Genomic DNA, 215329 nt, shown 5'->3' with positions numbered 1-215329 from the left:
GGTGGGGTCTTTCCGTTGAATGGTTGTCCGGCGGTGTCCTACTCTCCCACACTCTCTCGGGTGCAGTACCATCGGCGCTGTGGGTCTTAGCTTCCGGGTTCGGAATGGGACCGGGCGTTTCCCCCACGCTATGACCGCCGTAACCCTTGCTACCTGGCGCACCCTGCCCGGACCCCGGATGGGGGTGGGTGGGTGCCGGTAAATCTGTGGGGTTACATGCCAGTTGTGCTGGATGTACCTGTATTTTGTTGTGGTTCCGGTTGTTGGTCGGGAACCGCATAGTGGACGCGTCGCATTTTGTCGTGCACCCTCCCCTTATCACTGGTGGCGGCCCTGGGGGTCGCCGGTGGTGGGGGTGGGTGTGTGGTGTAAGTTATCGGCTTATTAGTACCGGTCAGCTTCACAGGTCTTTCGTCCCTGCTTCCACATCCGGCCTATCAACCCAGTGGTCTGGCTGGGGGCCTCTCACACTCTTGGTGTATGGAAATCTCATCTTGAAGCAGGCTTCCCGCTTAGATGCTTTCAGCGGTTATCCCATCCGAACGTAGCTAATCAGCGGTGCACTTGGCAGTACAACTGACACACCAGAGGTTCGTCCGTCCCGGTCCTCTCGTACTAAGGACAGCCCTTCTCAAATTTCCTGCGCGCGCAGCGGATAGGGACCGAACTGTCTCACGACGTTCTAAACCCAGCTCGCGTACCGCTTTAATGGGCGAACAGCCCAACCCTTGGGACCTACTCCAGCCCCAGGATGCGACGAGCCGACATCGAGGTGCCAAACCATGCCGTCGATATGGACTCTTGGGCAAGATCAGCCTGTTATCCCCGAGGTACCTTTTATCCGTTGAGCGACGGCCATTCCACAATGTGCCGCCGGATCACTAGTCCCGACTTTCGTCCCTGCTTGAGATGTCTCTCTCACAGTCAAGCTCCCTTGTGCACTTACACTCGCCACCTGATTGCCAACCAGGCTGAGGGAACCTTTGGGCGCCTCCGTTACTTTTTAGGAGGCAACCGCCCCAGTTAAACTACCCATCAGGCACTGTCCCTGACCCGGATTACGGGCCGAAGTTAGATATCCAGAGTGACCAGAGTGGTATTTCAACGATGACTCCACGTGAACTGGCGTCCACGCTTCACAGTCTCCCACCTATCCTACACAAGCCACACCGAACACCAATACCAAACTATAGTGAAGGTCTCGGGGTCTTTCCGTCCTGCTGCGCGTAACGAGCATCTTTACTCGTACTGCAATTTCGCCGAGTTTATGGTTGAGACAGCGGGGAAGTCGTTACTCCATTCGTGCAGGTCGGAACTTACCCGACAAGGAATTTCGCTACCTTAGGATGGTTATAGTTACCACCGCCGTTTACTGGGGCTTAAATTCCCAGCTTCGTCCCACGCAAGCGTGAAACTAACCGGTCCTCTTAACCTTCCAGCACCGGGCAGGAGTCAGTCCGTATACATCGTCTTGCGACTTCGCACGGACCTGTGTTTTTAGTAAACAGTCGCTTCCCCCTGGTCTCTGCGGCCCTGATCCGCTCCGGCAAGCTAGTCGCCATCACGGTTGGGGCCCCCCTTCTCCCGAAGTTACGGGGGCATTTTGCCGAGTTCCTTAACCATAATTCTCTCGATCGCCTTAGTATTCTCTACCTGATCACCTGTGTCGGTTTGGGGTACGGGCGGCTGGAACCTCGCGCCGATGCTTTTCTCGGCAGCATAGGATCACCAAATTCCCCCATACGGGGGTCCCATCAGATCTCAGGCCCGTGATCGAACACAAGAACGCGGATTTGCCTACGTTCTGCCCTACATCCTTAGACCGGGACAACCATCGCCCGGCTTGGCTACCTTCCTGCGTCACACCTGTTAATACGCTTACCTCCCGAGATCAGGTCCCGCGATCCACAAAAAACCACGTCACCACAAGGGTGGGCGGTCATGCTTCTGGCGGTTAGTATCCCTCGATCAGTATTGGCGGTTCTTCGCCGGTACGGGAATATCAACCCGTTGTCCATCGACTACGCCTGTCGGCCTCGCCTTAGGTCCCGACTTACCCAGGGCAGATTAGCTTGACCCTGGAACCCTTGATCATTCGGCGGACGGGTTTCTCACCCGTCTTTCGCTACTCATGCCTGCATTCTCACTCGTGTAGGCTCCACCGCTGGTTTACACCGCGACTTCACTGCCCACACGACGCTCCCCTACCCATCCACACCCCTGAACTCAGGAGAACAAGTCTCCGGCTTGGGATCCATGTGAATGCCACAACTTCGGCGGTGTACTTGAGCCCCGCTACATTGTCGGCGCGGAATCACTTGACCAGTGAGCTATTACGCACTCTTTCAAGGGTGGCTGCTTCTAAGCCAACCTCCTGGTTGTCTGGGCAACTCCACATCCTTTCCCACTTAGCACACGCTTAGGGGCCTTAGTTGGTGGTCTGGGCTGTTTCCCTCTCGACTATGAAGCTTATCCCCCACAGTCTCACTGCTGCGCTCTCACTTACCGGCATTCGGAGTTTGGCTGACGTCAGTAACCTTGTAGGGCCCATTAGCCATCCAGTAGCTCTACCTCCGGTAAGAAACACGCAACGCTGCACCTAAATGCATTTCGGGGAGAACCAGCTATCACGAAGTTTGATTGGCCTTTCACCCCTACCCACAGCTCATCCCCTCCATTTTCAACTGAAGTGGGTTCGGTCCTCCACGACGTCTTACCGTCGCTTCAACCTGGCCATGGGTAGATCACTTCGCTTCGGGTCTAGATCACGCCACTGCAACGCCCTATTCAGACTCGCTTTCGCTACGGCTTCCCCACACGGGTTAACCTCGCGACGTAACACTAACTCGCAGGCTCATTCTTCAAAAGGCACGCCGTCACAGAAACAAGTCTGCTCCGACGGTTTGTAGGCACACGGTTTCAGGTACTGTTTCACTCCCCTCCCGGGGTACTTTTCACCTTTCCCTCACGGTACTGGTCCGCTATCGGTCATCAGGGAGTATTTAGGCTTACCAGGTGGTCCTGGCAGATTCGCACGGGATTTCTCGGGCCCCGTGCTACTTGGGATCCTCTCCAAACGGCGTCACGCATTACGGTTACGGGACTCACACCCTCTCCGGCCGGGCTTTCAAACCCGTTCACCTATACGCACGCACTCATTTCACCAGTCCGGCAGAACTGGAACGGAAAGTCCCACAACCCCAGTGATGCAACGCCCGCCGGCTATCACACACCACTGGTTTAGCCTGATCCGCGTTCGCTCGCCACTACTGACGGAATCACTATTGTTTTCTCTTCCTGTGGGTACTGAGATGTTTCACTTCCCCACGTTCCCTCCACGTACCCTATGTGTTCAGATACGGGTCACCCGGTCACTCGCGCGCCGGGCGGGGTTTCCCCATTCGGACATCCTGGGATCAAAGTTCGGTTATCAACTCCCCCAGGCTTATCGCAGATTCCCACGTCCTTCTTCGGCTCCTGATGCCAAGGCATCCACCGTGTGCCCTTAAAAACTTGACCACTCACGATCAAAAACATATCGAGAAAACCAGGCCCGAACACACACACCCCACAAGGACGAACCCCGCGAAGCCCATGCATCGAAACCAGATTTATCTTAGAAATTGCTTCTTTTTAAGATGCTCGCGTCCACTATGCAGTTCTCAACCAACAACCCCAACACACCCGACCCCACCCCCAACAGGAGACAGACCCGGCATGCGCGGGAACACCAGAAACAACCCGACCCCACACACCCCCCAGACACCCCCGACCACGGACAACAACCCGCACCAGGACCACCCAGAGAACCGCATGAAGCCCTGTTATCTCAGGACCCAACAGTGTGCCAAACAGTCAACCCGGACAACCCCCACCGGACACGCTTTCCAGAACCCCCACCTCCGAAGAGACCAGGGAACGTACTCACACCAGCAGGCACCATCCAGGCACCTATCCATTGATATTCCACCCATGAGCACCCACCGCGGAACAAACGCCCGCGCTATGGGCTGACTCCTGCGAACCATCACCCCCACCACAGAGGACGAGGCCAACGATTCGAGGCGCTCCTTAGAAAGGAGGTGATCCAGCCGCACCTTCCGGTACGGCTACCTTGTTACGACTTAGTCCCAATCGCCGGTCCCACCTTCGACGGCTCCCTCCCACAAGGGGTTAGGCCACCGGCTTCGGGTGTTACCAACTTTCGTGACTTGACGGGCGGTGTGTACAAGGCCCGGGAACGTATTCACCGCAGCGTTGCTGATCTGCGATTACTAGCGACTCCAACTTCATGAGGTCGAGTTGCAGACCTCAATCCGAACTGAGACCGGCTTTTTGGGATTAGCTCCACCTCACAGTATCGCAACCCTTTGTACCGGCCATTGTAGCATGCGTGAAGCCCAAGACATAAGGGGCATGATGATTTGACGTCGTCCCCACCTTCCTCCGAGTTGACCCCGGCAGTCTCCCATGAGTCCCCGGCATAACCCGCTGGCAACATGGAACGAGGGTTGCGCTCGTTGCGGGACTTAACCCAACATCTCACGACACGAGCTGACGACAACCATGCACCACCTGTAAACCGGCCACAAGTGGCTGACACATCTCTGCATCATTCCGGTTCATGTCAAGCCTTGGTAAGGTTCTTCGCGTTGCATCGAATTAATCCGCATGCTCCGCCGCTTGTGCGGGCCCCCGTCAATTCCTTTGAGTTTTAGCCTTGCGGCCGTACTCCCCAGGCGGGGCACTTAATGCGTTAGCTACGGCGCGGAAAACGTGGAATGTCCCCCACACCTAGTGCCCAACGTTTACGGCATGGACTACCAGGGTATCTAATCCTGTTCGCTCCCCATGCTTTCGCTCCTCAGCGTCAGTTACAGCCCAGAGACCTGCCTTCGCCATCGGTGTTCCTCCTGATATCTGCGCATTTCACCGCTACACCAGGAATTCCAGTCTCCCCTACTGCACTCTAGTCTGCCCGTACCCACCGCAGATCCGGAGTTAAGCCCCGGACTTTCACGGCAGACGCGACAAACCGCCTACGAGCTCTTTACGCCCAATAATTCCGGATAACGCTTGCGCCCTACGTATTACCGCGGCTGCTGGCACGTAGTTAGCCGGCGCTTCTTCTGCAGGTACCGTCACCAACCCCGAAGGACCGGCTTCTTCCCTACTGAAAGAGGTTTACAACCCGAAGGCCTTCATCCCTCACGCGGCGTCGCTGCATCAGGCTTGCGCCCATTGTGCAATATTCCCCACTGCTGCCTCCCGTAGGAGTCTGGGCCGTGTCTCAGTCCCAGTGTGGCCGGTCACCCTCTCAGGCCGGCTACCCGTCGTCGCCTTGGTAGGCCATTACCCCACCAACAAGCTGATAGGCCGCGAGTCCATCCAAAACCGCAAAAGCTTTCCACCAACACCGCATGCGCGGGAAGGTCGTATCCAGTATTAGACCCGGTTTCCCAGGCTTATCCCAGAGTCAAGGGCAGGTTACTCACGTGTTACTCACCCGTTCGCCACTAATCCACCAGCAAGCTGGCTTCATCGTTCGACTTGCATGTGTTAAGCACGCCGCCAGCGTTCATCCTGAGCCAGGATCAAACTCTCCGTAAATGCATTACAGACACAACAACACCACCCGGGAAAACGGGCGACACTGCTGCACAAAATTCGAAACCAGCCAAAAAAACCAGCCACCACACGGGGTGCGGCAACCAGCAAATTCAACCAATCAAAAAACAATCGGTATCAACAAACTTGGCACACTATTGAGTTCTCAAACAACAGGAACAACCGTTCGAAACCAGCCAAAAAAACCAGCCACCACACGGGGTGCGGCAACCAGCAAATTCAACCAATCAAAAAACAATCGGTATCAACAAACTTGGCACACTATTGAGTTCTCAAACAACAGGAACAACCGGCACCACACACGACCAAACCGTCATGTCCTCGCTCCGGAGCAACTTTTCAAGCTTACCCGCACCGACCCCGTAACCGCAAATCCGCCGATTCTCATGATCTCCGCTCTTCACGCCGGTCCGTGAGGACAGGGCTTGAGCCTTGGTTCTGAGGTTGTCGGCCGACCAGATTACTTCCCCGGCGCGGATCTAAACGATAGCACCGGCGCGGACCGGATGCAAAAGCAGCGACGGACCCCGCTCGGGGTCCGCCGCTGCCCGGGTGGCGCAGGTCAGGTGGTCGCGGGCTTCAGGTACAGCACTCCGAGCGGCGGGACGCGGACGTCCCCGTAGGCGGGCTGCCCGTTGTGCGCTCCCTCGCGGGCCGTCACCATCCCTGAGTTTCCGACGCCCGAGCCGCCGAACTCCTCGGAGTCGGTGTTGAGCACCTCGGTCCACTCCCCGGCCCAGGGAAGCCCCACGCGGAACCCTTCGTGCGGACCGCCGGCGAAGTTCGCGATGCAGACGAGGGGATTGCCCTGGTGATCCCAGCGGATGAAGGACAGCGTGTTGTGCTCGCCGTCGTTCTCGTCGATCCACTGGAAGCCGGCGGGCTCGTTGTCGCGGGCGAACAATGCCGGAGTCTCGCGGTAGACGGCGTTCAGGGACCGGACGAGTTGCTGGACACCCTTGTGGGACGGGGTCTCGGTGAGCCACCAGTCGAGGCTGTGCTGCTCGGCCCACTCGGATTCCTGCGCGAACTCGGTGCCCATGAAGATCAGCTGCTTGCCGGGGTGCGCCCACTGGAACGCGAGGTAGGCGCGGACGTTCGCCAGCTGCTGCCACCGATCACCCGGCATCTTGCGCAACAGGGATCCCTTGCCGTGGACGACCTCGTCATGGCTGATGGGCAGCATGAAGTTCTCCGTGTAGGCGTACACCATGGAGAACGTCGCCTTGCCGTGATGGTGCATCCGGTTGATCGGGTCCTCGGAGATGTACTCGAGGGTGTCGTGCATCCAGCCCATGTTCCACTTGATGCCGAACCCCAGACCCCCGGCGCTGGTCGCCCGGGTGACGCCGTCGAAGGCCGTCGATTCCTCGGCCACCATGACGATTCCCGGCGCCCTCTTGTAGGCGGTCGCATTGACCTCCTGCAGGAAGGAGATGGCTTCGAGGTTCTCCTGGCCGCCGAACTTGTTCGGACGCCACTGGCCTTCCTCCCGGGAGTAGTTCAGGTACAGCATCGACGCGACGGCGTCGACCCGGAGGCCGTCGATGTGGAACTCCTCGAGCCAGTAGAGGGCGTTCGCGACGAGGAAGTTGCGGACCTCACGGCGACCGAAGTCGAAGATGAGCGTTCCCCAGTCCCGGTGCTCGCCGAGGAAGGGATCGCCGTGCTCGTACAGGGTCCCGCCGTCGAACTTGGCCAGTGCCCATTCGTCCTTGGGGAAGTGGGCTGGGACCCAATCCATGATGACGCCGATACCCGCCTGGTGGAGCTTGTCGACGAGGTACTTGAAGTCGTCGGGCGAACCGAAACGGGACGTCGGTGCGAAGTAGGAGGTGACCTGGTATCCCCACGACCCGCCGAACGGGTGCTCGGCGACCGGCATGAGTTCCACGTGGGTGAAGCCCTGCCAGGAGACGTACTCGACGAGCTGGTCGGCCAGTTCCCGGTAGCCGAGCCCCTGGCGCCAGGAGCCCAGGTGCACCTCGTAGACGCTCATCGGCCCGTTGTGCGGATCGGTGGCCGCGCGCTCCTGCATCCACTCGTCGTCACCGAAGACGTAGGTCGACTCGACGACCTTCGAGCCGGTGAGGGGCGGGATCTCGGTGCCGCGAGCCATCGGGTCGGCCTTCTGGCGCCACTGCCCGTCGCTGCCGAGGATCTCGAACTTGTAGCAGGTGCCGGCACCGGCACCTGGGACGAAGAGCTCCCAGATCCCTGTGCTACCCAGGACGCGCATCGCATTGACGCTGCCGTCCCAGCCGTTGAAATCGCCCATGACGCGCACCGCGCGGGCGTTCGGGGCCCAGACCGAGAAGGACACGCCCTGGATGTCGCCGAGGACGGACGAGTAGCGGCGCACGTGCGCACCGAGCGCGGTCCACAGGGTCTCGTGCCGGCCCTCACCGATGAGGTGCATGTCGATCTCGCCGAGGGTCGGCAGGAACCGGTACGGGTCGTCGACCGTGATGGGGTCGCCGTCGTAGTCCACTTCGAGCCGGTAGTCGGGGACGTGACCCGGGGTCTCGGCCTCCAGCGTGCCGACCCAGATGCCGTTGTGCTCGTGCGTCAGTTCCGTCCGGCCGGTTCCAGTGACGACGGTGACGGACCGGGCGAGGCGGCGCAGCGTCCGGATGGTGACGACGTCGTCGCTGTTCAGGTGGGCGCCGAGCACGGCGTGGGGCTGGTGGTAGGAGCCCTCGGAGACCTGCTGCAGCACGCTCGCGTCGACCGCCGCTGGCGTGAGGTCGACTGCCGGGGCTGGCGACGCGCTCTTCGTCTCCGACGTCGCATCCTTCGCCCTGTCGGCGAGTTCGGCCGTCGCGCTCTTCGCCTTGTCGGCTACCGCTTTCGCGGTTCCGGTGACGGTCTTCGCCGCCTTGTCCGCGAGGGTTTCCTTGCCCGCACCCTTGCGGGGGCCGGCTTTCTTGGGAGGGTTCATGTCAGCTGCTTTCGTGGCGTCCGCGCCGGGCTGTGCACCCAGCGCGCGTCGGACATCCCGGACGGGCATCTCGACCCAGTCCGGTCTGTTGCGGATCTCGTAGACGACTTCGTACAGGGCCTTGTCCAGCCAGAGCGCACGGAAGAGCGGGCCGTCCGTGTCGACGGGCGCTCCGGCTTCCTCCGCGTAGCCCGCCAGGAAGGCCGCGCGGGCGCCGTCCGACCACTGCTCCGCCTCGACGGCCTCGGGCGAGCCGATCGGCGCGGCACCGCGGGAGGCCGCAGCGTATTCGAGCGAGCGGACCATGCCGACGACGTCGCGCAGCGGCACGTCCGGCACGCTCCGCTCCGCCGTGGGGCGCAGGGGCTCACCCTCGAAGTCGATGACGAGCCAGGTGCCGTCCGGCGCCTGGAGGACCTGGCCGAGGTGCAGGTCCGCGTGGATCCGCTGCAGGGGCGGGATGTCCCCGAGCGTCTCCACGGCGCCGATGATGCGCTCGACCTCGGCGCCGAGCGGTCCGACGGCGGTGCCGGCTTCCTCCCAGGCCCAGCGGATGCGCGTGGCGAGGGCCTCCCTGAAGTCCTTCTTCTCGCCGTCGGTCGCCGTGCGGTGGCCGAAGGCGGCGTCGAGCTGCCGGTGGATCCTCGCGACGGCCTGTCCGAGTCCGCGGGCCTCCGCGCTGAAGTCGATGCCGCTGGACGCGGCGAGGGACGCGGTGCGCCAGGCGTCGGTGCTTCCCTCGACGAAGTCACGCAGCACGCTCACATGCCCCGTGACGTGGTGGCCCGGGGCGGCGTCCGCGTGCTGCCAGGTGCCCGTCACCCAGCTGAAGGTGTCCGGTGTGTCGGTGGAACCGCCCGCCGTGAGCTGGGCGCTGAGCACGACGTCGGGGCTGTCGCCGGCCGCGAGCACGCGGAAGAACTTCACGATCATGGAGCCGGGGCCGGACCCGTAGATCACCGAGGTGTTCGACTGCTCGCCCTGCAGGACCTTGACGGGCTGGACGGCCCCGGTTTCCTGGTGGGCCGGCGCCTTGATGGCGACGCCGTTCAGGCGACCGTCCGGGGTGCTCCCGGCGCGGAGCATGAAGTCCACCCAGAGGCGCACGAAGGCGGCGTCGTGCGTCGCGTCGTAGGCCCATCGTGGCCCCAGGTCGGGGTGCTCCACCTGACCGATGAGGCCGGCTGCGGCGTCGTCGAGCGGTTCGCTCCGATAGCTGATGGGTACGCTGACGACGTCGGTGCGGCGTCCCGAATCGACGGCGAGGAAGTGCACCTCGAAGCCGGCCGCGCCGGTCGGGTCCTCGAGGACCGTGCCGCCGACGACCGTCAGGTCGACCGACTGCCCCCGTGCCGGGAACCACCGCTGCGTGGGAAGCCACGCCGTGAGGATCTCGGGGATGAACGGTGTGTGCGCCGCCGTCACTGGGCCGGCTCCGGTACGGGGATCACCGGGATGGACTGGGTGTGCGGCGAGGAGGTGTTGGAGCTGGCGGAGCGGACGCGGAGCCAGAAGAAGTCGTGGCTGCCGAGCGTCAGGGTGACCTCCCCGTCCTCGCCGAACGCCGGGAAGATCGAGCCGCCGAAGAGGTCCCGCAGGCCGCGGCCCGCGAACTCTGGCAGGCGCATCCTCGCCGCGACCGGGTGCTGCGAGAGGTTGAAGACGCACAGGACGGACTCGGCCTGCTCGCCCTCGGCGTTGCTCTCGTCGATCTCCCGGAGGAAGGCGAGCACGTGCTCGGACTCGACGGCCACGTGCCGGTAGGAGCCCAGCCCGAACGCCGGGTGCGCCTTGCGTACCGCGAGCATCTGGCGCACCCAGTGCAGCAGGGAGCTGGAGGTGGCCATCTGGGCTTCGACGTTCACGTGGTTGTAGTGGTAGACGAGGGACTGGACGACGGGCAGGTACAGCTTGCCCGGATCCACCGGGGAGAAGCCCGCGTTGCGGTCCGGGTTCCACTGCATCGGCGTGCGCGACGCGTCGCGGTCCTCGAGCCAGATGTTGTCGCCCATGCCGATCTCGTCCCCGTAGTAGAGGAACGGGCTGCCCGGAAGGGACAGCAGGAGCGAATGGATGAGTTCCACCTCGGCGCGTGAGTTGTCGAGCAGCGGGGACAGGCGACGGCGGATGCCGACGTTCGCCCGCATGCGGGGATCCGGTGCGTACCAGCCCAGCATGGCCTCGCGTTCCTCGCTGGTGACCATCTCGAGCGTGAGCTCGTCATGGTTGCGGAGGAACGTGCCCCACTGTGCCCCGGCCGGGATGTCGGGGGTGTCCTTCATCGTCTCGATGATCGGCGCGGCCTTCTGGTCACGCAGCGCGTAGAAGAGCCGCGGCATGATCGGGAAGTGGAACGCCATGTGGCACTCCGGGCCGTCGCCGTCACCGAAGTACTCGACGACCTCGTCCGGCATCTGGTTCGCCTCGGCGATGATGACGCGGCCCGGGTAGGTCTCGTCGACCATGGCACGGAGCCGCTTCAGGAACTCGTGCGTCTTCGGGAGGTTCTCGCAGTTGGTGCCCTCCTCCTCGAACAGGTAGGGGATGGCGTCCGCGCGGAACCCGTCGATGCCCTGGTCGAGCCAGAACTTCACGACGTCGAAGATGGCCTCCTGCACCTTGGGGTTCTCGAAGTTGAGGTCCGGCTGGTGGCTGAAGAAGCGGTGCCAGAAGAACTGTCGCCGCACCGGGTCGAACGTCCAGTTGGACTCCTCGGTGTCGACGAAGATGATCCGCGCGTCCTCGTACTTCTCGTCGGTGTCGCTCCAGACGTAGAAGTCCCCGTACGGCCCCTCCGGGTCGCGGCGGGATTCCTGGAACCAGTGGTGCTGGTCGGAGGTGTGGTTCACGGGCAGGTCGATGATGACCCTGACGCCGCGTGCGTGCGCCTCGGCCACGAGCCGCTTGAAGTCGCTGAGGGAGCCGAATTCGTCCAGGACGTCGTAGTAGTCCGAGATGTCGTACCCGCCGTCGCGCAGCGGGGACTTGAAGAAGGGCGGCAGCCAGAGGCAGTCGACGCCGAGCCACTGGAGGTAGTCCAGCTTCTCGATCAGACCGGACAGGTCACCCGAGCCGTCCCCGTTCGCATCGGCGAAACCGCGCACGAGAGCCTCGTAGAAGACCGCCTTGCGGTACCAGAGGGGGTCGTGGGCCAGTCCAGGTGCGTTGAGCTGGAAGGGGTTGGGCACTAGTGCTGCCTCCTGATTGAGAGAATGTGGGCCGGTTCCACGTGGGCGTCCAGCCGGACGTAGTTGTGCTCGCCCCAGGCGAAGGTCTGTCCTGTGATGAGGTCGTCCACCAGGAACGTACCGCTCTCGTCGACGTCGGCCGCATCGAGGCCCAATTTTGCCAGATCGAGCGACACCGTACTCTCGCGGGTGCTGTGCGGATCGACGTTGACGACGACGATGATGGTGTCCTTGCCCTCGGCGGTCTGCTTGTGCTTGACGAAGACCAGCGTGGCCGGGTCGGTGCTCCGGTGGATCGAGAGGTTCTCGAGGTCCCCGAGCGCCGGGTGCGCGCGGCGGATGGCGTTGAGCCTGGTGATGAACGGGGCCAGGGAGCGGCCCTCGGCCTCGGCGGCGGCGTAGTTCCGCGGACGGTACTGGAACTTCTCGTTGTCGATGTACTCCTCGGCGCCCGGCCGGGCCACGTGCTCGAAGAGCTCGTAGCCGGAGTAGACACCCCACAGGGGACTCGCCATGGAGGCGAGCACTGCCCTGATCTTGAAGGCGGCCGGACCGCCGTACTGGAGGTACTCGGTCAGGATGTCCGGGGTGTTGACGAAGAAGTTGGGCCGGAAGTACGCCGGCGAGACCTGGCTGATCTCCGTGAAGTACTCCTCGAGTTCCGTCTTGGTGTTGCGCCAGGTGAAGTAGGAGTAGGACTGCTGGAACCCGGCGCGGCCCAGCGCGTGCATCATGGGCGGACGCGTGAAGGCCTCGGCGAGGAAGATGACGTCGGGGTGCTTCTTGTTCACCTTGGCGATGAGCCACTCCCAGAACTGCACGGGCTTGGTGTGCGGATTGTCCACACGGAAGATCTTGACGCCGTGCTGGACCCACATGAGGACGATCCGCAGGATCTCCTTCGACAGGCCCTGGGGGTCGTTGTCGAAGTTGATGGGGTAGATGTCCTGGTACTTCTTCGGGGGGTTCTCCGCGTAGGCGATGGTCCCGTCGACGCGCGTCGTGAACCACTCGGGGTGGGCCGTGACCCAGGGGTGGTCGGGCGCGGCCTGCAGAGCGAGGTCGAGGGCCACCTCGAGGCCGAGCTCACCGGCCCGTGCGACGAAGGCGTCGAAGTCCTCGAAGGTGCCGAGGTCGGGGTGGATGGCGTCATGGCCACCGTCCGCGGACCCGATCGCCCAGGGTGAGCCCGGGTCCCCGGGGCCGGCCGTGAGCGTGTTGTTCGGGCCCTTGCGGTGCGTGTGGCCGATCGGGTGGATCGGCGGCAGGTAGACGACGTCGAAATTCATGGCGGCCACGGCGTCCAGGCGCTTCGCGGCCTCCCGGAACGTGCCGGAGGTCCACTGCGCGGTCTCGGGATCGTAGGTGGCGCCTTCCGACCGGGGGAAGAACTCGTACCAGGCGGCGCGGCCGGCGAGCTCCCGCTCGACGTCGATCGGGTAGGCGCGCGATGCGGTGACCAGCGAGCGGATGGGCTGGCGGGCGATCGCCTCGTGGATCTGGGGCGTCAGGCCCGCGGCGAGGCGCGCGTCGACGGGCAGGGAGGTGTCGGCGAGGGTCGCGGCGGTGCGCCGGAAGAGGGCAGCGTCGCGTGCGGTGCGCTCCCCTGCGGCGCGGGTGAAGAGGGCGGAGCCCTCCATCAGCATCAGCTCGACGTCGACGCCGGCTGCGATCTTGATGGTCGCGTCGTGCTCCCACGTCCCGAAGAGGTCGGACCAGCCCTCGATGGTGAAGGTGTGCAGGCCCTTGGTGCGCGGGGTCAGGATGCCGGCCCAGCGGTCCAGCCCCGAACCGACCGGGGTCATCCGGATCCGCTGCACCTCCTTGCCCCGGGGGTCGTACAGGACCGCCGAGACACCCAGCTGGTCGTGTCCTTCCCTGAAGACGGTGGCGCCCACGGCGATGTCCGAGCCGGGAAGAGCCTTGGCCGGGAAACGCCCGTCCTCGACGACGGGACTGACCGCGGTGATCGGGATGCGGCCGAACCGCAGTCCTTCGGGATAAGGGGCATTTCGGTTCTGGTCGGTAGGAGTGGTCACCCGTATGACGTTAGCGAGTAATGGGCCGAATTGCTAAGGGAGCTTTGCGTAACATCCGCACGAATAACATGTCGGCCGGGCGATTGCGCAACGCTTCGGCCATACCGTTCGGCGAGTGCGCTAGCGTAACCGGGGTGAAGGCAATCCGCAGATTTACCGTCCGAACCGTCCTCCCCGAGAAGATCGCACCGCTCGGCAAACTCGCCGGCAATCTGCGCTGGTCGTGGCATTTGCCGACCTCGCGCCTGTTCGAGGAGATCGACCGCGCGGCCTGGGAGGAGAGCGGCCACGATCCGGTGTCCTTCCTCGGCTCCGTCACGAGGGAGAAACTCGAGCGGCTTGCCGACGACGAGGCGCTCGTCCGGCGCATCCAGGAAGTGGGGGCCGACCTCGACGACTACCTGACGAAACCGCGCTGGTACCAGGGTCTCGGCGACGACGCCCCGCGCAGCATCGCCTATTTCTCCCCCGAGTACGGAATCAGCGCCGTCCTCCCCCAGTACTCCGGCGGCCTCGGCATCCTGGCCGGCGACCACCTGAAATCCGCCTCCGATCTCGGCATCCCCCTCATCGGCGTCGGCCTGCTCTACCAGTCCGGCTACTTCAAGCAGTCCCTGTCGCAGGACGCCTGGCAGCAGGAGACCTACCCGGTCCTCGATCCGGACGGGCTGCCCCTGACCCTGCTCCGCGAGCAGGACGGCTCCGCCGCGCGGGTCGTGCTCCCACTGCCCAACGGCCGTCAGCTCTCCGCGCACATCTGGCGAGCCGACGTGGGCCGCGTCCCCCTGCTGCTCCTCGACTCCAACGTGCCGGGCAACGACGAAGCGGCACGCAACGTGACCGATCGCCTCTACGGTGGCGGCGGCGACCAGCGGCTGCAGCAGGAACTGCTCCTCGGCATGGGCGGCGTGAAGGCGCTGCGCATCTTCGAGCGACTCACCGGCACGCCTGCTCCCGAGGTGTTCCACACCAACGAGGGCCACGCCGGCTTCCTCGGCATCGAACGCATCCGCGAACTCATGGACCCCTCCAACGAGTCCCCCATGAGTTGGGAGGAGGCGCTCACGGCCGGCCGGGCGTCGACCGTCTTCACCACGCACACCCCGGTGCCGGCCGGCATCGACCGGTTCGACCGCGCGCAGATCGAGCACTTCTTCCACGCGGGTCTCGCCCCCTCCGTCCCCACGGACCGCGTCCTCGCCCTCGGCGCGGAGAACTACGACGACGGCGACCGCTCGAAGTTCAACATGGCGGTCATGGGACTCCGCCTCGCCCAGCGCGCCAACGGTGTGGCGAAACTGCACGGCGAGGTGTCGCGGGGCATGTTCTCGGGGCTGTGGCCGGGGTTCGATACCCAGGAGGTGCCCATCACGTCGGTGACCAACGGCGTGCACGTGCCGACCTGGGTGGACCCGCAGATCGCGGACTTCGCCCGCACCAGCTTCGGGGCCGAGTCCGTCCTCGACCCGCAGTGGACCAGGGTGTACGACGTGCCGGACACCGACGTCTGGGCGCTGCGCCGGAACCTCCGCTCCAACCTCGTCGACGACGTGCGCCAGCGCCTGCGCTCCTCGTGGAAGAAGCGGGGTGCGGCCGACGCCGCGTTGAACTGGACCGATTCGGTGCTGGACCCGGACGTCCTCACGATCGGTTTCGCCCGCCGCGTGCCGACCTACAAGCGCCTCACCCTCATGCTGCGCGACCCGGCCCGCCTGAAGGCCCTGCTCCTCCACCCGGAGCATCCCATCCAGCTCGTGATCGCGGGGAAGTCGCACCCGGCGGACGAGCAGGGCAAGCGGATGATCCAGGACCTGGTCCGTTTCACCGATGACCCCGCGGTCCGCCACCGGATCGTGTTCCTGCCCAACTACGACATCGCGATGGCCCGTACCCTGTTCCCCGGTTGCGACGTCTGGCTGAACAACCCGCTGCGACCCCTGGAGGCCTGCGGCACCTCGGGCATGAAGGCCGCCATCAACGGCGGCCTCAACCTGTCCGTGCTGGACGGCTGGTGGGACGAGATGTACGACGGCGACAACGGCTGGGCCATCCCGACGGCCAACAACGGAGCCTCCGCCGACGAACGCGACGACATCGAGGCGGCCGCACTGTACGACCTCCTGGAGACGCAGGTGGCGCCGCGCTTCTACTCTCAGGTGCCGGCCGAGGGCGCCGGGGCCGCCGGCCCGTCGGAGCCGTCTCGTGATGGGGTCCCGCACCAGTGGATCGCGATGATCAAGCACACCATGGCGACCCTCGGCCCCGCGGTGTCGGCCGAGCGCATGCTGCAGGACTACGTGGAGAAGCTGTACCGGCCGGCCTGCCGAGCCGGCCGCGCCGCAGCGGCCGAGAACTACTCGCTCGCGAAGAGGACCGCCGCGTGGCGCTCCCGCGTCCAGGGCAGCTGGCCGGCGGTCCAGGTGGAGCACGTGGACTCGTCCGGAGTCACGGAGGACCCGCAGATCGGTGACTCGCTGACGGTCGACGCCTATGTCTCCCTGGGAGGGCTCGATCCGGACGACGTCGCCGTCGAGGTGGCCTACGGCCGTGCTCTCGAGACCGACGAACTGAGCCACGTCACGGTACGGGACCTGGACGTCGCCGAGAATCTCGGCAGCGGCCGCTACCTGTTCAGGGGCGGCATCAGGATCGACCACTCCGGCTCCTTCGGCTACACGGTACGAGTGCTGCCGAAGCACGCGACCCTCGCCACGAAGGCGGAGCTGGGTCTCGTCGTCAACGCCTGACCGCGCAGGAGCCCGGGACCTCGTCGGGGTCCCGGGCTCTTTGCTGTCCGGGTGTCAGGACCCGCCGTCGTCCGCGGCTGTCGAACGGTCGGGCGCGCGCCTGCCCGCGACGTGCCGCTGCCTCCCCCGTGGGGGATGTCAGCAGCGGTAGATACGGACCGAGTCCGCGGCGACGGCGTCCGCCTCGCCCGACCGCAGCCCTGCGCGGCCGGATACCGGTTCGCGGGAGGCGGAGTCGAACACCGGCCGGAACGTGCGGGGCTGCTCCCGTGCCACGCCCTGCTGCTGCAGGATCCACGCCGAGGGCAGGTGGATGCGGGTCTCCTCGAGCGAGCCGTTGATCACCACGAGCCCGTTGACCGTCCCGCCGACCGAGCCGAGGATCAGCTGCACGGTCCTGGTCCGGGGATCCTCCCACTCCTGCGCGGTCATGGGGAGCCCGGCGGCGTTGAACCACAGCAGCGTCGACTGGTCGCCGCGGGACGGGAAGGACGGCGGCTGCTCGGCCAGGAAGGCCCGCCGGATGGCGAGCAGCGTGCGTGTCGAGCCGAGCAGGCGCCGGGACGCGGCGTCGTCGGGCCAGTGCACCCAGGCGAGTTCGTTGTCCTGGCAGTACGCGTTGTTGTTCCCGGCCTGGGTGCGGCCGAACTCGTCGCCGGCCGTGAGCATGGGGACGCCCAGCGAGATGAGCAGCGAGGCCATGACATTGCGGGCCGCCCGCTCCCGGGCCGCGAGGACCCCCTCGTCCTCCGTGCGACCCTCCACGCCGTGGTTGTAGCTGCGGTTGTCGTTGTGGCCGTCGCGGTTGCCCTCGCCGTTGGCCTCGTTGTGCTTGCGCTCGTACGCCGTCAGGTCCGCGAGCGTGAACCCGTCGTGGGCGGTGACCAGGTTGACGGAGGCGAGGGCGCTGCGACCGGAGTGCGCGAAGGTGTCCGCCGAGCCGGCGAGGCAGCCCGCGAGACGGGCGGGCGAGGACCCGGTGCCGCCGTGCGTCAGCGCGGCGATGTCGCGGAGCCAGAAATCGCGCACGGTATCGCGGAAGCCGTCGTTCCAGTCGGCCCACCCCACGGGGAACCGCCCGGTCTGCCAGCCGTCCGGGCCGATGTCCCACGGCTCGGCGATGAGCTTCGTCCCGCGGAGCGCCTTGGAGGCGCCGGCAGCGACCAGGAAGGGGTGCCGGGGGGTGAAGGCGTTGTGCTCGTCGCGGGACAGGGTGACCGCGAGGTCGAACCGGAACCCGTCCACCTGGCACTCCTCCACCCAGTAGCGCAGGGAGTCCAGTGCGAACTCGACGACCCGGGGCTGGGAGAAGTCCAGGCTGTTGCCGCAGCCGGTCGTGTCCACGTAGTGCCCGGCGTGGTCGTGCCGGTAGTAGTCGAGATCGCCCAGTCCGCGCCAGCAGAGGGCCGGCCGGTGCTGCTCGCCCTCCGCCGTGTGGTTGTACACGACGTCGAGGATCACCTCGAGTCCGGCCTCGTGGAGCGCGCGCACCATGCCCTTGAACTCGTCGAGCACGGCGGCGGGGCCGGCGGCCCGTGCGGCGGCCGTCGCGTAGTCGGTGTGCGCCGAGAAGAACCCGAGCGTGTTGTACCCCCAGTAGTTGGCGAGTCCCAGCGGTTCGAGGTGCGGCTCGTCGAGGTGGAAATGGATGGGGAGGAGCTCGACGGCGGTCACCCCGAGGTCGCGGAGGTAGGCGATCATGACCGGGTGCCCAAGCCCTGCATAGGTACCCCGCAGCTCCTCGGGGATGTCCGGGTGGAGCTTCGTGAGTCCCTTGACGTGGGCTTCGTAGATGACGGTGTCCCGCCATGGGGTGTGGGGCCGCTCGCTCGGACCCCAGTCGAAGGCGTGCTCGAGGAACACGGAGTAGTAGGACCGTGACGTCGGCTCGTCCGCTTCGGGCGGCGTGTCGACGACCTCGATCGCCCGGGAGTAGGGATCCAGGAGCAACTGCGCCTGGCCCACCGTTCCCGGCAGCACCTCCCCGGTGGGCCAGAAGGCGTACAGGGACCCCGGGGAGACCGGGCCCACCACGCCGTGGTGGACGCCGCCGTCGAGTCCCACCAGTGTCTCCGAGGTCCAGGTCCCGTCCGTGCGCCGCCAGTGCACGTCGATCGAGGGGATGGCCGGCGCCCACACCGCGGCGTTGGCGTGGGCATCCCGTCCCTGGGGCCCGGTGATGGCGTGGAGTCCCAGCGGGAACTCACGCGACGGGCGGGGCGACCGGGCGTGATTCACCATCGCGGGTCAGGCGGAACGCTGGCGCGAGACCTCGTACAGCGTGATCCCCACCGCCATCGATGCATTGAGGGATTCCATGGCGGACTCGATCGGGATGGACACGATCTGGTCGCAGTTCTCGCGCACCAGCCGGGACAGGCCCTTGCCCTCCGAGCCGACGACGATGCAGATGGGGTCGCGGCCGAGGGCCAGCTCCGGAAGGGAGACGTCGCCGTCGCCGTCGAGCCCGAGGACGAAGATGCCCTTGGCCTTGAGGGACTTCAGCGCGGAGTTCAGGTTCCCGACGCGTGCGACGGGCACGCGGACGGCGGCACCGGCACTGGTCTTCCACGCCGACGCCGTCACGCCGACCGCGCGGCGTTCGGGGACGATCACGCCGTGGCTGCTGAAGGCCGATGCCGAACGGATGATGGCGCCGAGGTTGCGGGGATCCGTGATGCCGTCCAGGGCGACGAAGAGCGGGGCATTGCCGATGTGTCCTCGCCGGTACCGCTCGATGGTCTCGTCGACGAGGTCGAGCGCGTCGGCGTACTCGTAGGGCGGGATCTGCAGCATGAGGCCCTGGTGCGCCGCCCCGTCGGTCATGCGGTCCAGTTCGGGCTTGCCCGTCTCCATGACGGGGATGCCGCGCTCGGCCGCCATCTTGAGGGACTCGCGTACGCGGTCGTCCATCTCGATGCGGATGGCGACGTGCAGCGCCTTCGCCGGGATGCCGGCGCGGAGCGCCTCGACGACCGAGTTGCGGCCCGTGACGACCTCCTCGGCCGCCTTGCCCTTCGTGCGGCCGGTGCCGGCGCTCTTGCCGCCGGCCCGCTTCGCCGCCGACCGCTCGGCCAGCTCCTTGTTCTTGTACGACTTGTGGTACGGGCGGTCCTCCGCCTTGGGCGTGGGGCCCTTGCCCTCGAGCGACTTGCGTCCGTGGCCGCCGGTGCCGATGGTGGGGCCCTTTTTCGTTTTGCGAACCGCGCCTGGACGTCCGTGACTGGCCATGGAACAACACCTTTATATAGAAGAAGAATCGACTCCAGTTTACGCGGAGCGAGTCGACTGCCTCGGCACGCGTCCCGTCGACACCGCCGGGACGGCGTCCGACGGCGTCGCGGAGCTTCCGCTCAGGCGCCCGACAGCGACCAGGTGACGCCGTCGGCGGAGTCCTCGAGCGTGATCCCGGCGGCGGCCAGCGCATCGCGGATGCTGTCCGCCCGCGCCCAGTCGCGAGCGGTGCGGGCGGCGCTCCGTTCGGCGATGCGGTCGCCCACGAGGGCGGCCAGCGCCGAGGCTGCCGCCGTATCCCCTGCCGCGACGGGGGCCCCGGCGTCGTCGAGCCCGAGCACGCCGGTCATCGCGACGACGGCGGCGAGATCGGCGCGCACGGCGTCGTCGTCCCCCCCGGCGAGGCGGGTGTTGCCGGAACGCACCGTGGTGTGGAGCACGGCGAGGGCCTGGGGCACGTTGAGGTCGTCGTCCATCGCCTCCACGAAGGCTGCGGGGAGGTCGGCCGACGGGTCCGTCCCGCGGTCCGGGGCGCCCACGCGGGCGGAGGCCTTCGCAATGAATCCGTCGATGCGGGCCACGGCGGCGGCGGCCTCCTGCAGCGAGGTCTCCCGGTAGTCCAGCACGGAGCGGTAGTGCGCCTGGCCGAGGTAGTACCGCACCACGCGGGGGCCGGCGGCGTCGATCATCTCCTGCGGGCTGACGGTGTTGCCGATCGACTTCGACATCTTCTCCCCCCGGTAGGTGACCATCCCGTTGTGCATCCAGAAGCGGGCGAACGGGTGGCCTGCGGCCTGCGACTGCGCCATCTCGTTCTCGTGGTGCGGGAAGCGCAGGTCCAGTCCGCCGCCGTGGATGTCGAACTCCGTACCGAGGTACCTGGTCACCATGCTCGAGCATTCGAGGTGCCAGCCGGGCCGGCCCGCACCCCACGGGCTCGGCCAGGACGCCGTGGGCGGGTCGGACTCCTTGGACCCCTTCCACAGCGCGAAGTCGCGCGGATCCTTCTTGCCCCGCGGATCGGCGTCGGGGGCCGCCTGCATGTCGTCGATGTCCTGGCGGGTCAGGCTGCCGTAGGCGGGCCAGGAGCGGACGTCGAAGTAGACGTCGCCGGAGCCGTCCGGTGCCGGGTAGGCGTGGCCACGGTCGACGAGGCGCTGGATGAGCGCGTGCATCTCGGGGATGTGGCCGGTGGCGCGCGGCTCGTAGGTGGGAGGGCGGACGCCGAGCGCGGAGTACGCCCGCTGGAACTCCTGCTCGAAGCGGAAGGCCAGCGCCCACCAGGGTTCCTCCGGCAGCAGGGACGGGTCCTCCTCCGTCGCCCCCGGACGGAAGGAGTCCTGGGACCGGGCGAGGATCTTGTCGTCGATGTCGGTCACGTTCCGCACGACGGTGACGCGCAGCCCGCGCGCCTCGAGCCAGCGCGTGAGCTGGTCGAAGGCGATGGCGGAGCGGACATGACCGACGTGGGGCATGCCCTGCACGGTGGCGCCGCAGTAGTAGAGACTCGCCCTGCCCGGTTCGAGGGGTTCGAAGGGGCGCACCTCGGCGCGGGCGGTGTCATAGAATCGCAGGCTCACCGGTCCAGATTACCCGGCGGTGGGGTCAGTCCTCCGGCGACGGCGGCATCGCCCCGGCACGGGACCGGACGACGACGGCGGTCGCGATGGCGGCGACCCCCTCGCCCCTTCCCGTGAGGCCGAGGCCGTCGGTGGTGGTGGCCGAGATGCTCACGGGTGCCTGCGCGGCGTCGGACAGCACGGCCTCCGCCTCGGCCCGGCGCGGTCCGAACTTCGGGCGGTTGCCGATGAGCTGCACGGCGATGTTGCCGATGTCGAACCCCGCCGTCCGCACGATCGCTGCGGCGGCAGCCAGGAGCGTGTGGCCCGAGGCCCCCGCGTATTCCGGGCGGTCGGTGCCGAAGTGCGTCCCGAGGTCCCCGACACCGGCCGCCGAGAACAGGGCGTCGGCGGCCGCATGGGCCACCACGTCGCCGTCGGAGTGTCCGGACAGTCCGCGTTCGCCCTCCCACAGGAGGCCGGCGAGCCACAGCGGGGTGGCCGGGTCCCCGGTCCCGGCCTCCTGCGCATAGGCGTGGACGTCGACGCCGATCCCGGTGCGGGGAAGGTGGAGGTGCTCACTCAGGTACACGGCTGCTCCTGCTGGTGGTCGGATCGGTGGCCGGGTCAGGCCCCTGGTGCGGAGCGCTCGGGGCCCGGCCGGACCGTTCCGCGCTGGGTGCAGCCCTCTGTGCGAGGACCGCTTCGGCGATGACGAGGTCGAGCGGTGTGGTGACCTTGAACGCCAGGGGATCCCCCTCGACCACGTGAACCGCGTGGCCCAGTGCCTCCATGAGCATGGCGTCGTCCGTGATGCCGGGGTGTGCTGCGGCGGCGCCGGAGTGGGCTGCGCGCAGCGTGTCGGCGTCGAACCCCTGGGGTGTCTGGACGGCCCGCAGCGCGGCGCGATCGGGGGTGGCGGTGACGAGGTCACCGTCGACGACCTTGATCGTGTCGACCACCGGCAGGACGGGGATGACCGCCGGTGCACCGTCGGCGACGGCGGTGGCGACCCGCCGGAAGACGGCGGGGGGTGTGAGCGCCCGTGCAGCGTCGTGGACGAGGACGATGCGGACCGTCGGAGGCAGGGCGTCGAGTCCGGCCCGTACCGATTCCGTGCGGGTGGCACCTCCGGCGACGGCCGAGACGCGGACCGGGGGGTGCGGCCCTGCCGTGGTCCGACCGGCTGCCTCCGTGACGACGGCGGCCAGGACGTCGTCGTCCTCGGGGAGCACGACGACGACCGCGGCGGCGGTGCCGGATCCACGCACGGCATCGAGGGCGTGGTCCAGAAGGGTGCGTCCGCCGCAGAGGACACGGGCCTTGGGGATGCCGTGGCCCAGGCGTTGCCCGGAGCCTGCGGCGACGACCACGACGCCGACCTCGGCCGGGGCGGGATGCTGGGGATTCATCTCGGGCACTCCGTCACCCTATGACAGCGCAACGAAAAGAGGGACCCGGAGGTCCCTCTTCCTGGTCTGCTCATCGCCTAGGAGGCGAGGACCTCGTCGAGAACGCTTGCCGCCTTCTCTTCGTCGGTCTTCTCGGCCAGGGCGAGCTCGGAAATCAGGATCTGCCGCGCCTTGGCGAGCATCCTCTTCTCGCCGGCCGACAGCCCTCGGTCGTGATCGCGGCGCCACAGGTCGCGTACCACCTCGGCGACCTTGATGACGTCGCCGGAGGCGAGCTTCTCGAGGTTCGCCTTGTAGCGGCGTGACCAGTTGGTCGGCTCCTCGGTGAACTCGGCCCGCAGGACGTCGAACACGTGCTCGAGGCCCTCCTTGCCCACCACGTCGCGGACCCCCACGAGGTCGACGTTCTCTGCTGGTACTTCAATCGTCAGATCGCCCTGGGCCACCTTGAGCTTGAGGTACATCTTCTCTTCGCCCTTGACGACGCGCATCTTGATCTCCTCGATCTTCGCTGCGCCGTGGTGCGGGTAAACAACTGTTTCGCCGACCTCAAAAACCATGTGAACTTCCCCTTTCCCGGGAATCAGTTTATCACGGCAACGACACGCCGAGGGGCGTGTTTGCGCAGGTCAGGGAGCCGAATCAAGCGGTACTGGCTATCATTCGCCTCTTGACGGACGGGGCGGGAGGTGATCCGGGTCCGTCGTGCGGACAGAACCGAGACCACGATCGGACCCCGTTGCCGATAGTCTGTCCTGTAGGTCCCCTTCGGATTACGTCCCTGTCCCACCTGTTGAACCCCAGGAGTCTGTGCTGTGAATTTCGCACCCAAGAACCGAGTGCAGCAGTCCGTTGCTGCCGGCGCCGTGCTGGTCATGCTGGGGGTCTCCGGCTGCACCTTCACCACCGAGCAGTCCACGACGACGCAGTACGCAGCCTCGGACGGCATCGTGAAGGACCTCGGACCGGTCCTGCTGCGCAACATCCTGATCGTGGGCAGCGAGGACGAGAGCGCCGGCCGGCTCGTGGGCACCGTGTTCAACACGAGCGACCAGCCCGTGGACCTGTCCATCCGGGCGGGCGGGGCCGAGACCAGCATCACAATCGACGGCGACGGGGAGTTCAGGTTCGAGGACGAGACCGAGGACGACGCCACCCTCGAGGGCCTGGAGGACGTCCCCGGCTCGCTGGTCGACGTCGACTTCGAGACCGACGGCGAGGAGGCCACCTTCCAGGTGCCGGTGCTCGACGGGACGCTCGCGGAGTACCGCGACTTCGTGCCTGGCGGTTTCACGCCGCGGCCGAGCGAGCCCGAAGCGACCGAGGAAGCAGCCGAGGGCGAGTAGCCTCCACCGCACGATCCTGCCCGCACCCGACCGATCGGGTGCGGGCAGTGTCGTTGTCGGGAGGAACCCGCCTGCCCGGCACGACGTCAGCGGGCACCTCCCGGACCAGCGCCCGCCGGCTCAGGGCTCGAACTTGTAGCCGAGCCCCCGCACGGTGATGAGGTAGCGCGGATTCGCGGGGTCGGGCTCCACCTTGCGCCGCAGCCGCTTCACATGGACGTCCAGGGTCTTGGTGTCGCCCACGTAGTCCGAGCCCCACACCCGGTCGATCAGCTGGCCGCGGGTCAGGACCCTGCCCGAATTGCGGAGCAGCATCTCGAGCAGCTCGAACTCCTTCAGCGGGAGTGCCACCGGCTCGCCGTCGACACTCACGACGTGCCGTTCGACGTCCATGCGGACCGGCCCGGCCTGGACGGTGTTCGGGATGAGCTCCTCGGGTTCACCCTGGCGCCGCAGCACCGCGCGGACGCGGGCGACGAGCTCGCGGGAGGAGTACGGCTTGGTGACGTAGTCGTCGGCCCCGAGTTCCAGGCCCACCACCTTGTCGATCTCGGCGTCCTTTGCGGTCAGCATGATGACCGGGACGCTGGAGCGCTGGCGGAGCTGCCGGCAGACCTCGGTTCCCGGCAGGCCGGGGAGCTGGAGATCCAGCAGCACCAGGTCGGCGCCCGAGCGGTCGAACTCGGTGATGGCGTCAGGGCCGTTGTCCACCACGGACACCTCGTACCCTTCCTTGCCGAGGAGGTAGGACAACGGGTCACTGAAGGACTCCTCGTCCTCGACGATCAGAATGCGGGTCAAGCCTTGACTCCCTGCTCATGGGCAACGGTGCTGCCCCTCTTCCCTGGCTTCCGCTCGACCGGCGGGGCAGTGCCGTCGGCCGATGCGGGAGTATTTGCTGCACCACCGTCGTCCACGGTGCCTTCCATCTCGGGCAGCCGGACGGTGAACGTGCTGCCCTGTCCCGGCTGCGACCAGACGGTGACCTCGCCGCCGTGGTTGGAGACCACGTGCTTGACGATGCTCAGGCCGAGCCCTGTACCGCCGGTCTGGCGGGACCGGGCGGCGTCGATACGGTAGAAGCGCTCGAAGACGCGTTCCTGCTCCTCGGGCGTAATGCCCACGCCCTGGTCCGTGACCGACACCTGGACGAGGCCGTCACGGGAGCGGATCCCCACGCCCACCCGCGTGCCCTCGGGGGAATAGCGGATGGCGTTGTCGATGAGGTTCCGGAAGGCCGTCATCAGCAGGTCGCGGTCGCCGTGCACCGGGATCGGGGCCGATCCCCCGACCACGACGTCGATCTGCTTGCTCTCGGCGGGGAGCTTGTTGCGGTCGACGGCCTCGGCGACCACGGAGTTGATGTCCACCGGCTTGCCACGGCGGACGACGTCGGCCCCCTGGAGCCTCGAGAGCTCGATGATGTCCTGGACGAGCGCGGACAGCCGGCCGGATTCCTTGTGCATGCGCTGGGCGAACCGGCGGACGGCCACCTCGTCCTCGGCGGCGTCGTCGATCGCCTCGGCGAGGAGGGAGATGGCGCCCACGGGGGTCTTCAGCTCGTGGGACACGTTCGCGACGAAGTCGTTGCGGATCTCCTCGGTACGGGTGATCTGGGTGCGGTCGTCGGCGAGGATCAGGATGTACTCGGCGCCGAGGGCTGCGACACGGACCTGCACCACGATCGTCCCCTGGCCGAGGGGTCCGCGGGGGAGTTCGAGTTGCTGCTGCTCGATCACGCCGTCGCGCCGGACACGGGCCGTGAGGTCCAGGAGCTCGGAGTGGACCACGGTATGTCCGCGGACGAGTCCGAAGGCGTAGGCCGCGGGACTCGCACGAACGACGCCGTCGATCGCGTCCACGATCACGTACGCCCGCCCGATGACGGAGAGAACCTCCGCTGCGCCCTCGGGAAGGGAGGGCTCGTCCTCGTAGAGCAGCCGGAGCCGTTGCACCTCGCTCGCGCGGAACGCCGCCATGCCGGCCACGCCGAGGGCCAGGCCGACCAGCCCGGCCACGAGCGTCAGGAGAAGGGGGTCCACGGACCAAGCTTATGCTCTGGTATTTCCGGCCCGACCCCATCCGGTGGCTTTAGCCAAGGGGTTCAACTAACGTTCACATAAAGCGGAGAAACAGTTCACCGCTGGCTGGAATGCTCGTCGGCGGAACTGTGGGAACGGTTCGATTCGAAACTTCCAGGGAAGGACGCCCACGTGCGTAAGGTTTTTCAGGCCGAGCTTCACCAGATCGGCGAGGAGCTCATCGAGATCTCCCAGCTGGTGACCGAGGCCATCCAGAAGGCCAACAGCGCCTTCCAGGGCGCCGACACCGAGCTTGCACAGGAGGTGATCGCCGCCGATGCGCGCATCGATTTCCTCCAGAAATCCCTCGACGAGCGCGCCATCGACATCCTCGCACTCCAGGGCCCCGTGGCGTCCGATCTCCGGATGATCGTGGGAGCGCTGCGCATGAGCGCGTCGCTCGAGCGCATGGGCGACCTCGCCCGCCACGTCGCCCAGCTCGCGCGACTGCGCTTCCCCGCGAACGTGATCCCGGAAGGCATCCGGGCGACGTTCGACGAACTCGCCGAACTCGACGTGCAGATCGCCACGAAGGTCACGGAGCTCCTCGAGACGCGCAATCTCGAGCTGAGCAACGAGATCGGCGTCGCCAACGCGCGGGTCAACGCACTGCACGCCAGCGTCTTCAAGGCTGTCGCGGCCGACGACTGGAACGAGAGCGCACCGACGACGGTGGACGTCACCCTCGCCAGCCGCTACTACGAGCGCTTCGCGGACCATGGCGTCTCGGTGGCCCGGAAGGTCACCTACCTCGTCACGGGGGAATGGCAGCCGGTCGCCCCGCTGAACTGACCCTCCCCGGAACGAACAGAACGACGGCGGTCCCTGACGGGGCCGCCGTCGTTCTGTTCATGCCTGCACCGGTTTTGCTAGTGCTTGCCCTGGTTCGCGACGGCTTCGATCGCCGCGGCTGCGGCGTCGGCGTCGAGGTAGGTGCCGCCTGCCTTCACGGGCTTGAGGTCCTCATCCAGCTCGTACACGAGGGGGATGCCCGTGGGGATGTTCAGCGACGCGATGTCCTTGTCGCTGATGCCGTCGAGGTGCTTGACGAGGGCGCGGAGCGAGTTGCCGTGGGCGGCGATGAGGACGGTCCTGCCGGCCCTGATGTCCGCCGTGATGTCCGATTCCCAGTACGGGAGGAAGCGCTCGAGGACGTCCTTCAGGCACTCCGTGCGCGGCACGGAGTCGCCGAGGTCGGCGTAGCGGGGATCGGCGGCCTGCGAGTACTCGCTGGAGTCGTCGAGCGGCGGTGGCGGCGTGTCGTAGGACCGGCGCCACTCCATGAACTGCTGCTCGCCGTACTCGGCGAGGGTCTGGGCCTTGTCCTTGCCCTGCAGCGCTCCGTAGTGGCGCTCGTTGAGCCGCCAGCTCCTCTTGACGTCGATCCAGCTGCGATCCGCCGCTTCGAGGGCGAGGTTGGCGGTGATGATGGCGCGCTTCTGCCGGGACGTGTACACGATGTCGGGAAGGATCCCGGCCTCCGTCAGGAGGTGCCCGCCGCGGGTTGCCTCCTCGCGTCCCTTCTCCGTGAGTGCGACATCCACCCATCCGGTGAAGAGGTTCTTCTCGTTCCAGTCGCTCTGGCCATGGCGCAGCAGGATCAGTGTGTAGGTCATGCGTCCTAGTCTGCCGCATCGTGCTGCCGCATCGTGCTGCGGGGGTCATCCCAGGGCGTCGTGTGACGGCTGCCTGCGCCGGGACATCCGTGCACGCGCCGCTCCAGAGCCGGGGCATCTGCACCAACCCGGCGGAACGCCCCCACGGGTCGCGACACCCGGCGCGGCGGCCCCTCCGCCGTGCCCTAGTGTTGACTGGTGCCTTCGCGTCTTCGTCCCCCCAAGCCTCTGGGGACCATCACCCGTGGCACCACCAACCCGAACCGCCTCCGACGTGTGGACCGCTGGCTGACCGCGTCCCACGGCTCCCGACTGCGCCGGGCAGCCGATCCGCTCGTGGTCGACCTCGGCTATGGTGCCGCCCCCGTCACGGCCGTCGAACTGTTCACGCGTCTGCGGTCGGTGCGCGACGACGTCGAGGTGGTCGGCATCGAGATCGACCCTGCACGGGTGGCGGGCGCCGCACCCCTGGCTCGCCCCGGACTCAGCTTCCGGCAGGGCGGGTTCGAGCTGCCGCTCGCCGGCCGACGCCCCGTCGTGGTCCGGGCGTTCAACGTGCTGCGGCAGTACGACGAGGACGAATACGGAACCTATTGGGACGAGGTCCGCGGGCGTCTGGCACCTGGCGGCCTGCTCATCGACGGCACCTGCGACGAGATCGGCCGCCGCTCGACCTGGGCTGCCGTCGGACCGGCAGGACCGGAATCCCTGAGCATCTCGCTACGGTTCGGGGCCTTCACACTCCCGTCCGATGTCGCCGAGAGACTGCCGAAGGCCCTGATCCACCGGAACGTCGAGGGGGAACGGGTCCACGCCTACCTGAAGGCTCTCGATCGGGCCTGGCTCGATGCCGCGTCCCTGGCGTCTTTCGGGAACCAGCAGCGGTGGGTGGCGACGTGCGCGGCGCTGAAGGCCGCCGGCTGGCCGCTCCAGGACGGGCCCTCCCGCTGGCGTCTTGGCGAGGTCACGGTGGCCTGGAGCGCTGTCGCTCCGGGCTAGGGGCTGCTACCAGGGACCGTACGGGCCCTGGCTGCCGCCACGACCCGAGGTCTGGCTGACGGCCGGCTTCACGTCGGCGAGGTACACACAGGCCGCGATGATGGCGACCAACTGGAACAGGTTGAATCCGCCCGCGCCACCGAGCACGGACAACAGGCCGACGACGACGGCACCGCCCGTGAGAGCGAGCCAGAACCCCTTGGTCCGCTTGAAGGCGGCCTCGAAGGCTGTGCCGGGACGCCGTACGCAGTCCGAGAGAGCCCATACCTCGATACCGAGGGCCACGATGCCGAGGGCGAGGTACAGGTAGGCCTGGATGGTCAGTACAAGGGTCACGGAATCAGCTTAGCTGGCTTGCCCCGGACGCGGTGCTGACGGCGCCGCAGTCAGCACGTCAGGTCGGTGGGGCGGAACCCCTCTGTTGCGCGAGCCGTCGCCTCCGGACTCGCCGCGTCAAGACTCATCGCCGCGTCAGGGCGCATCGCCGCGTCAGGACTCACCGCGTCGAAACCCGCCACCGCACCCGGACCTCTACGCGTCCGGACTGACCATCGCGCCGGAGGTCACCGCGTCCGCTGCGCCGGACGCCTTGACTTCCGACGTCGCCTCCGCCGCATCCGCGCCTGTCCCGCCCGCTGCCTGCCGAAGAGCCCGGTCGAGATCCGCCCAGAGATCTCCGGGGTTCTCGATCCCCACGGACAAGCGGACGAGCGCTTCGGGGACGGTCGTCGGCTCGGCCGGCTGGCGCCGCCGCCGTTCGACGAGCGATTCCACGCCACCCAGCGACGTCGCAGGGAGCCAGAGCCGGACCGCCGCGACGAGGGCGTCCGCGGTCGCGACGTCGTCGAGTTCGATGCTCACGATCCCGCCGAACCCGCCGAACTGCCTTGCAGCACGCTCGTGCCCCGGGTCGGACGGAAGGCCCGGGTACCGGACGCGACGGACGGCGGGATGGTCGATGAGGCGGTGCGCGAGGTAGGCCGCGGTGGCCTGGCTCCGGTCCATGCGCAGCGCGAGGGTGCGCAGCCCCCGCAGCGCGAGCCAGACCTCGAAGGGCCCGGCGATGGCGCCGTGCAGGGTGCGGTGCGCCAGCAGCCGCTCGCGAAGCGCCGGATCGGAGGTGACCAGCGCGCCGAGGACGACGTCGGAATGCCCCGCCAGCCACTTGGTGACCGAGTGCAGCACGATGTCGACACCGGACTCGAGGGGTCGATGCACGATGGGCGTGTTGAAGGTGTTGTCGGCGACGACCACCGCGCCGCTCGCGTGGGCTGCGGCGGTCAGGACTGACAGTTCGGCCACCTCGAGCATCGGGTTGGTGGGGCTCTCGAGCCACAGCATCACCTGACCGGAATCGAACCGTGCCGCGAGCGCGTCGAGCTCCGCGAGGACGCCCGCGGTGTCCGCGATGTCGACGGTGCGCAGTTCGAACCGGCCCTGTGCCGCGAGATCCGCGGCGAGACTGATCGACCCGGCATAGGCGTGCCGTGGCATCACCACCGCTCCCCCGGTCGGGACGAGGGACAGTGCCGCCGCTGCCGCTCCGAGGCCGGAGCTGAAGACGAGGGCCGGAAGATCAGCGGCCTCCAGCACGCCGAGCGCTTCCTCGAACGGGTCCCAGGTCGGGTTGGAGCCACGGGCGTAGATGCGGTCGCCCTGCTCGGGTGCGCGCGTCTCGTGGTAGGTCGTCGAGAGCACGAGCGGCGCGTTGACCGGGGCGTCGTGCTCGCGGGGAGGGCGGCCGGCCGCGACCGTGAGCGTGTCCGGGGCGAGCCCGGCGTGCAGCAGAGCCTCGCGAGATGTCGTCATGGAGTCAGCGTAAGTCGGGACAGCGCATGCCTGGAAAAGCGGAGGGTCACAGTGGACCGCACCGCGCGGCCCCGCCTCCCTCTCACGTGGCTGAAGGACCGTCGTCATGGTGTCCCGCCGAGGGTGAGCTCACGGTGCCTGTTCCGCCTCGGAGTGCGGCCTGGATCGAGGTAGGGCGGTGGCGTGAACCAGGGAGCGCCCTGCCTCATCTCGATGACCCAGTTGCCCCGTTCGACGAGCCGGTGGTGGAAGGAGCACAGGAGGCAGCCGTTCGAGACGTCCGTGCGCCCGCCCGCGACCCACGGCGTGATGTGGTGCGCCTCCGTCCAGACGGCCGGGACCGTGCAGTCGGGGAAGGCACACCCTCTGTCCCGGGCGACCAGAGCTCGGCGCTGCGCGACGCCGAAGAGCCGTCGGGCACGACCGACGTCGAGGACCTCCCCGCGCCCACCCAGGACGACCGGGATGATGTCCGCATCGCACGCGATCTTGCGCACGGTCCGCGCGGTGACAGGACCGCCGAAGATGCTGTAGCCGCCCCGGGGATGCGGTCGTGGATCACCGGCGGGAGCGGTGCAGTCGCCGGCGTCTGCGTCGCGACGGCCATCCGGGGTCGGGGATTCGTTCGGCCGCGGGCAAGCGTCCTGCGCGGCGTGGCCGTACTGCCACGCCTCCGCTCCACGCGCACCCGGTCCCACGGCTGTTCGCCGGACGACTCCACCGTTGCGGAGGTCCTCGCCGAGAGCCCGGTAGTCGATGGTGACCATCACCTGAGGTCGGTGTCCACCGGTAGCGGGCAGCGTATCCGTGGCGAGGGCCACCTGGCAGGCACCGACCAACCCGTCGAGGTGGCGCTGGGGCTGGCTCCGGCGTTCCCAGCTGGGCGTGGGGTCGCCGGGCCCGTCGCCACCCGCGCCGATGGCCTCGCCCTGGCGGTCCGTGCGTCCTGAACCTCCGGTGTGGTGCACGGTTCGAGGGTTGCCGGCGGTGTTCATGGCGGTGAGGAGGTACTCGACCTGTTCGTCGTCCGCCGCGATCTCGAGCCGGTGCAGCCCGCGTCGCCGCCCCCGCAGGAAGACGCCCTGCTGCGCCTTCAAGAGTTCCTCGCTGGGTTCGACCCCGTCGGGATCGAGCACCGCCTCCCACCGACGGATGACGACGTTCAACAGGTCGGCATCGGATTCCGCGGCCTGTGCGGCCAGACTTTCCTCCATCGCCCGGACCTGCACTGTCGAGGCACAGGGCCGGACGCGTTCCACCGCATCGCTGATCCGCGTCGCCGCGCACGAACTGAGCGCAGCGTCTCTGAACGCGTCCCCGACTACTTCGAGCAGAGGCGGGCAGGACTCCCCGGTGGCGGTTCGCCGTGGCAGCACCGCCTTTCCCAGGCGGATCCGCCGCCGCGCCTCCAGTCGCGTGATGCCCAGGCGTGCCCGGAGGTACTCGGCGGTGTCCCGGAACTCGTGGCTGTCGCCGGGAACGGCCAGTGGACCACTCCAGCCCAGGCCCTGCCGGGTCTCCCCCACGCGCGCGATGTCCTGCCGGTCGGCAGCAGCCGCCCCCACCACCTGCAGGTACTCGACCACCCGGGCGAGGTGCTCGACAGCGCCCAGGACCGCCGCGAGATCGGCGGTCGAGGCCAGATCCGCCTCGGCCTCGAACTGCCCGGCGATCCGCGCGAGCCTCGACCCTTCCAGACCCAGGGCCCGCGCCGTCGGTAGTTCCTCCACCACTGCTGTCGCCATGGATAGAGATTATTAGTACAGGGATTCGAAGAAGGCGGGGAGGGTCCGTATGTGGACAACGTCCACCCGTCGCTGGCGGGACGGCTGGCCCCCTGCACACCTCCTATCCTGTGGCCTCGATGTCATGGCCACTCGGTAGGCTGGGTGCGTGACCTTTCCACTCCCGCACGGGCTCCCCGGGCTCTTCATCGCGCTCGAAGGCGGCGACGGCGCGGGCAAGTCCACGCAGGCCGCACTGCTCTGCCGGGCCCTCGAGGGCGCCGGCCGCACCGTGGTCCGCACACGGGAGCCGGGTGGGACGCCCATCGGGGAGAAACTGCGCTCACTCGTCCTCGAGCACGGCCACGGCGAGATCGACGCACGCACCGAGGCCCTCCTGTTCGCCGCCTCCCGGGCAGCCCACGTCCATCAGGTGATCGTGCCCGCGCTGGAGCGCGGCGACGTCGTCGTCTGCGACCGCTTTATCGACTCCTCGGTCGCCTACCAGGGCGCCGGGCGAGCGCTGGGCGCGCAGGCCGTCCTGGACGTGAATCTCTGGGCCACCGACGGGCTCCGTCCCGACCTCACCGTCCTGCTCGACGTCGAGCCCTCCGAGGGCCGGAACCGCCGCACCGCCGGCGCGGCCGCCGAGGACCGCCTCGAGTCGGAACCCGACGCGTTCCACGCCAGCATCCGGGACGCCTTCCTCGACCTCGCCCGCGCGGACCCCGACCGGTATCTCGTCCTGTCTGCATCGGGGACGCCCGAGGATCTCCACCGCTCCATCCTCGACGCCCTCCCCCGGGTGTCGGCGTGAGCGCCGTGACCCACAGCCGTCCCGCCTCCGGAGTCTGGGCCGACCTCCGCGGACAGGACCAGGTGGTCGAGCAGTTGCGCCGCGCCGCCGAGTCCGGTGAGCCGACCCATGCGTGGCTCTTCACCGGCCCGCCCGGCTCCGGCCGGTCCAACGCCGCCCGCGCCTTCGCCGCCGCCCTGCTCTGCGAGCGCGAAGCCCTCGGCGAGCGGGGCTGCGGCACGTGCAAGGCCTGCCGGACGGTCCTCTCCGGGGCACACGCGGATCTCACCAACGTCACCACCGAGAAAGTGACGATCAGCATCGACGAGGCGCGCGAACTCGTCCGCAAGGCACAGGACAAGCCGTCCACCGGGCGCTGGCGCATCATCATCGTCGAGGACGCCGACCGCATGCAGGAGCGCAGCACCAACGTGCTGCTCAAGGCGATCGAGGAACCGCCGCCGCGGACCATCTGGCTGCTGTGCGCCCCGAGCCCCGGCGACGTGCTCGTCACCATCCGGTCCCGGTGCCGCTCCGTCGGCCTCCGGCTGCCTCCCGTGCAGGACGTCGCCGACCTGCTGGTCGCCCGCGACGGGATCGACGCGGCGACGGCGGAGGCGGCCGCCCGCGCCGCGCAGAGCCACATCGGTATCGCGAAGAGGCTCGCGACGGACGACGGCGCCCGCGAGCGCCGCAACCAGATCGTGCGGCTCCCGCTCACCCTGCGCTCCGTCGCCGGCGCGATGCGTGCCGCGGCGGACCTCGTGAAGCTCGCCGAGGCGGAGGCCCAGAGTTCCTTCGAGCAGCGCGACGCCGAGGAGAGGACGGCCCTGCTGGCCACCCTCGGCGCCCCCGAGACCGGCGTCCTGCCGCCGTCGATGCGCGCACAGATCAAGAGGCTTGAGGACGACCAGACGCGGCGGGCGAAGCGGTCGAAGAACGACTACTTCGACCGCGCGCTGACGGACCTCATCTCCTTCTACCGGGACGTGCTGATGCTCCAGGTCTCCAGCGGACAGCTGCTCGTCAACGAGCCGCTCCGGCCCGAGCTCGAGGAGTTCGCCCGCCGGGAGAGCCCCGAGGACACGCTGCTCCGGCTCGAGTCGATCAACGAGGTGCGCACCCGCCTCGTGAGCACGAACGTGTCCCCGCTGCTCGCGATCGAAGCGATGACGGTGAGCCTGCTGTCCCGGAAGGACCTCGACCGATGACCGGCCGGCCGGTCCCCCTCGGCAGGGATCCTCGAGGCCCCGTCGGCCGGGCCGTCGCACTCCTCGCCACGTCCGCCGCCGTCGTGCTGGGGCTTTCCGGGTGCATGCTGCTCGCGCCGGACAGCCGGTCCGACCCGCCCGCGGACGCGGTGGAGACCGCCGACCCGGCGGCGATCGGGGACGTGGACGAGGATCTCCGCACCTTCTACACGCAGGACGTGCGGTGGGAGAGCTGCGAGGAATCGTTCTCCTGCGCGACGATCGAGGTTCCGCTGGACTACACCGACCCCGGCCGCGCGACCATCGAGATCGCGGCGATCCGCGCTGCTGCCCCGGGGGAGGCGCAGGGGACGATCCTCGTCAATCCCGGCGGGCCCGGCGGTTCGGGCGTCAATATCGTGAAGGACTCCCTCGACTACGTCACGAGTGACCGGCTGCGGGAGGACTACGACGTCGTCGGCTTCGACCCCCGGGGCGTCAACCGGTCCAGTGCCGTCCAGTGCTACACGGACGCGGAACAGGACGAGACGCGGCAGGAGAGCTACCCAGCAGGGGCGTCCCCCGACGAGCTTCTGGACCTCATGACGCTCGACGCGCAGGAGTTCGCGGACGTGTGCGCCGAACGCACGGGCGAACTGCTGGGCTTCGTGGACACCGAGTCCGCGGCACGGGACATGGACATCCTGCGGGCCCTCGTGAGCGACGAGAAGCTGAACTTCCTGGGATTCTCATACGGGACGCAACTCGGCGCCACGTACGCCGAGCTGTTCCCGGAGCGGGCCGGACGCCTCGTGCTCGACGGCGCGATCGATCCGTCGTTGAGCAACGAGGACATCACCCTCGGCCAGGCGCGCGGCTTCGAGAAGGCCCTGCGCGCCTACGTCGCCGACTGCCGGCAGGGCTCCGAGTGCCCGTACACCGGGACGGTCGACGACGGCGTCCGGCAGGTCCAGGACCTGTTCGCCGCCGTCGAGCGCGAGCCGATGACGGCGGACGACGGCCGCCGCGTGCCGATCTCCACCTTCGTCCAGGGCTTCATCCTGCCGCTCTACGACAACGGCAACTGGCCCACGCTCACGCAGGCAGTCTCGGACGCCCTCCAGGGTGACGTGTCCACCATGCTCTACCTCGCGGATCTCGCCGCCGAACGCGAGCCGGACGGCACCTACGCGGGCAACTCGACGGCGGCGTTCCTCTCCGTGAACTGCCTCGACTACCCGATGACGAGCGATCCCGCCCAGATGCGTGCCGACGAGCAGGAACTCGTCGCTGCATCACCGACCTTCGGCCGGTTCCTCGCGTTCGGCGGCGTGACCTGCGACGCGTGGAAGTATCCGCCGGTCCTCGACCCCGCTCCCGTGCGGGCCGCGGGCGCAGACCCCATCGTCGTCATCGGCACCACGGGCGATCCGGCGACACCGTACGAATGGTCGACGGCGCTGGCCGGTCAGCTCGAGTCCGGCGTCCATGTGACGTGGGAAGGCGAGGGCCACACCGCCTACGGCCGGTCCAACGACTGCATCCGGGATCTCGTCGACGACTTCCTGCTCGACGGGACGGTCCCGGAGGACGGCGCCCGCTGCTGAGGGATTCCTCGGGCGCCGACCAGGACTCCGACAGACCGTCCACGGCTCCGCACCCGCCCACCATTTTGACCGCGGGCCGACCCCTCCTATAAAGTTGTGACTTGTGGATCGGCCCCGGACGATGTCCGGGATCAGGAAGCATTGCCTCCTTAGCTCAGTCGGTAGAGCGTCTCACTCGTAATGAGAAGGTCGCCAGTTCGACTCTGGCAGGAGGCTCCACGATCGCCCCGGTTGGTCCGCCACCGGGGCTTTTTCGTGCCCGGATCCCGGCTCGGATTCACGGCCGACGGTGTCGGGCTGGTGCTCCGGCAAGGGCGGCTTGCCCCCGGAGCGGAGGAGGCGCCGGCAAGGGCGTCCGGGCCCCGGAGCGGCGGGGGGGCCGGTCAGGTCTCCGGACGTTCGGCCCCCGCGTCGTCGGTGGACACCCTCGCGCCCGACTGCAGCAGGGCCTTCAGGGCGTCGGCGTCATCCGCACCGGCGGCCGCAGCCGCCAGGTTCGCTTCGGTGACCGCGCGGAGGACCTCCTCGCGCTGGATCTTGACGCCGCGGGGCGCGTCGATGCCGATGCGCACACCATCGCCGCGGGAATCGAGCACCGTGATGACGATGTCGTCGCCGATCAGGATCTGCTCGCCGACCTTTCGCGTGAGTACAAGCATCGTGTCACTCTATCCCGGCGGGCTCGGCGCGACGTCGACCGCCGCCCTGCCTGCGTGGTCCGGCGGCGGCCGGCGCAGCGGCGGCAGACGGGGACGGCGATGCAGCCTCGCGGGCGGGGCGTCCCTCGAGCCACCCGACGGGGAGGCCGAGCGCCCGCACGGTCTCCGGCGTCGCCGTGCTCGCCGATCCGACGACGGCGACCCCTGCCGGAGCGAGCCCGGCACGCTCCATGCTGCGGCACAGCGCCCCGACCCACGCCGCGGTGTCCGCTTCCTTGCGCCCGGCGTCGACGGCGAGCCACACCTGGTCGGGCCGAAGCGCGAGCAGCGCACGAGCATCCACCAGTGGGTCCTCGCTGGACAGCGCGACGAAGACGGCGTGGCCGCCGTCGACCCCCGCGGCACGAGCGGCGTTCGCCTCCAGTCCGTCGTCGATCGACCGGGCCGCCGGGAACATCCGGCTCGGCGGTCCGGAGATCGCCAGGGCCGCGGGCGCTCCCCGGCCCAGGACCGTGGCCATCGAGGTGGCGACCGCCGAGGCCACGGTGGGTGCACCGGCGACGACGACGAGGTCGCCCGGCGCCCGCAGCACCGAAGGCGCCGCCGGCGCGAGGACCGGCGGCCGGAGGACCTGACCCCGGATCTCGGGCAGGTCGGTCGGATCCGCCGCACCCTCGCGGAGGAACGCGGCATCGGAGCCGGACGCGGCATCGGATCCGGACGTGTCATCGGCCCCGGAGGCGGGGTCCGGGAGCCCGCGGTCGGGAGCGTCGGCCACCGCGTCGGCATCCACCGCGATCGAGCGCCGGGGCCTGGCAGCCGCCAGACCGGCGACGTCCGGCGAACCGGGCACCGATGAGGGAGCCGGTGCTGCCGCAGGGTCCGTGGCGAACGTCAGCTCGTCCATGAGCGCCGCGAAGAGGGTGGAGTCCGTGGAGACCGCGGCCGCGGGCGTGCGGGGCTCCGGCGCCCCGGCAGGTCCGGTGCCAGGGCCCTCCGCGATCCGGACCTCGTCGAGTTCGGCCTGCTGGAGGAGGGCGTCGAGACCCGAGGGCCCGCCGGCGCTCCGGCGTCCACGACGCCGCTCGGCGCCGGGAGCACCGTCCCGGGATCCACCGGGCGGACCGCCGCGCGGTCCGTCGGGAGACCCGTCGGGCTCGGGCACCTCGACCACGATCTCGTAGTGCTTCCGCGCGAGGACGCCACGGATCCCGCCCACCGTCACCAGTTCCGCGGACACGATGAGGGCGCGCGGTCCGTACAGGGCCGCGGCCTTGGTCTTCAGCTCCTCGAGGGAGGGGCCTTCAAGATGAAATAACTGCGGTGCCACGGACCACTCCTACTGTCTCGATCGCGACGTTGGCGCTCGTGACCTCCTGGTAGGACAACACGGGCAGGTTCGCTGCCTGCGGTCCGACGAGCCGCCTGAGGGCCGGGCGCAGCGCGGGCGCGCACACGAGCACGGCGGAGTTCCCGGTGGCCTCGATGTCGGCGACCGTCGAGCGGACGGAGGAGAGCACGGCGTCGGTCCGCGCGGGATCGAGCATGATCTGCGTGCCCTGGTCGGAGGGCCGGAGCCCCTCGAGCATCGACTGCTCGAGCAGCGGGTCGATCATGATGACGCGCAGCAGCGTGCCGTCGAGGTACTGCTGGGTGACCGCCGGCCCGAGGGCGAGCCGCGCCGCCTCGATGAGGCCCTCGGGTTCGGACGACGACTTCGCCTTGAGGGTCAGCGCCTCGTAGATCCGGGCGAGGTCGTTGATCGGCACCTGCTCGGACAGCAGTCCCTGCAGGACGCGCTGGACCTCGGCGAGGGACAGCAGCCCGGGGACGAGCTCCTCGACGGCCGAGGGGTTCACCTGGCGGACGCCGTCGGTCAGCACCCGGACGTCCTCCCGGGACAGCAGGCGTGCGGCGTTCGCGGTGATCACCGAGGACAGGTGCGTCACGAGGACGGACACGCGGTCGATCACGGTGGCGCCGGCCAGTTCGGCGTTGTGCCGGAGCTCGGCGGGCACCCACTTCCCGGCGAGCCCGAAGACCGGTTCGACGACGGCGGTGCCCGGCAGGTGCGTGAGGTGGTCGCCGAGGGCCAGGACCTTGCCGCGCGGGGCTTCGCCCCGTCCCGCCTCGACGCCGGCGATCTTGATGACGTACGTGGCGGGCGGCAGCTCCACGCTGTCCCGCGTGCGTACCGGAGGCACCACGACGCCGAGCTCCAGGGCGATCTTCCGCCGGAGGGCACGGACGCGACCGAGCAGATCGTCCGGGGCCCCGGTGACCACGTCCACCAGATCGGGGGCGAGCAGCACTTCCAGGGAGTGGACGCGCATCTGCTCCAGCAGGTCGTCGGTGCTGTCGATCGAGGGGCGCGCGGCCTCGGCCTCGAGCGCACTGGCGGCCGTCCGCGCGTCGGCCTCGGACTTCCTGATGCTCTGCGCGATGACGATCAGGCCCGCGCCCACCACGATGAACGGCAGCTTCGGCATGCCCGGGATCAGCGCCATGACCACCGCCGCGGCACCCGCGATGCGCAGGGCGTTCTGCGACTGGCCGAGCTGCTGGGCCGCGGTGGACCCCATGTCCGCCTCGGCGTTGGAGCGCGTGACGATCATGCCGGTGGACACCGCCATGAGCAGCGCCGGGATCTGGGTGACGAGACCGTCGCCGATGGTGAGCAGGCCGTAGGTGGTGAGCGCCTCGGACACCGGCAGCCCGTTCTGCAGCATCCCGATCGCGATGCCGCCCACGAGGTTGATGATGATGATGATGATGCCGGCGATGGCATCGCCCTTCACGAACTTGGACGCACCGTCCATCGCCCCGTAGAAGTCGGCCTCCGCCGAGACCTCGGCCCGCCGCTCGCGGGCCTGGGTGTCGGTGATCAGCCCCGCGTTGAGGTCAGCGTCGATGGCCATCTGCTTGCCCGGCATCGCGTCGAGGGTGAACCGCGCCCCCACCTCGGCGACACGCTCCGCACCCTTGGTGACGACCACGAACTGGATGACCACGAGGATGAGGAAGACCACGGCGCCGATGATGATGGAGCCGCCGACCGCGACGTGCCCGAACGCGGCGATGACCTCGCCCGCGTACCCCTCGCCGAGGACGAGGCGGGTCGAGGCGACGTTGAGGCCGAGACGGAAGAGCGTCGCCACGAGCAGCAGGGACGGGAACACCGAGAAGTCCAGCGGTTTGCGGATGAACATGGTGTTGAGGAGGATCACCAGTGCCAGCAGGATGTTCACGATGATCAGCAGGTCCAGCAGCACCGACGGCACCGGCACCACGAGGAGCAGGATGATGCCGACGACCCCGACGGGCACCAGGAACTTGGGGGCGGATGAGCGCATGGTCTAGAGGCCTCCGGCGGTTGCGGGTCGGGCGGGCAGGGTGTGGACGCCGCGTGCGGCACCCCTGGTCTTCAGGGACATGACGAACGCCAGGATGCGCGCCACCTGGTCGTAGTTCTCGAACGGGATCTCCTGGCCGAGGTCGCACGCGGCGTGCAGTGCGCGGGCGAGCGGGATGTCGGAGACCATCGGGACGTTCTTCTTCTCCGCCTCCTCGCGGATCCTCGCCGCGATGACGCCGGCACCCTTCGCGACGACGCGCGGCGCGGAGCGCCCGGGTTCGTACATCAGGGCGACGGCGACGTGCGTCGGATTGACGAGGACGACGTCGGCCCCGCCCACGGCGGCGATCATGCGGTTCCGGCTCATCGCGAGCTGGCGGGAGCGCCGCTGGGACTTGATGAGGGGGTCGCCGTCGGAGTTCTTGTTCTCGTCCTTGACCTCCTTCTTGGTCATGCGGGTCTTCTTGCGGTTGCGGCGCTGCACCACGAGGACGTCCATCGCCGCGAGGACGAGACCGGCGACGACGGCAGCCTGCAGGAGCGCCGCCGTCCCCTCCCCCGCGGTGTTCAGGAGGGCCGCCACCGACAGTCCGCCGGCCGCCATGAGCACGGGCATCAGGTTCTGCACGACGACGACGAGCACGAGGCCGACGACGCCGGTCTTCAGGAGCGCCTTCACGCCGTTCCAGAGGGCCTGCCCGCCGAAGACCCGCTTGAGGCCTGTGACCACGTTGAACTGCTCGAATTTGCCGGAGAACTTCTTGACGTGGATCCCGCCCTGCAGGGCCGCGGTCCCGAGGACGGCGACCAGCAGCACACCGAGGAACGGGCCGAGGATCCCGGCGAGCGAGGCTCCGCCGTCGGCCAGGGCGTCCATGGCGGTCGCGGGGTCCGGGCTGGCGATGGTGTCCCTCACGCGGACGAGCTGCTCGGTGGCGGCATCGGCCGACCGGGAGATGAGGGAGGGCAGCATGAGGGCGGCCGCCCCGACGCCGATCCACGCGGTGAAGTCCTCGGACTTGGACAGCTGGCCCTTCGAGCGGACGTCCTTCATCCGCTTGTCGGTGGCCTGCTCGGTCTTCTCTCCGGAATCCTCCGCCATGGTCAGCCCACCCCCATCAGGAGTTCGGCCGCGGTGTCCGCGAGGGTCGAGACGACGCGCGGCAGGGCGACGAAGACCACGCCGCCGAGGCTGAGCGTGATGAAGATCTTGAGCGGGAACCCGAGCGCGAACGCGTTCAGCGCGGGCGCCACACGCGTGAGGAGCCCGAGGCCGACGTCGGCCAGGAAGAGGACGACGATGAGCGGCCCGGCGATCTGCACGGCGGCGAGGAACAGCCCGGTGACGGCGCCGGTGAGCGCTCCCGCGGGTTGCGCGAGGTCCAGCCCTCCGCCGAGGGGCAGGGCGTCGAAGGTGCGGACGAGCCCGCCGATGATCAGCTGGTAGCCGTCGGAGGTGAAGAGCAGTGTCAGGGCGGTCAGCTGGAACAGGCGCGCGAACTGGGCGCCGTTGACCATGGACTGCGGGTCGAACCCCTGGGCCAGCGAGAAGCCGCCGAACAGGTCGATGAGGCTGCCGGCGGACTGGATGGCGGAGAACACGACGAGCACGAGGAAGCCCAGGGCGGCGCCGACCACGAGTTCGAGGACCAGCGCACCGATGTACTGGCCGGTCCCGGCGGTCTGATATCCCGTTTCGACCCTCGGGGACACGGCGAGGGCGAGCCCGACGGCGAGCATCGCCTTCACGCGTGCCGGGATGCCCCTGTAGGAGAAGGGCGGCGCGATCACGAGGAACGCGACGATCCGCACGCCCGCGAGCATGATGGCTTCGATGCGGGACTGGTCGAGGACGATCTCCACGTCAGCCGCCCCCGAGGAGCCCGGGGATGCGCTCGAACATCTCGTGCGTGAACGAGATCATCTCAGAGATCATCCAGTGCCCGCAGACCAGCAGGGCCAGGCACACGGCGGCGGCCTTCGGCACGAAGGAGAGCGTGACCTCCTGGATCTGGGTGATGGACTGCAGCAGCGAGATCGCGAACCCGACCACGAGGGCGGTCAGGAGGACCGGCGCGGACAGCTTCGCGGCGACCCAGATGCCGGCGAGCCCGATGTCGAGGACGGCGTTGGCGTCCACGTCAGCCGCCCTGATAGCTGTTGACGAGGGCCGTGATGATGAGGCCCCACCCGTCCACGAGGACGAACAGCAGGATCTTGAAGGGCAGCGAGATCATGACCGGCGGCAGCATCATCATGCCCATGGACATCAGGGCGGCGGACACCACGAGGTCGATCACGAGGAAGGGTACGAAGATCACGAAGCCGATGATGAACGCGGCCCGCAGCTCGGAGATCATGAACGCCGGGATGAGGGTGGTCAGCGGGACGCTCGCCGCGTCCTCGGGGTTCGGCTGCCCGGCGGCCCGTGTCATGAGCGCCAGGTCCTCCTCGCGGGTGTGGGCCAGCATGAAGGTCTGGAGCGGCCCGGAGCCGTCCGTGAGGGCCTCGGTGAACGTCGTCGCGCCGTCGAGGTAGGGCTGGACGGCGAGGCTGTTGATCTCGGTGAGGACCGGCGCCATGATGAACAGCGACAGGAACAGGGCGAGCCCGGCGAGCACCTGGTTGGGCGGGATGGACGGCAGGGACAGGGCGTTCCTGGTCATCGCGAGGACCACGAAGATCTTGGTGAAGGACGTCATCATCAGCAGCAGGGCCGGCGCGACCGACAGCAGGGTGATGCCGATGAGGGTCAGGACCGCGGAGCTCGGTGCTCCGTTGACGCCGTTGATCTCGACCGAGAGGCCGTCGTCGCTGCCCGGCTCTGCGGGTGCGGTGGGGTCGGCGGGGGCGGACGGCGCGACGGGTCCGGGGACGCCCGGGTCCAGTTCACCGGCATGGCCGACAGCGGCGCCGAGGAGGACGACGACGGCGGCGAGCACGAGGGCGGCGAGCACCGTGAGGACCGTCGGGAACGCGGCACGGACGGACCGGGCGGTGGGGGTCGGATCGGCGGAGCGTGCCGGGCGGACCGGCGGCAGGAGCGCCGTCGTCACCCCGCCCGTCCCTGGCGCAGGAAGGCTGCGGTCTGCTTCCAGGTGGCGGGTGCGAGGATCGAGCCGTGCAGCGGCGCGGGAGCCCGGCCGGTCCGGACGTCCTGGGCGGCACGGGCCGCACGACGCGTGGCGGGCACGGGCTGGTCGCCCGCCGTGGCGAGCCGCAGCGACGCGGCGAAGTCCGCGTCAGGGGCAGCGCTGGAGGAGAGGGCCGGGACGGGGCCGGACTGGAGCGCGCCGGACGGGACAGCACCGGGCTGGGCCAGGCCGGACTGGATCGCACGGAGCGGCAGCGCGGCCGCGTCGTCCGCGACCGGAACGGCCTGCAGTGCACGCGGGGCATCCGCGGAGTGCAGGACCGACACCGACTGCTCGGTGACACCCAGATAGAACCGGGTGCCCTCGGCGTCGACCACCACGAGTGAGGCCTTGGGGCCGAGGCCCTGACGGGCGACGACGGACACGAGGCCCGCGCCGGCCCGCGTCCCGTTGAGCTTCGAGAGCTTGCGGTGCAGCACGAAGAGCAGCATGAGGACGACACCGAGGGACAGCAGCACCCTCAGCGCGAGCACCACGACGTCCATCAGAGGGCGCCGTCGGTCACGTCGAGGATCTGCGTGATGCGGACCGCGTAGTCCTGGTCGACGACCACGACCTCGCCGTGCGCGACGAGCCTGCCGTTGAGCAGGACGTCGGCGGGAGCCCCGGCGGAGCGGTCGAGTTCGATGACGGCGCCGGGTTCGAGGTCCAGGACGTCGCGGACGGACATCCGCGTGCGGCCGATCTCGACCGTCATGGCCATCTCCACGTTGCTGATGCGGCCGAGGTTCGCCGCGCCCGCGGAGGCCGAGGACCGGCGGGGCGCGGCACCGGGCCGGGCACCGCGCAGGCGGACCGCGAACCATCCCACGGTGCCGGAGGGCCCGGCGAGCCGGAACACGGAGGTCTCGGCGTCGCGGAACAGCGGCAGGGCATCCTGCATGGCGGGGGTGCCCAGCACGCCGTCCCCGAGGGACGAGGACGCCGACTCGAGCGCCGGCACGAGCACATCGGCCGGTGAGACGAGCGGGGACGACGTACCGGCGGCCGCGGCCAGCGGCTGGGCGTCGAGCAGGACGACCGCGAGGTCCGCGGAGGCCGCACCCACGAAGGATGCGACGACGGCGGTCGACGCGCTGGCGGACGGCACCTCGGAGGCGTTGCAGGGCTCCGCCGTGAGCGGCCCGGGGAGGGGCAGTCGCTCGGCCAGGGCTGCGGCGGCGGTGAGCTCGGCGGTGGTGGTGTTCATGGTGCGGTGTTCTCCTCGGTGGTCACTACTACGCAGGCAAGACGGGATCCGTTCTGGCCCAGGGCCGCCTCGCCGAGCCGCTGCCCGTTGACGGCGAGCTCGAAGGGCCGGTGCTGCGGATGCGGCAGCTTCAGGACATCCCCGACGGCGAGGTGGAGGATGCGCGACGGCAGTACGGGCAGCGCGGCGAGCTGCACCGCGACGTCGACGGGCACGTGGGTGACCTGCTGCTCGATCAGCTCGCGGGCGTCGTCGCCGGTTGCGGTGGGATTCGTGTCCCCGAGCTGTGCCAGCAGCAGCTGCGCGGGGATGGCCACCGTCGCCGGGCAGGAACGCTCACCGACGCGGATCTCGAAGATGCCCACGATCATGAGTTCCGTGGTCGAGGCCGCCTGGGCGAACTGCGAGTTGTACTGCAGGGAGTCGATCCCCAGCTGGTGCGTCAGCACGGACCCGAGCGAATAGTGGAGCCCCTCGAGGGCGTCGTCCATGAGCCGCCGGATCAGGGCCTGCTCGATCTGCGTGAACTTCCGCTCGCCGGCAGGCACCGTGCCGTGGCCACCCAGCATCGAGTCCACCCAGAACAGGCCCGCCGAGGCGGGGAACTGGATCACGGCCTTGCTGGAATGCTCGGGAATGCTGCACAGCACCATCGCCGTGGTGGCAGGCAGCGAGGCCGCGTACTCGTTGTAGGTCTGCATGAGGACCTGTTCACTGGTCACCTGGGAGATCACGCGGACCTTCGCGGTGAGCTGCGTGCCCCACTGGCGCGCGAAGGTCTCGAACGCGAGTTCGAGTACGCGGGAGTGCTCGCGGGCGAGCGTGGTGGGCCGGCGGAAGTCATAGACATCCACCGCCCTCGCGGGTGCCGTGGGCACGCCGAAGGAGAGTTGTTCCTGGACCGTCACGCCACCGACTATCGGACGGCGCCGGGGGGTTGTTAGCGGTTCAGGTGCCGCCGGTGATGCCCGGGATGAGCGCGCGCACGCTCTCGGGCTCGTCGGAGTGCACCACGATGTCCACGCGGCGGTTCAGTTCGAGCTCCGCCTCGGTGGCACCCGGCGCCAGGGGCCGCGACTCGCCGTAACCGATGGCCACGAGCCGGGGGGCCGGGACACCGCCGGTGTCGATGAGGTGCCGGACGACGTTGACGGCCCGCTGGGTGGACAGTTCCCAGTCGAGGGGTCGCGGCACCGAATCGGGCAGGCGCGCGGTGTGCCCCTCGACCCCCACCTCGTTCGGGATGGTCGCGAGGACCGGCCCCACGCTCTCGAGCACGCGCTGCGTCTGCTCGGTCAGCTGTGCGCTGTCGGGGAGGAAGAAGGTCTCGGAACCGACCAGCCGGATGGTGAGGCCGCGTTCGTCGATCACGTAGCGGACCGCCGTCTCGAGGTCCCGCTCGCGCAGCCCGGCGTCGATCCGCTCCTGCAGCGCGCGGAGGTTCTCGACCTCCGCCATCGCGCGCTCGCGCTCGGTCGTCGGCTCCGCCTCGTCCCCGCCGGCGGACGGCGCGGGCGACGGCGTGGGCGCGGCGGTCACGGCTGCGCCTCCAGCGGACGGCGCGGGCGACGGCGTCGGTGCGGCGACGGCCCCGTCGTCCTGCTGTGCCTCCGGGGTCGCATCGGCGAGTGCGGCTCCTCCGGTGAAGGACTCACCCTCGGCGTTGACATTCTCGGCGGCGACGACGGTCCCCTCCGCCGTGTCCACCGTTGCGGTCTCGACCACACCGAAGCCCGTGGCGAGCGAGGCACGCAGCTGCTCGAACTTCTGCTGGTCCACGCTCGACATCGCATACAGGACGATGAACATGCACATCAGCACGGTGACCATGTCCATGTAGGAGGCCATCCAGCGCTCGTCCGGGTGCTCCTCGCCGTGGTCCTCGCCGCGCCGTTTGCGGTGCGGGCGCTTGCTCACGCCGCGGCCCTGCCCTGCGCGGGCGGGCCTTCGGCGGTGCCTTTCGCGCCCTTCCCGGAGTCCTTGCCGCCCTTGCCCTGGGCGTGCTGTGGGACCATGGCCTTCAGCCGCTCACCGAGCAGGCGGGGCTGGCTGCCGGCCTGCACGGCGAGGACCCCCTCCATCAGGAGGGTCATGCGCGCGGTCTCCATCTCGCCGAGCCGCTTGATCCGCGTGCCGATGGGCAGCCACAGGAAGTTCGCCGAGAGCAGCCCCCAGAGCGTCGCGACGAACGCCGCGGCGATCATCGGCCCCAGCTTGTCGGGGCTGGAGAGGTTCTCGAGCACGTGGGTCAGCGAGACGACGGTGCCGATGATGCCCACCGTCGGGGCGTAGCCACCGAGGCTGGCGAAGAATTTCGAGGCCGTGCGGTGCGTCTGGGAGGCGGAGTCGATCTCGTCCTCGAGGATCTCGCGCAGTTCCTCGCCGTCCGTTCCGTCCGCGATGTTCTGCAGGGCTCCGCGCAGGAACGGGTCACCGACGGTGTTCGCCTCCTCCTCGAGGGCCAGCAGTCCCTCGCTGCGGGCCTTCTCGGCGAGGACCACCACGCTGTCGATGGTGTCCTGCGGCGGAGTGGTCTTGCCCATCATGGCCGGCGGGACGGCCTTCACCGCGACCAGGAAGTCCTTGAAGGTGCCGCCGGCGATCCCGATGGCGATGGTGGCACCGAACACGAGGATCATGGGTGCCGGCAGGAGGAGCGCCTCGACGCTCGCGTGCTCGAGGGTGATCATCGCGTACAGCGCACCGAAGGCGACGAGAATGCCGATGATTGTTGCGGGATCCATTACGTGGTCCTAGGTCTCAACTGAACGGGTGAGCCTGCGCCGTCGGCCCCGGCCTGGCCGGTGTGGCCCGCCCCCGTGGCATCGGCCGGTGCATCGCGGACGAGGCCGAGCGGACGCTGGGTCGTCCGGTCCCTGCCGTCGGACGCGCCGTCGGTCGGGTCGCCGGGCAGGAAGCGCGCGAGCGAGATGATGCGCGCGCGGTACGCGGCGATGAGCTCGATCACCTCGCTGAGGGACTCCGTGACGATGTACTTCGCTCCGTCGACCATCACGAGCGTGGTGTCGGGATTCTCATGGATGCGCTCGATGAGGTCAGGGTTCACCGCGAACTGGCTCTCGTTGAGCCGGGTCACCACGATCATCGGACATCCTGGGGTCGGGACACCCCGGCGGGGTCTCTTCCACCCACTGTCGGCACCGGCGCCGGCTTCGTAAGGACCGGGCGCCGTGCAGACGCGCCGGCCCGCGCCGGACCAGGGACGCGCCCCCGGTGTACCTGCCCGGTGAACAGGTACACCGGGCAGGTACACCGGGCAGGTACACCGGGCAGGTACACATCAAGGAAGCGTGGTGGCGCCGGGCGGTCCGTCCCGCGGCCGTCCGGTGTCCTTCCCCTGCGAGCCGGGGTCAGCGCTTGAGGTTCGTGAGCTCCTGGAGCACCTCGTCCGACGTCGTGATGATGCGCGCGTTCGCCTGGAACCCGCGCTGCGCGACGATCAGGTTGGTGAACTCCTGCGAGAGGTCCACGTTGGACATCTCGAGGACCCCGGCGTCGACCGTGCCGAGGCCGTTGGCGCCGGGCGCACCGATCTCCGCGGCACCGGAGTTCGCGGTCGTCCGGTAGGACGAGCCACCGGCCTTCTCGAGCCCTGCCGGATTGACGAAGCCTGCCAGCGCGATCCGGCCGAGCGGCTGCCGGGTACCGTCGCTGAACGCACCCACGAGGGTGCCGTCCGGGCCGAGCGTGAAGGACTCGAGCGTGCCGTTCGCGGTGACCTCCCCCATCCTGGGCATCCGCAGGTCGCCGACAGCGCCCTGCTGGATCACACCGCCGACCGCGGGCCAGCCCTGGACGATGGAACCGTCGGGCGTGACGAGGCGCCCGTCGGCGTCGGGTGTGAAGGCTCCGGCGCGTGTGTAGAGGGTCTCGGTGCCTGCACGGGTGACGAACAGTCCGTCGCCGTTGATCATCATGTCCGTGGCACGGCCGGTGGCCTGGGCCGAACCCTGCGAGAAGTTGGTGATGATCCCCGCAACCTGTGTACCGAGACCCACCTGGGCGGGATTGGTGCCACCGAGGGCCTCCTGCGGGGCACCCGCGCCCTGCGTCAGCTGGGACAGCGTGTCCTGGAACTGGGTGGCGGACCCCTTGAAGCCGGTCGTGTTGACGTTGGCGATGTTGTTGCCGGTGACGTCGAGCATGGTCTGGTGGGAGCGGAGCCCCGAGATGCCGGAGTAGAGCGAGCGAAGCATGATGGTGCCTTTCGGAGACGGAACGGGCGGATCAGGACGTGGTGTGCGGGATCAGGACAGGGCTGCGGGTGCCGGAGCGGGCAGGGTGCCCACGCCGGAGACGAGGTCGAGGGCGATGCTCTTCCCGCCGATGGTGACGGTGGGTACCGGCCCGCTGTAGGAGACGGCGGTCGCCAGTCCGCTGGCCTCGACGCCGTCCGGCCCCGTGTAGGAGACCTCGTTGCCGATCAGCGCGGCCGCGGAGGACCGCATCTGGAGGTGGAAGTTCTCCTCGCTGACGCCGGTCATCTGCGTGATCTTCTCCATCATGGCCAGCTGCGTGGTCTGCGCGATCATCTGGTTGGTGTCCATGGGGGTGCTGGGGTCCTGGTTGCGGAGCTGGCTGACGAGCAGGGACATGAACACCTCGGAGTCCATGGTCTGCTTACGGGTCCCGGCAGCGGGGGTCTCGGTGGGGGCGAAGGTCGCGGACGCGACCGGATCGATGGGCATGGTGTCCTTCCGGGTCAGGCGAAGAGGTCGAGGGTGGAGGAGCCCGTGGCGGGGCTCCGGGTCCAGGGGATGTCCCGCACCGGTCGATGCACCGACGGGACCGGCACGCCGGACGGGTCGTCCAGCCGTCCGTCCCGGCGGTCGTCCCGATGGTCGTCCGGCGTGCCGGTCCCGAGATCGAGTGCAGCGGACAGGCCCGACGACGACGCCTCGCGCCGCAGGTCCGGCAGTGCCTGCCTGAGTGCCTCGCGTCCACCGTCGGTGGAGGAGAAGAACTCGAGTCGGGTGCCCTCCGGAGCGAAGCTGGCCCGGACGGTGATGGGGCCGAGATCGTCGGGTGCGACGGTGACGGTGATGGTGCTGGTCCCGCCCGGGGCATCGGCCGCCGCGCGGGCGAGCGCGAACGCCTGGCCGCCGAGTTGCTGCGGCAGGGGTGCCACTGCCGGTCGGGCCGACGCCACGGTATCGGAGGATCCGTGGACGGCGCCCCCGGGCACCGGCTGCACGGGTACCGGTACATCCGCGCGTCCGGAAGCAGTGGGCGGGGCTGTGCCGGGCTGTTCGGCGATTCCGGAACCGGCCGGGGTCGGCGTGCCGGGATCTGCTGCGGCCGGCGTTCCCGCCGCTGTCGTGTCCGGCGCCCCGGGACCGATGGCATCCGTGGCTCCGGCTCCTGCCGCGGGGACCTCGGGCACCCCTCGCCGGCCAGGCGCTCCACCGTCCGCCGAGGCGGCGGCGCCGGCAGTGCCGGCAGTGCCGGCAGGACCGGCCGAGGCCGTCGGAGCGGCAGGGCCGGAGGACGCGGTCGCGGCGTCCGAGCCGGCCGCGTCCGACGCGCCCGACGGCGGTGCAATGCCGGTGCCCGACGGCGGCGCGGTATCGGTGCCCGACGGCGCCGCCGCGGTGTCGACGGCCGGCGGCGCCGCGGCGGCGTCCGCGCCCGAGGACGCAAGGTCCGTACCCGAGGACGCGAGGTCGGTGCCGACGCCGGTGCCCGAAGACGCCGCGTCCGTACCCGGGGTCGCGATGTCGGTGCCGATGCCCGCACCCGAGGTCGCGGCGTCCGTACCCGAGGACGCGAGGTCCGTGCCGATACCCGCGCCAGAGGACGCGATGTCCGTGCCGAAGCCCGCGCCCGAGGCCGCGGCGTCCGTGCCCGAGGTCGTGATGTCGGCACCGGACGACGCCGTCCCGTGAGCCGCGGTTGCTGCGGACGTCCCCGTCCCCGGAACGACGTCCGACACCACCCGGGCTCCCCCGGTGGGCAGGCCCATCGCGGCGCCGGTCGGCGAAGATGCAGGGCTCCCCGCTGCTGCGGTGGCACCGGACGACGGAGCGGCTGCTGAGGCGAGCGGTGCTGGTGCCGCGTCGACGGCGGAGGGAGCCGAGGAGGCACGGGACCCGGACGTCGTCCGGGTGGCCGATCCGCTCTCGTGGGTGGCCGGGGTCGGCGGGACGACGATGCCCGAGGGCGCACCCGGCGCAGCGACGACGGCGTCGGTGGTCCTCGGAGCGGACCTTCGCTCGGCTCCACGCTCGCCCGGGCGCTCCCCCACGTGCGTCCGGTACAGATCGCCGAAGGATGCCGCCGACGTCCGGTCGCCGGGACCCGCACCCCGGCGGAACGGATCCGCTGCCGCCCGGGGGACGGTCGCGGTGGGCAGCCCCTGGACAGGAGTCATCGCGCCATGCTCGCGAGGAAGGCCGCCTGCGCGGCGTACGGTGCTTCGGCGGGCACCGGAGCGCCGGCGGAGGCGGCGGCCGGAACCGCAGCCTCGGCGACCCCCGGTGCCGCGACGGACGCAGCACCGGCGGGAGCGCCCGGCAGGATCCGGCGGATGGTGGTGATGTTCGCGTCGGTCTCCCACATGTCGCGGACGGCGACGGTCTTGCCGGGTTGCGGCGCATCGATCGCCTTGCCGCCCCCGAGGTACATGGACACGTGGCCGCCCTCGAGGCTGAAGAGCAGGTCGCCGGGCTGGGCCTCCGCGAGGGACGGGACATGGGTCCCCGCGTTCATCTGGTCCCAGGTCACACGCGGGATCTGGATGCCGATGTCCGCGTACGCGCGCTGCACGAATCCGGAGCAGTCGAGGCCGGCGGCCGGGTCGGTCCCGCCCCACACGTACGGGACGCCCTCATAGGACCGTGCGGCCTCGATGAGTCGGGCGGCGTCCGTGGAGGCGGGAACGGGAAGCGGTACCGTGCCCGCCGGTGCGACCGGCTCCGGGGGCGCGGCTACGGGTGCGACGGCGGGAGCTACGTCACCGGCTCCGGCTCCTGCTGTACCACCGGAGGCCCCGGCGGCGCCGGTGGCACCCGCGAGCGCGTCGGCGAACAGGTCCGCGGATGAACCCGCTACCGACTTCGGGGCCCCCGCCGAGGAGGCGCCCGCCGTCATCCCCGTCGCCGGAGCGGCCTGTGCCCGCGCCGCAGGGGCGGAGAGCATGCTCAGGGTGGACTGGATCTGCTGGATACGGCCCACCGCGTCGGTGATGGTCATGCTTTCTCCTCTGCACTGCGCCGGGCACTGCTGACCGAGGCGAGTTCGTCGAGGACACGCTGCTCGGCGCCGATCAGCGCCGCAGCCTCCGTGTCCCGGTGGCGGTCCTCGAGCTTCTCGAGGCCCATGGTCGCCGCGCGTGCCGCACGGTACTGGTCCTGTGCACGGTGCTGCTCACCCTGCAGGTGCGCCTCGAGGGAGTGGAGGTCGGCGAGCATGCTGCGTGCCGAGGCCCGGGCCGCGGCCACCGCGTACAGCGACGCCGACCCGGCGGGGCTGAGATCCGTGCCGTCCAGGGCATCGCTCAGGACGTCGGTGCGGGTGCGTGATGCCCGGAGGCGTTCGTTGGCGGTCGCCAGGGATCCGGCGGCCTCCTCCTCGCGCAGCTGGCGCAGCCGGAGCAGGCCCGCGAGGGGGAACTGTCGTGCCATCAGGAGACTCCCATCGAGGTGGTGAGGTGGGCCAGGCGGCCCCAGGCGTCGTCGGACGGGGTCTGCTCGTCCATCCGCTGCTGCAGGAACGCCGTGATCCCGGACTCGTGGGCCAGGGCGGCGTCGACCAGCGGATTCGACCCGCGGGCGTAGGCCCCGACGTCGATCAGGTCCTGGGCGGCCTTGCGGGCGGCGAGGGTTCTGCGCAGCACGGCGGCGACCGCCGCCTGCTCGCGTGTGGTGACCCGGGACGCCACCCGGGAGATCGAGGCCAGCGGGTCGATCGACGGGAAGTGCCCCGCGACAGCGAGCTTGCGGTCGAGCACCACGTGACCGTCGAGGATGGACCGCGCCGCGTCGGCGACGGGCTCGTTGTGGTCGTCGCCGTCCACGAGCACGGTGTACATGCCCGTCACGGAGCCGGCCGCGCCGGTCCCCGCACGTTCGAGGAGCTGGGCGAGCAGGGAGAAGGTGGACGGCGGGTAACCGCGGGTGGCGGGGGGCTCGCCGACGCTCAGGCCGATCTCGCGCTGCGCCATCGCGACCCGCGTGAGCGAGTCCATCATGAGCATGACGTCGGCGCCGCCGTCGCGGAACCCCTCGGCGATCCGCGTGGCCACGAAGGCGGCGCGCAGGCGCAGGAGCGCCGGTTCGTCCGATGTGGACACCACCACGATCGACCGTGCGAGTCCCTCGGCACCGAGATCGTCCTCCAGGAAGTCCCTGACCTCGCGACCGCGCTCGCCCACGAGGGCGATCACCGAGACGGCGGCGTCCGTGCCGCGGGCGATCATCGACAGCAGCGAGGACTTGCCGACCCCGGAGCCTGCGAACAGGCCCATGCGCTGACCGCGGCCCACGGTGGTGAGCGTGTCCATCACGCGCACGCCGAGCTGCAGGGGTTCGGTGATGCGGGTGCGATCCAGCGCCGGCGGCGGGGTGTTGTCCAGTGACACCCATGCGACGTCGGTGAGCGGGCCGCGTCCGTCGAGGGGCCGGCCCACGCCGTCGAGCACGCGGCCCAGCAGTCCCGGTCCCACCGGCACGAGCAGCGGTCCCCCGTGGGCACGGACGGGTGCTCCGGCCTGGATCCCGGAGAGGTGGGCGTACGGCATGCAGCGCAGCCCGGTGAGCGAGGCGGCGACCACTTCGGCGTCGACGGTCCCGGAGCCGGAGTCGGGGTCGCCGATCGTGACGACGTCGCCGATGGCGCAGTCGAGGCCGACGACGTCGACGCCGAGCCCCACGACGGAGGCCACCCTGCCGTACCGCTGGGGCATGGCGACCGTGCGGGCCCGGTGGACGGCGTCCTCGAGGGTGAGGCTCATGCGGCACCCCCGGGAGCCAGGGCGGACCGCACGCGGGCGAGCGCCGTCCCGAGCCGCGCATCCACGTGGCCGTCCGGGCATTCCGCGACGGCGTCGCCCCGCTGGAGGGAGGCGTCGGGCACGAGACGCACGGCGTCCGGCACCTGACCCGGGGCGAGCACCGCCAGGTCCGCGGGGTGCAGGCGCACCGCGCGCACCTCCTGACCCTCCGCTCCCTGGAGGGCGCGGGCGACGGCGGCCCGTGCCGAGGACGGCCCGTCCTCCAGGGCACGGCCCAGCAGGGCCTCCGTGATGTCCAGGGCGGCGTCGAGGATCCGGGTGCGGGCCGCCTCGAGGACCGGGGCGGTCCGGGCGTCGAGGGCCCGCGCGGCCGTGTCGAGGACCCGCAGGCGCTGCGCGAGGAGATCGTCCGCGTGCGCCCGGGCGGCGGCGTGCTCGGCGTCGAGCCGTGCCCGGTGCTCGGCGAGGTCCGCGCGGGCGAGGGCCAGTCCGTCCGCGTACCCCGCGGCATGGCCCTGGGCGACGGCGGCGGAGTGCCCGGCCTGGCCGGAGCCGGGGCCGAGGCGCGGGAAGGCGATGGGGGTGAGCGCGTCAGTCGACATACTCGTCCTCGTCCCCGCGCTGGATGGTGATGGTGCCCTGGGCCTCGAGGTCGCGGATGGCGCGCACCACCTCGGCGCGGGCCTCCTCGACCTGCGACATGCGGACGGGTCCGACGGCGCGGATCTCGTCGTCGAGGATCTCGCGGTTGCGCTCGGAGACGTTCGAGCGGATCACGGTGACCACGGCTTCGGCGGCGCCCTTCATCGCGAGGGCGAGGACGGCCGCGTCGATCCCGCGCAGCACCTGCTGGACGTCGCGGCGTTCGAGGTGGACGATGTCCGCGAAGGTCAGCATGCGGGCGCGGACCTCCTCGGCCAGCACCGGGTCGCGGTGCTCGAGGCCGTCGAGCAGCGCGCGTTCGGTCCCGATGTCGGCACGGTTGATGATGTCCACGAGCGGCTGGATACCGCCGATCGCCGTCGTGCCCTGGCGCGGCGCCGCGACGGCCCCGGCCCTGATCTTGATCGTGTCGGCCACGATGGACACGGCCTCCGGTGTCGCGGAGCCCATGGTCGCGATGCACTGGGCCACGTCGGTGCCGGTGTCCTGGTTCAGGGCGGCGAGGATGATCGACGCGCGTTCGGGCTTGAGGTGCGCGAGGACCAGGGCGATGGTCTGCGGCAGTTCGCCCTCGAGGACTGTCTGGATCTGGCCGGGCTCCACGCTGTCGAGGAACTCGAAGGACTTGCCGGCCGCGGTCGACGCCAGACGCCCCACCACACCTGCTGCACGCTCCGCGCCGAAGGATGACTCGAGGAGCCCGATAGCCACGTCCATGCCGCCGCGCGTCCGGCGTCGGCCGCTGGTGGTCAGCTCGTGGAACTCCGCGAGCGCCTCCTCGGCGGCGGCGGGCTCCACCCGGCGCAGTCGCACGATCTCCGCGACGATCTCCTCGGCCTCGGCCTCGGACATCTGCTTGAGGACCTCGGAGGCCTGGCGCTGGTCGAGCTGCATGAGCACCATGGCGGCCTTCTGCGTCCCGGTCAGGGCGGTGCGGGCGAGGGTGCTCATACGCTCTGCCTGTCATCCATCATGCTGCGCAGGAACTCGGCCGTCTTCGCCGGGTCCTGGGTGGCGAGGGCCTCGACCTCCGCACGCATGCGGTCGAGGTCGGAGGCCGCTTCCCCGGCCTGCAGCGCCGCCTGGACCGCGGCGACGTCGATCGTGGTGGTGCTCGGGGCCGGCTCCAGGGGAGCGAGGAGTGCCACCGCGGGATCGATCGCGGGGGCGCTCGGCGCCGGGATCGCGGGGTAGACGCCCTGCAGTTCCCCGAGGTCGAGCGGTTCGCGCCGCTGGCGGCGTGACCGGCGTGCGTAGATGATGAGCGCCACGATGGCGACGAACAGGATGGCCGCGACGATGGACAGCGTCCGGATGAGGTCCGCCCGCTGCTGCTCCGCCTCGGCGGCCTCCGCGTCCGCCAGGGCGTCCGCGGCGGCGTTGGCCCCGGCGTCGCTGAACGGCAGTTCCTCCACCGTCACCACGTCGCCGCGTGCGGCGTCCACACCGGCGGCACCCGCGACGACGGCGGTGAGCGCGGCGACGTCCATGTTGGCCGTGGCGGCCCGGTTCACCGCGACGGAGATGGTCTGGCGGTTGATGCCCCCGGCGGGCACCGTGGTGGACTCCGTGGTCTTGTTCACGGCGTTGTTCCGCGTGCTCGTCTCGGAGTTGAAGGTGCCGTCGCCGTCGGCGCCGTCCTCGGGCACGGCGATGTTGTCCGGCCCGAGGACACCGGCCCGGCCGCCTCCGGCGCCCGCGTACTCCTCGGTGGAGGTGGACTCGTTGAGGGCGGGGGCGTTCTCGGGCGTCGTGAAGGTCTCCTCGACCCGCTCGGCGCTCTCACGCTTCATGTCCGCGGCCACGGCGACGGTCGCGTTGCCGACCCCGACCACGCGGTCGAGCATGGCCTGCACGGACGCCTGGATGCGCTGCTCGTAGTCCGAGGCCTGCTGGTCGCTGCCGCCGGTCGCACCGACGCCGACCGCGGAGAGCACCCGGCCCTCGGAGTCGATGACGGCGACGTCCGCGGCGTCCATGCGGTCGATCGAGGCGGACGTGAGGTGCGTGATCGCCTGCACCTGGTCGCTCGAGAGCGTGGCGCCGGGGTTCGTCTGCACGAAGACCGAGGCCGTCGGCTTGCCCTGTTCGGCCACGAACACGGTGTCCTCGGGGACGGCGAGGCGGACGGTCGCGGCCTTGACGCCGTCGATCGCCGAGACCGTCGAGGCGAGCTCGCCCTCGAGTGCCCGCTTGTAGGTGGTGGACTGCTGGAACTCGGAGGAGGTGACCCCCATGTCGTCGAGGAGCGAGTAGCCGCCGGTCGACGAGGACGGCAGGCCCGCGGAGGCCGCCTTGATCCGCTGGTCGTACACCGCGGCCTCGGGGACGAGGATGGTGCCGCCGCCCTGGGTCAGCTCGTACGGCACGCCGTCGGTCTGCAGCTGGTCGACGATGGTGCTGGCGTCCTCGCCGCTCAGCCCGGAGAAGAGCGGGGTGTAGGAGGGCTTGGACAGCCAGGACGTGAGGGCGATCCCGCCGAGCACGAGCACGGCGACGCCGATGATGGCGATGGTGCGCTGGGCGATGGTGAAACTCTTCACGGCGTCGCCCAGGCGGGTGGCGGCGGCGGACAGGGGCGTGGGCATCAGGCCTGCATCCTCATGATCTCGTTGAAGGCGTCAACGCCCTTGTTCCGGACGGCGGCGACGAGCTCCAGCGTCACCTGGGCGCGCGTGGAGGCGAGGGTGGCGTTGTGGATGTCGGTCAGGTCGCCGGTGACGGCCTGCACGGACAGCGCGTTCGACGTCGACTGCAGGCCCTGCAGGTTGTCCACGGCGGAGGTGAGGGAGGTCGCGAACCCCTCTCCGCCGGCGTCGGACACGGCTCCGACGGAGGGAAGGTAGGAGGTGGCGGCCGGCTGGACGGCGCCGATGGCGGGGACGGGCATCAGGAACGTCCGATCTGGAGTGCGGCTTCGTAGGTGGCTTTGGCGCGGTCGACGACGGCGGCGTTGGCCTGGTAGCCGCGCTGCGCCATGATGAGCTGCCCCATCTGGGCGCTCATGTCGATGTCGGGGTAGCGGACGTAGCCGTCCGCGTCCGCGAGGGGATGGGTGGGTTCGTGGACCAGGCGGCCCTCGTCGCTGCCGAACTCGGCGCCCGCGACATAGGCGCCCTGCCCGTTCTCGTCGGCGCGGGCCGTGACGTAGCGCTGCTGGAAGGCGGCGCCGTCGGTCGCGGTGACCGTGTTGGCATTGGCCATGTTGTCCGCGACGGCGTCGAGCCACTTGCGGTGCAGGGTGAGCCCCGTGCCGGAGATGCCGATGGCGTCGAAGGTCATCAGTTCGTCCTCAGTGCGGTGCGGATGCTGGTGAAGGGTCCCTCCACGGCGCGGGCCGCGAACTGGAAGCGCAGCACGGTGTCGATGTTGGAGAGCGTCTCCGTGTCCAGGTTGACGTTGCTGCCGTTGAGCCGGGTGGGTTCGAGGGAGGTGTCGGTGGTGGCCTGCACGCTCCCGCCGCCCATCGCCACCGACCGCGCGAGGGCGTCCTCGAAGCTGACCCGCTGCGCGTGGAAGCCGGGGGTGTTGACGTTGGCGATGTTGTTCGCGGTGACGCGCTGGCGCAGGGCGAGCCCGTCGAGGGCACTGCGCAGGGCGAGCGAGGACACGGAATCGAGCACGGCGGCAGAACCTCTTCTGGCAAGGCTGAGCGGCCGATCCATGGCCTGGGGGTGAGCGATCCATGCTCACCGGCGACTATCGGACGCGTCGCGTACAGCCGTTAGGTGGTCACCGGGAGAACTTCAGCCCGTGACGTCGAGGTAGACGGCGGACTGCTGCGGGGCGGTCGCCGCGTGGACGGATCCGAGCGCGGAGCGGTGGCGTCGCAGGGTATCGGCGTCGGCCGCCAGCTGCGCGAGGGCTTCCCGCTGGCGCTCACTGATGCGCCGCGCCCTGGCCACGAGGGGCGCCGGGATGGGACCGTCGACCCGCGGAGGGATCCAGCCGGTGAGGACGGCGGCCTGGCGCTGGAGGTCGCCGACCGCGGAGGTGCCCGCGGGGGCGTCGTCGACGGCGGCAGCGTCCAGTGCGGTCCGGAGAGCGGTCTCGAGTGCTGCCTCGAGGGTGTCGAGGACGGACGTCCAGGCCGTCAGCGCCGCCGTCGCGGTCGGGCTGTCCGGATCGGTCGGGGCGTCGGGGCCAACCGGGGTGTCGGGATCAACCGACACCGAGCACTCCGAGGGAGCGGGGCGCGTCCTGGCCCTGGGGCTCCCCGGACTGACCTGCGGGCGGCACCTGGCCGGCGCCGGCCGCTTCGTGCCACGCCTGGCGCAGTGGCTCGAGGATCTCGGCGCACTCCGCCGTCCTCCCGCGGTCCCGACGGGTGTTCGCCTCGATCAGCGTCTGCCGCACGTAGGTGTAGAGGGACATGAGTCCGGCCGCGCCGTCCCAGACATCCGTGCGCAGCGAGGACATGAGCTCGCCCACGATGTCCTGCGCGTGCAGCAGGTTCTCGCTCGCCACGGCCCACTCCCCCGCCTCCTGGGCGGCGCCGGCACGCGCGAGATCGAGCAGCAGCCGGTCGTAGAGCATGGTCAGCAGTCCTGCGGGCGTCGCGGAGAGGACGGCGTCCTGCACGTACTGCGACCGCTTGGCCTGGTATCCGTTCATCCGAAGCATCTAGAGCCCGCTTCCCGTGGGGAGGCCTGCCAGCTGGGAGGACAGCCAGTTCCCCTGTGATTGGAGTTGTGAGAGTTGGACCTCGAGCGCCGAGTAGGTGCGCTCCAGGGTCGCCCGGCGCTTCTCGAGCCGGGTGTCCCAGCCGGACACCTGGTCGTTGAGGCTGCGGACCGTCGATTCCTGACTCTTGATCCGCCGTGTGAGCTCGCCGTCGTACTTGTCCGACGCAGCCCTGCCGGCCTCCGCGACGCGCGTCGAGAGCTGGGTGAGGGCGTCCTTCACGGCAGCCGGGTCCTTCGCGAGCGCTGCGGCGAACTTCTCGGCGTCGAACTCGACGGTCCCGGAGCGCGTCAGTGTGATGCCCAGTTCCGACGTCGACCGGCCGTTGATGGGTGCCGTCGCCGCCGTGAGCATCGACTGGGCGATCCCGCGGACGGCGCTGTCGCCCGTGAACCGACCCGACGTCGGCGCGGCACTGGCCGTCGCGCCCGGGGTGACCCTCGTGTTGGCGTCCACGAAGGAGAAGACGCCCCGGAGAGCCTCGACGAGCTCCTTCGCCTTCGTGGAGGTGGCCTCGGCGTCGCGGGACACGGTCACGGACACCGGTTCGGTGGTGGTCTTCGCTACGGTGACGGAGACGCCGGGGAGGATGTCGGTGAAGGTGTTCGACGACGAGGTGATGGTCTGCTCGGCGGCGGTGCCGCCCCAGAGGACCACCTCGGCGTCCTGCGCGGCACGCACGGTGGCGGCGCCCGGTTCGGTGAAGAGGCCGGCGGCGGTGCCTGCGGCGACATCTGCTGCGGCACCGCGGAAGACCTCGAAGCCGTGCTCCGCGCCGGGTTCCTGCGCGGTGAACTGGAGCCGGTACTGCGGGGCGCCGGCGGCGTCGGTGCCGGCACTGACCTTCGTGGCCGTGACGCCGACGGCGGCCCTGTTCACGGAGGCGACGACGTCGTCGAGGGTGCCGGTGGTGGCGAGCTCGGTGGTGGTGCCGTCCGCTGCCCTGATGGTCAGGGTGGAGGCTGCCGGGGAGAAGGCCGTCATGGCTGCCGTGACGGAGGACTGCGAGGAGGCGAGCTGCCGCACGGTGAAGTCGAGGGTGCCGGCACCGGCCGAGGAGGTCGCGGTGGCGGTGGCTGCGTCGGAGCTGCTGGCGACCTTGTAGAGGTCGAGGGCCAGTGGTGTCGCGGTCTTCGCCGCGAGCTCGGTGAGGGAGCTCAAGCGGGTGTTCAGCTGCTGCAGGGCGGTCACGAACCCCTGCGTCGAGGTGGCCTTGGCCTTCAGGATCGTCTGGGGACGTGCTTCCAGCTGCATGAGCTGGTTGATCATGTTCGTGGTGTCCAGCCCGCTGGCGATGCCGTCGATGGAGAACGCCATGGGTCTACCTCTCGGGGGCTGGAAGGTGCTGCTGGTTCATCGGGATGGGTCACAGGCAACAGATGAATGCACGGCGGCGGGACCTCTCGGTCCAGGATCGGTCCCGCCGTCGTGCACTTTCGCCTACATACTCACCGTCTAGCGGAGGAGCTGAAGGACACCCTGGTTCATCTGGTTGGCCTGGGCCAGCATCGCGGTACCGGCCTGCGAGAGGATGTTCGAGCGGGTGAAGCTCGCCATCTCCTTCGCCATGTCGGTGTCGCGGATGCGGGACTCGGCCGCGGCCAGGTTCTCCTGCGAGACGTTGATGCTGTTGATCGCGGACTCGAAACGGTTCTGCACGGCACCGAGGCCGGAACGCGCCGTGGACACGTCCTTGATCTGCGCGTCGATCGCGGCGATCGACGTCAGGGCGGCTGCCGAGTCACCGAACGCGAGACCCTGCACGGCGGTCGCGACTGCCTCGACGTTGGTGGCCGCAACTGTGATCTGGTCGTTCCCGGCGACCGAGCCGGCTCCGACCTGGAACGTGAGGCTCGTTGCCGTCGAGCTCAGCAGTTCGGTGCCGTTGAAGTTGGTGGACGTTGCGATGCGCGACAGTTCATCGCCCAGGGCCGTGACCTCGGTCTGGATGGCCGCACGCGCATCGGCGTTGTTCGAGTCGTTGCCGGACTGGACTGCCAGGTCGCGGACACGCTGCAGGATGCTGTGGACCTCGGACAGTGCACCTTCAGCGGTCTGGACCACGCTGATGCCGTCCTGGGCGTTGCGGGCGGCAACGCCGAGACCGTTGACCTGCGAGCGCAGGCCCTCGGCGATGGACAGGCCGGCGGCGTCGTCGGCTGCCCGGTTGATGCGGAGACCGCTGGAGAGCTTCTCGAGCGACTTGGACATGTCGTTCTGCATGCCCGAGAGGTTGCGGTATGCGGTGTTGGCCGCGGTGTTGGTGTTGATCTGGAAACCCATGATGTATTCCTCCGTGAAAGGGTTGCTATCGCCGGCCCATCCATGGGCCTGCACCGTCAACTATCGGCACGGTCCCGCCGGGCCGTTAGGACTCGACGGAACTTTCTTCGCGGCGCCGTCGGCCGGGTGCCATTTGACGCAGCAAATGGCCAGTTTTCCCCGTGGGTTCGGCCGCGGCGGGCCGGATCGACGGCTGGGACCGGGCGACGGCCATAGGCTCGTTCTCCTGTGGTCAGGTTCCTGACAGTGAAGGAAAGGAAGTACCTGGTGCGTGCTGACACCCGTGTGCCCCGCCGGAACGGCCGGTTCCGGACGGTCGTCTCCCGGATCCCGGTGATCGCGACGATCACGCTGGCGGCGCTCTACCTCGTCTCCCTCCTGCTCGGCGACCTCGCCCGGTTCGACGTCGTCGGCGTGTGGCTCGGCATCACCACCGAGCTCTCCGCCGTCGCCGTGTGCGTGTGCGCGGTCCTGCGGACACGCCTGTCGCAGTGGCAGGTGGTGTTCGGCGCCGCAGCCGTGAGCATCTACACCGCAGGCGACGTCTACTACCTCGCGGCACTGCAGGGGCAGCAGGCCCTCACCGTGGTCTCGGCCGCGGATGTCGCGTACCTGGCCTTCTACCCGCTGATGCTCGGCGTCCTCGTGGTGACGGTGCGGAAGCTCAAGCGCGTGACGTGGCCTCTCCTGCTGGACAGCCTCGTCGGAGCACTGGCTGCGGCGTCGGTCATGGCCATGATCCTCGCGCCGGTCCTGCGGGCCGAGGCCAGTGGAGGTACGGCGTTGGGGGTGGTCGTCGTCGTCATCTACCCCCTGCTCGACCTCCTGCTGATCACGGCTGTCGGCGGCCTGCTGTCCTCCCGTGGGCTCGATCTGGGGCCGCGATGGCCGCTGCTCGTGACGGGGTTGATCCTCTTCGCCGCCGCGGACATCGGCTATGCGCTGGGCGTGCAGGAGTACGCCGTCGGCTCCGTGGCCGATGCCGGCTGGATCCTGGGACTCGCCGCCATCGCACTGTGGGTGGATGGCGGCGCACGCACCGGAACCGAGGCCTTTCGTCCCCGGACCCGCGGCGTGCCCGCCGCCACGGCCCTGCTGCTGTCCACCACCTCGGCCGTGGTGGTCCTGCTGGTCGGCTGCCAGACTCCCATCGCACCCCTCGCGCAGGTCTTCGCCGCCTCCGCCCTGCTCCTGGCGGCGGTGCCCCTCCTGTTCCGGAACCGCATGCTCACCACCCTCGCCACCACCGATGAACTGACCGGCCTGCCGAACCGCCGCGGACTGGTCACCGATCTCCGCGGACGGCTGGGCGGACGGCGCTCCGGCGCCCTGTTCTTCCTGGACCTCGACCGCTTCAAGGACGTGAACGACGCCCTCGGACACACGGTCGGGGACGCCCTCCTCGTCCAGGTGGCCGAGCGCTTCGCGCGGCAGCTGCGCTCGAACGACCTGCTGGCCCGCCTCGGCGGGGACGAGTTCGCCGTCTTCCTCGACGGGGTGGAGGCGGACCAGGCGCTGAAGGTGGCACGGCGCCTGGAGGCGGCACTCTCGGAACCGGTCCAGATCGGCACTGCCTCGCTGAAGACCAGCGTCAGTATCGGCATCGCACGCACGCCGGAGAACGGCACCGACATCGACCTCCTGATGCGCAAGGCGGACATCGCCATGTTCCGGGCCAAGTCCAGCCGCAGCGGCCACCACCTCTACGACGCGATGGACGACGACGGCGGGGCCCGGAAACTGAGGACCCTGCAGGAGCTCCGCACGGCACTGGTCGAGGATCAGTTCGAGCTGCACTACCAGCCCAAGGTGCGCCTGCGCGACGACGCCGTGACCAGCGTCGAGGCCCTCATCCGCTGGAACCACCCGGTGCTGGGGCAGCTGCCGCCGACGTCGTTCCTGCCCCTGGCCGAGGAGGCCGGCCTGATGCCGGAACTGTCCTCGCTCGTGCTCGGATCCGCCGTGGACCAGGTGGCACGCTGGTATGCCGACGGGCTGACGGTCAGCGTCGCGGTGAACCTGTCCGGATCCTGCATCCAGCACGGGCTGCCCCGGCAGGTCCGCACCCTCCTCGCGCAGCACGGCATGCCGGCCGACTGCCTCATGCTCGAGATCACCGAGGACATGCTGATGGCCGATCCGGCGCACTCCTCGAAGATCCTGGCGCAGCTTCGCGCGGACGGCGTCCAGGTGTCGATCGACGACTTCGGCACGGGCTACAGCTCACTGGCGTACCTGCGTGACCTGCCCGCCGACGAGCTCAAGCTGGACCGCTCCTTCATCACCGCCATGCGCACGGATGGGCGTGCCGGCGGGCTCGTGGGCTCCATCATCGAGCTGGCGCACAGCCTCGACCTGCGGGTGGTCGCCGAAGGAGTCGACAACGAGGAGACCCTGCTGGAACTGCGCGCGCTCGGGTGCGATCTGGCCCAGGGCTTCCACTTCGCCAAGCCGCTGCCGGCCGCGAAGCTGGTCCCCTGGATCACCCGGAACACGCCGGTCGTGAGGGTCACCGCCGTCCCCGGATGACCTCCGGCCGGCATCGCGTCGTCGACGCACGTGGGCCCGTCCCTTACATCGGGGCCGGCACAGCCGATAGTTCTCCCGGTTCCACCGTCCGTGGAACCGGAGAGGAGGTAGAACCGTGAGCGCCCAGAATCTGTCGGCCCTGCTCTGGCAGGAGCGCGAGCTGCTCGAGCTCCTCGTCTTCAAGCTCGAGGAGGAACAACTCCTCCTCACCTCCGGCAGGACCCGCTGGCTCCATCACGCCACCCGCGAGGTGGAACAGGTCCTCGAACGGCTCCGCGACACGGGCCTCGCCCGGGCCGTGCACGCCTCCGCCGTCGCGCAGGACTGGGGCGTCGACGGCGCCGCCACCCTGCGGGAGCTGGCCGCAGCGGCCCCCGACGAGCCCTGGGGGGAACTGCTCACCGCGCACCTCCAGGCGATGACGGTTCTCGTCGCGCAGATCGGCGCGCTGCGGGACAGCAATCACCAGTTCCTGAAGGCAGCCAGCCGGTCCGCCCAGGAGACCCTCGCGGGCATCGGCACCGGCGCGGGCACCTACGCCGCGGACGGCGCCGCGAGCCGCGGTCACCGGCAGGGCCACGCACACCCCACCCTCCTCGACAAGGACATGTAGCGGGACCATGAGCACATTCAGCGGACTCACCACGGCGTACACCGGACTCGCCGCAGCGCGCGCCGGCCTCGACGTCACCGGGCAGAACATCGCGAACGCCACCACTCAGGGGTACACGCGCCAGCGGCTCGAGACCGCGGCCACCGCCCCGGCCCGGCCGTCGCTGTTCACCACCGGCGTCCGTCCCGGCGAAGGCGTCCTCGCCACGGGCATCGCCCGTCTCGGCGACGCCCACCTCGAGGCGCGGGTCCGCATCACCGCCGGTGCCGCCGGGTACACCGCCGTCCGCGCGCAGGCCTTCGCCGCACTCGAGGACGGGCTGCGCGAGCCCGGCGCCAACGGCGTCTCCGCCTCCCTCCAGAACTTCTGGGCCGGGTGGCAGGAGGTCTCCAACGCACCCGAGAAGGGCGCCCCGGCGTCGACGCTCCTCGCCGCCGCCGGCCAGCTCACCTCCCGGATCGCCGCCGGCTACCGCGAGGTCGAGTCCCAGTGGGCGACCACACGTTCCTCGGCCACGAACCTCGTCACGGAGGTCAACGCCGCCGCCACGCAGGTCGCCGACCTCAACCGGCAGATCCGCTCCGCCGTCGCCGCGGGCACCTCGGCCAACGAGCTCGTGGACCGCCGCACCACCCTGACCTCGACGCTCGCCGCACTCACCGGTGCCACCGTCCGCGACAACGCAAATGGCACGGCCGACGTCCTGGTGGCCGGCAAGCCCCTCGTCTCCGGCGTCACGGCCTCCGCCCTGCAGGTCACAGGACCCGCGGGGATCGACGGCGCGGGTAGCGTCCGGGTCGAGTGGGCGGACGTCCCGGGCGTCTCCGCCGGCGTCGAGAGCGGCGAGCTCGCCGCGACCCTCTCCCTCCTCGCCCGCGCCGACGACGGCGGGCCCCTCGCCCAGGCCGCCGCCGGGTACAACGCCTTCGCGGCGACGCTCGCGGACCAGGTGAACACCCTCCACATCGGTGCCGGCAAGGGGCCGTTCTTCGCCTACGATCCGGCCCGCGCCGCGTCGTCCCTCGATGTGCTGCCCACCCGCCGCGAGGACCTCGCAGCGGGTGCACCCGGCGCGGGCGGCTTCGACGGCTCCGTGGCCCTGACCATCTCGGGGCTCGGAAGGGGCAGCGGATCGCCCGACGCCGCGTGGTCGGCCTTCGTCGTCGACCTCGGCGCCGCGGCACGCACCGAGCTTCAGGGCCATGCCCTCGCCGAGGTCTCCGCCACCAGCGCCATGCGGCAGCATCTGGGCGCCACCTCGGTCAGCATGGACGAGGAGCAGGTCAATCTGCTGCAGTACCAGCACGCCTACCAGGGCGCCGCGCGCGTGATGACGGCCGTCGACGAGATGCTCGACGTCCTCATCAACCGCATGGGAATCGTCGGACGCTAGGGAAGGGCCACCATGATCACGCGCGTCACCAACCAGACCATGATGCAGGGAGCCCAGCGCTCGCTGCAGCACAACCTCGCGCGGCTCGCCGAGCTGCAGGAGAAGGCGTCCAGCCAGAAGGCGATCAGCCGGCCGTCCGACGACCCCGTTGCCGCGGGCGAGGCCCTGCGCGTCCGCGGCGAGATCCGCGCGAACGAGCAGTACGCCCGGAACATCTCCAACGGCGAGGGCTGGCTCTCCCAGCTCGACAACGCGATGACGACGTCCAAGCGCGCGCTCGACCGCGTCAACGACCTCACCCTGCAGGGCTCCAACTCGTCCCTGCCCGCGGCCGCACGGGAAGCCCTCGCGCTCGACGTCGAATCCCTGCGCAGTGGCCTCGCCGCCCAGGCGAATGCCACCTACGCCGGCCGGTTCCTGTTCGCCGGGAACGCCGACGCCCCCGCCGCACTGGACACGGACCTGACCTTCGCGGCCGGCGGCACGGTGGAGCGCAGGGTGGGCCCCGGCCAGACCGTCCGCGTGGACGCGGACGGCGCGGCCGTCTTCGGCAGCGGCTCCACCTCGGCGTTCGCCCTCCTGGACACCATCGCCGCGGACCTTCGCGCCGGCAGGGACGTGTCGGTGCACCTCGCCCCGCTCCAGCAGCGCATCCAGGACCTCACCGCCCAGCACAGCGAGATCGGCACCCGCCACGCCCGGCTGCTCGAAGCCAAGGACGCCGTCGCCGACGCCTCGCTGGCCCTCGAAGGAGAACGCGCCACCGTGGAAGACATCGACCTCGCCTCCGTGATCCTGGACCTCAAGCTCCAGGAGACGGCGTACCAGAGCGCCCTCGCCGTCTCGGCCCGCGTGCTTCAGCCCTCCCTGATGGACTTCCTGCGATGAGGGCCGCCTTCGTCACCCCTCCCCCGGGGCTCGCGCCGCTCACGGACTTCCACCTCGAGGAGGTACAGGGCGCCGACGGGCTGTTCACCCTCACCGCGGCACAGGACACGGGGGTTCGCCTCTTCCTGCTCGACGCCGCCACCTACGTCCCGCGCTACAGCCCCCGCTTCTCGGACGCGCAGCGCGACGTCCTCGGACCGGATTCACCCGACGCCCACCTGTTCGTCGTGGCGAATCCGGGGCCCGCGGGAACGACCGTCAACCTGGCGGCCCCGATCGTCCTGGACCCGGCGACGGGCCGCTGTGCGCAGCTGATCCTCGAGGGGACCGACTACCCGCTCCGGGCGTCCCTCGCGCAGGCCGCCTGACGCTGCCCGGAAACGACAGGAGCCGCCCGGCGATGCCGGGCGGCTCCTTGGTTTTCACGTCGTTGCGCGGACGTGGCGGGTTCCGCCGTCGCGCACCCGCCACACGTGCTCAGTGAGCAGACGGGACGCGGTGGTTACGCGAAGTCGGACGTCGCGGGGTCGGCGCCGATGCGGCCGGCCGCACCCTTGTCCAGCCCGTTGATGGCCTCGATGTCCTCGTCCTCGAGCGTCACGTCGAGGGACTCCCAGTTCTCGATGATGCGCGACTCCGTGACGGACTTCGGGATGACCACGTTGCCGAGCGCGAGGTGCCAGGCGAGGACGACCTGCGCGGGCGTGGCGTTGCGCTTCTGCGCGATGTCCTGCAGGACGGCGTCGTCGAGCAGTCCCTTGCCGGAGCCGATGGGCGACCACGACTCGTGGAGGATGCCCTTCTCGGCCTCGAACGCGCGGAGCTCGGACTGGTTCAGGTAGGGATGCGTCTCCACCTGGTTGATGGCCGGGACCACGCCGGTCGCGTCGATGATCTCGTTCAGGGCCTCGACGGTGAAGTTCGAGACGCCGATGCTCTTCACGCGTCCCTGCTTCTGCAGCTCGATGAGCGCCCTCCAGGTGTCCAGGTACTTGCCCTGCTTCGGCTGCAGCCAGTGGATGAGGTAGAGGTCGAGGGTCTCGAGGCCGAGGCGCTCCATGGACTCCTCGAACGCCTTCAGCGTGCTCTCGTAGCCCTGGTCGGAGTTCCACAGCTTGGTGGTGATGAACATTTCGTCGTGGCTCAGGCCGGAGGACGCGATGGCGCGGCCCACGCCGGCTTCGTTCCCGTAGATCTTGGCGGTGTCGATATGGCGGTACCCGGCCTTGAAGGCCTTGCCGACGACGTCCTCGGCCACGTTGTCCTCGACCTGCCACACACCGTAGCCGAGCTGCGGGATCGTGTGGCCGTCGTTGAACGTAAGATTTGGTGATGTAGTCATGTAGGCGGGAACCAACGATGCACCCCGTTTATTTCGGTTTCCCCTGACAACTATCAGCCAGCGTGCTTTCGGAGCGGCCCTGAGGGACGTGCCGATCGCCCCGCGGGACAGGGGTGGGACGTGCTCGACGACGACGACGGCGCCCTCGCCGCCCTGCACGACGCCGCGTACCGGTACGCCTTCCGCCGGTCGGTCTCCTCGCGGCTCGCCTCCTCCGCAGCCCTGGAGTCCGTCGAATCCCTGGACGGGGTGTCCTCCCCCAGTGCCGACCGCGTCGCCGTCCTCCGCTCGGCCAGACTGGTCCTCGAGCGCTACCTCCCGACGACGCTGCCTCCACGCGCCGTCGGGGACTCCGCCCTGAAGGCCGCCCTCGCCGGTCTGGCTCCCGCCGACCGTGAGTTCCTCCTCCTGCATCACTGGGACGGCCTTTCCGTCGGGGACGCCGCGCGGCTGACCGGGGGGAATCCGGACCGCCTCCCCGCCGTCGAAACCGCCGTCGAAACCGCCTGCGCGCGGGCGGCCCTCCGGGCGGGCCCTGCCCTCGCCGCCGCGTTGACTGCGGCCGATCCCGCCGCAACCATCCCCGACGGGGACCTCGCCCGCAGTCGCGGAGGGACGCTCCGTCCCGGGATCGGACCGACCGTCGAGGAGCCGGCCCGGGCCGGTACCTCACCCGGCCCCGCCCCGCCTCGACATCGGCGGCCCCCGCTGCCCCCGCCGCCGCGACGTCGGACCTTCCCGCGGAGCAGGACGGCCCCCGGCCCGCGGCCCGACGCGGCGTGCCCCGGCGGCGGGTTCAGGCGATCCTCGGGACCCTCTGCCTGCTCGCCGTCATCGCCGCCCTGACCACGGCCCTCATCCCCCGCGCCGCCCCCGGCCCGTCGGGGGACGTCGAGCGGCTGTTCGGCCTCGCCGACGTCGTGGCCGTCGTATCCATTGCGGACCTCGAACCCCGGCAGGTGGACGGCGAGCTGCGGATGCTGCAGACCGCCTCCGTGGTGCAGATCGTGAAGGGTGACGCCGAAGGGACCACCCTGACCATCGACGTCACGGGGCGCAGCACCCTCGAACGCCCCTTCAGCCGGGATCTGTTCACACCGGACCGGCTGATGTTCCTGGTGCGCGACGGCGACGGCGTCCTCTCGCCGATCGAGGGGAACGGGTCCGTCCTGACGCTGGTCGACCGGCGCTCCCCGACGGCGACGACCATCGCGGGGGATGCTGCACCGCTGCCGGACCGACTCCGCGACGCGATCCGCGCCCTGCCGGAGGAGGAACTCGCGCTGGAGACGAACGGGACGGTTCCGGGGCTGGTACCCGAGGAGGCCGTCCTGGGCATCCGCCCACCCGAGGACACCGTGGAGAACCGCCCCCGGAGTCCCCTCGGGACGTTCGGCGTCCTGCCCGCGGGCGACGGCCGGGCATGCGCGGTCTTCGAGTACGGAGGGCGCTCCGTCCTCCTGCGCTGGCCCGAGGGTTTCTCGGCCTACGAGCGCACGGAGGTCCTGTCCTATCCCAACGGGGACCCCCGGCGTGGCCGGGAGGTGCTGACGGTCCTGAACGACCGCGGGTACCCGTACGTGGACGACAAGCGGCAGGCACCATTCATCGGAGGTACGCCCACGGGCGAGCAGGGCGAGTGCGGCGGGCAGGATCTCGAGGTCTGGGACATCGCCGTCGAACCCGGGACCACCCTGCTGTCCTACTGACGGCGGTGTCCTACCGGCCGCCCGGCATGGCCCGCTCGGCCTCCTCGACGTCCTCCGCCACCAGCTGGGCGCGGCGGCGTACGTTGTCGAGGCCCGACGACGCGACGCCCCACCGCTCGCCGTCGAGGCGCGTCATCGCGGCGGCCTCCGCGGTGGTCGCCAGGGTGTTCCCGGCCCGGGACAGCGCCCGGTGCACCTGCAGGAGGGCGCCCGGGATGTCGAGGCCCGTACTCGGCGACGAGGCCTGGGCGTTCACGCAGATGGTCCGCACGCGCGGCAGCATCGCCCCCAGCTCGTCGGCGACCGCCACGAGCTCGTTGTAGACGGCGTCGTCCTCGATGCCCTCGAGGATCTGGTGATAGCGGTCCAGGCTCCGGCGGAAGCGGTCGTGCGCGCGGCGCCACACCCCGGTGCCGAGCTCGGCGTCGTCCCTGCGGCCCTGCCGCGCCGCGGCGAAGAAAGCCACCGGGCCGTCAGAGGTACTGGCCGGGGCCGTGGCCCTCGGTCTGGGGCGGAGCGGCCTTCTGCCCGGGCGGGGTGCGCTTCGGTTCGCCGTCCTCGCCGATGACGACGCCGGGGGCGATCACGGTGCCGGGGGGAAGCTCGCGGAGCTGGAGGCGAGCCGCGAGCTGCTGGTTGGCCATCTGCTGCGCTGCGAGCGCTGTCTGGATGCCGTGGAAGAGGCCCTCGAGCCAGCCCACGAGCTGTGCCTGTGCAACGCGCAGCTCGGCGTCCGTGGGAACCGTGTCCTCGTCGAAGGGCGGGTGGATGCGATGCAGCTCCTCGACCAGCTCCGGGGCGAGCCCGTCCTCGAGCTCCCGCACCGAGCGCTCATGGATGGAGGCGAGCCTGGTGCGGCCGGCGTCGTCGAGCGGCGCGCTGCGGACCTCCTCCAGCAGCTGCTTCAGCATGGTGCCGATCCGCATGACCTTGGCCGGTTCGTCGACGAGGTCCGAGAGCGGCGTCGGCCCGCCCGTCGGTGCCGGAGCACCTGCACCCTCACGCGGCAGCGAGCCTTCCGGGACGGGCCCACCGGCCGCCGACCGCGGCTGGTCCGGCGCGCCGGCCGTGATCGCGGGCACCGGATCGGACGGACCGGCAGGCTGCTGTTCAGTCATTCCGCTATGCTCCCACAACCGCGATGGGCCGGGCAGATCCGGCCCTGCTGCCCGGCGGCGGCGCGTCACGGCGCGACATCCAGTGGGTCCGCGGACGACGCTCCGCGGACGACGAAGCCCGACGCCGTTCGGTCGGCGTCGGGCTTCGTCGTGAGGTGCCCCCTAGCAGCAGCGGCCCTCGGGGTTCGCGTCCTGGCGGTCCGTCTTGTCCCGCCAGAACTCGCGCTCGGTCATGGGCGGACCGCCGGTGTGCGTGCGCTCGTGGTGGTCGAGGTACGCCTGGTAGGCGTTCTCCCCCATGATGCCCTTGAACAGCCAGGCGAGCTCCCGCGCGGTGTCGCGGGCCCGCGTGAGGACCTGCGCCACAGCCATCAGTGCCCCGTCCTCGCCGGGCGCCTGCCGGGCTCGAGAGCAGCCCACTGGGCCTCGAGCTCCTTTTCCGCCGGGGTGGCGACCAGCCCGGCCGGCGCGAAGACACGCGAGGCCACGGGGGTGTCCTCCGTGTCCGCTCCGCCACCGTTCCGGTAGGCCCTGATGGTGGCGATGATCGCGGTGGTGATGACGATGATCGACAGCACCACGAAGACGATCGACAGCGTGCCCTGGATGAAGGTGTTGCGGACCACCGCCTCCATGGCGGCGACGTTCTTCGCCGTCCCGAAACTCTGCTCCCCCGCGGCCAGCGCGTCGCGGAACGCGGCGTGCTGCGCCCAGTAGCCAATCGCCGGGACGGGCGAGAAGATCTTCAGGAACGACGCCGTGATGGTCACGACGGCGGCGAACGCGAGCGGCAGGGCGGGTATCCACAGGAACCGGAAGAGTCCCCGCTTGGCGCAGATCGCCATGCAGACGGCGAGCGCGATCGCCGCCAGCAGCTGGTTCGCGATCCCGAACAGCGGGAACAGCGTGTTGATGCCGCCCAGCGGGTCCGTGACGCCCATGATGAGGATCGCCCCCCACCCGGCCACCATGATCGCGGTGCAGATCCAGGCCCCGGTGCGCCATGAGGTGTCGCGGAAGCGGGGGACGAAGTTACCGATGCTGTCCTGCAGCATGAACCGGGCTACGCGCGTTCCGGCGTCGACCGCCGTGAGGATGAACAGGGCCTCGAACATGATGGCGAAGTGGTACCAGAACGCCATCATCCCGGCGCCGCCGAAGACGCCCTGCATGATCTGGGCGATCCCGACGGCCAGGGTCGGGGCGCCGCCGGTCCGGGAGACGATCGATTCCTCGCCCACATTGGAGGCCATGGTGCTGAGCGCCTCGGGGGTCAGGCTGACGCCGGTCAGGCCGAGGCCGTTGACGAACGCGACCGCGCCCTCGATGGTGCCGCCCGTCGCCGCCGCCGAGGAGTTCATGGCGAAGTAGATGCCGCGGTCGATCGACAGCGCCGCGACGAGCGCCATGATCGCCACGAAGGACTCCATCAGCATGCCGCCATAGCCGATGAAGCGTGTCTGGCGCTCCTTCTCGATCATCTTCGGCGTGGTGCCGGAGGCGATGAGGGCGTGGAAGCCCGAGAGCGCACCGCAGGCGATGGTGACGAAGAGGAAGGGGAAAAGCGTACCGGCGACGACCGGACCCTGGCCCGTGGTCGCGTACTCGGTGACCGCGGGGACGCTGATCTCGGGGCGTGTGACGACGATCGCGACGGCGAGCATGATGATCGTGCCGATCTTCATGAACGTGGAGAGGTAGTCGCGCGGGGCGAGCAGCAGCCAGACCGGCAGGACGGCGGCGATGAAGCCGTAGATGATGATGCCCCAGGCGATCGTGATGCGGTCGAGCGTGAACAGTTCGACGCCCCACGCGGTCTCGGAGATCCAGCCACCGCCGATGATGGCGAGCAGGAGCAGCACGAACCCGATGACCGACACCTCGGTGACCTTGCCGGGCCGGAGGTAGCGCAGGTAGACGCCCATGAAGAGGGCGATGGGGATGGTCATGGAGACCGAGAAGACGCCCCACGGGCTCTCACCGAGGGCGTTCACGACCACGAGGGCGAGGATCGCGACGATGATGATCATGATGGTCAGGGTGGCGATGAGCGCCGCGGTACCGCCGATGACGCCGAGTTCCTCCCGCGCCATCTGCCCGAGCGAGCGCCCGCCGCGCCGCATGGAGAAGAACATCACGAGGTAGTCCTGCACCGCCCCCGCGAAGATCACGCCGATGATGATCCACAGGGTCCCGGGGAGGTATCCCATCTGCGCAGCGAGTACCGGGCCCACGAGGGGGCCGGCGCCGGCGATGGCGGCGAAGTGGTGGCCGAAGAGGACCCGGCGGTCGGTGGTCGCGTGGTCCTTGCCGTCCGCCTTGTACTCCGCGGGGGTCGCACGACGGTCGTCGGGCTTCAGCAGGTTCCGCTCGATGAACTTCGAGTAGAACCGGTAGGCGATCAGATAGGTGCAGACCGCCGCGAAGACGAACCAGATGGCGTTGACGGTCTCCCCGCGGACGATCGCGAGGATGGTCCAGGAGACACCGCCGAGGAGGGCGATGCCCACCCACACGGCGATCTTCGCCGGCGTCCACCGGCGGTCTTCCGCTTCGGCCTGCTGCGGGTCGACGGCGACCGGCGGCAGGTCCGGATCCGTCACCAGCACGGCGGCGTGCCGATGGGACCCGTTCTGCTTGTTGCTCATGGTGCTCCTCGGGGCGAGAGTGGGATTCACACGAAGGTAGCAACCTAGTGAGGCGTGCATCACAGTACAAGTCCCCCGGGAGGGGCGGTGCGCCGAACGCACCCGGACCTGCGGTGAGCGGGCTCCTCCCGCACCGCCCACGCGGCCTGGTGCTCCTACCCCATGGTCAGCAGGACCTTGCCGGTGTGCTCCCCCGAGTCGAAGTACGCATGCGCGTCCGCAACCTCGGCGAGCGGGAAGGTCCGGTCCACGAAGGGCCGCACCGCCCCGGAGGCCACGAGCGGCCACACGTTCTCCTCGACCGCGCGCATGATCAGGGTCTTCTCCGCGACGGGACGGGACCGCAGCGTGGTGCCGGCCACGCTCGCACGCTTGCCCATCAGCGCGGCGAGGTCGAGCTCGGCCCTAGCGCCGCCCTGCAGCCCGATCACCACGAGCCGCCCGCCCGTCGCCAGCGCCTCGACGTTGCGCGCCAGATACCCTGCTCCGACGACGTCGAGGATGACGTCCACGCCGCGCCCGTGGGTGGCTGCCCCGACCTCCGCGACGAAATCCTGGTCCCGGTAGTTGATCAGGGACTCGACGCCCAGGGACCGTGCGACGTCGAGCTTGGCCGCCGTTCCCGCCGTCACGTGCGGGACCGCACCGAGGGCGAGGCTCACCTGGATGGCCATCAGGCCGATCCCACCGGACGCCCCGTGGATCAGCACGTGGTCGCCGGCCGCGAGCCCGGCCTGCAGCACGAGGTTGGACCAGACGGTCGCGGCCGTCTCGGGAAGAGCCGCCGCCTCCACGAGGCCCACGCCCTTCGGGGCGGGGATCACCTGCCCCGAGGGCACCGCGACCTGTTCGGCGTACCCGCCGTCGGAGAGCAGCGCGACGACGGCGTCCCCGACGGCGAAGCCGGAATCGCCTGCGTCGGCCACGTGCCCGGAGACCTCCAGCCCGGGGACGGCGGACGCGCCGGCAGGCGGCGGGTAGAAGCCGCGCCGCTGCTGCACGTCGGCCCGGTTCAGGCCACCGGCGACGACGTCGATGAGCACCTCACCGGCGGCCGGCACCGGCGCGGGGACCTGCTGCACGGAGAGGACCTCGGGCCCACCCGCCCCCTCGATTCCGACTGCACGCATACCGGCCTCCACTCTCTCCTGGGTATTTGGGGGTCACCTTCACCTCATGAAACACTAGCGGCGGGAAGGTTGTCCGAGCGGCCGAAGGAGCTGGTCTTGAAAACCAGTGGGCGGTGACCCCGTCTCAAGGGTTCGAATCCCTTACCTTCCGCGAGTGCACCACATCCGCACCGACCGGAGGCCGGCACGGCCGATCCTCCGATCGTCCGTGCCGGCCTCCGGCGTTGCCGCACGAGCACCCCGCGCCCGGTGCGCCACGTGACTACACGGCGTCGGCCGCCTCCAGACGGCCTGAACGGACCGCCTCCGCGAAGGCCTCGTAGTCGCGTTCGTTCTGGTCGGCGTAGCGCTCGGAGAAATCCGTGATGGAGCGGTCGAACTTGTCGCTCCCCCCGAGGTAGGCGGCGAGCGCGACCGGGTCCCCGGAGCGGGCGTGCGCCCGGGCCAGGGTCCACCCGCAGGCACCGGCGTAGAAGGTCATGGCCAGCGGCTTCATCCCCTCGACGACGGCGGAGCCCTTCATGTCGCGCAGCTGGCGCCAGTACAGGTAGCGGTTGTCCTGCACACCCTTGGTCCAGCCCAGGAAGATGTCGCTGGCGGCCTGCATCATCCGCTGCCCCTGCACCACCCGCTCGCCCGGCTGCCGGTACCTGCTCTTCGGCAGGTGGTCCTCGAGCACCGACCGGGTGGCCTCCTTGACCTGCAGGAACAGGGGGTCGTGCTGGTCGCGGCCCTGGAGCAGGACGATGAACGCCCGTGTCCCGACACTGCCGACCCCCACGACCTTCCGGGCGACGTCGACGACCTCGAAGCGTTCCAGCAGCCGGCGCCGGTCCGGCGTCAGGGTGGCGCGGTAGGACCGGAGCTGTTCACGGAGTGCGGGTTCCACCTCGTCCGGCGATATGCCGTACGCGTCCTGCAGTTCACGCAGCGGGATGACGATCGGCGGCTGGCTGACGATCCGGTACTGCCCGTCCACGAGCTCGGCGAGCTTGGAGAGCGCCCGCAGGCTGTCGCGTGTGCGGGCCTTGTCCACGTTGCGTCGGGCCTCCTTCGCTCCGCGCTGCGCCTTCTTCAGGGCTTTCCCCTTCTGGGTCTGCACGGTCAGGTCGAGGGCTTCCATCAGCTGCTCATCCGACAGGTGGGCGTACCAGATGTCGAGCGTGCGCATCTGGGCGAACTGCGCCATCGCCTCCCGGTACGACCGCACCGCCGTGAGCGTCACGTCGTGCACGTCGTCCGCGGTGAACGCGTTGTTCCGCGCCGCGATCGTGAAGCTCGCGGACATGCGCCTGACGTCGTACTCGAACGGTCCCGGGAGGGTCTCGTCGAAGTCGTTCAGGTCGAACAGCAGGTTCCGCTCCGGGGAGGCGAAGACGCCGAAGTTGGAGAGATGGGCGTCCCCGCAGAGCTGGGAGACCAGCCCCGCCCGCGGCGTGTCCTTCAGGTCCGCGGCCATGATCTTGGCCGCCCCCCGGTAGAACGTGAACGGTGAAACCAGCATCCGCCCGTGCCGCACCGGCACGAGGTCCTGGTCGCGGGTGGCGTTCTGTTCCTCGAGCAGCGCGACCGGATCGGGGCGGTCGGACGCAGGGGTCCAGCCCTTGTGTCCGGAGAGCGGCGACTTCTCCCGGCACGCCTTCCCCGCAGCTGCACGTTCCTCGACACCCGGGTGCTCCACCTTGGTCTCGGCCATATCGGGCCCTCCCTCTTCCCTCGGGGAGCGAACCCTCCATCAGGCGTCCGGGCCCGCTCCATGCTCGGCGCACGAGCGCGCCCTGTCCCCATGTTCGACGGCGCACCCGTCTGCTGGTCCTCGGCGGCGAACCGCCGGGGAGACGGGTGTCCGCCGGTCACGCTAGCCGTCCCGACGGCCCCCTGCCTCCTCCTCGAAGGGTGACCAGGCAGGCCCCGCCCGACGGCGCCGGCGGCTGGGGCTTTGGCCTCTATCCGGCGTCCGGGGGGCGCGCGAGGCTGGCCGGGGAGGGCGGTGTTCCCGCCCACCACAATCCGAACCGCGCGAGCCGAGCAGGCCACTGATGAACCCTTCGAACAACGGCGGCACCGAGACGGCCGCGTTCAACCGGCGGCTCGCCATGATGCTGGCGACGGCGATGTTCGTCCTCGTGGTCGACACGTCGATCATGAACGTCTCGATCTCCGCGGTGGTGGAGGACATCGGCTCGACGGTCAGCGGACTCCAGTCGGCGATCGCCCTCGAGGCGCTGGTCTCCGCGGCGTTCATCCTGATCGGCGGCAAGATCGGCGACCTGATCGGGCGCAGGCGCGCCTACGTGATCGGCCTGTGCGCCTACGCCATCGGCGCCCTGGCGATGACCCTCGCCCAGACCCTCCTCCCGATCATCATCTTCTGGGCACTGATCGGTGGGCTGGGTGCCTCGCTCCTCCTCCCCGCCATGCAGTCCCTGATCCACGGCAACTTCGAGGGAGACGCCCAGAAGCGGGTCTACGCCCTGGTCGGAGCCTCGGCAGCCATCGCCGCCGCCGTCGGGCCACTGATCGGCGGCTTCATCACGACGTTCCTGTCCTGGCGCGTCGCCTTCCTGCTCGAGGCCCTCCTCATCGCGGGGGTCCTCCTGGGGATCAGGCTCGTGCACGATGTCCCGTACACGGGGCCCCGACAGCTGGATGTCGTGGGGTCCCTGCTGTCCGTCGTGGGGATGGGCGGCGTCGTGCTCGGCATCCTGGTGTGGCAGGAGGGCGGCGAATCGGTCGGTGCCCTCCTGGCCGTCGGTGCCGTGGGCCTGGGCAGCCTGGTCTACTGGCTCCTCCACCGTCAACGACAGCACAAGCCGACGCTGCTGGATCCGGACCTGTTCCGGGCGAGGACCTTCCGCTTCGGCGCCACCGGCCAGATGCTGCAGCAGATCGCGCTGGGCGGCACGATGATCGTGTTACCCATCTACCTGCAGATGGTGCTCGGCTACAACGCGATGCAGTCGGGGCTGTCGATCGCCCCGCTCTCACTCACCATGTTCGCCGTCGCCCTGCTGATCGGGAAGAAGCCCGGCGCCCGGCGCCCGGCCGCGCTCATCCGGTCGGGTTTCCTGCTCCTGCTCGTCGGCCTGGGGGTGCTGGTCCCCATCGTGCCGCGCGCGGATTCCGGCTGGTGGCTCCTGGTCCCCCTGGTCATCGCCGGAAGCGGGCTGGGGCTGCTGGTCTCCCAGCTCAACAACTACACGCTGTCCCCCATCTCGGAGGAGCGCGTCAGCGAGGCTGCCAGCGTGAACTCGGCCGCGGGATCCTTCGGTCTCTCGTTCGGACTCGCCTTCGCCGGCGGCATCATGCTGGCATCGCTCTCGTCCCTCTTCATCGGCCTGGCGAACTCGAGCACCGTCCTCCCGACCGCCGAGAAGCAGCAGGTCTCGACGGTTCTCGAGGAGGACGCCCAGGTGGTCAGCAATGCGCAGCTCGAGGAACTCCTCGTGGACCAGCCACAGGAGATCCAGGACGAGATCATCCGCATCAACACGGAGGCGCGGCCCCTGGCCCTCCAGATCGCGCTGTCCATCCCGATCCTCGCCGGCCTCGCCGGGCTCGCCACGTCCTTCCGCATGTTGCGGATCCCGGACCCGAAGCCCGCGGGCACCGGCGGAGGGAACGTCCTGGGCTGAGTGCCCGACCGCCCGGCCCTGAGGTCCGGTCCCGGTCGGTGACGCGTCGTGGTGCCCCATGGCGTCCTGCGGTACTGTCCCGAGGAGCAACAGCCGCGCCCCGGAGGCGTGGCCGGGGAGAGGGGTGCAATGCGTAGTGGGCAGGGCAGACGGGCATCGTCGCGCGGTCGGGGGGCGACGGCGTCGGCCATCGGGTCGGTCGCGGCGATCGCCCTGATCGCGGGATGCGGGGTCTTCGGGTCGGAGGAACCGGAGGAACAGGCGCAGCCCTCCGGCAGCACGGTCTCGGCCGAAGCCGGGACCTCCCCGATCGCCGTGGGTGAGTGCATCAACGACCCCGGTCTGGAGGACCACTCGGACATCCCCGTCATCCCGTGCGATGAACGGCACGTGTTCGAAGCCTTCGCCGCCACGCGGATGCCTGACGGCGACTATCCCGGCCAGGGCGAGGCCAATGCCGCCGCGACCGAGTTCTGCGCCGAGGAGTTCAGGAGCTTCATCGGCGTGGACCACGACGCCTCCGTCCTCGAACTGCTGTACTTCTATCCCGTCGAGGAGAGCTGGGAGGTCCGGGGCGATCGGGAGATCCTGTGCCTGGTCGCCGAACAGGAGGAGACCCCGGTGACAGGAACACTCCGGGACGCGGCCAGATAGCGCCATTCGTCCACAGATACCCACCAGTGGCCCCGGATCTTCCGGGGCCACTGGTTTTTTCGTAACCCAGTGTTAACGATGTTCTGGTTGGCTACTCCTGGGGATAGGAATGTCACCTGCGTCACATAGGGTGCACATGCCAACACGTCCACTCATCACGGGTCGGCGGGCTTCACTCGCGGTCGCAGTCGCGGCCATCGTCAAGGAGAAGAAAGAACGAATGGACAATTCGTCATGGAAGGGAGCGCTCTGTGCGGCGCTGTCGGTGGGGCTCCTGGCCTCCCCGATGATCGCACTGCCGGCCAACGCGGTCGAGACAGCCCCGGGGACGGCGTCCGTCACAGGAGACGGCGTCGTCATCAACGAGGCGTACCTCACGGGAGGTTCCGCCGGAACGCCCTTCATCAACAAGTTCGTGGAGCTCTACAACCCCACCGACGCCCCGGTGAGCCTCGACGGCTGGTCGCTCCAGTACCGCTCGCCCACCGGGACCAGCACGCCGAGTGCGACCGCGCTCCGCGGCACCATCCCCGCCAAGGGCTACTTCCTGGTCCAGGGCGGCAGCAACGGCGCAGCCGGCGTCGCGCTCCCCACCCCCGACCTCACGAGCGGATTCAATCCGGGTGCTGCGGGCGGCGTGACCCCCACGGACCCCCCGGTACCCGGCGTCGTCACCCCCATTCGTGACATCCAGGGCACAGGTTCCGCCACCCCCCTGGCCGGACAGACGGTCACCACGCGCGGCAAGGTCACCGCCGCCTACCCGACGGGCGGCTTCGCGGGCTTCTACCTGCAGACCGCCGGAAGCTCGGCGGCCGCCGACCAGACGGCGTCGGACGCCATCTTCGTCTACTCGCCCGCGACCGTCGGCTCCGTCGCCGTGGGTGACTTCGTGGAGGTCACCGGTACCGCCGGTGAGTTCTTCAACCTGACCCAGCTCACCGTCGCGGCGGGAGGCACCGTCAAGCTCACGGAGGCCGCCGAGGAACCGAAGGCCTCCGCCATCGCCCTCCCCGCCACGGACGCCGCGCGTGAGGCTATGGAGGGCATGCTCTTCCAGCCCGCCGAAGCCTTCACCGTCGCCGACAACTACGCACTGAACCAGTACGGCGAGATCACCCTCGCCGCCGGGACCGAGCGCCTCCGGCAGCCGACCGACGTCGCACGCCCCGGCACCCCCGAGAACGCAGCGGTCATCGCCGACAACGCGGCCCGGAGCATCAGGCTCGACGACGGCGCCTCGACCAACTTCTTCACCCAGGTCAACCGCGGCACGGTGCTGCCGTACCTCACGCCGGAGCAGCCGGTCCGCGTCGGGTACTCAGCGCAGTTCACCTCACCGGTGGTCCTGGACTTCCGCAACAGCGCATGGAAGTTCCAGCCGCTCGCCGAACTCAAGGGTGCCGCCCCGGACGGCGTGCAGCCCGTGCAGTTCGCCGGTGGGCGCCCGGCCGCCCCCGGGGAGGTCGGCGGGAACCTCACGATCGCCTCGTTCAACGTGCTGAACTACTTCGCCACCACCGGCGAGCAGCTCACGGGCTGCACCTACAACACGGACCGCGCCGGGAACCCCATCACGGTGAGGGGCGGCTGCGACGCCCGCGGCGCCGCGAACCAGGAGAACCTCGAGCGCCAGGAGGCGAAGATCGTCTCGGCGATCAACGCACTCGACGCCGATGTGGTCACCCTCATGGAGACCGAGAACTCCGCGAAGTTCGGCAAGGATCGCGACTTCGCCCTCAAGACCCTCGTCGATGCGCTCAACGAGAAGGCGCCCGGCACCTGGGACTACGTCCGTTCCCCCGCTGCCCTGCCGGCGCTGGAGAACGAGGACGTCATCCGCACGGCGCTGATCTACAAGAAGGCCTCCGCCGAGCCCGTGGGCGAGTCCGTCATCCTCGACGACAACGTGGTGTTCACCAACGCCCGCAAGCCCCTCGCACAGGCCTTCAAGCCCGTCGGAGGGACCGCGGACGAGACCTTCCTCGCCATCGTCAACCACTTCAAGTCCAAGGGTTCCGGCCCGAGCTCGGGCACCAACGCCGACGCCGGTGACGGCCAGGGCGCCTGGAACGCCGCGCGCGTGGACCAGGCCCGGGCCCTCGTCGCGTTCGCCGACTCCATGAAGACGGCCGCGAAGACGGACAAGGTCTTCCTCACCGGCGACTTCAACTCCTACACGCAGGAGGACCCCATGCAGGTCCTCTACGAGGCCGGGTACGTCAACCAGGGCGAGAAGGACGACAGCTTCTCCTACGTCTTCTCGGGCCTGAGCGGCTCCCTCGACCACATCCTGGCGTCGCCGACCGCGGACGCGACGGTGTCCGGGGTGGACACGTGGAACATCAACTCCGTCGAGTCGGTGGCCCTCGAGTACAGCCGGTACAACAACAACGTCACCGACTACTACCGGGCGGACCCGTACCGCGCCAGCGACCACGACCCCGTGATCGTCGGCCTGGACCTCGCACCGGCCGACACCACGGCGGAACTGAACCTGCTGAACATCAACGACTTCCACGGTCGCATCGACTCCAACACGGTGCGCTTCGCCGGGACCGTCGAGAAGCTCCGCGCCGAGTTCGGCGACGACAGAACGGCCTTCCTCTCGGCCGGTGACAACATCGGCGCGTCCCTGTTCGCCTCGGCACTGCAGGACGACCAGCCGACCATCGACGTCCTGAACACCCTGGAGCTCCGCGCCTCCGCCGTGGGCAACCACGAGTTCGACAAGGGCCTCGGCGACCTGACCGGCCGCGTCGCCGATGCCGCCGACTTCCCCTACCTGGGCGCGAACGTCTACACCAAGGGCACCACCGAGCCCGCCCTCGACGAGTACTCGATCATCACGATCGACGGCGTCGATGTCGCAGTGATCGGTGTCGTGACCGAGGAGACCGCGGCGCTCGTCAGCCCCGGTGGCATCGAGACCGTCGACTTCGGCGACCCCGTCGAGGCCGTCAACCGGGTGGCGCAGGAGATCGAGGCGCAGGACCTCGCCGACGTCATCGTCGCCGAGTACCACGAGGGCGCCGGGGACGGCGTCGTCGAGGGTTCCACCGTGGAGCAGGAGATCGCCGCGGGCGGGGTGTTCGCCGAGATCGTCACGGAGACGACGCCCCTCGTGGACGCCATCTTCACCGGCCACACGCACAAGCAGTACGCGTGGGACGCCCCCGTCCCCGGCGGCGCCGCCGGCGAGACCCGGCCGATCCTCCAGACCGGATCCTACGGCGCGTTCGTCGGTCAGATCACCCTGACCGTCGACACCGCGACGGGCGACGTCGAGTCCTACACGGCCCGCAACGTCGCACGCACCACCGAGACGGACGCAGCCCTCGTGGCCGCCTACCCGCGCGTCGCCGCGGTGAAGACCATCGTGGATGCCGCGCTCGCACAGGCAGCCGTGATCGGCAACCAGCCGGTCAGCGCGGTCACCGCGGACATCACGACGGCCTTCTCGGGCGCAGCCCGTGACGACCGCTCGAGCGAGTCCACGCTGGGCAACCTCGTCGCCGACTCGCTGCGGGCCAGCCTCGCGCCGGCCGAGCGCGGCGGTGCGGAGATCGGCGTCGTCAACCCGGGCGGGCTCCGGAACGAGCTCTACTACGCCCCGGACGGCGTCGTGACGTTCGCCGAGGCGAATGCCGTCCTGCCGTTCGTCAACGACCTCTGGACCACCACCCTGACGGGTGCGCAGTTCAAGGCGATGCTCGAGCAGCAGTGGCAGCCGGACGGCAGCTCGCGGTCATTCCTGGCCCTCGGCCTGTCGGACAACGTGAGCGTCACCTACGACCCGGACCTCGCCCGGGGTTCGCGGATCACCTCGGTCATGGTCGACGGCGCGCCGCTCGATCCTGCCAGGCACTACCGCGTCGGCACGTTCAGCTTCCTGGCGCAGGGCGGCGACAACTTCACGGTCTTCCGTGAGGGCACCGACACCCGCGAGTCGGGTCTCGTGGACCGCGACGCGTGGATCGACTACCTCCGCGCCAACAGCCCGCTGTCGCCGTCGTTCGACCGCCGCACCGTGCAGGTGCAGGGCGCCCCGACCACGGTGAAGGCCGGCACTGCCGTCTCCTTCACGGTGTCCCGGCTGGATCTGACGTCCCTCGGCAGCCCGGCCAACACCACGCTCGCGGCGCGCTTCGTGGCGGCGGACGGCACGGCCACCGAGCTGGGCAGCGTCCCGGTCACGGACGGCAGTGCCACGGTGAACCTCACCGTCCCCGCGACCGCCGGCGGACAGGGGCGGATCGTCCTGACGGCCGCTCCGAGCGCGACGACGGTGACCCTGCCGGTCACCGTCGAGGCGGTCACGCCGACGGAACCGCCGGCTCCGGAGAAGCCGGTCAAGCCCGGCAAGCCGGAGAAGCCCGGGAAGCCGATCAAGCCCGGCAAGCCGGCCTGCTCCAAGCCGACCGCACCGGCGGAGGGCGCGAACCACGGCAGCTGGGTCAGCTACCGCGCGCACCTCGCGAACTACGACCGCTGCCTCGAAGGCTAGGTCGACCGCCGGTCGCGCCGCGGCCGGTAGCAGCTGACAGAGGGACCCCCGCCGGTACGGCGGGGGTCCCTCTGCCGTTGCACCGAAGGGACCAGCCAATGGGTCGGCCCGCTGATCGGCCGGCGGGTCAGCCTGCGGTCGGGGCCGCGGTCACGTCCGCGCCCGCCCGCTGACCGGCCGGCGACGGGACCACGCTCGGCGTGCCTCCCGACGCCCGGTCCAGGACGGCACCCGCGATCGCGTCGGCGTCGAGCAGGGTCCTGCTGCCCGCTTCGAGCGACGCGCCGGCCTGGGCGGCGATGGCCGTGCCCCACTGGACGGATGCGAGCTGGAGGCCGATGACGAAGAGGGAGCCCTGCTCCCGGCCGGTCCCGTCGACGGCCCGGTAGGGCGGCGGGGTGACATCCAGTCCGCTGGTCGTGACGGGGACGCCGGCCTCCCCCATGAACGTCGCCGGCCGGACGATCCCCTCGCGCAGCATCTGGCGCATCAGCGGGGACAGGCTCGTGGAGACCCGGTTCGCCGGCATCATGGCCTCGACGAGATAGTGCGCGGTGAACGAGTCCCCCGAGACCCAGGGCGAGGCCGCCCGGAACAGGCCGGTGTCCGGGTCGAATCCGAAACTCGGGTTCGGTCCGACGAAGCGGACGATCCCGGCGCGCACGAGTGCCGCAAGCTGCGCGATGCGCAGCGGGGGTGGGCCGCTCGCGAGTCCCTCGACCAGCGGTTCGAACCACCCGCGCAGCTCGGCGTTCCAGGACGCGACGGAGATCCCTCCGTCCGCCACGGCCTGCTTGATCACCGTCCGCCCGGCGTTCATGGCGCCGATCGCCATCTTGAGCGGGTCGTCCTCGCCCAGTGCCGATCCCGCGGCGTCCGCGTCGAGATAGGCGAGCACTGCCGAGGTGAAGGCTGCGCCGTCCGCGAAGCGACGTCCGGCGAAGGGGTGGGCGAGGGCCTCGACGTCGAGCCCCAGGTCCGCGGGCACGGCCCGCGCGACGGCGTCCCCGGCGGCGGCCTCCCAGCCGGGTCCGTCCGTCGCGAGGGCGGCGTCGAGGGCGGCGAGGAACGCCTCCGGCGGGGCCTGGAGCACGGCGGGCGCGGTGCGGACGAGGGTCGAGTAGTAGGCCCAGAGCACGTCGCGGTGCAGGAGGGGCCAGAGGTCGTGGTCGAAGCCCGGCTGCACGCCGGAGGCCCGGAACGCGAGGGCCCGGTCGAGGGTGCAGAAGCGCAGGACGATGCTGCGGGGGAAGTACGAGTCGAGGGACGCCTTGGCCCGGTAGGGGACGCCGCGCCGCGAGGCGGCGATCAGGCGCGGCTCCTTACCGGACGGCGTGTAGACGAGCCGCCCGTCGTCCCCGCCGGCGAAACGGCCACCGCGGCCCTCCGTCAGCTGGATCATGGCGTCGAAGAAGTTGAGCCCGAGCCCCCGCACCAGGACGGTCTTCCCCGCGGGAAGACGGTTCCAGGAGACGTCGGCGGGCACGGCGGGCGGCCAGTACTGCAGTCCGTGCCGTGCCGCGGCGTCCTGGAGGCGCCCCTGCTCCGGGGTCAGGGTGGCGGCGAGATGGCCGAGCGCCAGGACCACGTCGTCGGCGTCGAACCGCGAGCCGTCGTCGAGGGTGATCCGCCATTCCCGGCTGCCGCGTCGCGCTGCCCCGTCGCGGTGCAGTGCGATCGCCTCGTTGCGGTGGTGGACCACCGTGACGTCCGGCGGCGCGGTCCGCACCACCTCGCCGAACATCCAGGCGAGGTAACGGCCGTAGAGGGCCCTGCTCGGGAAGTCCCGCGAGGCGAGTCCCCTGCACTCGGCCACGTCGCCGCCGTCGAGCCCCGGAACGAGGCCCGCGACCACGCGCTCGCGCCACGCGTCGAAGGACAGCCCCACCGGTGCCGGGGCGATGCCCGCTGCCGTGTCGCCGACCGGTACCACCGTCGGGTAGAGGCAGGGCGTGTTCATCAGGAAGAGCCGCGACTGGTCCGGGCGCCAGACATGGCCGGGCCCGGGGTCCTCCGGTTCGACGACGCGGATGACCAGCGCGGGAGCGGCCGCCCCGAGGGCCCGATGCCCGGCGATCAGCCGTTCGACCACCGAGGTGCCGCGGGGGCCACCGCCGATGACGGCCACCTGTCGTGCGTGCTGGGTCTCCACCGGTCCAGAGTATCCAACGCGGCCGCCGGGCCGCGTCCGCCGGTGGGGCCCGGACGCGCGTGCGGCGTCCTGCATAGGATGGGCGCATGACGCTGCACACGGATAGCCCCGCCATGACGGACGACCCCTTCCTCTGGCTGGAGGACATCTACGGTGAGCGTCCGCTCGACTGGGTGCGCGCCGAGAACGCCCGCACCGAGGGTGTGCTGGTGACACCCGACTTCGAGGTCCGCGAGCGCGGGATCCTCGAGGTGCTCGACTCCACGGACCGCATCCCGATGGTGGGCAAGCACGGCGACTTCTACTACAACTTCTGGCGTGACGCCGAGCACCGGCAGGGCATCTGGCGTCGCACGAGCTGGGAGGGCTACACCTCCGAGGACCCCGAGTGGGAGCTCCTCCTCGACGTCGACGCCCTCAGCGCCGCCGAGGGCACGGAATGGGTCTGGGGCGGCGCGCTGTTCCTGCGGCCCGCGGAGGGCGAACCCCACACGCGGGTCCTCGTGGTGCTCTCCCCCGACGGCGGCGACGCCGCGCGGTACCGCGAGTTCGACCTCGGGGCCCGGGCCTTCGTGGACGGCGGGTTCGACATCCCTTCGGCCAAGAGCCGCATCACGTGGGCGGGCCCGGACACCCTGTACGTCGGCACAGACTTCGGCCCGGGTTCCATGACGTCGAGCTCCTACCCGCGGACCGTCCGCACCCTGCAGCGCGGCGGCAGCCTGGCCGACGCCGAGGAGTACTTCGACGTGGACACGGACCACATGATGGCCCTCGTGCTGCACGACTCCACGCCCGGTTTCGTGCGCGACGTCGCCGTCGACACGATCGACTTCTACACGCGCCGCACCTATCTCCGGCGGGACGGCGCCTGGCTGCCGATCGGGGCGCCGGAGGACGCGAGCATCTCCCTGCACCGCGAGTGGCTGATCGTGCGGCCCCGCACGGACTGGACCGTCGCGGGCACCACCCATACCGCCGGTTCTCTGCTCGTGATCGGGCTCGAGGCGTTCCTCGCCGGTGAACGCTCCTTCGCCACCGTGTTCGCCCCGGACGCGTCGACCTCCCTGCAGTCCTGGAGCTGGACCCGCGACCACCTGCTGCTGAACCTGCTGCGCGACGTCTCCTCCGAGATCCGGGTCCTCGATCCCGCGCAGGACTGGTCGGTGGAACTCCTCGACGCCTGCCCTCCACTCCACGCGGTGGAGGCTTACGCCGTCGACGACGAGGACGACGACGCCGGCAACGACTACTGGCTGATCGCCACCGGGTTCCTCACCCCCTCGACCCTCTACCGCGGGACGATCGGCGGCGACCACACCGCGATCAAGGCATCGCCGTCGTACTTCGACGAGCACCGCTTCGCGGTCGAGCAGCACTTCGCGGTCTCCCGCGACGGCACGCGGGTCCCCTACTTCCAGATCGCCGCGAAGGACCTCGCGCTCGACGGCGGCAACCCCACCCTGCTCTCGGGGTACGGCGGATTCGAGCACTCCATGACGCCCTCCTACAGCGGCGTGATCGGCCGCGGCTGGCTGGAACGCATGACCGACGACGGCCGCCCCGGCGTGTACGTACTGGCGAACATCCGCGGCGGCGGCGAGTACGGCCCGGCGTGGCACCGCGCGGCACTGCACGCCGACCGGCATCGCGCGTACGAGGACTTCGCGGCGATCGCGGAGGACCTCGTGCAGCGCGGTGTGACGGTGCCGGCGCTGCTGGGCTGTACCGGACGGAGCAACGGCGGCCTGCTCGTGGGCAACATGCTCACCACCTACCCGCATCTGTTCGGTGCCGTCTCCTGCGGCGTCCCGTTGCTGGACATGCGCCGGTACACGAAGCTCTCCGCCGGGTACTCGTGGATCGCCGAGTACGGCGACCCGGACAAGCCCGAGGAGTGGGAGTACGTCCGGACGTTCTCGCCGTACCACCTGCTGCGCGAGGGCGTGGACTACCCGAAGACCCTGATCTGGACGGCGACGAGCGACGACCGCGTGGGACCGGTCCAGGCCCGCAAGATGGCCGCGCGGATGAAGGACCTGAGCGTCCGGGACGTGTGGTTCCACGAGGCCCTCGAGGGTGGACATGCGGGGGCCTCGGACAACCGGCAGGCCGCGCGGATGCACGCCATGAGCTTCGAGTTCCTGTGGCGGGCACTGACCGGCGCCCTCTGATCGACGGCGCTCCGGCGGCCCCGCCTCCGCCCCGTCCCGGGCCGGGTGCCTGTTTTGCTTGTGCCGACCCCTTCTGGGTAACCTTGGGAAGCTAGCGATAGCCGATGGAGACGTGCCAGAGCGGCCGAATGGGCTTCACTGCTAATGAAGTGTGGGCCTAAAGCCTACCGGGGGTTCAAATCCCCCCGTCTCCGCGGGAAGAGCCCCTAGAAATAGGGGCTCTTTTGTCGTTCCCGTCCGGATGCCGTCGCTACCCGACCGGCAGCGTCAGGAGCACCGGCAACCCCGACGCCGGGCAGGGTCCAACGTCCCGACCCGCCCCGCGCCGCTGGGGCACAGGTGCTCCGCCTGGAGCTAGGCCTTGAGCGCCAGCGCGAACGGCAGCACCCCCGAGGCGCCCGCGGCGCGCAGCGCCCGCCCGGCCTCCGTGATGGTCCACCGGCTGTCCGCGAAGTCGTCCACGAGCAGCACCGGCCCCGGATTCTCGGCGAACCAGGCTGCTCCACCCTCGGGGACCGCGAAGTGGTCCCACACCGAGGCGAGCCTGAAGGCGCTGTTGCCGCCGGGCTGCCCCTGCGGGAAGCCGTGCGGCGTGGCGAGCTGTCCGAGATAGGGGATGCGCCCCACACTCGCGAGCGCCTGTGCCAGGGAGCCGATGAGCTGGGGCCGCCGTCGGGACGGCACGCTGACCACGGCCACGGGCCGCTCGCTCCACCCCCACTGCGCCAGGACGCGCACGACTGCCTCGACCACCGCCGGGTCGAGGGGGGCGTCGGGCGTCGCGTCCGCCAGGAGCTCGCGGAGCCTGTTGCCCCAGCCGAGGTCGGTCAGGCGGGCGAGGGCGCGGCCCGGCAGGCTGACCTCGCCCGGCTTCAGCTTCCCCTTGAGCGGCACGCCGAGCTTGTCCATGCCGGAGGGCCACTGGCCGCGGGGTTCGAGCTCCACCCCGACCCTGCTGAGGGCCTGGTTCGCGGAATCGGACGCCTCGTGGGCCACCTCGTCCGAGTACCAGGGGCCGGCGCAGTTGTCGCAGCGGCCGCAGGGGGTCGCTGCCGGGTCGTCGAGGGAGCGCGAGAGGAATTCCATGCGGCAGGCCGTCGTGTTCTCGTAGTCGAGCATCGCCTTCTGTTCCACGACGCGCGCCTCGCTGATGCGGCGGTACCGCTCGGCGTCGTACTCCCAGGCCGACCCGGTGCCCTCCCACCCGCCGGTGACCTTGCGGACCGCGCCGTCGACGTCGAGCACCTTGAGCAGCAGCTCGAGCGGCGAGCGCTTGAGGTTCACCCGTGTCTCGAGGGCGGGGGTGGACAGGACGACCCCGGGCTGGAGGGCCTCGATCACCCGGAGGGCGGCGTCCTGCGACGGCATCGAGGCGGTGGCGAAGTACTCCCAGATGTCGCGGTCCTCGGCGCCGGGCAGCAGCAGGACGTCGGCGTTCGGCGTCCCGCGCCCCGCGCGGCCGACCTGCTGGTAGTAGGCGACGGGGGACGAGGGCGCGCCGAGGTGCACCACGAACCCGAGGTCGGGCTTGTCGAATCCCATGCCCAGGGCGCTGGTGGCCACCAGGGCCTTCACCTCGTTGTTCTTGAGGGCTGTCTCGGCGGCCTCGCGGTCGGCCGGATCCGTACGCCCCGTGTAGGCGCGGACCGCGTGGCCGTTCTCGCGCAGGAGGCGCGCGGTGTCCTCCGCGGCGGACACGGTGAGGGCGTAGATGATGCCGCTCCCGGGCAGGTCCGAGAGATGGGTGAGGAGCCACGCGAGGCGCGACCGCGGACTGGGCAGCCGCAGCACGCCGAGCCGCAGGGACTTCCGGGCGAGCTCGCCGCGCAGCGTGAAGACGTCGGTGCCCCCCGCGCCCAGCTGCTCCTCGACGTCCTTCACCACGCGCGAGTTGGCCGTCGCCGTGGTGGCCAGCACGGGCACTCCCGCGGGCAGGCCCAGAATCAGCTCCCGCAGACGCCGGTAGTCCGGGCGGAAGTCGTGCCCCCAGTCGGAGATGCAGTGGGCCTCGTCGATCACGAGCAGGCCCGTGCGCCGCATGAGCTCCGGGAGGTACTGCTCGCGGAAGGACGGGTTGTTGAGGCGCTCGGGCGAGACCAGGAGCACGTCCACCTCATTGGCCTGCAGCTTCGCGGTGATCTCCTGCCACTCGGTCTGGTTGGCCGAGTTGATGGCCTCCGCCCGGACACCGGCCCGCGCCGCGGCGGCGACCTGGTCCCGCATGAGCGCCAGCAGCGGCGAGACGATCAGGGTGGGGCCCGCACCGCGCGCGCGCAGGAGCAGGCTGGCGACGAAGTACACCGCCGACTTGCCCCACCCGGTGCGCTGGACCACCAGGGCGCGACGGCCGCCCTCCACGAGCGCCTCGATGGCCTCGAACTGTCCGTCGTGGAACCGCGCGTCCGGCGACCCGACGAGGGTGGACAGGATTTCGGTGGCTTGCTCGTTCAGCGTGGTGGTCGGTGACATCTCCCCAGTATCCCAGCCGCCTCCCCCACGCCCCGTGGGGGAGGCGGCTATGTGCACAACCGCCGCTCCGACACCACCCGATACACTTCGAACCGTGACTACAACCTTCGATCTCTCTGCATCCTTCAAGGCCTATGACGTCCGCGGCATCGTCGGCGAGACCATCACCGTCGACTCCGTCCGGGCGGTCGGAGCGGCCTTCGTCGATTCGCTGGAGCTGGCGGGGGAGACCATCCTCGTCGGCGGGGACATGCGGCCGTCGTCGCCCGAGTTCTCGAAGGCCTTCGCCGAGGGCGCCACCCGCCGCGGGGCGAACGTGGTCTACCTCGACCTCATCTCCACCGACGAGCTCTACTACGCCAGCGGCACCCTGGACGCGGCCGGCGTGACCTTCACCGCCAGCCACAACCCGGCCCAGTACAACGGCATGAAGATGACGCGCCCCGGCGCCGTCCCCGTGTCCTCGGAGACGGGTCTGAAGGACGTGCAGGAACGCGCCGAACGCTACCTCTCCGACGGTTCGATCCCCGCCGTCCCGGTGCAGGGCACCACGGGCGTCCGCGACGTCCTCGAGGAGTACTCGCGGTTCCTGCGCGCCCAGGTGGACCTCTCGTCGTCGCGCCCGCTCAAGGTCGTGGTGGACGCCGGCAACGGCATGGCAGGCCTGACCACCCCCGCCGTCCTCGGCGACAGGATCCTGCCCGCCCCTCCCTTCGAGATCGTGCCCCTCTACTTCGAGCTCGACGGCTCGTTCCCCAACCACCCGGCCAATCCGCTCGAGCCGGAGAACCTCCGCGACCTGCAGGCCGCCGTCGTCGAGCACGGCGCGGACATCGGCATCGCGTTCGACGGCGATGCCGACCGCTGCTTCATCATCGACGAGCTGGGCGAGCCCGTCTCCCCCAGCGCCATCACCGCGATGGTCGCCCGCCGCGAGATCGCCCGTGCGCAGGCCGCCGGCGAGGCCGAACCCGTCATCATCCACAACCTCATCACCTCCCGGGCGGTGCCCGAACTGATTCGGCACGACGGCGGCCGCCCCGTCCGAACGCGCGTGGGTCACTCCTTCATCAAGGCCGTGATGGCGGAGGAGGGTGCCGTGTTCGGCGGTGAACACTCCGCCCACTACTACTTCCGGGACTTCTGGAACGCGGACACGGGGATGCTCGCCGCGATGCACGTGCTCGCGGCCCTCGGCGAGCAGGACGGCCTGCTCTCGGAACTGGGCCGGGAGTACGAGCCCTATGTCTCCTCCGGCGAGGTCAACTCGAAGGTCGCGGACCTCCCGGCGGCCATCGCGCGGGCGCGTGCCGAGTTCGAGCAGGACGGCGTGGTCGTCGACGATCTCGACGGGCTGACCTTCACCCCCGACCACGGAAACTGGTGGTTCAACCTGCGCCCCTCGAACACGGAGCCGTATCTCCGGCTCAACGCCGAGGCCGTGGACCGGGAGACCCTCGAGGATCTCGTGCAGCGCGTCCTCGCCGTCGTCCGCGACTGAGCCTCGGCCCAGGCCACCGCTGGCAGCACACGTGTGGCGGGTCCGGTCGTCCAGGACCCGCCACACGTGCACACTCACGAACCATCGCCCCCGGGGCCGCCGTCGTCGGCCTGCAGGTGGTCAGTGCGCGGACATCCGCTCCTTCAAGGACGCGAGCTCGGCGTGCAGCGCGTCCGGGAGCGAGTCCCCGAACCTCGCGTACCACTCCTCGATGGAGGCGAGCTCGACGTCCCATTCCTCGCGGTCGACGTGCACCGCGGCCTCCAACTCGGCCGACGTCATGTCCAGCCCCGTCAGGTCGAGCGCCTCGCCCGTGGGCACGAAGCCGATGGGGGTCTCGACGGCGTCCGCCGTACCCTCCAGCCGCTCGATGACCCACTTGAGCACCCGCGAGTTGTCACCGAAGCCCGGCCAGGCAAAGCCACCGGACGCAGTGCGGCGGAACCAGTTGACGAGGAAGATCTTCGGCAGGCGCGCCTGGTCCGCACCCGCGCTGAGGGTGAGCCAGTGCCGGAGGTAGTCGCCGGCGTCGTAGCCCATGAAGGGCAGCATGGCCATGGGATCGCGCCGCACGCGCCCCACCTCTCCCGCCGCGGCGGCCGTGGTCTCCGACGAGAGCGTCGACCCCATGAAGATGCCGTTCGCCCAGTCGCGGGACTGCGTGACGAGGGGGACCGTCGTCTTGCGGCGTCCGCCGAAGAGGATGGCCGAGAGTTCGACGCCGTCCGGCCGGTGGAACTCCTCGGCGAGCATGTCGATCTGGTCGATCGGCGTGCAGAAACGGGCGTTCGGATGCGCGGCGGTGTGGTCCATGTCCGGCGTCCAGTCGCGGCCCTGCCAGTCCGTGAGGTGGGCCGGCACCTCCTCGGTCATCCCCTCCCACCAGACGCCGCCGTCGTCGGTGAGTGCCACGTTCGTGAACACCGAGTTGCCCTTGGCGATGGCGCGCATGGCATTCGGGTTGGTGTGCCAGCCGGTGCCGGGGGCGACGCCGAAGAGGCCCGCCTCGGGATTGACGGCCCGCAGCTCGCCCTCCTTGCCGAAGCGCATCCAGGTGATGTCGTCGCCGAGGGTCTCGACCTTCCAGCCGTCGATCGTGGGGTCCAGGAGCGCGAGGTTCGTCTTACCGCACGCGGAGGGGAACGCCGCGGAGATGTAGTAGGTCCTGTCCTGGGGAGAGGTGAGCTTGAGGATCAGCATGTGCTCGGCGAGCCATCCCTCGTCGCGGGCCATGACGGACGCGATCCGCAGCGCGTAGCACTTCTTCCCGAGCAGGGCGTTGCCCCCGTAACCGGAGCCGTAGGACCAGATGGAACGCTCCTCGGGGAAGTGGACGATCCACTTCTCGTCATTGCAGGGCCACGGGACGTCGGCCTCGCCGTCGGCGAGGGGGGCGCCGAGCGAATGGAGCGCGGGCACGAACGCGGCGTCGAGTTCCGTCATACGGTCCAGGACGGCGGTGCCGATCGTCGCCATGATGCGCATGGACGTGACCACGTAGGCGCTGTCGGTGATCTCGACGCCGAACTTGGGGTCCTCGGCGTCGAGATGGCCCATGACGAACGGGATGACGTACATGGTGCGGCCGCGCATGGCGCCGTTGAACAGGCCGGTCAGCTTCGCCTTCATCTCCGCCGGATCCATCCAGTTGTTCGTGAAGCCTGCGTCCCGCTCGTCGGCGGAGCAGATGAAGGTCTGCTCCTCCACCCGGGCCACGTCCTTGGGGTCCGAGAACGCGGCGAAGGAGTTGGGGAAGGTCTCAGGGTTCAGCCGGACGAACGTCCCGCTCGCGACCAGCCCGTCGGTGAGGCGCCGGTTCTCGGCTTCGGAACCGTCCACCCAGACGACGTCGTCCGGCTGCGTCAGCTGCCGCACCTCCTCGACCCACGCGAGCAGTGCCTTGTGGGTGGTCGGCGCAGTGGAGGGTGTGTCGACCGTGAGCAGTCGTACGGGCTCGCCCATTACTCTTCCCTTCGTTGGGTGGCTGGTGTCTACCGATGCTAGGGGCGTGGTCTTTCATGCAAGGGTGGGTCCGGCGGACCGCGCGGCCCACCCGGGGCCCGTCCCGCGCCAGAAAGCCGATGTCCAGCGCTTACGTTACGCCTTGGTGTGACAAAGGTCACCTAGACCGGTCTACGTGGGCAGGAGGGGTCTCGGCTGATTAGGCGCCGCAGTCAATCCGCGCTAGAGTTACTTACGGCCAAACGGCCAGCTTGTAGGACTCGTTCGCACTGCGGATCGACGAACTACGGATGCGTGCGTAGCTCAACGGATAGAGCATCTGACTACGGATCAGAAGGTTGGGGGTTCGAATCCCTTCGCGCGCACGACGGTCACGCAGACCACAAAAAGGCCCCGACTCCGGTCGGGGCCTTTTTGCGTCGAGGTTGCCCCGTGCAGGGACGGATGGAAGGCTCAGCCCATGAGCGAACCCCTGAGTATCGATGTCATCGTGATCGGCGCCGGCGCCGTCGGAGAGAACGTGGCGGGACGCGTGGTCGAGCGCGGGCTCTCGGCCGTGCTCGTCGAGGCGGACCTCGTGGGGGGCGAGTGCTCCTACTGGGCGTGCATGCCGTCCAAGGCCCTCCTCCGCCCGGGCACCGTGCTCAGCGCGGCACGCGGAGTGGCAGGCGCACGCGAAGCGGTCACCGGCGTGCTCGACGCGGAACAGGTACTCGAACGCCGCACCTCCTTCACCTCCGGCTGGGACGACTCCTCGCAGGAGGACTGGGTCGCCTCGGCGGGCATCACCCTGGAACGCGGCTGGGCGAAACTCACCGGCGAGCGCGAGGTCGTCATCACCCACGACGAAGGGCCCGAAACCACCTACCGCGCCACGCACGCCGTCGTGCTCGCCACGGGCTCCACGCCGACCGTCCCGCCGATCGACGGACTCGCGGACCTCGACTACTGGACCACCCGGGAGGCGACCTCCGCGAAGGAGGTCCCGGCGAGCCTCGCCGTCCTCGGTGGCGGCGTGGCCGGCGTCGAACTGGCCCAGGCCTATGCGCGGCTCGGCGCGGAGGTGACCGTCGTCGCCCGCAGCGGGATCCTCGGCAACTACCCCAAGGAGGCCTCGGACCTCGTCCTGGAGGCCCTCCGCGGTGAAGGACTCACCATCCTGACGGACACGGAGACGAAGGCCGTGACACGGGAGGACGGGAAGTTCGTGCTCACCCTCGGGGACGGCCGGACCGTCACCGCGGAGAAGCTCCTCGTCTCGACCGGACGCCACCCGCACACCGCAGGCCTCGGGCTCGAGAGCGTCGGCCTGGACCCGAGGGCGCTGACCCGGGACCCCACCGGGCGCGTGCCCGACGTCGGAGGCTGGCTGTATGCGGTCGGCGACGCGGGCGGCGTCGTCCAGTTGACGCACCAGGGCAAGTACGAGGCACGCACCACCGGCGATGCCATCGCGGCCCGTGCCCGGGGAGACCTCGGCGAGACCGCCGACGACTGGAGCGCCTACGCCTCGACGGCGGACCGCACCGCCGTCCCCCAGGTGGTCTTCACGGACCCCGAGATCGCCATGGTGGGCCGGACCCTCGAGCAGGCACGAAAGGACGGCGTCAACGCCTCCGAGACTTCCCTCGAGATCGCCGTCGCCGGGTCAGCCCTGCATTCCGACGACTACAAGGGCTGGGCGCAGATGGTGGTCGACGAGGACCGGAAGGTGCTCGTCGGCGTCACGTTCGCCGGGCCCGAGGTGTCCGAGATGCTGCACGCCGCCACGATCGCGATCGTCGGGGAGGTGCCCCTCGACCGCCTGTGGCATGCCGTCCCCGCCTACCCCACCGTGAGCGAGGTGTGGCTGCGCCTGCTCGAGAAGTACGGGCTGTGAGCCGGCGCTCCGGTCAGCGGAGGGTCGAGGCCCGGCGCACCACGAAGTCCGTGACGTCGGCGTCGCGCCCGTCGAGTTCCGCCCAGGGGCCGTCGAAGGTCATGACGGTGAGTCCCGACGTCGGGTAGTCCGTGGCGAGGTCCATGACCGCATGCTCGCTGGAGCGGACGGAGGCCAGGCGCATGGCCAGATCCTGGATGCCAGGATTGTGCCCGATGACGAGCAGGCTCGTCACGGTCTGCGGCACGTGGTTGATGAGGGCGAGGATCTCCGAGGGCCGGGCCGCATAGAGCTCGTCCTCCAGTTTCGGCGTCGGCGCCTTGTCCCCCAGTTCCTTGCACACCCAGGTGCACGTCTGGCGGGTCCGCAGGGCCGTGGAGACGAGGATGAAGTCGGGGACGGCGTCGTGCTCCCGCATCCAGCGCCCGACGAGCGGGGCGTCGGCGTGGCCGCGGGAACTGAGGGACCGCTCGTGGTCCGACACTCCCTCGCCGAACTCGGCCTTCGCGTGGCGCAGCAGCATGAGTTGTCTGAGGTGGGAGGCCATCCTCGCAGTCTAGGGCTTCCCCGGCGTGCCGAGCAGCCTAGATGGAGTACTCCGGGGCGGCCCAGACCACGACTTCGGGGTGGTCGTAGAACCGGTAACCCTGCCCACGGACGGTGCGCACGGTGTTCGCCAGGCGGCCGAGCTTCGACCGCAGGCGCCGGATGTGCACGTCGATGGTGCGCTCGTTCGGCACCTCGTCGGCGTTCCGCCAGAGACCGCTGAGGAGTTCCTCCCGGCCCACCGTGCGGGTGGCGTTCTCCACGAGGTAGTTCAGGAGCTCGAACTCCTTGAACGTGAGGTTCAGCGTCTCGCCGTCGAGGTGGACCTCACGGCGCGACAGGTCGATGAGCACGCCGGTGGGCCGGGACTGCTGGGCGCGGGACGGCACGGGGGCGGTCTCGGGGCGGGCACGGCGGGCGACGGTCGGATCGCCGAGCGCGGCTCGGACGACGTCGATGTCCGACCCTGGGGCATCCGCAGGGGCGAGGGCGACGGCCGCATGGCTCTCGGCCGTCGGCACGAGCGAGCGCACATAGGCCCGTACGTCCTGGGCCAGTTTGGTGAAGGTGGTGCCGGCAGCTGCGGCGGTTGCCTCGTCGAGGGCCACGTAGAGCACGAAGCCCCGCGCGGTCGTGTCGCCGCTGACGGCCTGCGGGCCGGGCACGCCGTTCGGCGTGACGACGGGGACGGGCGCCGTCATGGTCGAGGCGGTGTCTCCGGGCACGGCCTGCAGGCGGGACTGCGCCGGAGGCTGTGCGCCGGGCAGGGAGTGCCCGAACTGCGGACGCGCCTGGCGGCCCTGGGGGGAGCGGAGGGAGATGTGGACGTAACCCGGATTAACTGACATGGAACCAACCTCGTGAAGTGTGCCGTCATCACGGCTCGAATGCGGGATGTGCCCGGTCGGGATGAAGAGGATCGCCCGCCGTTGGGCTTGGGAATGCGTAAGAGGGTTGGGTGTGACCGTTACGCGTGCATTCGAAGACAGCAGCGACCCGCGCCGGACGGGATGCCCGGGGAGGAGACTGCGGCTGCACAAGCGAGTGAAAGGGTGCTCACATGACGAATTATTGCACGTAACAATTGGCTACGCGCAAGTAACAAAGGCTCATAGTCCAGCATGCGGACGGGTACGCCGGAGACGGAATGCGTGATACGACGCAGGACAGCGAGTATTGCGTGACGTGCGTTCGGGAACGACCATCACGCCGAGGAGAACGTCCACGGACACCGTCCGGAGGGCCGACCGCGGGCACCGCGGACTGTCAAGGGACGACGCCGCGGAGAGGGGCCTAACCGACGACGCCGTACAGGCGGTCGCCGGCGTCGCCGAGCCCCGGGACGATGTACGACTTCTCGTCGAGCCGCTCGTCGATCGAGGCCAGGACGATGGTGACGTTGCGGTCCTCGAGTTCCTCCTGCAGCGTGGCAAGGCCTTCGGGTGCGGCGAGCAGGCAGATGCAGGTGATGTCCGCGGCACCGCGGGCGAAGAGGAACTTGATGGCCTCGCGGAGGGTGCCACCCGTGGCGAGCATCGGGTCGAGCACGAAGACCTGGCGTCCGGTGAGGTCGTCCGGCAGCCGCTCGGCGTACGTAATGGCTTCGAGGGTCTCCTCGTTGCGGGCCATCCCGAGGAAGCCCACCTCGGCGGTCGGCACGAGGCGCGTCATGCCCTCGAGCATGCCGAGCCCGGCACGGAGAATGGGAACCACGAGGGGGGTGGGCTTCACGAGTCCGACGCCCTCGGTCCTGGTGACCGGCGTCTCGATGGACACGGTTTCGACCCGGACATCGCGGGTGGCCTCGTAGGCCAGCAGGGTGACGAGCTCCTCGGTGAGGAGGCGGAACACCGGCGACGACGTGTCCTTGTCCCGGAGAACCGTGAGTTTGTGGGCTACCAGGGGGTGGTCGACTACCAGTACACGCATGCCTCAAAAGTACCATTGGAGCCATGTCCCCCTCCGTCGTCGCCGTCCTCCCCGAGCACCGGGCGTGGATGGGGCTGGCCCTGCAGGCGGCCGCGAGGACCCGTGCGAGCGCGGACGTGCCCATCGGCGCCGTCGTCGTCGGGCCGGACGGCGAGGTGCTGGGTACGGGCTGGAATCAGCGCGAGGAACTCGGGGATCCGACGGCGCACGCCGAGGTGCAGGCCATCCGCGCCGCCTCCGCGCGCCTCGGCGGGTGGCGGCTTGAGGGCTGCACCCTGGTGGTGACGCTCGAACCGTGCGCCATGTGCGCCGGCGCCTCCGTCCTGGCACGCATCCCCCGCGTGGTGTTCGGGGCCTGGGACGAGAAGGCAGGGGCGTCGGGCTCGGTGTTCGATGTGCTGCGCGAGCGGCGGCTGAACCACTGGACGGAGGTCTTCGCGGGGGTCCGCGAAGAGGAGTGCGCCGCCCTTCTCAGGGAGTTCTTCGCCACACAGCGGTCCGGTTCCGGCTCCCGGTGATTCTGCGTAGGCTGAGGAGATCGGCACCATCCCTCATGAAGGAGCAGACGTGGCAGATCAGCAGGACGGTTTGAAAGAAGTACAGGACATCCTCGGCAAGACCGACATCGCGATCCTCACGACCGTGAGCCTCGACGGGCAGCTCGTGAGCAGGCCCCTCGCACTCCAGGCGAAGGACTTCGACGGCGACCTCTGGTTCTTCACCGAGGACCCCTCCCCCAAGGCCGACGAGATCCGCGCCAACCCGCAGGTCAACGTCTCGGCGAGCACGGGCAAGGGCTACGTCTCCATCGCGGGCACGGCCACGCTGACGAAGGACCAGGCGAAGATCGACGAGCTGTGGGGACCGTCGGTGTCCGCATGGTTCGAGAACGGCCGCGAGGATCCCGCCGTCGCCCTCATCCATGTCGACGCCGACACCGCCGAGTACTGGTCCATGGACGCGCCGCGCGTCGTCTCGGCCGTGAAGATGGTCAAGGGGCTCGTGACGGGCACCAAGCCGGACTCCGGCAAGAACGACGTCGTCGAGCTGCCGTAGCGGCTCCCGTTTTGGGTGTTGGGCGCCCGAGCCGGTAACGTAGTGGCGTTGGTGACGTGTCCGAGCGGCCGAAGGTGCAACACTCGAAATGTTGTTTGGTGTAAAAGCCAACGTGGGTTCAAATCCCACCGTCACCGCCACATGATGCCGTCAGGCATCGCACACGAAACGCTCTCCTCCGGGAGGGCGTTTCGTGTTTCCCGCCGAAACGCTGACACCCCGCCATTGCATGTGACGCACCCGTAGCAAATGGCACAACAACGGGTCGTAGTTCTCGCTACCGCCTCGGCGTCTACGTGAAACGAAGTTCCTGCGCTTGGGCGCCGCGTTCCCAAGCCCAGCCGGTGAGGTCCCTGACCCCCTGGGACTCGAAGAAACCGTCCAGTGCTTTCTCCGCCACATCGGCGGGAACCTTCACTCCTTGGGGTACCCAGCCAGTCAGACCATGCGTGTCCAAAGCCATCGGCACCTCATCGTCCTGGTGGGGAAGATGAGTGAGAACGGACAATGTCTCGAGGTCTCGATCGTCCGAAGCGATGTGTACAACGAAACCCTCCGCAGCAGCACCCCACGCCTCGAAGCGGCGGTGGCCGAGACTGACCACGAATCGGCCATCTTTCAAGCTCTCCCAACGTCCTAGTCGAGAGAGTGCCTGTTGCTTGGCTTTCCCGACACTCTCGATCGCCTCGCCTGCGACAATCCAGGTGGACGGGGAAGCCTGATGACGACGGTTGTAGACGAAGAAAGCGATTTCTTTTCCGAACAGGTACCCGATAGCCGACACAGGAACCCATACAAGGGCGAACCCCTGCCATGGGGCGGGAAACAGGAGCAATAGACCCAGTCCAGCGAAGATCACTCCGTAGATGAGCCACGCAGGTCCTCGGATACCCGTGAGAGAACCCACCGCGCCGCTGATCAGAAGACCGACGCCAACAACCACGACGGCCGCCGGAAGAACCTCGCGCGGGACGTTGCTCACGATCAGGACAAGCAACAGGATCAGGAGTGCAGCGGGGATCAGCATGCGGAGCATGAATTCCCGTGACCCGCTTGCCCCGCGCGGTCGATCAGACTTACGGTTGTCCATCAATTCCCCTGTATCTCAGTTCCCTGTGACGAGAAACTTGGCAACGTCAAGTCCTGATCCCGTCGTCGTCCCGTAAAGCGATGAGCGCAGCAGCCTCACGGAATTCGGACCACCGCTCACTAGTCCCGACAGCGTGCTGACGTTCGTTCGTGCTGCTTGCTGGAGTGTACTGGATGAGCTCGGTCCACCCGGTAGGTGGGTCAAGGCGCCGCCTGTCGCACCCGCCCAACCCACGTCAGCCCATGAGACGGCTTCCCCCGCGATGAACTTGTCGGTCATGGTACCCGCGACTGCACCACCGCTCCCCAAAGCAGTGGTTGCTGCGGCTGCCTGGATCGTGGATCGGGCGCCCGCGGCAGTGAGGGTATAAGCCCCATAACCGCCTGCCCGAGCCAGGGTTCCGCCTGCAGGTCCCGCCAGTCCGCCCAAAGCACCGCTCACCGCGCCGCCGGCTGTGGAGCCGGCGAAGGACCGCCAGTTTTCGATTCGGCCCCCGTTCTTGATCAGATGAGTTGCTGCGCCACCAACTGCACCTGCTGTTCCGTTGACACCCGCATTCACAGCGACGTAGCTGCCAAGTCTTGAGGCCGATGACGCAGTTGCAGCCGCTGCGCGCCCGGCAGAAAGAGCTCCCCCTCCGAGCAATCCGACCGCACCCATCGCAGCCGATTGTGCCCAGTTGACCTCGCCCTTGGTTGCCTTCTGGATGACGACGTCGGCGCCGAAGCTCATCAACCCCATGCCTGCGACCTGCCCGCCGGGGACGAACATCAACACCGCACCGCCGACGATGGCGGCACCGCCGACGACGTATTCCCAGTTGTCGCCGAGCCAGTCTCCTGCTGCGGCCATCGCACCCCCGGCGCTGCCGTCGTAGGCCTTGAGCTCGTCGTCGGTGAGGGGTCGGAGGCCGGTGGGGTCGGTGGTGTTGAGCGGGTTGTTGCCGGCGTACGCGTAGGGGTTGCCGTCCCAGCCTGCGCCGAGAACGGGGGCCAACGGGTCGGTGGACAGGAACCCCCGGGTCCCGGGGTCGTAGGCGCGGGCGCCGAGCCATTCCAGGCCTGCAATGTCCACGCCGCCGTGACCTGTCAGGCTGACCCCCGCGGGGAGTCCGCCGGCCAGGCCGGTGCTTGCACCGGCGCCGGCGCTGAGCCCGGTAGTGCCACTCCCCGCCATTTCGCCGGAGGTTCCGCCGGGCGTGGGAACGGTGGGGGTGCCGAGGACCGCCCAGGGGTCGGTCTCGTCGGTGGGCCGGGCCGCCCGCCAGCCCGGCGCCGTCCAGGCGTTACCGATCCCTGTCACACCGCCGGGCAGGGACAGGACCTGACCGCCACCAATATCTGCGATGCCGGTGGCCCCTGCACCCGCGGTGCTGTCACGGGATGGGGTGATGTTGGTGAGGGCGGGGATGGGTGTGGCGGTGTCCCACCAGAGTGGGGTGCCGTCGATGCCAGCGAGTTCACCGAGGGCATCGACCCACAGCCCGTGCCGCGAGATTTCCTCCCCGTCGGGGGTCCGCTCGCAGGTGCCGCTCAATTGTCCGGTGGGGCCCCAGGCGTATTCAGTCCAGGACCCGTCCGCGCCGATGAGCCGGGTGCGCCGGCCGAGGCCGTCGTGGACGAACTCCACCCTCGACCCGTCCGGGCCGGTGATGGTCAGGAGTTGACCCGCGGCGTCGTAGGCGAACATGCGCGACCCTGTCGGGGTGCTCTCGCGGATCAGGCGGCCCCCGGCGTCGTACTCCCACTCCGAGAGCGCTGCCTCCGCCTCGGCCGCCGGCATTGATGCCTGCGCGTCCGAGCCTCTGAGCGGGGTGGTGGCGGCGGTGACCATCTGTCCGGCGCCGTCGTACCCGTACCGGGTGATAGCGCCGGCGCGGGTCAGGGCCGTGATGCGGCCGTCGTCGTCCCGGCCGATCAGCGTCACATCAGCGCCCCTGCCACTGTTTGCGGTGGCTGCACCGCCCGCGTTGCTTGCGCTGTTCGAGAGGCTGCGGGTGTGCTCGGCGAGGGTCCCGTGCCGGTAGGTCCATTCCTGGACGAGGTCCCCGGCGGTCACCCCGGTCAGGCGCCCGGACGCGTCGTGGGTGAAGACCGCATCGCCCAACAACGGGTTGGTGACGGTGGTGAGCCGTCCGGCGGGGTCGTGGGTGTAGGTGGTGGTGGTGCCGTGGGCGTCGGTGAAGGACGTCCGGTATCCATCGGCGTCGTACGCCCACGACAACCCCTGGCCTCCCCGGGTGCGGGAGGTCAGCTGCCCGCGCCGGTTGAAGCCGAGTTCATGCTCCACCACCAGCCCGTCATTTCCAGTGTGGTCGGTGACGACGACCCGCCGGTTCATGACATCCCTCTCGATCGCGGCCAGCAGGCGGCCGTCGACCGATGTGGTTTTCTCCTGCCCGGCGGCGTCGTAGGTCCAGGTGGTGGTGTGCCCGTCGGGGTCGGTCTGGGACAGCTGCCGCCCGGCCGGATCATAGGTCGCGGTGGTGACCCGCCCCAGCGGGTCCGTCACCGAGGAGACCTGGTCGGTCGGGGTGTAGGTGCGGGTGGTGACCCCGCCCAACGGGTCCGTGACCTTGATGAGCCGTCCGCGGGTGTCGTACTCGAACCGGGTCCGTCCGCCCACCCCGTTGATGGTGGAAGTCAGTTCCCCGGCGGTGTTGTAGGCGAACCGCCGGGTCCCGTACCAGGTGTCCTGCGAGTACGTCAGGCGCCCGCAGGCGTCGTACCCGTACCGGGACACCCCCTGACCCGGGCTCCGGCGCAGGGTCAGGCGCCCGGACGGGTCATAGGTGAAGGTCTCGACCTCGCCGGTCGGCAGGGTGCGGGAGGCGACGCGCTGGTCGGCGTCATACGCCAGTACGGTGACAGCACCCAGCGGGTCGGTCGTCCGCCAGGGGCGCCCGCACGCGTCGTACTCGTACAGGGTCACGGCCCCCAGAGGACTGGTGATGGAGGTGATTTTCCCCGCCAGGTCCCGGCCCAGGACGGTCAGCCCGCCCTCCCCGTCGAGGAGCTCCACCGGATTCCCCGCCGCGTCATAGGTAATCAGCTCCGCGGACCCGTCCGCGGATTCTGCCCGGACCGGGCGTCCGTACTGGTCGAAGCTGTAGGTCGCGGACGCGAACGCGTCCGTGATCGTCGCCGTCCCGACCGCCCGGTCCGTGGTGGTGTCGGTGCGGACCCCGGTGGGATCCACCACGGCGGTGAGGGCACCGACCCTGTCGTACTCGCGGACCCAGTCGTGGCCTGCGGGGTCCGTGATGCCGACCAGCCGGGAGAGCGTGTCATGCGTGAAGCCCCAACGGGCGCCGTCGGGCAGGATGGCCGCCGTGAGATTCCCAAGCTCGTCAGTGACCTGCTCGATGCTGCGGCCGAGGGGGTCGGTGGTGCGGACCAGGTCTCCCGTCGGACCGTACTCGAGTTCGGTCCGGCCGCCGTCGGGGGCGACCGACGCCGTCACCCGGCCGGCCGGGTCGTGCTCGAACACCCACACCGCCCCGTCCGGGTCCACCCGGCGCACCAAGAGCCCCCTGGCGTCGTAGGTGAACCGGGTCTCCGCCCCGGACGGGCTGACCGCCGTCACCGGGCGGCCCGCCCCGTCCCGGACGATCCTCGCCGTGTCCCCCAGAGCGTTGCGGGTGGCGATCAGGTCCCCGTGCCCGTCGTACTCGAAGCCGATGCTCACACCGACCGGGTCCGTCACCCGGACCAGGAGCCCGTCCACCCACTGAAGTTCGGTGCGGCCGCCCAGCGGGTCGTGCACCACGCACGGATCCCGGGTGATGTCATCGGCGTACTCGTAGCTGACCACGGACCCGGTCGCAGTGACCAGGGTGGTCAGTCGGTCGTGCTTGTCCCACCCGTACGTCAGGTCCGCGCCCTCCGGGGTCACCGTCCGGGTCCTGCGACCGCGGGCGTCGTAGGCGTGGACGGTGACCGCGCCGTCGCGCTCGGTCAGGGACACCAGGTTCCCGTGCTTGTCGTAGGCCATGGACTGGCGCCGGTCGTCCGAATCCAGGACACCGACGAGGCGTCCCTTCGCATCCGCAACCCACGAATTCGACCGTGACCCGTCCTCGTCCGAGACGACAGTGACCCGGCCGGGCAGATACGCGAACCGCACCCGGCGCCCGTGCTGGGTGACCTGCAACACCACCCGGCCCTGCGCGTCGTACGTGTTCTCCGCCTCCACGACCCCGGCAGCGGAGAACACGGCGTCGATGAGACCGTCCTCGTTCCACCGATACGAACGCGTCCCGGTCTCCCCGGTCACGCCGACCAGCCGGCCGGCATCGTCGTACCCGTACTCCACCCGGCGGCCGTCCGAGGACCGCACCACGGCCACACGCCCGCTTGCGTGCTCGACGTCCAGGAACCGGCCCCGCCCATGCGACAACCGGCTGATCAGAGGCGCGCCGTCGGGCACTCCGTCAGTGGAGACGTCGGTATCGGAGTCGGCTGCGTCGGCCGGTGCTTCCCGGTGCACGGAGATGGTGCGGCCAGGACCGGACCCGGCCCCCAGCCAAAGCCCGGCGGCGCTGAACGCCCACCAGCCACCCTGATTGTCCCGGACCACCAACAGCTCCGAGAATCCCTCGGGCACGGAGTCAAGGTCGGAGAAGCCGGTGGCGGGTTCCCGGGTGAGCCAGTAGTTCTCCCCCACCGCCCGACCCCAGGCGTCGCCGTTCCTCGGGAAGTCCACGGCCCGGCCGTCGGCCAGCACCCAGCGGGCACCCTCGTCCGACAGGGCCAGCTGCTGGTCGAGGACGGACGCCCAGCCCGGGCCGAACACCCCCGGGGAGTCCAGGCCAGTGCCCAGCGAGTTGTACATGCGCGAGAGCACCAGGTTCGACGCGAGGCCCGCAAAGCCGAGATCGGTCTCGGGTTCGATGAAGTTCCCGGTCGCGGTGTTCACCGGATCATTCGCATACCCGGTGGTCGGCACCGCACCGTACGCCGTCGGCGGATCGATCGACAGGGCCGAGCGGGTCGCGCTCATCCCGGCCGCGGCCAACGCCTCCCCCAGGCCCGCATCCGAGACCGTCGACACGGCGCCCTCACCACCGGCCGCGGCGAACGCGTCGGCGATCGTGACCGCCCACGCCGCGTCGTCCTCGTTGGCCTGCAGGTAGTTCCGGTACGCAGCGATCACCCCGGAGGCCTCGATCGTTCCCCACGAGCAGCTCGACGCGAAGGAGGACAGCTGGCCCGCCAGAGCACCCGGCGCCGACGCCAATCCGTCATCCAGTCCACGCGCACTGCTCGCGAACGTGCGCAGGTTCGAGGGCCGCGCCGAGGACGTCCCGCCCCCGTACCCGCCACCGGGCCCCGGGGTCTGGCGGGAGCCCGTGGACGCCGCCGCCTGCGGGAACGACGGTGCCGCCCCCGGGTCCATGTTCGGCCGGTCCCCCTCGCCGAAGACCGCGTCCCAGCCCTTCTCGAAGGCGTTGCGGTCGTTGTGCTCGCGCACCCACGCGTTATTAGCCCTGCGCCGCGCATCCTCCTCGCGGCCGGCGTCGATCATCTGCCCCACATAGCCGGCCACCGTCCGCAACGCCGAGGCCAGGGCGGTCGCATCAGTCGCAGCGGTCGTGGCATTGTCCTGGAAGATCTCCGAGAACCGCCCCTTGAAGTCCTCACGCGCCGCGCTTACGTACGAAGACCGCGTTCCGGCCCGGTTCTCCAACCGCGTGGCCGCGGACTGGAACGCCCGCTGCACCGATCCGGCCACTCCGTAATCGAATCGCCCACCGTGGGAGGCATCCGACTCCGGCAACAACGGCATCTCCACGAATTCGGCCACAACCAACGCCCCCCAGGAACAAGAACAACAGGAAAACCATCAAACCCGCCCGGGAAGACACCCGAACGGGGAAAACCACGAAAAGAAAGAGACCTGCACCGACCACGGTGGGCGCGAGGGAATCAGCGCCCCGAGGAAACAATTCGAGAAGACCCGGAGCGGGGAAACACCTGTTCCGCGAGAGGCGGCTGACCGCACCATGCACGACGCGTGGAACGGTCAGCCGGGCCTCACAGCAGAGACCGTGGACTCAGGCCCCGCCGCCGGCGGAGAAGATGTCCTGGGAGATCTTCTGCAGCTGCGTCCGCAGCTCCTCGAGCTCCTGGCGGGCCTTGTCCAGGGCGGCTTTCGTCTCCGGCCAGGTGGATCCGCGGAACTGCGAAGCCAGCGGACCGTCCCACACATTCGGATCCGACAGGATCTTGCCCTGCGCATCCAGGGCCGAGATCTGATCCGTGAAACCACCGTTGATGATCGACTGCACCTGACCGATAGCGGCCTTCGCCTGCTCGGTCGACAACACACGTGACATAAGAACATCCTCCCCAAGAGACAACCGCTTCACTGCCGGACGAAATAACGATCGCCGGCGAGCGGACGCACGTGACGCTACCAACACCCATTCACAAAAGCCACTACCGAAACAAAGGCCACTTCGGAACACCCGGGAGGACCGGTACATGAGACGGACGAGAAAATTGTTCACGCGTGAGTATGATGCTCAGGGCACCGAACGGAATTGGGGACGATCATGGCCACACGGTCTCGCACGCACCAGCACAACCCGAGACGCCGCAGCGCGCCGGGACAGGCGCTGGGCGCCGTCATCGTCGTCGCGGGGCTGATCGCGACGACGTCCTGCACCCCCTCCCCGGATCCGGAGCCGGTGTCGGACCCCGTCAAGCTCCTCCAGCACGTCCGCGTGGGCCTCTCCCCCGCCGCCGGCGTCGAGACCATCGACGGGACCACCATCTCGGTGACCGCGAACGGTGAGTCCTCGACCGAGACCACGGAGTACAGCACCGCCGACACGGTGGGTGAACTTCCGGTCCGGGTGAGCCTGCAGTACACGGCCGGAGCGAAATCCGGTTCGGACCTCGCCGAACTGGAGGGCCATTCCGGTCCCATCGAGATCGACCTGACCCTCGAGAATCTCACCGTCCGGCCACAGACCATCGAGTACGACGCCGCGGGCCAGACCCGGTCCGACACGGCCCTCGTCGGCGCTCCCCTGACGATCGCCGCATCGACGAAGCTGGAAGGCGTAAGGGCCGACGACGTCACCCCGGGTTCCTCCGACGGCACGGCCGGCACCAACGGCGTGCTGAGCAGCACCGCGGACGGCGCCGCCGTCGTGCAGTGGGCGACGGTCCTCGCCCCACCCCGTTCGGGAGCGAGCACCACGCTGCGCCTCGTGGCCGACGTCGAGGACTTCAAGGTCCCGGCGTTCGATCTGGCGGTGCAGCCGGGCCTCAACACCGACCTCAGTGCGGACGGCGTGGTCGCCGGCGCCTTCTCCTCGGGTACAAACTCCGAACTCGACCTGCAACGCCGCACCATCGATCTCGTGGCCGACGTCAACATCGTGCTGACCAAGGCGGGCGCCACCATCACGGACGTCCGGCAGAACCTGGAGACGACCTCCGAGACCCTGGGTGTCGAGACCGCCGGGGAACTGCGCGACAACTCGCAGGCCCTGGCTCGCACCATGCAGGACCTGAAGGACCAGCTGCAGGCCCTCGGCGCGGATCTGGAATCCGCGACGAGCACCACCCAGTCCACCACGCTGTCCCAGCTGCAGCAGACCGTGTCCGCGGTGGATGCGATGCTGGGCGACACCTCGGCCGCGCCCACGACCGTGCCGATCAACGGGGACGGCTGCTCCGCGGAGGTACCCAGGCCCGGCCAGACCGCCACCGTGTACTCCAGCATCCTCACCATGGCCGCCCAGCTCGACGCCTACGCGAAGGTCAGCGCGGACTGCCGGGATTCCGTCGCGGACTCCCTCAGGACCACCGTGGGCCCCGAGAACCCCACACCGGAGGAATGCGCCGCGCAGGGCTCGGTGACCTGCTCCCTGCGCGGCTCCGCCGTGACCGTGACCGCCGCCCTCATCGGACTGGTCGCGAAGGGCGATGCGCTCGTCGAGAGCCTGCAGCTGGACTCGGTCAACGAGGCGATCAGCGATCAGAAGGCCTCCGGGGAGGCGCTGACGACGGCGCGCACCGATCTCGCTGCGGCACTCGAGACCGCCGGGGACTCCGACGACTACACGGAAGCCCTCGCCGTCGTGAAGGACGCGATCGCGTCCGCCCGCGGCTCCGTCACCACCACCCGCGATGCGTCGGAGGAGGCCCGCGACAGCGTCGATCTGCTGCGGGAGAGGCTGATCGCCATCGGCGAGACGGCGACGACGGCGAAGGGCGAGCTGGGTGACGGCACGCTCCTGGACGGGTCGATGATGCAGCAGAGCCAGCGGCTCGCCGACGAGCTGTGCGAGCTGGCCGAGAACGGCCGGATGTCGATCCGGGACGCGGATGAGCTGCGCTCCTACCTCACGGCCACGCCGTGCAAGCCGATCGAGCCCACGCCGACGCCGACCCCGACCCCCACGCCCACCGAGCCTCCGGCCGAGCCCACGCCGTCGCCCGAACCCACCGCCGACCCCACACCCACCGCACCCGCGTCGGAGGAACCAACGCCCGGAGAGCCGGCGCCGGGCGAGCCCGCGCCGGTCGAGCCTGCGCCGGGCGACTCCGCGACGGACGCGCCGGCCACCGACGAATCCGCGACGGCCCCCGCGATGGACAGGGTCATGCAGGTCAAGCTGCTCCCCCCGCTGGACGGGATCCCGCCGCTCGGGTTCGACGATCCGCTGGATGTCCGGCTCCGCGACCAGGCGACCGCGTGGGACTCCGTCCTCGCCGCCGTCGACACCACGGACCCGGACCAGGAGATCGCCCGGGCGTTCGACGCCCTGGACACCACCATCGACGCCACCGAGGCCGACCTGGACGAGGTCGAGGACGCCGTGAAGGCGCTCGACGAGGCCGCCACCGCGGACGTCACGAGCACCCAGCGCGAGCTCGACGCCCTGGTGGCCTCACTCGACAGCGCGATCCTCTCCTCCGGTGAGGTCGGGACGACCCTCGACGAGCTGAAGACGCAGCAGGACGGGCTCGGGGACGAGATCAAGAAGTCCCTCGGCGACGTCTCGGCCAAGACCATCACCCAGATCGACAAGACCGTCGGGAGCCAGGTGCGCGAGGTCGCCGAGATCGGCGACGCGGGCTCGGCGTCCGTGATCACGGCCTTCGACCGCTCCATCTCCGGCCTGAAAGCGACCTCGGACGAGGTGGTGAGCGACGCCGGCGGAACAGTGGACAAGCAGCGCACGGAACTGAACCAGCGGGGCGACGCCCTCGCGGAGAGCCTGGACAGGAGCACGCAGGCCTCGCTCGCGAACATCGCGTCCAGCACGTCGGGCTCCACCCGCGACGTCGAGGGCGCCGGCGCCCTGCTGGCCTCGAGCCTCAACAACGTGATGCTCGACCTCGGGGACCGCTCCGTGAACGGCTCCGGCCTCCTCGGTTCCATGGCCACGAGCGCCGCCAAGGCCGACACCGCCGACTTCCAGCTGGCCCTCGCCTCCCAGAACGCCGAGGGGTACACCAACATCCGTTCCCGCGACGTGGCCGGGCTGCTGCTGCGCCAGGCACAGTTCAAGGCCTCCCTCGCCGCCGTCGACGCACTGCCCCCGTTCCACCTCAAGGTGCCGGACGGCGCGACCTCCCAGACCCTCTACACCCTCACGATCGACGCGGACACATGAACCAGCGCACCCGCCTCATGACGCTGCTCGTCGCCGGCGCGGCCGTCGTCGTCGCGGCCGTGGTCGCCCTGACCGTCATGCTGAACCGCCCCGCAGAAGCCATCCGGCCCGATCCCGTCGCCGCGACGGTTCCCGTCGCACTGGACGCCGACGGCCTGCCGGAGGACGTGTCCCTCGGCGTCGTCGTGACATACGGGCAGTCCGGCGAGCCGGGCTCCGAGTACAACCGGGCCGCGCAGGGCGCGGTCGTCGCCGCACAGCGCTTGGCCCAGGGCGGCGTCGCCGTCGCCCTGTCCACCCAGAACGACCGCGGCACGGAGGACGGCGCCCGAGCCGCCGTCCAGGCGCTCGCCGAGCAGGGCGTCGCGGGCGTCGTCGTGGCGAGCTCGGGCCCCCAGGCCCAGGCGGCGGCCCGCGCCGCCGAAGAGCTCGGCCTCCCGGCGATCCTCCCGTACGCCCGGCCCTCGGAGCCCTCGCCGTCCGTGTGGACCACCCTGCCGTCCGCCACCTCCGTCGAGGTGGCCCTCCGGACCGCGGTGAACGGCAGGACGAGCGTGCTGCTCGTGAACGACGGCGGCGCCACACCGACGTCGGTGCCGGTCGCGCAGACCCTCGACCTGCAGGATTTCGACGACGTGACGGGCCTGGCGCAGGAGGCCGCCATCCTCACCGGGGACCAGCAGCGTGCTCCGGGCGCTCCCGCGGTCACCGACGCGGGGAGTGCTGGTTCCGCGGACGCCGTGATCGTCTCGGCCGCCACGCCCCAGCGGATGGCCCGCCTGGTCCAGGCCCTGCAGGCGCGCGACGTCTCCGTCCCCCTGATCCTCCCTGACGGGGCGACCGCCCCGGCCTTCGCGTCTGCGCTCTCCGAACTCGACGGGACGGCATCCGGCCAGCTGGTCGGCATCGCCCCGTCCGCCGGTGACAGCGCGGCCCTGCAGCAGGACGCCCAGGGGCGCGGCATGTCGGCCTTCCTGTCCGCCGTGCGCCTCGCGGCGGGAGACGCCGACGTCAGGAACCTGACCGGCGACGCCCCGTTCTCCGCGGACGCGTGGGCGGCGGATCCTGCCAGCCACGACGCCGTCGTCGCGCTGGTCCGGGCGGCCGGCCTGGCCGGCAGCGGCGACCCGTCGGAGGTGGCCGAGGCGCTGCGCTCCGTCTCGCTGGGTCCTGGGGAGGGCCTCGCGGGGCCGCCCCTGGACTTCTCGCGACCCGAGGCACTCACCGCCAAGGCCACCCCCGTCTACGCATCTCCCCAGGATCTGGGCCTGCGCCCGGCGGACGGGAACGCCCCGCGCCTGGTGTGGGTGCCTGCGCCGACCCCCACGCCGAGCCCCTGACCGATCGTCCGGCCCGTCCCCCGCGGACGGCCCCCACCCCCTGACAGAAGGAACGCCACCGTGCGTGTGCTGATCGATCTCGACGAGCGTCGCTTCGAGTGCGAGGTGGCGCACGCAGCGCCGGCCACCACGCTGGCCGACCTGGTGGCGACCGCCGGCGGCCCACGCCTCGCGCCCGAGGCGTCCGTGTTCGTGGACGAGACGGAGGTGCGCGGCTCCACCCCGGTCTCGGAACTCGTCCTGCTCGAGGGCAGCCGCATCGCCCGGGCGCCGTGGGCCGGACCCGCGCGCGTGCAGGGCTGGAGCGTGACGCTCGCCGGCGGGCAGCACGTGGGCGCGGTGATCGGCGTGCCGCAGGGACGCGAGATGCTCATCGGCCGGTCACCGCACGCCGATCTGACCCTGCCCGCGGAGAGCGCGTCATGGGAGCACTGCCGGCTGCGCCGGGAGGACGACGGCGTGCGGGTGCTGGACAGCGGCTCCACGAACGGCACCCTCGTGGACGGGGAGCGGGTGGGGGACGACGGCGTCCTGGTGCCCGAGATGGCCACGGTCACGGCCGGCGGGACGGTGCTCCTGCTGCGCCGGTCCCTCGACGAGACGCCGGCTCCCGCACCGGGCAGCCTGCACAACCTGACACCGGCCGCGACAGCGCCCTTCAACCGGCCGCCCCGCCCCGGGAAGGCCCCGGCGGGTGACGCGCTGGTCCCCCCGAGCCCGAAGGACGTCCCGCCGGCCGGCAAGTTCAGCTACATCAGCGTCCTCGCGCCCCTCGTGATGGCCGTGGCCATGGTCCTCATCCTGCGGGACCTCCGTTTCGCGATGTTCGCCATGCTCAGCCCGGTCATGGCCGTGGGCATGTGGTTCGAGCAGAAACGCCGCCATGCCCGCGGGCTGAAGGACGAGGAGGCCCGGTTCACGGGGGCGATCGAGGAGTTCGAGGAGCAGATCCGGACGGCGGCCGAGACCGAGACCGCCCTGCGCCACCGGCTCATCCCCGACCCCGCGACCGTCGTGCGGCGCGCGGCCCTCCCCGCCACGTCCCTGTGGCAGCGCCGTGCCGACGCGGACGACTTCCTGGCCCTCCACGCCGGCACCGGTGACGTCCCGTGGAAGCCCCCGGTGGACCGGGCGGCCGGCCCGCGACTCGACGAGAAGGTCAAGGACTCCCTCGCGGCCGCCCGCCTGCTGGCCGCCCCCGTGCTGGTGGACCTGACGGATGCCGGCGTGGTGGGCATGGTGGGACCGCGGGAGGGCACCCTGGCGCTCGCCCGGTCCCTCCTCGCCCAGGCCGCCGTGCATGTGGGGCCCGCGGACCTGACCGTCGGCGTCTTCTGCGACCCCGGCCGCGCCGACGAGTGGGAGTGGGCCTCCTGGCTGCCGCACACGCGCCAGGCCGGCAGCAGCACGGGCCAGCGGTGGATGTCCGCGCACCGCGAGACGAGCCTCGCCATGCTCCGGACGCTCAAGGACACCGTGACGGAGTTGCCCACCCCGGCCCTGCTGGTGGTGCTGGACTCCGAGGTCCTCACCGAGGGCCGTGACGCCCCGGCGCGCGCCCTGCTCGGCATGGGCCGCTCCCTGCCCGGGACGTCCCTGACGCCACACCAGCGCTCGTCCCGGGTGGCGGGCATCGTCATCGCCACCTCCGAGGAGCAGCTGCCGGCAGCGTGCACCACCATCATCAGGGTGGGGGCGGACGCGGCGGCCACCGTGGAGCAGCCGGAGGACCTGACCCGCGTGGACGACGTCATCCTCGCGGGCCTCGACGAGGATGAGGCCCTGCGCTGCGCCATGCAGCTGGCGCGCTTCGACGACCCGGAGCTCAGCGTCCCCGGGGCCTCGTTGCCGTCCCTCGTGCGGCTGCCCCGGCTCCTGGGCTACGAGCGTCCGGACCCTGCCACCATCCGCCGCATGTGGGACTCGTCCCCGGGAGTGTCCGCGCCGATCGGTACGGACGAGAACGGGACGCTGACACTGGACCTCGTCAAGGACGGCCCGCACGGCCTGGTGGGCGGCACCACCGGCTCCGGCAAGTCCGAGTTCCTCCGCTCGCTCGTCGCGGGCCTCGCGGCACGCAACGATCCCACCCGCCTGAACTTCATCCTCGTGGACTTCAAGGGCGGGGCCGCCTTCAAGGCCTGCGAGCGCCTCCCCCACACCATCGGCACCATCTCCAACCTGGACGAGCAACTGGCCGACCGCGCCCTGCTCGCCCTCGAGGCGGAGATGGAGCGGCGCCAGCGGGTCTTCGCGGCCGCCGGTGAGGGCATCGACAACCTGAACGCCTACCTCGCCACGAACCCGGCCGAGCCCATGCCCCGGCTGCTGCTGGTGATCGACGAGTTCGCCATGCTGGCCAAGGACTTCCCGGACGTGCTCAAGGCGCTCGTCAGCGTCGGGGCCGTGGGCCGGACACTGGGCGTGCACATGATCCTCGCCACGCAGCGCCCCGCCGGCGTGGTCAGCGAGGACATCCTCGCGAACACGAACCTCCGGGTGGCCCTTCGGGTGCAGAGCCGCGAGGACTCCAGCAACGTCATCGGCGTCCCTGCGGCGTCGGCGATCGGCCGCGCGCAGATGGGCCGGGCCTTCGTGAAGCTGGGGCAGGACGAGATCACGCCCGTGCAGACGGCCCTCGTCACGGGGCGCGTGCAGGTGGACGGTGGCGCGGCGGTGGACATCCGCGAGGTGCGACGGTTCGGCGTCCCGGTGGCCCCGGCGGCGCCGTCGGCCCCCGCGGCCTCGGACGAGAACGACCTCGACCTGCTCATCGACGCCGTGGTGGGGGCCAACACCGACGCCGGCTACGCCCCGCCGCGGCAGGTCTGGCCGGAGGCCCTCGGCGAGCGCGTGGAGCTGGACGGGTTCGCAGCCGGCAACGACGGCGGCTCCCCCGCACCGGATCCCCTCGGCCCCCCGAGGGTGGGCGGGATGCGGGGTTCCGCGGTGCTCGTGACGCTCATGGACGAGCCGGAGCTGCAGCGCCAGTCACCGGCCGGTTGGGACCTGGCCGCGGGCAACCTGATGCTCATGGGCGTGGCCGGATCCGGCACGAGCACAGCGCTGGCCTCGATCGCGCTGTCCCTCGCCCGGGACACCGACCCGGCCGATCTGGACCTGATGATCCTAGACCTGGGCTCGCGCGCGCTCGAGGCCCTGGAGGGACTGCCGCACACCGTGGCCTACGTGGGGACCGGAGCCGGCGCCAAGGAGCAGCAGGCCCGCTTCCTGCGGCACCTGCACGCCGAGCTGGAACGGCGCCGCGCCGCCCCGGGCCCCCACCGCCGCACCGTGGTGCTGCTGGACGGCCTGGCGTCGCTGCGGGACGAGCTGCAGGACTACGACGGGCAGCAGCTGCTGGACCTCCTGTACCGCGCGTACGCCGACGGCCCGGCGCTCGGGCTCTCGTTCGCGGTCTCCACCACCCGCGCCAAGGCGGTGCCGTCGGCCATGAACGAGGTGACCCTGCAGCGGTGGCTGTTCCGGCTGGCCGACACCTACGACTACTCCTCCCTGGGCGTCCGGGGCAAGCAGATCCCCGCGCCGCTCGCCGGCCGGTGCGTGGACCCCCGCACCGCACTCCAGATGCATGTGGCGACGCCCGGCGTCGGTGTCCCGGCCGCCGTCGAGCGGGTCCGGCAGAGCTGGGCCGACGCCCCCGCGAAGTCCCGGGCGATCCGGCGCCTGCCCGCCGACGTGACCCTGCAGGACCTGGGGGTCGGACCGCAGCTGGAGTCCGAGCCCTGGCGCATCCCCCTCGGGATGCGGGAGGCGGACCTCTCGCCGGCGTTCCTGGAGGTCTACGAGGGTGAGCACGCCCTCGTCGCCGGGCCCGCGCGGTCCGGGAAGTCCACGCTCCTCCTGGCCCTGGCCGCGGCACTGCGGGGCGTGGCCACACCCCAGGGGGCGGCTCAGGTCTGGGGCATCTGCGACCGCCGCTCGCCCCTGGCCTCCGCCGACCTCGACAGGACGGCCGTCGGCGCGGACGAGGTGCCGGCACTGCTGGCCTCGCTGCGGCTCGAGCGCGGCCCGGTGTTCCTCCTGATCGACGACGCGGAGCGCTTCGACGACCCCGACCAGTCCATCGCCGGCATCGTGGCCTCCGGGCAGTCGGGGCTGTGCGTCGTCGCGGCAGGCCGGGCCGCGGACCTCCGCGGACTGTACGGCCACTGGACGAAGACGGTCCGCAAGGCCCGGCTGGGCGTGCTCCTGCAACCGGACGTGGACTACGACGGCGAGTTGCTGGGCGCGACGCTGCCCCGGAAGGCGCCGGTGGCGATGACCGCCGGCCGCGGGTACCTCGGCGTCGGCGGGCAGGTGGCGCTCGTCCAGTCGATCAGCCCCGGAGGCTGACCGGCACCTACGATGACAGGGGCACCGACGAGGGTGCCGACGGCAGGACGGACCGACGGCGTCGGGGAGAGGTGGAGGAACAGCATGCAACTCGCACAGACGGGTCAGGCGCTCGGCGCGTCCTACCGCTTCGGCGAACGGGTGGGCTCCGGTGCGGTCGGCGAGGTCTGGACGGTCACCGCGACCGACGACAGGGTGCTCGCCGCGAAGGTGCTGCGCCCCGAGCACGCCGACGATCCCGCGCTCGTGGAGCGGTTCGTCCGGGAGCGGTCCGTGCTGCTGGGGCTGCAGGACCCCTCGATCGTCTCCGTCCGCGACATGGTGGTGGAGGGTGCGCGCCTGGCCATCGTCATGGACTACGTCGCGGGGGGTTCGCTCCGGGAGGTGGTGCGGGAGGCCGGGACGCTGCGGCCCGCGGACGCGCTGGAGGTCGCCGCCGAGGTGCTGGACGCCCTGGCGTTCGCCCACGCCCGGGGCGTGACGCACCGCGACATCAAACCGGACAACGTGCTCCTCGCCCGGCCCTGGGCCGCGTGGGCGCCGGGCGATGTGCGGGTCTCCGATTTCGGGATCTCCGACGTGGTGGGCGAGAGGATCCGCCAGACGACCGGCCTCATCGGCACCCCGCAGTACATGCCGCCGGAGCTCATCAGCCAGGGCCGCTCGGGCCCCCCGGGCGACGTCTACTCGGCGGGCGTCCTGCTCTACGAACTCCTTGCCGGTCGCACCCCGTTCGCCGGCCCGGGGACGGATTTCAGCGTCGCGTACCGGCATGTCTCCTCCCGTCCGCCGCGGATCCCCGTGGACGACGCCCTCTGGGACGTCCTGGCCGGGCTGCTGTCCAAGGACCCTGCGCAGCGCCCCACCGCGCCCGAGTCCGCGGCGACGCTCCGACGCCTCGCCCTCCGCCTCGCCACGAGCGCGGCCCTGACGCGCGGGGAGGCCCCCGCGGACTTCGACGACGTCGAGCGCCCCGCCACCGTGGTGCGGGGCGCCTTCACGGACGCGGACCTCGCCGCCCTGGCGTCCGCCCCGCCCCTGGACGACGCCGGGGAGATGCCTCGTCTCGGGGAGGCGGGCAGTGCGACCCTCGCCCGCCCGATGCCGCGCCGCGAGGTCCGGCCCGTCACCGAGGCGCGGCCCGAGCCCGCGGACGAACCCCCGTTCTGGCGCACCCGGAAGGCGCTCCTCCTCGCGGGGACCGCGGTACTGCTTCTCGTGGGGATGATCGTCGGGTTCGTGGTCCTCAGCCCTGGGAAGCAGCAGGCGGCCGGGGACGGCTCCGGCGATCCGCTCTCCGCCAGGGTGCAGGACACGGCGCTGCCCACGGGCCTGACGATCTCACGGGACGCCGCCTACGACCCCTCCTCCGGCCGGGTCCGCCTGAGCCTCACCTACGCGGCACAGAAGGCGCCCCTGTCCGGGGAGTTCCTCGAGGTCATCCCCGCGATGACCGACGGCGAGGCCTGCCCCGCCGTCACCTGGGAGGGCGCCTCGGTGAGCCGCAACCAGGCCTCCGTCACCGGGCTCGACGTCGACTGCGGCTGGTCGCTGGCGGACCTGCAGGTCCCGGCGGGGGGCTCCGTCCAGGTGACCGCCTCGGTGGCGGCGCAGCCCGCCGACCAGCAGGCACTCGATGAGTGGGTGCGCGGGGTATCCGGGGCGACGGCGGCCGCGACGCAGGACCCGGCAGTCGCAGGCACCGCCTACCCGGTCCAGCGCCTGACGGGCGTGGAGGTCCGCACCCCGGCGCGCGTCGTGACGCCGAGCCCGCTGAAGATCACGCTCGTCCCCGTGTGGCCCGGGGGCCCGGACGAGCTGAATCCGCTCTACGTCAGTCCGGCGTCGGGCAAGCCGTCCCAGATGCTCACGGCCGTGACCGGGGGCGAGCAGGGGCTGCGGTTCTCGGACGGCTGCGGTGGCGCGCTCGCCGTCGACAGCTCCGGTCTCACCGTCACGGCCCTGCAGATCACCCCCGAGTGCACCGTGCGCGCCAGCGTCGGGAACTTCACGGAACTGCAGTCCTCCGCCTTCGGCATCACCTCCCGGGAGGACGCCGGGTGAGGTGAGCCGGGCCGCGGCCCTGATCCCCCCACCCGGGCAGGGCCGGGTGTCAACCCTCGTCCTCCGCGGCGGCCGCCTTGAGGGCGTCCTTCTCGGCGCGCAGCGCCTCGGTCTCGTGCTGCTCCTCGGCCTTCTCCTGATGGATGACCGCCGCGAACAGCTTCTCCATCTCCTTGGCCACACCGGACGCCGACGCCGGGTTCTGGCCGGTCACGAGGCGCTCGTCGACGACGACCTTCTCCTCGAAGACGTCGGCGGATACGTGGGTGGCACCCTGTTCCTCCAGCCGGTCCGCGAGGAAGAACGGGATCACCGTGTCCTTGCCCGCGGCAACCTCCTCGTCATTGGTGAAGGCAGCCACCCTCCGCCCCTCGACCAGACGCAGGCCGTTCTCCAGTTCCACGTCCAGCAGGCCGGCCGGTCCGTGGCACACAGCACCCACGAGCCCGCCGCCGTCGTACACACCGGCCACGAGCTTCTGCAGGCCCTCGCTGCCCGGGAAGTCCCACATGGTGCCGTGGCCGCCCACCAGGTACACGGCGTCGTACTGGCCGGGATCGACGACGTCGACGCGTGCCGTGTTGTAGAGGCCCGCCCGTGTGGTCTCGTCCTCGGTGAAGGCGACCTGGATGGGATCGGAGATGTCCACCTCGTCGCGCGGGGGCTGCCCGCCCTGGATGGAGGCGAAGTCCACGAAGTGCCCGGAATCCTTGAAGACCTTCCAGGGGTGCGCGGCCTCGGCCACGTTGTAGCCGGTCTTCTCGCCCGTGTCGCCGAGCTCGGAAACGCTGGTCAGAACCATGAGGATCTTCTTCATGTCGTGCTCCTTTCGTCCGCATTCCACCCTACGGGGTGCGCCCCGACCGGGTCCGATGGAGTGTGGGTCGCACCCGCGCTCCGGGCGATACCCTGAGCAGATGGCAATCCGGGTGCTCGCAGTGGGCCGCAAGCATGAGGGCTGGGTGTCCGAGGGCATCGAGCGGTACTCGAGGCGGCTGAAGAAGCCGTTCGACCTCTCCTGGCAGCTCATCGCCCATTCGGCGCGGGAGAACGATGCCGCGCGCAGGGAGGAATCGGAGCGGCTCCTCGCCAGGCTGGGGACCGACTACGTGATCCTCCTCGACGAGCGCGGCAAGGCGATCGACTCGCCGGCCCTCTCCCGGACCCTGCTGACGCCGCTCGAGGCCTCACGCAGCGTCACGGTGATCATCGGCGGCGCTTACGGGGTGGACCAGCAGGTGCACCAGCGCGCCGATTTCACCTGGTCCCTCTCGCCCCTGGTCTTCCCGCACCAGCTCGTGCGCCTCATCCTCGCCGAGCAGGTGTACCGGGCCCAGGAGATCGCAGGCGGCCGCGCGTACCACCATGAATAGGCATCATGCGCCTCATACGTAACGATCTCGGCACGACGCGCCCCGCCTCTGTGGCGTCGGGGGTCGCAGCCGTAGGGTGAGCCCATGACTACACTGCTGGGGAGCAAGCGTTGGATCGCGGCCATTGCGGCTGCTGGAGCACTCGTCGCCGTGAGCGGCTGCTCGGCGTCGGATCCGGGAACCGGGGAACCGGCGGCGTCGACATCCGGAACCGCGACCGCGGCACCGACGACCTCCGGATCGTCGTCCGCCGGAGCGACGGCGTCGGCCACGACGGCCGCACCGGAATCGACGTCGGGAGCGACGGCGTCGGCCACGCCGGAACCCTCCGCGACCGAGCCCGCGGACCCCTCGCCGAGTGCGACGCCGTCGGCCCCACCGGCGGCCGCCGCGGGCGGCACCTGCACCGCGGCCCAGCTGACCGGCTCCGTCCAGGACCAGCCCGGCGGGGGCGCGGCGGGGAGCGTGTACCGCACGCTCGTGCTGACCAACGCCACGGATCAGGCGTGCACGGTCGCGGGCTACCCGGGGGTCTCCTCCGTGGACGGCGCCGGCACCCAGATCGGCGCCCCGGCGGACCGCGACGGCGCCGCCCCCGTGTCCGTGCTCCTCGCCCCGGGCGCCTCCGCCACGGCGACCCTGCGGCAGACCAACGCCCAGAACTACGGCGCCGACTGCGGGCTCACGCCCGCCGCTGGGCTCCGCGTCTACCCGCCCGGCGCCACCGACTCGCTGATCCTGCCGCAGGAACTGCCCGCCTGTTCCGCAGCATCGATCGTCCTGATGACCGTCAGCCCCCTGCAGCCCGCCTCCTGATCGGTTCCCCGCCGCATCGGCCCGACCGAGTGTCGGTGCGCTGGGGCATGATGAGGGAGTGACGCAGGTACTGACGAGATTCACCCCCGCAACCCATGAGTGGTTCGCAGGGGCCTTCTCCGAACCCACCCCCGCCCAGGAGGGGGCCTGGTCCGCCATCTCCGCGGGCTCCAACGCGCTCGTCGTCGCCCCGACGGGCTCGGGCAAGACCCTCGCCGCGTTCCTCTGGGCCCTGGACCGGCTGATCGCCTCCGGCGAGGGCGGCGGCGACCCCGACCCCGATCCTCCGGCCCCGGCGAAGGGCCGGAAGGCACCGGCGAAGCCGAAGCGCAGCACCCGCGTCCTCTACATCTCACCGCTGAAGGCGCTCGGCGTCGACGTGGAACGGAACCTGCGGGCGCCGCTGATCGGCATCACGCAGACGGCCAAGCGCCTCGGCCTCCCGGCCCCGAGCATCACCGTGGGCGTCCGCTCCGGGGACACCCCCCAGGCCGAGCGCCGGGCCATGCTGACGCGCCCGCCGGACATCCTCATCACCACGCCCGAGTCGCTGTTCCTCATGCTGACCTCGAAGGCACGCGAGACGCTGCTGGAGGTGGACACCGTCATCATCGACGAGGTCCACGCCGTCGCCGGCACCAAGCGCGGCGCGCACCTCGCGGTCTCGCTGTCCCGCCTCGACGCCCTCCTGGACAAGCCCGTGCAGCGCATCGGGCTCTCCGCCACGGTGGAGCCGAAGGAGACCGTCGCCCGCTTCCTCTCGGGCAACGCCCCCGTGGAGATCGTCGCGCCGCCGTCCAGGAAGCAGTGGGACCTGACCGTCACCGTCCCGGTGGAGGACATGACCGAACTCGGCCGGGCCACCGCGAACACCGACGACGACGGCGACGCCGTGCCGCAGGCGAGCATCTGGCCGCACGTCGAGGAGAAGATCGTCGACCTGATCGAGCAGAACCGGTCCACGATCGTGTTCGCCAACTCGCGCCGGCTCGCCGAACGCCTGACCGCACGGCTCAACGAGATCCATGCGGAACGCCGCGAGCGCGACGCCGTGTGGGCCGCGGGTGGCGACCCGGCCGCCGTCGAGCCCGCGCCTCCGCCGTCGTTCGCGCACACCACCGCCACGCCCGCGCAGATGATGGCCCAGGCGGGGCAGTCCACCGGTGCCGAGCCGCTCCTCGCGCGCGCCCATCACGGATCCGTGTCGAAGGACCAGCGCGCCCTGATCGAGGACGACCTCAAGTCGGGGCGCCTGCGCTGCGTGGTGGCCACGAGTTCGCTGGAGCTCGGCATCGACATGGGCGCGGTGGACCTCGTGGTGCAGGTCGAGTCGCCGCACTCCGTCGCGAGCGGGCTGCAGCGCGTGGGGCGCGCCGGCCACCAGGTGGGCGAGGTGTCGCAGGGCGTGCTCTTCCCCAAGCACCGCGGGGACCTCATCAACACCACGGTCACGGTCGAGCGCATGCTCGCCGGGCAGATCGAACCCCTCTACATCCCCACCAACCCGCTCGACATCCTCGCGCAGCAGACCGTCGCGGCCGCGGCGCTCGGGACCATCGACGTCGAGGAGTGGTTCGACGTCGTCCGGACCTCCGCGCCGTTCGCCACGCTGCCCCGCTCGGCGTTCGACGCGACCCTCGACCTGCTCGCCGGCCGCTACCCGTCGGACGAGTTCGCCGAGCTGCGCCCGCGCATCATCTGGGACCGCGTGGAGGGCACCATCACCGGACGCCCCGGGGCGCAGCGCCTGGCCGTCACGTCGGGCGGCACCATCCCCGACCGCGGGCTGTTCGGCGTGTTCCTCGTCGGCTCGGAGGGTGAGGGCCCGCGCGCGGGGGGCCGCCGCGTGGGTGAGCTCGACGAGGAGATGGTCTATGAATCCCGCGTGGGCGACGTCTTCGCCCTCGGCGCCACCAGCTGGCGCATCGAGGAGATCACGCACGACCGCGTGCTGGTCTCCCCCGCCTTCGGCCAGCCCGGCAAACTGCCGTTCTGGAAGGGCGACTCCCTCGGCCGGCCGGTCGAACTGGGCCGCGCCCTCGGCGCGTTCCGGCGCGAGATGGCGGGGGCCACGCCGGAGAAGGCGCAGGAGCGGTGCGAGCGCATCGGGCTCGACGCGTGGGCGTCGGGGAACCTCATGACCTACCTCTCCGAGCAGCGCGAGGCCACCGAGGTGGTGCCGAACGACAGGACGCTCGTCGTCGAACGCTTCCACGACGAGCTCGGCGACTGGCGCGTGGTCCTGCACAGCCCCTTCGGCATGCCCGTGCACGCCCCATGGGCGCTCGCCGTCGGTGCCCGGCTCGAGCAGCGCTACGGCATGGACGGCTCGGCGATGGCTTCGGACGACGGCATCGTGCTGCGCGTCCCGCTCATGGACGACGAGCCGCCCGGCGCCGACCTGTTCCTGTTCGACGCCGAGGAACTGGACGGCATCGTCACCGCCGAGGTGGGCGGGTCCGCGCTCTTCGCGTCCCGCTTCCGCGAGTGCGCGGCCCGGGCCCTGCTGCTGCCCCGCCAGAACCCGAGCAAGCGCACCCCCCTGTGGCAGCAGCGGCAGCGGTCGGCGCAGCTGCTCGACGTCGCGAAGAAGTACCCGACGTTCCCGATCGTCCTCGAGACGGTCCGGGAGGTCCTGCAGGACGTCTACGACCTGCCCGCGCTGAAGGACCTCGCGGCCTCGCTCGAACGCCGGGAGCTGCGGATCGTGGAGGTGACCACGCAGCAGCCCTCCCCGTTCGCGCGCTCCATGCTGTTCGGGTACGTGGCGTCCTTCCTGTACGAGGGGGACTCCCCGCTGGCCGAGCGGCGGGCCGCCGCGCTCTCGCTGGACCCGACCCTCCTCAACGAGCTGCTCGGCCGCGCCGAACTGCGGGAACTGCTCGACGCGCGGGTCATCGCGGACACGGAACTCGAGCTGCAGCGCCTCAAGCACGACCGCCTGGCGCGCGGAGTCGAAGGTGTCGCCGACCTCCTGCGCCTGCTCGGACCGCTGACCGTCGAGGAGATCGCCGAGCGCCTCGAGGCGCCGGCCGGGGACCAGGCGCCCGTCGCCGCCGCCCACCCGACGGACGCCCTCGACGCCGGCGTGCCCCCGACCAGGGATCCCGCGGCCGGAGATGCCTCGGACGAGGAGCTGCTCGCCGACACCGCGCGCGTCGCCCCGGACACCGTGAGGGCCTCGCCCGCGGTGGTGCGGGAACACGTCGCCGCCCTGGTGAGGGCCAACCGCGCGCTGACCGTCACCATCGGCGGCGTCGAGCGCATCTCGGCCGTCGAGGACGCCGCCCGCCTGCGGGACGCCCTCGGCGTCCCCCTGCCCATGGGCATCCCCCTGGCCTTCATCGAACCCGTCGCCGATCCCCTCGGGGATCTCGTGGGACGCTACGCGCGCACCCACGGCCCCTTCACGGCCGCCGAAGCGGCGTCCCGCCTGGGGCTGGGCGTCGCCGTCGTCGCCGGCTCGCTGCAGCGCCTCGCCGGCGCCGGCCGCGTGGTGGAGGGCGAGTTCCGCCCCGCCGAATCGGTGCCCGTGCTCGACATCTCGGCGGCCTCCGGCGCCGAGCCCGGGACGATCACCGTGCACGCCCCGGCCGCCAGCGAGTGGTGCGACGTCGAGGTCCTCCGGCGCCTCCGCCGGCGGTCGCTGGCCGCCCTCCGGCAGGAGGTGGAGCCGGTGGACCCCGCCACCTACGGACGGTTCCTGCCGGCCTGGCAGCACATCGGCTCCGGCCTGCGCGGGCTCGACGGCGTGGTCACCGTCATCGACCAGCTCTCCGGTGTCCCCATCCCCGCCTCCGCCTGGGAACCGCTGATCCTCGCCCAGCGCGTGGCCAACTACGCGCCCGCCATGCTCGACGAGCTGACGGCGACCGGCGAGGTGCTCTGGTCCGGCGCCGGGTCGCTCGCCGGCAACGACGGCTGGATCGCCCTGCACCTGGCCGAGAACGCTCCCCTGACGCTCCGCCCCGATCCGACGTTCGAGCCCACGGCCCTGCACACGGGGCTGCTCGACCTGCTCGCCGGCGGCGGCGGGTACTTCCTGCGGCAGCTCACCAACCAGCTCGACGTGCAGGAGGCGACGTCGGACACCGCCGTCGTCACCGCGCTGTGGGACCTGGTGTGGGCGGGCAGGATCAGCAACGACACGTTCTCCCCGGTGCGCGCCCTCCTCGCCCACGGCAAGACGGCCCACAAGCAGCGGCCGGTGCCTGCCCGCGCACGGGCACCGCGGGCCGGTCGGCTGGGCCGCGCCCCCGGCAAGTCGCTCACCGGGGCCTCGATGCGCCTCGGTTTGGCCGGGGACGACGGCGCCACCGGCGGCTACCAGCGGCCCACCCCTCCCCTGGCGGCCGGCCGGTGGAACATGCTGCCCGCCGTCGAGGCGGAGACCACCCTCCACGCGCACGCCCAGGCGGAGCTGCTGCTGGACCGCTACGGCGTCGTCACGCGCGGGGCCGTCGGCAACGAGGGCATCCCGGGAGGATTCGGCCTCATGTACAAGGTGCTGGCACGGCTCGAGGAGATGGGCCGGTGCCGGCGCGGCTACTTCATCGAGCACCTCGGCGCCGCCCAGTTCGCCGTCCCCGCGACGGTGGACCGCCTGCGCTCCTTCAGCGCCGACAACCAGCTGCCCACCGCCCGGGACGTGCTCGGCGGCGAGGCCCCGCCCCTGAAGGCGACGGCCCTCGCGGCGACGGATCCCGCCAACCCGTACGGCGCGGCGCTGGGCTGGCCGCAGGCGGAGGGCGGGCACCGTGCCGGGCGGAAGGCCGGGGCGCTCGTGGTGCTCGTGGACGGGGCACTCGCACTGTACGTGGAGCGGGGCGGCAAGACCCTGCTGGCGTTCAGCGAGGACGTCGACGTGCTGCGGGCGGCAGCCCTGGCCCTGGTGACGATCATCCGCCGGGGGGCCGCGGAGAAGATGGCCCTCGAGAAGGTCAACGGCGGCGAGATCCTGGACACGGACATCGGCCGCGCGCTCGCCGACGCCGGGTTCCACTCCACCCCGAAGGGGCTGAGGATCCGTGCCTGAGGGGGACACCGTCTGGCGTGCCGCCCGCGACCTGCACCGCGCCCTCGCCGGGAAGACGCTGACGCGCTGCGACATCCGCGTGCCCCGCTTCGCGACCGTGGACTTCACCGGGGACACCGTGCAGGAGGCGGTGTCCCGCGGGAAGCATCTGCTCATCCGGGGCGGGGGCGACGACGGCTGGGACATCCACTCGCACCTCAAGATGGAGGGCCTCTGGCACGTCTACGCCCGCGGGGAGAAGTGGCGGAGGCCCGCCTTCAAGGCGCGGTGCATCCTGGAGACCGCGGACGCCGTCGTCGTCGGATTCGAACTGGGCTTCCTGCGGGTGATCCCGCGCAGCGAGGAGGACGACGCCGTCGGGTACCTGGGACCGGACCTGCTCGGTCCCGGCTGGGACGCGGAGGAGGCGCTGCGACGCCTGCGGGAGCAGCCGGAGCGGCCCGTCGGCCTCGCCCTGCTCGACCAGCGCAACCTCGCCGGGATCGGCAACGTGTACCGGTGCGAACTGTGCTTCCTCGCCGGCGTCCACCCGCTCACCCCGGTGGGCGAGGTGCCGAACCTGCCGCGCATGGTCGAGCTGTCGAAGAAGCTCCTCGAGGCCAACAAGGAGCGCAGCACCCGGGCCACCACGGGGCAGCTGCGCGGCAACACGCTCTGGGTGTACGGGCGGTCCCGGCGGGGCTGCCTGCGCTGCGGCACACCTGTGGCGCTCGAGCAGCTCGGGGACAGGGAGACGGAGCTGCGGGAGCTCTACTACTGTCCGTACTGCCAGCCGCGATTGGAAGCACCGGCGGGCACGGCACTACCCTGACGGGGTGGACGGAATCCGACGGGCGGCGCGCTGATGGCGATGAAGTCGCCCCTGCCCGTGCGCAACGGCGTCAACGCGACCCGGCTCCGCCTGCCGGCGGAGGGCCCGTGGGAGACCGCCCTCGACTACATCCTCGACCGCTTCGACCACGTGGACCCCGACGGCATCGGCGAGCGCTTCGACCGCGGTGAGGTGGTCGCCCTCGGCGGCGAGGTCCTGACGCGGTCCACTCCGCTGGGCGAGCACACGTTCGTCTGGTACTACCGTGAGCTGCCCGTCGAGGAGCGGCTGCCCGTGGAGCTGTCCATCCTGCACCAGGACCGTCACCTGCTCGTCGTCGACAAGCCGCACTTCCTGCCGACCACGCCGGGCGGCATGTACGTGGCGGAGTCCGCCCTCGTGCGGCTGCGCGTGGAACTCGGCCTGCCGGACCTCATTCCCATGCACCGCCTGGACCGCATGACCGCCGGGATCCTCATGTTCTCCGTGGACCCGGACACGCGCGGCGCCTACCAGCTGCTCTTCGAGAACCGGCGCATCAGCAAGGAGTACCGGGCCGTGGCGCCCGTCCGGCCGGAGCTGCGCCTCGACGAGGAACCGCTGGAGGTGCGGAGCCGGATCGTGAAGTCCCGGACCTACCTCCTGGCCCAGGAGGTCGAGGGCCCGGCGAACACCCACACCACGGTGAGCCTGCTCCAGGAGCGCGCCGGCCTCGGCCTGTACCGGCTGCAGCCGCACACGGGGAAGACCCACCAGCTCCGGCTGCACATGGCGTCCCTCGGGCTCGGCATCGTCAACGATCCGTTCTACCCCGTGCTGCACCCGCAGGCCCCCGACGACTACACGAAGCCGCTGCAGCTCCTCGCGCACAGCATCGCGTTCACGGACCCGGTGGACGGCACGGAGCGGAGCTTCGAGTCCGGCCTCACCCTGACCGCGTTCGTCTGACCCTCCGCCGGCCCTCCCCGGACCGGCCGCCGTCCCACCCGGGGCCGGTCCCCTGCGTGGCCGATTTTCCTCCCCGGGCCCGGGGCTCGCTCCCGGTCCTGACGGTACATTGGCGGGGTGGACCTGCCCGGAACGGACATCCCCGACCCGCTCTACCTCCTCGTCATGTTCGCCGTCGTCGTCGCCGATGTGGTGCTCCCCGTCGTGCCCTCGGAACTGCTCGTGATCGGCTCCGGCACGATGGCCGCCGACGGCCTGATCCTGCTGCCCGTCGCGGGTCTCGTCGCGTGGAGCGCCAGCCTGCTCGGGGACGTGGCGCTGTTCCTCCTGTTCCGGCGCAAACTCACGCATGTCCTCGACCGTTTCCGCTGGGGGCGCCGGGTCCACCGCGGCCTGCGGGAGGCCATCGCGAAGGCGGGCTCGTCGCCCACCTACGCCGCCGTCGTCGCCGTGCGCTTCCTGCCCGGTGGGCGCACCGCGAGCGTGTCCGCGGCGGGCATCGCGGGACTGCCGCTGCGCCCCTTCCTGCTCGCGGCCGCCACCGGCGGCGCGCTGTGGACGGCCTGGATGGTGGGGCTCGGTTTCGTGGCGGGCGCCTCGACCGGGCTGCCCGCCTGGGTGGGTGCCCTGCTCGGATTGGTGGTCGGTACGCTTGTGGGAGCCATCACAGCGGCAATCCTCGCCCTGAAGAGACACCGGAAGGCCACGAACGCGCATGAGCACCCTGAAGAACCCGGGTCCGAAACTCCCTGACAAGCCGGGCAGGCCACCGGTCGTCACGGAGAAGGAACCCGTGTCCTCACTCTCCCCGGAGACGGCGAGTGTCCTCGAACGCCTCAAGTCCGCTCGGCCGCGTGCTGCTGCGACGGGCGACGACGAGGGCCGCCCGGACGCTGCGTCCACCGCGACGGGTGCGGGCGGGCGGGACGGTGCAGCCGACCGCGCACCGGCCCCGACCGGGACAGCGACCGCGGCGCCGGGTGCCGGCGGCCTCCGCACCCTGGACGCGACCACCGGGTCGGCAGCCGGCCCCGGAGCACCGGACGGCCGGGGCAGCGATGCGCGCGGCGCGGACGCCGCGGAACGCCTCCGGGCCGCGAGCGCCTCCGCGAAGGCAGCGGCGGGTGCCACCGGCAGGGCCCTCCGCCACGGCAGTGGCGTCACCGGGAAGGCCCTGCGCCAGGGCAGCAGCGCGACCGGCAGGGCCCTCCGGCAGGGCAGCAGCACCACGGCACGCCGGGTCTCCTCCTGGGACCGGGACGTGATCCGGCAGGTCGTCGTGACGGTGTGCGCGATCGCCTGCATCCTCGGCTCGGCGGCGGGGGTCGGGGCTTTCGGCGGGCCGTCCATCAGGGACGCCGCAGGCGGCCTGTTCGCCCCGGACGCGACGCTGCTGGCGCCGTCGTCGACGGCCTTCTCCATCTGGAGCGTCATCTACGCGGGCCTGGTGGCGTACACGGTGTTCCAGTGGCTGCCGTCGCAGCGGAGGACCGACCGTCAGCGGCGTCTCGGCTGGACCGTGGCGGCGTCCATGCTCCTGAACCTCGCGTGGATCCTGAGCGCCCAGGCCGGCCGACTGACGTTGAGCCTCGTAGTCATCATGCTGCTGTTCTTCGCTCTCCTGTCCGCCATCCGGACCCTGAACGAGCACCCCAACGAGACCCGGCTGGAGGGTGCGCTGGTGGACACGCCGATCGGCCTCTACCTGGGCTGGGTGCTTCTCGCGGCGGCCGCGAACTGGGCGGCGTTCCTCACGGCGGCCGGAGCGGACCTCTTCGGATGGTCGGGGGTCGTCTGGTCCATCCTCGGGATCACCGCCGTCCTCCTGACGGCCGCCGTCATCTGCTCGACGGATCGAGGACGCCTCGCCGTGGCCGTCGCGACCTCCTGGGGCCTGTTGTGGATCGCCGTCGAACGGGTCCTGGGCCAGCCCTTCGCCATGAGCCTGGCGTTCTACGCCGTCCTGGCGATCTTCCTGCTGCTCATCACCGCCGGGTCCCGCCGCCACCGCGTGGACCACGAGTACCGGCACTGGCTCCGGGCGCAGCAGGACGCCCGGCGCGCACCCGTCCACCTGGGGAGCGGCGACCACGAGGACTCCCACCACTAGGCGGCTTCCGGACACGGCCCCCGCAGCGGCGCCGTGCCCCGAACCGGTCCGGGTCTAGCTAGCCCTGCTCGCCGACCGTGACGGCGATCTTGCCGCGCACATGGCCGTCGATGCTGCTGTGGAAGGCGTCGGCTGCACGCTCCAGGGGGAACGTCCCGGCGAGGACGGGCGTGACGCTCCCCGCTTCGACGAGCTCGGTGAGCGCGAGGAGGTCCTCCGGGTTGGGCCGGACGAAGATGTACCGGCCGCCCTTCTCCTTCACCTCGGCGTCGGCCACGGAGGCCACCCGGGTGGCGTCGGCGAGGAACGCGAGGGACGCCACCCAGTCGTCGCCGCCCACGTAGTCGACGACGGCGTCGAGCCCCTCCGGTGCGGCCTCCGCGATGCGCTCGCCGAGTCCCTCGCCGTAGGTCAGCGGCTCGGCACCCAGCGACCGCAGGAAGTCGTGGTTCTTCTCGGACGCCGTGGCCAGCACGCGGGCGCCCCACGCCTTCGCGATCTGGATCGCGTACGTCCCCACCCCGCCGGCGCCGTTGTGCACCAGGACGGTCTCGCCGTCGGACACCCCGACGGCCCGCAGCGACTGGTATGCCGTGAGTCCGGCCAGCGGCATCGTGGCCGCCTCCGCCCAGGACACGTTGCGCGGCTTCCGGGCGAGCGTACGCACCGGGGCGGCAACCTGCTCGGCGAAGGTCCCGAAGCCCACGGTGTCCGCACGGACGTAGCCGATGACCTCGTCGCCGGCCTGGAACTCCGTCACCGACGGCCCGGGCTGGACGACGACGCCGGCCAGGTCCCATCCCGGGATCACCGGGAAGTAGGCCGGCAGCGCACCGTCGAGGTACCCGGCCGTGATCTTCCAGTCCACCGGGTTGACCGAGGATGCCCGGACGTCGACGAGCACCGCGTCCGGTCCGACCTTCGGGTCCGGCTGCTCACCGTACTGGAGGACGTCGGGGTCGCCGTACTGCTCGTAGAACACTGCCTTCATGGGGTCTCCTCCTTCTGGGCCGGCCCGCCGGTTCGCGGCGGGCCGGTCGCTCGTTTGCTTCCTGGGGCGCAACGGAGCCACCCCCGGGCCTATTCCGGGGGTGGCAGGGTGCGGCGGAGCACGAGCGTCAGCCGGTGTTGCGCATCCCGGCCGCGACCCCGTTGATGGTGATCAACATCGCACGCTGGAGCTGGCCGTCGGGCTGCCCGCCGTCGGCCTCGGACCGCACCCGCCGCAGCAGCTCCACCTGGAGGTAGGAGATCGGGTCGAGGTACTGGTCGCGCACGGCGAGGGAGCGTTTGAGGACCGGCTGGTCGTCGAGCAGCTCGTGTTCACCCGTCAGCAGCCGGATCTCGGCGAGCGTGAGCTCGTACTCCTCCCGGATGACCCCGAAGAGGTGCTGCAGCTCGCCCGGCACGAGGGCCTCCACGTAGTGGGCCGCGATCTCGAGATCCGTCTTGGCGAGGGTCATCTCCACGTTCGAGACCACGGTACGGAAGAAGTGCCAGCGCTCCAGCATCTCCGCGAGCAGTCCCTCGTGACCGGCCTCCCGGGCGGCGCGCAGGCCGGAGCCGACACCGAACCAGCCGGGGACGATCTGCCGGGACTGCGTCCACCCGAAGACCCACGGGATGGCCCGCAGGCCGCCGAGGCCGCTGCCCGAATCGGGACGTTTGGCCGGCCGCGACCCGATGTTGAGGGAGCCGAGCTGCTCCACCGGCGTGGAGGCGAGGAAGTACGCGGGCAGGTCCTCGTGGTCGATCAGTGAGCGGTACCGGGCGAACGCGGCGTCCGACACCGTCTCCATGACCTCCGCCCAGCGGTCCCGCTCGTCGTCGGACGAGCGCGGCGTGCGGTGCAGCGCGGACCCCTGCATGACCGCCGCCAGGGACAGCTCGAGGTTCTCCCGGGCGAGGGAGGGGAGCAGGTACTTGTCGCTGATGACCTCGCCCTGTTCGGTGAACTTGATCTCGCCCTCGAGCACCCCGTTGGGCTGGGCGACGATGGCATCGTACGTGGGTCCGCCGCCGCGGCCCACGGACCCGCCGCGGCCGTGGAACAGCCGCAGCCGGACCCCGTGCTTCGCGGCGACGTCACGCAGGAGCCGCTGCGTCTTGTGGATCTCCCAGAGGCTCGTGAGCACGCCCGATTCCTTGTTGGAGTCCGAATAGCCGAGCATCACCTCCTGCACGTCGCCGCGCAGGCGCACCACCTCCCGGTACGTGGGGTCGGACAGCAGGGTGTCGACGATCCGGGCGGAGACCCGCAGCTCGTCGACCGTCTCCAGCAGCGGGGCGAAGCCGATCTTCGCGAACGCACCGGAGTCGGCGCCCCCGGACCCGTTCCCGACGACGTCGACCAGTCCGGCTTCGCGGGCGAGGACCACCGGGGCCAGCACGTCGTCCGCTCCCCGCGTCATGGACACGATGTAGGTCTCGATGACGTCCGGGCCGTAGGTCTCCAGGGCGGCGGCGATCTCGCGGAAGACGTCGAAGGTGCGGCGGGCGCCGTCGTCCAGGGGAGGGTGCGCCGTCGCCAGCGGACGCCGGGACGCCAGTTCGTCCGACAGCGCCCTGAGGCGGTCGGCGCGGGCCAGTTCGAGGTAGGGGACCTCGAGCTCACCGAGCCGGTCGGTCAGCTGGGCGATCACGTCGTGGTGCATGTCCGCGTGCTCGCGGACGTCCAGCGTCGCGAGGTGCAGCCCGAAGGACGAGATGACACGCGACGCGGTGGCCAGCGCCCCGTCCGCGGCGAGGCCCGCCGAGTGCTCCCGGAGGGAGTCCCCGACGAGGGCGAGATCCGCCAGCACCTGCGCGGTGGCGTTGTAGTCCCGGCCGGGCTCGTGCGCGGTGTGGTTCTGCACCCGGGTCGCGGTGTTGAGCAGCTTGGCCTTCACGCAGGTCAGCTTGAGCCGGTAGGGCTCCTGGGCGTTGAGTTCGAGGATCCGCTTGTCGAGGCGGGGCAGGTTCGCCAGGTCCCGCTGGATGGAGGCCGTCAGCTCCTCGGACGCCGGGACGATCGCCGTCGAGGAGGACAGCGAGGAGATGAGCCGGTCGACGAAATGGATCGCGATGCGCACGGCCTGCTGGTTCTGGATCTGCAGGATCTCGCGGGTCACGGCCGCGGTGACGTTCGGGTTGCCGTCGCGGTCGCCGCCGATCCACGAGCCGAACCGGAGCGGGGCTCCCTCGGCGGGCAGCGCCACGCCGTGCTCGGCCAGCAGGTCGGAGAGGTCCTCGAGCAGTTCGGGCATCGACGTCGTGAGGATGTCGCCGAGGTAGTAGATGGCGTTCCGTGCCTCGTCGATCGGTGTGGGCCGCACCTGGCGCAGTTCGTCCGTCTGCCAGATCAGGTCGATCACCTCGGCGAGCCGCCGGTCCTGCCGCCGTCGGTGCTGGGAGCCCTCCGGCGTGGCCTCGGCGAGGATGTCCGAGAGGCGGCGGATCTTGTCGAGGACCGAGCGCCGCGACGCCTCGGTGGGGTGCGCCGTGAAGACGGGGCGCACGTCGAGGGAGGCGACGACGTCGGCGAGCGCGGCGGTGCCCGCGTCGGAGGCGATGCGGGACACGGTCTGCGCGAGCCAGCCGTCCTCCTCGGGGCGCGTACGCAGCCCGCGGACGCGGTGGACCTGCTCGGCGGCGTTGGCCAGGTGGAAGTACGCCGCGAAGGCGCGCACGAGGTCCGTCGCCTGGTCGATGGGCAGGGCCGCGAGGAGCTCGCGCACACGCCCGGCCAGCTCCGCGCGCTCACCGGCGTCGCCGACGGTGCCCGATTCCTTGGACTGCTTGGTGAGCAGGCGCACGCGCTCCACGAGGTCCAGCAGTTCCTGCCCGTGCTGCCGGACGAGGGATTCGCCCAGCAGCGTGCTGACGCGCCGCACGTCGGCCCGGAGGTCGGCGCTGAGGTCTCCCGCGTCGCCGGAGGGAGGGGCTGTCAGGTCGAGGGGCACTGTCACGCTGGCCTGCTTTCAGGTCATGGGGAACGGGACGTATACGGCACTGGATACGACGGATGATGGTCGGATTTTACCCGGCGATGTGGTGTGCACCTCACCCGCGCCGTCATGTGAAGCAGCCGCCGGTGTCCGGCCGGCCACGGGTCCGGCGGTCAGCCGACGGGCAGCGCGACGACGACGACCAGCGCCAGTGCACCGAGGACGGCCACGGCGGCGGTGGTCCCCAGCACCCCGACGGCGTCGGCCTCGATCCGACCGTCCTCGATCCCCCGGGCGCTGCGCCGGTAGCGGCGGGCCTGTCCGGCGGCGATGACGAGGGCCGTCACCAGCGTCAGCAGCGTGAGCAGGAGGGGCGCCCAGCCGTGCCGAGGCACCCAGCGGAGCAGGAGGAGGCCCGCCACGACCAGGGCGAGCATGGTGCGGTTCCAGGCCAGCGTCGTCCGTTCGGGCTGCAGCCCGGGATCGGCGTGCAGTCGCCGGTCCGGGCCGTCCTGCGGGGCGTGCACGCTCAGACGCCGCCCAGGACGACGGCGAGGAACGCTGCGGCGACGAGCGCGGCCCCACCGGCCAGGACCGGGACGAGAATCGGGAGCGGCAGCGGCGCCTGCCGGCGCATCGCGCGCTCGACGGCGAGCCAGCGGACGCCGGCCGCGACGGCGAGGACGATCGAGAGCAGCAGGAGCACGACCGCGAGCCCGGTCCGGACAGGCTCCACGAACGTGTCCGCGGTGAAGGCCTCGACGGCGACGCCCCCGGCGAGGAGCGCCAGGGCCGTCCTGATCCAGGCCAGGAACGTGCGTTCGTTGGCGAGGGTGAAGCGGGGATCGGGCTCGGTCCCGCCACCGAGCATCCGTGCGGACCAGTCCCGGCGTCCGGGGCGTGGGGCCCCTGCCTGCAGGGGTGCGCCGGGTGTCCCCTGCGCGTGTTCGGACGGCTCGTCCCTCGAAGACCTCACCGCCCCATGGTAGGGCCGGGCCTCGGCGGGCGGGGCGTTTCCAACGCACCGGCACGCCGGCCTCCACCCCCGCTCGATGACCCCGTGCGGACGGGCGTTTTGCCTTTTCACGCCATAGTGCGATTGGCTGGGATCCCGCCGATCGCCCCACCGTCGAGGTTCACATGCATCAGCCGCAGGACGACCCGACCACCCGGGCGGGCCGGGAGCCTGCGACGACCCAGGCCCGACGTCGCGTCCTGATCGTCGCCACCGGCCGGGACCGCGGTGCACTCGCAGCCGCCCGCGCCTTCCGGCGCGCCGGCTGGTACGTGGGCGTGGGGACCCCCGAGGGTGGGGGATCGCTCGGTGCGTCGACTGCCTGCGATGCCACGTTCCATGTGCCGCGCCCCCGCGACGGGAGCGCCGGCTTCATCGAGGGTGTCCGACGAGCGGCCGAAGCGGATACCTTCGACGTCGTGTTCGGCGGAGGGGACGACTGGATGGCAGCCCTCGCCGCCTACCGGGAGCAGATCCCCGTCCCGGTCGCGCATCCCGACTTCGGCGTCATCGAGACGATCCTGGACAAGCTCCGGCTCGCCCGGCATGCCGAGAAGGCCGGGCTGGCGTCGCCCCGTACGGAACTCGCCACGGACGAGGCCCTCGCCCGCTGGTCCGGGCCCCTCGTCGTCAAGTGCAAGGAACACTGGGCGCCCGGGCACGTCCATCCGTTACGCATCGAGGCCAAGCTGTTCGACTCCCCTGCGGCCGCACGAGCCCAGGTCGAGAGGATCCGGGCCGCCGGGGCGCAGGCGATCCTGCAGGAGCCGGTGGACGGGACGCTCGGAGCGCTCATCGGCGTCTTCCATGACGGCAGGCTGCTCGGCCGCACCCAGCAGGTGTCGACCCGCCTGTGGCCGACACCCAACGGTGCCTCGGCCCGGGCATCCACCGTCGCCGTCGACGAGGTGCTGGTCGGGAAGGTCGAGGCGATGCTCCTCGACGTCGGCTGGCACGGGCTCGTCGAGCTCCAGTTCCTCACCGGCCACGACGGCGTACCCCACCTGATCGACTTCAACGGACGGTTCTACGGCTCGCTCGCGCTGGCCGAGTCGGCGCGGCCCGGCCTGGTGCACACCTGGGCGTTGAGCGCGCTCGGCGCGCAGCCGTCTCTCCTCGCCGACGCGACACCCGGGAAGCGCTACACGTGGCTCACCGGCGACCTGCGGCGCGCCCGCATCGAACGGCGCGGCGGTCTCCTCCGCGACCTCGCCGGCACCCTCCTGTGGTCCGCGCGGGCGCGCCACAGCATCTGGGATCCCCGCGATGTCGGCCCGTCGGTGAGCCTGGCGCTCCGGCGGTTCCGCCGTCCCTGAGGACCGGCCGGTGCGGTCACCGCCGGCGTGCGGCCCGCAGCATCTCGAGCGGCACGAGCCGCTCCGGCGCCCGGACGAGGACCAGTCCGGCCACGTACACGCCGAGGATCACGGTCCCGGCCGACGTTCCCTGGACGAGAGGGGAGGCGCCGTCGGTCGCGGCGAGGACCGCCGCACCACCCAGGGCCGCCGCGGCACCGAGCGCCGCGGCGCGTGCCACGAGGGCGAGGGCCGGCCGCACCTCCACCGCCGCGTGCCGGCCCGCGAGGAGCCAGGCATTCGCGACGGCGGCGAAGACGAGCGAGGCCGTCGTCGCCAGTGCGATCCCGGCCACGCCCATCACCGGTGCGAGGAGGATGTCGCCGGCGACGTTGATGGCCATGGCGGCGAGGGACACGAGGACCGGCGCCCGTGAATCACCGAGCGCGTAGGACGTACTGACCATCACCTGCCGCACTCCCATCGCGACCAGCGCGGGTGCGTACCAGAGGACCGCGACGGCGGTGGTGCCGGCGTCGTCAGCCGTGAACTCCCCGCGTCCGTAGGCGACGAGCGACAGCGGCAGCGCCGCCACCATCAGCACGACGGTCAGCGGGACCAGGATGGTGACGGTGACGGACAGCCCGCGGGACACGAGCCGCCTGACCTCGCGCACGTTGCCGGCGGCAGCCCCGAGTGCCGGGTACAGCGGCACGAGGAGGGAGGCGATGAGCAGGGTCTCCGGAAGGTTGACGAGCCGCCAGCCGTAGGACAGGGCCGTGATGGCGCCGTCGCCCAGGGTCGATCCGACCGCCCGGTCGACCAGCGAGTTCACGTTGGCGATCGCGCTCCCCACGAGCAGCGGCGGCATGAGCCGCGCGATCTCCACGAACCCCGGGTGCCGCACCTCCCATCGGGGCCGGATGCGCAGACCGAGTGCGTGCAGGGGCGGCAGCTGCAGCGCCAGTCGCGCCGCGGACCCGACCACGAAGCCGATGGCGAGTGCCTGGATGCCGTACCGCGGGCCGAAGAGTCCGGCGGACCCGATCATGATGATGTTGAACGGCACTCCCTGCAGCGAGGACCAGACCACCCTGCCGTGGGCCTGCGCGACCGCCGCCAGGAGGTCCGTGCCCGCGATGAGGACGGTGGCCAGCAGGACGATCCTCGTCAGGGTGACGGTGAGTTCCGCCTGCTCCTCCTCGAAGCCCGGTGCCAGCACGGCCGTCACGGGGCCGGCGCAGATACCCACGACGACGGCACCCAGCCCGAGGACCACCATGGTCACGGTGATGGCGGTGTCGAAGCTGTGGTGGCCCCGGCAGCGCGGCCCCTCGGCGGCGACCTCGCGCGCGATGACGGGGGTCACGGATCGGGCCATGGCGTAGGCCACCAGGCCCAGCACGACGTTCATGAGTCCCTGCGCCACGAGGTAGGCGTCGAGGGAGGGTCCCGCCCCGAAGACCGCGGCGATGACGACGTCGCGCACGAACCCGAAGACGGTGGAGACGGCCGTCAGGGCCGTCACCACGACGGCCGCACGCGAGACGCTCACCCGACCGCCTCCCGATGTCATGCCCAGCCAGAACCCCGATCATCTAAGCATGGTGGCCGTCGGGAGGGCGAAACGGGTGTCCCCCTGCCCGTCACCGGTCGTGTGGGGGGTCAGGCGAAGGCCGAGATGCCCGTCAGCGCCCGGCCCACGATGAGGCTGTTGATCTCGTAGGACCCCTCGTAGGTGTAGACGGCTTCCGCGTCGGCGAAGATCTTCGCCATGGAGAAGTCCGTCACGATCCCGTTCCCGCCGAGGATGCCCCGTCCGAGGGCCACCGTCTCGCGCATCCGCGCCGTCGTGAAGGACTTGGCGAATGCGGCCTGCGCCATGTCCGACGCCCCCTGTTCCTGCAGCTGGGCGATGCGCGCCATGACCCCGAGGCTCGCCGTCGTGTTGCCCATCATGGTGACGAGCTGGTCCTGGACGAGCTGGAAGCCGGCGATCGGGCGGCCGAACTGGTGCCGCTCCACGGCGTACTGCCGGGCGACGTCGAACGCGGCCAGCTGCTGGCCGACGGCCTGCCAGCCGACGAGGATCCGGGAACCGAGCAGCAGCTGCCGCGTGTCCTCGAAGGACGCGATGCCGGCGAAGCGGTCCGCCTCCGCGACGCGCACGTCGGTCAGGGTGATGTCCGCGTTCTGGACCGTCCGGAGCGCGGTCTTGTTCGCGATGACGGTGCGGCTCACCCCGGGCAGTGTCGCGTCGAGGATGAAGCCCCGCACGCCCCCGGTCTCCGTGTCCCGTGCCCACAGGAGCATGTAGTCGCAGAACGTGCCGTTGCCGATCCACCGTTTCGCGCCGTTGATCACCCAGGTGTCGCCGTTCCGGGTGGCGGTGGTCGCCATGCCACCGGCGACGTCGGAGCCGTGCAGCGGCTCGGTGAGCGCGAACGCCCCGGTGATCGTCAGGTCCATGGCGTCCTGCAGGAGCCGCGTCTTCTGCTCCGCGCTGCCGAAGGTGTGCAGGGCCTCGACGAAGAGATCGTGGTGGACCATGAAGAATGTCGCGATCGAGGTGTCGGCCCGGGTCATCTCGGCGATCACGAGGCCGCTGAACAGGTGGCTGTAGCCCTGCTGCACGGGTGTGCTGAGGTGCAGGCCCGCCAGCTTCGGCAGGATCTCGTGCGGGAACTCGGCCCGATTCCACCAGTCGACGGCGGAGGGCGTGACCTCCTTGTCCAGGAAGTCGCGGACGTCCTGCAGCTTCGCGCGCTCGCGGGCGGAGAGGAGGGATTCGAAGCCGAGGAAATCGGCGGCGGGCAGCTGGCTCATCATCGAGCCGTCCTTTCGTTGAGACCGGGAGCAGCGCTATCTGGGCGCCATGCGGATGGCGCCGTCGAGGCGGATCGTCTCGCCGTTGAGCATCTGGTTCCCCACGATGTGCGCCGCGAGCGCGGCGTACTCGACGGGCTTGCCGAGGCGGGAGGGGTGCGGCACCTGCGCGCCGAGGGAGTCCTGGGCCTCCTGCGGCAGTCCGGCCATCATGGGCGTCTCGAAGATGCCGGGGGCGATGGTGACCACGCGGATGAGGGACCGCGCGAATTCGCGGGCGAGCGGCAGCGTCATCGCGGCGACCCCGCCCTTCGACGCGGCGTAGGCCGGCTGCCCGATCTGGCCGTCGAACGCGGCGACGGACGCGGTGTTGATGATCACGCCACGCTCCTCCGAGCCGCCGAGGCCCGGGACGGCGGGGGTGGCGGCCATGGCTTCGGCGGCGAGCCTGATCACGTTGAAGGTGCCCACGAGATTGACGGTGACGACCCGGGCGAACTGGTCGAGCGGCAGGACGCCGCCGCGCCCGAGGACCTTGCCCGGTGTGGCGATCCCGGCGCAGTTGACCACGATCCGCAGCGGGCCGAGGGCGACGGCGGTGTCGACGGCGGCCTGGACCTGGGCGGGGTCGGCGACGTCGGCGGCGACGAACCGCACGCGCTCGCCGCGCGGGTCGAGTTCCACGGCGGCTTCGGCCCCGGCGGACTGCGGCAGGTCCACGAGGACCACGGCTGCGCCGTCGTCGACCAGCCTGCGGGCCGTGGCGAGCCCGAGCCCGGACGCGCCGCCGGTGACGAGGGCCACTGCTCCCCTGATGTCCATGCCTGGTCCTTCCGCATCCGGTGGACCGCCGTCGGTCCAGCCGCGCCCAGCGTACTGTGACGTGGCCCACTGCGCATCCTGTGGGTGTTCTGCTGCGCATCCTGCTCAACCCGGCGACGTACCGGCGGAACTAGGGTGGTCACATGCCCATTCCCGACGACGCTGCCGCCGCGGCGGCCCGCAGCGTCCGGCACCTGTTCGCCCGGCGGAGCCTGCGGATGCCGGGGACGCGGCTGGCGGCGGTCGCGTTCCCGGCGCCGACCAGCCCCCGGAGCCACTGGCACTACTGGTGGCAGGCGCATTACCTCGACTGCCTCCTGGACGAGCACCGGCGCGACGCCGCCACGGGTGCGCTGCCCGAGGCCCGGAAACTCGCGCGCGGCATCTGGCTGCGGAACGGGGGCCGGTGGCGGAACGCCTACTACGACGACATGGCCTGGCTCGCACTCGCCCTGCAGCGCCTGGACGCGCTGGACGGGCGGCACCGCCCCCGGCGCCGTGTCCGGGTGCTCGGGGAGGCCCTCCGGTCGGCGCACACCCCGGACCTCGGCGGCGGCGTCTACTGGAACACCACGCGTGACTACAAGAACACGCCGAGCACCGCCCCCGCCGCGCTCTTCTTCGCCCGCGCCGGCGAGACGGCACGGGCGCAGGAGCTGCTCGACTGGCTGAGGGAGCGCCTGTTCGATCCCGGGAGCGGCCTCTACCTCGACGGCGTGAAGGCCGACGGCCGCGTGGAGCGGTCGCTGCACACCTACAACCAGGGCACGGTGCTCGGCGCGCTCGTCGCCGTCGGGGGGCCGGACAACCTGCGGCACGCGGCCGATCTCGTCGGGGCGGTGGCCCGGACGGTCGCCGACGCCGACGGCGTGCTCCCACTGGCAGCCACCGGCGACGCGGGCCTCTTCACGGGGATCCTCGCGCGCTATCTCGCCCAGGCCGCGTCGGCAGGCATCCGAGCGACGGCCGCGACGGAGGCCCGGGCCGTCCTCGGCGCGACGGCGGACACCGTCTGGTCCGGCCGGCGCACGGACGCCTCCGGCATGCTCGTCTTCCCGCCGCGGCAGGACGGGCCGGTCAGCCTGTCCTCCCAGCTCCAGGCCTGGATGATCCTGGAAGCCGCGAGCAGCGCCCGGAAGGGGCGGACCGCCGCCGGGTGACAGACTGCTGACATGGAGAACCCCCGTGACCACGACCTCGTCATCTATGGCGCGACCGGCTTCGTCGGCGAACTGATCGCCGCCTACCTCGCGACGCATGCCCCGGACGGCCTGCGGATCGCACTGGCGGGCCGGTCGAGGGCCAGGCTCGAGGCGGTCCGCTCGCGGCTGCCCGCCGCCGCACGCACGTGGCCGCTGCTCGAGGCGGACTCGGAGGACGCCGCCTCGATCGCCGCCCTGGCAGCAGGCACCCGGGTGCTTTTCACCACGGTCGGCCCGTACGCGAAGTACGGCCTGCCCGTCGTCGAGGCCTGCGCGCGGGCGGGCACCCACTACGGCGACCTGACGGGTGAGGTGCTCTTCGTCCGCGAGGCCATCGACCGCTGCGACGCCCTGGCCCGGGCGAGCGGCGCCCGGATCGTCCACTCGTGCGGCTACGACTCCGTCCCCTCCGATCTCGCGGTCCTGCTGCTCCACCAGGCCGCGGAGGCCGACGGCGCCGGTGACCTCACCGAGGTCCAGCTCGTCGCGACGGCCAGGGGCGGCCTCAGCGGAGGCACGCTCGACTCGATGCGCGGGCAGCTCGACGGGATGCGGTCGACCCCCGCCCTGCGCTCCCTCGTCGCCGACCCCTACGCCCTCAGCCCGGACCGCGCCCAGGAGCCGGACACGAAGCAGCCGGCGGACGTCGCGTCCGTGCGCCGCTCGGAGAACGGACTGTGGACCGCCCCCTTCATCATGGCGGCGGCCAACACGCGGATCGTGCGCCGCAGCAACGCCCTGCAGGGCTGGGCCTACGGCCGTTCCCTGCGCTACGGGGAGGTGATGGGCATCGCGCGCGGACCGGTGGGGGCGGTGACGGCCGCGGCGACGACGCTCGGACTCGGGGCGTTCGCCGGCGCGATGGCGTTCCGGCCGACCCGGCGCCTTCTCGACCGCGTGCTGCCGGCGCCGGGGACGGGCCCGAGCGAGGCCACACGAAACAACGGCTGGTTCCGCTCCCAGGTGACCGCCCGCACCGAGAACGGGCACCGGTACCGGGCGCTCGCCGCAGGACCCGGTGACCCCGGCTACGCCGCCACCGCCGTCATGGCCGGGGAGACGGCGCTGGCCCTGGCGCTGGACGGCGACCGGCTCCCGCCCCGGAGCGGATCGCTGACACCTGCCACCGCGCTGGGCGACGTGCTCGTGGAGCGGCTCCGCGCCGCCGGGCACACCTACGAGGTGACCCGGCTGTCCTGACCCTCTTGCCCTGACCGGGCGTCAGTCGCCCGCCGACGCACCCTTCTTCTGCGGGTAGAGCGTCTCGCCTCGCGCCAGCATGGCGACGAACTTCGCGATGTTGCGCTCCTTCGCCGCGTCTGTCTTCAGCTGGGAGAGGCGGAAGATCATGGCGTAGCGGTTCTGCGAGGACAGGGTGCGGAAGGTGGCGAGCGCGGAGTCGTCGGCCTCGATGGCGGCCGTCAGGTCGGGTGGCATCTCGGCGCTCGCCGGTCCCGCATACGCGCGCTCCCACCGGCCGTCGGCCTGCGCCGCCGCCACCGCCCGCTCCCCCGCGTCCCGCATGCGTCCCTCGGCACGGAGCCGCTCGATGTGCGCCTGGTTGCGCACGGACCAGATGCTGCGCGGGCCGCGCGGCGTGAAGCGCTGGAGGTAGGTGTGCCCGTCACGCGATTTCGCCTGGCCGTCGATCCACCCGAAGCACAGCGCCTCGTCGAGGGCATGGGGGTAGGTGAGCGCCGTCGTCGTCCCGCCCTTCTTGTGCTCGATCAGCCAGACGCCGGGCGAGGAGGCGTGGTTCTCCTCCAGCCAGGCCCGCCAGGCGGGGGCGTCGGGCAGGAGGAGTTCGGGCAGTTCGGCCTTCATGCGCCCACCCTAGGACGCTTCCTGCCGTCGCGGAACCACGCGTGCTGGCATGCTGGACGGACCCGCCCGCCGACCGATCCCGAGGAGAACCCATGCTCCGTGTCCGCCCCGTCGTCTCCACGCCGGATCTTCCCGGCGCGGCCCGCTTCCTGCAGGCCCTCGGCCTCGCCCCGGCGCAGGACCCCGCACCGGACGGCTCCTGCGCCGTGTTCGACGCCGGGAGCGGCCGCGTGGCCCTCCGCGCCTGCACCGCGGGCAGCGCAGAGGACGGCACCGTGCGCCTCGCCTTCGACGTCTCCGACGTACGGGAGTTCGCACGCCGGACCGCGGGATCGGGCGCCCGATTGACCGTCGAGCTCACTGACGGGGACCGCCCCACCGCCCGCGTCACGGGACCGGACGGGCTGTCCCTGCACGCCGACGCCGGGCCGCGGGAGACGGCGGCGCCGCCGTCGCCGCTGACGGTGCTCGCCCTCTGGTCCACCCCCGAGGTCGGAGCGGCCGCGGCGGTGCTGGACGGCATCGGGGCGAGGCCCAGGATCAGGGCCGGCGCCGGACACGAGTTCCGGGCGAAGAACGGTGGCCTCGTGGCGGTGCGGACGGACGCCCGGACGGCCGCGGGGTTCGCCTTCGAGTACGACGGCGACGTGCGGGACCTCGTCCGCGGCCTCACGGGCGCCGGTTACGCGCCCGAGGTGGTCGACGAGGGCCACGAACGGTCGCTGCGGGTGCGCGCTCCCTGGGGCACCGGGGTCCGGGTCCACGAGCGACAGTGAGACTCCCGCGGCGCCGCGGGGCACCGAGGGTGCATCCGGCGCGGGGATTCAGCCACTGGCCGAAGAACAGCGCGGCACCTGCCCGGGGCCGGGCCACTGCGATAGAACTGAGGTATGAACGTTCGCACCCCTGACCCCAACCCGGGCTGGCTCTCCGAAGATGACCTGTACGAGGCCCGCCGCCGCCTGCCGATGGTGTACGTGGAGGCGATTCCGGTGCGGTGCGACTCCCTCGGGTACGTGAACGAGGTGGGACTGCTGCTGCAGGCCAGCGACCAGGGCGAGATGGTGCGGACCTTCGTGTCCGGGCGCGTCATGTACCGGGAGACCATCCGGGCCGCGCTGCTGCGGCACCTCGAGAAGGACCTCGGGCCGATGGCCCTGCCCCAGCTGCCGCCGTCCCCCGTCCCCTTCACGATCGCTGAGTACTTCCCCTCGCCGTCGGAGACGGGCCTGACCGACGACCGCCAGCACGCCGTCGCCCTCGCGTACCTCATCCCGGTCACGGGCGAGTGCAACCCGCGGCAGGACGCACTGGAACTGTCCTGGCTGACGCCGTCCGAGGCGCTGAGCCCGTCGATCCAGGCCGAGTTCTCGGGCGGTCGCGCGGACCTGCTGCGCCAGGCGCTGGCCCACGCCGGCTGGGGGCGCTGAGCACCTGTCGGGCCCCGCGTTACCGTATCGTCGTATGGGCGCGCTGGGGCGACGGTGAACATCCAGGGGGCTAGAGGCAGAGGTTGGCACGACGGACATGATGGTGAACAGGGTGGACAGGACAGGGCTGCGCGCGGTCCCGGCGGAGATGCTGGCGGCCGGTGACGTGCTGGCACTCCCCGACGGCGGGGGCACGGCCGAGGTCACGACGGTCGGCGTCGAGAACGACGACTTCGGTGTGCCGGCGCTCGTCGTCGCCACCGTCACCGGGGACCGCCGCATCACGATCGCCACGGGGTCGATGGCCTACGTGGAGCCCGCGGACGCCGAGATCGGGGTCTCCGCCGTCGCCGCCGACCACGGATCCCCCGAGGCCCTCGTCGCCCAGGTGGCCCAGGCGCACCCGGACAGCACGGTGCTCCAGGACGTCGCCGGGCGCCTGGCCCGCGGCATCAATCTCAAGTCCGGCAGCAACCTCCAGGACCTCCACCACCTCGCGCTCGCCCTCTTCGTCGACGAGGGCGACCCCGCGGCGGCCCTGAGCATCGCCGACCTCCTGGCGGAGCTGCCGTTCGACGGCAACTTCGGCCGCTGGAAGTGGATCGAGGGCGGCCTCGCGATCGCCGCCTACCTCACCCGGCACGACGAGGAACGCTCCCTGCGGTACTCGGCCGCGATCCGTGCGGCCGACGACGCCGAGACGGCCCCGCTGCGCGCCAAGACCAGCGCCATGTACCGGCAGCGGCAGCTGAACGAACCCAACGTGTACGACCCGGAGATCCTGCGCGCCTCCACGGCCGGACGCATCGACGTCGAACGCGACTGGCGCGTGCTCCGCATCGGCGTCCTCCTGTACCTGCGGGCCCACGGCGGGTCCGAGACCCTGAGCCGGGACGTGCTGGAGCGGCGCATCGCCGCGGAGCTCGCCGCCGTCGCCGCCCTCAACGCGCAGCTCGCCGACCGGTAGCGGTCCGGCCCACCGCCGTCGGGCTGGCAAAATGGGGTGGTGCACCCACAGTCCCAGCAGTCCTCGTTCGCCTTCTCCGTCCACCACCGCATCGAGGACACGACGCCGGGGGCCGGGAGCGGCGGCCCGCGGCACGGGCGGACCGGGACGATCACCACCCCGCACGGCGAGATCCGCACCCCGGCGTTCATCCCCGTGGGCACCAAGGCCACCGTGAAGGCCGTGCTGCCCGCGGCGATGGCCGACCTCGGCGCCCAGGCGCTGCTCGCCAACGCCTACCACCTGTACCTGCAGCCGGGGGCCGACATCCTCGACGAGGCCGGCGGCCTCGGTGCATTCATGAACTGGCCCGGCCCCACCTTCACGGATTCCGGCGGGTTCCAGGTGATGAGCCTCGGCTCCGGCTTCAAGAAGGTCATCACCATGGACGTCCCCGTGGACTCCGACGCGGCGGGAGCGGACGACCGCGTGGCCGTCGGCAAGGAACGCCTCGCGCACATCGACGACGACGGCGTCTGGTTCAAGAGCCACCTCAACGGGGACCGGCACCGCTTCACACCCGAGATCTCCATGCAGGTGCAGCACCAGCTCGGCGCGGACGTCATGTTCGCCTTCGACGAGCTGACCACCCTCATGAACTCGCGCGGATACCAGGAGGAGTCCCTCGAACGGACCCGGCTCTGGGCCGAGCGGTGCATCGTCGAGCACCGGCGGCTCACCGTCGAACGCAGCCACCGCCCCTACCAGGCCCTGTTCGGGGTCATCCAGGGCGCCCAGTACGAGGACCTCCGCCGGAAGGCCTCCGCCGACCTCGGCGCCATGGACTTCGACGGCTTCGGGATCGGCGGCGCGCTGGAGAAGGAGAACCTCGGGACGATCCTCGGCTGGTGCAGCGACGAACTGCCCGAGAACAAGCCGCGCCACCTGCTCGGCATCTCGGAGCCCGACGACCTGTTCACCGGGATCGAGAACGGCGCCGACACCTTCGACTGCGTCTCCCCCACCCGGGTGGCGCGCAACTCCGCGTTCTACACGCCGGACGGGCGGTGGAACCTCTCGAACGCGCGCTTCCGGCGGGACTTCACGCCCCTGGTCGAGGGGTGCGACTGCTACACGTGCACCCACTACACGCGCGCCTACATCCACCACCTGTTCAAGGCCAAGGAGATGAACTCGGCGACGCTGATCTCCATCCACAACGAGCGCTTCGTGGTGCGCATGGTCGACGACGCCCGGGCGGCCATCGACGACGGCACGTTCTACGACCTGAAGGCCGAGGTCCTGGGCCGGTACTACGCCTAAGTGCACCCCTCCTCCGGCCTGCTTCTCCGGGCCTCTCCTCCGGGCCGCTTCTCCGGGCCGCCGCGGCGGGTTCCCAAAGCCGGGGCAACGCCCCCACGGGTCGGGGCCGATGCCACGGGTCTGCCCCGGCCGTGCACCCGTTGTGCACATCTGCCCCGTCGGTCTCCCGCGCCGCCGTCGTTCCTGACACGGTGGCCCGATGACCGCACCGAACTGCTCGGCGAAGACCCTCTGGCGCTACCGGGAACTCCTGGACGAGGGGCTGTCCCGCCGGCGCATCCACCACCTCGTGGTCAGCGGCGAACTCCGACGGCTGCGCAAGAACTGTTACGTGCCGGAGGCACACTGGTCCGGCCTCTCGAACGTCGAACGACTCGTACTCCAGGCACAGGCGCACCATCACAGCCTGATCGGCCGGGACACCGTGGGGCACGTCTACTGCCATGAGACGGCCGCCGTCCTCCACGGCCTCGACCTCTGGCAGCCTGGAAACGATGTGCACGTCACCCAGCCCACGCGCACCTCGAACGCCAGCCACGGCGCCGACGTCCGGAATCACAGTGCGCAACTCACGGAGGACGACGTCGTCCTCCTCCACGGGCTGCCCGTCACGTCGCTCCTCAGAACCGCGATCGACTGTGCGCGCTCGCTCCCTTTCGACCGGGCCCTGATCGTGGCCGACCAGGCCATGGCGCGCGGCGTCACCCGCAGGGCGGCACTGACCGCCGTCGATCTCCTCGGACCCGCGGCGGGCGTGGGCAGGGCGAGCGCCGTGCTCGCTGCCGCCGATCCCCGGTCGGAGTCTCCCGGTGAGACCCTCACCCGCAGCCGTCTCCTCCGCTTCGGGCTCCCGCAGGCACTGTCGCAGGTGGAGGTGGCCACCCGCCACGGACGCTACCGACTGGACTTCGCGTGGCTCGAACTGCTGGTCGGGCTCGAGTTCGACGGCAGGGTGAAGTACTTCGGCGCTGCGGCCACCGACGAAGTGCTCTACGAGGAACGCCGCCGGGAGAAGGCCCTGGTGGAGGAGGGATGGACGATCCTCCGCATCGAGTGGGGTGACCTCTTCCGGGAGGCAGAGCTGGAAGCCCGGCTGCGAGGGGCGCTCCGCCGCGCAGCGTCCAGGATCGCCGCGTAGCCGCGCGTCGCTGCACCGGCCCGTCGCCGCCCCGTCGCTCCATCGCCCCGTCGCCCCGTCGCTGGCAGACGGCGTCGCCCGGTAGTCGCATCGCCCTGCGCAGCTGTATCGCCGTTTCGCCGTGCAACTCGATGCTGTGTCGCCGCGCTGCCGCCGCGCCGCCGGCGTCGTCGTCCGACGGACCAGGGATGAACCTCGGCCCACAGAGCCGGGGCATCGGCCCCGATCCGGCGAAACGCCCCCACGGGTCTGCCCGCCCGCCGCGGCGGCCCCAGGGGACGGAGGGGTTGAGCCCTGGCGGATCCGGACTACACTGCGAATTGAACGCGTTCGAAAAGGGGGACCGATGCCCGCGCCGACAGCCAAGAGCGAAGCGACCCGGGAGTTGCTGGTCTCCACCGCGCTCCGGTTGTTCCGGGAGCACGGCTACGAGAAGACGACCATGCGGGCCATCGCCGCCGCCGCGGACGTCTCCACGGGGAGCGCCTACTACTACTTCGCCTCGAAGGACGACCTCGTCCACGAGCTGTACCGCAGCCTGCAGGACGAGCACCGCTCGCTGGCCCTCCCCCGCCTCGGCGAGGGCCGGAACCTCGGCGAACTCCTGCGGATCGTCCTGCACACGGGCGTCGACGTGATGGGGCCGTATCACGGCTTCGGCCCGAACTTCCTCAGCATCGCCATCAAGCCGTCGGCGACGACGGACCCGTTGGGCGACGAGTCCGCCGTGGCCCGGGCCCGCGCCATCTCGCTGTTCCGGCAGGCCGTCGGGATGTCCAGGCCGCAGCCGCCCCTGGCCCTCCGCGACGACCTCCCCGAGCTCCTCTGGTACGCCTACCTGGGCATCACCCTGTTCTGGGTCTACGACTCCTCCCCCGACCAGGTCCGGACACGCCGGCTCGTCGACCAGGCCGCGCCGCTCATCTCGAAGCTCGTGATCCTCTCCCGCCTGCCCGTGGTGCGGAAGATCGTCGAGGACATCGTGCAGCTGATCCGGGGGACCCGGCAGTGACGGGGACCCGCCGATGACGGCCGACGACGGCGCAGCCCGCCGTGCGCCGAACCCCCGCCACCGGGTGACCTTCGGGGTCCGCGCCGTCGCCGTCGGGTTCCTCGTGGGACTCGTGACCCTCGCCCTGGCGTTCGCCGCCTCCTGGGGCCCGGACGCCCCGGGCGTCTTCCTCCTGGCGCTTCTGTACGGCGTCGGCGTCGGCGTCATCACGTGCCTGCCCTTCGGCATCGTGCTCGGGCTCCTGCTGCGCCCGGTGGCGAACCAATGGGTGCATGTCGGCGTCTTCTTCGCCGGCTTCACCCTGGCGTCCTTCGCCGTCATCGCCCTGCTCTCCCCCTCCCGGGTGTTCCTCGAAAGCCTTCCCATCGCCCTGATCATCGGAGCGGCGGCCGCCCTCGCCCGCGCGAGCGTCTGGAAGCTGGTCCGGGTGCAGGAAACCGAGCAGGCCACCGGGCCGGGAGCCGGGCCATGAGCCCGGATCGGCGCTGCCCGACGAACCGGGACGCGGACACCGCGGCGGAGGCGGCCCATCACGCCCTCTCGCCGCAGGGAGTGGCCGCCGCGGAGCCGAGTCGGGCAGACTAGGACGATGTCCGACACCCAGCCTTCCGCAGCCCCCGCCGTCACCCTCACCATCGCCGGTTCGGAGGCGACCGGCGGCGCCGGAGCGCAGGCCGACCTCAAGACGTTCCAGGAACTCGGCGTCTACGGCGTCGTGGCCCTCACCTGCATCGTGTCCTTCGATCCGAACAACGAGTGGCAGCACCGCTTCGTACCGGTGGACCAGCAGGTCATCGCGGACCAGCTCGAGGCCATCCAGTCCTGCTACCCCCTGCGCACCGTCAAGCTGGGCATGCTCGGCACCCCGGCGACCATCGACACCGTGGCCTCGGCGCTGAAGGGCCAGGAGTGGGACAACGTCGTCCTGGACCCGGTGCTCATCTGCAAGGGGCAGGAGCCCGGCGCCGCCCTCGACACCGACGAGGCGCTCAAGGCGAGCATCCTGCCGCTGGCGACCTTCGTCACCCCGAACCACTTCGAAGCGGAGTCCCTCTCCGGCATCAGCATCCGCTCGCTCGACGACCTCAAGGAAGCCGCCCGCATCATCCACCGCCAGAGCGGGGCCGTGGTCCTCGCGAAGGGTGGTGTGCGCCTCGAGGGTCCCGACGCCGTCGACGTCTACTTCGACGGCGAGACGCTCGAGGTCCTGTCCTCCCCGAAGGTCGGCGAGGTCGCGGTCAGCGGTGCCGGCTGCACGCTCGCCGCGGCGATCGCCGCCGAGCTCGCCAAGGGCTCGACGCCACTGGCCGCCGCCCGCACGGCGAAAGCGTTCGTGACCGAGGGTATCCGCCACCGCATCGCCTCCAACGCCCCGTTCGACGCCGTCTGGCAGGGCGGCGCGGGGTCCACCAGGTAGCCGGCATGTGATGGACGCCGCCGCGGGGCAGGGCGCCGGGACCGGGGACACCCCGGCTCCGGGCGATGGTGCCCGCGGGCCAGGGTCGTCGACGCGACGTCCTTCCCGCGACGACCGACGCGGGGAGAGCGCCAACCAGCGCCTGGACCGCAACTGGCAGGAGATGCTGCAGGAACTGCGCGTCATGCAGGCGGGCATCCAGATCCTGGCAGGCTTCCTGCTGATCCTGCCCTTCCAGTCCCGCTTCGACGCCCTCCAGGACCTCCAGGTGACCGTCTACCTGTGCCTGGTGTGCCTGTCCGTCATGATCCAGACCCTGCTGCTGTCCACGATCAACCTGCACCGGGCCCTGTTCGGCCTCCACGCCAAGGGAACCCTGGTCAGGCACACCTCCACCATCATCCCGATCGCCACGGCCCTCGTGGGCGTGGTGCTCGCGGGAACCCTCTGGCTGGTGTTCGACCTCGTGCTGGGTCGGCCCGCCAGCCTCGTCGCGGCAGGAGCGCTCGTGATCGTGGAGGCGATCTTCTGGGTCGCCTACCCCCTCGCTTTCCGGCGGAGGGCGCTCAGGAACCGCCGCTGACCCCGCCTGGCAGGCGTGCCCGGACGCCGCCGTCGACCCGCCCGGCGTCGGCCCGGACACGCCTGCGTCAGCCCGAGTGCGTCGCGAGGAACGCGTACACCTCGGTCTCGTCGACGCCGGGGAAGGCTCCCGGCGGCATCGCCGCGAGCAGGTGCGAGTGGGCGCGCGCACTCGGCCACGCCTGTCCGGCCCATTCCCGGGCGAGCTCCGCGGGCGGCCGCCGGCAGCACGACTCGTCGGGGCAGAAGGACTTCTCGCGGATGTCGGTGTTCCGCCCGCGGAACCACTTCACGTGCGCGTACGGCACCCCGATGCTCAGCGAGAACTCCCCGCTCGCCGCCCGCTCCGTGCGGGCCGTGCACCAGTAGGTGCCGCTCGGGGTATCGGTGTACTGGTTGTAGGCGCGGAACTTGTCCTGGACGTCGAACACCACGCGCGAGGTCCAGCGGCGGCACGAGGGCTGGCCCTCGATGGCGCCGGTATGGTCCTGCGGGAAGGTCACGCCGTCGTTCTCGTAGGCCTTGTAGATGATCCCGCTCTTGTGCGTCTTCTGGAAATGGGTGGGGATGTCGAGGTGCTCGGTGGCGAGGTTCGTGAAGCGGTGCGCCGCGGTCTCGTAGGACACCGCGAAGTTGTCCCGGATGTCCTCCACCGAGATCTCCTTCGCCGCCTTCGCCGCCCGCAGGAACTCGACCGTGGGCCGCTCGGGGAGCAGCAGGGCCGCCGCGAAGTAGTTGGTGGCGACCCTCTGGCGCAGGAATTCGCCGTAGTTCTCGGGGGTCCTGTGCTCCAGGACGTAGTGCCCGAGCGCCTGGAGCAGCACCGAGCGGGGGTCGTGGTCGGTCCGCTGCGATTGCGTGAGGTAGATGCGGCGGTTCTTGAGATCGGTGACGGAGCGGGTGGAATGCGGCAGGTCGGCCACATGGTGCAGGGAGAAGCCCAGGTGCGCGGCGATGTCCGCGATCAGGTGCTGGGACACCGGTCCCGCGCCGTACCCGACGGCGTCGAGCACGCCCTGCGCCCGGGCCTCGATCTCCTGGAAGTAGTTGTTCCGCTCCCGCATCACCGCTCGCAGTTCGGCGTTCGCCCGCCGCGCCTCCTCCGGCGTGGCCACCTGCTCGTTCAGCCGGCGCTCGAGCTCACCCTGCAGGCCCACGAGTGACTCCAGCACCTCCAGCGGCAGCCTCGACGAGATGCGGACCTTCGGCAGTCCGAGCGACTCGTAGAGGGGGCCGCGCTGCGCGCGCTCCAGCGCGATCTCGAGGGCGGCCCGGCGCGACGGCGGCTCCGCCCCGAGCAGTTCGTCGATCGTCACCCCGAGGGCCGCCGCGAGGCGCTGGAGCATGCCGAGCTTCGGCTCCCGTTTGCCGTTCTCGACGAGGGACAGCTGCGACGCGACCGTCCCGACGGCGGCACCCAGCTCGTCGAGGGTCAGCCCCTTGGCCTTGCGAAGATGGCGCACGCGCCGACCGAGGCTGATGAGGTCGAGGGCCTGGCCTTCGACGCTCGGCTCAGGAGCGGAGGAGGGCGGAGCCCACGCGGGAGTCGTCATTTCTTGACGATAAGCGAAGAAGTGCGTTTCTTGCCAGAGCCGCGGGGTAGGAAGCCCGGCAGAAGTGGCGAATTGTTGATTCCACACCCGCCGGGCAGCCGGCCACCGACCAAGGAGACAGCAATGACGCAGGAATCCTCACCCTCCACCCCCTCCTCCACCGGGCTGCAGGGCGCGGCGGCGGACGCCGCCCGTGCCCTGGACCTCGAGTGGTCGGCCGATCCCCGCTGGGAAGGCGTGCGGCGCGACTACTCGGCGGCCGACGTCGTCCGCCTGCGCGGCAGCATCCAGGAGGAACACACCCTCGCGCGGCGCGGCGCCGAGAAGCTGTGGCGCCAGCTCACCGAGGAAGCCACCACCGGCGCCTACACGAACGCCCTCGGCGCCCTCACCGGCAACCAGGCCGTCCAGCAGGTCAAGGCCGGGCTGCGTGCCATCTACCTCTCCGGCTGGCAGGTGGCCGCGGACGCCAACAACTCCGGGCACACCTACCCGGACCAGTCGCTGTACCCGGCGAACTCCGTGCCCACCGTCGTCCGCCGCATCAACAACGCGCTGCTCCGGGCCGACCAGATCGAATGGGCGGAGGGCACCTCGACCGTCGAGGACTGGCTCGTGCCGATCGTCGCCGACGCCGAGGCCGGCTTCGGCGGACCGCTCAACGCCTACGAGCTCATGAAGTCGATGATCCAGGCCGGAGCGGCCGGCATCCACTGGGAGGACCAGCTCGCGTCGGAGAAGAAGTGCGGACACCTGGGCGGCAAGGTCCTCATCCCCACCCAGCAGCACGTGCGCACCCTCAACGCGGCGCGCCTCGCGGCCGACGTCGCGGGGACCCCCTCGGTGATCGTGGCCCGCACGGACGCCGAAGCCGCCACGCTCATCACGTCCGACGTCGACGAGCGGGACCAGCCGTTCGTCACCGGCGAGCGCACCCCCGAGGGCTTCTACCATGTGCGCAACGGCCTCGAGGCGTGCATCGCCCGCGGCCGGGCCTACGCACCGTACGCGGACCTGCTCTGGATGGAGACCGGCACCCCCGACCTCGACCTGGCGCGGCGCTTCGCCGAGGGGATCAAGGCGGAGTTCCCGGACCAGATGCTCGCCTACAACTGCTCGCCGTCGTTCAACTGGCGCAAGCACCTCGACGACGCCACGATCGCCCGGTTCCAGCGCGAACTCGGTGCCATGGGGTTCACGTTCCAGTTCATCACCCTCGCCGGCTTCCACGCCCTCAACTACTCGATGTTCGACCTCGCCCACGGTTACGCCCGCAACGGCATGAGCGCCTACGTGGACCTGCAGGAGCGCGAGTTCGCCGCCGAGTCCCGCGGCTACACCGCCACCCGGCACCAGCGTGAGGTCGGCACCGGCTACTTCGACCAGGTGGCCACGGCCCTCAACCCCGGCGGCAGCACCCTCGCCCTCGCCGGGTCCACCGAGACGCAGCAGTTCCACTGATCCTCCCCGCCGGGAGGACGGAGAAGACCACGAGACCCGGGTCCGGGCGGTCCTTCCTGTCCTCCCGACCCCCGAATCGGCACCCAGAACTCCCAGGAGCACACCATGAACGACCCCTACACCCTGAACGGCATCACCCTCACCGCGCCGCCCGTCCAGCGCCAGGGCGAGATCCTGACCCGCGAGGCCCTGGACTTCGTCAAGGCGCTGCACCGGGCCACCCACAAGCGCCGCGACGAACTCCTCCACCACCGGTGCCGCCAGCGCAAGGCCGTGGCGGCCGGCGCGGACCCGCACTTCCTGCCCGAGACACGACACATCCGCGAGGACGCGTCGTGGCGCGTGGTACCCACGGCACCCGGCCTCGAGGACCGCCGCGTGGAGATCACCGGGCCCGTGGACCGCAAGATGACCATCAACGCCCTCAACTCCGGGGCGAAGGTGTGGCTCGCCGACATGGAGGACTCCTCGACGCCGTCGTGGTCCAACGTGATCAACGGACAGCTGAACCTGCGGGACGCCCTCGCGGGGCGCATCGGCTTCACCTCGCCCGAAGGCAAGGAGTACCGGGTCGAGGGCGCCGCGGACACGCTGCCGACGATCGTCGTCCGGCCCCGGGGCTGGCACCTGTCCGAGAAGCACGTGCTCATCCAGGACGTCGCCGTCGCGGGCGGACTGTTCGACTTCGCGCTCTACTTCTTCCACAACGCCCGCACGCTGATCGACCAGGGACGCGGACCGTACTTCTACCTCCCGAAGATCGAGAACCACCTCGAGGCGCGCCTGTGGAACGACATCTTCGTCCAGGCGCAGCACCTGCTCGGCATCCCGCAGGGCACCATCCGCGCCACCGTGCTGATCGAGACCATCACGGCGGCGTTCGAGATGGAGGAGATCCTGTACGAGCTGCGGGACCACGCGGCGGGCCTCAACGCCGGTCGGTGGGACTACATCTTCTCCGTCATCAAGAACTTCCGCACCCGCGGCCCCCGCTTCGTGCTGCCGGACCGCAACGCCGTCACCATGACGGCGCCGTTCATGCGCGCCTACACCGAACAGCTCGTCCGCGCCTGCCACCGCCGCGGCGCCCACGCCATCGGCGGCATGGCCGCGTTCATCCCGAACCGGCGCGACGAGCAGGCCAACGCCCTCGCCCTGGAGAAGGTGCGGGCGGACAAGACGCGGGAGGCCGGCGACGGCTTCGACGGTTCATGGGTGGCGCACCCGGACCTCGTGCCCGTGGCCATGGAGGTCTTCGACGCGGCGCTCGGCGACCGTCCCAACCAGCTCGACCGCCGGCGCGACGACGTCCGCCCGGACGACGCGGCCCTGCTGGACATCGCCGCGACGCCGGGCACCATCACGGAGCGCGGTGTCCGCGAGAACCTCGAGGTCGGGGTGCGGTACATCGAGTCCTGGCTGCGGGGCAACGGCGCCGCCGCCATCAACAACCTGATGGAGGACGCCGCGACGGCCGAGATCTCGCGGTCGCAGATCTGGCAGTGGATCCACACGAGCGCCCTCACGGACGACGGCGAGGTGATCACCCGGGAGCGGGTGACCGAGCTGCTCGACGAGGAGTTCGCCGCGCTGACGCGATTCGACGGCGACCGCTTCGACGAGGCCCGTGAGGTCTTCGAGGAGGTGGCCCTCGGCACGCAGTTCCCGGCCTTCCTGACCGTGACCGCGTACGCGAAGTACCTGCGGGACGAGAGGTCGCTCGCCGCCGCATGACCCCGGCGCGGGAGAACGGGAGGGACGCCCCTAGGGTGCCGTCCCTCCTGCGTGGACGCCCCTAGGGTGCCGTGGGCGTCGGAGCAGGCGGAGCCGTGGCGCCCTCCTCCGGGGCGCAGGTCAGCCCTGCGGGAGTGATGTCCAGCCGTTCGGGCGCGATGACGCCGGCGTAGCCCGAACCGAGGACGACATCGACCGTCCGGTCCGCGCGCTCGTCGGCCACGTAGATCGAGTCGGGGATGGTGCGCTGCAGGGTGAACGCGTTGTTGCGCCCGGCCTCGCCCGAGACGATGATCGCCGTCATACCGGTCCGGCCGACGGGCCTGTTACCGATCTCGCGCACCGCGAAGGCCCGGCCGCGGAGCTGCTCCGCCGCGGTGGTGGCGAGCCCGTCGATGCTGGTGCTGTTGTAGACGTTGACGTTGATGCTGCTCGGGTCCTGGTAGTCGAACGGTCCGGCCGGGCACGTCGACGTCGGTCTGGATTCGGGGACCGCCGTCTCGGGCGCCCCGATGCTGATGTCGCCGCGCGTGATGCCGAGGGCGATGTACACCGCAGCGCCCACGAGCCCGACGAGAAGGACGAGGACGACGCCGTGGAAGACCTTCCGCATCGACACCCGGCCGCCGCGGTCGTCGTCGTCCTCCGTGAACACCGCGCCGAGATCCGTCTCCGTCACGATCCGCTGGCCGTGCCACTCGGTCGGGTCCTGCTTGGCCTGCGCCCGCTGGTGGCGCGGCGACCCGTGCTCACTCATCGAGCACGAGGACTCTCGCGTGCAGGATGGTCCGCTGGTGCAGGGCGGTCCGGACGGCCCGGTGCAGGCCGTCCTCCAGGTACATCGTGTCGTTCCACCGCACCACGTGCGGGAAGAGGTCGCCGAAGAACGTCGAGTCCTCGGCGAGCAGCGCCTCGAGGTCGAGCGTGGTCTTGGTGGTCACCAGGTCGTCGAGCCGCACCTGCCGGGGAGCCACTTCCGCCCAGTCCTTGGGGGTCACGTATCCGTGGTCCGGGTACGGCCGGCCGTCACTCACTGCTTTGAAGATCACCCCTCTAGGGTAAGTAATTGCTTCGACCAATGGAACGCGCCGGTCCGGAGCCCGTCATCCCGTGGCCCAATGGTTACGCCGATGGGCCCTCCGGCAACGCGGGAAGCTCGTCGGCGGACGTCGGATAGGAGGGCTGGGCGCCCGGGCGCTGGACCGTGGAGGAGCCGACGCGCACGGCGAACCGGACGGCGTCGCGCAGTGGTTCGCCTGCGGTGAGGCGCGCCGCGAGTGCTCCGACGAAGGCGTCCCCGGCGCCGGTCGTGTCGACCGCGGTCACCTGCGGCGCGGGGACCCGGTGGAGGACGCCACGCTCGGCGACGAGGGCCCCCGCGTCGCCGAGCGTCATCACCACCGATGCGAAGCCGAGGCCCAGGAGGCCCTCGACGACCGCTCCGTGGTCCACGGACGTCGGGCCCCCGAGGTGCGCGAGGACGAGCGCCCCCTCGTGTTCGTTGACCACCAGCGGGTCCGCGCGGAGGAGCGCCGCAGCATCGACGGCGATGACGGGCGCCAGGTTGACGATGACGCGTCCGGCGGCGAGACGGATGGCCGCGGCGGTGGCATCCGCGGGCAGTTCACCCTGGACGACGACGACGGCGGCCTCCCGGATGGCGCCGGCGGAGGCCTTGACGAGCCCGGGGGTCATCCCGGCGTTGGCTCCCGGCAGCACCACGATGGTGTTCTCGCCGTCGTCGGCCACCTGGATGACCGCGATCCCCGTGGCCCCAGCGGTCCGCTGGACGGGCCGCAGGTCCACGCCTGCCGTCGTCAGGACGGAGAGGGCGACGTCGGCGTAGGCGTCGGATCCTACGGCACCGATCAGCGTGACCTCGGCGCCGAGCAGGGCCGCGGCGACCGCCTGGTTGGCGCCCTTGCCGCCGGGCAGGACGGTCATCGAGCGGCCGGCCACGGTCTCGCCGGGGCGCGGGTGCCGGTGGGCGGTGACCACGAGGTCCGCGTTGATGGACCCGACGACGACGATGCCCGACCCTGCGCTCATGCTGCGAGTCTGTCACGCCGCTCCCGCCGCGGTGTCCCCGGTGTCGGTCGCGAATGGAGCGGCCGGCGCGCTGCGGAACATAATGGAGCCATGCCTACGGATGCCCCGCTCGACCTGCTGCCCGCCGCCCCGCTCTCCCCCGGCCGGGGACGGCCCGCCCAGGGGCTCCTGCTCGACGTCGACGGCCCGGTGGCCAGCCCCGTGACGCGGACGGTGCCCGCCGGGATCATCGCCGACCTGCTCACGCTCGCCGTCGCGGGCTGGCCCGTGGTGTTCAACACGGGCCGCTCGGACGCGTTCATCCGGGAGCAGGTCATGGCGCCGATGCTCGCCGCGGGTCTCCCGGCCGGGGTGACCTTCCACGCCGTCTGCGAGAAGGGCGCCACCTGGTTCTCGTTCACGGCCGACGGCGCCGGGGAGGTCTTCCTCGACCGTGGGCTCGCGCTGCCCACGAGCTTCGCCGACGACGTGCGGGACCTCGTGGAGGAGAAGTACTCGCACCTCATGTTCTTCGACGAGACGAAGCTGGCCATGGTCTCCGTCGAGCAGTCCCTCGACGCGGCGAACGCTGACTACCTGGTGGGCCAGCGCTCCTTCGACGACGACGTCCTCGACATCATGCACAGCCACGACATGGGCGCCTGCCGGCTGGACCGCGAGGAGCCGGACAGCAACGGGGACATCGAGTACCGGGTGGACCCGACCATCATCTCCACCGACATCGAATCCGTCCGGGTGGGCAAGGACCTCGGCGCCGAGCGTGCCCTCACCCTCGTCGCACCGATCATGGACCTGCCCCGCACGTGGCGGACGGTGGGCGATTCGCGCACCGACTACGCGATGGCCGACTACCTGCACGAGCAGGGCTACGACCTCGCCCACGTGGACGTCCGGCCGGCCGACGGCGTGCCGGCGAAGCCCTACGAGGTCCTCACCGAGGGCTCGCTCATCCACGAGGAGGCGGGCGCCGCCTTCCTCGCGCGCTGCGTCGCGTCCCTCGGTTAGGACCCGTGGCGGTCCCGGGAAGGCCAGGACCCGCGGCCGTCCCGGAGAGCTGAGACCCGTGGCGGCCCCGGAAGGCGGGGCCGCGGCGGTCCCGGGACGCCGGTCAGGCGGCGGGTCGCGCCAGGGCGTCCTCGATCGCGGCGATCACCTCGGGCGCATCCGGTTCGACCGTCGGGGCGAACCGCGCGAGGATCCCGCCGTCGCGGCCGACCAGGAACTTCTCGAAGTTCCACTTCACGAGGCCGGGCAGGAGCCCGGTCCTGAACGTGGTCAGCTGCCGGTAGAGCGGGTGCTGGTCCTTGCCGCGGACGTCGCCCTTGGCCATCAGCGGGAAGGTGACGCCGAAGGTCCTCGAGCAGAACTCGGCGATCTCGCCGTCGTCCCCGGGTTCCTGGCCCATGAACTGGTTGCAGGGCATGCCGAGCACCACGAGGCCCTCCGCCGCGTACCGGCCGTACAGGGCCTCGAGGCCCGCGTACTGCGGGGTGAACCCGCACTTCGAGGCGACGTTGACCACGAGGACCGGCTGGCCGCGGAACTCCCCGAAGGATTTCGTGCTGCCGTCGTTCATGGTGAGGTCGATCCCGTACAGATCGGGCGAGGACATGGTGGCTCCCGGGGTCTCGGTGGTGCTCGTGCTTCGTATCGTCGCACGCCGCGGATGGGGCTCCCCGCCCGGACGGAGCAAAGCGGCCCGCGGGCACGTTGGAAGGAACGGCGGCCCGGAGGCCGGCCGCAGGACACCGACAGGACGGGTCACCGGATGGGAATCATCGACACGTGGAAGACGCAGCTCCGAACGACCTTCACGGACGGTGATCCGACCATCCCCCAGTGGCAGTTCGAGTTCGAGAAGGGCGACGACGTCGGCTACTTCCCCGTGGACTCCGCCGTGTGGACGGTGCACAGCTCCATGACGCCGACTGTCGCCGGCATCCGCGCACTCCTCCTGCAGACGCTGCACCCCGGCGCCATGGCGGGCGTGCACGCCCACTCGGACTTCCGCGAGGAGCCGCTCGGACGGCTCGCCAACACCATCCGCTGGATCTTCACGGTGACGTACGGGTCCACGGTCGCGGCACGGGAAGGGTCGGCGTTCGTCCAGCGCCTCCACACCCGGGTGCACGGGACCTACACCGACAGCCGGGGCGTCGAGCGGCCCTATTCGGCGGCGGATCCGGACCTGATCCGGTGGGTGCACCTCGCGTTCACCGATGCCTTCGTGGCCGCGCACTCCGCGTACGGCGGGCCCATCCCGGGCGGCGTGGACCAGTACGTGGCGGAATGGGCGCAGGCCGGGCGGCTGATGGGCCTCGAGGACCCGCCGCGGTCCGCCGCCGAGCTCCGTGAGCAGCTCGCCGCGTTCGACGACGACCTCAGGAACAGCGAGCAGGTACAGGAGGCGCTGACCTACATCCGCCGTCCGCCGCTGCCCCGGTCCCAGCGCCTCGGGTACCGGATCCTGTTCGCGGGGGCGGTGGCGACGCTCGAGCCGCGCCATCGCGAGATGCTCGGCCTGCGGGTGCCGTCCCTCGGACCGGTCCCGCTGCCGATCCGGACGGCGGTGCGGCTGGTCCTCGGGACCATCCGCCTGGGACTGGGGCCGGAGGGTCCGGCGGAGACCGCCGCGAAGAACCGCATCCGCCGCGTCACCACCGCGGACCCGTCATCGGCTTAACGCAGCAGGACCCCGGCCGGAGCCGGGGTCCTGCTGGTCGAGCTGGCGGAGGATGGGGGATTTGAACCCCCGAGGGCGTGAACCCAACACGCGTTCCAGGCGTGCGCCATAGGCCGCTAGGCGAATCCTCCTCATTTGGAGCAGATACCAGAATACCCATACAACCGGTTCCTGCCGAATCGCGGGGACCCGGCAGCGTTCCTGCGACCCTGCCCTGCGGATTCGAACCCCACGCGATGCACTGTGTAGACTATTTCCCGGCCCCTCATGTGGTGTCATCCTGTGAACTCCCCCAGGACCGGAAGGTAGCAAGGGTAAGCGGGCTCTGGCAGGTGCATGGGGGGTCTTCACTTTAAGCGCGCGGCAGCGGGAGGTTCCACGGTGGCAGACACGGGCGCCGGCCGCTTCGCCCCGAGCCCCTCGGGCCAGTTGCACGTCGGCAACCTCCGCACGGCGGTGCTCGCCTGGCTCTTCGCCCGCTCCACCGGACGCCGCTTCCTGGTCAGGGTGGAGGACCTGGACCGCGTCCGCGCCGGCGCCGAGGCGGAGCAGCTCGCCGAACTGGCCACGCTCGGCCTCGTGTCCGACGAGCCGGTCCTGCGCCAGAGCGACCACATCCCCCGGTACACCCGGGCGCTGGAGCAGCTCATCGGCCAGGACCTCGCCTACGAGTGCTTCTGCACGCGGCGCGACATCGCCGAGGCGGCGAGCGCCCCGCACGGCCGCCCCGGCTTCTATCCCGGCACGTGCCGCACCCTCGGGAAGGACGAGCGGGCACGACGCCGGCTCGAGCGCCGCCCGGCGCTGCGGCTGCGCTCCGCCGTCGACAGCTGGACCGTCGAGGACCGGCTCGCCGGGCGCGTCACGGCGCCGGTCGACGATCTCGTCCTGCGACGGAACGACGGCGTGATCGCCTACAACCTCGCCGTCGTCCTCGACGACGCCGCCCAGGGCATCGACCAGGTGGTGCGGGGCGAGGACCTCCTCGACTCGGCCCCGCGCCAGGCCTATCTCGCCTCCCTCCTCGGCCAGCCGGTGCCCACCTACGCGCACGTCCCGCTGGCAGTGACGGCCGAGGGCCGCCGCCTGGCGAAGCGCGACGGCGCCGTCACGCTGGAGGACCTCGCCGGACAGGGTCGGTCCGCAGCAGCCGTCCTGGACACGATCCTGAGCGCGCTGGGGCTGCCCGGTGGGAGCCTGGACGCGGCCCTCGCGGTGTTCGACCCGGGACGGCTGCCGCGCCACCCCTGGGTGGTCGACCCCGCCGCCCTGTTCCCCACCGACGCCGGACCGGCATGCAAACCGTCAGCACCAACCGATAAGGTTTCTCCGTGAGTACAGCCCTCTACCGCCGCTACCGTCCCGAGACCTTCGCGGACGTCATCGGCCAGGAGCACGTCACCGAACCGCTGATGGCGGCCATCGACAAGGACCGCATTAACCACGCCTACCTGTTCTCCGGGCCCCGTGGCTGCGGCAAGACCACCTCGGCGCGGATCCTCGCCCGCTGCCTCAACTGCGCGCAGGGGCCCACGTCCACACCGTGCGGCGTGTGCGACAGCTGCGTCGAACTCGCCCGGAACGGCTCGGGCAGCCTGGACGTCATCGAGATCGACGCCGCCAGCCACGGCGGGGTCGACGATGCCCGGGATCTCCGCGAGCGCGCCACCTTCGCCCCCGTCCGCGACCGCTTCAAGATCTTCATCATCGACGAGGCCCACATGGTCACCTCGGCGGGCTTCAACGCGCTGCTGAAGATCGTGGAGGAACCGCCGGAGCACATCCTGTTCATCTTCGCGACCACCGAGCCGGACAAGGTGATCGGCACCATCCGCTCGCGGACGCACCACTACCCGTTCCGGCTCGTCCCGCCCGAGCCCCTCATGGCCTACCTCGAGCTGCTGTGCCGCCAGGAGAACGTGCCGGTGGCCCCGGGCGTCCTCTCGCTCGTGGTCCGGGCCGGCGGCGGGTCGGTCCGCGACTCCCTCTCCGTGCTCGACCAGCTCATGGCCGGCGCGGGCGAGACCGGCCTCGACTACGAGCTCGCCGTCTCCCTCCTCGGCTACACGCACGCGACCCTGCTCGACGACGTGGTCGACTCCGTGGCGGCCGGCGACGCCGCGACGGTGTTCAACGCCGTGGACCGCGTGATCCAGACCGGGCACGACCCCCGGCGCTTCGTCGAGGACCTGCTCGAGCGGTTCCGCGACCTGATCGTCATCAACGCCGTCCCCGAGGGGGCCGCCTCCATCCTTCGCGGCGTGCCCGACGACCAGCTGAACCGCATGCGCACGCAGGCCAACCAGCTCGGCGCCGGCGAGCTGTCCCGTGCCGCCGACGTCACCAACGCGGCCCTGAACGAGATGACCGGCGCCACGTCTCCGCGGCTGCACCTCGAACTGCTGTGCGCGCGCCTCCTGCTCCCGGCAGCGGATGCCTCGGTACGCGGCACGCTCGCCCGGGTGGACCGCATCGAGCGCCGCCTCGAGTACGCCGCCGGGACGCCCGCCGCCGACGGCGGCAGCGAACCGGCCGCCGCGCCGGAGACCGCGGCCGAACCGGCGAAGCCTGCGCGCCCACGGCTCGACGGCGTGCCCCGGACCGCCGAGGAGGCTGCCGCGCGCTGGTCGCTGCCGGTCGCCGACCCGGCCGCCCCCGCGGTCCCTGCGGCGGCGGGCACCCCTGCCGTCCCCGCCGCCGCCCAGCCGAAGACTCCCGCAACGGACTCCTCACCGGACTGGGGCGGCAACTGGGGCGTCTCCACCGACTCCGCGTTCGCAGCCCCCGCGCCCGAGGCGCCGACCGCGACGCGTCCCGCGCCTGGCGCTCCGGACGCGACGCCGGGCGCCCCCGCTGCGGCAGGCGCGCCAGGCTCCCCGGGCGATCCGAGCGCCTCCGGCACCCCAGGCACCCCAGGCCCCGGACACCTTCCGGGGGCGACGCTCGCCCCGGACGCGGCGGGCACCCCCGGCGCACCCGGCGCACCCGGCGCCGAAGGCGATCAGAACTCCACGGGGAGCGCCGACGCGACCGCGGCGCCTGGAGCCCCGGTCCCGGGTACCTCGACGCCGGACGCCCCGGCGAGCCCGGCAGCCCGCGGTGAACGCCCTGCCGCGAGGGAACGCTCGTTCGACGGACCGGCGCCGCAAGCAGGGCCCGCGGGTCAGGGCTCCCCCGTCGACGGCGGGGCGCCGCGGAGCGGTCAGGCCCCGCAGGCACAGGAACGCTCGCAGGGCAGGCCGGCCGGCAGCGCCCCCGGGCAGCAGGGCCCCACCGGCGAACCGTTCCGGCAGCCGACCGCGGATGGCAGGCAGCAGCCCGAGCAGCGCTCGTCCCCGCAGTCTCCGGCCCACACCCCGGGCGGTCCTGACCAGCCGCAGCAGGGATCCCGGCAGCCCGCACCGGACCGGCAGGGGCAGTCCACGGCGTCCGGCGGCAATGTCGAGATGATCCGACGCGCCTGGCCCGAGATCATGAACGAGGTCGCGCACATCAAACGTGCCACCTGGCTCATCGTCAACGTCTCGGCCAAACCGCGATCGTTCGAGGGCAACCAGCTGGTCCTGGCCTTCGTGAACCAGGGCAACGCCATCGGGTTCCAGCGCGGACCCCACATGGACAACGTGAAGCAGGCGATCCACAAGGTCCTCGGCCTCACCTGCTCCATCGAAGCGGTCCACGACGCCGGCGGGGCGGGTGAGTCGGGCCCAAAAGTACCGGCCCGCACGGCGGGCCCGGGTAGCAGCCCGAGCCCTGCTTCCCCGGCGCCCGAGCGCGCCGACAGTCCGCCCACGCAGGACGATGCTCGACAGCACGCGGGAGGCACTCCGACGGCGGGACCGGGGGCATCCTCACCGCCCGCAGGGGCTGCGCCCCAGCACGCCGGAGCCGCTGGGGTTGCTCCTGTCGCGCCGTCCTCGCCCACGGGCCGCGGACCGCATGACTCCGGAGTGAGTGCTCCTGCGCACTCCGCGGCGGGACACGCCCGACCGGGCGATGCACCGACGCCGTCGGCCGGTCGATCCGACGCCGCAACGGTGGGATCCCCGACGCCGTCGGCCGCCGGGGATCCCCGACCGGGCCCGGCACCGACCACCGGGTCCGCCGCCCACGAGGGGACCGCGTCCGCACCGGAACCGGCGGGCGACACGCACCGCCCGGACCGCGCAGTCACCGCGGATGGGACCGCTGCGCCGTCCGCTGCGGCGCGCGGGACAGCCGGCGACGCACCCACGTCGCACGGGGCGAAGGATCCCCGGGCGGCCGGCGGCGCCGACCGCGGCACCCGCCCGGCCGAGCAGCGGCCGGCACCCGGCGCGGAGACCGTCGGTGCCTGGGATCCCTCCATGTCGGACGAGTCCTGGGCCCTAGTGGAGCCTCCCGAGGAGGCCTTCGATCCCGGTCCGTCCTGGGCCTCCGTGCCGGAGGACCCCTTCGATCGCCGCGCCGACGGAGCGCGCGGAACCGGAGGAGCTGGAGGGGCTCGACAGCGCACAACCCCCGCGCCTGCACCTGCACCCGCACCCGCACCGAACGAGACGGGCGGCCGAGGCGTGAACCCGCAGCGCTCCCCCCGTCCCGCGATGTCCCAGGGCCCGTCCGCTCCCGGCCCCCGCACCGTGCCGGAGGGAACTGCCGCGGGGCCGGCCCCCACCCCGACGGCGTCCCGGTCCGTCGTGTGGAGCCCCCCGGACGCTGCACCACCCACGTCCGGAGGAGACCGGGCGGAGCCCTCCTCGCCCGGTGCGGCGCCGGCGGAACCGGAGACGGCCCACCAGGCGCCTGCCGCCCGCACGGCACCCGTCGAGCCCAGGAAGCCCGTCGTACCCCGTTTCGCGGCACCGGGCCCCGCCCCGGCGGTGCCCGATGCGGCGGTGCGCGACGCGGCGCCCGACGGCGGAGCCGGGCCGGATCGACAGGTCGCGGCCGGCGACGTCCGGCAGAAACCGGTCAGCCGCTATCAGCAGCTGCTCGACGAAGCCGCACGGAAGCGCGCCGAGGAGGCCGCGGCGACGCGGGGCACGGTGGATCTGCGCTTCGTGGAGGACGAGCCCAGCGCCGACGACGAGACGATCGAGGAATCGGCGCTCGTGGGTCGGACCGCGATCGAGCGCATCCTCAACGGACGCCTGATCGAGGAACGCACCGTCGACGGCCAGTAGGCCGCGCCCGCACGCTCAGGGCGTAACGCCGCGGGTGCCCTCCGGGCGCTCCGCCGTCATCGGAGGGCGGACAATGGAGGGTGCGCTTCTTCCCGCCGGTGCGGCGGGCGGGTGCGGACCCAGGCCCCCGGCGCCGGAGCATCGGCACCATCACCACAGGCAGAAGAGGACACACCGTGTACGAAGGCGCAGTGCAGGAGCTTATCGACGAGCTCGGACGCCTGCCCGGGGTCGGCCCGAAGTCGGCCCAGCGCCTCGCCTTCCACATCCTGGAGGCCGACGCCGAGGACATGCAGCGCCTGGTCACGGCGATCACGACGGTCAAGGAACGCGTGAAGTTCTGCGGCATCTGCGGCAACGTCGCCGAGCAGGAGCAGTGCGCCATCTGCCGCGACCCGCGGCGCGACGCCACCATGATCTGCGTCGTCGAGGAATCGAAGGACGTCATCGCCGTCGAGCGCACGCGCTCCTTCCGCGGCAGGTACCACGTACTCGGCGGCGCCATCAACCCCATCGCGGGCGTCGGCCCGGACCAGCTGCGCATCCGCGAACTGCTCGCCCGCCTGTCGGATGCGCAGATCCAGGAGATCATCATTGCCACCGACCCGAACCTGGAGGGCGAAGCGACGGCCACCTACCTGGTGCGCATGCTCAAGACCATCGGCATCCCCGTGACACGCCTTGCCTCCGGCCTCCCCGTCGGCGGCGACCTGGAATACGCGGACGAGGTGACGCTCGGCCGGGCCTTCGAGGGCCGCCGCGTCATGTCCTGACGCCGGCGACCCCGGACGGACCCTTCAGGCGATCCGTGTCCCCCGCGCCAGGCGCCCGGCCGGCATCGTCAGCCTCCTGCGGGCGGCCACCAGGAGCGCGGTCGCCAGGACCAGCTGGATCCCCAGCCCCAGCGGCCAGATCGGGGTCTCCCGCGGGAGCGGCCGAAGCGCCTGGGCGGTCTCCTCGCAGGTCTGGTCGGTGTCGGGCCCGGCCTGCGCCGAGCGCACCCCCTGGCTGATCGTCTCCATGACGCCCGGCGTGTAGTACGGCCCGGTGGCGGGACCGTAGGGGTCCGGCGCCCCCGGCCCCGGCAGGTCCTCGACGCTGTAGGGCACGGCGTCCGCGACCACGACGAACGGATTCGCTGCCAGGATCCAGGTGATGTACTGCGTGTCCGGCACCTCCGACTGATAGGTCTGCGTCACGCATTCCAGTTGAGCCCCTGGCTCGGGCGCGCCCATGCTGTCGAGGCTGCCCTCCGGATAGGTGTAGTAGGAGGACCTGATCGTCCGCTCCTCCATCACCAGCAGGGTGCTCAGTCCGAAGACGATCACCGTGCCGACGGTCAGCAGGGCCACCAGCATGTAGGTGCTGACGATCGAGAAGAGGGGCCGGTTGGCGAGCGCCGAGACGCCCACCCCGATCGCGCAGACGATGCCGAGTTCCACCGCCAGCATCAGGAGCGAGACCACTGCCTCCTGACCGTTGACACCGCCGAGCGCCAGCGCCCAGAGGATGAAGGGCGTGCCGAGGACGAGGAACGCGAGGGATCCCGCCCAGGACGCCAGCCACTTCCCCGCGAGCAGCTGTCCCGGCGTCAGCAGGGTGACCTGCAGGATCGCCAGGGTCCCGCCGGCGCGGTCACCGTTGACGGCGTTCGCCGAGAGCCCGGGAGAGACCAGGAGCCCGAAGAGGAGGACGAAGCCGACGATCAGGTCGAAGAGGATCCCGCCCTCGTTGTCGGTGGTTCCGAGCACGCCGAGGCCGAGGACGAAGATGAAGCCGATCACCGCGAACCAGATGCCGAGCATCCAGTACCAGCCCCGGCCCCGCAACCGTTGCTTCATCTCGAGGGTGAACACGGTGCGGACCGCGGTCGGGAAGGGCAGCGAGGTCGGGGTTCGCACGTGATCAGGGGTCGAGGGTTCGGTCACTGTGCTCATCGTCGGTCCGTATCCAGGCTCATGTAGGTCTCTTCGAGCGCACCGCCGGCGGGTGCGAAGGCGGTGACGACGACGTCGGCCATCACCAGGGTGCGCAGCAGCCAGGAGGCCTCCGCGGTGCTGCCGAGCTGGACGAGGAATTCCTCGCGCCGCGAGTCGAGGCGCGCCTCGAAACGGATGCCGTGGCTCTGCAGGGCCGCCGCGAGGGAGTCCATCGGCTCGGCCTGGATGTAGTACCGGCGTGTCTGCACGCCCGCCTCGTCGAGTGTCTGGCTCTTCACCGACTGCCCGCGGCTGATGAAGACGGCGCGGTCGGCGATCTCGTCGAGCTCCGACAGGACATGGCTCGAGACGACGACGGTCTTGCCCTCGGCTGCGAGGGAGCGCAGGAGCGACCGCAGGTCCACCCGCGACCCGGGGTCGAGACCCGACGCCGGCTCGTCCAGGAGCAGCACCTGGGGGTCATGGATCAGGGCACGGGCCAGGCTGAGACGCTGCTGCTGCCCGCGGGAGAGGACCCGTGCCGGCCGGTCGCCGAACTCGGTGAGCTTCACGGCCTCCAGGAGTTCGACGGCCCGCCGGGTCCTGTCCGGGCGGCTCATCCCGTAGAGCGCGCCGATCGACGCCAGCACCTCCCGGGCGGTCAGCGCTTCCCACGCCCCGAGGGTGTCCGGCATCCAGCCGACCCTGCTGCGCACCTCCCCCGGCTGCGCGACGGGATCGAAGCCCGCCACACGGACGCTGCCGAGATCGGGAGCCAGCAGGCTCGCCATCATCAGCAGCAGGGTCGTCTTGCCGGAGCCGTTCGGACCGATCAGAGCGGTCACTTCCCCGGGCGGAGCCTCGAAATCGATGTCGCGGACGGCCTGCACCGAGCCGAAGCTCCGCGCGACCCCCTCGACGACGATTCCCCCATATTCGTCGGTCATGCTCCGACCCTAGGCGATGCGGGAGCCCGTGGCCCGGACGCCGCGACGTTCTTATTGCGACGCCGACTTTGAGCGGACGATTCCCCCGCCGCTACACTGGCACGGGCGTGGGATCAGGATCCCCGCCCAGGCGCCGACGCTGCCGCCCGTTCCCGCAAGCACGGCCGGCTGACGCCGCCGTCCTCCTTCTCCAGTGAGTGAGTGCATGAGCCTCATAGTCCAGAAATTCGGCGGATCCTCGGTGGCCGACGCCGACGGGATCAAGCGCGTCGCTCAGCGGGTCGTCGACACCCAGGCCGCGGGCCACCAGGTGGTCGTCGTCGTCTCCGCCATGGGTGACAGCACGGACGAACTGCTGGACCTCGCCGACCAGGTGAGCCCGGCGTCGTCGGACGCGCGCGAGATGGACATGCTCCTGAGCGCGGGCGAGCGCATCTCCATGGCCCTCCTGGCGATGGCGATCCACGCGGCCGGCGCCTCCGCGCAGTCCTTCACCGGCAGCCAGGCCGGCATGATCACGGATGCCATCCACGGCAAGGCGCGGATCATCGACGTCTCCCCGCACCGCATCCGCACGGCCATCGAGAAGGGCGACGTCGCGATCGTCGCCGGTTTCCAGGGCATGAGCCGCGACAGCAACGACATCACGACCCTCGGCCGCGGCGGATCGGACACCACCGCCGTCGCCCTCGCCGCCGCGCTCGATGCTGACGTCTGCGAGATCTACACGGACGTGGACGGCGTCTACACCGCCGATCCCCGGGTGGTCGCGTCGGCGCAGAAGATCGACACGATCTCGAGCGAGGAGATGCTCGAGATGGCGGCGTCGGGTGCCAAGATCCTGCACCTGCGGTGCGTCGAGTACGCCCGCCGCTTCGGCGTCCCCCTGCACGTCCGCTCGTCCTTCAGCCACAACGAGGGCACCTGGGTGCTGCCCAGCCCCGACGACCAGATCAAGATTCAAGAGGGAGAACCCTTGGAACAGCCCATCATCTCCGGCGTCGCGCACGACCGCTCCGAAGCGAAGGTCACGGTGGTCGGCGTACCCGACATCCCCGGCAAGGCGGCCGAGATCTTCGGGATCGTCGCCGGCGCGAACACGAACATCGACATGATCGTGCAGAACGTCTCCACGCACGGGTCGGGCCGCACGGACATCTCGTTCACCCTCCCGATCGTCGACGGCGCCGAGGCACTCGCCGCGCTCGACGCCGCCCGGGACCGCGTCGGCTTCGAATCGGTCGACTACAACGAGAAGATCGGCAAGCTCTCGCTGATCGGCGCGGGCATGCGGTCGAACCCCGGCGTCTCCTACCGCTTCTTCCGCGCCCTGTCCGACGCCGGCGTAAACATCGACATGATCTCGACGTCGGAGATCCGCATCTCCGTCGTCACCGGCGCGGAGTTGCTCGACACCGCGGTGCGCGCCGTGCACGCCGCGTTCGAGCTCGACGGAGAGACCACCGCGACCGTGTACGCCGGGACCGGCCGCTAGACACCCCCGGGACGCCCTTCCGGGCGGCGTCCGCCCACCGGCTGCGGGCCTGGAGTGGGAATGTTCGAACATTCCCACTCCACGACCTCGCGCGGTGGGTCGGCGCGCATCGACGGACGGACGCCGGACAGGCAGAAGGCCGGTGGATCAGGGATCCACCGGCCTTCTGCCTGTTCTTCAGGGGGTGTTACTTGTTCCCGGTGGGGGTGATGGCCTCCCGGGGTCCGGTGAGGAGCTTGTCCGCCGGGCTGACGGCAGGGAGCTCCGCGGCCGGCTCGGCCGTCGCGGTGCCCTGGCCGTCGACGACGACCGTCACGTAGGTCACGGCCGAGGATCCGGCGTAGGTCACGCGGCCCACATAGGAGCCGGGCTCCAGGCCCGTCCAGGCGAGGGTGACCTTGCCCGTGCTGCCGTTCGCGAGGGCGAGCGGGTTCGGGGTCAGCGTCGCGTTGTCCTCGGTACCGCTGAGGACCGTGGCGTCGATGGTACCGGCGGTCGGCGCGTTCCCGGTGCTGGCGTACAGGTTGGCGATGATCCGGTAGTTGCCGGGTGCCGGGTTCTCGAGGGTGATGGTCTCGCTGGCATCCGCCGTCGCCACCTGGGTGAGGGTGCCGGCCGGCGTGATCAGGAACATGTCGAAGTCCGCGGACGGGTCGCTGGAGAGCACCGAGAACCGGGCGATCGGGGCGCCGGCCGGGACGGTGACGTCCTTGACGGCGTTGGAGGCGTTGTTCGCGTTGGCGAGGTCACCGGGGGTCAGGTTGATCGCCGTGGTGTCGGCCTTGCCGAGGCCCTGCAGCGTCATCGGGATGGGGGTGTTGGTGCCCGAGGTGACGTCGAAGGTGCCGCTGCCGTCAGGACCGGTGGAGGCGAAGGACGCCTCGGCCGGAGCCTTGACGGCCTGCGGGCGGACGGCCACGGGTGAGGTGACGGTCTTGCCCTGGCCGGACCACGTGAGGGACCCGCCGGCGAACGTGCCGAACGGGGCGCTCTGGTTCTCGAAGGAGACCTTGAAGGTCCGCTTCTCGCCGGGTGCACTGAAGTTCAGGACCTCCGGAGTGACGGTGACCTTCACGCCGGGGACGTTCGCCGTCGCGCGGTAGAGGCCGGGGGTGACGGCGGTGACCGTGCGGGTGACCTCCATGCGTCCGGTCAGGTTGCCCAGGGCGAAGGACGGCACATTGGTGTCCTTGGCGGCGACCGGCTCGATGCCCTCGACGCCGAGGTCGACGCCCGTGCCCTGGATGAAGCGGAGGTAGTCGTCCGTCGTCTGGTCGTAGACCAGTCCGGGGCTGAGGACGGTCGCCGGGTTGATGTGCCCGGCGCCGACGGCGAGGACGTCGGTCTCGACGCCGCCGGTGGCGGTCTTCAGCGGGTAGGCGGTGGTCATCATGGCCGACTTCACGGTGGCCGGGGACCAGGCGGGGTTCTTGGCGAGGACCAGCGCGGCGAAGCCTGCGACGTGCGGCGAGGCCATGGAGGTGCCCGAGAGGAACCCGAACTGCGCACCCTTGGACCCGATGGTGGAGACGCCCGCGAGGACGGCCACGCCGGGAGCCGTGATGTCAGGCTTGAGCAGGTCCGAGTCGGTGGCCAGCAGCGGGCCGCGCGAGGAGAACCCGGCGATCTGCGGCGTGGGAGGCAGGGGCTTGCCCGTGGTGTCCGTGGGCTGCAGGGCGACGGTGATCGACGGGTTCGCCGCGACCTTCGCCTTGAGCTCGAGGGCCTCGGGGGCGTTGACGTGCACGGTGGGCACGACGTGCTGGTCGGTGTCCGTCGAGGAGTCGACGAGGTTGACGAGGATCATGCCCACGCCTCCGCCGCGCTTGACCTCGTCGCTCTTCGCGGTGCGGTCGACGACGCCGCGGTCGCAGACCACGATCTTGCCCGCGACCTTCGCGGGATCGAGGGTGTTGGGGCCGCACAGGCTCGGGCTGGCCGCGCCTGCCGCCGCCACGTTCGCCGCGAGGACGACGGGACTGGCGGGAACGCCGGCGCGCATGATCGAGGCACCGCGGTACTTGGTGCCGTCCGAGAACTCGGCGGTGCCCTGCAGCTCGTAGTTGAAGGTGCTCGCGGCGACGGTGGTCATCCACGGGGCACCGTGGTTCACCGTGCTGGCGGTGGGGCCCGAGTTGCCTGCCGAGGCGGCGACGAAGATGCCGGCGGAGGTGGCCGACAGGAACGCCAGGGACACGGGGTCCGTCGTCGTCGTCGTGCTGCCGGAGATCGAGTAGTTCAGCACATCCACGCCGTCGAGGATGGCCTTGTTGATGGCGTCGACCGACGCGGAGGAGTAGCAGCCACCCGTGTTGGGGTTCGTGTCCTCCCAGCAGGTCTTGTAGACCGAGATCTTAGCCTCGGGGGCCACGCCGGAGGAGACACCGAAGTCCCGGCCGTCGACGGTCTGGGTGACGCCGGCGTTGCCGGCGGCGGTGCTGGCGGTGTGGGTGCCGTGGTTGTCGATGTCCACGGGGGAGAGGACTTCCTGGGGTGCGCGGTTCTCGGCGGGCACGCTCGCGATGAAGGCATCGGCGAAGTACTGCGCGGAGACGACCTTCGAATTGCAGAGGCTGCCGTCGAACCCCTGGCCGACCTGGCAGTCGCCGACGAACGTGGTGCCGTCGGCCTTCAGCATGGCGATCTTGCCGGCGGCGTCGCGGTAGGGCTCGCCCACCTTGGGCTTGGAGTTGCCGGGGAGGGGCTTGACGGGCTTGCCGGCGAAGAAGGGGTTGTCGGGGGCGTAGCCGGTGTCGATCACGCCGACGACCGTCCCCTTGCCCGCGTTCTTCTTGCCGCCGAACTGGGTCTTCCAGGCTCCCTTGTTGCCGTCGAGGCCGAGGAAGTCGATGGTGGAGTAGTCCGGGGCGTTCTCGACGTCCGGCGCGACCATGAGGACCTCGTCGCTCTTGGCGAGCTCGACGGCCTGGTCGGCGCTGAGGTCAGCGGCGAATCCGTTGATCGCCGCGGTGTAGGAGCGGTCGACCTCGATGTTGCCCTCGGCGGCGACCTCCTGCTGCTTGGCCTCGAGGAACGTCGAGTACTGCTGGACGTTCTTCGCCTGCGCGTCGAGCTTCTTGCCCGGCTGGGGCTTCGTCGGGGCGATCCCCTGCACGCCGCCCTCGTAGGTGGCCACCGGCTTGTCGGCGAGCACCACGATGTACTTGCCGGCCGGGTACTGCGCCGGATCCAGGTTCTTGGCGGGCGCCTTCTGCGGCGTCACCGACGTCGCCGGGGCCGCGAAAGCAGCGGGCGCCACGGCCGTCGACGAGACCAGTAGTGGCAGACCCAGAACGATCGCCGCGGCCGCGCGCAGACCAGCGCGCCCCTGCCCGGCATTTCTCCGTTGTGTCATAGGAAGGTAGTGCCTCTCGTGAAAAGTGCGGGCCGGCCGAAGCCCTCCCCCGGTGCCGCGGTCTCCCGTATGGGACCCCACCCCTGTGATTCCGCTCACAGACGCCACGGCGAGCACAAACTTACCCGAGGCAACACAGCCCCCACCAGACGGATCGCGGCGCGTCACCCAGAAATTTCACAGGCTCTTTACCAGACATGGTCGGGGTGATAATGGAACAATGCCCCTCGCCCCGACCCGCCTCGCCGAGGACGCCTGGCAGGACCGCGAGCAGCAGCACCAGGAACGCGTGGCCCGCTTCGCGGAGCCCTACCTCGACAGGCGGTCGCGCGGGGTGCGGCACCCGGTGGAGGATTTCCTCTTCACCTACTACAACCAGAAGCCGGGCCAGCTCATGCGGTGGCACCCGGGCGCCGCCGTCGTCCTGACGGGACCGGCCGCGCTCGGGCGCGCCGCCTGGAAGTACTACGCGGCCGACGACGACGGGGTGCGGGTGGACGCCGAGCGCTTCGCCGTCGAGCGGCGCGACGCCGTCGACTTCGCCCGCGTGATCCTCGCCCGGACGGCCGCGCGGCCCGCGCAGTTCGGCTGCTTCGGGCTGCACGAGTGGGCGATGGCGTACCGGTCGGCCGTCAACGGCGTGCGCCACGACTACCTGCAGCTGCGTCTCGGCGCGGACGGCACCGACGGCGTCGTCGACTCCGCGCGGATCCGCTGCACGCACTTCGACGCCTTCCGGTTCTACACCCCGGAGGCCGTGCCTCTCAACGAGCACACGCCCACGCGCGGGGCGCAGCGGGACCTCGAGCAACCGGGCTGCCTGCACGCCAACATGGACCTCTACAAGTGGGCGTACAAGCTCACACCGCTCCTGCCCAGCGAGATCGTCATGGACTGCTTCGAGCTGTCCTGGCGGATCCGGACGATGGACATGCGGGCCTCCCCCTACGACCTGGCCGACTGGGGGTACACGCCGATCGCGATCGAGACGGCCGAGGGCAAGGCCGAGTACGTCCGGCTGCAACGCGGCTTCGCCGAGGAGTCGCAGGCGCTCCGCCGCCGGCTCCTCGACCTGCTCGACGCCGCGCTGGACGCTCCCTAGCGGCTCGGGCTCCCTCCCGGCGCTCCCTCTCGGCGCTCCGTCACAGCGCTCCCGTCGCTGATCCCTCCGGTGATCCCTCCCGGCGCTCCGTCACAGCGCTCCGTCACGGGGCGGCCGGGACGTCGCGCCGTCGTCCCTCGTTGTCCTACCGCCAGCCGTTACGCTGGGAAGCCAGCCAAAGGGGACGCCATGACCAGCACCGAACCGACACCGACGTCCCGTCGGGTGCGCGGAACCGCGCGGCGCGTCCTGCTCCCCCTCGCCGCCCTCGCCCTCGCCCTGTCCGCCTGCGGCCAGGGCGAGCCGGCCACCGAGCCCGATGAACAGGAGACCGCTGTGCAGTCCTCCACCCCCTCGTCCACGCCGGACGACAGCGCCGCCCCCGGTCCGGCACCCTCGGGCCCACCGGCGTCCGCGGCGCCCTCGGATGCCTCGACGAACGCCCTGCTGACCATCTCCGTCCGGCAGGACGACTCCTCCGACCCCGTGCAGTACGTCCTCGAATGCGTCGACGGCGCCCCCGGACCGGCCTCCACGCACCCGGACGCCGACGTCGCCTGCGCGGCCCTCGCGCGGCTCGGCACGGCCTTCTTCACCGCGCGCCCGAACAAGGACGTGGTCTGCACCCAGCAGTACGGCGGCCCGCAGACCGCGAGCATCACCGGGGAATTGAACGGGACTCCGGTGCTGGGATCGTTCGCGCTGACAGACGGCTGCCAGATCGCACGATGGAACAGTGCGAAGGACCTGCTGGGGGCGCCGGGAGCGCAGTAGGTCGGGCCGCGACGCCGTCGGGGACGCACGTGCAGCACGGCCCGCGCGGGTCGGCGCGGAATCCCCGCTAGACTTGGACCGCAAGCTCGCGGAGCGCCGGTATCGACCCAGATGCGGCGTGAGACGGCACTTCCGGGCCACTGCATTTAATGCTGGAACCCCCAGCACTTGCCGCTCACGCACAGGAGTTGCCGGATGCCCCGGATCGTTGTCGACGTCATGCCCAAGCCCGAGATCCTCGACCCGCAGGGTAAGGCGATCGCCGGAGCACTCCCCCGGATCGGCCTCACCGGCTTCGCCGGCGTCCGCCAGGGCAAGCGTTTCGAACTGACCGTGGACGGTGACGTCACGGAGGAGATCCTCGAGCAGGCCCGCCACGCCGCCACCACGCTGCTCTCCAACCCGGTCATCGAGGACGTCACGCGCGTGGAGGTCATCGAGGAGGAAGGCCAGTGACCGCCTCCAGCCTCGAGACCCCGCTCATCGGCGGCCCCCAGCCCCTCGCCGACGGCGGCGATGACCGTGCGCTCGACGGCGCGAGGGTCGGCGTCGTCACGTTCCCCGGGTCGCTCGACGACCGCGACGCCGTGCGCGCCGTGCGCCTCGCGGGAGGGAGCTCCGTCCCGCTGTGGCACGGCGACCACGACCTGCAGGGCGTCGACGCCGTCATCATCCCCGGCGGTTTCTCCTACGGGGACTACCTCCGCGCCGGCGCCATCTCCCGCTTCGCGCCGCTCATGGAGCAGATCACCGCCGCGGCCTCGGGCGGCTCGGACGCCCTCCCCGTGCTCGGGATCTGCAACGGGTTCCAGGTCCTCACCGAGGCACACCTGCTGCCCGGCTCCATGATCAAGAACAACCACCTCCACTTTCTCTGCCGTGACCAGCGCCTGCGCGTCGAGAACGCCGGCACCTCCTGGACCTCCGACTACGCGGACGGCGAGGAGATCGTCATCCCGCTGAAGAACCAGGACGGGCAGTTCGTCGCCGACAACCGCACCCTCGACGAGCTCGAGGGCGAGGGCCGCGTGGTCTTCCGCTACGTCGACGGCAACCCGAACGGCTCGCGCCGCGACATCGCCGGCATCTCGAACATCGCGGGCAACGTCGTCGGGCTCATGCCGCACCCCGAGCACGCGGTCGAGGCGGGCTTCGGTCCCGACTCCTCCGCGCGCGGCGACGTCGGGGTCCGTGGCGGCACCGACGGACTCGGCATCTTCACCTCGGTACTCAAGAAACTGGTGGGCTAAGTGACTGCAGAGACGACGTCCCGGTCGTTCAACATCGACACCGTCGCGAACGCGGAGGCCACCCCCGGCCAGGCGCTCCCCTGGGCGGAACTCGGCCTCAAGGAGAACGAGTACCGGCGGGTCGAGGAGATCCTCGGGCGCCGGCCCACGGCCGCCGAGCTCGCCATGTACTCGGTGATGTGGAGCGAGCACTGCTCCTACAAGTCCTCCAAGGTGCACCTGCGGCAGTTCGGCGAGAAGGTCACCGACGCCATGAAGGAGCATCTCCTCGTAGGCATCGGCGAGAACGCCGGCGTCGTCGACATCGGGGACGGCTGGGCCGTGACGTTCAAGGTGGAGAGCCACAACCACCCGTCCTTCGTCGAGCCCTACCAGGGCGCAGCCACGGGCGTCGGCGGGATCGTCCGCGACATCATCTCGATGGGCGCGCGCCCGGTCGCCGTCATGGATCCGCTGCGCTTCGGCGCCATCGACCACCCCGACACCGCGCGCCTGGTGCACGGGATCGTCGCGGGCATCGGCGGCTACGGTAATTCGCTCGGCCTGCCGAACATCGGCGGCGAGGTGGTCTTCGACGCCGTCTACCAGGGCAACCCGCTGGTCAACGCCCTCGCGGTCGGTGTGCTGCGCCACGAGGACATCCGGCTCGCCAACGCGTCCGGCGCCGGCAACCGGGTGGTCCTCTTCGGGGCCCGCACCGGGGGCGACGGCATCGGCGGCGCCTCAGTGCTGGCCTCCGAGTCCTTCGACTCCTCGAAGCCGTCCAAGCGCCCCGCCGTCCAGGTGGGCGACCCGTTCGCCGAGAAGGTGCTCATCGAGTGCTGCCTCGAACTGTTCAAGGCCTCCGTGGTGGAGGGCATCCAGGACCTCGGCGCGGCCGGCATCTCCTGCGCGACGTCGGAGCTCGCCTCCAACGGCGACGGCGGCATGCACGTGGAGCTCACCAACGTGCTGCTCCGCGACCCCTCTCTCACCCCCGGCGAGATCCTGATGTCGGAATCGCAGGAGCGCATGATGGCGGTCGTGACGCCCGAGAACGTGGAGGCGTTCGAGGCGATCATGGACAAGTGGGCCGTGGAGTACTCCTGGCTCGGCGAGGTCACCGACACCGGCCGGCTCATCATCGAGTGGGACGGCGAGAAGATCGTCGACGTCGACCCCCGCACGGTCGCCCACGAGGGTCCCGTCTACGAGCGTCCGTACCACCGCCCCGTGTGGCTCGACGGCGTCCAGGCCGATGCCTTCACCGCCTCCTCCGCCGCCGAGCGGCCCGACGACCTGCGCGAGGCCGTCCTGGAACTCATGGCGTCGCCCAACATGTGTGCGAAGAACTGGGTCACCGACCAGTTCGACCGCTACGTGCAGGGCAACACCGCCCTCGCCATGCCCGACGACGCCGGTGTGGTCCGGGTCGACGAGGAGACCGGACTCGGCATCGCGGTCTCCACCGACGCGAACGGCCGCTACTCCTACCTGAACCCCTACGAGGGGGCGCGCCTGGCGCTCGCCGAGGCGTACCGGAACGTGGCGACGTCGGGCGCCGACCCGCTCGCCGTCACCGACTGCCTGAACTTCGGCTCCCCCGAGGACCCCGAGGTGATGTGGCAGTTCGCCGAGACCGTCCGCGGCCTCGCCGACGCCTGCCAGGAGCTCGGCGTGCCCGTGACGGGCGGCAACGTCTCGCTCTACAACCAGACCGGCGGCGTCGCCATCCACCCCACCCCGGTGGTCGGCGTGCTCGGCGTGTTCGACGACGTCGCCCGGCGGACGCCGTCGGGCTGGCGTGAGGACGGCCAGGCCATCTACCTGCTGGGCACCACGGCGGACGAACTGGACGGCTCCGAGTGGGCCAACCTGCGCGGGCACCTCGGCGGGCAGCCTCCGGCACTGGACCTCGCCGCCGAGAAGACGCTCGCGGCGATCCTCGTCAACTGCTCGCGGGACGGCATGATCGACGGCGCCCACGACCTCTCCGAGGGCGGCCTCGCGGCGGGCCTGAGCGAGATGGCACTGCGCTTCGGCGTCGGTGCGCGGATCGGGCTGGACGAGCTGTGTGAGCGTGACGGCATCGACGCGTTCACCGCGCTGTTCAGCGAGAGCCAGGCCCGCGCCGTCGTCAGCGTCCCGCGCTCCGAGGAGGTCCGCTTCAACGACATGTGCACGGCGCGGAACTTCCCCACCCTCCGCATCGGCGTGGTGGACACGGAGAACCAGGCCCTCGACGTGCAGGGCTACTTCGCGCTGCCGCTGGACATGCTGCGTGAGGCCCACGAGGGGACGCTCCCGAAGCACTTCGGCTGACCAAATCGGGGCCCCGGTCGGGACCGCCGCGGCGGGTGCGCAAACCCGGTGCGGCGTTCCCCCGGATCGGGGCCGATGCCCCGGCTCTGCGGCAGTGCGGCTGACCCGGGCGGGGCCGCCGCGGCGGGTGCGCAAACCCGGTGCGGCGTTCCCCCGGATCGGGGCCGATGCCCCGGCTCTGCGGCGGAGCGGCTGACCCGGTCGGGACCGCCGCGGCGGGTGGGCAAACCCGGTGCGGCGTTCCCCCGGATCGGGGCCGATGCCCCGGCTCTGCGGCAGTGCGGCTGATGCGGCCTGCCCGGACGCGACGCCGGGCCTCGGGTCCAGGGAGCGGTCGGGGCTGGACGAGTCTACGGACCACCCCATCGGTCCGTCGCCGGAATAGCCTCAAGCGGTCTTGGGCATCGCCGTGACGACGACGTTCTTGCCCCACGGGTCCTCGGTGTAGCAGCTGATGAGGACCACGCGGTTCGGAACGATGTTCCAGATGTCGCTGTCCTTCAGCGTGTCCTTGTCGTGGGTGGTCACCGAGTCGACGACGTAGGTGAGGTCGCCCGTCTCGACGGTGAGCGTGAACTCCGCACCCACCAGCGATTCGTCGCTCAGGGCGTTGAACGGGGCGTCCTTGCCGTCCCAGCTGTGCCCCGCGATGTAGGTGGTGTTGTTCGACCCGGCCCCGGGGATCCCGTAGGACGTCAGCCAGTAGGCGTCGATGGTGAGCGGCGGGACGAGGGTCTGCGCGGCGAGGTCGGCGTCACTCGGCGTGAGCGGCAGGACCGCCATGTCGATCTTCGCTGCGGGGAAGGACAACCCGGTGGGCTTCGCTGCGGCGGGACCGGGCACCGGGACGGGCGCCGGCGGCGGGACAGTCGCCACCGCGGAGGGCGCGGACGACGGCGCGGGGGTCGCGACGGCCGACAGCGTGCTCGACGACGCCGGGGCGCCGGAGGACGACGGCGGCAGGACCCCGACGGCAAGGGCGAGCCCTGCGGCGGCGATCAGGGGCAACGCCATCCAGCGTTTGGCGAAGGGGCGGCGCTGCTGCGCGGAGGCGCCCTGCAGGTCGGAGGCTTCGTCGGGCATCCGGGGCTGTTCCATGGCTGCGCTGTCCTGAGCTCGAAATCGGATGATGCACCGTTCCGGCCCGAAGCCGCGGTCTCTCGACCATGACTCCGGACCGGGGCGGCAGGGTGCTAGCGCTGCGCGCGCTCGAGGCGACGCATACGGGCAGCGGTGACCGCGGGAACCGCGACCCCGAGGGCCAGCAGCGCGGCAATGAGGGTCACAGCCGCACTGTTGTCCTCGGCCACGACGGCCGTCTGGACATTCAGACCCTTGTTCGTGCCGGTCGGCGCGGTGACGACGGCACCCGGTGCAACCGGCGCGACGACGGGGGCGACCGGCGTGACGCCCTGTCCGGCCGGGACGACGGGTGCAGGGGCAACGGGTGCCGGGTCGACGCCGATGGCATTGGCGTCGCAGGCGGCGAGGAATGCCTTGAACAGGCCGAGGAGCTCCTCCGCGAGGGCTTCGTTCCCGCTGAGCTGCATCAGGAGTTCCTGCGCCGCGGCGTCAGCTTCAGCGAACAGGTCTTCGGCTGCCTGCACCTCGGCGGTGTAGGTCACCTCGTCGTATGTGACCGCAGCGGCCTCGACGAGGTTGAGCGCCTCGGCCTGGGCTGCCAGGGCGAGGGTCAGCTCGTTCTGTGCGGCGACGACCTCCTCGTCTTCCAGGTTCCCCTCCGCGGCCGCGACCGCGGCGTCGTAGTTCACCTGCGCTGTCCCGGCGAGCGTTACTGCAGCGTCGTAGTCCACTTCGGCGTCGAGCAGTGCACCCTCGGCTTCCAGAGCGGCCGGCGAGCTCAGGGCAGCCACAGTGACCGCCTCGAGGTTCGCCGCAGCTTCCACGACAGCCGCCGTCGCCAGTTCGAACTGGTTGACGAAGCTGACATCGACACCGGCGAGGCCGAGGGCCGCATTGAACTGGGTGGACGCCTGCAGGCACGCGGCGTCACCGGGTGCGGCCGAGGCCATCGGAGCGCCGAGGAAGAGTCCACCGGCGAGAAGGGTAGCCGTCGAACCGGCGGCAACCCACTTCTTGGTACTGATCATGTATGCGCGTCTCCTGAACACGTAGTTTCCCCCGGGCCATCCCCGACGGCGCAGCTTGCGGCCCCACACGCAAGCAGCGCCCTCGACGAGGGCGCCGCGAACAAGATCGCTATGATCCGCTGATCGTCGTCAGAGCATGAGCCACAGAATGCTGTGACTTCTCTGAACGATCGCTGTAAGCACCAACCTAGGTCTGTTGTGTAACTCAAGCAATGAAACTGGTAATCGGTTCATATCACGTTTCGGTATCGATCCACGTGCGGGCCCGAAGCGGTCGGGACCGCCGCGGCGGGTGCTCGGACCCGCGGGGGCGTTCCCCCGGATCGGGGCCGCAGGCCCGGGTCCGGCCGGCCTCGCAGGAGACGGCGACCGGACCCGGACGGGGAGGAAGGGGCGACGTCGTCGGGTCCGGCACCCGCTGATCCGGCCGGCCGAAGTGACGCGGGGGCGCCGCTCAGCCGAAGTGCGCCTTCGAGATCAGCCCGTGCACCCCGACCGTCCGGTCGACGACCTGCGAGACCGCGAAGTCCGCCGCGGCCGAGAGGTAGGCGTACGCCACTGCACGATCCATGCCGCGATCCTGCTGCAGGAAGTCGAGGGCATTGATGATCGCGCGGCGCATGGCGACGTTCAGGTCTCCCGAAACGCCACCGCCGGCCAGCCCGTCCGGGTCGGACAGGCCGATGGGGATCCAGGCGTCCTTGGTCTCGCCGAAGGGATAGGAGTACGCGACCGAAGGAGCATCGCCCGAACCAGGCTTGCACACCGTCAGCCGGAAGGTCCCCCGCAGCGAGCCCTCCATCGCCGTGAGCGCCACCTCGCCGTCGCCCATGCCCATGTGCGGATCGCCGACGTAGAAGAGCGCTCCCGGGGCCTTCACTGGGAGATAGAAGGTGGATCCTGCGCCGAGATGGCGGATGTCGATGTTGCCTCCCCCGAGCGTCGGCGGCACGGAGTTCGCCTCCGGCGCCGTGAGGCCGTCGGCGTCGGCGAAGGCGACGCCCATCATCCCCATGAAGGGCCGCAGCGGGAACCGGACGGTCAGGTCACCGCTGGTCATCACGCCCTTGCCCTTCTCGATCCGTGTGAACACCGAGACGTTGCCGTAGTCCGACGGGATGCCCGACGCGCGGTTGTCCGTGGCCACCGGCGGCATGACCTCGTCGAGGGTGATCCCGGCCGGCGGCGTGGGGCCGGGCTGCACCGCGAGACCGCCCTTCCCGTGCCGGCTGGACACCACCCCGTAGGGCACTCGGGGGACCGCCTCGAGGGTCTCGACCTTCAGGACATCGCCGGGCTCGGCACCCTCCACCGCGATCGGGCCGGTGACGATGTGCGGACCGTCGACGTCGAAGCGGCGTTCCGTCCTCCGGTAACCTGCCGCGATGTCGACGGCGTCGTCCAGGACCGACGACCGATCGACCCCGAGCGCACCGAAATACTCCAGCGGGTCACGCCCCTGATCTTCGAGGATCCCCTCGTGCGAGAGGGCGTCGATGGTGACCGTCCTTCCGGACCGGATCGTCATGACGGGCGCCGCGTTCACGGTGGGTACATAGCCCCAAAGGACCTCGTCGGGGGTGGAGGGGAGGTAATGGTCACCACGGATCCGGCCCCGCGCGGGCTGCAGGACGTCGATGGGCGCCTTCCCCGCGGAGCCGGCACCGGGCGTACCGGCGGACGTGCCCGACGCATCGGTGCCCCGGCCTGGTCCGTGGCCCGTGGCCATCGCGGGCGCCGCTCCCGCGACCGATGCGGCCGAGAGCGCGCCGAGAGCGGCAACCACGCCCATGAAGTTCCGCCTGCCCAATCCGTCCGTCAACACCTCGGCAGCTTCCTGCCCTACTACGTCCGCCATGCTGGGTCCTCTCCGGGTCGTGGGACTCCTCAAGCTAGCGGCGCGGCGTTACGGGCCCGTTTCGGTTCCGATACGGCCGGAAGGCCGTTGCGGCGGGGTGGGAGAGCGACGCTGGAAGCACCTCCGGCGAACCGCCGCGGCGGGTGCCCCAACCCGTGGGGGCGTTCCTCCGGATCGAGGCCGCCGCGGCGGGCGCCCCAACCCGTGGGGGCGTTCCACCGGATCGAGGCCGCCGCGGCGGCCGCCCGGGTGCAGGCCGCGGCGGGTGCCCGGGTACAGGCCGCGATGCGCCGGGGGAACGGGTGCCCGCCGCGACGCGCGTGGCAGGAGACGCTAGACGCCCGCGAGCTCCCGCGCGGCCTTCACGTACCGCGACAGGACGTACCGCTGCGTCAGCCGGGTCACCGGCGCCGCGAGCCGGTAGAGGAGGCTCGACGGCACGCTGTAGGCGGAGCAGCGGAACAGCAGCCGGTCATCGGCCGTCAGCTCGGCGTAGAACCCCTCCTCGCCCCGTACCGGGTGACCGGGCAGCGTGCCGTAGCCGAACCCGCCGCGCTGGCCCGAGACCGCCCGGCCCGCGCCGTCGAGCTGCGGCGCCCGCGACCAGAGGACCCTGCACGGCGCCTTGATCCGCGCGGGGCCGACCCCGAATCCGGAGACCACGCGGACACCGGGAGCCGCGCGCCCGGCGTCGGCCTCCATGGTGAGCCCGGCACGGCGGTGCAGCTCCCACGCCAGGATGCCCTCCGTCAGGGCGATGAAGGCTGCGGAAGGATTGTCGGCGGGGATCTCGTGGGACTCCACCATCACGGTGTAGCCGGCCGGCCATCCGCCCTCGAGGGATTCCGGGAAGGGCCGGTCCGTCGCGCCGCGCTCCTCGTACGTGAACTCTTCCATGCGTGCCTCTGTCCCTTGATGCCCGTCAGGGCCCGGATCTGAACAGGCCCGATCCCAACCTAGCGGGCGGGCGGGCAAAGATCGGCGAGCAGTGGCAGGATGAGGGTCCAGACCGGCCCGGACGCACCCATGACGTCCGCCCCGCCGATCGACGAGGGAGGCGGGCACACCATGGCATCAGGGACAGGCACACCGGGCAGGGACGCGGCGGACAAGGCGTCCGACGCCGCCGAGGACGCCTCGAACTCCAAGGGACTGGAGGTCGCCGCCCGTGCCGGCTATATCGCCGCGGGAATCCTGCACATCCTGATCGGCGTCATCGCCCTCGGCCTGGCGCGCGGCGGCTCCGGTGAGGCCGACCAGAGCGGGGCGATCGGGCAGCTGGCCGGCAACCCGGGCGGCATCGTGCTCCTGTGGTTCTGCTTCGTCGGCTGCATCGCCCTCGCGCTGTTCCAGCTCAGCGAGGTGTTCTTCGGCGCGAGGACGCTCAGCGGCAAGGACAAGCTGAAGGCCCAGGCCAAGAGCGGCGGGCAGGCGGCGGTGTACGCCGCGATCGGCGTGACCTTCGGGCAGTACGCCCTGGGCGGGTCCAGCGACAGCAGCAGCAGTGCGAGCTCGCTGAGCGCCTCCCTCATGTCCAACCCGGCGGGAGCGGCTCTCCTCCTCGCCGTCGGCATCGGCATCCTCGTGGTCGGCGGATACTTCGTCAACAGCGGCGCTACCCGGCACTTCCTCAAGAACCTCGCGGGCCTCCCCCGGGGACGGACCGGCAGCGCCGTCGTGCTGCTCGGGATGGTGGGGTACATCGCGAAGGGCTTCGCCCTCGGGGTCCTCGGCGTCCTCGTCATCGTCGCCACGGTCACCAACAACCCCGAGCAGTCCACCGGGCTCGACGGCGCCCTGAAGTCACTGCGCGATCAGCCGTTCGGCGTGTGGATCCTCGGCGCCGTGGCCCTGGGCCTCATGGCCTACGGCGTCTTCATGGTCGTGCGCTCCAGGTACCAGCGCATGTAGGCGTCAGAGGCCCAGCGCCGGCGCCTCCATCGCGGGACACGTGTCCATGACGACGTCGAGCCCTGCCTCCGCCGCGCGGCGGGCGGCGTCCTCGTCGATCACGCCGAGCTGCAGCCACACCGCCTTCGCGCCCACCGCGATGGCCTGATCCACGACGGCACCCACCTTGGACGAGTTCACGAAACAGTCGACGACGTCGATCGGCCCCGGGATGTCCGCGAGCCGGGTGTAGCCCTGCCTGCCGTGGACGTCGTCGCCCTTCAGGCTCACGGGGACGATCTCCATCCCGAGCCGGTCCTGGAGGAACAGTGCCACGCCGACGGCGGCACGGCGCGGGTTGTTCGACAGGCCCACCACCGCCCACCGTCCGTGCTCGGTCAGGAGCTTCCTGATGACCTGCGGATCGTTCTGGTGCGCCACGGTGCCTCCCGGTGTGTCCTGCCATTGTTACAGCGTTTGTTACACGCCCCATTTTGCTCCCCCGGCACCCCGGGCGTTTCATAGGAGTGACCATCCCGAGCGGCCGAGAGACCTGGATCAGTGAAGCCGCAGCAACCCTGGTCGTCCGCATCCCCCTGATGCCGGACGATATCGAGGTTCGAGCCAAGGGAACCACCGGCCACGGTGGCGAAGGCTCGGTCCGTAGGGTGCTACCGCCAGGACCGATGGAGACACCATGACCGCAGTTCTGGCACCCGGCAGCACCCAACCCCACCACAAACAGGCCCTCGGCGTCCGCTTCGCCGGGCTCGGGCGCAGCTTCGGCCCGTCCGCCAACCGGCGCACCGTCCTCCGGGACGTCACCGTGGACGTGGAGCCCGGCGAGATCCTCGCCATCCTCGGCACGAGCGGCTGCGGCAAGTCCACCCTGCTCCGCGCGGCCGCCGGTCTCGACATCCCCGACAGCGGGCAGGTCCTGATCGACGGCACCCCCGTGACCGGCATCGACGAGCGTTGCGCCGTCGCCTTCCAGGAGCCCCGGCTGCTGCCGTGGCACACCCTGCAGGCGAACGTGGCGATCGGGCTCCCGAAGTCCTCGAGCGCCAGCGCCGGCAAGGCGAAGGTCCTCGAACTGCTGAAGCTCGTGGGGCTCGACACGTTCGCGAAGCACCGCCCCCGCGAGGTCTCCGGCGGCATGGCCCAGCGGACGTCGCTCGCGCGCGCCCTGGCCCGCAACCCCGGCGTCCTGCTCCTGGACGAGCCGTTCGGCGCGCTCGACGCCCTCACCCGCATCCGCATGCAGGACCTCCTCCTGGACATCCACCGAGCGCAGCCCACCACGGTGCTGCTGGTCACGCACGACGTCGACGAGGCCCTCCAGCTGGCCGACCGCATCCTCGTGCTCGGCCGCGGGAACGACGACGGACCGGAGGGCTCCACCATCGCGGAGCTCGTCACCGTGCCCGGCGACCGCCCGCGCAACCGCAACTCCGCGGACCTCGGCGCCCTCCGCAGCACCCTGCTGTCGATGCTCGGCGTCACCGGGCACTGACCCCACCTCCCCTCCGCAGCGCCGTCGTACCGTGCTGACGCCCTGCCCACGTCCCCTGCCATCCGCCCGATCGAAGGACTCCCATGAACCGCCACGCCCTCCTGCCGACCCTCGCCCTCGCCACCGCCCTCTCGCTCGGCCTCAGCGGCTGCCTCGCCGGGGAGAACGCCTCCGACACGCAGGCCGCCTCCGACGGCGGGACGCAGGGTGGCACCCTCACCCTCGACTTCGCGACGTACAACCCGCTGAGCCTCGTCATCAAGGAGCAGGGCTGGCTCGAGGAGGAGCTCGCCGACCAGGACATCACGGTGGAGTGGGTGCAGTCCGCCGGGTCCAACAAGGCCAACGAGGCGCTGCGGGCCGGGGCGATCGACGTCGGCTCCACCGCCGGGTCGGCCGCGCTGCTCGCCCGCTCCAACGGATCCCCGATCAGGACGATCGACATCTACTCGCAGCCGGAATGGGCGGCCCTCGTGACGCTCCCGGACTCCGGCATCACGAGCGTCGAGGACCTGCGCGGCAAGTCCGTCGCGGCGACCCGCGGAACGGACCCGTACTTCTTCCTCCTGCAGGCGCTCGAGGCCGCCGGCGTGGACCAGTCCGAAGTCACGATCCAGAACCTGCAGCACGCCGACGGCCGCGCGGCGCTCTCCAGCGGCGCCGTGGACGCCTGGTCCGGCCTGGACCCGATCATGGCCGCGGCCGAGCAGGACGGCGCCGAACTCTTCTTCCGCGACATCGACTTCAACACCTACGGCTTCCTCAACGCCACGGAGGACTTCCTCGCGGAGAAGCCCGACGTCGCCCAGACCGTCGTGAACGCCTACGAGAAGGCGCGGGAGTGGGCGAAGGAGAACCCGGAGGAGACCGCCGCCATCCTCGCCGAGGTCGCCGCGATCGATCCGGCGATCGCCGAATCGGTCATCATCGACCGCACGAACCTCGACGTCGACGCCGCGCCGGGTGACGCCCAGCGCAGCGTCCTCGAGAAGATCGGCCCCGTGTTCGTCGAGACCGGCGACGTGCAGAGCCAGGAGCAGATCGACGACGCCCTCGACTCCCTGTTCGACGCCTCGCTGGTCGAGAACGCCGACCCGGCGTCCATCGGCTCCGATTCATGAGCCCGGGCCACCTGACCGGGCGCAGCGCCGTCCCCGTGAGCGCCCAGGGCCTGGACGCGGCCGAAGCGCCGGTGCCCGGAACGCCGGCGGGTCCGGCACGGGGCAGGACGGCCCGGCGCACCGGCGTCGTCCTGCTCGGGCTCGTCGTCCCGGCGCTGATCCTGCTGGCCTGGCACGTCAGCACGGCCTCGGGGTTCTTCCGCCCGTCGCAGCTTCCCTCGCCGGCGTCGGTCCTCGCGGCCGCCGTCGACCTCGTGGAGCGCGGGCAGCTCGCGACCCACATCCTCATCTCCACGCAGCGCGTGGTCCTCGGCTTCGTCATCGGGTCCCTGCTCGGCGTGCTGGCCGGAGCCCTGCTGGGCCTGTCCCGCCTCGCGGACGTCCTGCTGACCCCGACCGTGGGCGCACTGCGCGCCGTCCCGTCCCTTGCATGGGTCCCGCTGCTGGTCCTGTGGATCGGCATCAACGAGGACTCGAAGGTCACCCTGATCAGCATCGGGGCCTTCTTCCCCGTCTTCACCACGCTCTACCTCGGCCTGCGGCACGTGGACCGCAACCTCGTCGAGGCCGCGCGGGCGTTCGGGCTGGGTGGCCTCCGCCTGCTGACCACGGTGCAGCTGCCCGCCGTCGTCCCGGCCCTGTTCTCCGGCCTCCGGCTGGCCCTCGCCCAGTCCTGGCTGTTCCTCGTGGCGGCCGAGCTCATCGCCTCGTCCATGGGGCTGGGCTTCCTGCTCACGGACTCCCAGCAGACGGGGCGCGTGGACCGCATCCTCCTCGCGATCATCCTGCTGGCGGTCATCGGCAAGACGACGGACGCCCTCCTCGGCGTCGCCGAACGCCGGGCGGTGCGACGGTGGGCATGAACACGGTGGGCGTGAAGGCAGCGGCCGCCGACGCGGGCGTGGCACCCGGAGCAGGGACGACGACGGACGGCCCCGACGCCGCCGGGGAGGAGGCCGCACGCCTCGCGTTCTGGGCGGACCAGGCCGCCCGGCTCGACTGGGACACCCCCTGGCACACCGTGCACTCCTTCGAGCGGGCGCTGCCGCAGGCGGACGGGACGCTCAGCGTCCCGTCCATCGAGTGGTTCTCCGGCGGCACCCTCAACGTCGCGGCGAACTGCGTGGACCGGCACGTCCGGGCCGGGCGCGGCGGGAAGGCCGCCCTCCACTTCGAGGGCGAGCCCGGCGACCGCCGCACCGTCACCTACGCGGAACTGCAGGACGAGGTGTCGCGGGCCGCGAATGCCCTGCTCGCACTGGGCATCGGGACGGGTGACCGCGTGGTCGTCTACCTGCCGGTCCTCGTCGAGACGGTGGTCATCACGCTGGCGTGCGCCCGGATCGGCGCCGTCCACTCGCTGGTCTTCGGCGGATTCTCGGCGGAGGCGCTGCGCTTCCGCGTCGAGGACACGGGCGCCAAGCTGCTGGTCACCACCGACGGCCAGTTCCGCCGGGGCTCGGCCGTTCCCGTGAAGGACAACGCCGACGCCGCGGTGGCCGGGGAGAACGCCATCGAGCACGTCCTCGTGGTGCGCCGCACGGGGAGCGACGTCAGCTGGACCGAGGGGCGCGACGTGTGGTGGCACGACGTCGTCGACACCGCGTCACCGCACCACGAGCCGGAGGCGTTCGACGCCGAGACGCCCCTGTTCATCATGTACACCTCGGGTACCACCGGGAAGCCCAAGGGCCTGGTGCACACCTCCGGCGGGTACCTCACGCAGGCGTCATGGAGTTTCGAGCACCTCTTCAGCCATCCCGATCCGGCGTTGCGCGAGCGCGACGTGCACTGGTGCACCGCGGATCTCGCGTGGGTCACCGCGCACACCTACGAGCTGTACGGGCCGCTCTCGAACGGGGCCACCCAGGTGATCTACGAGGGTACGCCGAACACGCCCCATCCGGGACGTCACCTCGAGGTCGTCGAACGCTACGGCGTCACGAGCTACTACACCGCGCCCACGCTGGTCCGCTCGCTCATGGGCTGGTTCCCGGACGGCGTCCCGGGCTCCTACGACCTCTCGAGCATCCGCGTGCTCGGCACGGTGGGCGAGGCGGTCAACCCCGAGGCATGGCGCTGGTTCCGCCGGAACCTCGGCCGCGACGAGGTGCCCGTCGTCGACACCTGGTGGCAGTCGGAGACCGGCGCCACCGTGCTCTCCCCCAGCCCCGGCGACACGGACTTCAAGCCGGGGTGCGCGGCCCGCGCGCTGCCCGGTGTCAGCACGCGCATCGTCGACGAGGAGGGCGCCGCCGTCCCTCCGGGCGTGCAGGGCCTGATCGTCGTCGACCGCCACGGCCCGGCCATGGCGCGCACCGTCTGGGGAGACCCGCAGCGCTACCTCGACTCGTACTGGCGGACGTTCGCGGCGCAGGGCTGGTTCCTGGCCGGTGACGGCGCCCGGTACGACGACGACGGCGACACGTGGATCCTCGGCCGCGTCGACGACGTCATCAATGTCTCGGGCCACCGCCTGTCCACGATCGAGATCGAGTCGGCGCTCGTGGCCCATCCCCTCGTCACCGAGGCCGGCGCGTGCCCCGTCCCCGATCCCCTGACGGGTCACGCCATCGCGGCGTTCGTGGTGCTGGCTGCCGGCGCGGATCCGGACGGGGACGTCGCCTCGACGCTCCGCGCCCACGTCGCGGCCGCGATCGGGCCCATCGCGCGGCCGTCCGCGGTCGTCGTCGTCCCCGATGTGCCGAAGACGCGCTCCGGCAAGATCATGCGCCGCCTGCTGACGCAGCTCTACGAGGGCTCGGCGCTCGGTGACACCACGTCCCTGCAGAACGAGGGATGCATCCCGGGCATCCAGGACGTGCTGGCGCGCCGCTGACACGGTGGCCGGAGAGGCGTTAAAAGAAGGAAGCGGCAGGTGCCCCGTCCAAGCACCTGCCGCTTCCCGCGTGTGGTTCGTTCCGGTATTTAGCCAGCAACCCGGACGAAAGTGGCTCCCGGAAGATCCGAGAGGGGGTGCTGCATGGTGAGGTTCCCACCGTTCATGCCGCTGCTGATGACCTGGCCGCCGCCGGCGTAGATGGCGACGTGGCCGGCCGTGACGACGAGGTCACCCGGAGCCGGGGATCCGACCTGGGTGCCGTAGTTGAGGAACTGCGAGGGGCCGAGGTCGCCCACGGAGATCCCCGCGGCGCGCAGTGCCTTCTCGGCCAGGACGGTGCAGTCCTGGACGGCACCGGCGGCGAGCTGGGCCTGGGCGGAGGCGAGGATCGTACCGCCGACGCCGGAGGAGGAGGAAGCAACCGGGGTGATCTTGGCGGACAGCAGGTTCACGCTCGGTGCGGGAGCAGCGGGCGCGGCCGGGGCTACAGCCGCAGCCTGCTGGACCGGTGCCACAGGAGCAGCGGGAGCCACGAACGCGGCGGGGGCGGCCTGGGGGACGGCCACGGGCACGGACACGGTCCGGGCGGGAGCCGTCGCGGCGCCCGTCGGGATGGTGACGGTGTCGCCCGGGAAGATGATGGAGGAGACGGACAGGCCGTTCGCCGTGAGGACGGCGGTCAGGTCGGCGCCGTAGCGTGCCGAGATGGCGCCCAGGGTGTCGCCGGCGACGACGGTGTGCGTCGTGGAGGCGGCAGCGGGAGCAACGGGGGCTGCGACGGGAGCGACGGCGGCGGCCGGTGCTGCAACGGCGGCGGGGGCCGTCGTCGTGCTCTGCGTGGTGTACTCGCCGGCGTTGGCCGTGCCCACGGCGGTGAGGGCGAGGCCCGAGGTGACGGCGGCGATGGCGACGGGGCGGCCGACCGCGGTGGCGTGGGCCTTGGCGGCGCGGGACAGGCCCTGCAGCGCGAGATTGCTGTCGACGTCGGCACGGTGACGTGCGGAAGTGATGTTTCGTGACATGGTGTTGTACCTCTCCCATGCCTGCGGGGTGAGCTGTCGGGTTCGGATGGGAGTCACCCGGCCGCGCGCATCACCGATGGGTGATGCGGTGCGACTTAACCCCGAGGACGCCTGCAGGTTGCCCTGCGCGCCCGGTGGAACTGATGGTTCCCCCGTCCCTGCCTTCGTGGTTGCGAACGTGTCCCGGACGACGGCAGGGCTCGGCAATCCGTCCAGGAGCGCCCCACGGTCGCGGAGGCACTCGCCGACAATACCCAGCGCCTCGCCGATTTGTCACATTTGAGTAACGGGAGGTAGGGTGCGCTCACTCGCGCAGCGCCCGCCAGCGGCGGAGCGCCACGATCGTCCCCGCCGCGCTGAGCGCGAGCAGCACCGCCTGCTGCACGTGGAACCGTCCCAGGACCTCCGCTCCCGGGTCGCCGACGGCCACCAGGATGCTGCTCGCCAGCGTGAGCGTCAGGGCGGCGCCGACGCACCAGAGCGTCTGCCACAGCCTCCGGTCCTGCGCCCGGCTCGCCGATCTCCAATCCTCCATCCCTCCACCCTAGGCGCCGGCCGGAGCGCCCGCGCAGCCACGGCGGTCCGCAGCCCGCAAGGCCCACCTCATACGGGGACACATGGTTTGGTTCTGCGCCCGCCCGGTGTCAGACTCGACCCGACCATCCCGAGCGGCCGAGAGATCTGGCTCACTGACGCCGCAGCAACCCTGGCCTCCGCGTTCCCGCGGCGACATGAGGGTGCTACTGCCAGAACGATGGAGGAGACCATGAGCATCGCCACAGCCGCCTCCGGCCCCCACCCCGATGCCCGCTCCGCGCCCGCGGCATCCCGACCCAGCAAGGCAGGTGCCTGATGGCAGAACGTTCCTTCGGCTTCCGCACGCGTGCACTGCACGCCGGCGGCACTCCCGACGCCACCCACGGCGCCCGGGCGGTCCCGATCTACCAGACCACGTCCTTCGTGTTCAAGGACACCAACGACGCCGCGAACCTCTTCGCCCTGCAGAAGTACGGCAACATCTACTCGCGGATCGGCAACCCGACCGTCGCCGCGTTCGAGGAGCGCATCAGTTCCCTCGAGGGCGGGATCGGCGCGGTGGCGACGGCGTCCGGCATGAGCGCGGAGTTCATCACCTTCGCGGCGCTCTGCCAGGCCGGCGACCACATCGTGGCCGCATCCCAGCTGTACGGGGGAACGGTCACCCAGCTCGACGTCACACTGCGCCGCTTCGGCATCGAGACCACCTTCGTCCCCGGGACGGACCCCGCGGACTATGCGGCCGCCATCCGGGACAACACCAAGGCGGTCTACGCCGAGGTGATCGCGAACCCCTCGGGTGAGATCGCCGATCTGGCGGGCCTCGCGAAGGTCGCCCACGACGCCGGGATCCCGTTCATCGTGGACTCCACGCTGAGCACGCCCTACCTGGTGCGTCCCATCGAGCACGGCGCGGACATCGTCATCCACTCGGCCACCAAGTTCATCGGCGGGCACGGCACCACGCTCGGCGGCGTGATCGTGGAGAGCGGTCGCTTCGACTGGGGCAACGGGAAGTTCCCCATGATGACCGAACCCGTGCCCTCCTACGGCAACATCCAGTGGTGGGCGAACTTCGGGGAATACGGATTCCTGACGAAGCTGCGCACCGAACAGCTCCGCGACATCGGGCCCTCCCTCTCAGCGACGTCCGCCTTCCAGCTCCTCCAGGGGGTGGAGACCCTCGCGCAGCGCCTCGACGAACACCTCGAGAACGCGCAGGCCGTCGCGGAGTGGCTGCAGGCCGACCCGCGGGTGGAATACGTCAACTACGCCGGACTCCCCACCCACGCGCATCACGAACGGGCGAAGACCTACCTTCCCCAGGGGCCCGGATCCGTGTTCAGCTTCGGCATCAGGGGCGGCCGCAAGGCGGGCCAGAAGTTCATCGAGTCGCTGCAGCTCGCCTCGCACCTCGCGAACGTGGGCGACTCCCGCACCCTCGTGATCCACCCGGGCTCGACGACGCACCAGCAGCTCTCGGCCGAGCAGCTCGCCGCGGCGGGCGTGCCCGAGGACCTCGTGCGCATCTCCGTGGGACTGGAGGACCTCGAGGACATCCTCTGGGACCTGGACCAGGCCCTCGAGATCGCGGTGAACGCCTCCGACGACGCGTTCGAGGACCTGCCGCAGGAAGCGGCCGGGGAGACCGACGGCGACGCCTCGGCGACGCGGGCAGTGGGAGTGGGAGCATGAGCGGCACCGACAGCGTGGTCCCGGAACGGACCTGGGAAGGCCCGACGGCGCCCGAACGGCTGAACCTGCTGCGGTCCGCACGATCGGTGGCGATCGTCGGCGCCTCGGACAAGCCCTCGCGCGCGTCCTACTTCGTCGCGACCTACCTGCAGTCCTCCTCCCCCTACCGCCTGTACTTCGTGAACCCGGTGGCGAAGGAGATCCTCGGCCGGCCGGCCTACGCGTCGCTGAAGGACCTGCCCGAGGTGCCCGACGTCGTCGACGTGTTCCGCAAGCACGACGACCTGCCGTCGGTACTGCAGGACACGCTCGACGTCGGCGCGAAGACGCTCTGGCTGCAGCTGGGATCGTGGCACGAGGACGTCGCGCGGAACGCCGAGGCCGCGGGCCTGGACGTGGTCATGGACCGGTGCATCAAGATCGAGCACGCACGCTTCCACGGCGGGCTCAATCTCGCAGGATTCAACACCGGCGTCATCTCCTCCAGGCGGCAGATCACCTCCTAGCGGAGGTCGGACACCTCCGGCGGGCCTGCCCCCTCGGACCCTTCGACGGCGGGCCGGCCGGTCTCGGGCCGGCCGGTGTCGGGCCGGTCGGTGTCGGGCCGGTCGGTGTCGGGCCGGTCGGTGTCGGGCCGGTCGGTGTCGGGCCGGTCGGTGTCGGGCTTGTCCTTAGCATGCTCCTCGGCGTGCTCGTCCACGGCATGCTCCTCGGCGGCAGGCGCGCCCGGCGGCCCGGGAGCCGGCGCCGCCGACCGGTCCACCGGCTGTCCCTCGACGGCCTGACCAGCCGGCCCGGGAGCTGACCCGGGAGCTGGCCCGGGCGCGCGGAGCCAGACGCTGCCCTGGGGTGCAGGCGTCGCATGTGCGTCCGAGCCCTTCCCGCGCGGGTCCGCGGCGGGACCGGCTGGAGGTCCCGACTGGGCCTGCTTCAGCAACCGGACCTCGGGACCCGGGGCGTCCACCTGACCGCTCCCGGGGGCGGGGGTGCCGGCCTTCCCGCTCCCGGGGACCGGGGCCCCTGGAGCCCGGTCCGCGGGCACGGGGCTCTCCGGCCCGGATGCGGAGCGACGCTCGGGTGCAGGCGACGATCCCGCCGGAGCGACCGGACGGTCAGCGGACCGTGGGACGGTCACCGGCGTAGCGGCAGCCGGTGGGACGGCGGCAGGGGCGGGCGGTGCCTGACGGGCAGGAGGAACAGCAGCAGGAGGCGCCGCAGGAGCAGACGGTGGCTCCGGGGCGGTCCCGGCGTCCGGCGGACCGTGTGGCGCGGCATGCACCACGGCCGGTCCGGCCCCTGGCACGGGTGAGTCGCCGTCGGCCGCCCGGTCCTTCGGCGCGACCTCCGGCGCCGGACGCGGCACCGCGACCGACGGCCCCGGCGTCGTGTGCGAGGGGGCGGGGATCTCCACGGGGGCCACGATGCCGTGTCCGCCGTCGTCCGGCCCGGCCAGCACGCCGGGCAGGGGGTAGGCCCGGTCCGCGTCGTCGCGGATGCTGAAACGCGTGATCGACTCGACGGCGTCCGTGAGCCCGTCGGTGAGGGCGGTGCCGGCCGCGACGCCGGACATCCCGATGCCCATGGACACGGCGAGTGCCCCACCGATGAAGGTGACGCGGCGCTTGTTGCGACGGGCCGCGGGCGCCTTGCCACCGTCGGCCATCAGCTGGGCGAGTTCGGCGGTGACCTCCGGCGCAGGCCCCGCCCCGAGGCTGCCGATGGTCTCGACGGCACGCACGAGGGCGGGATCCTCGGCGATGCCTGCCTCGTCGAGGAGATGCAGCACGGCGTCCTGCGACGGCGTCTCACGTCCGGTCATTGTGCTTCCGATTCATCGAGGTGAACGAGTTCCTTGAGTTTGAGCAGTCCGCGCCGCTGCAACTGCTTGACCGATCCTGCCGACTTCCCCAGGATCTCCGCGACCTGGTCGATCGGCAGCTCCGCCACGATGCGCAGCAGGATGACTTCTCGCTGCTCGGGGTTCAGCTGTCCGAGCAGCCCTCCTGCCCCGCCGATCGCCAGGTTGCCGAGCGCCACCGCCTCCGCGGAGTCGGTGGTCCGGGGATCGCCGTCGACCTCGTAGCCCACCAGGACGGGAGCACGCGCCCTCTTCCGCACCTCGTCCACATAGCGCGCGTGGGCGACGGAGAAGGTGAACGTGCGCAGCCCCGGCAGCCCTCCGGTGACCGAGTCCAGCCTGGAGAACACCGCGAGGAAGACTTCCTGGGTGAGAGCCTCCGGGTCCTCGGACCCACGTCCCACGAAGTACCCCAGGACGGCAGGGCTCAGCGATTGGTAGATGAGGGACAGGGCCGCCGGTTCGCCCGTCTGAGCGCGGGTGAGCGCATCAGCGGGCAGCGGTGAGACCACGATTCATCTAGTCCTTGTTCGGGCGGAACGGCCTCACCATCGTAACCGTCGCCTCCCGAGCGGGATCGAGAACCCGTCGTTCAGGTGCGAAAAAGGCCGCACCGAGGCCCGTTGGGGGATAAGCCTCGGTGCGGCGCTTCATTCAGGTAATCGACGGCGGGTCGGGGAAGGTTACGCTCGCCCCGGGATTTCTCGGAAGTTTCTGGAGAGTCCTATTTCAGGGCGTTCGAGGCGCGGCGCTTGTTGAAGACGTCGAACCCGACGGCGAGCAGGAGCACCATGCCCTTGATGAACTGCTGGACGTCGATCCCCACCCCGAGCAGCGACATCCCGTTGTTGAGCACACCCATGATCAGGCCGCCGGTGATCGCTCCGATGACCGTCCCCACACCGCCGGTCACTGCGGCACCGCCGATGAAGGCCGCCGCGATGGCGTCGAGCTCGAAGAGGTTGCCCGCCCCCGGGCCGGCCGAGTTGAGGCGACCGGTGAAGATGAGGCCCGCCAGCGCGGCCAGCACTCCCATGTTGACGAAGAGCAGGAAGTCGATGCGCTTGGTGTTGATGCCTGAGAGCTGTGCGGCCTGCAGGTTGCCGCCGAGGGCATAGATGTGGCGGCCGAAGACGGAGTTGTTCATCACGGCGCTGTAGCCGACGATCAGCACGCCGAGGACCACCAGGACGATCGGCGTCCCGCTGCGGGAGCTCGCGAGCAGATAGGTGAGGCCGAGGATGATCGCCACGATGAAGGCGAGCTTCGTGAGGAACCAGGCCTGCGGCTCGTCCTCGAGGTTCAGCCGGGCCCGGGTGGCCCGCCCGCGGAGCTGGGTGATCACGAGGAGTGCGACGGCGATGAGGCCGAGCCCCACGGTGGTCCAGTCGAGCAGGTTCGTCTCGGCCGGGAACAGCCCCGGGAACAGGAAACCGCCGCCGAGCTGCCGGTATTCCTCGGGGAAACCGGTGATGCGCTGGTTCTCGAGCACGATCTGCGTGAGCCCGCGGAAGACGAGCATGCCCGCGAGGGTGACGATGAACGCCGGAATCCCCACGTAGGCAACCCAGAAGCCCTGCCAGGCGCCCACCAGTCCACCGATGATCATCGAGGCGACGAACGCAGCCCACCAGGGGAAGTTCCAGTCCTGCACCATGATGCCGGACATGGCGCCCACGAACGCCGCGACCGACCCGACCGACAGGTCGATGTGCCCGGCCACGATGATCATGACCATGCCGATGGCCAGCAGGAGGATGTAGCTGTTCTGGACGATGATGTTCGAGACGTTGTCCGGCTGCAGCAGCGCGCCGCCGGTCAGTACCTGGAACAGGGTGACGATCACGAGGAGCGCCACGAAGATGCCGATCTGCCGCAGCCTGCCGGCGAGGAAGGACACCCCGTCCTTGACGGTGGGGGGCGGCGTCGTGACGACGGGGTCCTTGACGGTGGTTGCCATGGAATCAGTCCTTGTCCTTGGTCATGTAGTGCATGAGGAGTTCCGGTGTCGCCTGCGCGATGGGCACTTCGGCGGTGATGCGCCCCTCCGCGAGCGTGTAGATGCGGTCGCAGATCCCGAGGAGTTCGGGCAGTTCGGAGGAGATGACAATCACCGCTTTCCCCTCTCCGGCGAGGCGGTTGATGATCGTGTAGATCTCGTACTTCGCGCCGACGTCGATCCCGCGCGTGGGTTCATCGAGGATCAGGACGTCGGGGTCCGAGAACATCCACTTGGAGAGCACCACCTTCTGCTGGTTGCCGCCGGACAGCTTCCCGGTGATGGAGGTGACGGAGGGCGCCTTGATGTTCATGGAGCGGCGGTAGTCGCCGGCGACGACGGCCTCCTGACCGCCGTCCACCCACCCGCGCGTCGCGAGCTTGCCGAGGGCGGCACCGGAGATGTTGCGTTTGATGTCGTCGATCAGGTTCAGCCCGTAGCGCTTCCGGTCCTCCGTCGCGTACGCGATGCCGTGCCGGATGGCCTCCCCCACGGTCTTCGCGGTGATCGGCGTCCCGTTCTTGTAGAGCGTGCCCGTGATGCCGGAGCCGTAACTCCGCCCGAAGATGCTCATGGCGAGCTCGGTGCGTCCCGCGCCCATGAGCCCGGCGACCCCGACCACCTCGCCCGCCCGGACGGAGAGGTTCGCCGCATCGACGATCACCCGACCGGTCTCCTGCGGATGGTGGACGGTCCAGTCCTCGACCCGCAGCACCTCCTCGCCGATCGACGGCGTGCGGTCCGGGTAGCGACTCTCCATGTCACGCCCCACCATGCCCCGGATGATGCGCTCCTCCGTCACGGACCCGTCATGGAGGCTGAGCGTCTCGATCGTCCGGCCGTCCCGAAGGATGGTCACCGAGTCCGCGATCTCACGGATCTCGTTGAGCTTGTGGCTGATGATGATGCAGGTGATGCCCTCGTCGCGGAGGCCCTTCACGAGCCCGAGGAGGTGCGCGGAGTCCTCGTCGTTCAGCGCCGCGGTGGGCTCGTCGAGGATCAGCAGCTTCACGTTCTTCGACAGGGCCTTGGCGATCTCGACGAGCTGCTGCTTGCCGACCCCGATGTCGCGCGCCCGTACCACCGGGTTGAGGTCGAGGCCCACGCGCCGGAGCAGCTTGGCCGCCTCGACGTTGGTCTCGTTCCAGTTGATGAAGCCGCGCTTCTCGCGTTCGTTGCCGAGGAAGATGTTCTCCGCGACGGACAGGAAGGGTGAGAGGGCGAGCTCCTGGTGGATGATGACGACGCCGGCGCGCTCGCTGTCCCGGATGTCCCGGAACTCCGCGATGCTGCCCTCGAACTCGATGTCGCCGTCGTACGTGCCGTGCGGGTACACCCCGGACAGCACCTTCATGAGGGTCGATTTCCCGGCCCCGTTCTCCCCGCAGATCGCGTGGACCTCGCCCCGTACGACGTCGAGGTTGACGTCCTGCAGGGCCTTCACGCCCGGGAAGGTCTTGGTGATGCGGCGCATCCTGAGGATGTTCTCCGCCATGGTCGAGCCTCGCTTACGTCGGTGGAAGTCCCGGCAGCGGCCGGGCGAGGTCCGGCGCCGCCGGCTCCGGACCGGGAAGGTCCGGAGCTGCGACGTCCGGGATGGGGCGGACGGGCTACTTGAGGTCGTCCTCGGTGTAGTAGCCGGTCTCCACGAGGGAGGCCTCGTAGTTGTCCACCGTGACGATCTCTGATTCGAGGAGATAGGACGGGACCACCTTGACGCCGTTGTCGTACGTCTCGGTGTCGTTCACCTCGGGCTCCTCGCCCTTCATGAGGGCGTCGACCATGGTGACGGCCTGCTTGCCCAGCTCGCGGACGTCCTTGAAGATCGTCGAGTACTGCTCGCCGGCGATGATCGACTTCACCGAGCCGACCTCGGCGTCCTGACCGGTGACCACCGGCAGTTCGTCCGCCGAGTAGCCGCCGGAGGTCAGGGCCGAGATGATGCCGATGGACAGGCCGTCGTAGGGCGACAGGACGCCCTCGAGGCGCTCGCCGCCGCCGACGGTGAGGAGGTCCTCCATGCGGTCCTGCGCGGTGTCGGGGAGCCAGCGGAGGATCGCCGCCTGCTCGAAGTCGGTCTGCTTGCTGGGTACGCGGAGCACACCGCTGTCCAGGTAGGGCTGCAGGGTCTCCATGGCGCCGTTCCAGAAGAACGTGGCGTTGTTGTCGTCCGGGCTGCCGGCGAAGAGTTCGACGTCGAAGGGGCCCTTCTCGCCCGTCTCCTTGCCGTCGGCGTCGAGGATGCCGAGGCCGGTCAGCAGGGACGTGGCCTGCTGGACACCGACCTCCTCGTTGTCGAACGTCGTGTAGTAGTCCACGGTGTCCGAGCCGTTGATCAGGCGGTCGTAGGCGATCACGGGGATGTCCTGGGACTCGGCCTGGTCGAGGACGCTGGTCAGGGTGGTGCCGTCGATCGAGGCGATGACGAGGGCCTTGACGCCCCCGTTGATCATGTTCTCGATCTGGGAGACCTGGGTGGGGATGTCGTCGTTGGCGAACTGCAGGTCCACCTCGTAGCCGAGGTCCTCCAGCTGGCTCTTCACGTTCTCGCCGTCGGCGATCCAGCGCTCGGACTGCTGCGTGGGCATGGCGACGCCGATCTTCGCGCCCTCGTTGGAACCGCCTTCCGCGGCGGAGGCGTCGCCGCCGCGGCTTCCGCCGCACGCGGTGAGGCTGAGGGTCAGGACGCCGGCGGCCGCGATGCCGGCCAGGTATTTCCGATTCATGGTGGATCTTCCTTGTGAGTGGTTTCCGGCAGGGTCGCCGGCTTTCGGGGAAAGGGTCTTAGAGCTTCTGGGCCAGCCGGTAGTAGGCGGCGTTCCAGCGCAGTTCCCGCTGGAAGTCCCGCAGCGTCGTGTCGGCGTCGATGCGGAGCAGTTCCACCTGGGCGATGTCGGCGAAGTCCTCGAAGACCTCGAGGCCCACCGCGGTGCTGAGGACGGTGTGGTGCGCGGCCCCGGCACTGAGCCAGGCGGCCGCGGAGACCTCGAGGCTCGGCTCCGGCTGCCACACCGCGCGGGCCACCGGCAGGTTGGGGAGCGGGGCGTCCGGCGGGACCACGTCGACGGCGTTCGCGGTGAGGCGGAAGCGGTCGCGCATGTCGGACAGCGCGACGACGACGCCCGCGCCGGCGTCCGTGTCGAACACGAGGCGCACTGGGTCCTCCTTGCCGCCGATGCCCAGCGGGTGCACCTCGAGGGAGGGCGTCGCGGTGGTCAGGGTGGGGCAGATCTCGAGCATGTGCGCGCCGAGGATCTTCTCCTCCCCCGGCACCAGGTGGTACGTGTAGTCCTCCATGAGCGAGGCCCCTCCCGGCAGTCCCGCCCCCATGACCTTCGCCGCGCGTACCAGCACGGCGGTCTTCCAGTCGCCCTCCGCGCCGAAGCCGTAGCCGCGCGCCATGAGCCGCTGGACGGCGAGGCCGGGCAGCTGCCGCAACGCGCCGAGGTCCTCGAAGTTGGTGGTGAACGCCCCGAAGTCCCCCTCCTCGAGGAACGAGAGCAGGCCGAGTTCCTGCCGGGCGCCGTAGCGCAGCGACTCGTGGCGGTCGCCGCCGCGGCGGAGCTCCGGTGCGACGTCGTACGTCTCCTCGTACTCGGCCACGAGGGCGTCGACGTCGGCCTCCGGCTGGGCGTCGACGGCGGCGACGAGGTCGTTCACCCCCCACGTATTGATCGAGACGCCGAACCGGAGCTCGGCCTCGGTCTTGTCACCCTCGGTGACGGCGACGTTGCGCATGTTGTCCCCGAAGCGCGCGACCTTGAGCTCATGGACGGCGGCCCAGCCGGCCGCCGCGCGCTGCCACGTGGCCACCTTCGCGCAGACGTCGGGGTTCGAGACGTGCCCGACGACCGTCTTCCGCGGCACCCCGAGGCGCGTCTGGATGTAGCCGAACTCGCGGTCGCCGTGCGCGGCCTGGTTCAGGTTCATGAAGTCGAAATCGATCTCCGCCCACGGCAGCGCGACGTTGATCTGCGTGTGCAGGTGCAGCAGCGGCTTGCGGAGGGCGTCGAGGCCCGCGATCCACATCTTGGCGGGGCTGAAGGTGTGCATCCAGGCGATGACGCCGATGGCCTGGTCCGCGGCGTTGGCCTCGAGCGCCATGCGCCGGATCGAGGCCGAGTCCTTGAGGGTCGGCTTCCAGACCACCTTGACGGGCAGTCCCGCGTCACCGAGGAGGCGGACGATCTCCTGGGACTGCTCGGCGACCTGCTGGAGCGTCTCCTCGCCGTAGAGGTCCTGGCTGCCGGTGAGGAACCAGACTTCGTAGGTGTCGAGGGTGGTGCTGAGGGGGCTCATGCGGGGGCTCCTGGGCTGGCGGGCTGGCCGTAGACGTTCTGGTAGCGGTCGAAGAGGGAGTCGATGTGCTCGGGGTGGATGCCGGTCGGCGTGCCGAGCTGGCGGGAGATGTGGACGGTGCGCGCGACGTCCTCGAGCATGACGGCGGCCTTCACGGCGTCCCTCGCGTCCTTGCCGATGGTGAACGGTCCGTGGTTCTTCATCAGCACGCCGCGGGAACGGTGATCGGTGAGCGTCTCCACGATGCCGCGTCCGATCGAGTCGTCGCCGATGACCGCGAACGGGCCCACGGGGATCTCACCGCCGAACTCGTCGGCCATCGCCGTGAGGACGCAGGGGATCGCCTCCCCCCGGGCCGCCCACGCCACGGCGTAGGTGGAGTGCGTGTGCACGACGCCACCGACGTCGGGCATGTGGCGGTAGACGTAGGCGTGCGCCGCGGTGTCGCTCGACGGCGAGCGCTCCGACCCGGGGGTGCCCGCGACGACGGCGCCGTCGAGGTCGCACAGGATCTGGTTCTCCGGCGTCAGCTCGTCGTAACCGACGCCGGAGGGCTTGATGACGAACAGGTCGGCGCCCGGCACGCGGCCGGACACGTTGCCGCCGGTCCAGACGACGAGCCCGTAGCGCACGAGTTCGGCGTGCAGCGCCGCGACGTCCTTCCGGACCTCCTGGATCGCGGCCTCCACCTCGGGGCTGAAGGTCGTGGCGTCGATGGTGCTCATGCGGACACCGCCTGCTGTGCAGGGGCGGTCCGGACGGACCGGCGCAGCGCCTTGAGCCGGTGCATGACGTCGTTGGTGCCGCGGCCGAAGTAGTCGTGCAGCTCCGTGTATTCGCGGTACAGCGCGTCGTAGGCCGCCGCGCGGTCCGCGTCGGGGGTGTAGGCCGCGCGCTGCAGGCGGCCCATGGCGGCGGCTGCGGCGTGGATGTCCTCGTACGCGCCTGCCGCGACGGCGGCGTGGATCGCCGAGCCGAGGGCGGGGCCCTGCGAGCTGCCGATCACGGAGATCGGCATGTTCAGCACGTCGGCGTAGACCTGCATGAGGAAGGGGTTCCGGATGAGTCCGCCGGCCGCGACGAATTCCGTGACGGGCACGCCGGCCGCGTTGAAGGTCTCGACGATCTTCCGGGTCCCGAACGCCGTGGATTCCAGTAGCGCGCGGTAGATCTCGTGCGGACGGGTGGCGAGCGTCAGTCCCACGATGGTGCCGGAGAGTTCGTGGTCGACGAGGACCGAGCGGTTGCCGGAGTGCCAGTCGAGCGCGACGAGGCCGTGGGCGCCGACCGGCTCCGCCTGCGCCTGCTCCGTCAGGTACTCGTGCACGCTCAGGCCCTGCGCCGCGGCGGCGTCGCGGATCTCGCCGGGCACCTGGTTCGCGACGAACCAGGCGAAGATGTCGCCGACACCCGACTGGCCGGCCTCGTAGCCGTAGAAGCCCTCCACGATCCCGCCGTCGACCACACCGCACATGCCCGGGACCTCGCTGAGGCGGTCCGAGTTCAGCACGTGGCAGGTCGAGGTGCCCATGATGGCCACCATCTGACCGGGGTCCGTGGCCTGCGCGGCGGGGGCGGTGACGTGGGCGTCCACGTTCCCGACGGCGACGGCGATACCGGCCGGGAGGCCCGTCCACCCGGCGGCCTCCTCCGACAGCGATCCCGCCTTCGAGGCGAGGGCGCCGATGGTGTGCTCCACCTTGTCCCTGGCGAAGCCGGCGAAGTCGGGGTTGAGTGCGGCGAGGAACTCCTCGGACGGGTAGGTGCCGTCCTGGTAGATGCCCTTGTACCCGGCGGTGCAGGCGTTGCGCACGTACTCCCCGGTGAGCTGCCAGACGATCCAGTCGGCCGCCTCGACCCAGTGGTCCATGAGGTCGTACAGCTCACGGTCCTCCTCGAGCAACTGCAGGCCCTTGGCGAACTCCCACTCGCTCGAGATCAGTCCGCCGTAGCGCGGCAGCCAGGCCTCGCCGCGCTCGGCGGCGAGGTCGTTGATGCGGTTGGCCTGGCCCTGGGCGGCGTGGTGCTTCCACAGCTTCACGTAGGCGTGGGGGCGGTCCTCGTAGCCGGGCACCTCGTTGAGGGGGGTGCCGTCGGCGAGGGTGGGCACCATGGTGCAGGCGGTGAAGTCGGTGGCGATGCCGATGACGTCCTGCGGATCGATCCCGGCGTCCCGGACCGCGGCCGGCACGGCGGTGCGGAGCACATCGACGTAGTCGGAGGGCACCTGCAGCGCCCACTCGGGTGGCAGCTGCTCCCCGGTCGCGGCGAGGACCGTGTCCATCACGGCGTGCGGGTACTCGAGGGTGGAGGCGCCGAGTTCTGCGCCGTCGGAGACACGCACGACGACGGCACGCCCGGACAGGGTGCCGTAGTCGACGCCGATGACGTAGGCGGGCCTGCCGTCGTCCGCTGGGGGCGTGGACACGCCCGGGATGGAGTCACTCAAGGGAAGGACCTCTTCGTTCTTCTCGGGACTGCTGGCAGTGCCCTGCTGGATCGGGGTGGTGTGACCGGTCATGTGACCGTTCACATCGGCGGTCACCAGTGTGCGTCCTGGTGGCGTGATGTGTCAATCAGCGGGGTTGTCTACGTGCGACGGCGTCAGTGCGGGGGGCGAGCCGTGGAGGAGCGGACGACGAGTTCGGGCTGCACGGCGTCGGGCGTCCCGTCCGGTCCGGACACGCCGGCAGCTCCGGGCGCGCCGATCAGGCCGAGCAGCCGCGCGACGCACCGCCGGCCGAGTTCGGGGAAGTTCTGCCGCACCGTCGTGAGCGGCGGCCAGTAGTGGGCGGCCTCGGGGACGTCGTCGAACCCCACCACGCTGACGTCCTCGGGTAGCCGGCGCCCGTCCTCCCGGAAGGCGTGCATCAGGCCGAGGGCCATCTGGTCGTTCGAGGAGAACACCGCGGTAACCCCGGGGTCCCCGACCAGCGCGAGCCCGGCGCGGTAGCCGGACTCCGCCGTCCAGGTACCGGAGACGAGGGGTTCGGGCTGCAGGCCCCACGCCTGCATCTCGCTGCGGTACCCGCGTACGCGGGCGTCCGTCTCGAACCAGCCGTCGGGTCCTGCGACGTGCGCGATGCGCCGGTGGCCCAGCTCGAGCAGGTGGCGCGTGGCGAGGACGGCCCCGCCGGACTGGTCCACGGACAGCCGGTGGTCGTCGCGCTCCCGCGCGGAGTGCACGGTCACGAACGGCAGCGTGATGGACAACCGCTCGATCTCCCCGAGGGTCTGTGCCTGCGGCGCGAGGATGATGAGGCCGTCCACGCCGTGCACCAGCAGCCGGTCGAGGGCGGAACGGATGGACCCGCCGTCGACGTCGTCGAGGTGCGCGACGTCCACGGCGTACCCGGCCTGGCGCGCCGCGCTGTCGATGGCCTGCAGGCTGGCCGCGGGACCGTACTCGAAACCCTTGCCGACGAGCACGCCGATGGTGGTGGACCGGCTGGTCACGAGGGCCCGCGCCGCCCGGTTGGGCCGGAAGCTGAGCTCGTCCATGGCAGCGAGGACGCGGTCGCGCGTCTCCGCGCGGAGGCTCGGGTGGTCGTTGATCACACGGGAGACCGTCTGGTGCGAGACCCCCGCGCGCCGGGCCACGTCCCGGATGTTGGCGGCACGGGCCGGGTCCGCCGGCGGCGTCCCCTCCGTGCGGCGGACGGACGCCGCAGGACGGGAGGGCTCTGCGTCAGTGGGCGTCGACAATGGTGTCGTTCCGCGCGAAGCGCCTGTTCCGCAGGACGGGCAGGAACTCGCGGACGTCGTCGACCCGGCGCCGCGTCACGTCGGCCGTGACGACGCCGCGCTCCTCGTCCTCGAGACGGGCCTGCGGGACCCCCATGGGGTCGATCACGGCGGAGTGGCCGATCGTGTGGCTGCTGGAGGTCCCGGCGGCCGCCACCCACACGGTGTTCTCGATGGCCCGTGCCTGCAGCAGGGTCTCCCAGTGCTCGATCTTGTGGTCGCCCTTGAACCACGCGGCGGGCACGCAGATGAGGTCCGCCCCGGCATCCGCGAGCGCCCGCGCCTGCTCCGGGAACCGGACGTCGTAGCAGGTCATGAGCCCCACCCCGAGTCCGCCGAGCCGTGCCACCTTGATGCCGCCGTCGCCCGGCTTGATCCGCGTGGACTCCTGGTAGCTGAAGGCGTCGTACAGGTGCAGCTTCCGGTACGTGTCCACGATTCGGCCGGTCCCGTCCACGAGGACGAGCGTGTTGAAGGGCCGCTCCTCGCCGCTGGGCTCGTACCCTCCGGCGACGACGGCGATGGAGTGCTCCGCCGCGATGAAGGACAGCTGCTGGACGAAGGAGGTCCAGGTGGCCTCCACCGCCTGCCGGAGGGAGCCCTCGACCCGGCCGACCGCGACCATCGACTCCTCGGGGAAGACGATGAGTTCCGAGCCTCCGGCGGCAGCCTCCGCCGCGAGGCCCCGCATCACGGCGAGGTTCGCCGCGACGTCCCCACCGGGCCTGAACTGACCGACGCTGACCAACATGTTTCCGCCCTCACGTGTGGATGACACCTGCCTTCAAGCGTACAGACCCCGTCCAGATGTCCGGAGTAGCCTTCGTCCCATGAGGAACCCGTTGAAAAGACAGCGCGTGGAGGCCGGCCCCGGCCAGGAATCGGTGTGGGACTACCCCCGGCCGCCGCGGGTGGAGCGGACGACGGCGAGGATCGAGGTGCGGTTCGGGGGCCGGCTGATCATCAGCACGGACGACGCCGTCCGGGTCCTCGAGACGAGCCATCCGCCGGTCTACTACCTGCCGATCGACGCGTTCGCGCCCGGCGTCCTGGTGCCCGTCGACGGCTCCACGCACTGCGAGTTCAAGGGCGCCGCGAGATACTTCGACGTCGTCGCCGGGGACGCCCGCAGCCCGCGCGGCGCCTGGACGTACCCCACGCCCGTGCGCGGGTACGAGGACCTCGCCACGCGCGCGGCCCTCTATCCCTCGCGGATGGACGAATGCAGCGTGGACGGCGAGCGGGTGCAGGCGCAGGAGGGCGACTTCTACGGCGGGTGGATCACCGCGGCGATCGTCGGTCCGTTCAAGGGCGGTGCGGGGACCTGGGGCTGGTAGCGCGTCCAGCGGGCGTTCAGGTGGCGCCGCTATCGTCGCAGGCTGACCATTGCACGCTACGCAAGGACGGGCTCAGCATGACCATCAAGGGAACAATCCTGGGCCGGCGGTTGCTCGCAGCCGCGTTCGTCGGCTCCATCGCCGTCCTCGGCGGGTGCGGTGCCGCCGGCGACGAGCCGGAGGACACGACGTCGTCGAGCGCGGCGCCCGCGCCGGGCGAGTCGGCGGCGGCCCAGCCGGAGCCCGACCTCGAGGGCGTCCCCGACGTCGTCGCCGTCGTCAACGGCACCGAGATCACGCGGGAGGAGTTCACCGCGGCCTACGAGGGGCAGTTCCCGCAGGCCGCCGCGCAGGCGCAGGCCGGCGGCCAGGAGGTGGACCAGGAGCTGCTGAGAACGAGCGTCGCGGACAACCTGGTGAGCACCGAGCTGCTGCGCCAGGAAGCGGACGAGCGCGGCATCGAGGTCACCCCCGAGGCCCGCGCCGCGGCGATCGAGAACCTGCTGGAGACCAGCGGGCTCGGCTCGGAGGAGGAGCTGCGGGCCGCGTTCTCCGAGCAGGGGCTCGACGACGCCGAGTTCGACGCCCAGCTCGCCGACCAGGTGAAGCTCGACGCCCTGCTGGCGGAGGAGGCCGGCGACACGACGCCCAGCGACGAGGAGATCCAGGAGGCCTACGACGCCGCGAAGACCCAGCAGGAGGCCAGCGGTGCCACCGACTCCCCGCTGCCCCCGCTGGAGGAGGTGCGCAACGAGATCGTGGAGCAGCTCGAGGGCGGCAAGACGTCGGAGGCGGCGCAGGCCCTGATCGCGCAACTGCGCGAGGACGCGGACATCACCGTCAACCTGTAGCCGGACCGGCACGCGCCAGCACGCCAGAGGCCCCCTTCGCAGGACGAAGGGGGCCTCTGCCGTGGAACCGCGGGGTCAGTTGATGAGGTCGTTGACCACGATGGTCTGGTCGCGGTCCGGGCCGACGCCGATGGCCGAGAACCGGGTCCCGGAGAGCTTCTCGAGTGCCCGGACGTAGGTCTGCGCGTTGTCGGGCAGGTCCTCGATGGTGCGGGCACCCGTGATGTCCTCGGTCCAGCCGTCGAAGTACTCGAAGATCGGCTTGGCGTGGTGGAACTCGGTCTGCGTCATGGGCATCTCGTCGTGCCGGACGCCGTCGACGTCGTAGGCGACGCACACCGGGATGCTCTCGATCCCCGTGAGGACGTCGAGCTTGGTCACGAAGTAGTCCGTGAAACCGTTGACGCGCGACGCGTGCCGCGCCAGCACGGCGTCGTACCACCCGCAGCGGCGCGGACGGCCGGTGTTGACGCCGAACTCGCCGCCCGTCTTCTGCAGGTACGTGCCCATCTCGTCGAAGAGCTCCGTGGGGAACGGTCCCGCACCCACCCGCGTGGTGTACGCCTTGATGATGCCGATCGACCGGGAGATGCGCGTGGGGCCGATGCCCGAGCCGACGGAGGCGCCGCCGGCGGTGGGGTTCGACGACGTCACGAACGGGTAGGTGCCGTGGTCGACGTCGAGGAAGGTCGCCTGGCCGCCCTCCATGAGGACCACCTTGCCGGCGTCCAGCGCCTCGTTGAGCACGAACGTCGAGTCGATGACGAGTGGCCGCAGCCGGTCGGCGAAGGAGAGGAAGTAGGAGACGACCTCCTCGACCTCGACGTCGCGACGGTTGTAGACCTTGACCAGCAGCTCGTTCTTCTGCTTCAGGGACCCCTCGACCTTCTGGCGCAGGATCGACTCGTCGAAGACGTCCTGGACGCGGAGTCCCAGACGGGCCACCTTGTCCATGTACGCCGGGCCGATGCCGCGGCCCGTGGTGCCGATCGCGCGCTTGCCGAGGAAGCGCTCGGTGACCTTGTCGAGCACCTGGTGGTAGGGCGCCACGAGGTGGGCGTTGGCGGAGACGCGCAGCTTCGAGGTGTCGGCGCCGCGGGCCTCGAGCCCGTCGATCTCCTCGAAAAGCGCCTCGAGGTTGATGACGCAGCCGTTGCCGATGATCGGCACGGCGTTCGGGCTGAGGATGCCGGCGGGGAGGAGCTTCAGCTCGTACTTCTCGCCGTTGACGACCACGGTGTGCCCGGCGTTGTTGCCGCCGTTCGGCTTCACGACGTAGTCGACCCGGCCGCCCAGCAGGTCAGTGGCCTTGCCCTTACCCTCGTCGCCCCACTGGGCTCCGACAATGACGATTGCTGGCATGGGATCCTCCCCCATTCGGTACGGGTTCCTCCCGCGCGACCGCGGAAAGTACGCCGTGCATCAGAACGCCCCAAACGGTCGCGCACGCGGCGCGTCCCCTGGGGCTCTTACCGTCCGAGTTTAGCCGAGGCGCCGTGGAAGCGCGGAAAAAGCTTGCTCCGTGACGGTTGCAGTTCCGTTCCGACTGCTCCCCCGGCCCGACCGGACGCGACCGGGCGCGCGCGGCACAATGGGGTCATGGACCGCTTCGAAGGACACATCGCCGGCATCGGCACCGCCTCCGGTACGCGCCTGGTGATCGGCCGGTGGGACACCTCGCCGTTCGGTGCCTTCACCGACGTCATGATGGAGGACTCCGGGGGCCGGCGGACGCTGCTCGCGCCCACGGCCGGGATCGCGGACTACGTCGGCGCCACGTACACGTTCGACGACGTCGTGCTCACCCCGGTCACCTCGGCCCTGGCGGGCGGCCGGCTCGTCGTCGACGCCGGGGACCTGCAGGTCCTCGCCGAGCTCGGCCGCGTCACCCTGCTGGGACGGCTCCTCGGCCTGGTCCCGAGCCGCCTGGCCACGCACCCCCGGTGGCTCGCGGTGATCAACCCGGTGGCCTCGCTGCTGGTGAAGGGCGTCGCGACGGCCGGGTCCGCCGGGCAGGGCCGCACCGAGTACTACGGCGTCACGTCGGCCCGGGCCGTCATCGGTGCGACGGTGACGTGGCGTGGCGAGGACCTCGGCACCCTGGCCCCCGTGAGCCCGCCCGTCCGGTTCGGCTTCAGCTCGGCGCCACCCCGCCCGCAGCTGGTCACGGTGACGACGACCATCCGCCGCCCCGAGGAGTGACCACGCGCGTGGCGTCGTGCACGCGTCTCGGCCCCTGAGGCGCGTGTCGCGGTGGGACACGCCGTCGTCGGGCCACGGCTCCCGCGAAACGCGTGCACGACGACGCACCCGCCCCGGGCCTAGCCGTCCTCCGCCACCCGGTCCCGGGCCACGAGGTAGTGCGGCCAGTAGCGGACCCGGTCCGGGAGCAGGGGCACGACGAGCCGGGTGCCCCACCGGACGACGGCGAACACCACGCGTTCGCGCCGCCGCCATGGCAGGCCGTATCCCTCCCGCAGCCGCGCGGGCAGGATCCCGGCTGCGAGGACGGCGGGCAGTGGCCGGAGGGGCGCCGGAAGGAGCGGCGGGTCGGGTGCGAGGATCTGCCGGGCGATCAGGCGGGCCGTGGGACCGGCGTCGAGCGTGTCCCGGACCTGCTCGGTGACGTAGCGGTCGAGGCCGGGGTAGTCCGCGGGCAGCACGGCGTCCGTCACCCCGAAGACGCGGGCCAGCTGCGTCATGTCCCGGTAGTAGGCCTCGCGCTCCTCCGCCGTCGTCGGGCGCAGGAAGCGGTCCGTCACCTGGAGGGCGGTCCACACGAGGGTCGCGAACACCCAGAGGGCCAGCCCGGGGTCGGCGGCGCTGTACGGGGTCCCGGCGGGCAGCGCGGCACTGGGACGGGGTAGCGTCCCCGTGACCGGGCGGTGCATGCGCGCGACCCGTCCGGCGGCGGCGCGGACCTGCGCCCGGTCCCCGAACGTGACCGTGAGGACGGCGTCGAGCGTTCCGCGCAGGCGCTGGAGCGGGTCCGCGGCGAAGTCGCTGTGCGCGCGCACGCCCTCGCCGACGAGCGGGTGCGCCACCTGCAGCAGGAGCGCCGCCGGCCCGCCCGCGACGACCAGCCGCTCGCGTGCGACGCGCCACGCCGTCGACCGCGGTCCGAAGAGACCGGCGTCCCCGGCTCTCCCGGGAGCGGGCGCAGGAGGGAAGAATCGGGCGAAACCCCTCATGCCATCCCGTCCGTCGTGGTTCAGATGGAGTAGTCGGACCCCGAGTTCGTCGAGGCGATGTACTCCCGCACCGCACTCTGCGGCACCCGGTAGGAGCGCCCGAACCGGATGCTGTGGATCGTCCCGGCCTGGACCAGGCGGTAGACGGTCATCTTCGACACCCGCATCATGGCAGCGACCTCCGCCACGGTGTACAGGTCGCTGGTGCTCACATTCGTCGCCATGCTTACCACTACTCCCATCCGCCTCACCACGTTGCGTGGTGCATTTAACAGTGGTCGCGTTGGTAACAGCGGCACAAGGATCCGCACTACTCGTTTATGCACTCGACCTACGGGTAGGACGTACCTGCACAGCCCGGACAACGGGGAGGACGGGCGCGGCCCGCCCTCCCCGTCCGCCGGTCAGGGCGTCAGCCGGCGAGCTGCGCGCTCGCCTCCGGATCGGACTCGCGAAGGAACACCGCGATCCGCTCGGCCTCCTCGATCTCGCCGATGGACGCGGCGGCCCGACCCAGGGCGAACAGTGCCCGGAGGAAGCCGCGGTTCGGCTCGTGCGAGTACGGGACGGGACCGGCGCCGCGCCACCCGCTGCGCCGCAGGGCGTCGAGGCCGCGGTGGTAGCCGGTGCGCGCGTAGGCGTAGGACTCGATGGTGCGGCCCTCCGCGTACGCCTCGTCGGCCAGGATGGCCCACACGAGCGACGACGTCGGGTGCGCGGCGGCCAGGTCGACGGCCTCGTCGCCCGCGGCGAGGCGCGCGACGACGTCGGGCTCCTCCGGCAGCAGGGTGGGCTCGGGGCCCAGCAGGTTCCTGCGGAACTCGTCCGACACGGCGCTAGAGCTTCTTGCCGGCGGAACCGAGGGAAGCGGCGGCGTCGACGACGCGCGCGGCGAGGCCCGCCTCGGCCGAGGCGCCCCAGACCCGGGGGTCGTAGGTCTTCTTGTTGCCGACCTCGCCGTCGACCTTCAGGACGCCGTCGTAGTTGCGGAACATGTGGTCCGCCACCGGGCGCGTGAACGCGTACTGGGTGTCCGTGTCGATGTTCATCTTGATGACGCCGTAGGAGACGGCGTCGGCGATCTCCTGGTCGGAGGACCCGGAGCCGCCGTGGAACACGAGGTCGAACGGCTTGTCCTTGCCGATCTTCCGGCCCACCTCGTCCTGGATCTCCTTGAGGATCTCCGGGCGCAGCTTCACGCCGCCGGGCTTGTACACGCCGTGCACGTTGCCGAAGGTCAGGGCCGTGATGTAGCGGCCGTGCTCCCCGGCGCCGAGCGCGTCGACGGTCGCGAGGGCGTCCTCGACGGTGGTGTAGAGCTTGTCGTTGATGGCGTTCTCGACGCCGTCCTCCTCGCCGCCGACGGTGCCGATCTCCACCTCGAGGATGATCTTCGCGGCTGCGGCGCGGGGCAGGATGTCGCGGGCGATCCGGAGGTTCTCCTCGAGGGTCTCGGCCGAGCCGTCCCACATGTGCGAGTTGAAGATGGGGTCGCGGCCGTTCTTCACGGCTTCCTCGGACGCTGCGAGGAGGGGCAGCACGAAGTCGTCGAGCTTGTCCTTGGGGCAGTGGTCGGTGTGGAGTGCGATGTTGACGTCGTAGTTCTTCGCGACCTCGCGGGCGAAGGCGGCGAAGCCGAGGGAGCCGGCGACCATGTCCTTCACGCTCGCGCCCGACCAGTACGCCGCACCGCCCGTGGAGACCTGCACGATGCCGTCGGAGCCCGCCTCGGCGAAGCCGCGCATCGCTGCGTTGAGGGTCTGCGAGGAGGTCACGTTCACGGCCGGGAACGCGAAGCCGCCCGCCTTCGCGCGGTCGATCATCTCGGCGTAAACATCAGGGGTTGCAATAGGCATGCTGAGGACTCCTTCGTGGTGGTGAGTGCTTCGGTTCATCCTAGCGAGCGGACCTGCCCGGCGCAGGGGCCGCCGGGCAGGATGACGGCGGGGTCAGACCGACTGGCCGAACACGTGCCGGCGCACCCAGCCGTGCATCGCGATCGCGGCGGCCGCGGACGCGTTGATGGACCGCGTGGACCCGAACTGCGCGATCGAGAGCGTCGCCTCGGCCGCCTCGTGGACCTCCGGGGTGAGGCCGGGGCCCTCCTGCCCGAACACGAGGACGCACTTCTCCGGGAGGTCGTAGGTCTCCAGTGGCACGGAGTCCGGGAAGTTGTCGATCCCGATCACGGCGAGCCCCTCGGCCGCCGCCCACGCGGTGAAGTCCGCCACCGTGGGGTGGTGGCGGACGTGCTGGTAGCGGTCGGTGACCATCGCGCCGCGCCGGTTCCACCGGCGTCGTCCGATGATGTGGACCTCCCGGGCGAGGAAGGCATTCGCGGTCCGCACCACGGAGCCGATGTTGAGGTCGTGCTGCCAGTTCTCGATGGCCACGTGGAAGCCGTGCCGCCGCTCGTCGAGGTCCGCCACGATCGCCTCGTGCGTCCAGTACCGGTAGGCGTCGACGACGTTGCGGGTGTCCCCGGAGGCCAGCAGGTTGCGGTCCCAGTGCTCGCCGTCGGGCGCCTCGCCCTCCCACGGGCCGACGCCGACCGCCGGGCCGGGCGTCCCGTGCGGGTCGGTCGCGTCGGTGGGGTCGGGGGTCTCCGGCAGGGGTTTCGTCACCGTTCAAGCGTAGACGGCGCGGAAGGTGGGAGACTGGCAGCGGCAATTCCCCGCACCCCCTGGAAAGGACGCCCCATGCGCGAGAACGAACACATCGAGTGCTGGCTCACGGACATGGACGGCGTCCTGGTGCACGAGAACCAGGCCATCCCGGGCGCGGCCGAGCTGATCGAGCGGTGGGTCGCCACCTCGAGGCGCTTCCTGGTCCTCACGAACAACTCGATCTACACGCCGCGCGACCTCGCGGCACGCCTGAAGGCGTCCGGGCTCGAGATCCCCGAGGAGAACCTGTGGACGTCGGCGCTCGCCACGGCCCAGTTCCTGCGGGACCAGATGCCCGGCGGGCGGGCCTACGTGATCGGCGAGGCGGGGCTGACGACGGCACTGCACGAGGCCGGCTTCGTCCTCACCGACACCAACCCCGACTACGTGGTGCTCGGCGAGACCCGCACCTACTCGTTCGAGGCCATCACCAAGGCGGTCCGCCTCATCCTCGACGGCGCGCGGTTCATCGCGACCAACCCGGACGTCACCGGGCCGTCGAAGGAGGGCCCGCTGCCCGCGACGGGGGCCATCGCGGCCATGATCACGGCGGCGACGAGCCGCGACCCGTACATCGTCGGCAAGCCCAACCCGATGATGTTCCGCTCCGCGATGAACCAGATCGACGCCCACTCGGAGACGACGGCGATGATCGGCGACCGCATGGACACCGACATCATCGCCGGCATGGAGGCGGGCCTGCACACGGTCCTCGTGCTCAGCGGCATCACCCAGCCGGCGGACATCGATGCCTACCCGTTCCGTCCGGCGCAGATATGCGGCTCGGTGGCGGAACTGATCGACCAGGTCTAGTCCCGGCTCAGAAGAAGCGCTTCCAGCCGCCGCCGCGCGGGACCGGCACGTACTCGCGCTGCACGGCGGAGACGACTCCCTGGTAGACCAGCGGGTTCCACTGCGGGCTCGCATGCGCCGGCAGGGCGCCCTCCGTGCGGCGGTCCACCGAGACCACGTTGTCCGGCAGCGACCGCGCCCAGCCGGCGCGCGCCGTCGCGTAGTCGACGACGCCGTCGTCCGGGTTGCCGGCGAAGACCACCTTCGTGTCGCCGAGGGAGAGCCGGAACCGCGACACGTCGAAGTGGTAGATGTACGAGGACTGGGTCTGGATGAGCTCGCTGCTGGGGGCGAGGGGTGAGAGCTGCTCGAGGGTCTGGTCCACGATCTGGCTCCAGGTGCGCTCGTTCTTGTGGACGATCCGCTCGCCCAGCTCGTACGTGCCGCGCAGGCTGATCGGCACGCGCACCCCGGCCTCGTAGAGCCGCACCACGCCGTCGAACATGCGCTGGTCGCGGACGTCGTAGCGGCTGGACGGCGAGGAGTCGAGGAAGATGAGCTCCACGGGGATACCGCGGTCACGCAACCGCGCCGCGACCTCCACCGCCACCATGCCGCCGAAGCTGTGGCCGTAGAAGTAGAGCCGCTCGAGCCGGAAGTTGTCCACGTACCGGTTCATGGTGGCCACGACGTTGTTGATGTCCAGGCCGCGGTTGGAGTAGCCCATCACCGCCATCTGCGCCCGCCGGGTGAGTGCCGGCCGCAGCGAGTTGAGGATCCAGAGCCCCTCCTCCCAGCTCGTCTTGTACCCGGGGAAGAGGACCCAGCGGTCGTTGGGGAACCGTGCGCGGGCCTCCTCGTCGTCGAGCGGGAGGATGCGTGTCTGGTCCCGCTGGGACTGGATGACGCGCGTGGTGACGAGGTCGGCCGTCACGAGGGCGGCCGCGGCCGAGCCGATCAGGAAGGAGCGGCGCGAGGACTCGCGGAAGTCACTCGCGCGCTGCAGCGCCCTGCCGTCGTCGTCCTGCACGTGGATGTCCGGAACGTGCCCGTGCGGGCCGGTCAGGCGAGACCCAGCTCGTCCTTGCCGAACGCGAAGAGATAGGGGACCCCGGCCTCGGACTCGATGCGCTCCTTCGACCCGGTGTCGCGATCCACGATCACGGCGACGGCACGCACGTCGCCCCCCGCCCGGCGGACCCCCTCGACGGCGGTGAGGGCGGACCCGCCCGTGGTCGAGGTGTCCTCGAGCACGACGACGGGGCGGCCGGCGACGTCCGGCCCCTCCACCTGGCGTGCCATGCCGTGGGTCTTCTGGGTCTTGCGGACCACGAAGGCGTCGATCGCGCGGCCCTCCCGGGCGGCGGCATGCATCACGGCGGTGCCGACCGGGTCGGCGCCCATCGTCAGGCCGCCCGCCGCCTCGACGGCGATCCCGGCGTCGTCGAGCAGCTGCAGCATGACACGCCCCACGAGCACGGACGCCTCATGGTGCAGCGTGACCCGGCGGAGGTCGATGTAGTAGTCGGCCTCGACCCCGCTCGAGAGGGTGACGCGCTCGTGGACCACGGCGAGTTCCTTGATGAGCTCCAGGAGGCGGGAGCGGTCGGCGGTCTGCGCGGTCTCGGTCATGCGCCAAGTCTATCGAGGGAGCGCCCTGCCCACGCGTCGCACTTCGCGCCCGTACCGGCCCCGGGGACATCGGCCGGGTTTGCGGCACAGCGAGCGGCGTGTCGTGGCGGGACACACGCTTCGAGGGTCCGATCTCCCCGGGGTCGGTACTCCCCGGCCGAGAGTTGTCCACCTTCGGGGGTGCACCGGCCCACCGCGGCCCAGCATCCTGTGGACTCGACCCGTGGATGCCATCGTCGCCCTGCGCCGCGCAGGGTCGGTCGCCAGGACCGGCCGGCTGCTCCGGCAGGGAGTCCCCCGCCGGCAGGTCGCGGCCCTGATCCGGTCAGGCGTCCTCGTCCGGCCGGGCCGCGGCGTCGTCGCCCTGCCCGACGCCCCGGAGGACACCGTCACCGCCGTCCTTCATGGGACCCGGCTCACCTGCGCCTCGGCCGCCCGGCACTACGGGCTCTGGCTCCTGCATCCACCGACCTCGCTCCACGTGACATCCCACGCCCGCCAGGACAGGCACACGCATCACCATCGGCCGCTCTCGGTGCCGGTGCATCCGCAGTTGCCGCTTGTCGGACAGGTCGACGCCCTGCTCCACGCCCTGCACTGCCTTCCGGCCATCGACGCCGCCGTCATGGTCGAGAGTTCCCTGCGGCTCGGAGACACCACGCGGGCCTTCCTGCTCGAGCACCTACGGGGCAACCGCAACGGACCGGCGCGCGCCGCGCTGGAACTGGTGACGGGAACGGGCGAATCGGCCCTCGAGGTGGTCGCCCGCGTCCTCTTCCTCAGCGCGGGGCTCGACGTCGAGACGCAGGTACAGCTCGACGGCGTGGGCCGCGTGGACTTCCTCCTGGAGGGCTTCCTCGTGGTGGAGGTCGACGGCGATGCCTACCACTCCAGTCGCGCGGCCCGGCGCCGGGACCGGGGCCGCAACAACATGACCATCGTCGGTGGCTATCTGGTTCTCCGGTACGGCTACGAGGACATCATGTTCCACCGCCAGGACGTGCTGGCCCAGATCCTCGCGGTGCTGGCCGGGCGTCCGGTCCGATGACCCTCCCCAGGAACGACTGCGTACCGACCCCGGGGTCTTCGAGGCACATCAGCCCCCATCCGGCGGCGTGTTGCGGGCCGACACGCCCCTCAGCCCGGCAAAGCCCCCGCGCACGGTACGCACCCCGCGCCGGTCACCCGGCCGACGCACTCGCGGCGTCGATCGCCTCCGGGGAGAGGATGTGGGAGATGGCCAGGGCCGCGGCGCCCGCCACACCGGCGCTCCGGCCGGACACCGACGGGACGATGCGGAGGTGCTCCGTCGCGAGCGGCAGCGACCGCGTGTACACGACCTCCCGGATCCCGGCGAGCAGGTGCTCGCCGGCCTGCGCGAGGGATCCGCCGATCACGACGACCGAGGGATTGATCAGGTTCACGCACATCGCCAGCACGTCGCCGATGTCCCGGCCCGCCTGCCGGACGGCCTGGAGCGCGGTGGCATCACCGGACCGCACCCGGTCGATCACCTCCTGGCTGCCGGTGAGGCCAGGCC

General features: G+C 70.7%; 174 protein-coding genes, 6 tRNA genes, 3 rRNA genes, 1 other RNA gene and 2 riboswitches (1 of these 186 cut by a window edge). Of the genes, 77 read left to right on the top strand and 107 right to left on the bottom strand.

Annotated elements, in window-relative coordinates; genetic code table 11:
• Window positions 1-25 precede the first annotated feature (25 nt).
• The 3 genes from rrf to ACSGDB_RS16045 form a co-directional block, all read right to left on the bottom strand.
• Window positions 26-142: ribosomal RNA gene (gene rrf, locus ACSGDB_RS16055) — 5S ribosomal RNA — on the bottom strand.
• 221 nt (window positions 143-363) lie between these two features.
• Window positions 364-3519 (bottom strand): 23S ribosomal RNA (locus ACSGDB_RS16050).
• 556 nt (window positions 3520-4075) lie between these two features.
• Window positions 4076-5610 (bottom strand): 16S ribosomal RNA (locus ACSGDB_RS16045).
• Together the 16S, 23S and 5S rRNA genes form the textbook arrangement of a ribosomal RNA operon.
• Between ACSGDB_RS16045 and ACSGDB_RS16040 the strand changes: the two genes are divergently transcribed.
• Window positions 5610-6044: a hypothetical protein gene (locus tag ACSGDB_RS16040; protein ID WP_434995978.1), complete on the top strand. Its 435-nt coding sequence runs from the start codon at window positions 5610-5612 to the stop codon at window positions 6042-6044. The two genes, ACSGDB_RS16045 and ACSGDB_RS16040, sit on opposite strands and share 1 nt — an antisense overlap.
• Window positions 6045-6190: 146 nt before the next feature.
• Here the strand turns inward: ACSGDB_RS16040 and glgB are convergent, their stop codons facing one another.
• Genes glgB through ACSGDB_RS16025 form a run of 3 tightly spaced genes read right to left on the bottom strand, consistent with a single transcriptional unit; the run spans window position 6191 to window position 13796 of the window.
• Entirely contained in the window at window positions 6191-9994 is a 3804-nt protein-coding gene (gene glgB / locus ACSGDB_RS16035; RefSeq protein ID WP_434995977.1) for a 1,4-alpha-glucan branching protein GlgB, read from the bottom strand.
• Complete coding sequence (gene treS, locus ACSGDB_RS16030; RefSeq protein WP_434995975.1) at window positions 9991-11757, bottom strand: maltose alpha-D-glucosyltransferase; 1767 nt, start codon at window positions 11755-11757, stop codon at window positions 9991-9993. Before treS ends, glgB begins: the two co-directional genes overlap by 4 nt.
• Window positions 11757-13796, bottom strand: coding sequence for an alpha-1,4-glucan--maltose-1-phosphate maltosyltransferase (locus tag ACSGDB_RS16025; RefSeq protein ID WP_434995973.1), 2040 nt, complete (start codon window positions 13794-13796; stop codon window positions 11757-11759). The genes treS and ACSGDB_RS16025 overlap by 1 nt, the downstream gene beginning before the upstream one ends.
• A 134-nt stretch (window positions 13797-13930) precedes the next feature.
• Here ACSGDB_RS16025 and glgP point away from each other — a divergent pair, with 134 nt between their 5' ends.
• Window positions 13931-16543, top strand: a complete 2613-nt coding sequence (gene glgP, locus ACSGDB_RS16020) for an alpha-glucan family phosphorylase (protein WP_434995972.1) — start codon at window positions 13931-13933, stop codon at window positions 16541-16543.
• A gap of 138 nt (window positions 16544-16681) precedes the next feature.
• Here glgP and glgX read toward each other — a convergent pair whose 3' ends face one another.
• From glgX to ACSGDB_RS15990, 6 genes are all read right to left on the bottom strand, one after another.
• On the bottom strand, window positions 16682-18784 hold the full coding sequence (gene glgX, locus ACSGDB_RS16015) for a glycogen debranching protein GlgX (RefSeq protein WP_434995971.1): 2103 nt from the start codon (window positions 18782-18784) through the stop codon (window positions 16682-16684).
• Window positions 18785-18790: 6 nt separating this feature from the next.
• Window positions 18791-19774: a 23S rRNA (guanosine(2251)-2'-O)-methyltransferase RlmB gene (rlmB, locus tag ACSGDB_RS16010; RefSeq protein WP_434995970.1), complete on the bottom strand. Its 984-nt coding sequence runs from the start codon at window positions 19772-19774 to the stop codon at window positions 18791-18793.
• A 122-nt stretch (window positions 19775-19896) separates the two neighbouring features.
• Window positions 19897-21357 (bottom strand): cysteine--tRNA ligase, encoded by a 1461-nt coding sequence (gene cysS, locus ACSGDB_RS16005; RefSeq protein ID WP_434995968.1) that lies wholly within the window; start codon window positions 21355-21357, stop codon window positions 19897-19899.
• A gap of 25 nt (window positions 21358-21382) precedes the next feature.
• On the bottom strand, window positions 21383-21928 hold the full coding sequence (gene ispF / locus ACSGDB_RS16000) for a 2-C-methyl-D-erythritol 2,4-cyclodiphosphate synthase (protein ID WP_434995967.1): 546 nt from the start codon (window positions 21926-21928) through the stop codon (window positions 21383-21385).
• Window positions 21915-22748, bottom strand: a complete 834-nt coding sequence (ispD, locus tag ACSGDB_RS15995; RefSeq protein WP_434996007.1) for a 2-C-methyl-D-erythritol 4-phosphate cytidylyltransferase — start codon at window positions 22746-22748, stop codon at window positions 21915-21917. Before ispD ends, ispF begins: the two co-directional genes overlap by 14 nt.
• Window positions 22749-22825: 77 nt before the next feature.
• On the bottom strand, window positions 22826-23308 hold the full coding sequence (locus ACSGDB_RS15990; RefSeq protein ID WP_043443336.1) for a CarD family transcriptional regulator: 483 nt from the start codon (window positions 23306-23308) through the stop codon (window positions 22826-22828).
• 255 nt (window positions 23309-23563) lie between these two features.
• Between ACSGDB_RS15990 and ACSGDB_RS15985 the strand changes: the two genes are divergently transcribed.
• Window positions 23564-24094: a hypothetical protein gene (locus ACSGDB_RS15985; protein WP_434995965.1), complete on the top strand. Its 531-nt coding sequence runs from the start codon at window positions 23564-23566 to the stop codon at window positions 24092-24094.
• A 120-nt stretch (window positions 24095-24214) separates the two neighbouring features.
• Here ACSGDB_RS15985 and ACSGDB_RS15980 read toward each other — a convergent pair whose 3' ends face one another.
• Both ACSGDB_RS15980 and ACSGDB_RS15975 read right to left on the bottom strand, forming a co-directional pair.
• Window positions 24215-24895 (bottom strand): winged helix-turn-helix domain-containing protein, encoded by a 681-nt coding sequence (locus ACSGDB_RS15980; protein WP_434995964.1) that lies wholly within the window; start codon window positions 24893-24895, stop codon window positions 24215-24217.
• Window positions 24892-26136: a sensor histidine kinase gene (locus ACSGDB_RS15975; RefSeq protein ID WP_434995962.1), complete on the bottom strand. Its 1245-nt coding sequence runs from the start codon at window positions 26134-26136 to the stop codon at window positions 24892-24894. The genes ACSGDB_RS15980 and ACSGDB_RS15975 overlap by 4 nt, the downstream gene beginning before the upstream one ends.
• Window positions 26137-26307: 171 nt before the next feature.
• Between ACSGDB_RS15975 and phoU the strand changes: the two genes are divergently transcribed.
• Window positions 26308-26967, top strand: a complete 660-nt coding sequence (gene phoU, locus ACSGDB_RS15970) for a phosphate signaling complex protein PhoU (RefSeq protein ID WP_434995961.1) — start codon at window positions 26308-26310, stop codon at window positions 26965-26967.
• Between the two features lie 77 nt (window positions 26968-27044).
• Here phoU and ACSGDB_RS15965 read toward each other — a convergent pair whose 3' ends face one another.
• On the bottom strand, window positions 27045-27791 hold the full coding sequence (locus ACSGDB_RS15965; RefSeq protein ID WP_434995960.1) for a phosphoglyceromutase: 747 nt from the start codon (window positions 27789-27791) through the stop codon (window positions 27045-27047).
• 198 nt (window positions 27792-27989) lie between these two features.
• Between ACSGDB_RS15965 and ACSGDB_RS15960 the strand changes: the two genes are divergently transcribed.
• Entirely contained in the window at window positions 27990-28790 is an 801-nt protein-coding gene (locus tag ACSGDB_RS15960; RefSeq protein WP_434995959.1) for a class I SAM-dependent methyltransferase, read from the top strand.
• Window positions 28791-28796: 6 nt separating this feature from the next.
• Here ACSGDB_RS15960 and ACSGDB_RS15955 read toward each other — a convergent pair whose 3' ends face one another.
• The 3 genes from ACSGDB_RS15955 to ACSGDB_RS15945 all read right to left on the bottom strand — a co-directional run bounded on the left by ACSGDB_RS15955 (window position 28797) and on the right by ACSGDB_RS15945 (window position 32344).
• On the bottom strand, window positions 28797-29126 hold the full coding sequence (locus tag ACSGDB_RS15955; RefSeq protein ID WP_434995957.1) for a DUF2516 family protein: 330 nt from the start codon (window positions 29124-29126) through the stop codon (window positions 28797-28799).
• Window positions 29127-29321: 195 nt separating this feature from the next.
• Window positions 29322-30599 carry a trans-sulfuration enzyme family protein gene (locus ACSGDB_RS15950; RefSeq protein WP_434995956.1) on the bottom strand — a complete coding sequence of 426 codons (1278 nt, stop codon included), beginning with the start codon at window positions 30597-30599 and terminating at the stop codon, window positions 29322-29324.
• 104 nt (window positions 30600-30703) lie between these two features.
• On the bottom strand, window positions 30704-32344 hold the full coding sequence (locus ACSGDB_RS15945) for a DUF222 domain-containing protein (RefSeq protein ID WP_434995954.1): 1641 nt from the start codon (window positions 32342-32344) through the stop codon (window positions 30704-30706).
• Between the two features lie 148 nt (window positions 32345-32492).
• Here ACSGDB_RS15945 and tmk point away from each other — a divergent pair, with 148 nt between their 5' ends.
• The 4 genes from tmk (at window position 32493) to ACSGDB_RS15925 (ending at window position 36135) form a co-directional block, all read left to right on the top strand.
• Window positions 32493-33140 (top strand): dTMP kinase, encoded by a 648-nt coding sequence (gene tmk / locus ACSGDB_RS15940; RefSeq protein ID WP_434995953.1) that lies wholly within the window; start codon window positions 32493-32495, stop codon window positions 33138-33140.
• Window positions 33137-34330, top strand: coding sequence for a DNA polymerase III subunit delta' (locus ACSGDB_RS15935; RefSeq protein WP_434995952.1), 1194 nt, complete (start codon window positions 33137-33139; stop codon window positions 34328-34330). Before tmk ends, ACSGDB_RS15935 begins: the two co-directional genes overlap by 4 nt.
• Entirely contained in the window at window positions 34327-35916 is a 1590-nt protein-coding gene (locus tag ACSGDB_RS15930) for an alpha/beta hydrolase (protein ID WP_434995951.1), read from the top strand. Before ACSGDB_RS15935 ends, ACSGDB_RS15930 begins: the two co-directional genes overlap by 4 nt.
• A gap of 143 nt (window positions 35917-36059) precedes the next feature.
• Window positions 36060-36135, top strand: a tRNA-Thr gene (locus ACSGDB_RS15925).
• Between the two features lie 164 nt (window positions 36136-36299).
• Here the strand turns inward: ACSGDB_RS15925 and csrA are convergent.
• From csrA to ACSGDB_RS15780, 29 genes are all read right to left on the bottom strand, one after another.
• Window positions 36300-36575: a carbon storage regulator CsrA gene (gene csrA, locus ACSGDB_RS15920; RefSeq protein WP_434995950.1), complete on the bottom strand. Its 276-nt coding sequence runs from the start codon at window positions 36573-36575 to the stop codon at window positions 36300-36302.
• A gap of 4 nt (window positions 36576-36579) precedes the next feature.
• Complete coding sequence (locus ACSGDB_RS15915; RefSeq protein WP_434995948.1) at window positions 36580-37905, bottom strand: hypothetical protein; 1326 nt, start codon at window positions 37903-37905, stop codon at window positions 36580-36582.
• Window positions 37880-39928, bottom strand: a complete 2049-nt coding sequence (locus tag ACSGDB_RS15910) for a flagellar biosynthesis protein FlhA (RefSeq protein WP_434995947.1) — start codon at window positions 39926-39928, stop codon at window positions 37880-37882. The genes ACSGDB_RS15915 and ACSGDB_RS15910 overlap by 26 nt, the downstream gene beginning before the upstream one ends.
• A gap of 3 nt (window positions 39929-39931) precedes the next feature.
• On the bottom strand, window positions 39932-41032 hold the full coding sequence (locus ACSGDB_RS15905) for an EscU/YscU/HrcU family type III secretion system export apparatus switch protein (RefSeq protein ID WP_434995946.1): 1101 nt from the start codon (window positions 41030-41032) through the stop codon (window positions 39932-39934).
• A gap of 2 nt (window positions 41033-41034) precedes the next feature.
• Window positions 41035-41793: a flagellar biosynthetic protein FliR gene (locus ACSGDB_RS15900; RefSeq protein WP_434995944.1), complete on the bottom strand. Its 759-nt coding sequence runs from the start codon at window positions 41791-41793 to the stop codon at window positions 41035-41037.
• A gap of 1 nt (window position 41794) precedes the next feature.
• A complete protein-coding gene (gene fliQ, locus ACSGDB_RS15895; RefSeq protein ID WP_434995941.1) occupies window positions 41795-42070 on the bottom strand; it encodes a flagellar biosynthesis protein FliQ in 276 nt (91 codons plus the stop codon).
• A 1-nt stretch (window position 42071) separates the two neighbouring features.
• A complete protein-coding gene (fliP, locus tag ACSGDB_RS15890; RefSeq protein ID WP_434995940.1) occupies window positions 42072-42986 on the bottom strand; it encodes a flagellar type III secretion system pore protein FliP in 915 nt (304 codons plus the stop codon).
• Complete coding sequence (locus ACSGDB_RS15885) at window positions 42983-43570, bottom strand: FliO/MopB family protein (RefSeq protein WP_434995939.1); 588 nt, start codon at window positions 43568-43570, stop codon at window positions 42983-42985. The genes fliP and ACSGDB_RS15885 overlap by 4 nt, the downstream gene beginning before the upstream one ends.
• Entirely contained in the window at window positions 43570-44274 is a 705-nt protein-coding gene (gene fliN / locus ACSGDB_RS15880) for a flagellar motor switch protein FliN (RefSeq protein WP_434995938.1), read from the bottom strand. Before fliN ends, ACSGDB_RS15885 begins: the two co-directional genes overlap by 1 nt.
• Window positions 44271-45182, bottom strand: coding sequence for a flagellar motor switch protein FliM (locus ACSGDB_RS15875; protein ID WP_434995937.1), 912 nt, complete (start codon window positions 45180-45182; stop codon window positions 44271-44273). The genes fliN and ACSGDB_RS15875 overlap by 4 nt, the downstream gene beginning before the upstream one ends.
• A 40-nt stretch (window positions 45183-45222) precedes the next feature.
• Window positions 45223-46191 (bottom strand): flagellar motor protein MotB, encoded by a 969-nt coding sequence (locus ACSGDB_RS15870; RefSeq protein WP_434995936.1) that lies wholly within the window; start codon window positions 46189-46191, stop codon window positions 45223-45225.
• A complete protein-coding gene (locus ACSGDB_RS15865; protein WP_434995933.1) occupies window positions 46188-47018 on the bottom strand; it encodes a motility protein A in 831 nt (276 codons plus the stop codon). The genes ACSGDB_RS15870 and ACSGDB_RS15865 overlap by 4 nt, the downstream gene beginning before the upstream one ends.
• Window positions 47018-47380, bottom strand: a complete 363-nt coding sequence (locus ACSGDB_RS15860) for a flagellar FlbD family protein (protein WP_434995932.1) — start codon at window positions 47378-47380, stop codon at window positions 47018-47020. The genes ACSGDB_RS15865 and ACSGDB_RS15860 overlap by 1 nt, the downstream gene beginning before the upstream one ends.
• 265 nt (window positions 47381-47645) lie before the next feature.
• Window positions 47646-48491 (bottom strand): flagellar hook-basal body complex protein, encoded by an 846-nt coding sequence (locus ACSGDB_RS15855; protein ID WP_434995931.1) that lies wholly within the window; start codon window positions 48489-48491, stop codon window positions 47646-47648.
• 51 nt (window positions 48492-48542) lie between these two features.
• Entirely contained in the window at window positions 48543-48983 is a 441-nt protein-coding gene (locus ACSGDB_RS15850; RefSeq protein WP_434995930.1) for a flagellar hook assembly protein FlgD, read from the bottom strand.
• A gap of 14 nt (window positions 48984-48997) precedes the next feature.
• Window positions 48998-50665: a flagellar hook-length control protein FliK gene (locus ACSGDB_RS15845; RefSeq protein WP_434995928.1), complete on the bottom strand. Its 1668-nt coding sequence runs from the start codon at window positions 50663-50665 to the stop codon at window positions 48998-49000.
• A complete protein-coding gene (locus ACSGDB_RS15840; protein ID WP_434995927.1) occupies window positions 50662-51486 on the bottom strand; it encodes a C40 family peptidase in 825 nt (274 codons plus the stop codon). The genes ACSGDB_RS15845 and ACSGDB_RS15840 overlap by 4 nt, the downstream gene beginning before the upstream one ends.
• On the bottom strand, window positions 51483-51917 hold the full coding sequence (locus ACSGDB_RS15835) for a flagellar export protein FliJ (RefSeq protein WP_434995926.1): 435 nt from the start codon (window positions 51915-51917) through the stop codon (window positions 51483-51485). The genes ACSGDB_RS15840 and ACSGDB_RS15835 overlap by 4 nt, the downstream gene beginning before the upstream one ends.
• Window positions 51917-53245 (bottom strand): FliI/YscN family ATPase, encoded by a 1329-nt coding sequence (locus tag ACSGDB_RS15830; protein ID WP_434995925.1) that lies wholly within the window; start codon window positions 53243-53245, stop codon window positions 51917-51919. The genes ACSGDB_RS15835 and ACSGDB_RS15830 overlap by 1 nt, the downstream gene beginning before the upstream one ends.
• On the bottom strand, window positions 53242-53847 hold the full coding sequence (locus tag ACSGDB_RS15825) for a FliH/SctL family protein (protein ID WP_434995924.1): 606 nt from the start codon (window positions 53845-53847) through the stop codon (window positions 53242-53244). Before ACSGDB_RS15825 ends, ACSGDB_RS15830 begins: the two co-directional genes overlap by 4 nt.
• Window positions 53837-54859: a flagellar motor switch protein FliG gene (fliG, locus tag ACSGDB_RS15820; RefSeq protein ID WP_434995923.1), complete on the bottom strand. Its 1023-nt coding sequence runs from the start codon at window positions 54857-54859 to the stop codon at window positions 53837-53839. Before fliG ends, ACSGDB_RS15825 begins: the two co-directional genes overlap by 11 nt.
• On the bottom strand, window positions 54856-56496 hold the full coding sequence (gene fliF / locus ACSGDB_RS15815; RefSeq protein ID WP_434995921.1) for a flagellar basal-body MS-ring/collar protein FliF: 1641 nt from the start codon (window positions 56494-56496) through the stop codon (window positions 54856-54858). Before fliF ends, fliG begins: the two co-directional genes overlap by 4 nt.
• Window positions 56496-56798: a flagellar hook-basal body complex protein FliE gene (gene fliE / locus ACSGDB_RS15810; RefSeq protein WP_434995919.1), complete on the bottom strand. Its 303-nt coding sequence runs from the start codon at window positions 56796-56798 to the stop codon at window positions 56496-56498. The genes fliF and fliE overlap by 1 nt, the downstream gene beginning before the upstream one ends.
• Window positions 56798-57190 (bottom strand): flagellar basal body rod protein FlgC, encoded by a 393-nt coding sequence (locus ACSGDB_RS15805; RefSeq protein WP_434995917.1) that lies wholly within the window; start codon window positions 57188-57190, stop codon window positions 56798-56800. Before ACSGDB_RS15805 ends, fliE begins: the two co-directional genes overlap by 1 nt.
• The gene (locus tag ACSGDB_RS15800) at window positions 57190-57531 is read right to left on the bottom strand and encodes a flagellar basal body rod protein FlgB (protein WP_434995916.1); all 342 of its coding nucleotides are present in this window, start codon (window positions 57529-57531) and stop codon (window positions 57190-57192) included. Before ACSGDB_RS15800 ends, ACSGDB_RS15805 begins: the two co-directional genes overlap by 1 nt.
• Window positions 57532-57654: 123 nt before the next feature.
• On the bottom strand, window positions 57655-58080 hold the full coding sequence (locus ACSGDB_RS15795) for a hypothetical protein (protein ID WP_434995914.1): 426 nt from the start codon (window positions 58078-58080) through the stop codon (window positions 57655-57657).
• The gene (fliS, locus tag ACSGDB_RS15790) at window positions 58070-58522 is read right to left on the bottom strand and encodes a flagellar export chaperone FliS (RefSeq protein ID WP_434995912.1); all 453 of its coding nucleotides are present in this window, start codon (window positions 58520-58522) and stop codon (window positions 58070-58072) included. The genes ACSGDB_RS15795 and fliS overlap by 11 nt, the downstream gene beginning before the upstream one ends.
• 9 nt (window positions 58523-58531) lie before the next feature.
• On the bottom strand, window positions 58532-59908 hold the full coding sequence (gene fliD, locus ACSGDB_RS15785; protein WP_434995910.1) for a flagellar filament capping protein FliD: 1377 nt from the start codon (window positions 59906-59908) through the stop codon (window positions 58532-58534).
• Between the two features lie 138 nt (window positions 59909-60046).
• Window positions 60047-60874 carry a flagellin gene (locus ACSGDB_RS15780; protein WP_434995909.1) on the bottom strand — a complete coding sequence of 276 codons (828 nt, stop codon included), beginning with the start codon at window positions 60872-60874 and terminating at the stop codon, window positions 60047-60049.
• Between the two features lie 267 nt (window positions 60875-61141).
• Between ACSGDB_RS15780 and ACSGDB_RS15775 the strand changes: the two genes are divergently transcribed.
• From ACSGDB_RS15775 to ACSGDB_RS15755, 5 genes are all read left to right on the top strand, one after another.
• The gene (locus ACSGDB_RS15775; RefSeq protein WP_434995907.1) at window positions 61142-63403 is read left to right on the top strand and encodes a putative bifunctional diguanylate cyclase/phosphodiesterase; all 2262 of its coding nucleotides are present in this window, start codon (window positions 61142-61144) and stop codon (window positions 63401-63403) included.
• A gap of 115 nt (window positions 63404-63518) precedes the next feature.
• Window positions 63519-64016, top strand: coding sequence for a flagellar protein FlgN (locus tag ACSGDB_RS15770; RefSeq protein ID WP_434995905.1), 498 nt, complete (start codon window positions 63519-63521; stop codon window positions 64014-64016).
• 7 nt (window positions 64017-64023) lie between these two features.
• Complete coding sequence (gene flgK, locus ACSGDB_RS15765) at window positions 64024-65409, top strand: flagellar hook-associated protein FlgK (RefSeq protein WP_434995903.1); 1386 nt, start codon at window positions 64024-64026, stop codon at window positions 65407-65409.
• A 12-nt stretch (window positions 65410-65421) separates the two neighbouring features.
• Window positions 65422-66297 (top strand): flagellar hook-associated protein FlgL, encoded by an 876-nt coding sequence (gene flgL / locus ACSGDB_RS15760; RefSeq protein ID WP_434995901.1) that lies wholly within the window; start codon window positions 65422-65424, stop codon window positions 66295-66297.
• Window positions 66294-66665, top strand: coding sequence for a flagellar assembly protein FliW (locus tag ACSGDB_RS15755; RefSeq protein WP_434995899.1), 372 nt, complete (start codon window positions 66294-66296; stop codon window positions 66663-66665). The genes flgL and ACSGDB_RS15755 overlap by 4 nt, the downstream gene beginning before the upstream one ends.
• A gap of 134 nt (window positions 66666-66799) precedes the next feature.
• Here the strand turns inward: ACSGDB_RS15755 and ACSGDB_RS15750 are convergent, their stop codons facing one another.
• Complete coding sequence (locus ACSGDB_RS15750; protein WP_434995897.1) at window positions 66800-67639, bottom strand: aldo/keto reductase; 840 nt, start codon at window positions 67637-67639, stop codon at window positions 66800-66802.
• 120 nt (window positions 67640-67759) lie between these two features.
• Between ACSGDB_RS15750 and ACSGDB_RS15745 the strand changes: the two genes are divergently transcribed.
• Together ACSGDB_RS15745 and ACSGDB_RS15740 are read left to right on the top strand one after the other, a co-directional pair.
• Window positions 67760-68485, top strand: coding sequence for a hypothetical protein (locus tag ACSGDB_RS15745; RefSeq protein ID WP_434995896.1), 726 nt, complete (start codon window positions 67760-67762; stop codon window positions 68483-68485).
• A complete protein-coding gene (locus ACSGDB_RS15740) occupies window positions 68419-69348 on the top strand; it encodes a hypothetical protein (RefSeq protein WP_434995894.1) in 930 nt (309 codons plus the stop codon). Before ACSGDB_RS15745 ends, ACSGDB_RS15740 begins: the two co-directional genes overlap by 67 nt.
• Before the next feature lie 10 nt (window positions 69349-69358).
• On the opposite strand, the gene ACSGDB_RS15735 is transcribed toward ACSGDB_RS15740, so the two are convergent.
• From ACSGDB_RS15735 to ACSGDB_RS15715, 5 genes are all read right to left on the bottom strand, one after another.
• A complete protein-coding gene (locus ACSGDB_RS15735; RefSeq protein ID WP_434995893.1) occupies window positions 69359-69814 on the bottom strand; it encodes a hypothetical protein in 456 nt (151 codons plus the stop codon).
• A gap of 7 nt (window positions 69815-69821) precedes the next feature.
• On the bottom strand, window positions 69822-70466 hold the full coding sequence (locus ACSGDB_RS15730) for a bacterial proteasome activator family protein (RefSeq protein ID WP_434995892.1): 645 nt from the start codon (window positions 70464-70466) through the stop codon (window positions 69822-69824).
• A gap of 162 nt (window positions 70467-70628) precedes the next feature.
• Window positions 70629-70838: a YbdD/YjiX family protein gene (locus ACSGDB_RS15725; protein WP_434995890.1), complete on the bottom strand. Its 210-nt coding sequence runs from the start codon at window positions 70836-70838 to the stop codon at window positions 70629-70631.
• A complete protein-coding gene (locus ACSGDB_RS15720) occupies window positions 70838-73114 on the bottom strand; it encodes a carbon starvation CstA family protein (protein ID WP_434995889.1) in 2277 nt (758 codons plus the stop codon). The genes ACSGDB_RS15725 and ACSGDB_RS15720 overlap by 1 nt, the downstream gene beginning before the upstream one ends.
• Window positions 73115-73269: 155 nt before the next feature.
• Window positions 73270-74244: an NAD(P)H-quinone oxidoreductase gene (locus ACSGDB_RS15715; protein ID WP_434995888.1), complete on the bottom strand. Its 975-nt coding sequence runs from the start codon at window positions 74242-74244 to the stop codon at window positions 73270-73272.
• A gap of 63 nt (window positions 74245-74307) precedes the next feature.
• On the opposite strand from ACSGDB_RS15715, the gene ACSGDB_RS15710 reads away from it, so the two are divergent.
• Window positions 74308-74395: transfer RNA gene (locus ACSGDB_RS15710), tRNA-Ser, on the top strand.
• A 111-nt stretch (window positions 74396-74506) separates the two neighbouring features.
• Here ACSGDB_RS15710 and ACSGDB_RS15705 read toward each other — a convergent pair.
• Window positions 74507-75940, bottom strand: a complete 1434-nt coding sequence (locus ACSGDB_RS15705) for a DUF2252 domain-containing protein (protein WP_434995886.1) — start codon at window positions 75938-75940, stop codon at window positions 74507-74509.
• 343 nt (window positions 75941-76283) lie between these two features.
• On the opposite strand from ACSGDB_RS15705, the gene ACSGDB_RS15700 reads away from it, so the two are divergent.
• The 3 genes from ACSGDB_RS15700 (at window position 76284) to ACSGDB_RS15690 (ending at window position 83040) form a co-directional block, all read left to right on the top strand.
• A complete protein-coding gene (locus tag ACSGDB_RS15700; RefSeq protein WP_434995885.1) occupies window positions 76284-77879 on the top strand; it encodes an MFS transporter in 1596 nt (531 codons plus the stop codon).
• 129 nt (window positions 77880-78008) lie between these two features.
• Window positions 78009-78533 carry a septum formation family protein gene (locus ACSGDB_RS15695; RefSeq protein WP_434995883.1) on the top strand — a complete coding sequence of 175 codons (525 nt, stop codon included), beginning with the start codon at window positions 78009-78011 and terminating at the stop codon, window positions 78531-78533.
• Window positions 78534-78753: 220 nt separating this feature from the next.
• Window positions 78754-83040 (top strand): ExeM/NucH family extracellular endonuclease, encoded by a 4287-nt coding sequence (locus ACSGDB_RS15690; RefSeq protein WP_434995881.1) that lies wholly within the window; start codon window positions 78754-78756, stop codon window positions 83038-83040.
• A 127-nt stretch (window positions 83041-83167) separates the two neighbouring features.
• On the opposite strand, the gene ACSGDB_RS15685 is transcribed toward ACSGDB_RS15690, so the two are convergent.
• On the bottom strand, window positions 83168-85192 hold the full coding sequence (locus ACSGDB_RS15685) for an FAD/NAD(P)-binding protein (RefSeq protein WP_434995879.1): 2025 nt from the start codon (window positions 85190-85192) through the stop codon (window positions 83168-83170).
• An 86-nt stretch (window positions 85193-85278) separates the two neighbouring features.
• Here ACSGDB_RS15685 and ACSGDB_RS15680 point away from each other — a divergent pair, with 86 nt between their 5' ends.
• Both ACSGDB_RS15680 and ACSGDB_RS15675 read left to right on the top strand, forming a co-directional pair.
• Complete coding sequence (locus tag ACSGDB_RS15680; RefSeq protein WP_434995878.1) at window positions 85279-87366, top strand: prolyl oligopeptidase family serine peptidase; 2088 nt, start codon at window positions 85279-85281, stop codon at window positions 87364-87366.
• A gap of 106 nt (window positions 87367-87472) precedes the next feature.
• Window positions 87473-87560, top strand: a tRNA-Ser gene (locus ACSGDB_RS15675).
• A 160-nt stretch (window positions 87561-87720) separates the two neighbouring features.
• On the opposite strand, the gene ACSGDB_RS15670 is transcribed toward ACSGDB_RS15675, so the two are convergent.
• Window positions 87721-89835, bottom strand: a complete 2115-nt coding sequence (locus ACSGDB_RS15670) for a RecQ family ATP-dependent DNA helicase (RefSeq protein ID WP_434995876.1) — start codon at window positions 89833-89835, stop codon at window positions 87721-87723.
• A gap of 94 nt (window positions 89836-89929) precedes the next feature.
• Between ACSGDB_RS15670 and ACSGDB_RS15665 the strand changes: the two genes are divergently transcribed.
• Window positions 89930-91336: a phosphomannomutase/phosphoglucomutase gene (locus ACSGDB_RS15665; protein ID WP_434995875.1), complete on the top strand. Its 1407-nt coding sequence runs from the start codon at window positions 89930-89932 to the stop codon at window positions 91334-91336.
• A gap of 120 nt (window positions 91337-91456) precedes the next feature.
• Here ACSGDB_RS15665 and ACSGDB_RS15660 read toward each other — a convergent pair whose 3' ends face one another.
• A complete protein-coding gene (locus tag ACSGDB_RS15660) occupies window positions 91457-93298 on the bottom strand; it encodes a phosphoenolpyruvate carboxykinase (GTP) (protein ID WP_434995874.1) in 1842 nt (613 codons plus the stop codon).
• Between the two features lie 292 nt (window positions 93299-93590).
• On the opposite strand from ACSGDB_RS15660, the gene ACSGDB_RS15655 reads away from it, so the two are divergent.
• A tRNA-Arg gene (locus tag ACSGDB_RS15655) sits at window positions 93591-93663 on the top strand.
• 95 nt (window positions 93664-93758) lie between these two features.
• Window positions 93759-95177 (top strand): dihydrolipoyl dehydrogenase family protein, encoded by a 1419-nt coding sequence (locus tag ACSGDB_RS15650; protein ID WP_434995872.1) that lies wholly within the window; start codon window positions 93759-93761, stop codon window positions 95175-95177.
• 13 nt (window positions 95178-95190) lie between these two features.
• On the opposite strand, the gene ACSGDB_RS15645 is transcribed toward ACSGDB_RS15650, so the two are convergent.
• The 3 genes from ACSGDB_RS15645 to upp form a co-directional block, all read right to left on the bottom strand.
• Window positions 95191-95724, bottom strand: a complete 534-nt coding sequence (locus ACSGDB_RS15645) for a SixA phosphatase family protein (protein ID WP_434995870.1) — start codon at window positions 95722-95724, stop codon at window positions 95191-95193.
• Window positions 95725-95761: 37 nt separating this feature from the next.
• A complete protein-coding gene (locus ACSGDB_RS15640) occupies window positions 95762-96571 on the bottom strand; it encodes a winged helix-turn-helix domain-containing protein (RefSeq protein WP_434995869.1) in 810 nt (269 codons plus the stop codon).
• 445 nt (window positions 96572-97016) lie between these two features.
• The gene (gene upp, locus ACSGDB_RS15635) at window positions 97017-97652 is read right to left on the bottom strand and encodes a uracil phosphoribosyltransferase (protein ID WP_434995868.1); all 636 of its coding nucleotides are present in this window, start codon (window positions 97650-97652) and stop codon (window positions 97017-97019) included.
• Between the two features lie 23 nt (window positions 97653-97675).
• On the opposite strand from upp, the gene tadA reads away from it, so the two are divergent.
• The 3 genes from tadA to ACSGDB_RS15620 all read left to right on the top strand — a co-directional run bounded on the left by tadA (window position 97676) and on the right by ACSGDB_RS15620 (window position 98848).
• Entirely contained in the window at window positions 97676-98170 is a 495-nt protein-coding gene (tadA, locus tag ACSGDB_RS15630) for a tRNA adenosine(34) deaminase TadA (RefSeq protein ID WP_434995867.1), read from the top strand.
• 49 nt (window positions 98171-98219) lie between these two features.
• The gene (locus tag ACSGDB_RS15625; RefSeq protein WP_394251313.1) at window positions 98220-98708 is read left to right on the top strand and encodes a pyridoxamine 5'-phosphate oxidase family protein; all 489 of its coding nucleotides are present in this window, start codon (window positions 98220-98222) and stop codon (window positions 98706-98708) included.
• Between the two features lie 50 nt (window positions 98709-98758).
• Window positions 98759-98848, top strand: a tRNA-Ser gene (locus ACSGDB_RS15620).
• 152 nt (window positions 98849-99000) lie between these two features.
• On the opposite strand, the gene ACSGDB_RS15615 is transcribed toward ACSGDB_RS15620, so the two are convergent.
• From ACSGDB_RS15615 to ACSGDB_RS15605, 3 genes are all read right to left on the bottom strand, one after another.
• Window positions 99001-99735 (bottom strand): hypothetical protein, encoded by a 735-nt coding sequence (locus tag ACSGDB_RS15615; RefSeq protein ID WP_434995865.1) that lies wholly within the window; start codon window positions 99733-99735, stop codon window positions 99001-99003.
• A 78-nt stretch (window positions 99736-99813) separates the two neighbouring features.
• Window positions 99814-105531, bottom strand: coding sequence for a DUF6531 domain-containing protein (locus ACSGDB_RS15610; protein ID WP_434995864.1), 5718 nt, complete (start codon window positions 105529-105531; stop codon window positions 99814-99816).
• 322 nt (window positions 105532-105853) lie between these two features.
• The gene (locus tag ACSGDB_RS15605) at window positions 105854-106135 is read right to left on the bottom strand and encodes a pyrophosphorylase (protein WP_394251278.1); all 282 of its coding nucleotides are present in this window, start codon (window positions 106133-106135) and stop codon (window positions 105854-105856) included.
• A 219-nt stretch (window positions 106136-106354) separates the two neighbouring features.
• Here ACSGDB_RS15605 and ACSGDB_RS15600 point away from each other — a divergent pair, with 219 nt between their 5' ends.
• The 4 genes from ACSGDB_RS15600 to ACSGDB_RS15585 all read left to right on the top strand — a co-directional run bounded on the left by ACSGDB_RS15600 (window position 106355) and on the right by ACSGDB_RS15585 (window position 117195).
• A complete protein-coding gene (locus ACSGDB_RS15600) occupies window positions 106355-109435 on the top strand; it encodes a hypothetical protein (RefSeq protein WP_434995862.1) in 3081 nt (1026 codons plus the stop codon).
• The gene (locus ACSGDB_RS15595) at window positions 109432-110775 is read left to right on the top strand and encodes a hypothetical protein (protein WP_434995860.1); all 1344 of its coding nucleotides are present in this window, start codon (window positions 109432-109434) and stop codon (window positions 110773-110775) included. The genes ACSGDB_RS15600 and ACSGDB_RS15595 overlap by 4 nt, the downstream gene beginning before the upstream one ends.
• Before the next feature lie 60 nt (window positions 110776-110835).
• On the top strand, window positions 110836-115131 hold the full coding sequence (locus ACSGDB_RS15590; protein WP_434995859.1) for an FtsK/SpoIIIE domain-containing protein: 4296 nt from the start codon (window positions 110836-110838) through the stop codon (window positions 115129-115131).
• An 84-nt stretch (window positions 115132-115215) separates the two neighbouring features.
• The gene (locus tag ACSGDB_RS15585) at window positions 115216-117195 is read left to right on the top strand and encodes a serine/threonine-protein kinase (RefSeq protein WP_434995857.1); all 1980 of its coding nucleotides are present in this window, start codon (window positions 115216-115218) and stop codon (window positions 117193-117195) included.
• 49 nt (window positions 117196-117244) lie between these two features.
• Here the strand turns inward: ACSGDB_RS15585 and ACSGDB_RS15580 are convergent, their stop codons facing one another.
• Window positions 117245-118012: a type 1 glutamine amidotransferase domain-containing protein gene (locus tag ACSGDB_RS15580; RefSeq protein WP_434995855.1), complete on the bottom strand. Its 768-nt coding sequence runs from the start codon at window positions 118010-118012 to the stop codon at window positions 117245-117247.
• Window positions 118013-118112: 100 nt separating this feature from the next.
• Between ACSGDB_RS15580 and ACSGDB_RS15575 the strand changes: the two genes are divergently transcribed.
• From ACSGDB_RS15575 to ACSGDB_RS15545, 7 genes are all read left to right on the top strand, one after another.
• Window positions 118113-118568, top strand: coding sequence for a 23S rRNA (pseudouridine(1915)-N(3))-methyltransferase RlmH (locus tag ACSGDB_RS15575; protein ID WP_434995853.1), 456 nt, complete (start codon window positions 118113-118115; stop codon window positions 118566-118568).
• Window positions 118569-118652: 84 nt separating this feature from the next.
• Window positions 118653-119384, top strand: a complete 732-nt coding sequence (locus ACSGDB_RS15570) for a DUF4232 domain-containing protein (RefSeq protein ID WP_434995851.1) — start codon at window positions 118653-118655, stop codon at window positions 119382-119384.
• Between the two features lie 58 nt (window positions 119385-119442).
• Window positions 119443-124419, top strand: a complete 4977-nt coding sequence (locus tag ACSGDB_RS15565) for an Lhr family ATP-dependent helicase (protein ID WP_434995850.1) — start codon at window positions 119443-119445, stop codon at window positions 124417-124419.
• Window positions 124412-125230 (top strand): DNA-formamidopyrimidine glycosylase family protein, encoded by an 819-nt coding sequence (locus ACSGDB_RS15560; protein ID WP_434995849.1) that lies wholly within the window; start codon window positions 124412-124414, stop codon window positions 125228-125230. Before ACSGDB_RS15565 ends, ACSGDB_RS15560 begins: the two co-directional genes overlap by 8 nt.
• A 39-nt stretch (window positions 125231-125269) precedes the next feature.
• Complete coding sequence (locus ACSGDB_RS15555) at window positions 125270-126178, top strand: RluA family pseudouridine synthase (RefSeq protein ID WP_434996006.1); 909 nt, start codon at window positions 125270-125272, stop codon at window positions 126176-126178.
• Window positions 126179-126295: 117 nt separating this feature from the next.
• Window positions 126296-126931: a DedA family protein gene (locus tag ACSGDB_RS15550; RefSeq protein WP_434995848.1), complete on the top strand. Its 636-nt coding sequence runs from the start codon at window positions 126296-126298 to the stop codon at window positions 126929-126931.
• Entirely contained in the window at window positions 126894-128288 is a 1395-nt protein-coding gene (locus tag ACSGDB_RS15545) for a tryptophan-rich sensory protein (RefSeq protein WP_434995847.1), read from the top strand. The genes ACSGDB_RS15550 and ACSGDB_RS15545 overlap by 38 nt, the downstream gene beginning before the upstream one ends.
• Window positions 128289-128346: 58 nt before the next feature.
• On the opposite strand, the gene ACSGDB_RS15540 is transcribed toward ACSGDB_RS15545, so the two are convergent.
• From ACSGDB_RS15540 to ACSGDB_RS15525, 4 genes are all read right to left on the bottom strand, one after another.
• Window positions 128347-129279: an NADP-dependent oxidoreductase gene (locus ACSGDB_RS15540; RefSeq protein ID WP_434995846.1), complete on the bottom strand. Its 933-nt coding sequence runs from the start codon at window positions 129277-129279 to the stop codon at window positions 128347-128349.
• A 127-nt stretch (window positions 129280-129406) separates the two neighbouring features.
• Window positions 129407-132235, bottom strand: coding sequence for a phosphoenolpyruvate carboxylase (gene ppc, locus ACSGDB_RS15535; protein WP_434995844.1), 2829 nt, complete (start codon window positions 132233-132235; stop codon window positions 129407-129409).
• Between the two features lie 152 nt (window positions 132236-132387).
• Window positions 132388-132741, bottom strand: a complete 354-nt coding sequence (locus tag ACSGDB_RS15530; RefSeq protein WP_434995843.1) for a DUF202 domain-containing protein — start codon at window positions 132739-132741, stop codon at window positions 132388-132390.
• A 2-nt stretch (window positions 132742-132743) separates the two neighbouring features.
• The gene (locus tag ACSGDB_RS15525) at window positions 132744-133085 is read right to left on the bottom strand and encodes a YidH family protein (RefSeq protein WP_434996004.1); all 342 of its coding nucleotides are present in this window, start codon (window positions 133083-133085) and stop codon (window positions 132744-132746) included.
• 269 nt (window positions 133086-133354) lie between these two features.
• On the opposite strand from ACSGDB_RS15525, the gene ACSGDB_RS15520 reads away from it, so the two are divergent.
• The gene (locus ACSGDB_RS15520) at window positions 133355-134545 is read left to right on the top strand and encodes an ATP-grasp domain-containing protein (RefSeq protein ID WP_434995842.1); all 1191 of its coding nucleotides are present in this window, start codon (window positions 133355-133357) and stop codon (window positions 134543-134545) included.
• Between the two features lie 16 nt (window positions 134546-134561).
• Here ACSGDB_RS15520 and murJ read toward each other — a convergent pair whose 3' ends face one another.
• The 3 genes from murJ to ACSGDB_RS15505 form a co-directional block, all read right to left on the bottom strand.
• A complete protein-coding gene (murJ, locus tag ACSGDB_RS15515; protein WP_434995841.1) occupies window positions 134562-136079 on the bottom strand; it encodes a murein biosynthesis integral membrane protein MurJ in 1518 nt (505 codons plus the stop codon).
• Between the two features lie 110 nt (window positions 136080-136189).
• Window positions 136190-137350 carry an acyl-CoA dehydrogenase family protein gene (locus ACSGDB_RS15510; protein ID WP_434996003.1) on the bottom strand — a complete coding sequence of 387 codons (1161 nt, stop codon included), beginning with the start codon at window positions 137348-137350 and terminating at the stop codon, window positions 136190-136192.
• 36 nt (window positions 137351-137386) lie between these two features.
• Entirely contained in the window at window positions 137387-138172 is a 786-nt protein-coding gene (locus ACSGDB_RS15505) for an SDR family NAD(P)-dependent oxidoreductase (protein WP_434995840.1), read from the bottom strand.
• Window positions 138173-138315: 143 nt separating this feature from the next.
• On the opposite strand from ACSGDB_RS15505, the gene ACSGDB_RS15500 reads away from it, so the two are divergent.
• Window positions 138316-139332 (top strand): glycoside hydrolase family 76 protein, encoded by a 1017-nt coding sequence (locus ACSGDB_RS15500; RefSeq protein ID WP_434995838.1) that lies wholly within the window; start codon window positions 138316-138318, stop codon window positions 139330-139332.
• A gap of 12 nt (window positions 139333-139344) precedes the next feature.
• Window positions 139345-140574 (top strand): saccharopine dehydrogenase family protein, encoded by a 1230-nt coding sequence (locus ACSGDB_RS15495; RefSeq protein WP_434995836.1) that lies wholly within the window; start codon window positions 139345-139347, stop codon window positions 140572-140574.
• A gap of 21 nt (window positions 140575-140595) precedes the next feature.
• On the opposite strand, the gene ACSGDB_RS15490 is transcribed toward ACSGDB_RS15495, so the two are convergent.
• Window positions 140596-141198: a YdeI/OmpD-associated family protein gene (locus tag ACSGDB_RS15490; protein WP_434995835.1), complete on the bottom strand. Its 603-nt coding sequence runs from the start codon at window positions 141196-141198 to the stop codon at window positions 140596-140598.
• Between the two features lie 92 nt (window positions 141199-141290).
• Between ACSGDB_RS15490 and ACSGDB_RS15485 the strand changes: the two genes are divergently transcribed.
• The 9 genes from ACSGDB_RS15485 to ACSGDB_RS15445 all read left to right on the top strand — a co-directional run bounded on the left by ACSGDB_RS15485 (window position 141291) and on the right by ACSGDB_RS15445 (window position 149047).
• The gene (locus ACSGDB_RS15485) at window positions 141291-141974 is read left to right on the top strand and encodes a VOC family protein (RefSeq protein ID WP_434995833.1); all 684 of its coding nucleotides are present in this window, start codon (window positions 141291-141293) and stop codon (window positions 141972-141974) included.
• A gap of 114 nt (window positions 141975-142088) precedes the next feature.
• Window positions 142089-142628, top strand: a complete 540-nt coding sequence (locus tag ACSGDB_RS15480) for an NUDIX hydrolase family protein (protein ID WP_434995832.1) — start codon at window positions 142089-142091, stop codon at window positions 142626-142628.
• A 97-nt stretch (window positions 142629-142725) separates the two neighbouring features.
• Complete coding sequence (locus ACSGDB_RS15475; protein WP_434995831.1) at window positions 142726-143595, top strand: DUF6707 family protein; 870 nt, start codon at window positions 142726-142728, stop codon at window positions 143593-143595.
• A gap of 39 nt (window positions 143596-143634) precedes the next feature.
• Entirely contained in the window at window positions 143635-144897 is a 1263-nt protein-coding gene (tgt, locus tag ACSGDB_RS15470) for a tRNA guanosine(34) transglycosylase Tgt (RefSeq protein WP_434995830.1), read from the top strand.
• Window positions 144898-145096: 199 nt separating this feature from the next.
• Window positions 145097-146035, top strand: coding sequence for a type IV toxin-antitoxin system AbiEi family antitoxin domain-containing protein (locus ACSGDB_RS15465; protein ID WP_434995829.1), 939 nt, complete (start codon window positions 145097-145099; stop codon window positions 146033-146035).
• A gap of 346 nt (window positions 146036-146381) precedes the next feature.
• Window positions 146382-147047, top strand: coding sequence for a TetR family transcriptional regulator (locus ACSGDB_RS15460; protein WP_434995828.1), 666 nt, complete (start codon window positions 146382-146384; stop codon window positions 147045-147047).
• A 13-nt stretch (window positions 147048-147060) separates the two neighbouring features.
• The gene (locus ACSGDB_RS15455; RefSeq protein WP_434995827.1) at window positions 147061-147519 is read left to right on the top strand and encodes a hypothetical protein; all 459 of its coding nucleotides are present in this window, start codon (window positions 147061-147063) and stop codon (window positions 147517-147519) included.
• A gap of 117 nt (window positions 147520-147636) precedes the next feature.
• Window positions 147637-148464 (top strand): bifunctional hydroxymethylpyrimidine kinase/phosphomethylpyrimidine kinase, encoded by an 828-nt coding sequence (gene thiD, locus ACSGDB_RS15450; protein ID WP_434995825.1) that lies wholly within the window; start codon window positions 147637-147639, stop codon window positions 148462-148464.
• A gap of 10 nt (window positions 148465-148474) precedes the next feature.
• Window positions 148475-149047: a DUF6328 family protein gene (locus tag ACSGDB_RS15445; protein WP_434995824.1), complete on the top strand. Its 573-nt coding sequence runs from the start codon at window positions 148475-148477 to the stop codon at window positions 149045-149047.
• A 67-nt stretch (window positions 149048-149114) separates the two neighbouring features.
• Here ACSGDB_RS15445 and ACSGDB_RS15440 read toward each other — a convergent pair whose 3' ends face one another.
• Window positions 149115-150599, bottom strand: a complete 1485-nt coding sequence (locus tag ACSGDB_RS15440; RefSeq protein ID WP_434995823.1) for a helix-turn-helix domain-containing protein — start codon at window positions 150597-150599, stop codon at window positions 149115-149117.
• Window positions 150600-150722: 123 nt separating this feature from the next.
• Between ACSGDB_RS15440 and aceA the strand changes: the two genes are divergently transcribed.
• Together aceA and aceB are read left to right on the top strand one after the other, a co-directional pair.
• Window positions 150723-152060, top strand: a complete 1338-nt coding sequence (gene aceA, locus ACSGDB_RS15435) for an isocitrate lyase (protein ID WP_434995821.1) — start codon at window positions 150723-150725, stop codon at window positions 152058-152060.
• A 105-nt stretch (window positions 152061-152165) separates the two neighbouring features.
• Window positions 152166-153794 carry a malate synthase A gene (gene aceB, locus ACSGDB_RS15430; protein WP_434995820.1) on the top strand — a complete coding sequence of 543 codons (1629 nt, stop codon included), beginning with the start codon at window positions 152166-152168 and terminating at the stop codon, window positions 153792-153794.
• Window positions 153795-153855: 61 nt separating this feature from the next.
• On the opposite strand, the gene ACSGDB_RS15425 is transcribed toward aceB, so the two are convergent.
• The 3 genes from ACSGDB_RS15425 to ACSGDB_RS15415 form a co-directional block, all read right to left on the bottom strand.
• Complete coding sequence (locus ACSGDB_RS15425) at window positions 153856-154551, bottom strand: LytR C-terminal domain-containing protein (protein WP_434995819.1); 696 nt, start codon at window positions 154549-154551, stop codon at window positions 153856-153858.
• Window positions 154544-154843: a type II toxin-antitoxin system VapB family antitoxin gene (locus ACSGDB_RS15420; protein ID WP_434995818.1), complete on the bottom strand. Its 300-nt coding sequence runs from the start codon at window positions 154841-154843 to the stop codon at window positions 154544-154546. The genes ACSGDB_RS15425 and ACSGDB_RS15420 overlap by 8 nt, the downstream gene beginning before the upstream one ends.
• A 73-nt stretch (window positions 154844-154916) precedes the next feature.
• Complete coding sequence (locus ACSGDB_RS15415; protein WP_434995817.1) at window positions 154917-155843, bottom strand: ribokinase; 927 nt, start codon at window positions 155841-155843, stop codon at window positions 154917-154919.
• A gap of 90 nt (window positions 155844-155933) precedes the next feature.
• On the opposite strand from ACSGDB_RS15415, the gene ACSGDB_RS15410 reads away from it, so the two are divergent.
• On the top strand, window positions 155934-156848 hold the full coding sequence (locus ACSGDB_RS15410) for a hypothetical protein (protein ID WP_434995816.1): 915 nt from the start codon (window positions 155934-155936) through the stop codon (window positions 156846-156848).
• A gap of 103 nt (window positions 156849-156951) precedes the next feature.
• Here the strand turns inward: ACSGDB_RS15410 and ACSGDB_RS15405 are convergent, their stop codons facing one another.
• A complete protein-coding gene (locus ACSGDB_RS15405; protein ID WP_434995814.1) occupies window positions 156952-157455 on the bottom strand; it encodes a glutathione peroxidase in 504 nt (167 codons plus the stop codon).
• 156 nt (window positions 157456-157611) lie between these two features.
• Between ACSGDB_RS15405 and ACSGDB_RS15400 the strand changes: the two genes are divergently transcribed.
• The gene (locus ACSGDB_RS15400) at window positions 157612-158526 is read left to right on the top strand and encodes an oxygenase MpaB family protein (protein WP_434995813.1); all 915 of its coding nucleotides are present in this window, start codon (window positions 157612-157614) and stop codon (window positions 158524-158526) included.
• Window positions 158527-158569: 43 nt separating this feature from the next.
• Here the strand turns inward: ACSGDB_RS15400 and ACSGDB_RS15395 are convergent.
• Window positions 158570-158657 (bottom strand) — tRNA-Ser (locus ACSGDB_RS15395).
• A gap of 125 nt (window positions 158658-158782) precedes the next feature.
• Here ACSGDB_RS15395 and ffs point away from each other — a divergent pair.
• The 4 genes from ffs to recR all read left to right on the top strand — a co-directional run bounded on the left by ffs (window position 158783) and on the right by recR (window position 164461).
• Window positions 158783-158878: signal recognition particle sRNA small type (gene ffs / locus ACSGDB_RS15390), an RNA gene on the top strand.
• Between the two features lie 29 nt (window positions 158879-158907).
• On the top strand, window positions 158908-159861 hold the full coding sequence (gluQRS, locus tag ACSGDB_RS15385) for a tRNA glutamyl-Q(34) synthetase GluQRS (protein WP_434995811.1): 954 nt from the start codon (window positions 158908-158910) through the stop codon (window positions 159859-159861).
• Window positions 159858-163688, top strand: coding sequence for a DNA polymerase III subunit gamma and tau (locus ACSGDB_RS15380; RefSeq protein WP_434995810.1), 3831 nt, complete (start codon window positions 159858-159860; stop codon window positions 163686-163688). The genes gluQRS and ACSGDB_RS15380 overlap by 4 nt, the downstream gene beginning before the upstream one ends.
• Window positions 163689-163864: 176 nt before the next feature.
• On the top strand, window positions 163865-164461 hold the full coding sequence (gene recR, locus ACSGDB_RS15375; protein ID WP_434995808.1) for a recombination mediator RecR: 597 nt from the start codon (window positions 163865-163867) through the stop codon (window positions 164459-164461).
• A 24-nt stretch (window positions 164462-164485) separates the two neighbouring features.
• On the opposite strand, the gene ACSGDB_RS15370 is transcribed toward recR, so the two are convergent.
• Both ACSGDB_RS15370 and ACSGDB_RS15365 read right to left on the bottom strand, forming a co-directional pair.
• On the bottom strand, window positions 164486-165625 hold the full coding sequence (locus ACSGDB_RS15370; RefSeq protein ID WP_434995807.1) for an ABC transporter permease: 1140 nt from the start codon (window positions 165623-165625) through the stop codon (window positions 164486-164488).
• Window positions 165622-166554 carry an ABC transporter ATP-binding protein gene (locus ACSGDB_RS15365; RefSeq protein ID WP_434995806.1) on the bottom strand — a complete coding sequence of 311 codons (933 nt, stop codon included), beginning with the start codon at window positions 166552-166554 and terminating at the stop codon, window positions 165622-165624. Before ACSGDB_RS15365 ends, ACSGDB_RS15370 begins: the two co-directional genes overlap by 4 nt.
• Before the next feature lie 205 nt (window positions 166555-166759).
• Here ACSGDB_RS15365 and ACSGDB_RS15360 point away from each other — a divergent pair, with 205 nt between their 5' ends.
• The gene (locus ACSGDB_RS15360; RefSeq protein ID WP_434995804.1) at window positions 166760-168049 is read left to right on the top strand and encodes an aspartate kinase; all 1290 of its coding nucleotides are present in this window, start codon (window positions 166760-166762) and stop codon (window positions 168047-168049) included.
• A gap of 187 nt (window positions 168050-168236) precedes the next feature.
• On the opposite strand, the gene ACSGDB_RS15355 is transcribed toward ACSGDB_RS15360, so the two are convergent.
• On the bottom strand, window positions 168237-171404 hold the full coding sequence (locus tag ACSGDB_RS15355) for a S8 family peptidase (protein WP_434995803.1): 3168 nt from the start codon (window positions 171402-171404) through the stop codon (window positions 168237-168239).
• Window positions 171405-171624: 220 nt separating this feature from the next.
• On the opposite strand from ACSGDB_RS15355, the gene ACSGDB_RS15350 reads away from it, so the two are divergent.
• The 5 genes from ACSGDB_RS15350 (at window position 171625) to purL (ending at window position 176831) form a co-directional block, all read left to right on the top strand.
• Window positions 171625-172506, top strand: coding sequence for a 3-methyladenine DNA glycosylase (locus tag ACSGDB_RS15350; RefSeq protein WP_434995801.1), 882 nt, complete (start codon window positions 171625-171627; stop codon window positions 172504-172506).
• Between the two features lie 189 nt (window positions 172507-172695).
• Complete coding sequence (locus ACSGDB_RS15345) at window positions 172696-173280, top strand: SSI family serine proteinase inhibitor (protein ID WP_434995799.1); 585 nt, start codon at window positions 172696-172698, stop codon at window positions 173278-173280.
• 195 nt (window positions 173281-173475) lie between these two features.
• Window positions 173476-173736: a phosphoribosylformylglycinamidine synthase subunit PurS gene (gene purS, locus ACSGDB_RS15340; protein WP_434995798.1), complete on the top strand. Its 261-nt coding sequence runs from the start codon at window positions 173476-173478 to the stop codon at window positions 173734-173736.
• Window positions 173733-174530, top strand: a complete 798-nt coding sequence (gene purQ / locus ACSGDB_RS15335; protein WP_434995796.1) for a phosphoribosylformylglycinamidine synthase subunit PurQ — start codon at window positions 173733-173735, stop codon at window positions 174528-174530. The genes purS and purQ overlap by 4 nt, the downstream gene beginning before the upstream one ends.
• On the top strand, window positions 174531-176831 hold the full coding sequence (gene purL / locus ACSGDB_RS15330) for a phosphoribosylformylglycinamidine synthase subunit PurL (protein ID WP_434995795.1): 2301 nt from the start codon (window positions 174531-174533) through the stop codon (window positions 176829-176831).
• A gap of 387 nt (window positions 176832-177218) precedes the next feature.
• Here the strand turns inward: purL and ACSGDB_RS15325 are convergent, their stop codons facing one another.
• The 4 genes from ACSGDB_RS15325 to ACSGDB_RS15310 form a co-directional block, all read right to left on the bottom strand.
• Window positions 177219-177929, bottom strand: coding sequence for a class F sortase (locus ACSGDB_RS15325; RefSeq protein ID WP_434995794.1), 711 nt, complete (start codon window positions 177927-177929; stop codon window positions 177219-177221).
• Between the two features lie 95 nt (window positions 177930-178024).
• Window positions 178025-178942, bottom strand: a complete 918-nt coding sequence (locus ACSGDB_RS15320) for a hypothetical protein (RefSeq protein WP_434995793.1) — start codon at window positions 178940-178942, stop codon at window positions 178025-178027.
• A gap of 454 nt (window positions 178943-179396) precedes the next feature.
• Window positions 179397-180800 (bottom strand): acetamidase/formamidase family protein, encoded by a 1404-nt coding sequence (locus tag ACSGDB_RS15315; RefSeq protein ID WP_434995791.1) that lies wholly within the window; start codon window positions 180798-180800, stop codon window positions 179397-179399.
• 333 nt (window positions 180801-181133) lie between these two features.
• Window positions 181134-181697 carry a DUF1990 family protein gene (locus ACSGDB_RS15310; RefSeq protein ID WP_434995790.1) on the bottom strand — a complete coding sequence of 188 codons (564 nt, stop codon included), beginning with the start codon at window positions 181695-181697 and terminating at the stop codon, window positions 181134-181136.
• A 171-nt stretch (window positions 181698-181868) separates the two neighbouring features.
• Between ACSGDB_RS15310 and ACSGDB_RS15305 the strand changes: the two genes are divergently transcribed.
• Window positions 181869-182711: a DUF1206 domain-containing protein gene (locus tag ACSGDB_RS15305; protein ID WP_434995788.1), complete on the top strand. Its 843-nt coding sequence runs from the start codon at window positions 181869-181871 to the stop codon at window positions 182709-182711.
• Between the two features lie 3 nt (window positions 182712-182714).
• On the opposite strand, the gene ACSGDB_RS15300 is transcribed toward ACSGDB_RS15305, so the two are convergent.
• Window positions 182715-183131: a CoA-binding protein gene (locus tag ACSGDB_RS15300; protein ID WP_434995786.1), complete on the bottom strand. Its 417-nt coding sequence runs from the start codon at window positions 183129-183131 to the stop codon at window positions 182715-182717.
• Window positions 183132-183387: 256 nt separating this feature from the next.
• Between ACSGDB_RS15300 and ACSGDB_RS15295 the strand changes: the two genes are divergently transcribed.
• The 4 genes from ACSGDB_RS15295 (at window position 183388) to acs (ending at window position 188163) form a co-directional block, all read left to right on the top strand.
• Complete coding sequence (locus ACSGDB_RS15295) at window positions 183388-184203, top strand: ABC transporter ATP-binding protein (protein WP_434995784.1); 816 nt, start codon at window positions 183388-183390, stop codon at window positions 184201-184203.
• Window positions 184204-184286: 83 nt separating this feature from the next.
• A complete protein-coding gene (locus tag ACSGDB_RS15290) occupies window positions 184287-185324 on the top strand; it encodes an aliphatic sulfonate ABC transporter substrate-binding protein (RefSeq protein ID WP_434995783.1) in 1038 nt (345 codons plus the stop codon).
• Window positions 185321-186187, top strand: a complete 867-nt coding sequence (locus ACSGDB_RS15285) for an ABC transporter permease (RefSeq protein WP_434995782.1) — start codon at window positions 185321-185323, stop codon at window positions 186185-186187. The genes ACSGDB_RS15290 and ACSGDB_RS15285 overlap by 4 nt, the downstream gene beginning before the upstream one ends.
• Window positions 186184-188163 (top strand): acetate--CoA ligase, encoded by a 1980-nt coding sequence (gene acs / locus ACSGDB_RS15280; RefSeq protein WP_434995780.1) that lies wholly within the window; start codon window positions 186184-186186, stop codon window positions 188161-188163. Before ACSGDB_RS15285 ends, acs begins: the two co-directional genes overlap by 4 nt.
• A gap of 89 nt (window positions 188164-188252) precedes the next feature.
• Here the strand turns inward: acs and ACSGDB_RS15275 are convergent, their stop codons facing one another.
• Both ACSGDB_RS15275 and ACSGDB_RS15270 read right to left on the bottom strand, forming a co-directional pair.
• Complete coding sequence (locus tag ACSGDB_RS15275; protein ID WP_434995777.1) at window positions 188253-189188, bottom strand: LysM peptidoglycan-binding domain-containing protein; 936 nt, start codon at window positions 189186-189188, stop codon at window positions 188253-188255.
• Between the two features lie 5 nt (window positions 189189-189193).
• Window positions 189194-189373: riboswitch (cyclic di-AMP (ydaO/yuaA leader) on the bottom strand.
• A 119-nt stretch (window positions 189374-189492) separates the two neighbouring features.
• A complete protein-coding gene (locus ACSGDB_RS15270; protein ID WP_434995775.1) occupies window positions 189493-189723 on the bottom strand; it encodes a hypothetical protein in 231 nt (76 codons plus the stop codon).
• Between the two features lie 121 nt (window positions 189724-189844).
• Window positions 189845-189949: riboswitch (SAM riboswitch) on the top strand.
• Window positions 189950-190040: 91 nt separating this feature from the next.
• Between ACSGDB_RS15270 and ACSGDB_RS15265 the strand changes: the two genes are divergently transcribed.
• Both ACSGDB_RS15265 and ACSGDB_RS15260 read left to right on the top strand, forming a co-directional pair.
• Window positions 190041-191420, top strand: a complete 1380-nt coding sequence (locus tag ACSGDB_RS15265) for an O-acetylhomoserine aminocarboxypropyltransferase/cysteine synthase family protein (protein ID WP_434995774.1) — start codon at window positions 190041-190043, stop codon at window positions 191418-191420.
• The gene (locus ACSGDB_RS15260) at window positions 191417-191926 is read left to right on the top strand and encodes a CoA-binding protein (RefSeq protein WP_434995773.1); all 510 of its coding nucleotides are present in this window, start codon (window positions 191417-191419) and stop codon (window positions 191924-191926) included. Before ACSGDB_RS15265 ends, ACSGDB_RS15260 begins: the two co-directional genes overlap by 4 nt.
• On the opposite strand, the gene ACSGDB_RS15255 is transcribed toward ACSGDB_RS15260, so the two are convergent.
• From ACSGDB_RS15255 to ACSGDB_RS15210, 10 genes are all read right to left on the bottom strand, one after another.
• Window positions 191923-193239: a hypothetical protein gene (locus ACSGDB_RS15255; protein ID WP_434995771.1), complete on the bottom strand. Its 1317-nt coding sequence runs from the start codon at window positions 193237-193239 to the stop codon at window positions 191923-191925. The two genes, ACSGDB_RS15260 and ACSGDB_RS15255, sit on opposite strands and share 4 nt — an antisense overlap.
• Window positions 193236-193790 (bottom strand): RNA polymerase sigma factor, encoded by a 555-nt coding sequence (locus ACSGDB_RS15250; RefSeq protein ID WP_434995768.1) that lies wholly within the window; start codon window positions 193788-193790, stop codon window positions 193236-193238. The genes ACSGDB_RS15255 and ACSGDB_RS15250 overlap by 4 nt, the downstream gene beginning before the upstream one ends.
• A 212-nt stretch (window positions 193791-194002) precedes the next feature.
• Window positions 194003-195238, bottom strand: coding sequence for a multiple monosaccharide ABC transporter permease (mmsB, locus tag ACSGDB_RS15245; RefSeq protein WP_434995766.1), 1236 nt, complete (start codon window positions 195236-195238; stop codon window positions 194003-194005).
• 4 nt (window positions 195239-195242) lie between these two features.
• A complete protein-coding gene (gene mmsA / locus ACSGDB_RS15240) occupies window positions 195243-196772 on the bottom strand; it encodes a multiple monosaccharide ABC transporter ATP-binding protein (RefSeq protein WP_434995765.1) in 1530 nt (509 codons plus the stop codon).
• A gap of 115 nt (window positions 196773-196887) precedes the next feature.
• Window positions 196888-198003 carry a multiple monosaccharide ABC transporter substrate-binding protein gene (chvE, locus tag ACSGDB_RS15235; RefSeq protein WP_434995763.1) on the bottom strand — a complete coding sequence of 372 codons (1116 nt, stop codon included), beginning with the start codon at window positions 198001-198003 and terminating at the stop codon, window positions 196888-196890.
• 58 nt (window positions 198004-198061) lie between these two features.
• The gene (araA, locus tag ACSGDB_RS15230) at window positions 198062-199576 is read right to left on the bottom strand and encodes an L-arabinose isomerase (RefSeq protein ID WP_434995762.1); all 1515 of its coding nucleotides are present in this window, start codon (window positions 199574-199576) and stop codon (window positions 198062-198064) included.
• A complete protein-coding gene (locus ACSGDB_RS15225) occupies window positions 199573-200301 on the bottom strand; it encodes an L-ribulose-5-phosphate 4-epimerase (RefSeq protein WP_434995761.1) in 729 nt (242 codons plus the stop codon). The genes araA and ACSGDB_RS15225 overlap by 4 nt, the downstream gene beginning before the upstream one ends.
• Window positions 200298-202097, bottom strand: coding sequence for a ribulokinase (araB, locus tag ACSGDB_RS15220; RefSeq protein WP_434995760.1), 1800 nt, complete (start codon window positions 202095-202097; stop codon window positions 200298-200300). The genes ACSGDB_RS15225 and araB overlap by 4 nt, the downstream gene beginning before the upstream one ends.
• A gap of 83 nt (window positions 202098-202180) precedes the next feature.
• Window positions 202181-203185: a LacI family DNA-binding transcriptional regulator gene (locus ACSGDB_RS15215; RefSeq protein WP_434996002.1), complete on the bottom strand. Its 1005-nt coding sequence runs from the start codon at window positions 203183-203185 to the stop codon at window positions 202181-202183.
• A gap of 79 nt (window positions 203186-203264) precedes the next feature.
• Window positions 203265-204071 carry a carbon-nitrogen hydrolase family protein gene (locus ACSGDB_RS15210; RefSeq protein WP_434995759.1) on the bottom strand — a complete coding sequence of 269 codons (807 nt, stop codon included), beginning with the start codon at window positions 204069-204071 and terminating at the stop codon, window positions 203265-203267.
• A gap of 79 nt (window positions 204072-204150) precedes the next feature.
• Between ACSGDB_RS15210 and ACSGDB_RS15205 the strand changes: the two genes are divergently transcribed.
• Both ACSGDB_RS15205 and ACSGDB_RS15200 read left to right on the top strand, forming a co-directional pair.
• A complete protein-coding gene (locus ACSGDB_RS15205; RefSeq protein WP_434995758.1) occupies window positions 204151-204657 on the top strand; it encodes a DUF427 domain-containing protein in 507 nt (168 codons plus the stop codon).
• A 77-nt stretch (window positions 204658-204734) separates the two neighbouring features.
• A complete protein-coding gene (locus ACSGDB_RS15200) occupies window positions 204735-205508 on the top strand; it encodes a SurA N-terminal domain-containing protein (protein WP_434995757.1) in 774 nt (257 codons plus the stop codon).
• Between the two features lie 75 nt (window positions 205509-205583).
• On the opposite strand, the gene ACSGDB_RS15195 is transcribed toward ACSGDB_RS15200, so the two are convergent.
• The gene (locus ACSGDB_RS15195) at window positions 205584-206870 is read right to left on the bottom strand and encodes an adenylosuccinate synthase (RefSeq protein ID WP_434995755.1); all 1287 of its coding nucleotides are present in this window, start codon (window positions 206868-206870) and stop codon (window positions 205584-205586) included.
• 237 nt (window positions 206871-207107) lie between these two features.
• Between ACSGDB_RS15195 and ACSGDB_RS15190 the strand changes: the two genes are divergently transcribed.
• Window positions 207108-207710, top strand: coding sequence for a hypothetical protein (locus tag ACSGDB_RS15190; protein ID WP_434995754.1), 603 nt, complete (start codon window positions 207108-207110; stop codon window positions 207708-207710).
• Window positions 207711-207829: 119 nt separating this feature from the next.
• Here the strand turns inward: ACSGDB_RS15190 and ACSGDB_RS15185 are convergent, their stop codons facing one another.
• From ACSGDB_RS15185 to ACSGDB_RS15165, 5 genes are all read right to left on the bottom strand, one after another.
• Entirely contained in the window at window positions 207830-208699 is an 870-nt protein-coding gene (locus ACSGDB_RS15185; RefSeq protein ID WP_434995752.1) for an oxygenase MpaB family protein, read from the bottom strand.
• Window positions 208700-208719: 20 nt separating this feature from the next.
• The gene (locus ACSGDB_RS15180) at window positions 208720-208923 is read right to left on the bottom strand and encodes a helix-turn-helix domain-containing protein (RefSeq protein ID WP_043443903.1); all 204 of its coding nucleotides are present in this window, start codon (window positions 208921-208923) and stop codon (window positions 208720-208722) included.
• Window positions 208924-209111: 188 nt separating this feature from the next.
• Window positions 209112-209531 (bottom strand): DUF3151 domain-containing protein, encoded by a 420-nt coding sequence (locus ACSGDB_RS15175; RefSeq protein WP_434995750.1) that lies wholly within the window; start codon window positions 209529-209531, stop codon window positions 209112-209114.
• A 4-nt stretch (window positions 209532-209535) separates the two neighbouring features.
• Complete coding sequence (gene fbaA / locus ACSGDB_RS15170; protein WP_434995748.1) at window positions 209536-210555, bottom strand: class II fructose-bisphosphate aldolase; 1020 nt, start codon at window positions 210553-210555, stop codon at window positions 209536-209538.
• Between the two features lie 93 nt (window positions 210556-210648).
• Window positions 210649-211311, bottom strand: coding sequence for a TrmH family RNA methyltransferase (locus tag ACSGDB_RS15165; protein WP_434996000.1), 663 nt, complete (start codon window positions 211309-211311; stop codon window positions 210649-210651).
• Between the two features lie 87 nt (window positions 211312-211398).
• Here ACSGDB_RS15165 and ACSGDB_RS15160 point away from each other — a divergent pair, with 87 nt between their 5' ends.
• Window positions 211399-212178, top strand: a complete 780-nt coding sequence (locus ACSGDB_RS15160) for an HAD-IIA family hydrolase (RefSeq protein ID WP_434995746.1) — start codon at window positions 211399-211401, stop codon at window positions 212176-212178.
• A 7-nt stretch (window positions 212179-212185) separates the two neighbouring features.
• Here the strand turns inward: ACSGDB_RS15160 and ACSGDB_RS15155 are convergent, their stop codons facing one another.
• Both ACSGDB_RS15155 and pyrE read right to left on the bottom strand, forming a co-directional pair.
• Window positions 212186-213187, bottom strand: a complete 1002-nt coding sequence (locus ACSGDB_RS15155) for a thioesterase domain-containing protein (RefSeq protein WP_434995745.1) — start codon at window positions 213185-213187, stop codon at window positions 212186-212188.
• Window positions 213188-213219: 32 nt separating this feature from the next.
• Entirely contained in the window at window positions 213220-213789 is a 570-nt protein-coding gene (gene pyrE / locus ACSGDB_RS15150) for an orotate phosphoribosyltransferase (protein WP_434995744.1), read from the bottom strand.
• 223 nt (window positions 213790-214012) lie between these two features.
• Between pyrE and ACSGDB_RS15145 the strand changes: the two genes are divergently transcribed.
• Window positions 214013-214837 carry a DUF559 domain-containing protein gene (locus ACSGDB_RS15145; RefSeq protein ID WP_434995743.1) on the top strand — a complete coding sequence of 275 codons (825 nt, stop codon included), beginning with the start codon at window positions 214013-214015 and terminating at the stop codon, window positions 214835-214837.
• Between the two features lie 133 nt (window positions 214838-214970).
• On the opposite strand, the gene ACSGDB_RS15140 is transcribed toward ACSGDB_RS15145, so the two are convergent.
• Window positions 214971-215329, bottom strand: partial view of an ROK family protein gene (locus ACSGDB_RS15140; RefSeq protein ID WP_434995999.1) — the 3' end only. The gene runs 844 nt beyond the window's last position; the window shows 359 of its 1203 coding nt (coding positions 845-1203); the start codon falls outside the window, past its right edge; the stop codon is at window positions 214971-214973.

Origin of the sequence: Arthrobacter sp. Ld5 (genome assembly GCF_051172775.1) — a bacterium.
Taxonomy (GTDB): Bacteria; Actinomycetota; Actinomycetes; order Actinomycetales; family Micrococcaceae; genus Arthrobacter_D.
Note: the sequence above shows the minus strand (reverse complement) of the source record. Positions and strands in the feature narration are given on the sequence as shown.

Bases quoted from the DNA above. Each gene is read 5' to 3' on its own strand.
- ACSGDB_RS16040 (WP_434995978.1), top strand. From the start codon at position 5,610: ATGCATTACAGACACAACAACACCACCCGGGAAAACGGGCGACACTGC.
- glgX (WP_434995971.1), bottom strand. From the start codon at position 18,784: ATGGTGAATCACGCCCGGTCGCCCCGCCCGTCGCGTGAGTTCCCGCTG.
- rlmB (WP_434995970.1), bottom strand. From the start codon at position 19,774: ATGGCCAGTCACGGACGTCCAGGCGCGGTTCGCAAAACGAAAAAGGGC.
- ispD (WP_434996007.1), bottom strand. From the start codon at position 22,748: ATGAATCCCCAGCATCCCGCCCCGGCCGAGGTCGGCGTCGTGGTCGTC.
- ACSGDB_RS15990 (WP_043443336.1), bottom strand. From the start codon at position 23,308: ATGGTTTTTGAGGTCGGCGAAACAGTTGTTTACCCGCACCACGGCGCA.
- ACSGDB_RS15965 (WP_434995960.1), bottom strand. From the start codon at position 27,791: ATGACCTACACACTGATCCTGCTGCGCCATGGCCAGAGCGACTGGAAC.
- ACSGDB_RS15950 (WP_434995956.1), bottom strand. From the start codon at position 30,599: ATGACGACATCTCGCGAGGCTCTGCTGCACGCCGGGCTCGCCCCGGAC.
- ACSGDB_RS15945 (WP_434995954.1), bottom strand. From the start codon at position 32,344: ATGGCGACAGCAGTGGTGGAGGAACTACCGACGGCGCGGGCCCTGGGT.
- ACSGDB_RS15930 (WP_434995951.1), top strand. From the start codon at position 34,327: ATGACCGGCCGGCCGGTCCCCCTCGGCAGGGATCCTCGAGGCCCCGTC.
- csrA (WP_434995950.1), bottom strand. From the start codon at position 36,575: ATGCTTGTACTCACGCGAAAGGTCGGCGAGCAGATCCTGATCGGCGAC.
- ACSGDB_RS15910 (WP_434995947.1), bottom strand. From the start codon at position 39,928: ATGCGCTCATCCGCCCCCAAGTTCCTGGTGCCCGTCGGGGTCGTCGGC.
- ACSGDB_RS15905 (WP_434995946.1), bottom strand. From the start codon at position 41,032: ATGGCGGAGGATTCCGGAGAGAAGACCGAGCAGGCCACCGACAAGCGG.
- ACSGDB_RS15885 (WP_434995939.1), bottom strand. From the start codon at position 43,570: ATGGACGTCGTGGTGCTCGCGCTGAGGGTGCTGCTGTCCCTCGGTGTC.
- fliN (WP_434995938.1), bottom strand. From the start codon at position 44,274: ATGAACACCACCACCGCCGAGCTCACCGCCGCCGCAGCCCTGGCCGAG.
- ACSGDB_RS15865 (WP_434995933.1), bottom strand. From the start codon at position 47,018: ATGGATCCCGCAACAATCATCGGCATTCTCGTCGCCTTCGGTGCGCTG.
- ACSGDB_RS15860 (WP_434995932.1), bottom strand. From the start codon at position 47,380: ATGATCGTGGTGACCCGGCTCAACGAGAGCCAGTTCGCGGTGAACCCT.
- ACSGDB_RS15855 (WP_434995931.1), bottom strand. From the start codon at position 48,491: ATGCTTCGCTCGCTCTACTCCGGCATCTCGGGGCTCCGCTCCCACCAG.
- ACSGDB_RS15850 (WP_434995930.1), bottom strand. From the start codon at position 48,983: ATGCCCATCGATCCGGTCGCGTCCGCGACCTTCGCCCCCACCGAGACC.
- ACSGDB_RS15845 (WP_434995928.1), bottom strand. From the start codon at position 50,665: ATGACTCCTGTCCAGGGGCTGCCCACCGCGACCGTCCCCCGGGCGGCA.
- ACSGDB_RS15840 (WP_434995927.1), bottom strand. From the start codon at position 51,486: ATGACCATCACCGACGCGGTGGGCCGTATCCAGCAGATCCAGTCCACC.
- ACSGDB_RS15835 (WP_434995926.1), bottom strand. From the start codon at position 51,917: ATGGCACGACAGTTCCCCCTCGCGGGCCTGCTCCGGCTGCGCCAGCTG.
- ACSGDB_RS15830 (WP_434995925.1), bottom strand. From the start codon at position 53,245: ATGAGCCTCACCCTCGAGGACGCCGTCCACCGGGCCCGCACGGTCGCC.
- ACSGDB_RS15825 (WP_434995924.1), bottom strand. From the start codon at position 53,847: ATGTCGACTGACGCGCTCACCCCCATCGCCTTCCCGCGCCTCGGCCCC.
- fliG (WP_434995923.1), bottom strand. From the start codon at position 54,859: ATGAGCACCCTCGCCCGCACCGCCCTGACCGGGACGCAGAAGGCCGCC.
- fliF (WP_434995921.1), bottom strand. From the start codon at position 56,496: ATGCCCACGCCCCTGTCCGCCGCCGCCACCCGCCTGGGCGACGCCGTG.
- fliE (WP_434995919.1), bottom strand. From the start codon at position 56,798: ATGCCCGTCCCCGCCATCGGCGCCGTCCAGCCGGCCGCCACCTCCTAC.
- ACSGDB_RS15805 (WP_434995917.1), bottom strand. From the start codon at position 57,190: ATGACCTTCGACGCCATCGGCATCTCCGGCACGGGGCTCACCCTGCAC.
- fliS (WP_434995912.1), bottom strand. From the start codon at position 58,522: ATGAACGGATACCAGGCCAAGCGGTCGCAGTACGTGCAGGACGCCGTC.
- fliD (WP_434995910.1), bottom strand. From the start codon at position 59,908: ATGGCGTTCTCCATCGACGGCATCGCCAGCGGGCTGGACACCACGAAC.
- ACSGDB_RS15780 (WP_434995909.1), bottom strand. From the start codon at position 60,874: ATGGGTTTCCAGATCAACACCAACACCGCGGCCAACACCGCATACCGC.
- flgK (WP_434995903.1), top strand. From the start codon at position 64,024: ATGAGCACATTCAGCGGACTCACCACGGCGTACACCGGACTCGCCGCA.
- flgL (WP_434995901.1), top strand. From the start codon at position 65,422: ATGATCACGCGCGTCACCAACCAGACCATGATGCAGGGAGCCCAGCGC.
- ACSGDB_RS15755 (WP_434995899.1), top strand. From the start codon at position 66,294: ATGAGGGCCGCCTTCGTCACCCCTCCCCCGGGGCTCGCGCCGCTCACG.
- ACSGDB_RS15750 (WP_434995897.1), bottom strand. From the start codon at position 67,639: ATGACTACATCACCAAATCTTACGTTCAACGACGGCCACACGATCCCG.
- ACSGDB_RS15730 (WP_434995892.1), bottom strand. From the start codon at position 70,466: ATGACTGAACAGCAGCCTGCCGGTCCGTCCGATCCGGTGCCCGCGATC.
- ACSGDB_RS15725 (WP_434995890.1), bottom strand. From the start codon at position 70,838: ATGGCTGTGGCGCAGGTCCTCACGCGGGCCCGCGACACCGCGCGGGAG.
- ACSGDB_RS15720 (WP_434995889.1), bottom strand. From the start codon at position 73,114: ATGAGCAACAAGCAGAACGGGTCCCATCGGCACGCCGCCGTGCTGGTG.
- ACSGDB_RS15715 (WP_434995888.1), bottom strand. From the start codon at position 74,244: ATGCGTGCAGTCGGAATCGAGGGGGCGGGTGGGCCCGAGGTCCTCTCC.
- ACSGDB_RS15705 (WP_434995886.1), bottom strand. From the start codon at position 75,940: ATGGCCGAGACCAAGGTGGAGCACCCGGGTGTCGAGGAACGTGCAGCT.
- ACSGDB_RS15700 (WP_434995885.1), top strand. From the start codon at position 76,284: ATGAACCCTTCGAACAACGGCGGCACCGAGACGGCCGCGTTCAACCGG.
- ACSGDB_RS15695 (WP_434995883.1), top strand. From the start codon at position 78,009: ATGCGTAGTGGGCAGGGCAGACGGGCATCGTCGCGCGGTCGGGGGGCG.
- ACSGDB_RS15690 (WP_434995881.1), top strand. From the start codon at position 78,754: ATGGACAATTCGTCATGGAAGGGAGCGCTCTGTGCGGCGCTGTCGGTG.
- ACSGDB_RS15680 (WP_434995878.1), top strand. From the start codon at position 85,279: ATGACGCTGCACACGGATAGCCCCGCCATGACGGACGACCCCTTCCTC.
- ACSGDB_RS15670 (WP_434995876.1), bottom strand. From the start codon at position 89,835: ATGTCACCGACCACCACGCTGAACGAGCAAGCCACCGAAATCCTGTCC.
- ACSGDB_RS15660 (WP_434995874.1), bottom strand. From the start codon at position 93,298: ATGGGCGAGCCCGTACGACTGCTCACGGTCGACACACCCTCCACTGCG.
- ACSGDB_RS15650 (WP_434995872.1), top strand. From the start codon at position 93,759: ATGAGCGAACCCCTGAGTATCGATGTCATCGTGATCGGCGCCGGCGCC.
- ACSGDB_RS15645 (WP_434995870.1), bottom strand. From the start codon at position 95,724: ATGGCCTCCCACCTCAGACAACTCATGCTGCTGCGCCACGCGAAGGCC.
- ACSGDB_RS15640 (WP_434995869.1), bottom strand. From the start codon at position 96,571: ATGTCAGTTAATCCGGGTTACGTCCACATCTCCCTCCGCTCCCCCCAG.
- upp (WP_434995868.1), bottom strand. From the start codon at position 97,652: ATGCGTGTACTGGTAGTCGACCACCCCCTGGTAGCCCACAAACTCACG.
- tadA (WP_434995867.1), top strand. From the start codon at position 97,676: ATGTCCCCCTCCGTCGTCGCCGTCCTCCCCGAGCACCGGGCGTGGATG.
- ACSGDB_RS15615 (WP_434995865.1), bottom strand. From the start codon at position 99,735: ATGCTGATCCCCGCTGCACTCCTGATCCTGTTGCTTGTCCTGATCGTG.
- ACSGDB_RS15605 (WP_394251278.1), bottom strand. From the start codon at position 106,135: ATGTCACGTGTGTTGTCGACCGAGCAGGCGAAGGCCGCTATCGGTCAG.
- ACSGDB_RS15600 (WP_434995862.1), top strand. From the start codon at position 106,355: ATGGCCACACGGTCTCGCACGCACCAGCACAACCCGAGACGCCGCAGC.
- ACSGDB_RS15595 (WP_434995860.1), top strand. From the start codon at position 109,432: ATGAACCAGCGCACCCGCCTCATGACGCTGCTCGTCGCCGGCGCGGCC.
- ACSGDB_RS15585 (WP_434995857.1), top strand. From the start codon at position 115,216: ATGCAACTCGCACAGACGGGTCAGGCGCTCGGCGCGTCCTACCGCTTC.
- ACSGDB_RS15580 (WP_434995855.1), bottom strand. From the start codon at position 118,012: ATGAAGAAGATCCTCATGGTTCTGACCAGCGTTTCCGAGCTCGGCGAC.
- ACSGDB_RS15575 (WP_434995853.1), top strand. From the start codon at position 118,113: ATGGCAATCCGGGTGCTCGCAGTGGGCCGCAAGCATGAGGGCTGGGTG.
- ACSGDB_RS15570 (WP_434995851.1), top strand. From the start codon at position 118,653: ATGACTACACTGCTGGGGAGCAAGCGTTGGATCGCGGCCATTGCGGCT.
- ACSGDB_RS15555 (WP_434996006.1), top strand. From the start codon at position 125,270: ATGAAGTCGCCCCTGCCCGTGCGCAACGGCGTCAACGCGACCCGGCTC.
- ACSGDB_RS15545 (WP_434995847.1), top strand. From the start codon at position 126,894: ATGAGCACCCTGAAGAACCCGGGTCCGAAACTCCCTGACAAGCCGGGC.
- ACSGDB_RS15540 (WP_434995846.1), bottom strand. From the start codon at position 129,279: ATGAAGGCAGTGTTCTACGAGCAGTACGGCGACCCCGACGTCCTCCAG.
- ACSGDB_RS15525 (WP_434996004.1), bottom strand. From the start codon at position 133,085: ATGCTCGGTGGCGGGACCGAGCCCGATCCCCGCTTCACCCTCGCCAAC.
- ACSGDB_RS15520 (WP_434995842.1), top strand. From the start codon at position 133,355: ATGCATCAGCCGCAGGACGACCCGACCACCCGGGCGGGCCGGGAGCCT.
- ACSGDB_RS15510 (WP_434996003.1), bottom strand. From the start codon at position 137,350: ATGAGCCAGCTGCCCGCCGCCGATTTCCTCGGCTTCGAATCCCTCCTC.
- ACSGDB_RS15505 (WP_434995840.1), bottom strand. From the start codon at position 138,172: ATGGACATCAGGGGAGCAGTGGCCCTCGTCACCGGCGGCGCGTCCGGG.
- ACSGDB_RS15500 (WP_434995838.1), top strand. From the start codon at position 138,316: ATGCCCATTCCCGACGACGCTGCCGCCGCGGCGGCCCGCAGCGTCCGG.
- ACSGDB_RS15495 (WP_434995836.1), top strand. From the start codon at position 139,345: ATGGAGAACCCCCGTGACCACGACCTCGTCATCTATGGCGCGACCGGC.
- ACSGDB_RS15490 (WP_434995835.1), bottom strand. From the start codon at position 141,198: ATGAAGGCCGAACTGCCCGAACTCCTCCTGCCCGACGCCCCCGCCTGG.
- ACSGDB_RS15485 (WP_434995833.1), top strand. From the start codon at position 141,291: ATGCTCCGTGTCCGCCCCGTCGTCTCCACGCCGGATCTTCCCGGCGCG.
- ACSGDB_RS15480 (WP_434995832.1), top strand. From the start codon at position 142,089: ATGAACGTTCGCACCCCTGACCCCAACCCGGGCTGGCTCTCCGAAGAT.
- ACSGDB_RS15475 (WP_434995831.1), top strand. From the start codon at position 142,726: ATGATGGTGAACAGGGTGGACAGGACAGGGCTGCGCGCGGTCCCGGCG.
- ACSGDB_RS15465 (WP_434995829.1), top strand. From the start codon at position 145,097: ATGACCGCACCGAACTGCTCGGCGAAGACCCTCTGGCGCTACCGGGAA.
- ACSGDB_RS15460 (WP_434995828.1), top strand. From the start codon at position 146,382: ATGCCCGCGCCGACAGCCAAGAGCGAAGCGACCCGGGAGTTGCTGGTC.
- ACSGDB_RS15455 (WP_434995827.1), top strand. From the start codon at position 147,061: ATGACGGCCGACGACGGCGCAGCCCGCCGTGCGCCGAACCCCCGCCAC.
- thiD (WP_434995825.1), top strand. From the start codon at position 147,637: ATGTCCGACACCCAGCCTTCCGCAGCCCCCGCCGTCACCCTCACCATC.
- ACSGDB_RS15445 (WP_434995824.1), top strand. From the start codon at position 148,475: ATGGACGCCGCCGCGGGGCAGGGCGCCGGGACCGGGGACACCCCGGCT.
- ACSGDB_RS15440 (WP_434995823.1), bottom strand. From the start codon at position 150,599: ATGACGACTCCCGCGTGGGCTCCGCCCTCCTCCGCTCCTGAGCCGAGC.
- aceA (WP_434995821.1), top strand. From the start codon at position 150,723: ATGACGCAGGAATCCTCACCCTCCACCCCCTCCTCCACCGGGCTGCAG.
- aceB (WP_434995820.1), top strand. From the start codon at position 152,166: ATGAACGACCCCTACACCCTGAACGGCATCACCCTCACCGCGCCGCCC.
- ACSGDB_RS15425 (WP_434995819.1), bottom strand. From the start codon at position 154,551: ATGAGTGAGCACGGGTCGCCGCGCCACCAGCGGGCGCAGGCCAAGCAG.
- ACSGDB_RS15415 (WP_434995817.1), bottom strand. From the start codon at position 155,843: ATGAGCGCAGGGTCGGGCATCGTCGTCGTCGGGTCCATCAACGCGGAC.
- ACSGDB_RS15410 (WP_434995816.1), top strand. From the start codon at position 155,934: ATGCCTACGGATGCCCCGCTCGACCTGCTGCCCGCCGCCCCGCTCTCC.
- ACSGDB_RS15405 (WP_434995814.1), bottom strand. From the start codon at position 157,455: ATGTCCTCGCCCGATCTGTACGGGATCGACCTCACCATGAACGACGGC.
- ACSGDB_RS15400 (WP_434995813.1), top strand. From the start codon at position 157,612: ATGGGAATCATCGACACGTGGAAGACGCAGCTCCGAACGACCTTCACG.
- ACSGDB_RS15370 (WP_434995807.1), bottom strand. From the start codon at position 165,625: ATGAGCACAGTGACCGAACCCTCGACCCCTGATCACGTGCGAACCCCG.
- ACSGDB_RS15365 (WP_434995806.1), bottom strand. From the start codon at position 166,554: ATGACCGACGAATATGGGGGAATCGTCGTCGAGGGGGTCGCGCGGAGC.
- ACSGDB_RS15360 (WP_434995804.1), top strand. From the start codon at position 166,760: ATGAGCCTCATAGTCCAGAAATTCGGCGGATCCTCGGTGGCCGACGCC.
- ACSGDB_RS15355 (WP_434995803.1), bottom strand. From the start codon at position 171,404: ATGACACAACGGAGAAATGCCGGGCAGGGGCGCGCTGGTCTGCGCGCG.
- ACSGDB_RS15350 (WP_434995801.1), top strand. From the start codon at position 171,625: ATGCCCCTCGCCCCGACCCGCCTCGCCGAGGACGCCTGGCAGGACCGC.
- ACSGDB_RS15345 (WP_434995799.1), top strand. From the start codon at position 172,696: ATGACCAGCACCGAACCGACACCGACGTCCCGTCGGGTGCGCGGAACC.
- purS (WP_434995798.1), top strand. From the start codon at position 173,476: ATGCCCCGGATCGTTGTCGACGTCATGCCCAAGCCCGAGATCCTCGAC.
- ACSGDB_RS15325 (WP_434995794.1), bottom strand. From the start codon at position 177,929: ATGGAACAGCCCCGGATGCCCGACGAAGCCTCCGACCTGCAGGGCGCC.
- ACSGDB_RS15320 (WP_434995793.1), bottom strand. From the start codon at position 178,942: ATGATCAGTACCAAGAAGTGGGTTGCCGCCGGTTCGACGGCTACCCTT.
- ACSGDB_RS15315 (WP_434995791.1), bottom strand. From the start codon at position 180,800: ATGGCGGACGTAGTAGGGCAGGAAGCTGCCGAGGTGTTGACGGACGGA.
- ACSGDB_RS15310 (WP_434995790.1), bottom strand. From the start codon at position 181,697: ATGGAAGAGTTCACGTACGAGGAGCGCGGCGCGACGGACCGGCCCTTC.
- ACSGDB_RS15305 (WP_434995788.1), top strand. From the start codon at position 181,869: ATGGCATCAGGGACAGGCACACCGGGCAGGGACGCGGCGGACAAGGCG.
- ACSGDB_RS15295 (WP_434995784.1), top strand. From the start codon at position 183,388: ATGACCGCAGTTCTGGCACCCGGCAGCACCCAACCCCACCACAAACAG.
- ACSGDB_RS15290 (WP_434995783.1), top strand. From the start codon at position 184,287: ATGAACCGCCACGCCCTCCTGCCGACCCTCGCCCTCGCCACCGCCCTC.
- ACSGDB_RS15285 (WP_434995782.1), top strand. From the start codon at position 185,321: ATGAGCCCGGGCCACCTGACCGGGCGCAGCGCCGTCCCCGTGAGCGCC.
- acs (WP_434995780.1), top strand. From the start codon at position 186,184: ATGAACACGGTGGGCGTGAAGGCAGCGGCCGCCGACGCGGGCGTGGCA.
- ACSGDB_RS15275 (WP_434995777.1), bottom strand. From the start codon at position 189,188: ATGTCACGAAACATCACTTCCGCACGTCACCGTGCCGACGTCGACAGC.
- ACSGDB_RS15270 (WP_434995775.1), bottom strand. From the start codon at position 189,723: ATGGAGGATTGGAGATCGGCGAGCCGGGCGCAGGACCGGAGGCTGTGG.
- ACSGDB_RS15265 (WP_434995774.1), top strand. From the start codon at position 190,041: ATGGCAGAACGTTCCTTCGGCTTCCGCACGCGTGCACTGCACGCCGGC.
- ACSGDB_RS15260 (WP_434995773.1), top strand. From the start codon at position 191,417: ATGAGCGGCACCGACAGCGTGGTCCCGGAACGGACCTGGGAAGGCCCG.
- ACSGDB_RS15255 (WP_434995771.1), bottom strand. From the start codon at position 193,239: ATGACCGGACGTGAGACGCCGTCGCAGGACGCCGTGCTGCATCTCCTC.
- mmsB (WP_434995766.1), bottom strand. From the start codon at position 195,238: ATGGCAACCACCGTCAAGGACCCCGTCGTCACGACGCCGCCCCCCACC.
- mmsA (WP_434995765.1), bottom strand. From the start codon at position 196,772: ATGGCGGAGAACATCCTCAGGATGCGCCGCATCACCAAGACCTTCCCG.
- chvE (WP_434995763.1), bottom strand. From the start codon at position 198,003: ATGAATCGGAAATACCTGGCCGGCATCGCGGCCGCCGGCGTCCTGACC.
- araA (WP_434995762.1), bottom strand. From the start codon at position 199,576: ATGAGCCCCCTCAGCACCACCCTCGACACCTACGAAGTCTGGTTCCTC.
- ACSGDB_RS15225 (WP_434995761.1), bottom strand. From the start codon at position 200,301: ATGAGCACCATCGACGCCACGACCTTCAGCCCCGAGGTGGAGGCCGCG.
- araB (WP_434995760.1), bottom strand. From the start codon at position 202,097: ATGACCGGTCACACCACCCCGATCCAGCAGGGCACTGCCAGCAGTCCC.
- ACSGDB_RS15210 (WP_434995759.1), bottom strand. From the start codon at position 204,071: ATGTTGGTCAGCGTCGGTCAGTTCAGGCCCGGTGGGGACGTCGCGGCG.
- ACSGDB_RS15205 (WP_434995758.1), top strand. From the start codon at position 204,151: ATGAGGAACCCGTTGAAAAGACAGCGCGTGGAGGCCGGCCCCGGCCAG.
- ACSGDB_RS15200 (WP_434995757.1), top strand. From the start codon at position 204,735: ATGACCATCAAGGGAACAATCCTGGGCCGGCGGTTGCTCGCAGCCGCG.
- ACSGDB_RS15195 (WP_434995755.1), bottom strand. From the start codon at position 206,870: ATGCCAGCAATCGTCATTGTCGGAGCCCAGTGGGGCGACGAGGGTAAG.
- ACSGDB_RS15190 (WP_434995754.1), top strand. From the start codon at position 207,108: ATGGACCGCTTCGAAGGACACATCGCCGGCATCGGCACCGCCTCCGGT.
- ACSGDB_RS15185 (WP_434995752.1), bottom strand. From the start codon at position 208,699: ATGAGGGGTTTCGCCCGATTCTTCCCTCCTGCGCCCGCTCCCGGGAGA.
- ACSGDB_RS15180 (WP_043443903.1), bottom strand. From the start codon at position 208,923: ATGGCGACGAATGTGAGCACCAGCGACCTGTACACCGTGGCGGAGGTC.
- fbaA (WP_434995748.1), bottom strand. From the start codon at position 210,555: ATGCCTATTGCAACCCCTGATGTTTACGCCGAGATGATCGACCGCGCG.
- ACSGDB_RS15160 (WP_434995746.1), top strand. From the start codon at position 211,399: ATGCGCGAGAACGAACACATCGAGTGCTGGCTCACGGACATGGACGGC.
- pyrE (WP_434995744.1), bottom strand. From the start codon at position 213,789: ATGACCGAGACCGCGCAGACCGCCGACCGCTCCCGCCTCCTGGAGCTC.